Below are 230686 nucleotides of genomic sequence, written 5' to 3' on the forward strand. Positions count from 1 at the left end.
CGAGCTTGCGGAGCATGTCCACGACTTGGTCCTCGGACATGCCCAGCACCTTCGGCCCGTCCTGCGCGCAGTGCGACGGCGCGACGCAGCCGGACAGGAACAGGTGCACCGGCTCGGGCGCGCCCAGCGCCCGGATCCGCCGCACCAGCTCGAAGGCGACCAGCGCGCCGAGGCTGTGCCCGTACACGGCGTAGGGACCGCCTGCCGCCTCGTCGACCACGATGGGCGCCAGTTCTTCGACCAGCGCGCCCATCTCGGTGAACGTCTCGTCGCGCAACCGCGTCTCGCGTCCCGGCGGCTGCACCGGCAGCAGTGCCGCGCCGGGCACCTTGCCCAGCCACGGCCGGTACGCGGACGCACTGCCGCCGGCGTGCGGCAGGCAGAACACCGGCAGCGCGCCGGGATCGGCGCCGCGGGCCAGCGCCCGCATCGGCAGCCAGCTCTTGCGCTGCTCCTCGGTGACGGTGTCGATCACGGCGCTCACCCGCCGATCTCGAGGCGGACGTAGGCGGGCGGCGGCTGCAGGGCGGCGAGGTCCGCCTCGAGCACGACGCGGTCGCCGTCGCGGCTGGCCTCCCGGAATCCGGCGAAGGCGTAGGTGATCTGCATCATCCGGTTGCGGCCGGTCTCCACGAAGTCGGCCTGCACCCGCACCCCGGCCGCCTTGGCCAGGCGCATCAGGTGGTTGAGCAGCACCATGCCGACACCGCGCGACATCACCCGGCAGGACATGAGCATCATCCGGACGTGCCAGACCTGCTCGCCCTTCTCCACGAGGGCCAGGCCGATCTTGCCGTAGCTGCCGAACTTGTCGGTGAGCGTGGCGACCAGCAGCAGGTGGTCGTCGGACTCGCGCAGCTCGTCGAGCTCGTCGTAGGAGTACGTGCGGCCGGTGGAGTTGAGCTGGTTGGTGCGCACGGTCAGCTCTTCCGCGCGCTGCAGGTCCTCGCGGCGCGCGGACTCGATGGTGAACGTCATGTCCAGGCTGGCGAGGAAGTCGTCGTCGGTGCCGACGAAGTCCTCGCGCAGCCCGTCACGGGCGATCTGCGCCTGGTACATGCCACGCCGCTGCGCGGACTCGTCGGTGACGAACCGCGGCTGGAACTCCGGGCGGCCCAGCTCGGTGTCGACCTCCAGGGCGTCCACCTGGAGCACCTCGGGCAGCGCGTGCCCGACCTCGGCCCGCTCGAACTCCTGGTCGTCGACGAAGGCGAACGCGTCGAGGCCGAGGTTGAGCGCGGTGGCGATCCGCCGCACGGACTCCGACTTGGCGTTCCAGTTGATCTGCGGGGCCAGGAAGTACTCGGCCAGGCCCAGCTCCTCGAGCTTGGCCAACGCCAGCTCCGAGTCGTTCTTGCTGGCCACGGAGTGCAGCACGCCCTTGCGGTCGAGCTCCTGGATGTGCTTCACCACGTTCGGGCGCAGCCGGACGTCGGCGTCCTCGAGCAGCACCCCGTCCCACACCGTGTTGTCCAAGTCCCAGACGACGCACTTGATCCGTCCCTGCTTGGGTTTCTGGATGGTGTCGCTGACTGTTGTCATTGCCGTAACGCCTCTCGGAACGCCTCGTCGGCGATGGTGATCCGCTGGATCTCGTTGCTTCCCTCGATGACTTCCATGACCTTGGCGTCGCGGTAGAGCCGGGCGACCGGGTAGTCACCGCCGAAACCGTTGGCGCCATGGATCTGCACGGCCTCGGAGGCGTGCCGGGCGGCGGCGGTGGACGCGAAGTACTTCGCCACCCAGGTCGCCATGATCGTGGCCGCGTCACCGGCGTCCTTGAGCCGGCCCGCCTCGCTCAGCAGCAACCGGGCCGCGCGGACGTCGGTCACCATGTCGGAGAGCTTCGCTCGGATCAGTTGCAGCCCGCCCAGCCGTGTGCCGCCGATCTCGCGGGCCGTCGCGTAGGCACCGCACGCTTCGAGGCAGGCCTGGATGATGCCCACCGATCCGGCGGCCACGCTGTAGCGGCCGAGGTCGAGCGTGCCCGACAGCACCATGCCCGCGGTGAACCCGCTCGGCCCGAGCAACGCGTCGGGTCCGGCCAGCACGTGGTCGAAGCGCACCTCGGCCAGCATGGAGGCCCGGGTGCCGAGGATCTCGGTGATCGGCGTGACGTGCACGCCCGGGCTCTCCCTCGGCACCAGGAACGCGCCGATGCTCGAGCCGACGCGGGCGAACACCAGGTACAGGTCGGCCCGCTGCCCGCCGGTGATCCACTTCTTCACCCCGTTGAGCACCCACCCGTCCGCGGTGCGGGTCGCGGTCGTGGCGATGCCCGCCGCGTCGCTGCCCGCACCGGGCTCGGTCAGGCAGAAGGCGCCGAGCACGCGGCCGGTGGCCAGGTCCTTGGCCCACCGGTCGCGCTGCTCGGGGGTGCCCCAGCGCTGCAACGTCCAGGACAGCATGGTGTGCACGGTCAGCAGGCTGCGCACCGACGAGCAGCCGCGGCCCACCTCCTCGTGCACGGCGCCGAGGGTGACCATGTCCATGCCCGCGCCGCCCTCGTCGACGGGCAGGAACGGCGCCCACAGGCCCGCCTCCCCCATCAGCTCGAGGGTGTGCTCGGGCACGCACGCGGCCTGCTCCCACGCGTTGGCGTACGGCACGATGTGGTCGTCGACGAAGGCCCGCGCCGAAGCGCGGTCCGTCACCGGCAGGATCGGCTCGGCCAGCTCGCCGAGCATCACGGGGGCGGCCATGATCAGGCCCCCGAGGCAGCGGGCGCCTGCTGGTGGCGGGCGACCAGTGCGGCCATCGCGGTCGCGGTCCGGAAGTTGTCGATCTGCAGCTCCTCGCCCCGGATCGTGATGGCGAACGTCTTCTCGATGAACATGACCAGCTCCAGCGCGAACAGCGAGTTCACGAAGCCCAGCTGGAAGATGTCCTGGTCGGCGTCGAACCGCTCCTGCGGGAAACGCCCCCGGACGAAGTCGAGCACCTGCTCCTCAACGTTCTGCGACATGGATCTCTCCCTCTCGTGGTGCAGCCCAATCAAGCGACGGTCGCCCGGTTGGAGTTGGTGTAGTCGTAGAAGCCGCGGCCGCTCTTGCGGCCGTGCAGCCCGGCGTCGGTCATCTGCCGCAACAGCGGGCAGGGCCGGTACTTGGGGTCCTGGTAGTGCTCGTGGATCACGTCCAGGCTGTGCAGCACGGTGTCCACGCCGATCAGGTCGGCGGTCTCCAGCGGGCCCATCGGGTGCCCGAAGCAGCTGCGGAACACCTCGTCGACGGCCTCGGCGGTGCCGACGCCCTCGTACACGAGCGCGGCGGCCTCGTTCATGAACACGTGCGAGACCCGGTTGGAGATGAACCCGCAGGCGTCCTTGACGTCGATGGCCTTCTTGCCCATCGCGGTGAGCAGTGCGCGGGTGCGCTCGATCGTCTCCGCGGAGGTGTGGAAGCCGGGGATCAGCTCCACCGCGGGCTTCGACGGCACGGGGTTCATGAAGTGCACGCCGATGATCTGCGCCGGCCTGCCGGTCACCGCGGCCACCTTCGTGATCGGGATGGCCGAGGTGTTCACCACGAACACCGTCTCCGGCGCGCAGGCCTTGTCGAGTTCCAGGTAGACCGCCCGCTTGGTCTCCCAGTCCTCCGGCACGTTCTCGATCACGATGTCGGCCTTGGCCAGCGCGTCGGCCCCGACGCCCGTGCTGATCCGCGACAGCACCTCGTCGGCGTCGAGCGCGGGACCACCCATGAACCGGCTCATCCGGCAGTTCTGCCGAATGGTGGCCAGGGCGTCGGCAAGGATCTGCTCGCTCAGGTCGACCAGCACGACGTCGTGCCCGGTCTGCGCGAGGTTCTGGGCGACCCCGACGCCCATCACCCCAGCACCCACCACTCCAATTGCTGTTCCGCCTCCCCGGATTTTTATCCGCCGGTCCGGTTGCGCTGGAGAGCTCGGCTCGGCCGCGTTCTCGTGGCTGGTTTGCATCACGTTCCCCTTAGGTGCGGTTGAAAGGGCCTCAAGCTGCTCTCACTGCAGCCGTTGTCTCGCATGGGTTGTGGGTCAGCGGCCGCGGCGGCGGGCGGCCGCTTCCAGGCCGGAGCGGCGCAGCTGGGCGCGGACCAGGGAACGGCCCTCGTCGGCCGGCTTGGCCGTGCTGTCGGTGCGGTCGTTGCCGGCTTCGACGACCTTGGCCAGCGCGGCCACCGTCGGCGCCTCGTAGAGCACGTGCGGTGGCAGTTCGTCGAGGCCGAACTCGGCGCGCACGGTGGCGACGATGTTCACCCCGAGCAGCGAGTTGCCGCCCAGCTCGAAGAAGTTGTCCAGCACGCCGACCTGTTCGAGGTGCAGCGACTGGCACCACAGCTCGGCGATGCGCTCCTCGGCCCGGCCCGATGGCTCCTGGTAGGGCGTCATCAGCTCCGGGCGCGGGTGGCGCTCGCCGCCCGCCGCGGCCATCGCCTGGGTGGCCACGGCCTCGAGGGTGAAGTGGGCGCTGAAGCCGACGACGGTCTCGAAGTCCTGTGTGGACACCACGACCCGCGGCTCACCGGCGGCCAGCGCCCGCAGCAGCGAACGCCAGCCCTCGTCGAACTCCAGGCCGATGCGCTTGCGGTTGTCGCGCAGGAACTCCTGCAACGAGTCGGCGTACCCGGACAGGCCCTCCTCCCAGGCGTTCCACTGCCACTCGCCCCAGTCCACCGAGACGACCCGGCGGCCGTCCTCGGCCAGCTCGTGGGCGTAGGCGTCCATGAAGGCGTTGGCCGCGCAGTAGTCGACCTGGCCGGGACCGCCACCGGTGGCCGCGGTGATCGAGGAGAACAGCACGAGGAAGTCCAGCTCGACCTCCTCGGCCGTGCCGACGCCCAGCGCCTCGGTGATGGCGAGCGTGCCCGCGACCTTGGGCGCCAGCACCGGGTCCAGCTCGTCCGGGTTCTTCAGCTGGATCAGGCCCATGCCGGGCAGACCGGCCGCGTGCAGCACGCCGTGCAACGCGCCGAACCGTTGCTGGGCAACGGAAACCGCCTGTCGGACGTCAGCCGGGTCGGCCACGTCACCGGTGACGACCTCGATCTCGGCGCCCGCGTCGCGCAGCCGCTGGATCGCCGCCGCGCGTTCCTGGGCTCGCGCCCCGACCCCGTCGATCCCCGTCCGTCCGAAGAGGACCAGCTTGGCGTGGTGGTCGGTGGCCAGCCGCTGCGCCATGGCGAGGCCGATGCCGCCGAGACCGCCGGTGATCAGGTACACGCCGCCGTCGCGCAGCACGTCCGTGCCCGGGTCGGCCGGTGCGTCGGTCGACTCGTAGCCGGGCACCCAGCGCCGGCCGTGGCGCAGCGCGACGATCCGCTCGGTGGCCGGGCGGGCCAGCTCGGCCACCAGCGCGCCGACGGCCTTCGCCCCGCGGTCCACGTCGACGAGCCGGCTGCGCACGCTCGGGAACTCCATCGGGATCACCAGGGCGGGCCCGGTGGCGGTGGCGGCGTGCGGGTTGACCGGGTCGCCGGGCAGGACCTGCTCGGCGCCCGTGGTGACCACGTCCAGCGACCAGCCGTCGAGGCCGAGCTCACCGGCCGCACGGGCCAGCGCGACCAAGGTGTGCAGGCCGCCGTGCACGGCATCGTCGCCGGTGGCGTCGACCGTCCACAGGTGCAGCACGCGCTCCAGCGCGGTGCCGGATGCACGCAGCTCACGCAGCAGCGCCAGGGTGTCGTCCACGTTGCCGGGCCGGATCGTGTAACCGGTCGCGGTGACCGCGAACGCGTCGCCGGCACGGACTTCCGTGACGGTGGCGTCCGTGCGGGAACGCAACCCGGCGACGATGTCCGTGGCGAACCCGTCGGCGGCGTACACCAGCCAGGAGCCGGGCTGCTGCTCGGCGGCGGCCGGCGCCGCGGTCTGGCGCCACACGGGCAGGTGCAGCCACTGCTGTTCGGGCAGCTTCGGCAGCCGCGCCACCACGTCGAGCGGGTTCTCCTCGGCGACGGGTGCGGTGCCTGTCAGCGCGGCCAAGGACAGGGCAGGGCCTTCGCGCCAGTACCGCTGGCGCTGGAACCGGTAGGTGGGCAACGGAACCCGGCAGCGCCGGTTTCCCTCGTGGTAGGCCTTCCAGTCCACCGCCACGCCGGTCAGCCACAGGCGGGCCAGCGCGTCGGTCAGCGCCTGGTCGTCCGGGCGCTGGTCGTTCGCGGCCGGGAGGGTGGCCTGGATCAACGGCCACTGCTCCCGCGGGCAGCCGGCCCCGCGGATCAGGGCGCCCAGCGACTGGCCGGGGCCCACTTCCACGATCGCCATGCCGGGCTCGGCCAGCAGCGCCTCGACCGCCGCACCGAACTGGACGGTCTGGCACATGTGCCGCGCCCAGTAGGCCGGGTCCGTCGCCTCGCCGGCCGTGATCTGCGCCCCGGTCGTGTTGGAGATGTACGGGATCCGCGGCGGGTTCAGCGACACGTTCTGCCGGACCCACGTGGTCAGCTCGTCGGCGACCGGCGCCAGCATCCGCGAGTGGAACGCGTGGGTGGTCTGCAGCGGTCGCGCGGGGATCTCCCGCGAGCGCAGCAACTCCACCAGCACGTCCAGCGCTTCGGCCGGTCCGGCGAGCACCGTGGCCTGCGGCCCGTTCACCGCGGCGATGTCGATGCCGCGGTCGACGAGCCCGTAGGACACCAGCTGTCCGGGCGTGAGCCCGACCGCCACCATCGCGCCACCGGGCAGGGCGTCGATGAGCTTCGCGCGGTGCGCGACCAGCTTGAGCGCGTCCGGCAGGGACAGCACACCGGCCAGGCAGGCGGCCACGTACTCGCCGAGCGAGTAGCCCAGCATCACCCGTGGCCGGACACCCCACGCCATCAGCGTGCGGGCCAGCGCGAACTCGACGGCGAACAGCGCGGGCTGGACCACCTCGGTCCGCTCCAGCGTCTTGCCACGTTCGTCGACCGTGGTCGCACGACCCAGCAGGGCGGCAAGGTCGGGGCCGCCGCCACGCGCACCCGTCAGCAGGTCCGCGAAGTCAGCCGACTCGCTCAGGAGGCCCAGGCACTCGTCGAGGACCGCGGCGAACGCCGGCTCGCGCCGGTACAGCTCGCGCACCATGCCGGGGTACTGCTCGCCGACTCCGGAGAAGACGAACGCCACCGGGCGCTCGGTCGTCGCGTCCGCCCGGCCCAGCACCTGGCCGTCGGCGAACGCGGTGGCCGCGGCCGCTGTCGCGTCGGCGACCAGCACGCGCCGGTGTTCGAAGAGCTTGCGGCCGACCTGCAGGGTGTAGGCGACGTCCGCCAGCGGGAACGCGTCGACCGTGCCCGCCAGGTGGCTGCCGAGGCGTTCGCACGCCTGCGTGGCCGCGGCCTCGGTGCGTGCGGACACCGGCAGGACGTGGAACCGGCGCGCGGCGTCCGGGTCGGACTCGACGACCGCCGGCCGCTCGGGTGCCTTCTCCACCACGACGTGGGCGTTGGTGCCGCCCATGCCCAGGGAGCTGACGCCCGCGATCGGCGCCTTGCCTTCCGGGAACGGTGACAGCTCGGTGTTGACGTAGAACGGGCTGTTCTCGAAGTCGATCTGCGGGTTCGGCTCGGTGTAGTGCAGGGTCGGCGGGATCATGTTCTCCCGCACCGCCAGCGCCGTCTTGATCAGGCCGGTGGCGCCCGCGGCGCGGTCGAGGTGACCGACGTTGGTCTTGACCGACCCGACCCGGCAGAACTGCTTGTCCTCGGTGTCCCCGAACGCCCTGGTCAGCGCCGCGACCTCGATCGGGTCGCCGAGTTCGGTCGCCGTGCCGTGGCACTCCACATAGGACACGTCGGAACCGCTGACCCCGGCGTCGGCGAGCGCGTCCACCACGACCCGGGACTGGCCCACCACGCTGGGCGCGGTGTAGCCGACCTTGAGGGCGCCGTCGTTGTTCATGGCCGAACCGCGGATCACCGCGTGGATGTAGTCGCCGTCGCGCACCGCGTCGGACAACCGCTTCAACGCGACGACGGCGGCGCCGTCGCCGAACATCGACCCGCGGGCCTGCGCGTCGAACGTCCGCACGTGCCCGTCGGGCGAGGCCATGCCACCTGGTTCGAAGACGTGACCGGCGCGGTCGGGCACGTGCACGGACACACCGCCGGCCAACGCCATCTCGCACTCGCCGTGGCGCAACGACCGGACCGCCATGTGCGTGGCGACAAGGGAAGTGGAGCAGAAGGTCTGCACGGCGACGCTCGGCCCGGACAGGTCGAGCAGGTAGGACACCTGCGTGGTCAGGGCGTCCTTGTCGTTGCCCATGATCACTTCGTAGCTGGAGAACTCGCCGGAGACCATCGTGTCGGGGTTGCGGAACAGGTAGGTGGAGATGTTCGAGCCGCCGAACACGCCGACCCGGCCACGGCCCTCCGGGGCCACGTACCCGGCCTGCTCCAATGCCTCCCAGCACACTTCCAGGAAGATCCGTTGCTGCGGGTCGGTCACCGACGCCATCCGCGGGCTGATGCCGAAGAACGCCGCGTCGAAGGACTGGACGTCGTCCAGCACCGGCCGCGCCGGCACGTAGGCCGGATCGGACAGCTGCTCCTCCGGGACACCGGCGGCACGCAGTTCCTCGGGGGTGAAGCGGCTGATCGACTCGACGCCCGCGCAGATGTTCTGCCAGAACGTGTCCACATCGGACGCACCGGGGAACCGCCCGGCCATGCCGACGATCGCGATCCGGTCGTCGTCGGTGACTTCCGTCGTGACGGCGGGGCGTTCGGCGCGCGGGGCGGGCACGGCCTCCTTGTCCGTGGCGCCTTCCCCGTCCAGGATCTTGGCCAGCGCCTGCACGTTCGGGGCCTCGAACAGCGTCACCGCGGGCACCGAGACGCCGAAGCGCTTCTTCACCAGCGACAGCATCTGCAGGCCCAGCAGCGAGTTGCCGCCGAGGTCGAAGAACGCGTCCTTGACGCCGACCGGCTCGACGCCGAGCAGGTGCGACCACAGGTCGGCCAGCGCCTTCTCGGTGTCGGTGGCGGCGGGCGCGTAGGAGTTGGGCAGCGACGGGCGCGGGAACCGCTCGCCGGTGAGCACCACGTCGGCGATGGACGAGGCCTTGGGCAGCCGGCCGTCCAGCCCACCCGCGGCGACGACCAGCCACGGGCCGGGGTCGGCGAGGATGGTGTCGAACGCCGCCAGCGCCTCCTGCGGGCTCATCGAGTGCTTCTCCTGGACGGCCCCGACCTTGATCTTGTCGAGGGTGACGGCCCAGGTGTCCCAGCTGCTCGCGATCCAGCAGGTCGCCAGCTCACCCGCGACGAACCGGTCGTGGTTGCGCTGGCCGATCGCGGTCAGCGCCGCGTTGGAGGTGGCGTAGCAGGAGAAGGTGATGCCGCCGAGCACCGACGACGTCGAGGAGAACAGCAGGCAGAACTCGGGTGCCTGCTCGGCGGGCAGGCCGCCGAGCACGGTCTCGAGCACCCGCGCACCGGCCACCTTGGCGCCGAAGTGCAGCCGGACCGCCTCGTCGTCCACGTCGCGCACCGCGCGGAACGTGCCCGGGTCGGTGATCGCGGCCAGGTGCACCACGCCGTCGAGGCGGCCGCGCTCGGCGATGACACCGTCGATCAGCGCGCGCATGGCGTCCTCGTCGGTGACGTCCACGGCGGGCACGTCCACCTCGACGCCCCGGGCCCGCAGCCCGGCGACGATGTCGGCGCGCTTGCCGGTGGCATCGTCGGGCAGGCCGGCGCGGCTGGTCAGCACCAGCCGGGCCGCGCCGGCCTCGGCCAGGTGCCCGGCGAGCAGCAGACCGATGTCGCCGAGACCACCGGTGATCAGGTAGGTGCCGCCTTCGCGGACGGCGATCGGGGCGAGCCCGTGCGCCTCCGGCTGGAAGGTCCGGGCGTGGCGCACCCCGTCGCGGTGGGCGACCAGCACGTCGCCCGTCGCCGCCGGGCGGCGGACCTCCGCGGCCAGCGCCGCGGCCGACTCGGCCACCGTGGCGCGGTCGTCGAGGTCGACGGTGGCGCAGTCCAGGTTGAGGTACTCCAGGTTCGCGACCGCCGCCATGATGCCGGGGGCGGTCTGCGCGACCACGGGCACCTCGCTGGCGCGGACCGCATGCCCGCCACGGGTCACCACGAGGACCCGCGCGCTGTCGCTGCGACTGGCCCAGGCGTCCATCACCGCGGCCACCGGCCGCACGGTCTCCCGTCCGTCCACATCGGAGTCCGGGTGGTCCAGCAGCCGCAGGTCCACCACGGTGGTCTGACCCTCGATGGCGTGTTCCGCGGCGGCGGCCGGGAAGTCGGTCGAGCCGACCAGGCGGGCGTCGACGTCCTGGGACCGCAACAGCTCGACCAGTTGGTCGCCGATGCCACCGGCGTCGGGGATCACCAGGCAGAGCGGCACCTCGGCCGGCTCGCCGTCGATCGGCTCCGGCGTCCAGCGCGGGGTCAGGACCTCCACGTGCGGCCCGCTCGGCTCCTCCACCAGCCCGGTCACCGAGATCTCGACGCGACCGGTCGACTCGCCCCCGCCGGTGGACTTCAGCCAGTACTGCTGGCGCTGGAACGGGTAGGTGGGCAGCGGTACCCGGTACGGGCGGGTGCCGTCGTGGTAGGCGTTCCAGTCCACGTCGACGCCGGTCAGCCACAGCCGGGCCAGCGCGTCGGTGAGCACCTGGTCGTCCGGGCGCTGGTCGCCCACGGCGGGCAGGGTCGCCTGGATCAGCGGCCACCGCTCGGGCGGGCAGTCCGCGCCGCGGACCAGCGCGCCGAGCGACTGGCCGGGCCCGATCTCCACGATCGCCAGTTCCGGCTCGGCCAGCAGGGTGGCCACGGCGTCGCCGAACCGGACCGTCTGGCACATGTGCCGGGCCCAGTACGCCGGGTTGCCCGCTTGCTCGGCGGTGATCCTCGTGCCAGTCACGTTGGAGATGTAGGGGATCTTCGGGGCGTTCAGGCTGATGTTGTCGCGCACCCACGCGGTCAGCTCGGCCGCGACGGGCTCGAGCATCCGCGAGTGGAACGCGTGCGTCGTGCTCAGCGGCCGGGCCACGATGTCGTTGTCGTGCAACAGGTCCGTCAGCTCGGCGAGGGCCTCGTGCGGGCCGGCCACGACCGTGACCTGTGGTCCGTTGATCGCCGCGACGTCGATGCCGCGGTCGGCCAGGTCGAATCCGGCCAGCGCCTCGACCGTGGCCGAGACGGCGAGCATCCCGCCGCCGGGCAGCGCGTCGATCAGCCGCGCCCGGTGGGCCACCAGCTTGATCGCGTCCTCGAGGGACAGCACGCCGGCCAGGCACGCCGCCACGTACTCGCCGAGCGAGTAGCCGAGCATCACCTGCGGCCGCAGGCCCCAGGCCAGCAACGTCCGGGCCACGGCGTACTCGACCGCGAACAGCGCGGGCTGGACGACCTCCGTGCGTTCCAGGGCGGCGGTGCGCTCGTCGGCCGGGGCCGAGGACCGGCCCAGCAGCGCGGCCAGGTCCACCTGGCCACCGCGCACCCCGGTCAGCAGGTCCGCGAAGTCAGCCGCGTCACCCAGCAGGCCCAAGCAGTCGTCCAGCGCCGCGGCGAACGCGGGCTCACGCCGGTAGAGCTCCCGCACCATCCCGGGGTACTGCTCCCCCACACCGGCGAAGACGAACGCGACCGGACGACCCTTGGCGCTGTCATGGCGGGCGAGGACGTTCTCCAGCGAACCCAGCTCGGTGGCCGCGGTCGCCAGGTCGTCGGTGAGCAGGGCGCGGCGGTGGTCGAACCGCTGCCGCCCGGCCTGCAACGAGAAGGCGACGTCGCGCAGCCGGGTCGCGTCGGTGACGGTCTCCAGGTGTGCGCCGAGCCGCCGGCAGTGCTGCTCGACCGCCCGCTCGGTGCGGGCCGAGACCGGCAGGACGTGGAACCGGCGCGCCGCATCCGGATCGGACTCGACCACCGGCGCCCGCTCCGGCGCCTTCTCCAGCACCACGTGCACGTTCGTGCCGCCCATGCCCAGGGAGCTGACGCCCGCGATCGGCGGCTTGCCCTCCGGGAACGGCGAGAGCTCGGTGTTGACGAAGAACGGGCTGTTCGCGAAGTCGATCTTCGGGTTGGGCGCGGTGTAGTGCAGCGTCGGCGGGATCGCGTCGTTGCGCAACGACAGCGCGGTCTTGATCAGCCCCGTCGTGCCCGCGGCGCGGTCGAGGTGACCGACGTTGGTCTTGACCGACCCGACCCGGCAGAACTGCTTGTCCTCGGTGTCCCCGAACGCCTTGGTCAGCGCGACGATCTCGATCGGGTCGCCGAGTTCGGTCGCCGTGCCGTGGCATTCCACATAGGACACCTCCGACCCGGTCACCCCGGCGTCGGCCAGTGCGTCGGCGACCACACGCGACTGCCCGACGACGCTGGGCGCGGTGTAACCGACCTTCAGCGCACCGTCATTGTTCATGGCCGAACCGCGGATCACCGCGTGGATGTAGTCGCCATCGCGCACGGCGTCCGACAGCCGCTTGAGCACCACGACCGACGCGCCGTCCCCGAACATCGACCCGCGGGCCTGGGCGTCGAAGGTGCGCACGTGCCCGTCGGGTGAGGCCATGCCACCCGGCTCGTAGACGTGACCGGCCTTGTCCGGCACCTGGACCGACACGCCGCCGGCCATCGCCAGCTCGCACTCGCCGTTGCGCAGCGCCTGCACCGCCATGTGGGTGGCGACCAGCGAGGTGGAACAGAAGGTCTGCACCGCGACGCTCGGGCCGTACAGGTCCATCAGGTAGGACACCTGCGTGGTCAGGGCGTCCTTGTCGTTGCCCATGATCACTTCGTAGACCGAGAAGTCGCCGCTGGTCAGCACGTCCGGGTTGGCCAGCAGGTAGGTGGAGATGTTCGAGCCGCCGTACACGCCGACCCGGCCGCGGCCCTCGGGCGCGGCGTACCCGGCGTGCTCCAAGGCTTCCCAGCAGACCTCGAGGAAGATCCGCTGCTGCGGGTCGGTCATCGCGGCCATGCGTGGGTTCATGCCGAAGAACGCCGCGTCGAACGAGCGCACGTCGTCCAGGATCGGCCGCGCGGGCACGTAGGCCGGGTCGGCCAGCTGCTCCTCGGGGACGCCGGTGGCGCGCAGCTCTTCCGGGGTGAAGCGGCTGATGGACTCGACGCCGGCGCAGATGTTCTGCCAGAACGTGTCCACATCGGACGCACCGGGGAACCGGCCGGCCATGCCGACGATCGCGATGCGGCGGTCCTCGTCGGGTGCCTGCCGCGGGATCGCGGTGATCCGGGCCGGCGACGCCGGCGCGGTCGCGCCCTGCTCGTCGAGGCTGGCGGCGAGCGCGTGCACGGTGGGCGCCTCGAACAGCGTCACCGACGGCACGCTCACCCCGAACCGCTTCTTGACCAGCGTGAGCATCTGCAGGCCGAGCAGCGAGTTGCCGCCGAGGTCGAAGAACGCGTCCCGCGTGCCGATCGGCTCGATGCCGAGCACGTCGGTCCACAGTTCGGCCAGCGCGCGCTCGGTGGCGGTCAGCGGGGCGGTGTAGGGGTTGGGCAGCTCCGGACGCGGGAACCGCTGACCGCCCGAGGGCAGATCCATCGCGGTCGCAGCGGTAGGCAGCCGGTCGGTCAGACCACCGGCGGCGACCACCCAGACCGGGCGCGGCGTGGCGACCATGCGGTCGAACGCGGCCATGCCCTCCTCGGTGCTCATGGAGTGCTGCACCATGGCCGCACCGACCGCGCCCTGGACCTGCTCGAGGGTGATCGACCAGGTGTCCCAGCAGGCGGCGACCCAGCCGCGGTCGTGGTTGCGTTCGGCGATCGCGGTCAGGGCCGCGTTCGCCGCGGCGTAGGAGCCGAAGGCGAGGCCGCCGAGGATCGACGACGTCGAGGAGAACAGCACGCAGAACCGCGGCGGCTCGGCCAGTTCGCCGAGCACCGTCTCCAGCACCCGCGCGCCGTCGACCTTCGCGCCGAAGTGCTGGCGCACGCCCGCCGCGTCCACGTCGCGCAGCACGGCGAAGCTGTTCTGCCCGGTGACCGCCGCGGCGTGCACGACGCCGTCGATGCGGCCACCGGCAGCGACCTCGGCGAGCAACGCGCGCATGGCATCCAGGTCGGTCACGTCCACAGCGGGGGTGAGCACCTCGACGCCGTATTCACGCAGCCGGGCGACGCCGTCGCTGCGCCGGTCACCGGCGCCGTCGGGCACGCCGCCGCGGCTGGTCAGCACCAGCCGTCCGGCCCCCGCTTGCGCGAGGTGCTCGGCCAGCAGCAGGCCGACGTCGCCGAGGCCACCGGTGATCAGGTAGGTGCCGCCCTCGACCACCGCGGGGGCGGTGCCGGCCGGTTCGGCGTCGGCGACGACGAACTCCCGCACGAGGCGGCGGCCCGACCGGTAGGCGGCCAGGACGTCCTCGGAGACCTGCCGCACCTCGGCGGCCAGCACGGCCACCGCGTCCGTCGTCTCATCGAGGTCGATCACCCGGCAGTCCAGGTTCAGGTACTCCTGGCCGGCCACGACCGGCAGCACCGCCACGGCGGCGGCCGCCGGTTCCGGCGTCTCGTCGCCGGTCACCGCATGACCGCCCCGGGTGACCAGGACGATCCGGCTGTTGCCGGCCGCGCCGCCCCAGGCGTTCAGCAGTGCCGCGGCGTCGCGCACCGCGGTCTCGGCGTCCACTGTGGAGGGATCGGGGACCAGCAGGCGCAGGTCGAGCACGGTGGCGCCGTCGTTCACCACCTCGGTGGCGACGGTTCGCCGCACCTCGACACCGGCGGCGGTGAGCGCGTCGGCGAGGGCACCGGCCACGGCTTCGTCGCCGCCGACCAGCACACACCGCGCCACTTCGGCGAGCTGTTCGCCCAGCGGCCGCTGCGTCCACTCCGGACGCATGAGGTCGACGTGCGCGGCCGGTCGCACCGGCTCGGCGGGCACCGCGGCAGGCGTCACCCCAGCGCGCTGTGCGGGTGCGTCGATCCAGTACCGCTGCCGTTCGAACGGGTAGGTCGGCAGGCTGACCTTCGCCACCGGCCGGCCCTGCTGGTACCCGGTCCAGTCGACCGGCACCCCGGCCAGCCACAGCCGGCCGGCCGCCTCGGCGAGCAGCACGCTCGCCGGCCGGCGGTCGTTCTCCGCGGGCAGGGTCGGCACGATCAGCGGCCAGCGGTCCCGCCCGCAGCCCTCGTGCCCGCGTGCCATCACGCCGAGCGACTGGCCTGGACCGAGCTCCAGCACGGCGACGTCCTGGTCGCGCAGCAACTCACCGAGCACGTCGTGGAACCGGACCGGAGCGCACATGTGCTCGGCCCAGTAGGCCGGGTCGCTCACCTGCTCGGCGGTCGCGAGCGTGCCGGAAACGTTGGACAGGTAAGGGATCCGAGGCGCGTTCAGGGTGACGTTCGCGCGCACCCAGTCGGTCAGCCGCTGCTTGACCGGGGCCAGCATCGCGGAGTGGAAGGCGTGCGTGGTCGCCAGCCGGCGACACGGGATCACGTCGATGTCGAGCGCGTCGGCGAACCGGGCCATGGCCCCGGGCTCACCGGCGACCACGGTCAGCGCGGGCCCGTTGACGGCCGCGATGTCCAGTCCGGGCACCAGTCGCGCCCGGGTGTCCTGTTCGGACAGTGGCACCGCCGCCATCTCACCGGCAGGCAGTTCGTTGATCAGCTGTGCCCGGTAGGCGACCAGGGCGAGCGCGTCCGGCAGCGACAGCACGCCGGACAGGCAGGCCGCGACGTACTCGCCGACGCTGTAGCCGGCCAGCACCGACGGCACGACGCCCCACGACTCGAGCAGCTTGGCCAGGGCGTACTGCACCGCGAACATCGCGGGCTGCAGCCGGTCGGTCTGCTCGGCCTTCGGCGTCGCGCGCTCCCCGGACGGGTCGCGGCCGAGCAGCGCGGCGAGCCCGCCACCCTGGCCGCGCTCGCCCAGCATCTCGGCCAGCGGGTCGAGCCCGTCCAGCCGGTCCACCAGCACGGCACGGCATTCGTCGAGCACGGCGCGGAACACCGGCTCGGTGGCGTAGAGGTCGGCGGCCATGCCGGGGTACTGCTCGCCGGTGCCGGCGATCAGCATCGCGACCGGGCGATCGGTGCGGCTCTCCACCCGGGACAGCACTTCACCGGCCCGCAACGCGGTCACGACCTCGCCATCCACAGTGGAGCCGTACACAGTGGAGGTGGCGAGCATCCTGCGGTGCCCGAACACCTTCCGGCCGGTCTGCAGGGTGTAGGCGACGTCGGCGAGCCGGTCGGCGCCGGTGGCGAGGTGCTCGGCGAGCCGGTCGGTCTGCGCGTCGGCGGCCTGCTCGCTGCGGGCCGACCAGATCAGCAGCTCGGGTCGTGGCGACGGCTCCGGCCGCGACGCACGCGGCGGCTCCTCGACCACGACGTGGGCGTTGGTGCCACCGATGCCGAACGAGCTCACCCCGGCCCGGCGGACGTGATCCTCGCTCCGGGGCCACGGGGTCAGCTCGGTGACCACCTCGAGCTGGGCATCGCCGGCCGCGAGCTGGCGGTTGGGCGTGCCGAAGTTGCGGGTCGGCGGGATCTCCTCGTTGCCGAGCGAGAGCACTGCCTTGATCAGGTTGGTCACGCCCGCGGCCCGGTCGAGGTGCCCGACGTTGGTCTTGACCGAGCCGATCTTGACGGACTGGTGCTGGAACACCTGGTGCAGCGCGGCGATCTCCACCGCGTCGCCCAGAGCGGTGCCGGTGCCGTGAGCTTCGACGTAGTCGATGTCGGCCGGGGTGAGGTCGGCCGAGGCCAGCGCCTCGGCGATCACGCCGGCCTGGCCGTGCACGCCGGGCGCGGTGAAGCCGACCTTGCGCCCGCCGTCGTTGTTGACCGCCCAGCCGCGGATCACCGCGTGGATCCGGTCGCCGTCGGCCAGCGCGTCCTCCAGGCGCCGCAAGGCGACCACGCCGACGCCGCTGCCCATCGGCGCGCCAAGGCCGGCCTCGTCGAACGCGCGGCACTCGGCGTCGGGCGGCGTGATCCCGCCGGGCTGGTACAGGTAGCCGACCTTGTTGGGCACGGAGATGGCCACGCCGCCGGCCAGGGCGACATCGCACTCGAAGTTGGCGAGGCTGGTCGCCGCCGCGCACACCGCGACCAGGGAGGTCGAGCAGTAGCTCTGCACGGAGTAGCTGGGGCCGGTGAGGCCGAGCGCGTGCGCCACCCGCGTAGTGAGCGAGTCCTTGTCGTTGGCCAGCCCGACCGCGAGCTCCCCCATCGACGAGACGATCCCGCTCGGCATGAGGTTGTTCTGCATGTACGAGCTCCAGGCGCTGCCCGCGAACACGCCGATCGCCCCCTCGAACCGCGCCGGGTCGCAGCCCGCCTCCTCCAGCGCCGCCCAGCTGTGCTCGAGGAACAGCCGCTGCTGCGGGTCGAGGATCTGCGCTTCCTTCGGGCTCACCCCGAAGAACTCCGCGTCGAAGTCCTCGATGCCGTCGAGGACCGGGTTCGCCTTGACGTAGCTCGGGTCCGACAGCAGCTCCTCCGACACCCCCGCCGCGCGCAGCTGCTCGTCGGTGAACCGGGTGACGCCGGACCTGCCGTCCCGGATGGTGGACCACAGGTGCGCCACGTCCGGTGCTCCTGGGAACCTTCCGGACATGCCGACGATCGCGATGCAGCTGCCCTCGCCGTCGGTCTGCTCGGTGTCGATGTCGTCGGTCACGTCATCCCTCGTTTCCACGGTTCGCGCGGGCGCGCCTGCGCCGCTGGCCTCGCGCGGAACTGATTGCGACTACGTCTTGCGGGGTGCTCGCGCCGGTGCCGGCGGCGGGCCGGACCGCGGCGGCGAACTGCGCCACGGTCGGGTGTTCGAACAGCACGGCGGGCGCGATGGTGGTGTCGAGTTGCTTCTCGACGGCCAGCACCATGGCCATGCCGACCAGGGAGTTGCCGCCCAGGTCGAAGAACGGGTCGTTGACGCCTACCTGCTCGATGCCCAGGTAGGCCTGCCACACCTCGGCGATCGCGCGTTCGGTGTCGTTGCGGGGCGCCACGAACTCGGTCCGCAGCCGCGGCCGGGGGAAGCGTTCCCCGGCCGGCGCGACCACGCTGGCCTCGACCAACGAGTCGAGATCACCCAGCGCGGACCACTCCCGCAGCGAGTCCGCAATGGACTGTCGCAGTGCCAGCACGTTGCCGTCACCGCGGCGCACCGCACGGTCGAGCAACGCACACCCGCCATTGTCGGTGAAGCCGTACTTGCGGCGGTAGGCCCCCGCACGCTCAGCAAGTTCGCTGGCACTACCTGACAGCGCGGACTGCCAGGCGTCGTGCAGCCACGGTCCCCATGCAACGGTGACCACTGTGGACGTTCCGGCGGCCGCCAGCGCAGCGCCGTAGCTGTCCAGCACGGTGTTCGCCGCGCAGTAGTCACCCTCGCCGATACCACCGAACGCGGTGACGGCGGACGAGTAGAGCACCAGCAGTTCCGGGCGTTGCTCGGCCGGGGTGTCCGGACCGAACAACTCGGCCAGCGGCCCCATCGCGGCGATCTTCGGGGCCAGCACGGCCCGTGTCCCCGCCGCGGTCTGCCGTTGCACCATTCCGGACGACGGCAGCCCGGCGGCGTGCACGATCCCGTGCAGCGCACCGAAATGCGCCCGGCAGTCGTGCAGCGCGGCTCGCAGCTGGTCCGGCTTTCCCGCATCGGCGGCCAGGAGCAGGACCTCGACGCCTGCGGCTTCCAGCTCGGCGACGTCGGTCAGGGTGTGGGCGGCGGGGCTGTCGGGCTCCGGCACGCGGTCGCGAAGGATCGGGCTACGCCCGACCAAGGCCAGCTTGCGCACCCCCGCCCGCGCCAAGTGCTTCGCGAGCGTCATCCCGAGCCCCCGCGTGCCACCGGTGATCAGGTAGACGCCGTCGGTCCGCCACGGCGACTGCTCGTCCGTTGTGGACGGTTCCGGCTCGACCCACTCCTGCGACCACCGCCGGCCCCGGCGCCATGCGGCCAGGCCGTCCTGTTCGGGACGCTGCAGCTCGTACCGCAGTGCTTCGGCCAGCGCGGCGGGCTGTTGCTCGTCGATGTCGGCGCCACGCCAGTCGACCGCCGCGTACTCGCGGCGCACCGTACGGCCGAGCCCGTGCACGACCGACTGCTGCGGAGCGAGCGCGTCGCCGCCGAGGACCTCCACGGCGGATCGGCTCACGGTGAGCAGCCGCACCGGTTTGCGGGTCAGCCGTTCGCCGAGCGCCTGCACGGTGTGCAGCAGGTGGTCGTAGCCGTGCTCGATCGCCGACGTCAGCTCCGCATCGGTCGCGTACACCGGCGTTTCCTGCGCGGCACGCAGACCCCACAGGTACGCGACGTGCACCGGCGCCTCGTCGTCGGCCGTCAGCCCCGCGAACACCTCCTGGTAGTGCGCCGGGACGGCCGGGTCTATCACGACCCGCCGACCGTCCCGGCGCAGCTCGGTACCCGGCACGACCTCCAGCACCGGGATCCCAGATGCCTCAGCGAGATCCGCGAGCGCGGTGCCGATGCCGTCCTGGTCGGCGAACACCACGAGCGGTCCCGTGAACGGTTCGGCGCCACCGGGCCGGACGGTGTCGCGCCGCCACGACGGCACGTAGTAACGGTCCTGCGGCTGCCCGAGTTGCTGGGCGGCAAGCGAACCGGGGATCACCAACGGCGTCTGCTGGGTGGCGTCCGGCCAGAACCGGGTGCGCTGGAACGGGTAGGTCGGCAGCGACAACAGCTGTGCGCCGTCCCGGCCCGCCGTCCAGTCGACCGCGACCCCGCGCTCCCACAACCGGGCCCGCACCGCGGCGAGCGCGGTGGGCACATCCGCGTCGGATGCACCACGCATCCCGGTCCAGGCCGAGGGCAGCGTGCCGAACACACCCACCGCCGCGGCGGCGTCGAGGTTCTGCCGCACCAGGCCGCCGAGCGTCTGCCCGGCACCCAGCTCGACGAACACGTCGACGCCCTGCTCGACGCAGTGCCGGACCCCGTCGGCGAAGCGCACCGGCCGCACCAGGTGCTCGGCCCAGTAGGCGCTGCTCGTCGCCTCGTCGGCGGTGAGGGTGGTGCCGGTGCTGTTCGACACGATCGTGGTCGTCGGCGCGTGCTTGTCGACCTTGTCCAGCACGGCGGTCAGCTCGTCGCGGGCCGGCGCCAGCAACGACGAGTGGAACGCGTGGGCCGAACGCAGCGGCCGGTTGGCGATGCCGTCGGCGGTCAGCCGGGCGGCGGCCGCGGCCACCGGCTCGGCGGCGCCGCTGAGCACGGTCATCGCGGGACCGTTGAGCGCGGCCACCTCCACACCGTCCACATCGGACAAGGCGGCGCGCACCCGGGTCGCGTCCGCGGCGGCCGCCAGCATCTGCCCGGCCGGCGCGGCGGCGATCAGCCGGGCCCGCTCTCCGATCACGTACAGGGCGTCCGCGAGGCTGAACACGCCGGCCACGCACGCGGCGACGTACTCGCCGAGGCTGTACCCGACCAGCAGGTCCGGGCGCACGCCCCAGTGCGCGAACAATTTCGCGAGCGCGTACTCGACGGTGAACAGGAACGGGTGCGCGAGCACGGCGTCGTCGAGCTCGTCGGGGTTCGCCTTGCCGGTGCCGTCTCCGCGACCGAGCAGGGTGGCGAGGTCGTCGGCGGGCCGGTCGGCATCGTCCGGTGCCGGGAACAACAGCGGCCGCAGGTCCACCCCGCAGGACTGCTCGGCCAGCGCGACGCACTCGTCGATCGCCGCGGCGTAGACCGGCTCGGACCGGTAGAGCTCGCGCCCGAGGCCGCGGTACTGGTCGCCGGTGCCCGGCAGCAGGAACGCCACGCGGGGCCGGCGCTTGGCCGTGACCGGCGTGACGTGCTCGGCCGAGGCGGCGAGCTGGGCCAGTGCGTCAGCCCGGTCGGTGCACGTGACCGCGTGCCGCACGGCCATGTCGGGGCGGCCGGTGAGCAGCGTGTGCTCGACGTCGGCGAGGTCGGCCTCCGGGTGCGCCTCGAGCCACTCGGTGAGCGCCGTGACCCGCGCCTTCAGCGCGGGCGCGCTGGCCGCGGAAACCCCCAGCACGTAAGGACCTTCGTGGCCCGCGGCGGGCTGCGGCCGCGGCGCGGTCTCCAGCACGACGTGGGCGTTGGTGCCGGACCAGCCGAACGAGCTGACCCCCGCGACGACCGGCTGGTCGTCCTCAGTGGACAGCCGGACCGGATCGGTGACCGGGCGGACCGTGCCGTCGCCGGGGATCGCGTCGGCGGGCTCGGCGTAGTTGCGGTTGGCGGGCACCTCGCCGTGCTGGAGCACCATGATCGTCTTGACCAGCCCGGCCATGCCCGCCGCGGACTGGGTGTGGCCGATCGCCGACTTGATCGCGCCGATGTGCACCGGCCGGTCGGCCGGGCGCCGGCCGAACACGTCGTGCAGGGCGGCGAGCTCGATCGCGTCACCGAGGCGGGTGCCGGACCCGTGCGCCTCGACGTAGGCGACGTCCTCGGGCCGCACGCCGGCGTCGGCCAGGGCGCTGGTGATCACGTCGACCTGGGCCGAGCGGTTGGGCGCGGTGAGCCCGTTGCTGCGGCCGTCCTGGTTGACCGCGCTGCCCCGCAGCACGGCGTGGATGCGGCGACGGTTGCGCAGCGCCGAGGACAGCCGCTCGAGCACCACGACCCCGCCGCCCTCGCCGAGCACGTAACCGTCGGCGGACTGGTCGAAGGTCTTGCACCGGTTGTCCGGCGCGAGCATCGAGGTCGCGCACGTCTGCACGAACGTGTCCGGCTGGATGATCAGGTACACCCCGGCGGCGACCGCGAGGTCACAACCGCCGCTGCGCAGCGACTCGACCGCGAGGTGCACGCCGACCAGCGACGACGAGCACGCCGTGTCGACGGTCATGGCCGGCCCGCGCAGGTCGAAGTGGTAGGCGAGCCGCCCGGCCGCCACGTTGGTGGCGACGCCCTGGCCGAAGTACGGGTCGGCGAACACGCCGTTGCCCATCCGCTCGATCTCCAGCCGGCCGTACTGGCCGCTGTCCATCAGGCCGACCATCACGCCGGTGCGGCTGCCGGCCAGCCGCGACGGCGGCGTGCCCGCGTCCTCGAAGGCCTCCCACACCAGCTCCATCAGCAGCCGCTGCTGCGGGTCGGTGCGCAGTGCCTCGAGCGGCGAGAGGCCGAACAGCTCCGCATCCCACCCGGCGATGTCGCCCGTGAGGAAGGCGCCCTGCTTGGTATAGGTGGTGCCGACCGAGCGCCGGTCCGGGTTGTAGTAGTCCTCGGCGTTCCACCGCTCCGGCGGGACCTCCGCCACCGGGTCGCGGCCGGTGACCAGCAGGTCCCAGAAGGCGTCGGTGGTGTCGGCGCCGCCCGGGTACCTGGTGGACATGCCGACCACGGCGATCGGCTCGTGGCGTGCGGCCGTCACCTCGGCAAGACGCTGGCGCGTCTCGGCGAGGTCGACGGTCGCGCGCTTGAGGTAGTCGCGCAGCTGGTCCTCGTTCGCCATGGGTCGTGCCTTTCGGGGGTAACGCGGGAGTCGGACCGGGTCAGAGCTGGGTGTCGATGAACGCGAAGATCTCGTCGTCGGAGGCGGAACCGACCTGGATCTCCTCGCCCGCCTGTTTCGTGCCGGCGTCGAGCCGGGCGAGCGTGCTGCGCAGGATGGCGAGCACCTTGATCCGCACCGAGTCGTCGTGCTCGGGCAGCGCCTCGGCGACCTTGTCGAGCACGACCCGCAACGTGTCGTCCGGGCTCTCGGGCGCCGGGCTGAGCGCGCTGTGCAGGTACTCGCCCATCTTCTGGGCCGTGGGGTGGTCGAACGCGAGCGTCGCGGGCAGCCGCAGGCCGGTGGCGCCGCTGAGCCGGTTGCGCAGCTCGACCGCCCGCATCGAGTCGAAGCCCAGCTCGGTGAACGCCGCATCGGCGGGCACGCCGTCCACGGCGGTGGCGAGCACCGTGGCGATGTGCGTGCGAACCAGGTCGACGAGCGCGTCCTGCGCCTCGGCCACGGACATCGCCGCCAACCGTTCGAGCAGCTTGCCCGCCGCGCCGCTCTGACCGGCTGCGGCCGTCCGGCGTGTCTTGCGGACCAGGCCACGCAACGCGACCGGGAGCAACCCGCTCTCCGCGCTCGCCCGCAGCCCGGCGGCGTTCCAGGTGGCCGCGACGGTCAGCGGGTGCGGGGCGGTCAGCGCGTCGTCGAACAAGGCGAGCCCTTGGGCGACCGTGAGCGGGACGACGCCGGTGCGGGCCAGCCGCGCCAGTTCCGCGTCGGTGAGCGCGCCGGTCATCCCGGTCTCGTTGGCCCAGAGACCCCAGGCGATCGAGACCGCGGGCAGCCCGGCGTGGCGCCGGTGCGCGGCCAGCGCGTCGAGCGCGACGTTGGCCGCCGCGTAGTTGCCCTGGCCCGCGTTGCCGAGCACGCCGGCGAGCGAGGAGAACAGCACGAACATCGACAAGGGCAGATCGGCGGTCAGCTCGTGCAGGTGCCACGCCGCGTCCACCTTGGGGGCCAGCACCCGGTCGAGGCTCTGGGTCGTCAGCGCGGGCACGGTGGCGTCGTCGAGCACACCGGCCGAGTGCACGACGCCGGCCAGCGGCTGGTCGGCCGGGATGCCGGCGAGCACTTCGGCGAGAGCGTCCTTATTGGACACATCGCAGGCGGCCACGCGCACCGACGCGCCGAGCTCTTCGAGTTCGGCCACCAGTTCCGCGGCACCCTCGGCCGCCGGACCGCGCCGCGACACCAGCACCAGCGACCGGACGCCGTGCCCGGTGACCAGCCGCCGCGCCACCAGCGCACCCAGACCACCGGTGCCGCCGGTCACCAGGACCGTGCCCGGGATCGGCTCCGGCGTGGCGGCGCCAAGCTTCCTGGTGGTCAACCGCGGCGCCGACACGGAGGTCCCCGTGTCATCCGTGCGGACCACCAGTTGTGGCTCGTCGGAGGCGAAGCCCGCCGCCAGCAACCGCCAGTCGGCGAAGCCCGAGGGCACGTCGGCGACAAGGAACGCACCAGGCTGCTCGGCCTGTGCGACCCGGACGAGACCCCACACGGCGGCGCCGGTCATGGCGGCCGGCTCCGCTCCAGCGTCCGGACCAACCGCACCGCTGGTCAGGAACACCAGGCGGGTGTCGCGGAACGCGGCGTCGTCGAGGCGTCCGAGCCAGTCCTGCAGCGTCGTCAACGTCCGGTTCGCGACGCCGTGCACGGCGGCCGGCAGGCCGTCCGCGGGTGCCTCGGTGGCGACCACGACGAAGTCCGGGGCGGGGGCACCGGCGACCACGGCGGCCGCCAGCGTGTCCACGCCCGCGTAGCAGGGCAGGTCCGCGACCGGCGCGCCGAGGCAGGCCCACCGTGCGTCAGCACCGCCGTCGTCGAGCGCGACCGGGGTCCAGACGAGGTCCTGCGCCGTGAGCCCGGCCGTGCCCGCCGACAACGCGTCGGCGGCCAGCTCCCGGACCCGCAGCGAGTCGATGGCCACCACGGGCGATCCGCTCGCGTCGGCCGCCTCGATGCCGACGTCGTCACCGGACACGACCAGCCGGACCCGCAACGCGGTCGCGCCGGTGGCGTGCAGGCGGGCGCCGCGGAAGATGAACGGCAGCCGCAGCCCGTCACCGTCGTCGGCCAGCACCGCGGGTTGCAACGCTGCGTCGAACAAGGCCGGGTGGATGCCGAACCGCGCGACGTCCAGGCCCTCCGGCGCGGCCAGCTCGGCGAACACCTCGTCGCCGCGCTTCCACGCCTTGGTCACGCCCTGGAACAGCGGCCCGTAGCCGTAGCCCCGTTCGGCCAGCTCGTCGTAGCGCCGGGGTACGTCGACCGCTTCCGCTCCCGTGGGCGGCCACTGCACGGCCCACGCGCTGCGCTCCCCCGCATCGACGTCGGGACCGATGGTGCCGGAGCAACAACACGACCACTCGTCCGAACCCTGGCGCGCGTAGACGGCGATGGCGCGGTGCTGGTCCTCGTCCGGTGCGGCGACGGTGATCTGCACCTCGGTGGCCGCGGATTCGGTCAGCACCAACGGGTTCTGCAGGGTCAGCTCCTGCACCTGGCGGCAGTCGGCGATCGACGCGGCCTCCAGGGCCAGCTCCACCAGCCCGGCGCCGGGGAACAGCACCACGTCGTTGACCGTGTGGTCGGCCAGCCAGGGCGTGGTTTGCGGCGAGAGGCTGCCCGCGAGCAGGAAGCCGCCGTCGGCCAGGTCGTGCACGGAAGTCATCAGCGGGTGCAGGTCGGTACCGCCCGCGGCCCGGCGGCGGTTCCAGTCCAGCCAGTGCCGCTTGCGGTCGAAGGCGTAGGTCGGCACGGCGAGGTCCGGGCGCGCGGCCGGGCCGAGCACCGTGGTCCAGGCGACCGGCGCGCCCAGCACGTATGCCTGCGCAGCGGCCTGGACGAACTGGCGCCAGTCGCCGTGCTCGCGGCGCAGCGTCGTGGTCGTGCGCCCGCTGAGCTCGGCGGCCGCCAGGATGTCCTCGATGTCGCCACGCAGCACGGAATGCGGGCTCACCTCGAGGAACAGCGGGGTGCCCGAGCCGGCGAACCGGCCGATGGCCTGCTCGAACCGCACCGGGTTGCGCAGGTTGTCGTACCAGTAACCGGAGTTGAGCTTGCCGGTCGGGATGAACTCGGCGTGCAGCGACGAGCAGAACTCCACGTCGCAGTCGCGCGGCTCGACGCCGCCCAGCACGTCGGCCAGCTCGTCGCGCAGCGCGTCGATGTGCGGGGTGTGCGAGGCGTAGTCCACCTTGATCCGGCGGACCTTCACCGGGCCGTCGGCGTTGGCGTCGACGAGTTCGTCGAGCGCGTCGACGTCTCCCGCGAGGACACAACTCGCCGGTCCACTGTGGACGGCCACCCAGAGCCGGTCCGCCCACGGGGCCAGCAACTGCTCGGCCTCGGCCGGCGCCAGCGCGACCGCGGCCATGCCGCCGGTGCCGCGGATGCGCTCCAATGCCTTGCTGCGCAACGCGACGATCCGCGCGGCGTCGGCCAGCGACAGCGCGCCGGCCACGTACGCGGCCGCGATCTCGCCTTGCGAGTGCCCGATCACCGCGCTGGGCTCGACGCCGACCGACCGCCAGAGCCGCGCGAGCGAGACCATCACCGCGAACAGCGCGGGCTGGATCACCGCCGAGCTCTCCAGCGCGGGTGCCCCGTCCTCGCCACGCAACACCGCGATCACCGACCAGCCGGTGTGCGGGGCGATCGCGGCGTCGCAGAGCCGCAGCTCTTGGGCGAACGCCTCGTTGGTGTCCAGCAGCTTCGTGGCCATGCCGGCCCACTGCGTGCCCTGCCCGGGGAACACGAACACCGGGCGCACACCCGGACCGGCGACCCCGGTCAGCAGCGCCTGGTGCGGTTCGCCGTCGGCCAGGGCGGCCAGCGCGGCCAGCAACTCGGTGCGGTCCTGCGCGTGGACCACGGCCCGGTGCTCCATCGGGGTGCGGGTGGCCAGGACCCGGCCCGCGTCGGTCAGCTCGGCGGGTGGCGCCGAGGCCGCGAACTCCCGCAGCCGCGCGGCCTGCAGGCGCAGCGACGCCTCCGTGCGGGCGGAGACGACCCACACCAGCGGGTCGGCCGCGACCGGTTCGGGCGCCTGCTCGACGGGTTCCGGTGCGTGTTCCAGGATCACGTGGGCGTTGGTGCCGCTGATGCCGAAGCTCGACACGCCGCAGCGGCGGGTGCCCTCGGCCGGCCAGGCCATCCGCTCGGTGACCACGCGGATCCCGGCGTCCCAGTCGATGTGGGTGCTCGGGCGGTCCCCGACGTGCAACGACGGCGGAAGCTCGCCGTGCCGCATCGCCATGATCATCTTGATCAGACCGGCCACGCCGGCCGCCGCCTGCGTGTGCCCGAAGTTCGACTTGGCGGACCCGATCCACAACGGCTCGCCGTCGCCGGTCCGGCCGCGGCCGTAGGTCGCTGCCAGGGCGCCCGCCTCGATCGGGTCACCCAGTGGCGTCCCGGTTCCGTGCGCCTCCACCGCGTGCACGTCGCGCGCGTCCAGTCGCGCGTCGGCCAGCGCCTGCCAGATCACCTTCTCCTGCGCGGGACCGGACGGCGCGGCCATGCCGTTGCTGCGCCCGTCCTGGTTCACCGCGGAACCACGCACGACCGCCAGCACCTGGTGCCCGTTGCGCACCGCGTCCGACAACCGCTCGAGCACGAGCACGCCGACACCCTCGGACCACGCGGCACCGGCGGCGTCCGCGGAGAACGCCCGGCAACGACCGTCCGGTGAGGACGCGCGTTGCCGGCAGAACTCCACGAAGGCGTCCGGAGTGGCCATGACGTTGACGCCACCGGCCAGGGCGAGCGAGCACTCTCCGCGCCGCAAAGCGTTGGCGGCCAAGTGAAGCGCGACCAGCGACGACGAGCAAGCCGTGTCCAGGCTGACCGCGGGACCCTCGAAGCCGAAGGTGTAGGCCACCCGCCCGGACAGCACGCTGGCCGCGCTCGAGGTCATCAGGTTGGCCTCGACCTCGGCGGGCACGGCCCCGATGAAGCGCGTCGCGTAGAAGTCGTAGATCGAGCCGGCGAACACCCCGGTGCGGGAGCCACGCAGCCCGGCCGGGTCGATCCCGGCCCGCTCCAGCGCCTCCCACACGGTCTCCAGGAACAGCCGGTGCTGCGGGTCTGCCGTCAACGCCGCGCCCGGGCTCATCCCGAAGAAGTCCGCGTCGAAGTCGCCTGCCTCGTAAAGGAACCCGCTCTGGCGCACGTAGGCGTGCCCGGCTGCCTCGGGATCCGGGTCGTACAGCTCGTCGAGGTCCCAGCCGCGGTCGGCCGGGAAGTCGCCGATCGCGTCCACCCCGCCGGCGACCAGGTCCCACAGCTGCTCGGGGGTGCGCACGCCGCCGGGGAACCGGCAGCCCATGCCCACCACGGCGATCGGCTCGTGCCGCGCCGACTCGGCCTCGGCGAGCCGGTTCCGGACCGCGGCGAGTTCCTGCGTCGCTCGCTTCAGGTAACTGCGCAGTTCTTCCTCGGTGGCCATGACGAACCTCTCCATCCAACCCAGCGGGCAGCGATCAGGCTTTGTTGTCGATGAGGGCGAAGATCTCTTCGTCCGATGCGGTGCTCACCTGGTCCAGGAGCCCGGCGGTCAACCTGACCGGCTCCGGGTCGACGAACCGGCCGACCGCACCGCGCAGGAAGGTCAGCAACGCCGCGCGACCGTCCTCGTCCTGCTGGCCGAGGATGCCGTCGATGTCGTCCAGCGCGGCCCGCAACTGGTCCTGCGGGCTCGGTTTGGCCGGCGTGAGCAAGGTGCGCAGGTGCTCGGCCAGCCGCGCCACCGTCGGGTGGTCGAAGGCGAGCGTGCTCGGCAACTGCAGCCCGGCCACGGCGTCGAGCCGGTTGCGCAGTTCGACCGCGCTGAGCGAGTCGAAGCCGAGGTCGGAGAACTCCAGGTCGATGTCCACCAGGTCCGGGCTGGACTTGGCCAGCACCGCGGCGACGTGGCCGCGGACCAGGTCGGTCACCGTGCGGCGGGCCTCGGCCTCGGGCATCTCGGCCAGCCGCGCGGCCAGCGCGGAGCGCCGAGCGGCCGACTCGCCGGACGCGGCGGCACGGACCGGCACGAGACCGCGCAGGATCGACGGCAGCGCACCGGCGTCGGCCCGGCCGCGCAGCCCGGCGGTGTTCCAGTTCGCCGCCACCACAAGGGAAAGCGGCGAGGTGAGCGCGGTGTCGAAGACGGCGAGACCCTGCTCGACGCTCAGCGCGGCGACCCCGGAGCGGGCCAGGCGGGCCACGTCGGTGTCGGAGAGCTTCCCGCTCATCCCGGTCGCGGTGTCCCACAAGCCCCAGGCGATCGATACGGCGGGCAGGCCCAGCCCGTGCCGGTGGGCGGCCACGCCGTCCACCGCGGCGTTCGCCGCCGCGTACGCGCCCTGTCCCGGGTTGCCGACCACGCCGGCGAGCGAGGAGAACAGCACGAACAACGACACCGGCAGGTCGGCGGTCAGCTCGTGCAGGTGCCAGGCGGCCAGCGCCTTCGGCCCGAGCGTCGCCACGACGCGGTCGGCGGTCAGCCCGTCCACCGTCGCGTCGGCCAGCACGCCCGCGGCGTGCACCACGCCGCACAACGGGCGCTCGGCGGGGATGTCCGCGAGGACCGCGGCCAGTGCGTCCTTTTCGGACACGTCACCGGCCGCCACCCGCACCGACGCGCCAAGGCTTTCGAGTTCCTCGACCAGTTCCGTGGCGCCCTCGGCCGCAGGACCGCGCCGCGACACCAGCACCAGCGAGCGCACCCCGTGGCCGGTCACCAGCTTGCGCGCGACCAGCGCGCCGAGTCCACCGGTCCCGCCGGTCACCAGCACGGTCCCCGACTCCGGGGCCGTCCACGGCTCGGCGGCCGGGTCCGGCCGCCTGCGGGCCACCCGCGGCACCAGGACCTGACCCGCCCGGACCAGCAGCTGCGATTCGCCCGCGCGCACGGCGGCGGTGAGCAGGTGCCAGTCGCCGAACCCGGCGGGCGCGTCGAGCAGTACGAACCGGCCCGGGTGCTCGGCCTGCACGGCGCGCACCATGCCCCACACCGGCCCGGCCACGACCGGCCCGGTACCGCTCTCGTCGAACGCGCCGCTGGTCACCAGGACCAGGCGGCTGTCGGTGAAGCGCTCGTCGGCCAGCCAGCCCTGCACGGCGCTCAGCGTCCGAACGGTCAGCTCGCGCAGATCGTCGGTCACCGAGGAACCATGCGGGCGCAGGCCGATCACGACGCAGTCCGGCGCGGCCGAGACGATGTCGTCCAGTCCATCCACTGTGGACTCTACGGTCAGCCACCGCAGCGGCTCGCCGCCGTCGGTCGCGTCGGCGGGCACCCAGTCCACCGCGCCCAGCTCGGGGGCGCCGCCACCGGCCATCGCCGCCAGCGCGGCCGCGGGCACGGCCCGGGTGCGCACCGCGTCGATGCCGAAGACCAGCTGCCCGTCGGCGTCGGCAGCGGTCACCGTCGTCGCGTCGCCCGAGGTGGTCAGCCGCACCCGCAGGGCCGCCGCGCCAGATGCCCGCAACCGGCTGCCCTGGAAAACGAACGGCAGCCGGAGCTCGCCGGCTTCGGCGGTGAGCAGCAAGGGGTGGAACGCGGCGTCCAGCAGGGCGGGGTGGATCCCGAACCCGCTCAACGCGAGGTCGTCGGGCGCGGTGAGCTCGGCGAACAGCTCGTCGTCGCGGCGCCACACGGCGGACACGGCCCGGAACGCCGGACCGTACTGGTACCCGATGGTCTCCAGTTCGACGTACCCGCCGTCGACGTCGACCTCGCTCGCCCCGGCCGGCGGCCACGAACGGGCCCAGTCGGTGTCGGCGGCCTTGTCCGGCCCGGCGGCGGCGAACGACCCGGAGGCGCTGCGCGTCCAGCCTTCGTCGCCGGTGCGGGAGTAGACCTGGAACTTGCGGCCCTCGGCCGCGCCCCGCTCGACGACGACTTGCAGCGCAAGCTCACCACCCGGTGAGAGCAGCAGCGGCGCCTCGAACATCAGCTCGGCGACCTCGTCGAAACCGGCCTGCGCACCGGCGACCAGCACCGCTTCGAGCACCGCGGTGCCCGGCACCACGACCGCTCCGCCCACCTGGTGGTCGGTCAGCCAGGGCAGCCCGGCGGCGGAGATCCGCCCGGTGAGCACGAAGCCCCCGTCGTCGCCGAGCTCCACCGACGCCCCCAGCAGGGGGTGGTCCAGCGCGCGCTGGCCGACCGAGGCGACATCGGAGCCGCGGTGCGTCGCGTCGATCCAGTAACGCTTGCGGTCAAAGGCATACGTGGGCAGCGCCACGGCCGGCCCCGCGCCCGGCCCGAACAGCGCGGGCCAGTCGACGCCGACCCCGGTGACGCTCGCCTTGGCCAGGCACGTGGTGAACGCGGTGGTCTCGGCCACCTTGCGCCGCTGCAGGGCGACCACGGTGGGCCGGCCGTCGACGCAGTGCGGCACCATCACGGCGAGCACCGCGTCCGGACCGACCTCCAGGTAGCGCTCGACGCCCTGGTCGGCCAGCTGGCGCAGGGTGTCGCGGAACATCACGGCGTGCCGGACGTGCGCGCGCCAGTAGGCCGGGTTGGTCCAGGACAGCTCCGCGCCGTCCCCGGCGTCGGGCAGGTTCGCCGCGTACGGCAGCCGCGGCTGGGTGAAGGTCACCTCGGTCAGCTCGGCGTCGAACGCGTCGAGCATGGGCTCCATCAACGGCGAGTGGAACGCGTGGCTCGTGGTGAGCTTGCTGGTGCGCCGGCCCGCCTGCTTCCAGTGGGCGGCGACCGCGAGGCAAGCCTGCTCGGCACCGGAGATCACGACGCTGGTCGGGCCGTTGACCGCGGCGATGTCGACCAGGCCCGCGTGCTCGGCCAGGGTCGGCGCCACCTCCTCGGGCGTGGCCTCGACGGCGACCATCACGCCGCGGTCCTCGATGGCCTGCATCAGCCGGGCGCGCGCGGTGATCAGCCGGGCGGCGTCGGTGAGGGTGAAGACCCCGGCCAGGTGGGCGGCCGCGTACTCGCCGATCGAGTGGCCCGCGACGTGGGTCGGCGTGACGCCGAACGAGGCCAGCAGCGCGGTGGCCGCCACCTCGAAGGCGAACATGGCGGGCTGGGTGTACCCGGTCTGGTGCAGCAGCGCGGCATCCGCCGAGTCGTCTTCGGCCCACATGACCTCGCGCAGCGGGCGGTCCAGGTACTGGTCGAGCTTCGCACACACCTTGTCGAACGCCTCGGCGAACACCGGGTACGCCGCGTACAGCTCGCGGCCCATGCCGTGGCGCTGGCCGCCCTGGCCGGTGAACAGGAACGCCAGCTTGCCCTTGTCCCTGGCCTCTTTGGCGAATCCGGTGACCACGGCGTCGGTCGGCCGGCCCGCCAGGTGGTCCTCGACGGCGGCGAGCAGTTCGTCTCGGTCCGCGCCGAGCACCACCGCGCGGTGCGCGAGCGAGGACCGGGTGGTGACCAGGGCGCGCGCCACGTCGACCGGGGCCACGGACGGCTCGGCCGCGACGGCATCCCGCAGGCGGGACAGCTGCCCGCGCAACGAGTCCGGGTTGCCCGCGCTCACGACCCAGGCCAGCGGACCGTCATAGTCGGGTACCGGCTCGGGCTCGGCCGGCGCAGGCGCCTGCTCGACGATGACGTGCGCGTTGGTGCCGCCCATGCCGAACGACGACACGCCGGCCCGCGCCGGACCACTGTGCTCCGGCCACGGCCGCCGCTCGGCGATCAGGCGCAGCCCGGAGCTCTCCCAGTCGATGTCCGTGCTGGGGTGCTCGGCGAACCGCTGCGGCGGCAGTTCGCCGTGCTGCATCGCCATGATCATCTTGATCAGACCGGCCATCCCGGCCGCGGCCTGCGTGTGCCCGAAGTTCGACTTGCACGACCCGATCCACAGCGGGTCGTCCGACGTGCGGCCGCGCCCGTAGGTGGCGGCGAGCGCGCTGGCCTCGATCGGGTCGCCCAGCGGCGTCCCCGTTCCGTGCGCCTCCACCGCGTGCACGTCCCGCGCGTCCAGCCACGCGTCGGCCAGCGCCTGCCAGATCACCCGCTCCTGCGCCGGCGCGGACGGCGCGGCCATCCCGTTGCTGCGCCCGTCCTGGTTCACCGCGGAACCGCGGATGACCGCCTGCACGCGGTGACCGTTGCGCACGGCGTCCGACAACCGTTCCAGGGCAAGGACTCCCACGCCCTCGGACCACACCGCACCGGTCGCGTCGGCGGCGAACGGCCGGGTCTGCCCGTCCGGGGAGAGCACCCGCTGCCGCGAGAACTCCACGATGATGTCCGGGGTCGCCATGACGGTCACGCCACCGGCCAGCGCGAGCGAACACTCCCCGCGCCGCAACGCGTTCGCGGCCATGTGCACGGCGACGAGCGAGGACGAGCACGCCGTGTCGACGCTCACCGCGGGACCCTCGAGCCCGAGGCTGTAGGCCACCCGGCCGCACAGCACGCACGCGGAACCCGAGTAGAGCACCGTGCCCTCGTGGTCCGGCGGCATCGAGCCGATGAACCGCGTGGAGTAGTCGTTGTACATGGCGCCCGCGTACACCCCGGTACGCGAGCCGCGCAGGCTCGCCGGGTCGATCCCGGCCCGCTCCAGCGCCGTCCAGCTCGACTCGAGGAACAACCGGTGCTGCGGGTCGGCCGTGGCCGCCGCACCCGGGCTCATGCCGAAGAACTCCGCGTCGAAATCCGCGGCGTCGTAGAGGAAACCGCCGTTGCGCATGTAGGTGTGGCCGACCGAGTCCGGGTCCGGGTCGTACAGTTCCTCGAGGTTCCAGCCACGGTCGGTCGGGAACTCGCCGATGGCGTCGACGCCGCGGGAGACCACGTCCCACAGCTGCTCGGGCGAGGTGACCCCGCCCGGGAAGCGGCAGCCGATGCCCACCACCGCGATCGGCTCGTGCTGGGCCAGTTCCGCGTCGGCGAGCCGGCTCTCCGCCTCCGTCGCCCGGCTGCGGGCCGTGGCGAGTTCCTGCGTGGCGCGCTTGAGGTAACTGCGCAGCTCTTCCTCGGTGGCCATGTGACCGAACCTCTCAATTCAAAAGACGGGATGTGGCGTCACGCCTGGTTGTCGACGAGCGCGAAGATTTCTTCGTCCGAGGCCATGCTCACCTTGTCCAGGTCGAGCTCCTTGTCGATCCCGGCCGGACCGGAACCGCCTGCGCTCAACCGGGACACGGCGCCGCGCAGGATGGCGACCAGCCTGGTGCGGGTGTCGTCGTCCTGTTTGGCCGCGACGGAATGCACGCGCTCCAAGGTTTCGCGCAACATGTCCTCCGCCGACGCGGACGCGGGGGCCAGCGTGCGGTACAGGTATTCGCTGAGTTTGGTGACCGTGGGGTGGTCGAACGCCACCGTGGCGGGCAGCCGCAGCCCGGTGTCGCGGCCGAGCCGGTTGCGCATCTCCACCGCGGTCAGCGAGTCGAAGCCCAGCTCCCGGAACGTCCGGTCGGCGTCCACCCCGTCCTGGCTGGGGAAGGCGAGGACTTCGGCGACGTGCGTCCGCACCATGCCGGCGAGCAGGCCACGTCCGTCCACTTCGGACACGTCGGCCAGCTTGCGGGCCAGGTCGTTGCCGACGTCCGGCGTGGCGGTCTCCGCGAGCGCCACGTCCGGCGTCGCCGCCCGCGCTGCGGCTCGCCGTTTCGGGCGGACGAAGCCGTGCAGCACGGCGGGCAGCGTGCCGTCCTCCGCGCGCCGCAGGAGCCCGGCGGTGTCCCACCGCGCGGCGACGGCACAGGCCTGGTCCGACGCCAGGGCCCGGTCGAACAGCTCCAGACCGTCCGCTGTGGACAGCCGGGCGATGCCGGCCGCAGCCAGCCTGGTCACGTCGGCCGATGAGAGGTGCCCGGTCATCGCGCTGTCCGCGGCCCACAGGCCCCAGGCGATGGACATCGCGGGCAGGCCGAGCGCGTGGCGGTGGGTGGCGAGGCGGTCGAGCGCGACGTTCGCCGCCGCGTAGTTGCCCTGCCCCGCGTTGCCCAGCACCCCGGCGACCGAGGAGAACAGCACGAACATCGACAAGGGCAGGTCGGCGGTCAGCTCGTGCAGGTGCCAGGCAGCATCCGCCTTCGGCGCGAACACCGCGTCGAGCCGGTCGGCGGACAAGCTCTCGATGGTCGCGTCGTCCAGCACCCCCGCCGCGTGCACGACCCCGGAAAGCGGTTGGTCCGCGGGGATCTCCGCGAGCACCTTGGCCAGCGCGAGCCGGTCGGACACGTCGCAGGCCACCACGCGCACGGCGGCACCCAGCCCGGTCAGCTCGTCGGTGAGTTCGCCCGCCCCACCGGCGTCCGGGCCGCGACGGGACAGCAGCACCAGCGATCGCACGCCGTGCTCGGTGACCAGGTGCCGGGCCACCAGCGCGCCGAGCCCGCCCGTGCCGCCGGTCACCAGCACCGTGCCCGACACCGGCTCGGCCGGCTCAGATAGTTCCATGGGGCGGCTCACCAGGCGGGGCACCGACACCGAGTCGTTGCGCACCACGACTTCCGGCTCACCGGCCCCGATCGCCGCGACCAGCGCGGTGAGCGACGGCTCCGGCCCGCTCAGGTCCGCCAAGGCGAACCGGCCGGGGTTCTCCGTCCGCGCCGAGCGCAGCAGACCCCACACCGGCGCGCTCGCGACGCCGGATGCGTCCTCGACAGCGTCGTTGCCGTCGGCGAACACGTCCTTGGTCACCAGCACCAGCCGGCTCGCCGCGAACCGCTCGTCGCCGAGCCAGAGCTGGCTGAGGTCCAGCGCGGCGGTGACCCCGTCGCGGGCCACGTACGGCACGTCGTCGGCGGTCGACTCGAGCACGTGGGTCACCACCACCGTCTCCGGCGGTTCACCGGCGGTCAGCTCCGCCACCGACGACAGGTCGTAGTGCACCGCGACCTCGGCGCCGGCCCGGCGCGCGGCGGCGGCCAGGTCGTCGGTGAGCACATCGGTGCCGACGACCGCCCACCGCTGTCCCGCAAGGCTTGTCTCGCCCGGCTCCAGCTCGGTCAGGTCCACCGAGTACCAGGCGCCGTCGCCGGAGCGGACCGCTTCCGCCGCCTGCTCGGGCTTCGGCACCCGGCGCAGGGTCAGCTCGGCGACCGAGACGATCACCTCGCCGTGGCCATCGAAGACGGTCAGCGAAGCCTTTCCCTTGCCGAGGTCGGTGATCCGCACCCGGGCGGCCGCCGCGCCACGCACGCCGGCCCGCAATCCGGTCCAGGAGAAGGGAAGCATCACCGAGGCCGCGTCCGGTTCCGGCTCGTCGGCCAGCGCGGCCAGCACGACGGGGTGCAGAGCCGCGTCGAGCAGCGCCGGGTGCACCGCGAACTCCTCCGCCGCGCCCCGCGCCCCGTCGGGCAGGGCCACCTCGGCGTAGGTGTCGACGCCGATCCGCCACGCCCTCGTCAAACCCTGGAACACCGGGCCGTAGTCGTAGCCGTGCGCGGCCAGCAGCGCGTACCCGCGGTCGAGGTCGAGTTCCTCGGCACCCGGCGGCGGCCAAGTGCCTGTCTCCTCGGCCGGGACCGGCTCCGCCGCGCGCACCGCGCCGGTGGCCAGCCGCGTCCACGGCACGCCCTGGTCGCCGTCCAGCCGTGCGTGCACGGTCAGCGTCCGGTAGCCGCCCTCCTCGGGGCCGCCCACCTGCACCTGTACTTGCACCGCACCGGTCGCGGGCAGCACGAGCGGCGCCTCGATGGTGAGGTCGTCGACGAGGTGGCACCCGGCCGCCTCGGCCGCCACGAGGGTCAGCTCGGCGAACGCCGTCCCGGGCAGCAGCACGGCTCCGGCGACCGCGTGGTCGGCCAGCCACGGTTGCGTGGCAAGGGAAATCCGTCCGGTGCCCAGGTAGCCACCGGTGTCCGCGAGCGGCGTGACCGAGTCCAGCAGCGGGTGGCGCACCGCACCGGCACCGCCGGTGTCCTCGGTGTCGTCGATCCAGTACCGGCTGCGCTGGAACGGGTAGGTCGGCAGCTCGACCGGCGCGGTCACCGGACCGAGCAGGCCGCGCCAGTCGACGTCGAGGCCGAAGGCGAAGGCCTGGGCCAGCGCCATCAGGAAGCGGGTCCAGCCACCGTCACCACGACGCAGCGAGCCGATGGCCTCCCCCGGCCGGTCCGCCGCCGCGAGCGTGTCCTGCACGTGCGCGGTCAGCACCGGGTGCGGGCTGCACTCGACGAACAACGGCGCGGCGGACGCGTCCGCCGCGAGCGTGCCGACGGCCTGCTGGAAGCGCACGGGGTTGCGCAGGTTGGCGTACCAGTACTCGGTGCTCAGCTCGGTGGTGTCGACGACCTCCCCGTGCAGCGACGAGCAGAACGTGACGTCGCTGGGCTTCGGGCACACCCCGGCGAGCACCTCGGCCAGCTCGCCGGCGATGGGCTCGACGAGCGGGGTGTGCGACGCGTAGTCCACCGGCAGCCGGTTCGTGCTCACCGCGTCACCGCACTCGGCGGCGAACGCCTCCAGCGCGTCGACCTCGCCGGCGACCACGGTGCTCGCCGGGCCGTTGGTGATCGCCACCCAGAGCTTGTCCGCCCACGGCGCGAGCCTGCGTTCCACCTCGGCGCCGGGCAGCGCGACGGCGAGCATGCCGCCGGTGGCGCGCAACCGCATCAGCGCGGCGCTGCGCAACGCGACGACCCGGGCAGCGTCCGCAAGGGACAGTGCGCCGGCGACGTATGCGGCGGCGATCTCGCCTTGCGAGTGACCGACCACTGCGGTCGGCTCGACCCCGGCCGCCTGCCACACCGCGGCCAGCGACACCATCACCGCGAACAGCACGGGCTGCACCACGTCGGTGCGCTCGAGCGAGGGCGCGCCGTCCGCGCCGCGCAGCACCGCGAGCACCGACCAGCCGGTGTGCTCGGCCAGCGCCGCGTCGCACCGGGTGAGTTCGGTGCGGAAACCCTCGTGCGCGTCGAGCAGCTTGACCGCCATGCCCTGCCACTGCGAACCCTGACCGGGGAACAGGAACACCGGGCGGACGGCGGCGCCCGCCGTCGCGGACACCACGCTCGGGTGCGACGCGCCGTCGGCCACCGCACTCAGCGCGGCCAGCAGTTCGGCGCGGTCCGCCGCGACCACGACCGCGCGGTGTTCGAAGGCGGTCCGGCGGGCCAGCGCCTTGCCCGTCTCGGCGAGCGACGCGTCGTCGCCGCCGTCGGCCAGCGCGCGCAGCCGCGCGGCGTGGGCCTGCAGGGCCGGGGCGGACCGGGCGGACAGCACCCAGACCAGGGGCCGGCCGGGCTCGTCCGCGGGCGGTTCGGCATCGGCCGGCGCCTGCTCGATGATCACGTGGGCGTTGGTGCCGCTGATGCCGAAGCTGGACACGGCGGCCCGCGCCGTGCGGTCGGCGGGCAGCGGCACGGCTTCGGTGAGCAGCTTGACCGCTCCCCCGGCCCAGTCCACGTGCGGCGTCGGCTCGGTCACGTGCAGCGTGGGCGGAAGCGTGCCGTGGCGCAGCGCCTGCACCATCTTGATCACACCGCCGACCCCGGCCGCGGCCTGCGTGTGCCCGATGTTCGACTTGAGCGAGCCGAGCCAGACGGGCGCGTCCTCGGTGTGGTCGCGCGCATAGGTGGCGAGCACCGCCCCGGCCTCGATCGGGTCGCCCAGCGCGGTGCCCGTGCCGTGCGCCTCGACCGCGTCCACGTCGGCCGCGGTGAGCCGGGCGTCGGCCAGCGCCGCGCGGATGACCTGCTGCTGCGCGACGCCGCTGGGCGCCGACAGCCCGTTGGTCCGCCCGTCCTGGTTGATCGCGCTGCCGGCCAGCACGGCCAGCACCCGGTGGCCGTTGCGGCGCGCGTCGGACAGCCGCTCCAGCAGCACCACACCGGCACCCTCGCCCCAGCCGGTGCCGTCGGCGGCGGCGGAGAACGCCTTGCAGCGGCCGTCGGCGGCGAGTCCGCCCTGCCTGCTGAACTCGACGAACATGCCCGGGTTGGCCATCACGGTCGCGCCGCCGGCCAGCGCGAGCGTGCACTCGCCCCGGCGCACGGCCTGCGCCGCGAGGTGGATGGCCACCAGCGACGACGAACACGCCGTGTCGACGGTGATCGCGGGGCCGCGCAGGCCCCAGGTATAGGCGAGCCGGCCGGACACGACGCTCAGTTCGGTGCCGGTCAGCAGGTGCCCGGCCACGGCGTCGGCCGGGCGGTGCAGGCGGGGGCCGTAGCCCATCGCCATCGCGCCGAGGAACACGCCGGTGTCGCTGTCCAGCAACGCTTCCTGGTCGAGCCCGGCCCGCTCGAAGGCCTCCCAGCCGACCTCCAGCAGGAGCCGCTGCTGCGGGTCCATCGCGGCCGCCTCGCGCGGGCTGATGCCGAAGAACGCGGCGTCGAACTGGTCGGCGTCGTGCAGGAAACCGCCGTGGCGGGTGTCGCTGGTGCCGGAGCCGTCCTCCCCACGCAGCCGGTCGAGGTCCCAGCCGCGGTTGTCCGGGAATTCGGTGATGGCGTCGCCACCGGCGGCCACGAGCTGCCACAGCTCCTCCGGCGAGGCGACCCCGCCCGGGTAGCGGCACGCCATCGCGATGATCGCGACCGGTTCGGTGTCGTCGGCGCGCACCTCCGGCCGCACTGCGGGCACGTCCGTTTCCCCTTGCTGGGCAAGGCAGAACAGGTGCTCGGTCAGCCGCTCGGGCGTCGGGTGGTCGAACAGCAGCCCGGTCGGCAACCGCAACCCGGTCGCGGACCGCAGCTGGTTGCGCAGCTGCACCGAGGCGGCCGAGTCGACCCCGAACTCCTTGAACGTTCCGCGTGGGTGCAGTGCGGACGTGTCCTGGTGGCCGAGCACGGCCGCGGTGGTGCGCAGCACCAGCTCACGCAGGTCGCGCCGAGAACTCAGGCAGGCGGGAGCTTGTTCTTGTTGCGCGGCAACGGGTTCAGTGGCACACGGCACGGGCACGGCGGTGCCGTCCGGCAGCCAGTGCCGGGTGCGCTGGAACGGGTAGGTCGGCAGGTCGACCAGGGCCGCGCCGGGCTGCGCGCACGTGTGCGTCCAGTCCACGTCGGCGCCCTGCGTGAACGCCTCCGCCAGCGCGCGCCGCCACCGGGCCAGGCCGCCGTCACCGCGGTGCAGCGTGCCGACCGCGGCCACGTCCCGCTCGTCCTGCTCGGCGGTCTCCTCGATCGCCGTGACGAGCACGGGGTGCGGGCTGCACTCGACGAACACCGTGCACCCGTCGGCGATCGCGCGGCTGGTGGCGGCCGCGAACCGCACCGGACGGCGCAGGCTCTGGTACCAGTAGCCGGCATCGAGGCCCGCGGTGTCCATCGGCTCGCCGGTGAGGGTGGACACGAACGTGGTGGCCACGCTGACCGGGCGGATCGGCGCCAGCGCAGTCCGCAACTCGTCCTGCAGGCGTTCCACCTCGGCCGAGTGCGACGCGTAGTCGACGGGGATCATCTTGACCCGGTACCCGGCCGCGTCCAGGTCTTCACCGATCGCGGTCAGCGCCTCGACCGGCCCGGAGACCACAGTGGACCGCGGCCCGTTGACCGCGGCGATGGTCGCGTCCGGACCATGCGCCGCCACGACGGGCTCCACCACGTCGAGCGGTGCGGCGACGGACATCATGCCGCCGTTGCCGGTGATCCCGGCGATCGCGCGGCTGCGCAGGGCGACCACCCGGGCGGCGTCCGAGCGGCTGAGCGCGCCGATGACCGTGGCCGCGGCGATCTCGCCCTGCGAGTGGCCGACGACGACGTCCGGTTCGACGCCGTGCGCTCGCCACAGCTCAGCCAGCGAGACCAGCACGGCCCACAACGCAGGCTGAACCACGTCGACGCGGTCGAAGCCCGGCGCGCCCCGCGCCCCGGACAGCACGTCCAGCAGCGAGTAGTCCACGAACGGGGCGAGCGCGTCGGCGCACGCGGTGACCTCGGCGGCGAACTCCGGCGACTCGGCCAGCAGGTCCCGCGCCATCTCCGGCCACTGCGAACCCTGGCCCGGGAAAACGAAAACGCACCGGCCCCGCGTCGCGCAACCGGTGACGACGGACGGATCCGCCTCGCCCTCGGCCAACGACGCGAGCGCGGTGCGCAGCTCGGCCTCGTCGGCGCCGAGTAACACCGCGCGGTGCCCGAGCCGTGCCCGGGTGGTGGCCAGCGACAAGGCGACGTCGCCGATCGCGGCGGGCTGGTCCGCCAGCCGGTCTGTGAGCTGCTTTGCCTGCGCGCGCAAGGCTTGCGGCGACTGCGCGGACAGCACCAGCGGTGCCACCGTTGCGCTTTGTTCCGGGATGTCCTCCGCTGGGCGCACCGGCGCGGGCGCGTCCCCGAGGACGACGTGGCAGTTGGTGCCGCCCATGCCGAACGAGCTGACCCCGGCGATCCGCGGCCGGTCTGCCGCCGGCCAGTCGCCGGTCGTCGTCACCACCCGCAGCCGCAGGGCGTCCAGGTCGATGGCCGGGTTGGGCGTCGCGAAGTTCAGGCTGGCGGGCAGCTTGCCGTTGCGCAGGCTGAGCACCGCCTTGAGCAGGCCGGCGATGCCGGCGGCGCCTTCGAGGTGACCGATGTTGGTCTTCACCGAGCCGACCAGCAGCGGCTCGGTTTCCGGGCGGGTGCCGCTCAAGGCCGCGCCGAGCGCGTCCGCCTCGACCGGGTCGCCGACCGGGGTGCCGGTGCCGTGCAGCTCGACGTACTGGACGTCGGCGGGCGCGACGCCGGCGCGGGTACAGGCCAGCTCGATGACCTCCCGCTGGGCTTGGCGGGTCGGCGCGGTCAGGCCGTCGCCACCGCCGTCGTTGTTGACCGCGTCGCCGAGGACGACGGCGTGGATCCGGTCGCCGTCGCGCTGCGCGGCGGCCAGCGCCTTGAGCACGACCAGTCCGCCGCCCTCACCGCGCACGTAGCCGTCCGCGCGGCTGTCGAAGGTGTGGCAGCGACCGCGCGGGGACAGCGCCCCGAACCGGTCGATGGTCTCGGTGGTGCCGCCGAGGATGTTGAGGTTGATCCCGCCGGCCACCGCGAGGTCGCTGTCGCCGCGGCGCAGGCTCTCGGCGGCCAGGTGCACCGCGACCAGCGACGAGGACTGACCGGTGTCGAGGGTGAGGCTCGGCCCGCGCAGGCCGAGGAAGTACGACACGCGGTTGGCGATCAGCGCTTGGTGCGTGCCGGTGTAGCTCTGCGGTGCCGCCTGGGTCGCGGCCGACAGGGTGGCGTAGTCGTGCGCGATCGCGCCGACGAACACGCCGACCCGCTCGCCGCGCAACCGGTCGGCGGCGATGCGCGCGTCCTCCAGCGCCTCCCACGCCAGCTCGAGGGTGAGCCGCTGCTGCGGGTCCATGGCCGCCGCTTCACGGGGCGAGATCCCGAAGAAGGCGGCGTCGAAGGCCTCGATGCCGCTCAGGAAGGCGCCGTGCCGGGTGCCCGGGCCGCTCGCGCCGGGCCAGCGGCCCGGGGGCGTCTCGGTGACCGCGTCCGCACCGGCGAGCAGCAGCTGCCAGAAAGCATTCGGATCGTCGGCCATCGGCAGCCGGCAGGACATGCCGACAATCGCGACCGGCTCACTCGCCCGCGCATCCATCTGTGCCCACCTCAGCGTCAAATCGAAAACTCCGGTCCGGATGAATATGTCCGCCACGACTTTTGCTTCCGGATTTCCCCCTGCTAGAGGATTGGTCGTGCCGCTCTCGAGGTCAAGGCGGATGCGCTGGTCCACAGTGGCAACTAACGACCGCAACAAGCTGCCAACGACCCGGCGTTGCCGCCGCGACGGCCGCGACCTAGCGTGCAGGGATATAGAGGTCGCCCAATTTCTGGCAATAGCGGTTTTGCCTCTTCCGGCGACTCGGCAATCGCACAGGGAGAGAACAGTGACCGATGACGTCCCCTTGAGCTACGGGCAGTTGTACAGCTGGCGCGAGATCGAGACCTACCCCGCCGCGTGGCGCCAGGAAGCGAACATCCCCGCGACGTGGGACCTGCGCGGCATCCCCGTCGAACGGGTCGAGCAGGCGCTGCGGCTGCTGGTCGAACGGCACGAGCCGCTGCGCACCAGCTACCACGTGCACGACGGCGTCCCGGCGCAGCGCAGGCACGAGCGGATCGACCTGCCGATCACCCGCACCGAGAAGGTCATCACCGACTACCAGGAACCGGAACGGATGACCGGCGAGCTCGCCGCGACACCGATCCCGATGACCGGCGGCCTGTGCTGGCGCGGCGAGCTGGTGACCATGTACGGCGAGCCGATGTTCCTGTCGCTGGCCTTCTCCCACCTGATCCTGGACATCTGGTCCACATTGGAGCTGGAACGCCAGTTCTTCGCGCTGGCCGCGGACCCCGCGGCGGAGCTGCCGCCGACGGTCTCGCCGCGGGAGCTGATGTGCGGGCAGGTCGAGGCGGCGTGGGCCGGCCGCGACCGGCCGGCGGAGCGCCATTGGGGCAAGTTCGTCGGCACCGAGCTGCCGACCGCGCTGCCCACGCTGCCCTCGGGCGGCACCGCCGAGCGGGTCCAGGTGACCCTGCACTCCCGTGAGCTCACCGACCTGGCCGACAAGGCCGCCGCGGCGCAGGGCGTCACCGCCCCCGCCGTGCTGCTGTCGCTGATCGCCGCCGGGCTCGCCCGGCACCTGCGCACCGAGCGCGTCGTGCTGAACCTGATGGCCTCCAACCGGTTCGCCCCGGAGCTGCGGCAGACGGTCGGCACGCTCAACCAGCTCGTGCCGGTGCTGCTCGACACCGACCCGCGGACCACGCTCGCCGACCACGTCCGGGCCGCGCACTGGGCGGCAGTCAAGGCCTACCGGTACGCGAGCTACGACACCGACAAGGTCACCGGTATGGCGGCCGAGCGGCTCGGTGACAGCGCCGCCGCCGCGAGCCACGACTGCTGGTTCAACCACCTGTACCCGTGCTGGTTCAACTACCTCGACCTCGGCGGCGACGCGGCGGACGCCGAGCCGGGGCCCGCTTCGCTGCAGTGGGCGCCGCGCGCCCGCCAGTACGGCCAGCCCTTCGACACCCGGATCACCGTCCACAACCGACAGACACAGCTGCAGCTGCGCGCGGATCCCCGGGTCCTCGACGCCGAGGCGCTGATCGACGTCCTGCGCACGGTCGTGCACGGCATGGTCCTCACCTCGGCGAACAAGGACGTCACGCTCGGCGCCCTGCCCGCCCTGCCGCACGACGACCTGCCGGACACCTTGTTCCCGCACGACGTGCCCGCGCCGCCGCTGCTGGCGGCGTGACCGAGATCGAATGACGGAGAGGATGCCGATGTTTGCCTGGTGGGGAACGGTGGTCAGCCGGCTGCGCTGGCTCGTCCTGGTCGCCGCCGCCGGATTCCTCGTGTTCGGCGGTGTGTGGGGCACGGGCGTGTTCGGGGCGATGACCAGCGACGCCAGCCTGAGCGACCCGGACAGCGAGTCGCAGCGGATCGTCACCAGAATCACCGACGAGGTCGGCTCGCAGGCCACGCACCTGGTCGCGCTGTACTCCAGCGACACGATGGCGGCCACGGACCCGGGGTTCCGCAAGGCGGTGACCGACGTGGTGGCCCGGCTGCGCGCCGACCCGAGCGTCGAGGCCGTCTCGACGTACTACGAGACGCAGGCCCCGCCCCTGCTCTCGACCGACCACCACGCGACCTACCTGCCGATCCGGATGGTCGAGGGCACCGATGCCGCCGGCGTGCGGCGAGTGGCCGACCTGTTGCCCGCGACCGGGCTGAGAACGCAGGTCGGCGGCTCGGTCGCGATCAACATGAGCATCGACAGCCAGGTCGGCGACGACGTCGGGCACGCCGAGATGATCGCCATGCCGGTGCTGCTCGTGTTGCTGGTGCTCATCTTCGGCAGCCTGGTCGCGGCCGCGATGCCGTTGCTGGTCGGCGGCATCGCGATCATCGGCGCGTTCACCGCGGTCCGGATGATCACGCTGTTCACCGACGTCTCCACGTTCGCCATCAACATCATCACGATCCTCGGCCTCGGTCTCGCCGTCGACTACGGGCTGTTCATCGTCAGCCGGTTCCGCGAGGAACTCGACCGCGGTCACCCGGTCGAGCAGGCGGTGTCCCGCACGCTGGCCACCGCGGGGCGCACGGTCGCCATCTCCGGGGCGGTGGTCACGCTCGCGCTCAGCGGGCTGCTGATCTTCCCGCAGATCCTGTTGCGCTCGATGGGCCTCGGCGCCGCCGCCGCGGTGCTGGTCGCGATGCTGACCAGCCTCACCGTCCTTCCAGCCATGCTCGCGGTGCTCGGCAAGCGGATCGACGCGCTGCGGCTGCCGTGGGCCCGCCGCCGGGTTCCCTCGCTGACCGGCACGGTGGCGAATGCCTCGGGCGGCAAGAAGACTGACGACGGAAGCGGCGGGGTGTTCGGGCGGATCGCGCACAGCGTCATGCGCCGTCCCGCGATGTACACGATCGGCGTTGCCGCGGTGCTGCTCCTGCTCGCCGTCCCGATCACCAAGGTCCAGTTCGGCGGCATCGACGAACGCGTGCTGCCCGCCGACACCGAGAGCCGGGTGGTTTCCGAGCGCGTCCGCACCGAGTTCCCCGGCGGCAACCAGGATCCCATCGTCGTCCTGGTCAGCGGGGCGGCCGGCCCGCAGGTCACCGCCTTCGCCGACCGCATCGAGGCGCTGCCCGACGTCCACGGGGCCACCGTGTCCGCGCATCGCGGCAGCTCGACCGTGCTCAACGTCGACTACGCGGGCGACCGCAACTCCACGCAGGCACGGCAGGTCGTCGACGGGATTCGCGGGCTGCCCCGCCCGCCCGGCGCCGAGGTCATGGTGGGCGGGTCCACCGCCGTGCTCGTCGACCAACTGGCCGAGATCAGCGACCGGATCGGCTGGATGGCGTTGTTCGTCGCCGGCGTCACGCTGGTGCTGTTGACGCTGGCGTTCGGCTCGGTCGTGGTGGCGCTCAAGGCGATCCTGATGAACGTGATCTCCATCAGCGCCGCGTTCGGCGTGGTGGTCTGGACCTTCCAGGACGGCAAGCTGGCCGGTCCGCTCGACTTCACCGCGACCGGCTACCTCGATGCGAGCCAGCCCATCCTGATGATGGCGATCCTCTTCGGACTGTCCATGGACTACGAGGTGTTCCTGCTCTCCCGGGTGCGCGAGCAGTGGGACCGGCTCGGCGACAACACCGCCGCCGTGGCGGTCGGCGTGCAGCGCACCGGCCGGATCATCACCTCGGCCGCGCTGCTGCTGTGCGTCGTGGTCGGCGCGTTCGCCATGTCCGGCATCACCTTCATCAAGATGGTCGGTGTCGGCATGCTCGTCGCGCTGGCCCTGGACGCCGTGCTGGTCCGGCTGCTGCTCGTGCCGGCGACCATGCGGCTGCTGGGCAAGCACAACTGGTGGGCGCCGAAGTTCGTGCGCGTCCTGTACTCCCGGTTCGGTCTGCACGAGGACGACGGCGAGGAAGACGATCCTGCTGAGCGGCGCGAGCACAGCGAGCCCACCGCCTGGTTCGAGCCGCCGACGACGCCGGTCCCCGCGGCCGTCGCCAGCTCGACGGTCCCGGAGTCCGGCGCCGATTGGGAGTGGTTCCCCGCCCGCGACACCTGACAACCGCCACCCCACAATGGAAAAGCCGTAGGCCCGGTCCGGGTCCTACGGCTTTTCCTTTGTGGCTGAAGGCGTTCGGTCAGTGGTCCCGGCTGAGCCGATCGGCCACCGCGGTCAGCGGACGCAGACCGGACAGGTCCCGCACGGTGATCCCGCCCCAGCCGTCGGTCCGCAACGCCGACAGCACGCGGGGCAGGCGCAGCAAACGCCCGCCCGCGGCCAGGTAACCGACGGCCGTGTCGACCACGTCGAGCTCGTTCACCTCGGCCACCGCCTTGGCCAGCGCGTGCTCGGCATCCGTGGCGGCGGGCCGCGGCTCGGCCGGGAAACCGTTGCCGGACACCGGGTCCGCCCCGTCGACCACGAACAGGTCCGGGCAGCGCACGCCGGGCCGGTCGTGCATGGCGTCGAGCAGCAGACCACGCAGCTCCACCGGCGTGACCGGGGCCGCCGCGGCGATCCGTGCGACCAGCCCGGCCTCTTCCAGCGCCACGACGGCCGCGCGAACCGACGGATGCGCGCACAACGCCTGCTCGACGACCGTGAGGTCCACCAGGTCGCCACCGACCAGCGCCGTGCGCCCGGAAGTGCCGCCGGCGGGCGCGAACCCGATCTTCGCGGCGAGCTCGCCGACCGTCAGGTCCACCGCCGGATCCTCGTGCAGCGCAAGCAGTTCGACGTACCCGCGCAGGAACTGCTCCACCGCGTTCGCGTCCATGACCGTGGCCATCGCGGTCAGCCCGAGGGTGACCCCGTCCTGCCACTCCCAGACCCTCGTGTAGGTGTCGGTACCCGCTTCGGCCCACTCGGCCGGGTGCGCGTTCCAGGCGAACCGGTCGCGCCGCACGCCGCACGAGCGGGGCGCGTAGTTGAGGAAGTTCAGTTCCGACGCGGTACGCACGAGCTGGCCACGGCGGAAGCTCTCGGCCGCGGTCAGCTCGATGATCTCGTCGTAGGGCACGTTCGCGTTCGCCTTCGCCGCCTCGGTGGCCGCGATCACCCGGGCGAGCACCACCGAGAACGACGGGTCGTCGTCGACCGCGACCGGCACCAGCGCCGGGGAGAACATGCACGTCAGCACCGACATGTGCGGGCCGGCCTCGCGGTGGCTGGTCAGCCACTGCGGCGCGATGACCGCCGCCCCGGTGTAGGCCGCGAACACGGCCACGTACGCGGCCAGGTGCACCGCGGAGGTCCACGTGTTGTGCCGCCCGGCAATGTCCCGCACGATCGGCAGCAAACCGGGCGACGTCAGGGCCGCGCTGTAGGCCGTGGTGTCACCGGCTTCCAGGTTCCGGCGCCGGGTCGCGAACACGTCCGCGGGCAGCGCGGCGAGCTCGGCCCGCCAGTGCTCGAGCGCCGCGGCCACGCTCGCGCGCGGCCGGGCGGCGTCGTGCGCGGCCAGGTCGACCGGCTGGTGCGTGACCGGCGCGAGCGCCGCGGGCCTGCGCTCGGCCATGGCCGTGAGCACCGCGGTCAGCTCCTTGCGGAACGCGTCGATGCTCCAGTCGTCGAACGCGATGTGGTTGAGCACCAGCACCAGCTGGCGCGGCACGCCCCCGGTGGTCACCACGCAAGCGCGGGCCGGCAGTTCTTCGGCCAGGTCGAAGTTCCGGACGGTCAGCTCGCGCACCACGGCGGCGGGGCCGGGTGTGCCGTCGTCGTCGGTGGTCGCCTCGTGCAGCGGCACCGGCGCCGGCGCCAGCACGCGCTGGCGCGGCCACGGGTGCGCCTGCGCGTCGTACACCGTGCGCAGCGCCTCGTGCCTGCGCACCAGCATCGTCAATGCGGTGCGCAAGGCGGCGGTCGTCACGCCTTCAGGCAACGGGCCACGCACCACGATGTGCACGTCGTGGCGCGCGTGCTCCGGCACGTCGAGGTAACGCAGCCAGTGGTACCGCTGCCCCCAGCACAGGTCGGCCTCGCGAACGGCGCGCGCGCTCATCCGGGCGTCCCGGCCGCGACCAGCTCGTCCGCGCGCACGGCCAGCGCCTTGCGGTCGATCTTGCGATTGGTGCTGAGCGGGAGCTCGTCGACGAACACGAACCGGTGCGGCACCAGCGCCTGCGGCAGGAACTCACGCAACTCGGCGGCCAGCACGCTCGTCGGGCGCTCGTCGCCGACGCAGAACACCAGGAGGTTGCCCTGCGACGCGACCGCGATCGCCTGGCGCACCCCGGCGAGCCGGCGCACCGCGTGCTCCACCTCGGGCAGCTCGATGCGCACCCCGCGGATCTTCACCTGGTGGTCGGTGCGACCGAGCCAGGCGTACTCGCCGCCGTCCAGGCACCGCACCAGGTCGCCGGTCCGGTACCAGCGACGGCCCTCGAAGGTCAGGAACCGGCCCTCGTCGTCGGCGGGGTCGAGGTAGCCGGGGAACACCTGGCTCCCCGCGACGCACAACTCCCCCTCGGCCGCCGCGGTCCCGGTGTCCGCGTCGTGGACCAGGCACTCGTTGCCCGGGTAGATCGCGCCGATCGGCACGACGCCGTTGACGCTGCGCCCCGGTGAGGTCCGCGGGTCGAACCGGTGCACGGTGCAGGTGATGGTCGTCTCGGTCGGGCCGTAGGTGTTGTCGAGGATGGCGTTGCAGGCCGCGGCCGACCAGTCGAGGGCGTCGGCGGCCAGCAGGGGTTCCGAGCAGAACAGGCTCAGCCGAAGCGACGGGAAGCAGCCGGCCGACAGCCCGCCGACCCGGCGGACAAGGGAGATCACCGTCGGCCCCGAGTGCCACACGCTGATCTCGTGCTTGGCGACGAACCGGGCGAGCGAGGCGTAGGCGTGCTGGGGCACCGAGACCGCGACCCCGCCGCTGCCCCACGACGCGAACAGGTCGCACATGGCCGGGTCGAAGGTCAGGTCGAACGTGTGGGAGAAGACGTCGGCCGGGCCGAACTCGTAGCGGTCGTGCACGAAGTCCAGGTAGGCGCCGATGTTGCCGTGCGACACCGGAACGCCCTTGGGCCGCCCGGTCGATCCCGAGGTGAACAGGATGTAGGCGATGTCCTCCGACTCGGCCAGCAACGGCTCGGCCAGCGGCTTGCCGACCGGATCGCCGATCACCGGGATGTCGCGCAACGCGTCGCCGAGCTCGGCCACGACCGCCTGGCCCGCGTCGTCGACGATCACCGCGTCGAGCTCCGCCGCCTCGATCATCTGCCGGGTCCGCTCGGCCGGGAACCCGGGGCTGAGCGGCACGACCGCGGCGCCGGCGTACCCGGACGCGATCACCCCGGCGTACGCGCGCTCGCTGCCGGTGGCCAGCAGGCCCACCCGGCGCGGCGAACCGCCGCAGGCGCCGACGACGTCACCGGCGAGCGCCGACGCGTGCTCGTGCAACTGGCGGTAGCTGGAGCTGCGGGTACCGAGCCGCAGCGCGCTGCCGTCACCATTGCGGCGCAAGCCGCGGAGAAACCATTCGACCAAAACCGTCCCACCGGCCATCATCACGCCTCTTCTTCACTCGAACCCGTTGCGGGGCAAAGAACTAGCTGGTGTGCACCAGGTTGCGGCGGGCCGCCTGGACCCCGGCCTGGAACCGGCTCACCGCGTCCACGTCGCGCATCAGGGTGGCGATGTGGCGCCGCGTTGTCCGCACCGACATGTCGAGCTTGCGGGCGATCGCCTCGTCGGTGTGGCCCTGCGCCATCAGCCCGGCGATGGTCTGGATCAGGTCGTCCGCCACGTCGGCGTAGCCGGACTCGAACCCGTCCAGCGCGATGGCGCCGTCCCACACGTGGTCGAACATGGCCAGCAGGAACCGCACCACCTCGGGGTCCTGCAGCCGCGAGGCCACCGCGGGCTCGTCCGAGCAGCCGAACAGCACCGCGAGGGAACGGTCGAACACGACGGCGGCGCGCGGCAGCTGGCTGACCGTGCGCACCACCGCGCCCGCCTCGATCAGGCTCTTCAGCCGCATCCGCGAGGTCAGCACGGCGCGGCCGCGGTGCAGGCACGCGATCCGGACGGTCACCCCACGTTCGAGCAATCCCTGGCAGACGCCGAAGAGGTCGTCGAGGCCCTCGTCGTCGAACTTGCACGGCTGCAGCACCAGCGCCTCCTGCCGGCACGTGTCGGCGGCCAGCTTGACCAGGCCGCGCACCTCCGTGGCGCCGACCACCTGGTCCACCTGCGAGCCCGACGTCGAGCGCGCCGAGTCGACGTAGTCGCGGCGGAAGTTGTCGATGCGCTGGCGGATCTGCGCGATGCGCTCGCGCCGCTGGTGGATCTCCCGCTCCATCGGGGAGATCAGCGCGGCGGCGGCGACCTCCGGGTCGACCAGCTCGAAGCCGCTGCCGACGACGCGGCTGCGCAGCAACCGGCTCTCGACGAGGTCCTCGATGGCCGCGTGCACCTCGTGCCGGGACATGCGCAGTTCCTCGGCCATCCGCTCGGCCGAGTCGATCCGGCCCTCGTGGCCCACCACGTAGCGGTAGACCTGGGCGATCCGGTCCTCGTCGAGCATCGGAACCTGGGGGCGTAATACCGTCACCGGTTGCATGGGATGTCTCCCTACTGTTCGAACTTCGGTCTGGACTTGCTCGTCTGCTGGGTGCCGAGGCCCTGCTCGATCGCCGCCTGCCGCAGGCCGGCGGCCAGCCCGGTGCTGATCCCACTGCTGATCCCAGTGCCGATCCCACTGCCGCTCTTGCGGTTCGCCGCTGCGGCGCCGAGCAGCTCGACCAGCAGGATGTCGTCGCCGTGCGTGCGCCCTGGGTGTTGCGCCGTCAGCACCTGGCGCAGGCCCGCCTCGATCCGCCGCTGGGTCCGCCACCGGTGGTCGTGGCGGTGCCAGCCCTCGTAGGACGCCGACCGCACCGGCGCGTCGTCGAGGTGGGCGCGCACGACCTTGCGGTCGCGGTTGCCCGCCAGCAGCGCGAGGTCGTCGACGTACACCTGGTCGACCGCGTCGAGCACGGCGTCGGGCAGCTCGCCGTCGGTGGCGTGCACCACCAGCTGACCTTGGCGCGGGCGGCCGAGCTCGAACCGGTCGGCGGCGACGCCGGCCACGACGAGGACGTTGGCGCCGGAGGCGGCCCGGCGCGGATCTGTCGTCTCGGTGAGCACCGTGCCGCTGCGCTCCAACGCCGCGCGCATGCTCGGCTCGACCAGGGACGCCTGGTCGGCCCGCGGCACGCACACCGCGACGTGCCCGATGTCGCGCACCCGCCGCCCGATCACGGCCAGCTGCATCCGCACCGCCGCGGCGGAGCCGATCAGCGCCGCGGTCAGCACGCCGGGAGCCTGCAGCGCGCGCACGGCGAGCGCGGTCACCGCCGCGGTCCGGACCCGCCGCACCGACTCCGTCGGCAGTACGCACAGCGCGTCGGTCCCGGCCTCGTGCAAGATCGTGTCGCCATCGACGTTCTTCGTGCGGCGCAGCCCGCCTGCGCCCGTGCCGACTCCCGTGCCGAGGTCAGCCCCGATCAGCTCACGGGCCACCAGCTCCACCGCATCGAGCGACTCGAGCGCGCGGCAGACGTCGCGATCGCTGAGCCGGTGCACCGATCCCGACATGCGCATCCCGCCTCCGCGTCCGACACCTTTTCCGGCGCCGATCGTCGGACGGCCCGCTTCCCAACCGCTTCCGATCGCCTCTTCCGTCCTTCCCGTCCATCAGAAGCGAATGGGTAACCAATCAGAAGCGGGGTCGTGTGAACTCTGATCATCGGCCGACCACAGGCGGCCGGCATCGAGACCCGCATGAGGGGACGCAGGCATGAAGAAGAAGATCGGTTCGATCATCGCCGGCATCGTGGCCTGTTTGTGCCTGACGGCGCTGGCCACGCCGAGCTCGGTCACGGTGGCCGACTCGACGTGGGACTGCCACAACGGCAAGGGCTCCGGCTCGCCGACGCCGTAACGCGCCGACGCGTCAACGCACGGACGCGCTGGCCCGGTCAGCGCGTCACGGTTGGTCCGACCGGCCGGTTCCGACGGTTGCACCGGCCAAAGCGGACCTGGCGATCTGCAGCTGCTCGAGCAGTCGCAGCGCTTCGTTGGACTCGATCCCCGTCAGCAGTTCGGCCGCCGCGTCCAGGCTGCTGCCCGCCTTGCCGACGTCACCGGCACACTGGTCCACTTCGGACAACAACAGCAGCGTCCGGGCGTGCCACAACGCGGCCCCCAGATCGGCGAACGTCGCGCTCGCGCGTTCCAGGTGGCTCGCCGCGCTGCCGGCCTCACCGCGAGCGATCGCGAGATCACCGAGCAGGTAGCGGGCCTGGGCCTCGATCATCCGGTCGCCGACCTCCTCGGCCACGGCCACCGCCTGGGCCAGCGTCGTCTCCGCACTCCCCAGCCGACCTTCGCGCCGCCGCACCACACCGAGCCCGTAGAGCGCGTGGGCCTCGCCGGTGCGGTCACCTATCTCGCGCACCGTGCACAACACATCCGTGAGCGCACCGCGCGCCCGCTGGAGCTCGCCGGTGGACAAGTACAGGTCCGCCGACGTGGACAGCACCTGCGCCTGTCCCCTGCGGTAGTCCGCCCGGCGGCACAGCGTGAGCGCCTGGTCCAGCAGATCGCTCGCCGCCGTCGTCTGGCCCTCGTCGATGCGGAACTTCGCCATCCTGCGCAGCACGTTGGCCTCACCGACCAGGTCGCCGACGGTGCGGATGCTGGCGAGGGCACGCTCGTACTTCGCGTTCATCGCCTCCAGGTCGCCCCGGAACCGGTCCACCACCGCCGCGTTGCGCAGCACCAGCGCCTGACCGTGCACGTTGCCGTCGGCCTCGAAGAGTTCCATCGCGGCGTCGAAGTGCCTGCTGGCCGCGGTGAACTGCTTGCGGACCATGCTCAGCGTCCCGAGCGAGTAGCGCATCGCGGCCTCGCCGGTGCGGTTGCCCGCGCGCCGGGCGGTATCCAGTGCCAGCTGCGAGGTCTCGCGCCAGTCGTCGAAGTAGCCCTTGACCTCGAACACGCTCACCGCGCTGAGCGCGAGGTCCCAGCACATCTCGGCCAGGTCCTCGGTCGCGGCCTGGCGCACGGCGGCGATCAGGCCCGCTCGCTCGCCTTCGAGGTATTCCAGCGGGTTGTCCGTGGGCGTCGGCTCGCCCGCGTCGGCGACGTGCCAGCGCGGCGCGCTGCCGTGCAGGATCGTGAAGTCGCCGCCGTACTCGCTGCGGTGCGCCTGTTCGGCGAGGTCCAGCCAGCCCCCGAGCACCCGGACCACCGCGGCGCACCGCTCCTGCGGCGACTCCACCGCCAGCGCCTGCTCCTTGGCGAACACCCGGATCAGGTCGTGGAACCGGTACCTGGTGCGGTCGGTGGGCCCCTGGACGGTGTCGAGCATCTGCGCGTCGACCAGGCTTTCCAGCAGGTCCTCGGCGTCGGTCAGGTCCATGTCGAGCAACGCGGCGGCCGCCCACGCCGGGAAGTCCGGCGCCTGGATCAGCGACATCAGCCGGAACAGCCGCTGCGCGGGCTCGGTGAGGCTGCGGTAGCTCAACCCGATGCTGGAGCGCAGCTCGAGGCCCTGGTGGCTGAACTCGTCCAGTCGGTGCACCTCGTCCTTGAGCCGGCGGGCGAGCTGGGCGATGCGCCAGTGCGGCCGCGACGCCAGCCGGGCACCGGCGATCCGCAGCGCGACCGGCAGCCCACCGCAGTACTTGACCAGCTCGCGCGCCGCTTCCGGCTCGGCCTGCAGCCTTGCGTCGCCGACGATCCGGGCCAGCAGCTCCATCGACGCGAGCTCGTCGAAGGCGTCGAGCTCGACGGGGTGCGCACCGGCGAGGCCGCACAGCCGTCGCCTGCTGGTCACGATGACCGCGCAGGAGGGGCTGCCGGGCAGCAGGGCCCGCACCTGGCTCTCACAGGTGACGTCGTCGAGCACGAGCAGCAGCCGCTTGCCGGCGAGCTTGCTGCGGTAGAGCTCGGCGCGTTCCTCGGTGTCGGTGGGGATGCCCGAGCCGCTCACGCCGAGGGCCCGCAGGAACCGGGCCAGCAAGGCGGGAACCGTGGCCGATCCACCGGGACCGTGCAGGTCGACGTAGATGTGGCCGTCCGGGTAGGCGTCGCTCAGCTCGTGGGCCACCCGCAGGGCCAGCGTCGACTTCCCGATCCCGCCCCGGCCGGAAATGACCGCGACCGGCACCGCGAACCGCGCCGAATGGGTGCTCTCCGGGTTGGCGAGGAACTTCGTTATCTCGACGACCTGGTGTTCACGCCCGATGAAGTCGGCAATGCTGCTGGGCAACTGCCGGGGGCTGGCGTGCTGGTCTTTCTGGTTTGTCCGGTTGTTGCCGGCCGGCACGTCGAGGGAGGGCGACCGGTTGAGCAGGGCCTGGGCGAGCTCACGCAATTCCTGGCCGGGCTCGATGCCCATCTCGTTGATGAGCGTCTTCCTGGCCCGCCGACAGGTTTCCAGTGCCTCGGCCGGCATTCCGGAACGGTACAACGCGAGCGCGAGAAAGCAATAGATTTGTTCCCGCAAGGGGTACTCGGCCGACAACGCGCGCAGCTCGCCGATGATCTCCCGGTGGCGGCCGAGCTCGAGGTCGAGCCGGACCCGCTCGTCGATGGCCGACAGCCGGGCGTCCTCCAGCTTGGCCGCGCCGCGGCGCACCAGCTCGCTGCGGACGCCGTCCAGCGCGGGCCCGCGCCACAGGTCGAGCGCGGTGCGCAGGGTGTCGGCCGCCTCTTCGCTGCGCTCGGCGTCGGCTTCCACCCGGGCCTGGGCCACGAGCTGGCCGAAGTGCTCGCTGTCCAGATCCTCGGGGCCGAGGTTGAGGACGTAACCCGCCGACCGGGTGCTGATGGCGTCGGGCTGATCGCTCTCGCTGAACAACTTGCGGAGCGCGGAGACGCAGCCCTGGATCTGACCGCGTGCGGTCGACGGCGGTTGGTCGTCCCAAACGGCGTCTATGAGGTGCTCGATCGACGTCACGCGGTTGACGTTGAGGGCGAGCGCGGCCAGCACGATGTGCTCCCTGGGACCGCCCACCTTGACAGGTAATCGCCCGGCCAGCAATTCCACCGCGCCCAGGATTCTCAACTGCATGCACAAACCCCCGAACGACCGGTTGCGCGAGCCTGAAAGGCGCCTCGCAAGCGCATTCGAACAGGTCCGATAAAAGACGGCGATCCAAGGCGCGGACGGTGGAATTCGGTGCCCGAAACCGGCGAAAAGGCGCGCGCACAAACGCTACACCCTCGCCGCCAGGCCCCTGACCCCACAACCAGCACCCGCAGCATGCTAGCACCGCCGCAGGCTCTGGCAAGGACGAACGAAGAAGCCGGCCAACCGAAGCTGAGGCAGTTTCACATTCCGCCGAACAGACTACGCACAACAGCCCCAAGGCAGGATTTAAACAAGTTGAAACCGAAATCATCGACTCGTCAATCATCTTTGCCCTACGGCAACTAACCCGCAGCCGTACAGCGTAGCCGACTAGGCCGAACGGCCGAGCCCGATGGAAAGCCGTTATCAGAAAGGCAACAGCCTGGAATGAACCCGAACTTTACCTCCCGCATTTCTTCCGACAATTCTTCCGGCGGCCCGCCCGCGCCCCGCGACGTGATCGCAGTGCTCGGCCGCCTCGGTGACCCGGTCGACAGCCTCAGAACTTCTCGTTCGAGTCCGGAGCGATGCGGAACCCGTGTCCGGAGGCGTCGTGCGTGCAGCGGAGCTCCGAATCGCCGGTGGCCGCGCAGGTGAAGCCGAGCGTGGTGAGCGTCTTGCCAGACGGCAGGCGGTCCTGCGGTCCCGGCGACCGATCGGCTGGCCCGTACATGATGCCGCCGGCGCAGATGAAGTCCACCTTGTCGTCCGATCCGACCGACATGCCGTAACCCCAGGTGATGTCCGGGTTGCAACTGGCGGGCCGAGGCGGCACCGGCTTCGTTCCGCCTTGGCACAGCGCCTGCTCCGCGACGATGGCGCAGGAATACTGGTCGTCCGGCGAGGTGAAGAAGTAGAAGTCGAGCGAGCCGACCCGGTGGTGGTACTTCTCCGGCGACACCGCGGTCGGCTCCTGGTCCTGGCCGGTCGGTGCTGGTCCAGGCGTCGCGGTCGGTTCCAGCGGTGCCGGGCACGGCGCCGTGCGGAACACCTCCGGGCGCATGTCCCGGACCTCGGGCGGCATCGGTCCGGCCGGACCGGTCTGGTGCTTGCCGAGCTCCCCGATCTCGATCGGCGCGCCGACGTCACCCCAGCCGCCGCCGTAACCCCACCACGGCTGCTTCTCGACCGCACGCACCTGCTCCCACGTGCGCCACTGCTTGCCCCGGTCGGCGTGGTCCGGGAACGGCACCTTGGGGATCGAGTAGCCGCCCGGTTTCGGGTAGGACCCGTGCGAGCCCTCGGCCGCGTAGACGACCGGGTGGCCGTCCTGCTTCTCGACGTCGGCCCAGTCCACCGCGCACTTGGTGTCGTGCTGTGAATACACCACGCGCACCGGCTGGTCGCCTCTGGTGACGACGGTGATCCGCTCCCAGTCGCCTTCGTGGTTGCCACCGTGGCCACCGCCCGGCACGGTGGACTCGTTCCACGGGTAGAAGAACCAGTAGACGTGGCCGGTCAAGCCCTTGTTCTCCCCGTCGCCCGGCACGTCCTGCAGGTAAACCGGATCGGGTCCACCTTCGCCGTTGTTGTCCACATCGGACGTCAGGAAGAAGCCTTCCCGGCCGAAGTCGCCGGAGTACGGCCGCGTCGCCTGCGTGGTCGTGTAGACCGGGCCTTCCGGCTTGCACGTGTCCTTGTTGGCTTTGCGTGCCTGGAACTTGCCTGGCGTCGCGAGGTCCTTCTCGGCCGGGTGGACGGCGATCGTCTCGTCCTTGCAGGGCTCGGCGTGCGACCACTTCAGCGTCGACCGCCGGATGAACTCGCTCGCGTCGCCGGGCTCGTGGTCCTCGTCGTGTGCCAAGTAGACCAACGGCGCGAAGGCCGCGGGACCGCCGGTGACGCCGCCGGTGGGCTGGGGCGTGCCGGTCTCGGTCGTCTTGCACCCGGAAACCGCCAGGACCAGCAGCGACACCAGCCCAGCGACCACCCGACCTCGACCCATCGCGCTCCCCCTGACCCAAGCCATCCGCCACCGCGTCGACCAGTCCGATGTATCCACCCTAGATGGACACACGGCCGTCGGGCCGGTTGCCGTAGAAGCGGGCGACGGCGTGGAACGATTCCTTGGGCTCCCAGGCCATGTCCGGGTAGGTCGTCCCGCGCCCGCCGGCGTAGGTCTTGACCAGGCTCAGCGCCCCCATGTCGAGGTCGTACCGGGGATCAGGGCTGTAGCACGACAACGGCTCGACGAACTGGCAGACGAACGCACCGTCGACGCCTGCGGCCTCGAGAATCGTCAGGTCCTCGGCGATCCTCGTGGCTTGCGACCCCTCGTCGCGGACGTGATCGCCTTTTACCAGGCGGGGACGGACGAGCCGGCCGACGAGCGGGAGCTGGTGGAGGGCAACGGTTTTCCAGTCGGTGATGCCGGTACCCAGCTTGCCGTCGCGGTCGGCGCCTCGGTAGGTACGCATGCCGAACTCGGTGACGACGACGGGTTTGCCGTGGGCGGACAACCGCTCGAGCGTGTCGAGGTAGCGCGGGCCGGACCGGGCGTCCCGGTAGTGATCGACGCCGACGATGTCGAACAGGTCCCAGTCGACGCGTTCGAAGGGCAACGAGGCATAGGTGATCGGACCACCGAACACGTCGCGGACCTGGCGTGTGGCACGCGTCAGGAACGCTTCCAGCGGCGCGCGGTGCCGGCCGGCTCGGATCTCCTCGTGGACGTTCGCGAGCCGCCGGAGGAAGGTCCGCCCCTTGATGATGCCGCGCATGAACAGCGTCGATTCCGTGGCCACGCTGAACACCAGCCGATCAGGCCAACGGCGACGAAGCCGCTCGCCCGCCACGGCCGCCGCGGCGATGTGCGCCAACGTGGCTTCGACGCCCTGATCCCACAGCTCGGGCGAGAACCACACCTCCAAACCCAGCGCCAGGGCGTGCTCGGCGGCGACGGTGAGGCGGTCGACGTCGCGACCACAGATCTTGACGGCGTTGCAGCCGAGGTCGTCCCTGATGATCTCCAGTTCACGACGGACGACCCGCGGATCGAACACGGGACGCCAGTTGAAGCCGAGCACCCGGCCCACGTCGTACAGCACACCCCTGCGTCTCACCGCCGCGGCCTTCTTTCGCCGACGACCACCCTGTGCTTGCTCACCCGACCATCTTGTCAACCCTGGGTTGTCAACGTCAACCCCTCGTTGTCACCCATCGCGGGCCGTACCGCCGGGTGGAGTTGAAAGAGGGGTTCGGCCAGGCAGGTGATCTACACCGGATTCGGCAGCTTGGCTGAGAAACTCCCTATTGTCGCCGTGAGCAGTTCCTCGACGACTTCTGCCGCCGACTGTCCACTCTGGCTACTGAAGGTAGCGACGTTGGGGCGGGCGATACACGTTCGGGTGGATTGCAGCCGTCGGTCCGGCCTTACCGGTTGACGGGGTTACCGTGCAAGGTAAGCGACGACCGTCCATTGAGTCATCTCGTACCGGCGGTGGCGCGCAATGGTTTACGAGTCAACGGCCCGGTCCCCGCCGTTCCTCGATCGCTCGTGATCGATGGAGGCAATGCGCATGGACGGCAAGCCCGCCAACAGAACCTCCAGCTGGACCCGCCGTGTCCGGTGGAGCGCGACAGCCGCGATTTCGACGATCGCAGGCCTGCTCTTCCTCACCGGTGTGCTGCCGGCCTCGCCCCGCGCTTTTGCCGCGACCGCGCCGGTGGGCCTGGGTACCGCGGGGTCCTATTCGGTGCTGGGCGGCCAAACCGTGACCAACACCGGTCCCAGCACCCTGGACGCGAGCCTGGGCGTCAGCCCCGGCACGGCGATCGTCGGCTTCCCGCCTGGCACCGCCGGTGGCGCCATCCACGCCGGCGACGCCCCGGCCGCGCAAGCGCAGCTCGACCTCACCACCGCCTACAACGACGCGGCCGGCCGGGCACCCACCGCCAACGTGCCCGCCGACCTGGTCGGTCTCACCCTGGTAGGCGGCGTCTACCAGGCCAGCGGCCCGCTCGCGCTGAGCGGAACCGTGACCCTGGACGCCCAAGGCGACCCGAGCACCGTCTGGATCTTCCAGGCGTCGTCCACCTTGATCACCGCGTCCGCCAGCGACGTCAACCTGGTCAACGGCGCGCAAGGCTGCCACGTCTACTGGCAGGTCGGCAGCTCCGCCACCTTGGGCACCCACTCCGACTTCACCGGCACCATCATGGCGCTGACCTCGATCACCGTCACCACGGGCACCGACGTCCAGGGCCGCGCGCTCGCCCGCAACGGCGCGGTAACCCTGGACGACGACACGTTCACCACTCCCGGCTGCGACACGACCCCGACCACCACGACCACCACGCCGACCGAGACGACCACCACGACCCCAACCGAGACCACCACAACCACCGACACCACAACCACACCCACCGAGACCACCACCACAACGCCCGAGACCACCACCACGACGCCCGAGACCACCACGACGACGCCCACCGAAACCACCACAACTACCGGCACCACCACGACCACCACTGACACGACAACGACCACCGGCACCACGACCACCGGCACCACGACCACCGGCACCACCACCACCGGCACCACCACCACCGGCACAACCACCGGCAGCTCGACCACCACGTCGACCGGCTCCACGACGTCGAGTACCGACGTAACTCCCACCACCAGGAGCACGCCCGGCGTCACCCGGCCCACCCACCACCACGGCAACGGCGGCGGCGGCGGGCACCACGGCACGAACGGCCCCACGGGACCGTCCGACCTCGCCTACACCGGAACCAGCTCGCTGCTCGCTCCCCTGATCGCGGTCGGTGCCTTGCTCATCGCCCTCGGCGGCCTGCTCTTCGCCGTCGCACGCACCCGCCGGGCATGACCCAACGCAAACGAACCAGTTCGCCTCTCACCCACAGGGCGCACGACGGACCCTGGAGGTCGGAATGCACGATGAACCTGGATACCGCGACGTCCCACCACCAGCGGACGGGACCATCAGCCTCGGTGAACCGGGACTGTTCATCACCGGAGCGGACCAGCTCGAGGTCGCGCACACCTTGCCCGCCATCGCGGCCCGCCTCCTGCACGAGGTGGGCGAGCTCCGCGACCTGGGGGAATTCCCGGCCCAGGCCTCGGTGCGAGTCGACATCAAGTCCGATCAAGACCAGCTCGACATCACGCTGGAAGGCCTGTCGCCCGAATCCGACCCCGACCGGGTCAGCACGATGACCGCCCTCCGCACCGTTTTCGAGCTGGCCGGCCACTTGAACCTGATCGACGTCACGGGCCGCAGGCCACCTTGGTTCACCCTGCACATGCTCGCGGTCGACCGGGCGGGCCGGCCGTATGCGGGGCTCGTCGGCACCGGCATGGGCGACATCCACCCGGCCGACAACGACCTACCCCGACGACGCACATGATCGGAGTCGCACCGCATCCAGTGGATGGTCGTGGCGAGCGGCTATCCGAGGGTCACGCCGGCTTGTTGGCCAGTTTGGCGAAGCGTTCGGGTCGGGGCCAGCGGACCTGGGTGGCCCAGCCGAGTTTTTCGAAGATCCAGATCAGGCGGGCGGAGATGTCGATCTGGCCGCGGCCCACGCCGTGGCGGGCGCCGGTGGGGTCGGCGTGGTGCGAGTTGTGCCAGGACTCACCGCAGGACAGGATCGCCAGCGGCCAGAAGTTCGCGGACTTGTCGCGGGCGGCGTAGGGCCGCTCGCCGATCATGTGGCAGATGGAGTTGACCGACCAGGTCACGTGGTGCAGCAGCGCGACGCGGACCAGCCCGGCCCAGAAGAACCCGGTCAGCGCACCCCACCAGGACATCGTGATCAGCCCGCCCAGCAGGGCCGGGGTCAGCAGCGTGGCCACGGTCAGCAGCGGGAAGAGCTTGTCGACGCGGGTGATGTCGTCATCGGCGAGCAGGTCGGGGGCGAAGCGGCGGGGGTTGGTTTTGTCGCGGCCGAACATCCAGCCCATGTGGGCGTGCCAGAACCCCTTGGCCAGCGCGGCGGCCGAGGTGCCGAACAGCCACGGCGAGTGCGGGTCGCCCTCGCGGTCGGCGTAGGCGTGGTGGCGGCGGTGATCGGCCACCCAGCCGATCACGGGGCCTTGCATGGCCATGCTGCCGATCGCGGCCAGCGCGATCCGCAGCGCCCGGTTGGCTTTGAACGCGCCGTGGGTGAAGTAGCGGTGGAACCCGACCGTCACGCCCAGGCAGGTGAGGAAGTAGAACCCCGCGGCCAGCCCGATGTCGGTCCAGGACAGTCCCCACCCCCACGCCAGCGGCACCGCCGCGGCCACCGCCAGCAACGGCACCACCGCGAACAACTTCACCAGGAAGTTCTCGAACCGGGTCTTCTCACCAGCCAGCATCGGCTCGGGTGTTCGGTTTTCGGCCCGGGCAGGGGCGATAGCAGTACTCATGGTCAACCAATCTCGGCGGTCAAATTCCCGCGCCCGGGGACTGGGGACGCAAAGTGGTGCCCCGAAGGACTCCACGAGAGGTATTACCCACGCACGGAGCTGCTGAAACATCACGGCGGCCGACGACGCCCTGAGAATTGTCTGTGAATATTCGATATTCGGCACCATCCGGGCCAGATCGGCGTTGTCACTCGTAGTGGACATGAATCGTGTCCCGGACGGTGGGACAAAATGACGAAGGCGTTCACACAGACCCAGGCGGCTTCGCGGCTGCCGACGTTGCCCGGTGGCTGGCCGATCAGCTCCTACGACACCTACAAGCAGGCACAACAGGCCGTCTACCACCTGGCTGACAACGACTTCCCGCTCGAGGGTGTCGCGATCGTCGGTGTGGACCCACTGCTTGTCGAGCGGATCGACGCCCACCTGACCTGGCGGCGCGTGCTGGCCGCGGGAGCGATGTCGGGTGCGTGGCTCGGTCTGTTCGTCGGCCTGCTGCTGAGCATGTTCACCGCGGGCTCCGGGATGGCGCCGATCGCGATCGGCCTCGCCGCCGGCATCGCGACCGGCATGGCCTCGGCCGCGATGCGGTTCGCCCCGACGCACGGTCAACGGAACTTCGCCTCGCACAGCCAGCTGGTCGCCGGCCACTACGACGTGCTGTGCCAGCCACCGACCGCCGAGCGGGGCCGGGATCTGCTCGCGGCCCTCGCCCTGCGCAGCGCCTGACCCACTGCCACCGCGCGCTCGTCGTCCGGAGCGACCGCGTTCGGGGGCAAACCGTCGGCGTCGCGCCGGCACCGGCGACACCCCGGAGAAAATCTATGGCGGCCGGAGTAGACATTCGGCGCCAGGCGTGTGTAGTGTTCTGGTCGTAGCGAGAGAGACAACGTCGTGCAGACGCGGGAGAGGACGGAACTACCCGCGAAGCGAGACAAGACGGTCGTCGAGGCACGGAGCCGAGCAGTACGGGCTCCGACCGGCGACCGGGCCAGGGCAGAAGTGATCGAAGAAGTGTCGGTCCTGGCGAGCTAGCGCAAGAAAATAGGTACGCAAGTAGTGAAGAAGGCGGTCGGGTGCGCCGGAGCCAAGCAACACAGGGGTTCTGGCGCACCCGATCAGCGGCGCCACCGGTGCTGGGACCGATTTTGGTAAGAGGTTCCGGTCGGGTGACGTCCGTAGCGGTATCCGATAGGAAAACACTGGAAAGAAGGGAGAGGGCGCATCATTGGATCGCCCGCCATGGCTGCTTTGCGCCGGGCGGGTACCGCAGGCCCATCGGATTGGTAGGTGGTTCTCGGTTACTGACACGCGATCCCCGCGCGATCGGGTTCTTGATCGATCAGTGCGGGTACGGAACGCCGATCTCACTGTCGGCTGACAATGGTGAAACCCAAACCCCTAGGCCCCTGGGTGCCGTACACGGCACCCAGGGGCCTTCGTGATGCGGAGGTCGAATGATCCCTGACCAGTCCGACGCGCCCGCGCCGAGCGCGGGCGACAAGTTCGATGATGAGCATTACCCCGGCTACACCATGGGCCGGGCCGCGGACATGCTGGGCACGACCCAGGGTTTCCTGCGCAGCCTTGACGAGAACGGGCTGATCCAGCCCCAGCGTTCCGCCGGCGGGCACCGCCGCTACTCCCGCCACCAACTACGCGTGGCCGCACGCGTGCGCGAACTGGTCGACCAGGGCACCCCGATCGACGCGGCCTGCCGCATCATCACCCTCGAAGACCAACTCCACGACGCCCAGCAACGCAACGCCGATCTACAACCCTCCGACTGAACCTGCGTGGTGTGCCGCCCTACCGCGGCACACCAGCACCGGAAAACCGACGCCGCATTCCGGCTCAACCATGCGGTCAACTGTCATCCCCGGCCCACGCTCGACGGGTAGGCTGAGCAGTAGCCCTCACCGTAGAGAGGGGGCTCTCTCATGACCGATACGTCGGCCAACCGGCCCGTACAGTCCCACACCACTCATGCGGACGCCGCGCCAGCAGCGACCGAGCCGCCCATCGCCGATACCGCTCCGCGAACGGCCGCTCCTCCAGCCCGCAACCCGTTGCGCCGCAGCCGTACCAGCGCCGTCTGGACCGGTGTCATCGTGTTCGCCGTCGTGCTGGTGCTGCTGCTGATCTTCATCTTGCAGAACACGCAGTCGGTGCGGATCTCCTACCTCGGCGCGGCCGGAAACGTGTCACTGGCGGTGGCCATGCTGCTCGCCGCCGTCGCCGGGGTGCTGTTGACCGCGATCGCCGGATCACTGCGCATCTGGCAGCTGCGGCGCCGCCTGCCCCGCTCCCCTCGACGCTGACGCACTTGCCGCGAGGGTGCCGACGCGATCCCACGCCGGCACCCAACGTTCCCAGCCCGCGCCCTCAAGCATCGGCGCGGCGCAACCTCCAAGCGGCGAATCCGATCAGGACGACCGCGTAGGCGCACATCACCGCGAAACCGGTCCAGGGTGACAAGGGGTGGGCAACACCGTAGGTGCCGTCGATCAGCATGCCGCCGGCGTTGGAGGGCAGGTACTGCACGAAGTGGTCCGTCCACGACGCAGGCAGCAGCATGGTCAGCGGTGGCACGACGAAGAACACCGCGACGAAGGTGGAGATCGCCGCCGCGGTGTTGCGCAGTACGGCACCCAGTGCGAGCGCGGTTATCGCGGCCACGCTCAGGTACAACGCGGCGCCGATGATCGAACGCAGGGCACCCGGGTCGGACAGCGAGGCGTCGAGGTGTTTCCCGCTCAGCAGGAGCTGGCCGATGGTGAACGCGGTGATGCTGCTGGCCAACATGGTCAGGAACACCGCGCCCGCGCACACCGCGAGCTTCGCCCACAGCATCGGCAGCCGCGCGGGCACGACGGCCAGCGAGGCGCGGATCATGCCCGTGCTGTACTCACCGGTGATCACCAGGACCCCGAGGACCCCGATGGCCAGCTGCGCGAAGAAGGTCCCGGTCAGACTGGCCGAGGTCGCGGTCTGACCCGGATCGAAGCCCTGGGCCTGGCCGGCCTGGATACCGGAGAACAGGGCGCCGAGCCCGATCATGAAGACGACCGCGAGCAGCAGGGTGTAGAGCGTCGAGCGCAGTGAGCGGAACTTCGTCCATTCCGAACGAATCACGCGTAGCTGCGTTACGCGCAGCCCGTGGTGGTCCGGTCTGATCGGCGTCGGGGCCGGCTCGAGCGTTGCGGTCATGACGCCACCGTCTCGGTGTGGGGGTCGGCGCTGGTGGTGGTGCGGTATTCGATGGAGTCGCTGGTCAGTTCCATGAATGCCTGTTCCAGTGAGGCCTGCTGGACGGTCAGTTCGTAGATGGGCAGGTGGGCCTGCCACGCGATCGTGCCGATGTGTTGCGCGGTCAGGCCGTCGACGTGCAGGACATCGGGCTGACCGGCGGAGATGGTGATGTCCGGGGCGATCAGCAGTTCGCGCAGCCGAGACGCCTCGGGCGTGCGGACGGTGACGGTGCTGGCCGAGGCTCGGGCGATGAACTCCGCGACCGTGGTGTCGGCCATGAGCTTGCCCCGGCCGATCACGACCAACCGCGTCGCGGTTTGCGCCATCTCGCTCATCAGGTGCGAGGACACGAACACCGTGTGCCCATCGGCGGCCAGGCTCTTGAGCATGGTGCGCATCCACAACACACCTTCGGGGTCCAGGCCGTTGGACGGTTCGTCCAGCACCACGGTCTGCGGGTTGCCCAGCAGGGCCGAGGCGACGCCCAGTCGCTGTCCCATGCCGAGGCTGAAGCCGCCGACCCGGGTACCGGCCACGCTCCGAAGTCCGACCAGGTCGATCACCTCGTCGACGCGCTTGCTGCTGACGCCGTTGGTCTGCGCCAGTGCGAGCAGGTGGTTGCGGGCCGACCGGCCGGTGTGTACCGCTTTGGCCTCGAGCAGCACACCCAACTCGGCCATCGGCGCTCGACAGGACCGGTAACGGCGGTCGTTGACGACGACATCCCCGGCGGTCGGCCGGTCCAGCCCCGCGATCATCCGCATCGTGGTGGATTTCCCGGCCCCGTTGGGGCCGAGGAACCCCGTGACCATTCCCGGGTGCACGACGAAACTCACCCCGTCCACGGCAAGTTTCTCTCCATAGCGTTTGGAGAGGTTCTTCACTTCGATCATTCCGTGGCCTTCCCTGTCATCTTGGCGAGCAAAGTGGAACGGGAGTACTGGCCATCGACGACGGCAGGCGTGTCGCAACTTTCATGACCACAACAGCGAAGGCAAGGCAACGCACGGCACCTCGGCGTGTCACGGGAGCACCTGCGGTGCTGCCGGAGGCGAGCTCAGCCAGGAGGGGCCATCGCCGCGCCACCAAGCGGGCGCGAGCCTTTCGCGCTCAACGGCGGACAGGCGGTCCGATGCCGACGGGATGCCGAGAGCCACCAAAACCGGTGAGTCACCTGAGCATGCACCTTTTGCCACCAGAAGTACATACAGTAACGGTGGCCGTCACACCACGTGGAACGAATTTCCGGTCGCCGAACCCACTGTCAGTCACCGACCAGACTGAATATCGGTACCGCTTGATTGGATTTTCCAACACCGCCACCATCGAAAAGCGGGCGGCACTACTTCTTTTCGGCCGGCGTTGCGGGTCGGAGCGCTACGCAGCATTCGCCGGCGCGGGGGTCCAGGACCGCTTCGACGGTGGGTGCCCGCAGACCGTCGAGCAGGCCGCTGAGGAAGGCCTGGTTGATCTGGCACACGAGGTCGGGGGCCTTCGCGGCCAGCGGGTGGAACGGGCAGTTGCGCAGCCGCAGGCAGGTCGAGGCTTCGCGGTCCGGCTCGAAGCCGTGGCGTTCGACCACGACCGAGGCGATGGTGAGGGCCCGTTCGGCGCCGAGGCGACCGGGCCGGTGCCGGGCGCGTTCGGCAGCGCCGAGAGCCTCGCCGTGCCGGCGGGCAGCGCGCAGCGCGGCGTCGCGAGCGGTCTCACCGCCACCATGGTCGAGGACGGCGTCCAGCAAGATCTCGGCCAGGACGTCGTGCTGGCGGGGTGGGATGCTGACCCGCACCTCGAGGTCGGAGGGTTCGTACACCTTGGGCGCACGCCCGACCTTCGGCACGCCGCCGACGAATTCGTAGCGCGTGCGCAGCAGTCCGGCCACGACCAGCTTGTCCAGGTGGAACGCCGCCAGCTTGCGGGAGATCCCGACCGCCCCGGCCGCCTCGTCGCGGGTGACCGGGTGCCGGGCCTGCCGGATGTGGGCGTACATGTCGCGCCGCAAGGGATCGTCCAGCGCCGCGAGCGCGCCGATCGGATCCTGGCCCATGGTCGCAGGCTAGCACCGACACGCATGAACGTAACTCCGATCGGGTACCGCTCACCTGCCCAGCTTGACCGCCACGAGCAATAAGACCAAACTTTGTTGGCGAAAAGGAGTCGACATGACGAACGATCTCGAGCAGGCGAAACAGCCGGTGAGCGCGGCGCTGGCCGGGCCGTACGGCCACCCGTTCCACCCGATCCTGGTGACGGTGCCCATCGGCGCCTGGGTCAGCAGCCTGGTCTTCGACATCGGGTCGCGGATCGTCGACGATCCGGGTTTCCTGGCGCGGGGATCGCTGTGGCTCATCGCGATCGGCGTCATCGGCGCGCTCGCCGCGGCGATGGTCGGCGTCCTCGACCTGATGGCGATCCCCACCGGCACCCGGGCGTTCCGCACCGGGTTGACGCACATGGGCCTCAACCTCACCGTCACCGTCGCCTACATCGTCGCGTTCTTCTGGCGCCGGGCCACCTCCGCGGGCCCGGGACCGGTGGCGATCGGCCCGCTCGTCCTGTCGGTGGCCGCCCTCGTCGCCCTCGCCGCGTCGGGCTACCTCGGCGGGAAGCTGGCCTACCACTACGGCGTCCGCGTCGCCGCCGAGTCCACGCAGGCGCAGGGATACACCCGCTCCGCGGCCTGAGACGTTCGTCCACCACCACACCAGAGGAGACCGATCATGGACATCGCCGCACTGATCGCCTGGCTGGTCACCGCCGGAGGCGGCTTCGTCATGCTGGGCACCTGGATCGCCAAGGGCGGTACCCGAGCACCGGAGACCACCCGCTTGTCCCCGGGGCTGGTGTTCGGGCACTTCGGTATCGCCGCGGTCGGCCTCGTCCTGTGGATCGTGTACCTGTTCGCCGACAGCCGCGCGCTCGCGTGGATCGCGTTCATCCTCCTGGTCCCGGTCGCCTTGCTGGGTTTCACGATGTTCGCCCGCTGGCTGCCCGGCTACCGCGCCCGCACCGCGTCGACCGGTGAAGCGGCGCCGGAGCAACGCTTCCCCGTCGCCGTGGTCGGGGCCCACGGACTGCTCGCAGTCACGACCGTCGTCCTCGTCCTGCTCGCGGCCCTCGGCGTCGGCGGCAGCTGATTCCCTCGGGTCATCCGGTCCGGTCGGCCAGGAAGCGTTCGATGCGGTCGAGCGCGTCCCGCGTCGCGGCCGGGTCGCGTACGAATGTCATCCGCAGCCACCGGTCCTCGCCGCCCTCGGCGAAGAAGGTTTCGCCCGGCGCGACGAGGACGCCGGCCCGCTCGACCAGGTCGCGGCACAACGCGCCGGCCGGGACGCCGAGCGGCCGGGTGTCGGCCATGAGGAACCAGCCGCCCTCCGGGCGGAACACCGCGAAGCCCATCGCGGTCAGCCGGTCCACCATCAGGTCCCGCTGCTGCTGGACCCAGGACCTGTTGTCCCCCAGCGAGTCCAGGGCCAACGCGGCCGCGCCGTGCTGCATCGGGCGGTTCGTGCCGATGGTCGTGCGCTCGTGCACCCGGCGGATCGCCGACGTGGTGGCCGGGTCGGCCACGCAGAAGCCGATGCGCCAACCGGTGGCGTTGAGCGTCTTGGACAGGCTGCCGGCCAGCACCACGTGCTCCCGTCCGCCCGGCAACGACAGCGGCGACCGGTGGCGCGCCCCGTCGAACACGTAGTGGTCGTACACCTCGTCGGTGACGCACACGAGGCCGCGCTCGCGGCACAACCGCAGCACTCCCCCGACCTCCGCGGCATCGAACACCCGGCCGGTCGGGTTGTGCGGCGTGTTCAGGATGATCGCCCTGGTGCGCGCCGACACCGCGGCGGCCAGGTCGGCCGGGTCGAGGCGCCAGCCATCGGTGCGCAGCCCGACGACGACGGGAACGGCACCGACCAGCTCCACCATGCCGACGTAGCTCTCGTAACACGGCTGCACGACGACTACCTCGTCGCCGGGGTCGGTCACGGCGAGCAGCGTCGCGAACAACGCCTCGGTGGCGCCGCACGTGATGGTCAGCTCGGTCGCCGGGTCCACGTCGATCCCATGGGTACGCCTGAGCCCCGCCGCCAGCGCGGCACGCAGTTCGGGCAGGCCGGCCGGGTCGGCGTACTGGTGCCGGCCCGCCCGCAGCGCCGCCACGGCCGCGTCCACGACCGGTGCCGGCGGGTCCGCTGCCGGGATACCCAGGGCGATGTCGATGGCCTTGACCCGTTCGGCCACCCGCAGCAGTTCGGTCAGCTCCATCCCGGCGACCCGGGTGCAGCGCCGGGAAACGCGCATCAGCCCGCGGTGATCTCGTAATAGGCAAAGCGGAATCCGGTGTTCGGGGCGGAGAACACCCGGTCGCACCGCAGGCCGGCTTTGCCGATGACCTCGAGCCACTGGTCCAGTGGCCGCGGAAAACCCTGGTCGGTGAGCACGTGCACGAGGAAGAAGTCGGCGTCCTTCTCGTCGGCGAACATTTCCGGTTCGCACAACAGGAACACCTTGCCGGCCGTGAGCAATTCGGCGTAGCGGCCCAGCAGTTCGACGACGGCGCCCTCGCCGTCGCGGAAGTGCTCGTGCAGCGCGCCGACGGCGACCACGAAGTCCGTGTCCACCGCCGCGGCCGGCCACGTCTGCGGCTGGAACGCGTCCCCGACCACGAAGGACGCCCGGTCGGCGAGACCCTCGGCGCGGGCGCGCTCGGCGGCGAAGTCGATCGCGTCGGTCGCGATGTCCAGCCCCACTCCCGACATGGCCGGGTCGTCGCGGCACAGGTCCAGCACGAGCCCGCCCGTGCCGCAGCCGAGGTCGAGCACGCTGTGGGCGCCGTGCTCGCGCATCAACCGACGCACCAGGTCCGACCCGAAGCTGCGGAACAGCACCTCGCAGCGCCGGCCCAGTGCCTCGGTGTCCCGCTCGACGTCCACGCCGTAGCGCTGCCGGCCGGTGAGCATCGCGTCGATGCCGTGCAGGACCGGCCCGTAGGCCTCCACGTAGTAGCCCAGCAACGACTCCGGCAGTTCCGCGAGCAGGGCGGCGCCCCGGTCGGTCGTGCGCCACGCGTCGCCTTCGCGTTCCAGCAAGCCACGCACGGCGAGGAACTCCAGCACCCCGCGCAGCAACGACTCCGAGCCTCCCGCGGGCACCAGGGCCGCCAGCTCCGTCCAGTCGCGCGACAAGCGCCGCGCCACCCCGGCGCGGGCGAGGCCGACCACCGCGGTGCACAGCACGTACGAGGCGGCCAGTTCACCCACCCGCGCCGTTGCCATCTGCTGCCAGGCGTCCTGCACCGCCGGGTCGAGGACCTCCACCGACTCCGCCATCTCGCGTTCCCTCCCGTTGTCGTGATTGCTCGCCGGCCGGTTCCGCCCGCGCGACGATGGCCAGCAACTCCGCGTCGCTGAGCACCCGCGTCGCCCCCGCGACCGCGTCGCGGATGCGCTGCACGAGCGGCGAATCCGCCGCGATGTCGTGGGCGCGCAACCAGTGCACGATGTTCGCGCGCCCGCTGCCCGGGCCGACCTCGATCCGTTGCCGCACCCCGACCCGCCCGGCCGGGATCCCGGCGTAGACCCGCTCGGCGAGCCAGTTGTCGCCCGACTCCCGCGCCTTGCTGATCGCGGCGGCGTGCACGCCGGTGGCCGTGCGGTAGACGTCCGCGCCGAAGAAGGGGTGGTTGGCCGGGATCGGCACGCCGCAGCTGCGCGCCACCAGCGCGCAGTACCGGGGCAGCTGCGCCGGGTCGAACGAGCGCCAGCCGATGTCGTCGAGGTTGACCAGCAACTGCTCCAGCGCCGCGTTGCCGGCGCGCTCGCCGATGCCCAGGGCGCTGCCGTGCACGCGGTCCGCGCCGGACTGCGCGGCCGCGAGCGAGTTCGCCACCGCGAGCCCGCGGTCGTTGTGGCCGTGCCAGTCGATCCCCACGTCCGGGAAACCGCGGTCGGCGAGCCCGGCGCGGACCGCGGTGACGAGCGCGGCCGCACCCCACGGCGTGGCGTGCCCGACGGTGTCGCACACGCAGACGCGCTCGGCGCCCTCGACGAGCCCGGCCGCGTACACGTCGAGGGTCATGTCCAGCTTCGAGCGGGTGGTGTCCTCGGTGACCAGGCAGACGCGCAGCCCTTCACGGCGGGCGAAGGCGACCGCGTCACGCACGTCGGCGAGCACCTTCGCCGCCGACCAGCCCTCGACGTACAGCCGGATGGGGCTCGTGCCCACGAACGCCATGACCCACATCGGCAGGCCGGAATCCTGGGCCGCCCGGGCCACCGCGGCGATGTCCGCGCGCACGGTGCGTGCGGCGCAGGACGCGCTGAGGCCCAGCCGCTCGGTGCGGATCTCCTCGGCCAGTCGCCGGACCTGGCGCGCCGCGACCGGCCCGGTCACCGGCATGCCGAGATCGACGCTGTCCACCCCGATGCGGTGCATCAGGTGCAGCAGCTCCAGCCGTTCGGGCAGCGTCGGCTGGGTGACCGACGGCGACTGCAGGCCGTCGCGCAGGGTCTCGTCGTGGACCTGCACCGGGCGCGACGGTGCCGCCGGGCGCGCGAGGTCGTTCCAATTCTCGATGAACTGAGCGGGCGCTGCGCTATTCATGTCACCCCAATATCGCACGGTGCTATCCGCGCCGATTAGCCGATCGATGATTTTGCCCGCTCCGCCTTGCACAAAACTATATTTGCCGTGCCCGGCATGAATTGCTAGCGTCCGATGGGTTCACAGTTCGCCGTCAATTGTTGCGATTATTCCGATCGCGAGGGGGCGCCGGGGGTGTCACAGGATCGGGGTGGCGAGAGCCGGCGGGAGAAGGTCGTCCGGGCGTTGTTCGCCGAGGTGCTCGGTGTTGCCCGGCTCGGTGTCGACGACGACTTCTTCGCCCTCGGCGGTACACCGAAGTCCGCCGCGGTGCTGCGCGCGCGGCTGCACGCGGTGTTCGGCGTGACCGTGTCCGAGGCCGAGTTCGCGGACGCGCCCACGGTGGCGGGCATCGCCGCGACGGTGGCGCCCGGCGGGGCCACACGACCGATCCGGCCGACCGTGCGATCGGCGCGACCTGCGCGGTTGCCGCTTTCCTGGGAGCAGCGGCGGTTGTGGGCGGCCGACGGCCTCGCCACCCCCGGCGAGTACACGATGACCGCCGGGTACCGGCTGACCGGCGCGCTCGACGTGCCGAAGCTCGAAGCGGCGCTGTCGCGGTTGGTCGCCCGGCACGAGACGTTGCGGACGACGTTCGACGAGGGCGGCCAGGTGATCCACCCGCCGCACGAGGTCGAACTCCCCGTGCTGCACACGACCGCGCTGGACGCGCCCCCGCTGGATGAACTGGTGCGGCGCGAACAGACCCGCCCGATCGACCTGCGGACGCTGCCCGCACTGCGCGCGTTGCTGGTGCGCCTCGGGCCCACCGAGCACGTGCTCCTGCTGACCCTGCACCACATCCTGACCGATCGCCGGTCGACCGGGATCCTCGCCCGCGACCTCGCCGAGCTGTACCGGGCCGAGGTCACCGGGGAACCGGCCGCACTCCCCCGTCTCGCCGTGCAGTACGCGGATTACGCGCTGTGGCAACAAGACCGGGACGAGCCGGACGTGGGTCACTGGCGCGATCGGTTGCGTGGCGCCCCGGTCCTGGAGCTGCCGACCGACCGACCGCGCCCGCCCGTCCGCAGTGCCGCGGGCGACCTGGTCACGTTCACCGTGCCCGCGCCCGTCGTCGCCGGGCTTTCCGGGCGCGCGCGGGCGCGCGGCGCGAGCACCTACATGGCGCTCGTCGCCCTCGTGCAGGTGCTGTTGTCGCGCCACAGCGGCCAGCACGACGTCGTACTCGGCACCCCAGTGTCCACAAGGGACCGTGACGAGGTCGCCGAGCTGGCGGGGTTCTTCGTGAACACGCTGGCCTTGCGCTCGACGGTGGACGAGTCGGTCTCCTTCGCCGAGTTCCTCGGCACCGTCCGGGAGACGGTGCTCACCGCCTTCGCCCACGCCGAGGTGCCCTTCGAGCGGGTGGTGGCCGAGGTGGTCACCGAACGCGACCCGAGCCGCACGCCGCTGGTGCAGGCGGCGCTGGTCGTCCAGTCGGCCGAGGCGGTGGTCGAGGTGCCGGGGCTGCGGCTCGCGGAACTCGCCCTGCCCTCCCCGGTGCCGCGCTACGACCTCAGCGTGCAACTGGTGCCCGACGGCGGCGGCTTCGCGGGAACGGTCATCTACGCCACCGACCTGTTCGACGTCGCGACCGCCACGAGGTTCGCCCGCCACCTGGTGGTCCTGGCCGAACAGGTCGTCGCCGCGCCCGACGTCCCGCTGCACGAGGTCAGCTCGCTCGACGCCGAGGAACACCGGCAGCTCGTCGCCGACTGGCAGGGACCACCAGGACGGCCGCCTGCGCATTTCGTGGAGCTGTTCACCACTCGCGTCGCGGCCGCTCCGGGCGCGCCGGCCCTGGCGTTCGAGGGCACGGTGGTCACCTATGCCGAGCTGGACCGCTGGACCAACCGGCTCGCGCGGCTGTTGCTGGCGCGCGGGGTCGGCCCGGAGGACATCGTCGCGCTCCCGCTGCCGCGCGGGCCCGAGTCGATCGCCGTCGTGCTGGCCGTGTTCAAGGCCGGCGCGGCCTACCTGCCGGTCGACACGACGTACCCGGCCGAACGGATCGAGTTCCTGCTCGCCGATTCCGGCGCGGCGCTCGCGATCACCACGGGCGGGTTCACCGCGGGCGTGCCCACCGTCGCGCTGGACGACGTGGCCACGGCGGCGGAGCTGGCGGCGACCGGCGACGGCCCGGTCACCGACGCCGAGCGCGGCGGCCCGCTGCTGGCGCAGCACGCCGCCTACGTCATCTACACCTCGGGCTCCACCGGGGCGCCCAAGGGCGTCCTTGTCTCGCACCTGGGCGTGGCGAACATGGCGAGCGCCGTGGCCCGCCGGCTGGCGATGGGGCCGGGCAGCCGGTCGCTGCAGTTCGTCTCACCGAGCTTCGACGCGTCCTTCGGCGAGCTGAGCGTGGCGTTGTTGTCCGGCGCCACGCTGGTCCTCGCGCCAGTGGAGCGGTTGCGGCCGGGCCCACCGCTGGTGGAGCTGGTGCGACAGCAACGGATCACGCACCTGGGCGTGCCGCCGACCGTGCTCGCCGCGCTCGCGCCGGGGAGCCTGCCCGCGGGGCTGAACCTGGTGGTGGGCGGCGAGGACTGCCCGCCGGAACTGGTCCGCCGCTGGGCGGGCCGGGTCACGATGGTGAACCTCTACGGGCCGACGGAGTGCACCGTCACGGCGACGGCGAGCGCCCCGCTGGTCGAGGACGAACCGGTGTCGCTCGGCCTGCCGGTCGACGGGCTGCGCGCCTATGTGCTGGACGCCCACCTGCGGCCGGTCCCGATCGGGGTGCCCGGCGAGCTGCACCTGGCCGGCCCCGGACTGGCCCGGGGTTACCTGGGGCGCCCGGCGACGACGGCGGCCGCGTTCGTGCCGGATCCCTTCGGCGGTCCCGGTGACCGGATGTACCGCACCGGGGACCTCGTGCGGCGACGCCACGACGGGGTGCTGGTGTACGCCGGCCGCCGCGACGACCAGGTCAAGGTCCGCGGGTTCCGGATCGAGCTCGGCGAGGTCGAGGCGGCGCTCGCCGCGCACCCCGCGGTCACTGTCGCCGCCGCAGTGACCCAGACCGACCACAATGGACACCGGCGCCTCGTCGGCTACGTGGTGACCGACGCCGACCTGACACCACAGGCGTTGCGCGACCACCTCACCGAGCGTCTGCCCGACTACATGGTGCCGACCGCCTTCGTGTTCCTCGACGAGCTACCCACGACCGCGAGCGGCAAGGTCGACCGCGCCGCGTTGCCCGCCCCGGCGGTCGTCGCCGGCGGCCGGGCCCCCAGGACGACCCGGGAAACCTTGCTGTGCACCGTGTTCGCCGCCGTGCTCGGGCTACCTCGCGTAGGGGTCGACGACAGTTTCTTCGTGCTCGGCGGGGACAGCATCCTGGCCATCGAGGTGGTGAGCAGGGCGCGGCAGGCCGGGCTGGTCTTCACCGTCAGCGACATGTTCCGGCACACCACCGTCGCCGAGCTGGCCGCGGCCGCCACCGAGGTGACGCCCGCCGAGCGCTCGGACGGGGACGACGACGGCGTGGGCGACGTCCGCCGCACGCCGATCATGGAATGGCTGCGGGCGTCGGGCATCCCGCTCGACGGCTTCAACCAGGCCGTGGTGGTGCGGACGCCCGCCGGTCTGCGCGTCGAAGACCTCACCGACGCGCTGCAGCAACTGCTGGACCACCACGACATGCTGCGGTTGCGGGTGCACGACGACTGGTCGCTGCACGTGCCCGAGCCGGGTTCGGTCACGGCCACCGACTGTCTACAAAGGATGGACGTCGAGGGTGCCGATTTCACCGAACTCGTTGCCACGGCGGCCCGGCTGGCGCTGGACCGGCTCGACCCGGCCCGCGGGCTGGTGCTGCAGGCCGTGTGGTGCGACGCGGGGCCGGTACGCGCCGGACGCCTCGTGCTGGTCGCCCACCACCTGGTCGTCGACGGCGTGTCCTGGCGGATCCTGCTGACCGATCTCGCGCGGGCGCTGGCCGACGACCCGCTCCTCCCGGTCGGCACGTCGTTCCGGCGGTGGGCGGCGGCGCTGGCCGCCGGCTCGCGAGCCGCCGAACTCCCGTTCTGGCTGAACACCTCGGCGGTGCCCGACCCACCACTGGGCACCCGCCGGCTCGACCCCGCGCGCGACACCGCGGCGACCACGCGCGAACTGGAACTGCGGCTACCCGCGGCGGACACGCGGCCCTTGCTCACCGCGGTGCCCGCGTCGGTCCACGGCGGCGTCAACGACGTGCTGCTCGCGGCTTTCGCGCTCGCGGCGCGACGCCGCGGCATCGGCTCGGCGGCCGGCGTGCTGGTCGACCTGGAGGGCCACGGCCGCGAGGAGGCGGTGGCCGCGGCGGACCTCTCCCGCACCGTCGGCTGGTTCACCACCCAGTTCCCGGTCCGCCTCGACGTCGGCGGCATCGACGTCGAGGAGGCGCTGCGCGGCGGTCCGGCCGCCGGGCGTGCGCTGGTGCGGGTCAAGGAACAGTTGCGGGCCGTGCCGGACAACGGCATCGGCTTCGGCATCCTGCGCTACCTGGACCCGGCGGCGCGACCGCGCCTGGCGGAGCTGCCCACCCCGCAACTCGGGTTCAACTACCTCGGCCGGTTCGCCGCCGCCGACGGCTGGGGCCTCGCCCCGGAGCCGGCGGGCATCGGCGCCCTGCCACCGCAAGCACCGGTGCCACACGTGCTGCACCTGCTCGCCATCACCCGGGACACCCCGGCCGGACCGGAACTCGGCGCCACGTGGTCGTGGCCGGACGGATTGCTCAGCGAGCACGAGGTCCGCGCGTTCGCCGACACCTGGTTCGCCGCGTTGCGCGCACTCACCCGCCACGCCCGCGGGCTGGACGCCGGCGTCCGCACGCCGTCGGACCTGCCGCTGGTGTCGGTGACGCAGCACGAGATCGACGAGTTCACCGACCACCTCCGGGCCTGACCGAGGACGATGAGGACGCAAGCCATGGCGCACCCAACAGTCGAGGACGTCCTGCCGCTTTCGCCGTTGCAGCAAGGATTGCTGTTCCACTCCCGCTTCGCCGACGCCGAACGCGACGTCTACACCGTGCAGGTCTCCCTCGACCTCGCGGGCGTGGTCGACGTCCCCGCGTTGCGCGCGGCCGCCGAAGCGCTGCTGCGCCGGTACCCGAACCTGCGCACGGCCTTCCTGCACAAGAGTTCGGGCGAACCCGTGCAGGTGGTGTCCAGCCACGTCGACCTGCCCTGGCACGAGCACGACCTGACCGCGCTCGAACCGGCCGCGCGGGAAGCCGAACTGGCCGGGCTGGTCGCCGACGACGCGGCCCGCGGGTTCGACCTGGCCCGCCCGCCGGTGCTCCGGTTCACCCTGATCGCGCTCGAACCCGGGCGTTGGCGCTTCCTGATGACCAGCCACCACATCGCGCTGGACGGCTGGTCCGGGCAGATCGTGCTGCGGGAGCTGTTCGCGAGCTACGGCCGGGGCGGCGACACCAGCGGGTTGCCCCCGACCACGCCCTACCGCGACTACGTGGCCTGGCTCGCCGCCCAGGACCGGCCCGCCGCCGAAGAGGCGTGGCGGACCGCGCTGGCAGGGGTCGAGGAACCGACGCTGCTGGCGCCGGTGGACCGCGACCGGGTGCCCGTGTTCCCCGAGTCGGTCGAGCTGAGCCTGAGCGAGGAGCACACGGAGGCGTTGCGTGGCCTCGCCCAGAGCCTCGGTCTGACGCTGAACACGGTGGTCCAGGGCGCGTGGGCGGTGCTGCTGGGTGCGGTGACGGGCAAGCAGGACGTGCTGTTCGGCATGACCGTGTCCGGCCGGCCTGCCGAGGTGCCCGGCGTCGGGGACATGGTGGGGCTCTTCGCCAACACGCTGCCGGTCCGGGTGGTGCTCGACCCGGACGAGTCGTTCACCACTCTGCTGACCGGCCTGCAGCGCCGCCAGTCGGACCTGCTCGCCCACCACCACCTGGGGCTGTCCGACCTGCACCGGCTGACCGGGCTGCCGGAGCTGTTCGACACCACGACGGTGTTCGAGAACTACCCGGACGACATGGACGCCGTGCTCGGGTCGGTGGCCGGGACGAGCGTGTCCGGCTTCCGGATCCGCAGCGCCACCCACTACCCGCTCGGCCTGATGGCCTTGCCCGGCAAGCGGCTCACCCTCCGGCTGGTGCACCAGCCCGACCTGCTCGACCACGCCGCCGTGCGGGCCATCGCCGACCGGCTTTCCTTGGTGCTGCACGCGATCGCCGACGACCCGGACCGGCCGGTGCGCTCGGTGGACCTGCTGACCACGCGGGAACGCCGGCAGGTGCTCACCGAGTGGAACGCCACCACCGCACCGCTGCCCGACGCCGGGATCGCCGCGCTGTTCGAGCAGAACGCGGCCCGGCGACCGCAGGCCATCGCGGTGACGGGCGACCAGGGCACGCTGACCTACGCCGAACTGGACGCCCGCGCCAACCGGCTGGCGCACCGGCTCGTGGACCTCGGCGTGCGAGCCGAGGACGTGGTCGGGGTCTTCGCCGAGCGGGGCACGGCGTTCCTGGTGGCCGTGCTCGCGGTCGTCAAGGCCGGTGGGGCCTACCTGCCTTTGGATCCGGCATACCCGGCCGACCGGCTGGCGTTCATGCTCGCCGAAACGGGCGCACCGGTGGTGCTCACCACCCAGCCACCACCGGACGAGCTCATCACCGGCGGCGTCCGCTGGGTGCAGGTGGACGAGGAGCCGACCGACGGAGATGGGGAGCGGCCACCGCGGGCCGACACCGGGCCACGAGCCGCCGCTTGCGTGATGTACACGTCCGGGTCGACCGGCGTGCCGAAGGGGATCGTCGTCGAGCACCGGGCGGTGGTCCGGCTGGTCCGCAACCAGGACTTCATGGCGTTCGGGCCGGACAAAGTGGTGTTGCAGTCGGGCTCCGTGTCCTTCGACGTGTCCACATTGGAGGTTTGGGGCGCGCTGCTCAACGGCGCGACCCTGGCCGTCTACCCGCCGGTCGTGCCGTCCGCGGCCGAGCTCGGTGCCTTCTGCCGCGCGCACGGGGTGAGCACCGCACTGTTGCCGGCGGGGGTGTTCCACGAACTGGTCGACGCGGGCGCGGCGGCACTCTCGGGTCTGCGCCAGGTCGTGGTCGGCGGCGACGTGCTCTCCCCGGCACGCGCCACGGTGGCAGTGCTCGAGTGGCCCGAACTCAGCCTCGTCAACGCCTACGGCCCCACGGAGAACACGTCCGTCACCTGCGCCCACCGCTACCGGCCGGCCGCCCTGCCGACCGGGTCGGTCCCGATCGGCAAGCCGATCCGCAACACCCAGGTGCGCGTGCTCGACGGCGACCTGCGGCCGGTGGGCGTCGGGGTGGCCGGTGAGCTCTTCGCCTCAGGTGCGGGTCTCGCCCGTGGGTACGTCGGGCGGCCGGCGGCGACGGCCGAGCGGTTCGTACCCGACCCGTTCGGCCCGCCCGGGTCGCGGATGTACCGGACCGGGGACTTGGTCCGGTGGACCGCCGACGGGGAACTGGTCTTCCTCGGGCGGGTCGACGACCAGGTGAAAGTGCGGGGTTTCCGGGTCGAGCCGGCGGAGATCGAGTCGGTGCTGGCGGAGCACCCGGCGGTCGGCGCCGCCGCCGTGGTGGTCCGCGAGGACCGCCCCGGCGACAAGCGGCTGGTCGGCTACGTGGTGCCGGCCGCGGGCGACAGCGCTCCGGTCGAGCAGGTCGGCGAGTGGCTCGGCATCTACGAGTCCTGGTACCAGGACTCGGTGGCAAACCCGGTCCCGTTGGGCGAGAACTTCATGGGCTGGGACTCCAGCTACGACGGCAAACCCATCCCGCTCGCCCAGATGCGCGAGTGGCAGGAGGCGACGGTCGCGCGGATCCGCGCGTCGCGACCCCGCCGTGTCCTGGAGTTGGGCGTGGGCAGCGGACTGCTGCTGGCCCGGCTCGCCGCCGGCTGCGAAGCGTACTGGGGCACGGACTTCTCCCCTGCCGCCATCGAGGCGCTGCGGGCGAGCACCGCCGCGGACCCGCGCCTGGCCGATGTGGTCGAGTTGCGGACCCAGGCCGCCGACGACGTCACCGGCTTGCCCACCGGGTACTTCGACACCGTCGTGGTGAACTCGGTCGCCCAGTACTTCCCCGACGCCGCTTACCTGGTCCGGGTCGTGCGGCAGGCCATGGAGCTGCTCGCCCCCGGCGGCCGGCTGTTCCTCGGCGACCTGCGCAACCTGCGCACCCGGCGGGTGTTCCACACCGCCGTGCGGTTGCACCGAGCCACCACCGATGACGTCGACCCGGTGCGCGCCGCCGTCGAGCAGGCCGTGCTGCTGGACAAGGAACTCCTTGTCGCGCCGGAGTTCTTCACCACGGTGCGCCGCGACGTGCCGGCCATCGCGGGCGTCGACGTGCGGGTCAAGCGCGGCGCGGCGCATAACGAGCTGACCCGCCACCGCTACGACGTCGTGCTGCACAAGGAACCCGTCGAGCAGGCGAACGTGGCGGAGGTCGAGTGCGTCCAGTGGAGCGCCCTCGGCTCAACGACCGCGCTGACGTCCTATTTGGACGGATGCGCGGGGCGAGCGGTGCGCGTTCGCGGGATCCCCAACGCGCGGCTGGCCGGTGAGGTCGCCGCGGAACGGGCGCTGCGCCGCGGTGCCGGCCTCGAGGCCGCCCGGCGGGTGCTGCGCGAGACCGGTGGCGTCGATCCCGAGTCGGTGCACGAACTCGGCGAACGGCTGGGATACCAGGTCGCCGTCACCTGGTCGACCGGTGACGACACTGTGGACGCAGTGTTCCTGCGCGGCGACACGACGATCACCGGCACCTATCTGCCGGGCCCGGCCGACGGGCGCCCGGCCGACTACGTCAGCGATCCCGCCTTCTCCGCCCGTGCGGGCGAGTTCGTCGCGTCGCTGGGCGGCCACCTGCGGCAGCGACTGCCGTCCTACCTGGTGCCCGCCGCGCTGGTGGTCCTCGACCAGCTGCCGCTGACGGTCAACGGGAAGCTCGACCGCCGGGCACTGCCCGCGCCGCAAGCGGCCACCGGCGCGGTCCGGCGGGCCCCGCGCACACCGCGCGAGGAAATCCTGTGCGACCTGTTCGCCGAGGTGCTCGGCGTGCCGGGGGCCGGCATCGACGACGACTTCTTCGCGCTGGGCGGGCACTCGCTGCTCGCGACCCGGCTGACCAGCAGGGTGCGTGCGGTGCTCGACGCGGAACTGCCGATCCGCGCGGTCTTCGAGACGCCCACTGTCGCGGGCCTCGCCCGGGTCCTGGACACCGCGGACGGCGCCCGGCCGGCGCTGCGGCCCGTGCCGGCACCACCGGACGTGCCGCTGTCGTTCGCCCAGCAGCGGATGTGGTTCCTGCACCGGTTCTCCGGACCGAACCCCACCTACAACATGGTCCTGGCCCTGCGGCTGACCGGGCCTCTCGACCAGGCCGCGCTGAGCGACGCACTGTCCGATGTGGTCACCCGGCACGAGCCGCTGCGCACCGTGTTCCCCGAGGTCGACGGGCAGCCCACCCAGCGAGTGCTCGACCCGCTGGCGGTGCCCTGCCGCCCCGACGTCGTCGCGGCGACCGAGGAGGACCTACCCGACCGGATGGCGGGTTTCGCGGCGCGGACCTTCGACCTGCAGACCGAGCCGCCACTGCGCACCGTGCTCTACCGGCTCGCCCCGGACGTGCACGTGCTCCTCGTCGCCTGGCACCACATCGCGGGCGACGGGTGGTCACGGGCGCCGTTCCTGCGCGACCTGTCCACCGCGTACGCCGCGCACCGGCGCGGGGTCGCGCCGGAGTTCGACCCGCTGCCGGTCCGCTACACCGACTACACGCTCTGGCAGCGCGACCTGCTCGGGGACGGGACGGACAGCATGCTGGCCGGGCAGACGGCGTACTGGACCGAGGCGCTCGCCGGGTTGCCGGATGAGACCACGCTGCCGGTGGACCGCCCTCGGCCGGCGCACGGCAGCCAGCGAGGCGCGGTCTGCGGGTTCGAGTGGCCGGCACAGCTGCACCACGGGCTCGTCGAGCTGGCCCGCCAGACCGGAACGACGCTGTTCATGGTCGTGCAGTCGGCCCTGGCCGCGTTGCTGTCCCGGCTCGGCGCGGGCGGCGACGTGCCCATCGGCAGCCCGATCGCCGGGCGCACCGACGACGCCCTGGACCAGTTGGTGGGCCTGTTCGCCAACACGGTCGTGCTGCGCACCGATACGTCCGGCAACCCGACCTTCCGCGAGCTGTTGCGCCGCACCCGGGCCGCCGACCTCGGCGCCTACGCCCACCAGGACGTGCCGTTCGAACACCTCGTCGACGCGCTCAACCCGGCCCGCTCCCCCAGCCGCCACCCGCTGTTCCAGGTGATGCTGGTGCTGCAGAACACCGCGGACGCCGAGGTAGACCTGCCCGGGTTGCGCGCCGAAGTGCAGGCGGTACGGCAGTCCACCGCGAAGTTCGACCTGTCCTTCGAGTTCGCGGAGCGCCCCGGCGGCGGGGTCGGCGGCGCGCTGAACTACAGCACCGATCTGTTCGACCGGGGCACGGCCGAGCGGCTCGTGCGGGGCCTGCGCCGGGTGCTCGCCGCGGCGGTGGCCGACCCGAACCGGCGCATCGACGGCATCGACCTGCTCGACGCCGACGAACTGCGCACGATCCTGGTGGACTGGAACGGGACCGGCTGCGCGGTGCCGGACACGACGTTGACGCAGGTGTTCGAGGCGTCGGTCGCGGCCGCGCCGGACGCGGTCGCGGTGACCCATGACGGCGTCGCGTTGACCTACGCCCAGCTGAACGCGCGGGCCAACCAGCTGGCGCGCTACCTCCTCGCCGAGGGCGCGGGGCCGGAACGCGTCGTGGCGCTGGCCCTGCCCCGGTCGGTGGAGCTGGTCGTCGCGATCCTCGCCGTGCTCAAGGCCGGGGCGTGCTACTTGCCGATCGACCCGGACTACCCACCGGAGCGGATCGCCCTGCTCCTGGAGGATGCTCGGCCCGCGGTGGTGCTCACCACCACTGAGGCGGCCAAGCAGGTGCCCGCCGCGGCGGTCGCGCTGGACGACCCGGAGCGCACTGCGCGGATCGCCGGGTTCGCCGCCACCGACCTCGGCACCCGGATCGACCCGGACAGCGCCGCCTACGTCATCTACACCTCCGGGTCCACCGGCAAGCCGAAGGGCGTGGTCGTCAGCCACCGCAACGTGGTCGGCCTGCTGGCCGCCACCCGCGACGACTTCGCGTTCGACCCCACCGACACCTGGACGCTGTTCCACTCCTACGCCTTCGACTTCTCGGTCTGGGAGCTCTGGGGCCCGCTGTCCACGGGCGGCCGGCTCGTCGTCGTGCCGCACTGGATCACGCGGTCGCCCAAGGACTTCCTCGACCTGCTCGAGCGGGAACGGGTCACGGTGCTCAACCAGACGCCCTCGGCCTTCTACCAACTGATCGAGGCCGACCAGCAGCGCCCGGCCGACCTCGCCTTGCGCTGGGTGATCTTCGGCGGCGAGGCGCTCGTGCCACAGCGGCTGGCCGACTGGTTCGCGCGCCACCCGCGCCACGCGCCGCGCCTGGTGAACATGTACGGCACGACCGAGACCACCGTGCACGTGACGCACAAGCTGCTCGACGACGCGACCACCGGGGTGGGCAGCCCCATCGGGCGGCCCATCGCCGACCTGCGGGCGTACGTGCTCGACCGCGCCCTGCGGCCCGTCCCGCCCGGGGTCGACGGCGAACTGCACGTCGCGGGCACCGGGGTGGCACGCGGCTACCTCGGCCGACCCGGCCTGACCGCGGACCGCTTCGTCCCGGACCCGTTCGGCGAACCAGGAGCCCGGATGTACCGCACCGGCGACCTCGTCCGGTGGACCGCCAGTGGCGAGCTGGAGCACCGCGGGCGGGCGGACGACCAGGTGAAGCTGCGCGGCTTCCGGATCGAACCGGGTGAGATCGAGGCGGCGCTCGCCACGCACCAGGGCGTCGGCCACGCGGTCGTCGCCCTGCGCGAGGACGAACCGGGCAAGCGTCAGCTGGTGGCCTACGTCGTGGCGCCCGCGGGCGGCACGGCGCCCGGCCAGGACGTGCTACGAGCCCACGCCCGGCGGCTGCTGCCGGTCCACATGGTCCCGTCGGCGTTCGTCCCCCTCGACGTGCTCCCGTTGACCCGCAACGGAAAGCTCGACCGCCGGGCGCTGCCCGCGCCGGACTTCGCCGCGTCGTCCGCCGGCCGCACGCCCACCACCGATGTCGAGAAGGCGCTCTGTGCCGTGTTCGCCGAGGTGCTCGGGCTGCCGTCAGTGACCGTGGACGACAACTTCTTCGACCTCGGCGGGGACAGCATCGTGTCCATCCAGGTGGTCGGCAAGGCCGCCGCGGCAGGCCTCGCGATGTCGCCTCGGGACCTGTTCGCCCACCAGACCGTCGCCGCGCTCGCCAGCGTCGTGCGGACCGCCCCCGCCCAGGGCGACGACGACTTCGCCGAGGCGGTCGGCGCTGTGCCGCTGACGCCGATCATCGCCCGGCTGCACGAGGTCGGCGGGCCGATCGACGAGCTCAACCTGGCGATGCTGGTGCGCGTCCCGCCGGACCTCGAGCGCCGCCACCTGGTCACCGCGCTGGGCGCGGTGCTCGACCACCACGACGCGTTGCGGCTCCGGTTGACGCGGTCGGCGGGCGACTGGGCGCTGCAGGTGCGACCGCGGGGTTCGGTGGCCGCCGAGGACTGTCTGCGGGTGATCGGTCCGGACGACTGGGACGCCGGCGCCGTGGCCGCGTCGGTCGGCCCTGCTTACGCCGCCGTGCAACGCGAACTGGACCCCGACGCGGGCACGATGGTGCGCGTCGTCTGGTTCGACGGCGGGCCCGGGCGGCCGGGCCGGTTGCTGGTCGTGGTGCACCACCTGGCGATCGACGCGGTGTCGCTGCGCATCCTCGTGCCGGACCTCGCCACGGCCTACCAGGCGGCCGCGGCCGGCGAGCGGCCACGCCTGGCGACGCCGCCGGCCTCACTGCGACGGTGGGCGGTCGAGCTGGCCGCGCAGGCCCAGCACCGGGACGCCGAGCTTCCACTGTGGACGGACATGCTGGCCGGCCCCGACCCGTTGATCGGCTCCCGGCCGCTCGACCCCGCGCGCGACACCGGGGAATCCCTGCGCACGCTCGCCTTCTCCATGCCCGCCGAGCACGCCGAGCCACTGCTGACCACGGCGCCCGCAGTCTTCGACGTCAAGGCGCACGAGGTGCTGTACACCGCGCTCGCGCTCGCCGTCGCGCGGTGGCGTGGTGTGGTCGCAACTGACGACGGGTTGCTGGTCACGGTGCAGGCGCACGGCCGGGAGGTGATCGGCGACGGCGTCGACCCCTCGCGCACCGTCGGCTGGCTCGCCACCGAGTTCCCGGTCCGGCTGGCCCCCGGCGCGGACGGCGTGCGGCCCGCGCTCGAACGCGTCCGCGACCGGCTGCGTGCGTTGCCGGACAACGGACTCGGCTACGGCATGCTGCGCTACCTCAACCCCCGCACCGGTCCCGTGCTCGCCGCGTTGCCTGCACCGCAGGTGAAGTTCAACTACCTGGGCCGGTTCGGCGTCCGCGCCGAGGCCGAGCACTGGTCACCCACCGACGAGACCGGGTCGGTGCTCAACGGCGGCGCCAGCCCGCGGCGACCGGCGCGCTGCCCCGTGGAGATCACCGCCTACATCGCCGACCACCCCGACGGCGCCCGGCTGACCATGCTCTGGTCCTGGGTGGACGGGGTGCTCTCCGACGCATCGATGACCGAGCTGGTGGACGCGTGGTTCGCCACCACGCGGGCCATCGGCGCCGCCGCACAGGAAGCGAGCCGGCCGTGACGACCCTTGTCGACAAGGTGTGGGACAGCCACGTTGTGGACCACCGCGACGAGGACGACCTCCTGTACGTCGACCTGCACCTGATGCACGAAGCGACGTCCCCGCAAGCTTTCGACGGCTTGCGGCTGGCCGGGCGCGCGGTGCGCAGGCCCGACCTCACCCTCGCGGTCGAGGACCACAACGTGCCGACCACCTCGCTGCTGGTCACCGACCCGAGGGGCCGCGCCCAGCTGGAACGGTTGCGGGCCAACTGCGCGGCGCACGGCATCGAACTGCTGCGCCTCGGCGATGCCCGGCAAGGCATCGTGCACGTCGTCGCCCCGGAACTCGGCCTGGTGCAACCGGGCATGAGCGTGGTGTGCGGCGACAGCCACACCTCGACGCTCGGCGCGTTCGGTGCGCTGGCGTTCGGCACCGGCACCAGCGACGTGGAACACGTGCTGGCCACCCAGACCATCGCGCTGCGAAGGCCCAGGACGATGGCGGTCGAGTTCACCGGCGAACGGCCGCCGGACGTCACGGCCAAGGACCTCGCCCTCGCGTTCATCACCGCGATCGGGGCCAACGGCGCCCATGGGCACGTCCTGGAATACCGCGGCGACGCCGTCACGGGGTTGTCCATGGAAGGCCGGATGACGTTGTGCAACATGACGATCGAGGCCGGTGCGCGGGCCGGACTGGTCGCCCCGGACGAGACGACGTTCGCCTACCTCGCCGGTCGGCCGCACGCGCCACGGGGCGAGGTGTGGGAGCGCGCGCTCGCGCGGTGGCGGACGCTGCCCACCGACTCGCCCACCTTCGACCGCACGGTGACCGTCGACGTCGCCGGGCTGACACCGTTCGTCACCTGGGGCACCAACCCCGGCCAGTCCGTGCCGCTCGACGGTCGCGTGCCCGACCCCACCGCGTTCGCCGACCCCTCGGCGCGGGCCGCGGGCACCCGGGCGTTGGCGTACATGGGCCTCGAACCCGGGGTGCGCATGCGGGAGCTGGACATCGACACTGTGTTCGTCGGCTCGTGCACCAACGGCAGGCTCGAGGACCTCCGGGCCGCCGCCGACGTCCTGCGTGGCCGCACCGTCGCCTCGTCGGTGCGGATGCTGGTGGTCCCGGGGTCGTCGGACGTCCGGCAGCGCGCCGAGGCCGAGGGGCTGGACGAGGTGTTCGTGCGCGCCGGGGCGCAGTGGCGGCTCTCGGGCTGCTCGATGTGCCTGGGGATGAACCCGGACCGGCTGCACGGCAGCGAACGGGTCGCCTCCACCTCCAACCGCAACTACGAGGGCAGGCAGGGCGACCGGGCCCGGACCCACCTCGTTTCCCCCGCCGTCGCGGCCGCCACCGCCGTCGCCGGCCGCCTCGCCGCGCCAAGCGAACTCTAGGAGCCCGCCATGCCCGTGCAGCTGACCGCGCACACCGGCCGGGTCGTGCCGCTGCGGCGCAGCGACGTGGACACCGACCAGATCATCCCGGCCGAGTTCTGCAAGGAGCTGACCAAGACCGGCTACGCGAAGGGTTTGTTCGCCCACTGGCGGGCCCGGGGTGGGTTCGTGCTCGACGACCCGGCACGGGCCGGGGCGAGCATCCTCGTGGCCGGCCGCAACTTCGGCACGGGCAGCTCCCGCGAGCACGCCGTTTGGGCCTTGCGGGACTGGGGGTTCGCCGCCGTCGTCGCGGTCGACTACGGCGACATCTTCCTGCGCAACGCCCTCAAGAACGGGTTGCTCGCCGTCGCGCTCGACGAGGGCTCGGTGGCCGAGCTGGCCGACCGGGCCGAGGCCGATCCCGCCTTCGAGCTCACCGTCGACCTCGAAGGCCGCGAGGTGCGGGCGCCCGGGTTCCGGCGCTCGTTCCGCATCGACGACCGGGCGCGGTGGCTGCTGCTCAACGGCCTCGACGACATCGCGGTCACCCTCGGCCGCGACGACCGGATCCGTGCGTACGAACAGGCACGCCCGGACTGGCTGCCGGTGGTCGGCCGATGACCGGCCTGCGCATCACGGTCCTGCCCGGGGACGGCATCGGGCCCGAGGTGGTGGCGCAGGCGCTGGCGGTCCTCGACGCCGTCGCACCGGAGGTCGAGGTCGACGTCCTGGACCGCGTCAACGCGACCACGTTCGCCCGGACCGGCGCCGCCCTGACCGACGACGACCTCGCCCGGATCCGCGCCAGCGATGCCCTGCTGCTCGGGGCGATCGGCGACCCGTCGGTGCGGTCACCGGACTACGCGCGTGGTGTGCTGCTGCGCCTGCGGTTCGAGCTGGACCTCTACGTCAACCAGCGACCGGCCGTGCTCCTGCACGCCCGGCTCAGCCCGCTGCGCGACCCGGCCCGGCGCGGCATCGACTGCGTCATCGTCCGGGAGAACACCGAGGGCGCCTACACCGGCATCGGCGGGACGCTGCGCAAGTGGACGCCGCACGAGACGGCGATCGACGCGGACGTGAGCACCTACCACGGCGTGTCCCGTGTCATCGAGCACGCCTTCCGCATCGCCCGCCGCGAGGTGTGCGTGGTGGACAAGGCGAACGCCGTGCCCTTCGGCGGCGAGCTGTGGCAGCGGTGCTGGAGGGAGGCGGCGGGCCGCCACCCCGGTATCGCGACGAGCCACCTGTACGTCGACGTGGCGGCGATGACCCTGGTGTCCGACCCGACGCGGTTCGACGTGGTCGTGGCCAGCAACGCGCACGGCGACATCCTCAGCGACGTGGCGGCCGCGGTCGCGGGTGGGCTCGGCGCCGCGCCGTCGGCGAACCTCGACCCCGCAACGGGTTTCGGCCTCTACGAGCCGGTGCACGGCAGCGCGCCGGACATCGCCGGGACCGGGGTGGCCAACCCCCTGGGCGCGATCGCCAGCCTGGCCATGCTCCTGGCCGATCACGGTCACGAGGACCAAGCCCAGGCCATCCAAACGGCCATTCGTTCCACTGTGGACAAACGGCGCTGCACACCCGACCTGGGTGGGGCGCTCACCACCGAGCAGGCCGCGGCCGCCGTGATCGCCGAACTCGCCTGACTCGGGTCAGAACAGCAGGCTCGCCACGAGGGGCGGCGCCGCGGCGAGTGCGCAGTAGCGGATGCAGCGGCCCGGCAGCGCGACCGCCAGGAACACCGGCATGCGCATCTTCACCACCCCCGCGAGCACCGTGGTCGCGCCGAACGGGGGCAGGCCGACCACGGTGCTGACCGAGAACACGCCGAACATCCACCCGGGGCGCTCCTGCGCGCGGTCCATGGCCATCGCCATCCAGTCCGCGGCTCGTGCGCGCCAGCCGGTGCGTTCCTTCTCCTGCGGTTTCGCGTCCGCGCGCGTGAAGGCCGGCAGCCGCACGACTCCGCGTGCCGCGTAGTAGTGCACGACCTTGCCCAGCACCTGGCCGGCCGCGGTGCACACGCCCAGCGCCAGCCACGGGATCTCCGGTTCGCGCACGACCAACCCGACGACGAAGAGCTCGATGCTGCCGAACGGGAACACGGCCAACAGGAACGCAAGACCAAAGGTAATGCCCAGCCAGTAGGCCATTCCCCACCTTTCGGCGACCAGCGGATCGTCCAGCCTGACCGGGTTTCCCTGCAGGAAGCTATTTTTCCGCTATATCGGCCGTCCGCCGTGGTGTAGATCGCCGCCCCTGGTGCCGTACTGCCCAAATATAGCTTCCCCCTCGACGCTGAAGCGGTTCCGTCGAACCGGAGAAGGACATGGACTTCGCTCTGAGCAACGAGCAGCGCAAGCGCACCGACGATCTCGGCACGGCGATCCGGGACCGGCTCGGTGCCGCGCGTCCGTCCACGCCGGACGCCCACTTCACCCGGGAACGCTGGCGTATCGCCGCCGAACTCGGGCTCACGGGGTTGTGCCTGCCCACCGAGCACGGCGGGCAGGGCCTCGGCGCCCTCGACACCGCGCTGTGCCTGGAGGTCTTCGGCCGCGCGTGCCCGGACACCGGGCTCGTGTTCGGCGTCGCCGCGCACCTGCTCGCCTGCGCGGTGGCGGTGCGCGACTTCGCCGCTCCAGATACCGCCGCCCGGCTGCTGCCGGGCCTGGCCAACGGCGAGCTGATCGCAGCCAACGCCATCACCGAGGACGACGCGGGCTCCGACACCGGCGCGCTGGACATGAAGGCCGCCGCCGACCCGGCCGGGTACCGGCTCACCGGCGAGAAGTCCTTTTCCAGCAACGCCCCGCTCGCCGACGTGTTCGTCACCTACGCCGTCACCGATCCCACGGCGGGCTTCTTCGGCACCACCGGCTTCGTGGTGGACCGGGACCTGCCGGGCGTCGAGGTCAGCGCCCCGATGGCGAAGGCCGGCCTGCACGGCTGCCCGGCGGGCCGGCTGACCCTGACCGACACGCCCGTGCCGCACGCGGCCGTGCTCGGCGAGGTGGGCCAGGGCAGCACGATCTTCCAGCACTCCATGGGCTGGGAGCGCGCCTGCCTGTTCGCGATCTACCTCGGTGTCATGGACGCGCAGCTGCGCCAGTGCGTGCGCCACGCCCGCAAACGACGCCAGTTCGGCCACCGGATCGGGGAGTTCCAGGCGGTCGCGCACCCGATCGCGGACATGCGTCAGCGCCTCGACGCGGCGCGGCTGCTGCTGTACCGCGCCTGCTGGCGCATGGACCAGGGCCACAACGACGTCACCGAGATCTCGATGGCGAAGATCGCCGTCTCCGAGGCGGTCGTCGCCAACAGCCTCACCGCCGTGCAGTTGTTCGGCGGCAAGGGGTACCTCGTCGAAACCGGCGTCGAGGCGCAGTTGCGCGACGCCCTGCCCAGCCGGATCTTCTCCGGCACCAACGAGATCCACCGCACCCTGGTGGCGAGGGGAATGGGCCTGTGACCCTGCACGAGCTGGCCATCGACAGCACCACCAAGTTCCCGGACCGGCTCGCGGTCGCGTCCGGCGCGGACACCTTGACCTACCGGCAACTCGACGAGGCGGCGAACCGCTTCGCCCACCGGTTGCGGGACCTCGGCGTCGGCCGCGGCGACCGGGTTCTGCTCTGGTCCGACAAGTCCACGGACATGATCGCCGCCATGCAGGGGGTGCTCCGGCTCGGCGCGGCCTACGTGCCCCTGGACGGCACCTCACCGGTGGCACGGGTCGCCATGCTCGCCGCCGACTGCGGCGCGGTGGTGGTCTGCGCGGAGAGCAGCAGGCTCGCCGCGATCCGCGCCGCGGTCGACGGCGATCATGCCGGCCTCCCGTGCCTCGACCTGCACAGTGAGTCCACAGTGGACACCAAGGCGGTGAACGAGCCGGTCGGCGACGACGAGCTCGCCTACATCCTCTACACGTCCGGCTCGACGGGGACGCCCAAGGGCGTCTGCATCAGCCACCGCAACGCGCGCGCGTTCGTCGACTGGGCGGTCGACGAACTCCGCATCGGACCCGAGGACCGGCTGGCAAACCACGCTCCCCTGGTTTTCGACCTGTCGGTGCTGGACCTGTATGGCGCTTTCGCCACCGGCGCGTCGGTGCACCTGCTGGCCGCGGAACTCGCCAACGCACCGGCGCAGCTGGTCCGCTTCCTGTACGACCAGGGCATCACCATCTGGTACTCGGTGCCCTCGGCGCTGCTGCTGATGATGCGCAACGGCGGACTGCTCGACCAGCACGCACCCGACGCCCTGCGTGTCGTGTGCTTCGCGGGCGAGCCGTTCCAGATCGAAGGGGTGCGGGCGCTCGAGGCCTGGACCGGTGCCCGGTTGCTCAACCTCTACGGGCCCACCGAGACCAACGTGTGCACCTACCACGAGGTCGGCGGCCCGGACCTGGCCAGGCAGCGCCCGCCGCTGATCGGCAAGGCCTGCTCGGGCGACGAGGTGTGGGCCGAGCGTCCTGACGGGACGGTCGCGGGCCCCGGCGAGGAAGGTGAGCTCGTCGTGTCCGGACCGACGGTCATGATGGGTTACTGGGGCGCCGAGCCGCAGGTCGGGCCGTACCGCACCGGCGACATCGTCCGGGTCCTCGACGACGGCGCGTTCGACTACGTGGGCCGGCGCGACCACACCGTCAAGGTGCGCGGCCGCCGGATCGGGCTCGGCGAGGTGGAGGTCGCCGCAGCCGGTCACCCCGACGTGGAGGACGCCGCCGTCGTGCTGGTCGGCTCCGGCATGGACGCCCGGCTCGCGGCGTTCGTGGTGCCCGTCCGGGGACGTGCGCCCGGACCGCTGGCGGTCAAGGCGCACTGCGCCCGGGTGCTGCCCTCCTACGCCCTGCCCGACCACATCCACCTCGTCGCCGCGGGTGAGGACCTGCCCCGCACCCGCAACGGCAAGGTGGACCGCCCCGCGCTCGTGCGCAGGCACACCGAACTCGTCGCGCAGCGCGCCGAACGCCGGCTCGCGTCCGCGCCCGCCGCCGACCCGGCGCCGGGCCCCGAAGGGAGAACACCGTGAACCAGGCCGAAGTCGAAGACGCCCTGATGGAGTTCATCCGCCAGGAATTCCTCTGGGGCGACGAGGAAGGCGAGCTGACCAAGACCACCCCGTTGCTGGAGTGGGGGATCATCGACTCGCTGCGCACGGCCGTGCTGGTCGGTCACGTGCGCGAGCAGTTCGGCGTGTTCGTCTCCCCGGCGAAGATCAACTCTCGCAACTTCCGCGACGTCACCACCATCGCCGCGGTCGTCGCGGCCGAAGCGGCGAACAGCGCCGAGAAGGAGACCGCATGAGCCCCCACAGCACCGACTACGACGTCGCCATCATCGGCGGTGGTCCCGCCGGGTCGACGATGGCGTCCTACCTCGCGCGGGCGGGTCTGTCGGCGGTGGTGTTCGAGAGCGAGACGTTCCCGCGCCCGCACGTCGGCGAGTCGCTGGTGCCGGCCACCACCCCGGTGCTCAACGAGATCGGCGCCCTCGAGAAGATCGACGAGGTCGGGTTCCCGAAGAAGTTCGGTGCGTCGTGGACCTCCGCCGAGTCCCGCAACATCCCTTTCATGGGCTACCAGGGGCTCTCCCACGACTGGTCGGCCGACGTCCAGTTCGTCGAGCGCGACCAGCCCGGGGTCGACCGCGACTACACCTACCACGTCGACCGCGGCCGGTTCGACGCCATCCTGTTGCGCCACGCGCAGGAGCAGGGCGCGACCGTGTTCAACGGGGCCCGCGTGCGGGACGTGGACTTGGACGACCCCAACGAGGTGCGCCTGACCGTCCGGTTCGGCGCACGGGACACCACGTACACGGCCAAGATGGTGGTCGACGCGTCCGGCCGGCAGACCATGCTGGGCCGCAAGCTGAAGGTCAAGGTGTCCGACCCCGTCTTCGACCAGTACGCGCTGCACACCTGGTTCGAGGGACTGGACCGGGAAGCGTTGAGCCCCAACAAGGCGATGGCCGAGCACATCTACGTGCACTTCCTGCCGATCAAGGACACGTGGGTCTGGCAGATCCCGATCACCGACACCATCACCAGCATCGGCGTGGTGACGCAGAAGAAGCAGTTCACCGCGGCCGGCACCGACCGCGAGAGCTTCTTCTGGGACTTCGTCGGCAGCAGGCCCGAACTGGCCGAGGCGTTGAAGAAGGCCGAGCAGATCCGCCCGTTCAAGGTCGAGGGCGACTACAGCTACGCCATGGAGAAGATCTGCGGCGACCGGTTCGTGCTGATCGGCGACGCGGCGCGGTTCGTGGACCCGATCTTCTCCAGCGGCGTCAGCGTCGCGCTGAACAGCGCGCGCATCGCCGCGAAGGACATCATCGACGCGCACGCCGCCGACGACTTCGGCAAGGAGCGGTTCGCCTCGTACGAGAACAAGCTGCGACGCGCGGTCAAGTACTGGTACGAGTTCATCTCCATCTACTACCGGCTCAACGTGCTGTTCACCGCCTTCGTCCAGGATCCGCGGTACCGCGTGGACGTGCTCAAGATGCTGCAGGGCGACGTGTACGACGGCGAGGAGCCCAAGGCGTTGACGGCCATGCGCGAGGTCGTGGCGGCGGTCGAGAACGACCCCGAGCACCTCTGGCACCCCTACCTCGGCTCGCTGCGCGCGCCGACTTCCGCTCCGAGTTTCTAGTGCCTCGTCGCAGAAGGTTGGTGCGGTTATCCGTGGATCCAGTCGTTCGCTGGCAAGGCGGCCGGAAGCCCTCGTACTGGCCGTACTCGGGCTTTCGGCCAACGCAGCCAGCGGGCGACTGGGCCGCGGAGAATCCGTGCCGAACCTTTTGCGGCGGGGCACCCACCCGGCGCGGGCCGCTCTGCGCAGGTCACCCGGCGATATAGGACCGATATTGCCGGGCGACCGAGAGTGGGAGGGCCGTGGCCAATGAATTGGATTTATTCAATATGAATGAAAGCGCACCGCGCGCCAACTTATAAGCTCGAAAACGTCTGCGACCAGGGAGTCTGCATCGTGATCCGATCAGTGACAATCGTGGGTGGCGGCACCGCAGGGTGGATGACCGCGTCGTATCTCAAGGCCGCGTTCGGTGATCGAATCGACGTGACTCTCATCGAATCCGCCCAGGTGAAGCGGATCGGTGTCGGCGAGGCGACCTTCAGCACGGTCCGGCACTTCTTCAACTACCTCGGGCTCGACGAGGCCGAATGGCTGCCCAAGTGCGCGGGCAGCTACAAGCTCGGCATCCGCTTCGAGAACTGGCGCAAGCCCGGCGAGCACTTCTACCACCCGTTCGAGCGGCTGCGCAGCGTCTCCGGGTTCAGCCTGGCCGAGTGGTGGCTCGAACTCGGCGACCGCAGCGAGCCGTTCGACCGGTCGTGCTACATCACCACGGCGTTGTGCGAGGCCGCGCGGGCGCCGCGGATGATGGACGGCTCGCTGTTCGTGTCGGGCCTCGACGGCGACCTCGGCCGGTCCACATTGGACGACCAGCGCGACCAGTTCCCCTACGCCTACCACTTCGACGCCGACGCGGTCGCCGGCTTCCTGGGCGAGTACGGCCGCGGGCGCGGCGTGCGCCACATCATCGACAACGTCACCGAGGTCCAGCAGGACAGCCGGGGCTGGATCTCCGGCGTGCGCACCGCCGAGCACGGGGTCGTCACCGGCGACCTCTACGTCGACTGCACCGGCTTCCGTGGCGTGCTGATCAACAAGACGCTCGGTGAGAAGTTCCAGTCCTTCGAGGACGACCTGCCCAACAACCGGGCCGTGGCGCTGCGGGTGCCGCGCGAGGACGCCACCGACATGGACCCGTTCACCACGGCGACCACCATGTCGGCGGGCTGGGCGTGGACGATCCCGTTGTTCCGCCGCAACGGCAACGGCTACGTCTACTCCGACAAGTTCATCACCCCGGAGGAGGCGGAGACCGAGCTGCGCGAGAAGGTGGCGCCGGGTCGCGACGACCTCGAGGCCAACCACATCCGGATGCGCATCGGCCGCAACGAGAACTCCTGGGTCGGCAACTGCGTCGCGATCGGGCTGTCCAGCGCGTTCGTCGAGCCGCTGGAGTCCACCGGCATCTTCTTCATCCAGCACGGCATCGAACAGCTGGTGAAGCACTTCCCGGACAACGGGTTCGACGAGCTCCGCACCGCCGCGTACAACCGGCGGATCAACAACGCCATCGACGGCGTCAAGGAGTTCCTGATCCTGCACTACCGGTCGGCCGACCGCGAGGACACGCCGTACTGGAAGGAAACCAAGTCCCGGCCGCTGCCCGACGCCCTGCGCGAGCGCCTCGCGCTCGCCGAGACCCAGCTGCTCGACGACGAGACGATCTACCCGTACTACCACGGGTTCGAGAGCTACTCGTGGAACACCATGAACCTCGGTCTGGGCCGGGTCCCGGCCAAGGCGCGGCCCGCCCTGCGCCACCTCGACCCCGCGCCCGCGCACGCCGAGTTCGCGCGGCTCAAGGCCGAGGCCGACGAGATGATCGCCACGCTGCCCAGCTGCTACGAGTACCTCGCCAGCATCAACGACTGAGCACGGCAACCCGACCGGGGGTCTTCGGAAGGGACCAAGATGGGGACGATCCCACCACAACGCCGTTCGCGGGTGGCACCGCACGCGCTACGGGGCTTCATGAACGGTTACTACACCGGCATCACCGTGGTGACCGCGGTCGACGCCCAGGACAGGCCACACGGTCTCACCTGCAACTCGCTGGTCAGCGCCACGCTGGACCCGCCGACCCTGCTGGTGTGCCTGGACAACCGGACCGGCACGCTCGCCGCGGTGCGCGAGTCCGGGGCGTTCGCGGTGAACCTGCTCGCCGAGGGTGGCCGGGAGGCGGCGGAGATCTTCGCCTCCCGGGCACCCGACCGGTTCGCCGCCGTGAAGTGGGAGCGGTCCCCCTCGGGGCTGCCCCGGCTGGTCGACGACGCGTTCGCCGTCGCCGAGTGCGCCGTGACCCACATGCACACGGTCGGCGACCACGTCGTGGTCTTCGGCCTCGTGCACGACATCGACGGCGAACCCGCGAGCCCGCTGCTGTACGGGATGCGGGCCTTCACCAAGCCGTCGCACCCGCCGCCAACCGACCTGGTCGCCACCTCCCAGGTCTCGGGTCGGCGGTGAGCGCTTTCGGCGCGGGCACCAGCAAGCGGGCTTGGTTGCGGCCGGCCTTCGGCTTGCTGGTGCTCGCCGCCTCCGTGCTCTGGTGGATCGGCGTGCAACCCGCCTCGGCGCGGGCACCGGTCGAGCCGATCACCCAGTTCCTGCTCGCGGTGGTCGCGATCCTGCTGGTATGCCACCTGTTCGGCGCGTTGCTGCGCAGGCTCGGGCAGCCCGCGGTGCTGGGCGAGATCATCGGCGGCCTGGTGCTCGGGCCGTCGGTGTTCGGTGCCCTGGCCCCGACCGCACGGACCTGGCTGTTCCCCCAGCACATCCTGTCCGCCCTGGACACCGCGGCGCAGCTCGGGCTGATCGTGTTCCTGTTCCTGCTCGGCTGCGAACTGCGCCTCTCGGCCATCCGCCGCAAGCGGGTCGTGATCGGGACCGTGGTGGGCGGCACCGCGTTGCCGTTCGTCGCGGGGGTGTCCGTGGCGTTGCTCGCCGGCCCGGCCATGGCCGGGGCGACCGGCGGCGCCACCACGCACGTGCTCTTCATCGGGCTCGCCTTGTCCATCACGGCGTTGCCGGTGCTCGCCCGCATCCTCGTGGACCTGCGCATCGACCGCACCGACGTCGGCGTGATCGCGCTGACCAGCGCCGCGGTCGGCGACGGCATCACCTGGGTCGTGCTGGCCCTGATCACCGCCCTGGCCGGGGCGAGCGACTCCTCGCAACTGGTGCCCCGCCTCGGGTTGTCCGTCGCGTTCGTGCTGGTGATGGTGCTGTGCGTGCGGCCGGCCCTGGTGGTGCTCACCAAGCGCATCACCTCCGAGCAGAGCCTGATCGCGGCACTGGTGATCGGCGCGGTGGCCTGTGCCGCCCTGGGGCAGGTCATCGGGCTGCACCCGATGATCGCCGCGTTCCTGTTCGGCACCCTCGTGCCCCGCAACGAAACGATGGCGCGGGCGAGCGAGCACCTGCAGGGCTTCACCATCACGATCCTGCTGCCGCTGTTCTTCGCCGGCGTCGGGCTCAACACGAGCCTCGGGTTGATCGGCGCCAACCTGCGGGGCTGGCTGCTGTTCCTCGTCGTGCTCGCCGCCGCGATGGCGGGCAAGATCATCGGCGCGGGTGGCGGCGCCCGGCTCGCCGGGGTGCCGCGCCGGCCGGCGCTCGAACTCGGCACGCTGATGAACTGCCGCGGCATCACCGAACTCGTGGTGGCCTCCATCGGCCTGAAAGCCGGCCTGATCAACACCTACGGGTTCACGGTGCTGGTGCTGGTCGCGGTCATCACCTCCGCCATGGCGGGGATCATGATGCGCCGCTTCGAACGCGCGCCGGCCGGCGCCCAGGCAGATCCCGACGACAGACCCGGTCAGGCCGCCTGACCGTCCCCGCAAGCGCGCGGGCCCGCCTCGGCGGGCCCGCGCGCTGTCGTGTGCGGGGTGGCGCACGATCCGCGATCCGGTGTGGCTGCCCCGGGTGTGTCGGCGGGTCCACCGGAGGCGGCGATGCCGACGAGCGCGGATGGCTTGCGCGTGTTCTGGCGGTGTCGCGGCACGCAGATGGGCACCGAGCCGGCGGGACGCGTGGCGTCGCCGACATGATCCGACACTGCGACACAGAGGGTTGACGCGGCCGGGCGACCTTGGCGGGGAGTGGTGGTACCCGGGAGCAGCGGCGAGACTCAGCGGGCCCGGGCGCCGCGGATTGTCGGGTTGAGCGCGGCCCCGACCAGGGTCACGACCAGCACCGCGCCGATGGCCGTGAGCGTCGACGCGGGGGTGAACCACGTCAGCAGCAAGCCACCCGCGAGCGCACCCGCCGAGTTCATCCCCCACGACATCAGCAGGATCGCGCTCATCGCCCGGCCGTGCAGCTCGTCCGGGACGATGGTGGCCATGTAGCTGCCGGCCCCCACGTTCAGCACCGCGCCGGTGAACGACATGACGGCGAACGGCACGAACAGCAACAGCAGCGACGGCGTGAACGCCATGAGCGGGATCAGCACCGCCCGGGCCGCGATGTCGACGAGCAGCACGCCGCCGAGCGAGAGCTTGCGCAGCAGGACCGCCCCGGCCAGCGCACCGCACACCCCGCCGACGCCGCCGACGGTGCCCACGAGCCCGGTCAGCGCCGCCGACCCGCCGAGGTCGCGGACCAGCAGGATCGAGGCCATCGTGACGATCTGCGCGACGAAGTTCGTCAGGGCCACCAACGTCGTGGCGGCGCGCAGGAACTTCTGGTCCCACAGCCAGCGCACGCCCTCGACGACCTCGCGGCGCAGGTTCACCGGGCGCCGCACGCGCTCGGTCTGCAGCTTCGAGCGGACGAACCCGAGGTTGGTCAGGGCGACCACGTGCCCGAACGCCACCGCGGCGAACGGCAACCACGACACCAGGGCGAACAGCGAGCTGCCCGCGGGCTGGCCGAGCAGCCCGGCGGCCCGGCCTCGCGCCTCGTTCTGGGAGATCGCGGCGGAGATCTGCTCCGGCGCCACCACGTTGCGGATCGCGGCCCGCTCGGCGGGCAGGTAGAAGATCATGCACGTGCCCTCGAGGAAGGCCGCCACGGCCAGGTGCGGCAGCCACACCACGCCGAGGACGAGCGCCACGACGACGCTGATCATGGCGATCGCGGCGACCGCGTCGCACGCGATCATCAGCTTGCGCCGGTCCCACCGGTCGATCAGCACGCCCGCGGGCAGCTGGAGCACCAGGGCCGGCAGCAGCCCGGCGAAGGCGACCACGCCCGCACCGGCCGGCGAACCGAGGCCCCAGATGAGCACCAGCGGGAAGGCCATCACGCTCATCCGCGAGCCCAGCTGCGAGAACCCGGAACCGGTCCACAGCAGGAGGAAGTCGCGGTTGCGGCGCAGCGGAACGATGTCCGGCGCCACGGACTCCCCCGGAGTCCCGGCCTGCTCGGCCTGCTCGGCTGTCACCGTTCGCACCGCTCGCCAGAGTCCCGCATGCGCTCCACGATCGCGGCTCGCGCTATGCCGCCTCTATATACGGCACTCGTATAGGGCGCGTATTGAACAGCGCTGCAGCCTCGACCACACGGCGGAACCGCGCGATCGCGTCCGCGACCCGAAACGAGCAGGAGGATGCCGTGAGCGAGAGCGGCGCTGACGACCACCGCTGGCAGGTTGTGCTCAACGACGAGGAGCAGTACTCGGTCTGGTGGGCCGGGCGGGAGCTGCCTGCCGGGTGGCGTGCCGAGGGTACCGAGGGCACCAAGGCGGAGTGCCTGAGCCGGATCGAGTCGGTCTGGACCGACATGCGCCCGCTGAGCCTGCGCAAGCGCATGGCGGCCCAGGAGGCCTGATCAGCAGGGCTTGACGGTCCACAGTAGAGCGTTGACCGGGCTCGCCGGGGAACCCCCGGCGGGCCCGTCGGCATGCCCCGGGCCACAGCGACCGATCACTATCAGCGGTGCCCCGAGCACGCTAAGTCCGCATCCTGTCAGTGCATGTTCCTGTCAAACCAGTTCGCTGACAAGTTCGCGAATTTTGAACAAGCTGGAGAAGGCGGCAATTCGGGCCACAGGCGCGATGGGAGCGGTACATGCGGTTTCAGGTGCTGGGGATTGTGGGCGCGTGGCAGGGTGACACCCGCATCGAGGTGCGCGGTTCGAAGATGCGCACCTTCCTCGCCTCGTTGCTGCTGGCACGCGGCCGGATCGTCTCCGACGTCAGATTGATGCAGATGCTGTGGGACGAGGACCTGCCCGCCACCACACAGGCGCAGATCCAGACCTACGCGTCGCGGCTGCGCAGCCTGCTCGGGCCCGTGACCACCGTCAAGCGCCAGCCCCCCGGCTACCGGCTCGAGCTGCCACCCCAGCGCGGCATCACCGTCGACCTCGTGGAGTTCGAGAACCTCGCGGCGCAGGGCAATGCGGCGCTCGCGGCCGGCAAGCACGCCGAGGCCAGCAAGCTGCTGCGCGACGCGCTGACCCGCTGGAACGGCCAGGCGCTCGGCGGCGTCACCGACTACCTCGCCGCGATGGAGCAGCCCCGCCTGGAGGAGGCCCGGCTCACCGTGCTGGAGAACAGCATCGACGCCGAGCTGGCCATGGGTGAGCACCGCCCGCTGATCACCGAGCTGACCGCGCTGGTCGCCGCCGAGCCATTACGCGAGCGGCCGCGCACGCAGCTCATGACCGCGCTGCACCGCAGCGGCCGCACCGCGGACGCCCTGCAGGTGTACAACGACTTCCGGGCGACGCTCGCCGAGTCGCTCGGCCTCGACCCCTCGACGGAACTGCAGGAACTGCACCAGTCGATCCTCACCTCCGTCCCGCCCCCGCCGCCGATCCGGCTGCGCACGCGGCCCACGGACGTGCCCGCGGCCGCGACGCTGCCGCCCGAGCCGAGTGACTTCATCGGCAGACAAAGGGAGACCGAGCACGTCTGCGCCGAGCTGACCGGGGCACCCGACCACGACACGCGCCCGGCCATCTGCACCATCACCGGCATGGGCGGGGTCGGCAAGACGACCCTCGCGCGGCGCGTGGCTCGGTTGCTGCGCAAGCAGTTCCCGGACCGCCAGCTGATGGTCGACCTCGGCGGCAGCCGCCCGCAACCGCCGTCGGCGCCCGCACTGCTGGACACGGTGCTCGCCCGGCTCGGCGTCCCGGCCGACGAGCTGCCCGCGTCGTTCGCCGCCCGCGTCGAGCTGTACAACCGCACCCTCGCCGGCACCCGGACGCTGCTGGTGCTGGACGACGCGCAGGACGAGCGGCAGGTCCGCCCGCTGCTGCCCGCGACGCCCGGCTGCGGGGTCCTCATCACCAGCCGTTCACCGCTGGCCGCGCTGGAGGGCAGCGACCGGGTGGCCCTCGACCGGTTCACCCCCGAGGAGTCGTTGCGCCTGCTCGCCGCGGTCGTCGGGCCGGAGCGGCTGCACGCCGAACAGCGTGCCGCCGTGCGCATCGCCGAGCAGTGCGACCACCTGCCGATGGCCGTGCGGGTGTGCGGTGCCCGCCTCGCCACCCGACCGCACTGGACGTTGAGCCGGCTCGCGGAACGGCTCGCCGACCCGCACCGGGTGCTCGACGAGCTGCGCGCAGGCGACCTCGTGGTCGAGGAACGCCTCGCGTCGTCGTACCTCGCGCTGCCTGCGGACCAGCGCAACGCGCTGCAGCGGTTCACCCACCTTGGCACGGGCTCGTTCACCGCGAGCACCGCCGCGCAACTGCTCAACCTGTCCATGTTGGACACCATCGACCTGCTGGACGGGCTCGTCGAAGCCCACCTGCTGCGCGCCGAACCCACGGCGGCCGACCGGTACCGGCTCTCGCGGCTCGCCCTGGCGCTGGCGCTCGGCCAGGAGCAGCTGTGCAAGGTCGGCTGACCCCAACCCGAGGAGACGATGACCGCCGACCCGAGCGTCTTCCGCTATCTGAGCCGCGACGACGTCAAACGGGCGCTGGCCACGATCGACCCGGTCGAGGTGATCACCGAGACCCTGCGGCTGCACAGCGAGGACCGGGTCGGGCTCGGCGAGGAGGCGTATCTGCCCTGGCTCACGCCCAACGGCTTCGCCAACACCTCCCTGGCCATGCAAGGTGCGGTCGACTTCGACGACGGGTACGTCGTCGGCGTTGAGACGGTCAACGAGAGCCCCGGCAACCCCGCGCTCGACCTGCCTCGCGCGCAAGGGCTCACCATCCTGCTGGACCGCGAGACGGCCCGGCCGCGGGCGGTGATGGAGACGGCGTACCTCAGGGCGTTGCGTGCGGCGACGGTCACCGCCATCGCCGCGCGGACGTTGGGCGCGCCCGGCATGACGACGATGGGGTTCCTCGGCTGCGGCACCCAGGCGAAGGCGCACCTGACCGTGCTCGCCGAGACCGTGCCGACGCTCACCGACGTGCGGCTGTTCGACATCGATCCCGTGCGTGCCAACAGGTTCCGGGAGCAGGCGGCGGTCCGGCACCCGGGCATGGACTTCCACGTCGTGCCCACCGCCCGCGACTGCGTCACCGGCGCCGACCTCGTGGTGACCATGACGACCGTGACCGACGGCTACCTCGCGTGGGACTGGCTCAGCCCGGGCACGCTCGTCTCCTGCGTCTCACTGGACGACCTGCTGCCCGAGGTCGTGCAGCGCTGCGACCTGCTCGTCCTGGACGACTGGGACCTCGTCAGCGTCGATCACCGCCGGCTGCTCGGGCGGATGTACCGCACTGGTGACCTGCTCTCCCCCATCGGGTTGGTCGACGACCACGCGGGCGGGCCGAGCACGTCGGCGCGCAAGGTGGACACGACCCTGGGCGAGATCGTGACCGGCGTGCACCAGGGCCGCTGCACGGACGCGGACATCGTGGTGTGCAACGCCTTCGGCATGGCGGCGCTCGACATCGCGGTGGCGCACCGGGTCGCCTCGGCCGCCGAGCGAACGGGGCTCGGTCGGCTGCTGCGGTTGTGACGCCGGTGGTGACACCAGTGGTGACGGCGGGTCGCGCGGTGGCGTCGCGCGATCAGCGGGGCCGGTCGGGGTCAGTCGCGGCGCGCGCTCCCGGCCAGCCAGCCGACCTCGGCGACGCGCACGCCCAACTGGAAGCGGCTGCGCGCGCTGAGACGGGTGGCGAGCTCGGCGATGATGCGCCGCGCGGTCCGCACCGAGATGCCGAGCTTGCGGGCGATGACGGCGTCGGTGTGCCCCTCGCTGAGCTGGCGCAACACCTCCCGGTCCTGCGCGGTCAGCCCTTCCGGGTCGCGTCTGGACTGCGCGCCGAGTTCGGTCGCCGGCTCCCACGCGAAGTCGAAGAACGCGCACAACGCCGCCAGCACCCCGGTGCCGCGCAACACCATGATCCCCTCGGCGGAGCGCTGCGGGTCGATGGCGACGATGCCCACCGACCGGTCGTAGATCGACATGCGCACCGGCAGGCTCGGCACCGTGCGGACCTCACCGCCCTGCTCGACCAGCCAGCGGGCGTAGTTCAGCGCCGCCGTGTCGTTCGCGATGCTGTCCAGGTACAACCGCCGCACCCGCACACCGCGTTTGAGCAACCGCAGGTCCTCGGCGCGGTCGGCCTCCTCCTGGTCACCCTGTGGCGGACCGCCCGGCGAGAACGACATCATCTCCGAGGTGCAGCTGTCGGCGAGGCTGTCGGCGAAGGTCTGCACGGCCTCCTGGCCGAACACCCGCTGGTTGGGGAACTCGCTGCGCTCGGCGAGGGCCTGGTCGTACTCCGAGAGCATGGTGGACACCAGGGCCCGGTTGCGCTCCATGTCCTCCTGCTGGCGGGCGAGCACATCCTCCTGCTGGCGCAACAGGTCTCGCAACGCCGTGGCGGGATCGGCCAGCACCGCGACCTCCTGCCCCTGCCAGCCAGGGCTTATCAGGTTCACCTGCTCCAACTCGGTGAACGCGCGGTTCATCCGTTCTTCCGGCCAGGCGAGCCAGAGGCTCAACTCCACCATGCTGACCTTGGGATATTTGATCATCGTCTGGTACACGATGCCGGCATCGACACCGAGGCCGAGAAACTGCAACCCGCGTCTCCTCGCACAGATATGCGCCTACACGTTCGTTGTGTCGGTCTCGCGCGCCTCCCGCTCGGGTGCCTTCCTGTGCAGGCGGCCGCAATCACCCCGGCCGCCCCTCCCGTGACGCCGGCGCCGAAACGCCGACCGTCCCACCGACAGTAGCGGCAACAGTGCACGGCGCGTCCAACGAAAATGCCCGAAGGCACTACGACATTCGGGTTGATTCCGGATGGGCAGGAAGTTCCGGGGTGCCGTACCTGATCGACGGTATATAGCTCGAACATAGCCAGCCCTCGCACGATCGACGCATAGGCATCGCGGCATGCTGCGACGGGAGCGAAATGGGCACGGGCAGGCACAGTCGGCTACCGCTTTCCAGTGCACAGCAAGGGGTTTGGCTGGCTCACCGGAACGACCCGACGGCGTGCCGCTACACCTGCGCGGAGTGCCTGACCCTCGACGGGCCGCTGGACACCGCGGTGCTGCGCCGGGCGTGGGCGCGGCTGGGCGCGGAGGCGGACGCGTTGCGCGTCGTGCGCTTCGCCCACGAAGCGGACGGTGGTCTGTACCAAGTCCTCGCCGACGAGGTGGCGCCGCTGCGGGAACTCGACCTGCGCGGGGAGCCGGACGCCGAAGCCGCCGCGCTCGCGTACGCCCACGCCGACCTGGACGCGCCCCTGGACCTGGCGACCGGACCGGTGTCGCACGCCGCCCTGTTGCGCACCGCCGAGAACCGGCACCTGCTCTACCTGCGCATGCACCACGCCGTCACCGACGGCTACAGCATGCACCTGCTGCACTCCACGCTCGCCGACCTGTACACGAGCACCCTGCGCGGGCAACCGCGGACCACCACCCCGCTGCGCGAGCTAGCCGGGTTGGTCGAGCGGGACGCGAAGTACCGGGCGGGCGCGGACTTCGAGGTGGACGACGCCTACTGGACCAAGCGGTTCGCCGACCACCCCGAGCCGATGCGGCTGCCCGGCGCGCGCGCCGAACGCGCCGACCCGACCCGTGGCGCACGCCCGGTGCGCACGCAGGCGGAGCTGCCCACCACGGACGTGGAACTGTTCTCCGCCACCGCAACCGAGCTCGGCACGAGCTGGCAGGTCGCGGTCATCGGGGCGACGGCCGCCTACCTGCAACGCGCCACCGGCCGGCGGGACGTCGTGCTGGGCCTGGCCAGCAACGCGCGGCGCGGCATCGCGGCGAACCGCACGCCCGGCATGGCGGCCAACACGCTCGCCCTGCGCGTGGACGTGGCGCCGTCGATGTCGCTGCGCGGCCTGCTGCCGTCGGTGGCCGAGGAGGTCGCCCAGGCGCAGCGGCACGAGCGGTACCGCTACGACGACCTGTGCCGTGCGCTGCGCGTTCCCGCCGCCGAGGAGGGCCCGCTCGGACCGATCATCAACTTCATGCCGTACCCGCGGCACTACGCGTTCGCCGACGTGACCGCGAGCGCGCTCAACCTGTCGGCGGGACCGTTGCCCGACATCACGTTCGGGCTCACCGGCACCGCCGAGGACGGGCTGACCGCGTCGGTGGACGCCAACGCGGCCCTGCACCGCGAGGACCGCTTGCCCGCCGACCTGCGCCGGTGGACGGAGTTCCTGCGCAGCGTCACCCGCCGCCCGGACCGCCCGCTGCACTCGATCGACCTGCTCACCGTCGCCGAACGTGTCGAGTTGCTGGTGCGCCGCAACGAAACCACCTGCGAACGCACCGCGAACTCCGTCGTCGACCTGATCGAGGCGGTGGCCCGGCAGCACCCGGACCACGTGGCCGTGGCCGGTCGCGGGCTCAGCCTGACCTACGCCGAACTCGACGCGCGGTCCGCGGCGCTGGCCGCGCGCCTGGCCGAGCACGGCGTGCGGCGCGAGGACGTCGTCGGGCTGGCCATGCCGCGCTCCCCGCACCTCATCGTCGCCATGCTCGCGGTGCTGCGAGCGGGCGGTTGCTACCTGCCGCTGGACCTGGGCTACCCGCCGGACCGGATCCGCTACATGGTCACCGACAGCGCCCCGCGGTGTGTGGTCGTCTCCGACCCCGCGGCCGCGGGGGCGGTGCTACCGGCCGACACGCACCTGGTCGAGGTAACCGAGCGGCCAACGACCCCGCACGCCCCCGTCACGATCGATCCCGACGGCGCGGCGAACATCATCTACACCTCCGGGTCGACCGGATCGCCCAAGGGCGTGCTCAGCCACCACCGCGGCCTGGCGAACCTCGCGCTCGACCACAGCGCGCGGTTCGGGCTCGACGCGGACAGCAGCGTGCTGCAGTACGTCTCCCCCGCGTTCGACGCGGCCGGCGGCGACATCTGGCCCGCGCTGGTCGCCGGCGCGCGCCTGGTGCTGCCCGCGGACCCGGTCGAGGTGTCCACGACCGACTTGATCACCCTGCTGCGCGACGAGCGGATCACCCACGTGGCACTGCCGCCCAGCATGCTGCGCCAGCTCTCCGCCGAAGGGCTGCCGGATCTGCGGACCCTGGTGGTGGGCGGGGAATCCACCGATGCGAACGTGGTCGACCGGTGGGCGCCGGGCCGGCGGATGATGAACATGTACGGGCCCACGGAGGCGTGCTGCGCCGCGACCGGCGCCCAGGTCGTGCCCGGCGAGCCGCTGACCATCGGCGTGCCGATCGACAACGTCACGGTGTACGTGCTCGACGCGGACCTGCAGCCGGTGGTGCCCGGTGCGGCCGGTGAGCTGTACGTCGCGGGGACCGGCGTGGCTCGCGGCTACCTCAACCAGCCGGCGCTGACGGCCGAGAAGTTCCTGCCGTGCCCGTTCGGGCCGCCGGGCGCGCGGATGTACCGCACGGGCGACCGCGTCCACCAGGACGACGAGGGCGTGCTGCGCTACCTGGGGCGCAGCGACCACCAGGTGAAGATCCGCGGCCACCGCGTGGAGCTGGGTGAGATCGAGGCCGCGCTCGGCGACGACCCGGCCGTCGGCAACGCGATCGTCATGGCCACGGCCGCCCCGTCCGGCAACAAGCGCCTGGTGGGCTACGTGGTGCCGCGGGACGCCGCGCAGGTGGACCCGGACTCCTTGCGCGCCAAGGTGCGTACCGTGCTGCCCGAGTACATGGTGCCGTCGGCGATCGTGGTGCTCGACGAGTTCCCGTTGCAGCCCAACGGGAAGGTGGACCGCAAGGCGCTGCCCGAGCCGGACCGGCCACGCGCGGACGCGGCGGACCGGGGTCCGGTGACCGAGGAGCAGGCGGTCCTGTGCAAGCTCTTCGCCGAGGTGCTCGGCATCGACGAGATCGGCGTGCGGGACTCGTTCTTCGAGCTGGGCGGCGACAGCATCCTCGCGTTGCGCCTGGTCTCCGCCGCACGCGCCGCCGGCATGGACGTGGACTCGCGGCAGGTGTTCGAGCACCCGACGGTCGGCGAACTGGCCGAGGTCGTGCGCCCGCTCGCCACCGAGGGCGGCGATGCCGATCCCGACGACGACGGCACCGGAGCATTCCCCGCGCCGCCGATCGTGCGCTGGGCGCTGGAGCTCGGTCCGGTGGACGCGTTCCACCAGTCGATGTGCGTCCGCGTCCCGGCGGGCGCGGACCTCGACCGGCTGACCGAGGCGCTGCGGCTGCTCATCGACCGCCACCCCGCGTTGCGGACCCGCCTGGTCGACGACCGCGAGCTGCACGTGGACCCGCCTGGCCGCGCGGACGCCGTGGTCTCGGCCGTCGACGTCACCGGGCGCAGCGCCCACGAGGTCGCGGCCGTCCTCGAGCAGCAGCGCGCGGCCGCGGTCGAGGCCCTGCGCCCCGCCGAGGGTCGGGTGGTGCGTGCGGTCTGGCTGGACGCCGGTGCCGGCGCGCCGGGCACGCTGCTGCTGGTGCTGCACCACCTCGCCGTCGACGGGGTGTCGTGGCGCATCCTGCTGCCCGACCTCGCCCACGCGTGGGCGGTGGTGAGCGGGACCGACAGCACGCCGTGGTCACCGCTGGGCACGTCGGCCAAGACCTGGTCGACCCAACTGGCCCAGGCGGCGACCGAACCGCATTGGACGGCGCAAACCGAGCTGTGGCGCCGGATCCTGCGCACCGGCGGCCCGGCGATCGGCACCCGGGACCTCGACCCGGGCACCGACACGTTCGCCACCGCGGCCACCACCGGGATCACGCTGTCCGCCGACGTCGCCGAGCCGCTGCTCACCGTGCTGCCCGACCGCTACCGGGCCACCCAGGACGACATCCTGCTCACCGCGCTCGCCCTCGCCGTGGGCCACCACCTGCCGGCGAGCGGGTCCGCGGTGCTCGTGGACCTCGAAGGCCACGGCCGCCACGGCGCCGGGCGCGCGGTGGCTCTGGAGAACACGGTCGGCTGGTTCACCAGCATCCACCCGGTCGCCGTCGACCCGGGCCCGGTCGCATGGTCCACAGTGGAGTCCGGCGGTGCCGAGCTCGGCACCGCCGTCAAGCGGGTCAAGGAACAGCTGCGGGCCATCCCGGACCACGGGATCGGCTTCGGCATGGCGCGCTATCTCAACGCGGCGACCGGCGCTGAGCTCGCCGGGCTCGGCGCGCCACGCCTTGCGTTCAACTACCTCGGCCGGCTCACCGCAGGCGCGGACGCCGACTGGGCGCCGGCAGGCGACGACCCCTTCGCGGGCACCGCCGACCCGCGCATGGCGATGCCGCACGCGTTGGAGCTCAACGCGATCGCGTACGACCGCGCCGACGGGACGCACCTCGAGCTGCGCGCCATGTGGCCGTCCGGCGTGCTGGACGAGGCCGCCGTGACCGGACTGCTCGACGCGCTGCGCACGGCGCTCATCGGGTTCGCCGCCCACGCCCGTGGCCCGGGCGTGGGCGGCTTGACACCCTCGGACGTGCCGCTGGCGGGCCTCGACCAGGACGACATCGACGAGATCACCGAACGCAGGCCGGACACCACCGACATCCTGCCGCTCACGCCGTTGCAGGAAGCGTTGCTGCTGCACAACCTCATCACCGTCAACGCGGTCGACGCCTACAACGACCAGCTCCGGCTGACCTTCGAGGGTCCGCTGGACGCCGCACGCATGCGCGGCGCGCTCACGACGGTGCTGCGCCGCCACCCGGTCCTCGCCGCCGCGTTCGAGCACGACGTCGCCGTGCCGGTGCAGGTGCTCGGCGGCACGCCGGAGCCGCCGTGGACCGAGCACGACCTCGCGCACCTCGACGACGCCGAGCTCGACCGGCGCGCCGACCGCCTCGCCACCGCGGACCGGATGGCGCGCTTCGCCCTCGACGAACCCCCGCCGATGCGGTGCAGGTTGATCAAACGCGCCGCGGACCGGCACGAGCTCGTTCTCACCGCCCACCACATCGTGTGGGACGGCTGGTCGATGGCGATCGTGCTGCGGGAACTGTTCGCCTGCTACGCCGATGGCGACGACCGCGCACTGGCCCAGCCGCCGCGGTACCGCACCTACCTGAACTGGTTGGCGGAGCAGGACTTCAGCGTCGCGGTCGAGGCGTGGGCGCGGTACCTCGCCGACCTGCCCGGACCGACCTTGTTCGCGCCGGGGCTGCCCTCGACCGCGCAGGTGACGCACGACCTGTTGATCGCCGAGCTGCCCGAGGACCGCTCCGCCGCGCTGGTCGCGCGGGCCAGGGAAGCGGGCGTCACGCTCAACACCCTCGTGCAGCTGGTGTGGGCGGTGCTGCTGAACCAGCTCACCGGCGCGGACGACGTCGTGTTCGGCACGTCGGTGTCCGGCCGTCCACCGGACCTGCCGGGCGTGGACCGCATGGTGGGCCTGCTCACCAACACCATCCCCGTCCGGGTGCGGCTGGCCCGGGACGCGCCGGTCGCCGACGCGCTGACCGCGCTGACGCGCGAGCAGGTGCCGTTGCTCGACCACCACCACGTCGGTCTCGCCACGATCCAGCGGCAGGCCGGCCACGACCGCACGGGCTTGTTCGACACGACCGTGATGGTGCTCAACTACCCGTTCGACCCCGCCGAATGGGACGCCGTGCTCGGCGACCTGCGTGTGTCGGACTACGCGTTGTCCGACGGCACGCCCTTCCCGCTGCGGATGGTCGTGGTGCCCGGGCGCAAGACGCAGGTGCGGCTGGGTTTCCGGCCGGACGCCGTCGGCGGCACCGACGCGCGGTGCCTGCTGCGGCGCGCGGTCGCCGTGTTCACGGCCCTCGCGCACGACACCGACCAGACAGTTTCCGACCTCATCGCCGCGGCTTCGGCCGCCGGCCGGTCACCGGAGGGACCAGCATGACCGACGATCTCGAGTTCAGGGTGACCGACGCGGAACGCAGCCGGATCGAAGCGGTGGCGCGTGCGCTCATCGGCTCCCCACCGCGGCTGATCGACGACGTCGACTGGGTCGACGACTGCCGTGCCTGCTCGGCCGAGCTGCCGGTGCGGGTGCGCAGGCGGCTGCGCGAGTTCGCCCACGACCCCGGCGACTCCGGCGCGCTGCTGGTGCGCAACCTGCCCGTCGCCGCCGACCGGCCGACCCCCACCGAGTTCGGTTCGGTGGAGCGCGTCGCCACCGTCGGCGCCGCCGTGATCGGGCTGCTCTCGATGCAGCTCGGCGAGCTGATCGCCTACCGCAACGAGAAGTCCGGCGCGCTGGTGCAGAACGTCGTGCCCGTGCCCGGCAAGGAGGAGCAGCAGAGCAACGCGGGCAGCGCCCGCCTGGCGATGCACATCGAGAACGCCTTCCACCCGCGCCGGCCCGACTACGTCGGCCTGCTGTGCGTGCGCGCGGACCACGAACGGATCGCCGGGCTGCTGTTGTCGTGCGTCCGCAAGGCGGTCGGCACGCTGCCCGAGGACGTCCGGGCGGTGCTCGCCGAGCCGCGGTTCGTCACCCAGCCCCCGCCCTCGTTCGGCATGGGCGCCGACCAGGCGCCGCTGCACGCCGTGTTCACCGGCGAACCGTCCGACCCGGACGTCCAGGTCGACTTCCACGCCACCCACGGCGACGACGACGAGGCGAAGAACGCGCTCGAGGCGCTGCACGACGCCATCACCGCCGTCGCGCAGACCCTCCCACTGGAACCGGGCGACCTCGCACTGGTCGACAACCGCATGACCTTGCACGGGCGGACGTTCTTCACCCCGCGCTACGACGGCGAGGACCGGTGGCTGCACCGCACGTTCGTCCACCTCGACCACCGGCGCTCCCGCGCGTCCCGCACCCGGACCGGCCATGTCCTCGCCTGAGTCCCCAGCCACCTCCGAGGAGAACCCGATGACACGCCAGGCGGAATCGCCGACCACCGCGACCGTCGCGTCCATGGTCGCCCGGCAGGCCGCGGCCACCCCGGAAGCGGTGGCCGTGGTCGAAGGCCCTGAGTCGATCACATACGCCGAACTGGACGCCCGCGCCAACCGGCTCGCGAACCTGTTGCGGGACAAGGGGGTCGGCCCGGACAGCGTGGTCGGCGTGTGCCTGCACCGCAGCGTCACCATGGTGGTCGCGCTGCTCGCGGTGTGGCGGGCCGGCGGTGCCTACCTGCCGCTGGACCCCGCCCACCCGGGCCGGCGCACCAGCGCCATGCTGCGTGCCGCGGGCGCCGAGCTCGCGCTGACCCAGGCGGTCACCGACACCGGCGACGCGGGCACGCCCACGATCGTGCTCGACCGCGACCTCACCGCGGCCGCCGGGCAGCCGGACAGCGCGCCCGAGGTCACGGTGTTCCCGGACTCCCTCGCCTACGTGCTCTACACCTCCGGCTCCACCGGCACCCCGAAGCCCGTCCTCGTGCACCAGGCGGGCATCGGCAACCACATCCGGTGGACCAGCCGCGCGCACGACCTCGGGCCGGGCGACCGGGTCCTGCACAAGACCGCCATCACCTTCGACGCCGCCGGCTGGGAGATCTTCGCGCCGCTGGCCACCGGCGCGACCCTCGTGCTCGCACCGGTCGGCGCCGAGCGCGAGCCCGCCGCGCTGGTGCGCGCGCTGGCCGAGCAGCGGATCACCGTGCTGCAGGTCGTGCCGTCGCAGCTGCGCGCGCTGGTCGAGGAGCCGGGCTGGGCCGGCTGCGGCGCACTGCGGCTGCTCTCCAGCGGCGGCGAGCAGCTGCACGCCGAACTGGTGCAGCGGTTCCTGGCGCTGCTGCCCGACCCTGCGGGGGTCGAGGTCTGGAACACCTACGGGCCCACCGAATGCACGATCGAGGTGACCGCGCACCGGTTCGATCGCGCGCAGCAGTCGGGTCCGGTGCCGATCGGGCACCCGATCGACGGCATCCACGTGGTGATCGTCGACGAGCACGGCGCACCGGTGCCCGACGGCGCCACGGGTGAACTGCTCGCCGCGGGCGTCGGCGTCGGCCGCGGCTACCTCGGCCGCGTCGCGGAGACGGCCGAACGCTTCGTGCCGGACCCGGTGGGCCGGCCCGGCGACCGCGCGTACCGCACCGGCGACCTGGTCCGGATGACCGTCGACGGGCAACTCGAGTACGTGGGCCGGATCGACCACCAGCTCAAGGTGAACGGCGTGCGGATCGAGCCGGGCGAGGTGGAGGCCGCGCTCGCCGCGCACCCGGAGGTCGGCGGCGCGGTCGTCACCGGCTACCCCAGCGGCGACGGCGGCACCCGGATGGCCGCGTACGTGCTGACCAAGGACGGCGCGGTGCCCGCGCGGCTGCGGGAGTTCCTCGCCGAGCGGCTGCCGTCCACACACCTCCCGGCCGCGTACGTCGCCATGACCGCCTTCCCGCTCACCCGCAGCGGCAAGGTGGACCGCTCGGCGCTGCCCGCACCCGACCAGCACGGCACCGCCGACCACCAGCCGCTGTCCGAGGCCGAGCGCCTGATCGGCCAGGTGTGGCAGGACCTGCTCAAGGTCGACAACGTCGGCGCGGACGACGACTTCTTCGCCCTGGGCGGCTCATCGCTGCACCTGACCCGCCTGGCCAACCGGATCCGCAAGGCCAGCGGCGCGCCGATCGACCTGAGCAAGCTCATGACCGCCACCACGCTGGCCGAGCAGGCGGCCCTGCTCGCCGAGGTGACCACGCAGAACGGGGACCGGATCGTCGCCGTGCCCCGCGATCGCGACCTGCCGTTGTCGTTCGGGCAGAGCCGGATGTGGGTCAACGACCGGATGCGCCCGCGCAGCCGCGAATGGGTGTCCGCGTTGTTCCTGCGCGTCTCCACCGGCACCACGGTCGACGAGGTGCAGCAGGCGTTGAACCAGCTGCTCGCCCGGCACGAGACCCTGCGCACCCGGTTCACCCTGCGCGCGGGCGAAGCCGTCCAGGTGATCGACCCGCCCGGTACCTACGAGCTGCGCGTGATGAGCCACGACGAGGTGCCGGACGCCGACTTCCACACCGCCCTGGACCAGGAGCTCGACCGCGGTTTCGACATCGCGTCCGGCCCGATGACCCGGGCCCTGCTGCGCCCCGAGGACGACCACCAGCTGCTGGTGATCTCCGCGCACCACATCGTGCTGGACGGGTGGTCCTCGGCGATCCTGGAGCGCGACTTCCACGAGCTGCTGGGCGCCGTGCAGGACGGTCGCACGCCGAACCTGCCGCCGCCGGCCCTGCAGTACGCCGATTTCGCGGCGTGGCAACGGAACCGGCTCGACGACCAGGTGATCGCCAAGGAGCTCAGCTACTGGCGCGCCGTGCTCGAGGACGCGCACCCCACCACGCTGCGCCTGGACAAGCCGCGGCCCGCCGTGCGGGACGGCCGCGGTGCCATCGTCGGGTTCACCGTGCCCGCCGCGGTGGCGAAGGCGCTGGACAAGCGGGGCCGGGCCGCGAGCGCCACCCCGTTCATGACGCTGCTCACCGCGTTCTCCACGCTGCTCGCCCGCTACAGCAGCGACTGGGACGTCGTGGTCGGCACTCCCCTGGCCGGGCGGGACCGGCCCGAGCTCGAGAACATGGTGGGGTTCTTCCTCAACAACGTGGTGCTGCGCTGCGCGCTGGACCCGTCCATGGACTTCGACGCCGCGCTGGCCGCCGTGCGCAACACCTGCCGGGAGGCCTTCGCCCACCAGGAACTGCCGTTCGACAAGCTCGTGGCGGAGCTCGCCCCCGAGCGCGACCTGTCCAGGACCCCGCTCTACCAGGTGGCCTTCGACCTGCACGACGAGAAGCTCACCGCGTCCGCGGCGAACCCCGAGGACTGGGCGACGTTGATCGACGTCTCCCGCATCGCCAAGACCGACCTCACGCTCTACCTGCGCGCCGAACCGGACGGCTCGATGGCCGGCGGCCTCGAGTACGCGACGGCGTTGTTCGAGCGCGCGACCATCGAGCGGATGGCCCGGCACTTCCTCGCGTTGCTGGAGGCGCTCGCCACCGACCCGGGCGTGGCGCTGGCCGAGGTCGACTTCGTCCCCGGCGACGAGCGGGTGGTGCTGGAGGCGGCCGCCTCCGGCGTCCCGCTCGCGGTCGACCTGGACGACACCGAGGCGCAGGCCACCAGCCTGGAACTGTTCGAGCGCCAGGTCGGCGCGAACCCGGACGCGATCGCCGTGGCTTGCGGCCCGGAGCGGGTGACCTACGCCCAGCTCGACCGCAGGGCCAACCAGATCGCGCACCGGTTGCGGGCGGCGGGCGCCGGACCGGACTCGGTGATCGGCGTCCTGCTCGGCCGCGGCACCGACATGATGGCGGCGTTCCTCGGGGCGTGGAAGTCGGGTGCGGCATACCTGCCGCTGGACCTCGACGCGCCGGCCGAGCGGATCGAGATGGTGCTCGGCACCGCAGGCGCGTCCGCGGTGATCACCACCGCGGCGCTGCGGTCCGGGCTCGGCGGCCATGTCGGCACCGTCGTCGTGCTCGACCAGCTGGACCCCGCCGACGCACCGGCGACGGGACCGGCCCGGGTCGTGGACCCGGACCTGCTGGCCTACACGATCTACACGTCCGGCTCGACGGGCGTGCCGAAGGGCGTGCAGGTGACCCACCGCGGGCTGGTCAACCACCTGCGCTGGGCGGTCACCGAGCTGGCCACCCGCGGCCGTGGCGGGGCCCCGGTCTTCTCCTCGGTGGCGTTCGACCTCGTGGTGCCGAACCTGTGGGCGCCGCTGCTCGCCGGGCAGACCGTCCACATGCTGCCCAGCGACATGGACCTCACCGAGCTCGGCCCGCTGCTGCGCGACCTCGCGCCGTTCAGCTTCATCAAGCTGACGCCCGGGCACCTGGAAATCCTGTCCCAGCAACTGAACCCGGACTGGGTGGCCGACCTGGCCGGCGTGATCGTGGTGGCGGGTCAGGCCTTGCCGCAGGCGCTCGCGAGCGACTGGACCGCGATGCTCGGACCGGACCGGTTGATCAACGAGTACGGGCCGTCCGAGGCGACCGTCGGCACGTGCACCTACCCCGTCGGCGCCGCGGCCGGCGCGCAGGCCCGCGACACCGTGCCGATCGGCAAGCCGTTGCCCGGCGTCACGATGCGCGTGCTGGACGACCTGATGCGCCCGGTCCCGGTCGGCGTGGTCGGCGAGGTCTACGTGGGGGGCACCGGCCTGGCCCGTGGGTATGCCGGCGCACCCGGCATGACCGCGGACCGGTTCATGCCGGACCCGTTCGCCACCGACGGCGGGCGGCTCTACCGCACCGGCGACCTGGCCGAGGTGTTGCCGTCCGGCGACGTGTCGTTCATCGGCCGGCGCGACGACCAGGTGAAGATCCGCGGCTACCGGGTGGAACTCGGCGAGATCGCCACCGTGCTCAGGGGACACGAAGCCGTGGCCGACGCCGTGGTGCTCGCCGACACCACCGACAGCACCGGCTCCGGTGACGTCCGGCTGCGCGCGTTCGTGGTGCCCGAGGCTGGCGCCGGGCAGCCGTCGGCCGACGAGCTGGTCGAGGTGTGCCGGCGACGGCTGCCGGCCTACATGGTCCCGACCACGTGCACCCTGATCGACCACTTCCCGTTGAACGCCAACGGAAAGCTCGACACCAAGGCGTTGGTGGCGCTCGCCGGGACCGTCGAGCCGGAGCTGGCCGCCCCGGCCGGCGAGGTGGAGCTGCACATCGCGGAGGTGTTCGCGGACCTGCTCGGCCACGAGGTCGGCGCGGACAGCGACTTCTTCCGCAGTGGCGGCAACTCGATCCTCGCCATCCGGCTGGTCGCGGCGATCCAGGACGCCTACGAGATCGAGTTGCCGATCCGCGCGGTGTTCGAAGGCCCGACCGTGGCCAAGCTCGCCGAGATCGTCGAATCCCGCGTCCGGGAAGGCTGACGCGAAACCATCCGAGAAGAGGGGGATCTGTTGTCGCACAGAAGAAGCAGACGTGTACTCGCGGTCGCGCTGGGTGCCGCGGCGGGGCTCATGGGGCTGGTGGCCCTGCCCGCGGGCCCGGCGAGCGCGGCCCTCACGGCGTGCGCGTGGCAGGCCACGACGTTCGAGCTCCCGGCCGGCGCGGACGGAGCCGACTTCAGCGGCTCCGACAGCAACCGGTACGTCGTCGGCGAGACCGGCACCCAGCCGTGGGAGTCGGACGGCAGCCTCTACGACCCGCAGGCGACGTTGTGGGACAACGGGAAGATCGTCTGGCACGCCACCAACGGGCTGCCGCACGCGCTGGACGTGAACTCATCAGGCGTGATGGCCGGTGACACCATCATCAACAACAAGTTCTACGGCATCACCATCGCCAAGGACGGCACCACCAAGATGCTGCCGGGCGACCCCGCGTGGGTGGACTACGACGCCGAGCTGATCAACAACAAGGGCGACGTCGTCGGCGGTGCGATCAAGGCCGATCTGAAGCACGTCCTGGTGCTGTGGCCGGCGAACGCGCCCGGCACCTACCGCGTGTTGCCCACCCCGAGTACGACGGAGCTCTTCCTGCAGGACCTGGACGAGCAAGGCGAGATCATCGGCGGCACCCAGGACGCACCCCAGGGCGCGATCTGGACCACCAGCGGCACCTACACGCCGTTGCAGACCCCGAAGTTCGCCGATCCCAGGGCGGTCCGCGGCGGGCACATCGTGGGTGGGTGGGACACCTTCAGCACCTTCGGTGCGGCCGAGTGGAACGCCCAGGGCACCATGACCCGCAACATCCCCGGCAGCACCGCCGAGGGGTTCACCGCCCTCGGCGCCGACGGCACGATCGCCGGCCAGATCTGGGTCGGCTACTCGCAGCACCCGTCCCTGTGGCGGGGCGGCCAGGTGGTCGATCCGCTCACCGCCGTCGACACCGACTTCGTCGTGCAGTGGATCAGCGACGACGGAACCCGCCTCACCGGCATCCAGGACTGGGTGCCCACGCAGTACCACTGCTCCTGACGCACCAACCGACTTCTGCCCGGGCCGGGTTCCTCCGGCCCGGGCAGAACGCGTTTGCCCCGAAACCCCGACAGAAAGGCCAATCCCTTGCACACCAAGAGAAGAAGCCGGTTGCTCGCCGCCGCGGTGCTGGCCACGGCCCTGGGCATGGTCTCCGTCCCCACCGGCGACGCCATGGCGGCGACCACCGCCTGCGCCTGGCAGCAGCACGCGTGGCAGTTCCCCGCGGGCGCCGACGCCGCCGAACTGCACGGCTACGACGGCAGCCGGTACGCCGTGGGCCTCTCGGGCACCCGCAGCATCTGGGTCGACGGGGTCGTCGACCCGCACCCGACGTTGTGGGACAACGGAACCGTCGTGTGGCGGTCCCCGACCTTCCTGCCCTACGTCAACGACGTCAACTCCTCGGGGATGATCGCCGGCGCCGACCTCGAGGGCGACAACAAGTCCTTCGGCATCACCATCGCGCGCGACGGCACCGTCCGGCGGCTGCCGTCCGACCCCAGCTGGGACCAGTACGGCGCCGACCTGATCAACAACAAGGGCGACATCGTCGGCTCGGCCATCAAACCCGGGCTGCAGTACGTCATCGTGGTGTGGCCGGCCAACGCCCCCGGCACCTACCGCGAGCTACCCGGCCCGACCTCCGGGACCGCCTACGCGACCGACCTCGACGAGCAGGGCGAGATCCTCGGCGGGGTGCAGGACGCGCCCCTGGGCGCGATCTGGACCACCAGCGGCAGCTACCACACGTTCGAGACGCCGAAGTTCGCCGACCCGGAGTCGGTCCGCAACGGGCACGTCGTCGGTGGGTGGAGCACGTTCAGCACCTACGGCGCGGCCGAGTGGGACGCCCAGGGCCACATGACGCGCAGCATCCCGGGCACCAGCGTCGTGAAGTTCACCGCCCTCGGCGGCGGCGGCTCGGTCGGTGGCGTGCACTTCGTGGGCTCGCAGGAGCACCCGGCCCTCTGGCGTGACGGCGTGCTCGTCGACCCGCTCGACGCCGTCGGCGCGGACTTCGACCTGCAGTGGATCAGCGACGACGACCGCAGCCTGGTCGGCGTCGACGACCTGCGGCCGATGCACTACCGCTGCACCTGACCCACCGAACCGGGTGTGTCCCACACTCGCGCCGGGTGTGTCCCACACTCGGGCACCCCGTGTCCCACACTCGGGTGCGGGACACACCCGGCCCCAATGCGGAGTCGCGTTTGCTTGCCCCGAAACGCTCCGCCACCCGCCCCGAGACCAAGCCGCAGCAACCGCGGCTCGTGGGTTCGGTTTTACACGGGGCACGGCGGCCATACGCTGGACGGCGAGCAAGGGCAGGCCTGCCTGCCCCTTAACGCGCTTGCCTGGCCGCCGTGGGGGTCCCCGTGTCAAACCGAACCCACCCCACAAGACCCTGAACACAACGCGGGACTCACCCCACGCGAACGTGGAACACACCCCGCGCCACCGTGGGACACACCCGACCCGAACGTGGGACACGCCCGGTCGGAACGTGGGACACGCCCGGTCGGAACGTGGGACACGCCCGGCTTGAGGGCAGAGGGGCGCTGACCCCGGTACGCGCAACGGCCCCGGATCCGCCGAAGCGGATCCGGGGCCGTTCGCATCGGATCAGGCCGGTACGCGGTCGGCCAGCAACCGGGCCAGGCTCGCGACCGTCGGGTGGGCGAACAGCTCCCGCACGGTCACCTTCATGCCCTCGTTGGTCAGGGCCCCGGTCAGCGCCACGGCGCGGATCGAGTCACCGCCCACGTCGACGAAGGCGTCCTCGGCACCGACCTGCTTGCCGAGCACCTGCTCCCAGATGTCCGCGATCCGTTGCTCCAGCGGCCCGCTGGGCGCCACGTACGGCGTCCCGACGACCCGCCCGTCCGGCGCGGGCAACGCCGCCGTGTCGAGCTTTCCGTTGGAGGTCAACGGGATCCGGTCCAGGTGCACGAACTGCGAGGGCGTCATGTAGTCCGGCAGCCGCTCGGCGAGCCACGGCCGCATGTCGTCCAGCGCGACCGGTTCGCCACCGGTGGCAGGCACCACGTAGGCGACCAGCTGGCGGTCCTCGCTGAGCAGCACGCGAGCCTCGCCCACGAGCTCGTGCTCGCGCAGCACCGCCTCGACCTCACCCAGCTCGACCCGGTAGCCGCGCACCTTCACCTGGCCGTCGCGCCGGCCGAGCAGATCGACCGACCCGTCCGGCAGCACCCGGCCGAGGTCGCCGGTGCGGTACAAGCGCGACCCGGGCGGGCCGTACGGGTCGGGCACGAAGCGTTCCGCGGTCATCACGGCCCGGTTCACGTAGCCCAGCGCGACGGCGTCACCGCCCACACACACCTCGCCGACCACGCCCCACGGCACCAGTTCGAGGTTGTTGTCCAGGACGTACATCGTGGTGTTCGGGATCGGCCGGCCGATCGGGATCACCGGGCGACCGTCCTCCGCGGCGATCTGCACCGAGTTGCCGACCGTGGTCTCGGTGAGGCCGTACTCGTTGATCACCCGGCCCTCACCGAGCATCCCGGCCCACTTGCGCGCCGCGGCCGCGTGCAGCACCTCGCCACCCACGACCATCGTGGTCGCGATCGGCTCCGTCAGCTGCTGGGCCAGCACCTCCAGGTGCCCGGGCGTCAGCTTGACGAAGCTGTACGGCGCACCGGCCCGCAGGTGCTCGCCCAGCTCGGACAGGTCGAGCCCGTCCGGCAGCACGTGCACCGGCTGCCCGGCGAGCAGCGGGCCGAACAACGCCGTCACCAGCAGGTCGGCCTGCACACCGGCCAGCAGCGGCGCACCGCCGTCGCCCGCCGAGGTGTAGTCGGCGAGCACCCACGTCAGGTAGTTGGCCAGGTTCGCGTGGCTGACCAGCACGCCCTTGGGCCGCCCGGTCGAGCCCGACGTGTAGATCAGGTACGCCGGCCCGTCGTGCGGGACGTCGGGGGCACCGGCGTCGCCTTCCGCGCTGCGGTCCACCGCGATCGTCGGCCCGGCGAACGACGCCGGGACCACGTCGGCGAGGTCCGCCGGCGCCAGCACGCAGGACGCGCCCGAGTCCTCGAGCATGTAGGCGATCCGCTCCCCCGGCGTCGTGGGCGCCATCGGCACGTACGCGCCGCCGGCCTTCCACGTGGCGAGCAGCGAGGTCACCAGGTCCAGGTCGCGGCGAGCGACCACGCCCGCCACCGCACCGGGCCGGAAACCGTTGGCCAGCAAGCGGTGCGCCAGCTTGTTCGCCTGCGCGTCGAGTTCGGCGAACGTGAGCGCCTCGGCGCCGCACCGCACGGCGACGGCGTCCGGCGTCCGGGCCACCTGCTGTGCGAACCCGGCGAGCACGTGCGTGACCGGCTCGGCCTGCCCGAACGGTTCCGCGGCCTGGCTCGCGGCGTCGAGCAGCCACTGCCGTTGCTCGCCGGGAAGCAGGGCGGTGCGGGCGTCCGCGTCCAGGTCACCCGCCATCGCCTCCAGCGCCAGGCGGAACATCTTGGCGAAGAGGTCGGCGTGCTCGGGGGCGAGCTTGCGGTAGTCCGCGGTCACCAGCACCAGATCCACCCGGGTCGACACGGTGAGGCCGAAGTCGGTCGGGCTGTCGTCCAGGCCCGTGCGCTCGGCGACCAGTTCGGTGTCGACCTGGTTGAAGTCGTGGTAGTTGAACATCACGTCGATGAACCGGCGCCGCTTGTCCGCCATCCGCGTGATCTCCGGGTAGGGGAACTGGCGGTGCGGCCACATCTCCACCTCGCGGTCGAACGTGGCCCGCAGGTACTCCCGCCACGTCCCGTTCGGACGGTGGACGGCGAACGGCAAGGTGTTGAGGTACATGCCGTACACGGTGTCCATGCCGAGCCGCTCCGGCCGGGCGTCGGTGATCAGTCCGAAGTGGAACGCCTCGTCGTCGGTGAACTGGGACAGCACCTTGGCGAACGCGGTGATCATGATGGACTTCATCGACACGCCCACCTCGGCCGCCGCCGCGCGCAGCGCCGGCTTGAGGTCGCGCCAGTCGGCGATGGCCTGGTGCTTGGCCTGCTCGCCGGTGCGGTCGCCCCACTCGTCGGGCAGCGCGAACGGGGTGTGCCGGTCGACGATGCCCTGCCAGTACTCCCGGTGCCCGGGGTCGTTCAGCGCCTTGAGCTCCTCGGCGACGAAGTCGGCGAAGCGCGCCTCGGGCACGTCGTACGGGACCGGCTCCTCGCCCTTGTTCAGGCTCATGTAGACGGTCAGCAGCTCCATGACCATCGAGTGGTAACCCCAGCCCTCCTGGACCGGGTGGCACTCGGTGATCGAGAGCCAGTAGCCGTCGAAGTCGGTCGGGAACGCGTAGAACCGCATCAGGCCGGGGACCTTGAAGTCGAAGAGCTCGGCGCGTTCCTTGGCCACGTGCTCGGCCGTGATCGCCGCGATCTCCTCCTCGGTCTTGCCACGCAGGTCCCGCATGCCCACCGACATCTGGGCGCTGTCGTGCACCAGCTGCATCGGCACCGAGAAGCCGTCCAGGTGCAGCGACGTGCGCAGCACCTCGTGCCGCTCGGACAGCAGCCGCGCCGCACCGATCATCGCGTCCAGCGAGAACTCCATGCTGTCGCGGATCCAGAACGTGGTCGTGCAGTGGTACGGGTGCTGCTCGTCGGCGAGCATCTCGAACAGCATGCCCGTCTGGTTCTGCGACAACGGGTACGCGTCCTGGATGCCCTCGGGCAGCAGCGCGCGGTCGGCGTCGCTGATCAGGGAGAAGCGCGGCACCTCTTCCTCGAGTTCGACCTTCTCGCGACTGCTGATCAGCTCGGCGACCTCGGCGACCGTGGCGTGGCCGAACACGTCGGCGACCGAGAGGTCGTAGCCGGCCTCGCGCATCGCGCCGACCAGCGCGACCGCGCGGATCGAGTCGCCGCCCATTTCGAAGAAGCCGTCGTGCACGCCGACCGCGTCGACCTTGAGCGCCTTCGCCCACACCCGGGCGACCTGCTCCTCCAGGGCGTTGCGCGGGGCGACGAACTCCGCGTCGGCCGTGGGCGGTGCGGGCAGCGCCGCGACGTCCAGCTTGCCGTTGGCGGTCAACGGGATCCGGTCGAGCGGGACGACCTTGGGCACCATGTACTCGGGCAGCTCGGCGGCCAGCCACGCCCCGAGCGCCGCTTCGTCCACATCCTGGTCCGCGGACCCGACCACGTACGCGACGAGCCGCTCCCCGCCGCCGGTCTGCAGCACCACACGGCACTCCGCGACGGTCGGGTGCCCGGACAGGAAGCCCTCGACCTCACCCAGCTCGACCCGGTAACCGCGGATCTTGACCTGGGTGTCGGCGCGGCCGGCGAACTCGACGTTGCCGTCGGGCAGCACCCGGCCGAGGTCGCCGGTGCGGTAGAGCCGCGAACCGGGCGGCCCGAACGGGTCCGGCACGAACTTCGCCGCGGTCTGCGCGGGCTGGTTCAGGTAGCCGCGGGCCACGCCGCTGCCGCCGACGCACACCTCGCCGATGACCCCGACCGGCGCAGGCCGCAGCGCCTCGTCGAGCACGTACATGCTGGTGTGCGGGATCGGCTTGCCGATCGGCACGACCTCGCGTGGCGAGCCGTCGCCGGGCAGGAACGTCGAGTTGCCGACGGTGATCTCGGTCGGCCCGTACTCGTTGATCAGCCGGCCGTTCTCGCCCAGCCACGCGTCCCACTGGCGGGCGACGGTGTCGAGCAGCACGTCGCCACCGGTGATCACCGAGCCGGCCATGCCGTCGATCTGCGCGGGGCTGAGCTGGTGCGACAGCATCTCCAGGTGCCCGGGCGTGAGCTTGATGAACGCGAACGGCTTGGCCGCGGCCAGGCGCCCGCCCAGGTCGGCCATGTCGAGGTCCTGCGGGAACATGTGCACCGGCTGACCGGCCAACAGCGGCGCGAACAGCGTGGGCACCACGACGTCACCGGAGATGGTGGCGAAGAGCGGCGCGCCGCCGGTGTGGTCCCCGATGTAGGTGTCGATCACCCAGTCGAGGTGGTTCACCAGCCCGCGGTGGGTGACGGCGACGCCCTTCGGCGTTCCGGTGGAGCCGGAGGTGTAGACGATGTAGGCCAGCGCGTCGAGGTCGGTGACCCCGGGGTGGTCCACCTCGGGCAGCTCGGTCGCGGCCGGGCCGGGTTCGGGCACCAGGACGTGGCCGTCGAACACCTCACCGACCGCGGTCTGGCGGTCCTCGTCGTCACTGGTCATCAGGAACCGTGCTCCGCTGTCGGCCAGCAATCGGCCCCAGTGCGCCGCCGGTAATTCCGGGCCGATCGGCAGGTAGGCCGCGCCGACCCGCCAGGTGGCGAGCATCGCGGCCAGCAGGTCGACGCCGCGGTCGAGCAGGATGGCCACGACGTCCTCGGGCCCGGCACCGGCCGCGTGCAGCCGCCGCGCCATCCGGTCGGCGCGCGCCCGCAGGTCTGCGAACGTGGTGTCCCCGTCGTCGGTGCGCACGGCGACCGCGTCGGGAGTCTGCTCGACCTGGCGGTCGAACCGCCGCAGCGTGTCCTCCGTCGCCGGCATCGGCTCCGCGGCGGCCGTGAGCGCGCTGCGTTCCCGCTCGTCGAGCATCTCGATGGCGGCGAGCGGCTCGTCCGGCGATGCGACGGCGGCGGTGAGGAACCGGCTCAGGTGCGCCGCCAGCCGCTCGATCGTGGCGGCTTCGAACAGCTCGGTGGCGTAGATCAGCCGGGCCCGCAGTCCGCCGTCGGCGGCCCCGCCGACCTGCAGCTCGAGGTCGGTCCGGGCCACGCCACCGCCCGCCGCCATCGGCTCGACGGTCAGGCCCGCGACGGTCTGCGCGGCGGCCCCCATCGAGTCGTGCCAGGTGAACACCGCCTGGTAGATCGGCGTGCGCGACGGGTCGCGACGCGGCTGCACCGTGTCCACGATCTGCGCGAACGGGACCGTGCCGTGGTCGAACGCGTCCAGCATGGTGCCGCGGACCGCGCCCAGCAGCTCGGTGAACGTCATGTCCGCGGCGCAGTCCGACCGGATCACCACGGTGTTGATGCCGTTGCCGAGCAGGTGCTGCAGGTCGCCACGGGTGCGGCTGGAGACGATCGTGCCGACCGCGACGTCCTCGTTGCCGGTGTAGCGCGCGAGCACCGTCTGGAAGGCGCTCAGCAGCACGACGAAGGGCGTCGCCCCGGCCGCGGCACCCAGCGCGGCGACCCGCTCGGCCACCGCCACCGGCAGGTCGAACTCCACCTCGGCGCCCGCGTAGCCGCGCACGGGCGGGCGCGGGTGGTCGGTGGGCAGGTCGAGCTGCGGCACGCCGGCGAGGGTGCGCTCCCAGTAGGCGAGCTGGCGCTCGCGCCGCTCGGGGGTCAGCTGGTCGCGTTGCCACGCGGCGAAGTCCGCGTACTGCACGGACAGCTCCGGCAGGTCGGCTCGCTCGCCGGTCACCGCGGCGCGGTAGAGCTGCCAGAGCTCGGTCAACGCAAGGCGCGTCGACCACGCGTCACACGCGATGTGGTGGAACACCACCAGCAGCACGTGGTCCTGCTCGCCCGCCTCGATCAGGGTGGCGCGCGCCGGCCACTGCTCGGCCAGGTCGAACGGGGTCGCGTTCTGCTCGGCGATCAGCCGGGCGACGCGGTCGTCGCGCTCCCGCGCCGGCGCGTCGGTCACCGACACCACGGCCAGCCGCCCGGCCACCGGGTCGTCGACGAGCTGGCGCGGCTCGGCGTCACGCATCACGTGCCGCGTGCGCAGGATCTCGTGCCGCTCGACCAGGGCGTCCCACGCCTGCGACAGCGCGGCCCGGTCGAGCTGCCCGCGCAGGCGCAGGGCGAACGGCACCAGGTACTCGGTGCTGTCCGGGGTGAGCTGGTCGAGGAACCACATCTGTTCCTGACCGAAGGACATCGGCAGCGGTGCGTCGCGGTCGACCCGCGCGATCCCGCCGCGGCCCTTTCGGCGCTGCGGCCGGCTCTCGACATTCGCGGTCATTCGGCTCTCCCATTCGTGCCCAGCACGTCGGCCAAAACGGTGAACAACTCCGCGGGCGGAGCGTTGAGGAAGAAGTGGTCGCCGGGCACCAGGTGCTCGTCCAGCGCGCCGATGGTGTACCCGGACCAGCCGCGCATCTCGGCGAGGCCGCAGCCGCGGTCGTCCGCGGCGGCGACCACGGTGATCGGACAGGTCAGCGGCACCCCACCCGTGTACGTGTAGGTGTCGGCCATCAGCAGGTCACCGCGCAACGCGGGCACGGTGGCCTGCCACAACTCCTCGTTGGCCAGCACCAGCGGCGCGCGGCCGCCGACCCTGGTCAGGTAGCGCCGGAGGTCCTCGTCGCTGCGGACCCCGGCGCGGTCCCGGCTGCCCCGGCCGCACTCGGCCGGGGGTTTGCGTGCCGCGACGACCAGGCGCGTCAACGGCGAGGGGAACCGCGGCCGCAGCCGTCGCGCCACCTCGAACGCGATGGTCGCGCCGAGGCTGTGCCCGAAGAACGCGACCGGGCGGTCGAGCAGCGGCTGGACCTCCCGCGCCACCAGGTCCGCGAGCGTCGCGACGTCGGACACCGGCTCCTCGTCGCCGCGGTCCTGCCGTCCCGCGTACTGCACGGCAACGACCTCGACGGTGTCCGGCAGGCGATCGGGCCAGTCGTGGAACGCGCTCGCGGCGCCACCGGCCTGCGGGAAGCAGACCAGCCGCAGCGTGGCGCCCGGCCGGGGCCGGAACACCCGGCACCAGCCGGACCGCCGGACCGCGGGCGTTCCCGCGACCATCAGACCGACACCTTGAGGTAGTCCGACACGTGCGCCTCGCACATGGCGACCGCGATGCGCCGCGGTCCGGTGTAGGGCTCGCGCGCGTGTGCGGTCAGCATGTTCTCCACGACCAGCACGTCGCCCTGCTGCCAGTCGAACCGGCACCACTGCGCGCGGTAGCACTCGCGCAGGTGCGCCACCACGTCGTCCGGGATCGGTGCGCCGTCGCCGTAGTAGGTGTTGAGCGGCAGGCCGTCCTCACCGAACATGGCGAGCAGGCCTTCGCGCACCTCTTCGTCGTGCGTGCTGATGTGGAAGAACGTGATGTGGTTGAACCACACGTCCTCGCCGGTGTCCGGGTGGGCGTAGGACGGCCTGCGCACCGCGCGGGTGCGAAGCTGGTCCGGGCCCAGCCACTCGGTCTCGATGCCCCGGTCGGCGCAGTAACGGTCCACTTCGGACTGGTTCTGGGTGCCGTACACCTCGGGCCACGGCACGCCGACGGCCGGCTTGTAGTTGCGGGTGAGCATCCACCCGCGCCGCTGGAACTCCTCGCGCACCGACGGATCGATGGACTGGTAGACCTTGCGGACGTCGGCGAGCGGCGTGGCCCCGAGCGAGGTCGGCTCGCGCTCGCAGTAGAAGTACAGCAACCGCGGCCACGCGGCCTGGTAGGAACTCTCGTTGTGCAGGAAGATCTCCTCGTCCGCCGGGTAGTCGGTCGAGGTGTAGACGTTGCCCTTGATCGCGTGCCGCGGAGACGAGCGTTCGTTGTAGACCATCGGCTCGCCGGACATGGCCCGCACCGCCGCCTCGAACGCGGCGACGTCCACGGTGTCGAAGCCCCGGAAGACCAGCGCCCCATGGGTGAGCAGCTGCTTGCGCAGGCTGTCCCGGTCGCGGTCGATCAGCTCGACGAGGCTGTCCCCCTGCCGCGCACTGGTGACGAAGTGCGCGAGGGTCTCTTGTGTCGCATCGGTTTCCAGCACGTTCGTGTCTCCCGTCAGCCCGCCATGGCGACCAGCACGCGGCGCTGCCCGGTGAACGGCCGCCTGCCGTGCCCGGTCAGCACGTTGTCGATCACCATCAGGTCGCCTTGCGCCCAGTCCACGTCCACCGCGGTGGCGAGGCCGCGGTCGCGCACCTGGATGACGTACTCGGCCGGGATCGGCGAGCCGTCCGCGAACGCCACCGACTGCGGCATGTCCTCTTCGGCCATGATCGCGGCGAGCGCCTTGGCCGTCTCGTCGCCCAGGCTCGCGGCGTGCCACTGGTCGGACTGGTTGAACCACACCTCGGTGCCGGTGCGTGGATCGACCACAGTGGACGGACCCGGCTGCTCGATGCGCAGCCGGTCGTCGTCGCGCCACTCCCACTCGGCCCCGGTGCCCGCGAGGAACTGCTCGACCTCGGCGCGGTCGTCGGTCTCGAACGTCTCCTGCCAGCTCTTGCCGAAACCGTGGCCGCCGTGCAGGTTCTGCCGGTACCGCACCCCGCCCCGATAGGCCTCGCGCACCTCGTCGTCCAGCGCGGCGAGCCACGCGGCGCCGTCCACCACCGGGGTGGCACCACCGGTGGCCGCGGCCTGCTCGCAGTAGAACACCAGCCGGCTCGGGTAGCGCTTGGCGTAGGAGAGCTCGTTGTGCATCGAGATCGTGTGCTCGGCCGGGTACTCGGTCGAGGTGTAGATGTTGTCCCCGACCTTCGTCCGCGGCGAGTTGCCGTGCCGGTAGGCCCACCGCGTGGGCAGCAACGCGTCCACGACGGCGTCGAACTCGGCGCGTGCGATGCCGAACCCGCGCCACACCAGCGCTTTGTGCTCGACCAGCATCGCCTCCAGGTCCAGCGAGTGCAGATGCTCCTTCAAACCGGCGCCGGACGCGTCGGTACCGATGTCCTCGGGGCGGATCACCTTCGGCGCCCAAGGCGTTGTCGTTGCCATCGCCTCGATCTCCTCGTGGGCGGTTGGTCGTCCACGACGTCGCCGATGGCCACCACCAGCACCGGCGTGGACGTGCTCAAGGCGAACGATGCAAGGCCCAGCCATACAGGACCAATATCAGCCCCGACCAGCTTCGACGGCTTCTCGACCGAGCCCGCCGCGCGACCCCGGGACGGCGCTCCACTCGGGACACCGTGTCGCGACACCTCGGTGTGGCTTTCCGCATATCGTCGTGCGGTGGCCCGATTCACCCATGCGGTGACCCTTGATGCCGTTCCGCAAGCCTGGTTCGGCCGGATCGTCCGGGCGGCGCACGATCAGACCGAGCGCCTGCTCGCCGGCACCGGCGTGGTGACGGCACCGCTGCGGCCCGGCACGCGGTATGCGCCACCTGACAGCGATGTGCGGTTCACGGTCGAGTCGTGGGAGCCGCGGGTGGCGACCTCGGGTGAGCTGACCTTCGCCGACGAGACGATCGGGTTGGCCTGCGAGTTCGCCCTGCGCAGCGCCGAGGCGCCCGCCACCTTCGACTGCGCGGTACAGCTGCGTCTGCCCGAGGGTGATCAGCCCGCGTTCCTGCGTACGTGGTCGTGGACCGGCGCGGCCGAGCTGGCGCGGTGGTGGCGGTCCGCGGGCCGGGTGACCGTCACGGTGCGCAACAAGGTCGGCGTGGGCGAGTTCCGGCTCGTGCCGGTTCGCGTGGACGGCCGGCAGTGGAAGGTCAAGGTGACCGCGAAGCTGCGCGGCCAAGGGCTTGCCCGCCCACTCGTCGCCATCGCGCTGCTGGTCCTGCGCGGCAGGGTCGACCGGCAATTCGTCGAAACCCTGCGCAAGGCGGAGCGTCGCTGGCACGAGGAGATCCCGCCGTTGCTGCGCCGTGACCCGGACGAACTCGTGCAGGAGGCCCTGTCGAAGTGGCGCGCCGACCGGGCATGAGGACACCACGGAGCCGTTGGCCACACGCGGTCGGGCCGGCGCATCCGGTGGCGGTTTGAAGGGACGACCTGCGGGTATCTTCAGATGGGGTCGGGGTGCTCCACAGGTGGCAGGACGATCTCGGCTAGGGGTGGTGGCCTTGGACAGACAGGTTTCCGGTGCGGCGGACAGAGAACCGAACCCGCCGAACGTCAGCTGCGACCTGGACACGACGGAGTTCCGCGAGCTGCGTCAGCTGGTCCGGGCCCTGCTGAGCGGGCACCAGCACGACATCGTCGTCGACGACGCCGTGCTGGTGGCCGACGAACTGGTGTCGAACGCCCACAAGCACGGTCGGGCTCCGCGCGCCTGCCGCCTCACCATGGTCGACCAAAGCCGTCGCCTGCGCATCGAGGTCGACGACGCCTCCCCCGACCAGCCCCGGCTGCGCACACCGGACATGTCCGGCGGACGCGGCCTGATCTTGGTCGACCGCCTCGCCACGGTGTGGGGCGTCCACAACGCCGCGACCCACAAGACGGTGTGGGCCGAACTGTCCCTGGACCAATCGGGCAGCAGCGGCCATGCCCGGCACCTGGCCATGACCCCCGAGTAGCGGCTTCGCCGCGGCGGCCATCCACCCACGGTTCGAAGATGACGCCCACGAGGAGGAGCGGTGCACCGCTCGCGACGCGCTACCCTGCAGGACGTGAGTGAGCGACCTCAGGGCGAGTCGCCGCTGCCGCCGGGCTTGGCGGTCGTCCGGCGGATCGTTGACGGCGCCCTCGTGGTCGCGGCCGAGGGTGAGGTCGACCTGAACACCGCGCCTGCGCTGAACGCCGCCATCGCCAGGGGCATCGACCAAGCGGGTGAAGGGCCCTGTGTCGTGGACCTGACCGGGGTTTCCTTCCTCGACTCGGCGGGCTTGACCGCGTTGTTGCACGCCACCGTCTACGCCGAAGCCCACCACCGACGCCTGCCGATCGTGGTCGACTCGAACCGCCCGGTGATCAGGCCCATCCAGGTGACCGGCCTGGACGACAACCTCGCCCTCTACCACACCGTCGACGAGGCGCTCAACGCCAGCAGGTCCATCGAGCCGTCGTAGGGGCGCCACACCGCAACGGTCAGGCCGCTTTCAGCGTGCCACCGTCGATCACCAGGTCCGCGCCGTGGATGTTCGCCGCGCGGGCGGACAGCAGGAACACCACCAGGTCCGCGACCTCCGCGGGCTCGGTGATCCGCCCGGACGCGACGCCGAACTGCGCCGGGATGTTGGCCAGCAGGTCCTCGTGCGCGACCCCGAAGGCCTCCGCCACCTTGCCACCGAACCGGTTCGGATCCGTCCACAGCGGACTCGCGACCACGCCTGGCGACACCGTGTTCACCCGCACGCCCTGCGGACCCAGCTCTTCACTGAGCCGCTTGCCGAACTGCGTCAGAGCGGCCTTCGCCTCCGCGTACCCGACCGGTGACCCGGTGGGCACTCGCGAGTTGATCGACGAGATGTTCACGATCGCGCCCTTGCGCGCGACGATGCTCGGCAGCGCCGCCCGGGTGGTCCAGACCGGGCTGAACAGGTTGAGGGCGAAGGTGGCCTGCCACTGCTCGTCGGAGACGTCGAGGACACCACCCAGCGACATGCCGTCCGGGTCCCCCGCGCCGACGTTGTTGACCAGGAAGTCGATGCCGCCGACTTCGGCGACCGCCTGCTCGACCACGGCCACCGCGCCGTCGCGGGTGCTCAGGTCCACCGCGACCGTGGCCGCGGCGACCTTCTCCAGCTCCGGCGTGATGGTGCGCGCCGCGCCCACCACCCGAACCCCTTCCGCCGCAAGGGTTTCCGCGATGGCCAAACCAATCCCCCGGCTCGCCCCCGTGACGACGGCCGTCTTCCCGTTGATCCCCAGCTCCATGGTCTTTCCTTTCTTGAACTCTAGGTCAAAAATGAGGGCGCACGACCGCGCCCACCGGCAAACTCTTGGGGTCAGAACACCGCCAGCGCGGTGTCGATGACCTGGCGCAGCACCGGCCCGTCGAAACCCCTGGCCATGACGCGCAGGCCGCCGATGGTGTTCATCAGGAACCGGGCCACGGCCATGGCATCGACGTCGGCGGCGACATCGCCGTCCCGCTGCCCGCGCTCGATGCGCTCGGCGAGCAGGTCTATGCCGCGCTGGGCGATGCGGCGGACCGCCTTGGTCGCCTCCTCGTCCCGGCCGGCCAGCTCGAGCGTCGTGTTCACCACGAGGCAACCCCGCTTGACCGGGCCCGCCAGATCCATCTCCACGAGGTGCAGCAGGTACGCCCGGATGCACTCCTTCGCGGTGCCCGGCCGCGACAGGTAGTCCTCGGTCACCTCGGCGCCGACCCGGTCGTACAGGTCGAGCGCCTTGCCGAAGAGCTCCCGCTTGGAGCCGAACGAGTGGTACAGGCTGCCCTTCGCCACGCCCGTGGCCTCGGCGAGGTCCGCGGGCGACGTGCCGGCATAGCCGTTGGTCCAGAACGCCTCCATGGCGTCCGCCACCACGGCTTCCGGCTCGAAGTTCTTCGGCCTGCCCACACGCCCACCGTAGCGCGTTCTGGACCTACAGGTCAAGAACCATCGTTATTGCCACGGGAAATTGCCATCACGATGTGAACGTCACCCTACTTTCGTCTGTGCCGATCGCCGCTGACCTGAACATACGGTTTCCACGCGCCTTCGAGGGCATCGAATTCCGGCGCACCGTTCCAAACTCTGTCCCTGCATTTATCGAGAGTTCGGATGTGGAAATGAAAATAAAGAAGACCTCGGTCGGCGCTGCGCTTTTGGTCGCGGCGATCGTCCCCTTGGCGTTGGGCGCCGGCCAGGCGTCCGCGCACCAGGCACCGGCGGCCGTTCCCCAGGCCGCACCGGTCAAGCACGGCATGGGCTTGGACCTGGCCGGCTTGCGGGCGGCGAAGAAGAACCACGCGGTGAAGGCGGTCGACACCGCACAAGCGCCGCGGCCCCGCCTGGGCGCGGCGCCCAGCAGCTACGACCTGAGCCAGTACGCGCTCTCACCCGGTGACCAGGGCCAGGTGGGTTCGTGCGTCACCTGGGCCACCGGGTACACCGGCATCGGCCTGCTGATGCACGAGCAGGGCATCTCGGGCTCACCCATGGCGCCCATGTACATCTACTCCCAGATCGCCAAGGGCGTGGACCGGGGCACCTGGGCGTCGGTGGCGTTGCCGATGGAGCAGCAGCAGGGCATCGACACCAAGGCCGACTACTGGCAGGGCGATTTCGACTACACCACCCAGCCCGACGCGGCCGAGCGCGCCAACGCCGCGCACTACAAGATCTCGGGGTACACGGAACTGCCGACCAGCGGCGGCTCGACCACCAAGAACGCGATCATGAACGCGATCTCCCAGGGTGAGCCGGTCGCCATCGGCTTCCAGGTGCACCAGAGCTTCATGAGCCTCAACTCGACCACGGCGGCCAACTACACCTACCTGCCCGGCGGCCGCCGCGACAAGATCGTCGGCGGGCACGAGGTGACCATCGTGTCCTACAACGCCAGCGGCGTCCGGATCGAGAACAGCTGGGGCACGTCGTGGGGAGCCGGCGGCTTCTTCACCGTGCCGTGGAGCTTCTTCGACACCGGTGACGTGAACGAGATCCACGCCATCGGCAAGCTCGTCCAGCAGTAATCCTCGACTGAGCCTGACGCCGGCCCGCACGGGACACCCGTGCGGGCCGGCGTCAGGCAAACTCAGTCTCGGTGCTCGCTTCGGCACGATCGGCGCTTTATCTTGTTCGACGTGCGCGAGCAGGCCTGGCGAGCGTGGTGGCCCATCCCGAACCGGCGATGGCCGCTGGCGCCGATGCTGGCCTTGCTGACCTCCCCGTCCGGGTGCCTGCCCACCCACTCGCTCGGCCTGCCGTACGGCCTGGCCGCGCACTGCATCACGGTGATGTGCGTGCTGGTGGGCTTCCGGCTGCGCACGGCGCTCAGGAGACGGCGCCAGGAGTTGGAGCTGCGTGACCGTCACCTGTCCCCCGCCGGCAGGTGATCCTGGCGGCCCTGCGCACGATCCGTGCGATCGACGGCCTGCCCTCTCACTGCGGGCGGAGCACTGGCTTCACCCGTTCGGCCCGTTGCGCAGGTTTTCACGAACACTAGTGTTCGTGAAAACCCTGCAAGGGATCGCGAGGTGGCCCCCATGAAACCGTCCCAACGCAAGCACGGCCGCGTGCTCGGCAGACGCACCGCCGTCGGCGGGCTCCTCGTGGCGGTGGCCGTCCTCGCGGCGTCCGCGGCCGTGGCGGGCGCCGACCCGAAGCCGAAACCCAGCGATCCCAACGAGATCTGGCCGCAGGCGCACCTGGCGATCGCCACCGCGCCGTGCGACCCCGCCGGCCCGACCGGTGCGGACGCGACCATGGCGGCGCAGCTCAACCCGCAGCTGCACAACAAGATGGCCGGTTACCTGGACGCCTACCGCATGTCGTGCGCCCGGATGGTCGTCGACGCGGTGCGCGACCGCGGTCTCAACCCCAAGGCCGCGGCGATCGCGATGGCCACGGTGATCGTCGAGACCGGCATCATGAACTACTCCGAGGCCGTCGACCACGACTCGCTCGGCCTCTTCCAGCAACGCCCGTCCGCCGGCTGGTGCCAGCCGGCCCAGTGCATCGACCCGACCTATGCCACCAACCGGTTCCTCGACGTGATGGAACAGTTCTACCCCAACGGTTCCTGGAACGACGCGGCGATCGGCGACGTGGCCGCGGACGTGCAACGCCCCGCCGAGCAGTACCGCTACCGCTACGGCGTCGAGGCGGGCGACGCGGTGATCATCGCCAACGCGTTGTGGGTCGGCCAGTCCACCCGGACCTACCCGTACGGCGCGGGCCGCGTGGTGTCGGCCCGCTCGGCCGACGGGCGCCTGGAGACCTTCGCCGCGGGGGCCGACGGCGTCTACCACAGCTGGCAGACCGCGGTGAACGGGAACTGGTCGGCCTGGCGGTTCGAGGGCGGCCCGGCGAAGGCACAGCTCGCGATCGCCCCCAACGCGGACGGCCGGCTCGAGGTGTTCGCGTTGTCCGGCGCGACCGCGCAGCACATGTGGCAGACCTCGCCCAGCGGCAACTGGTCGTCGTGGGAGACCTTCGGCACCGGCGGGTACCGGCTCGCGGCGGGCGCCAACGCCGACGGTCGCATCGAGGTGTTCGCCTCGAACGCCAACGGCGTCTTCCACAAGTGGGAGACCAGCGCCAACACGTGGTCGGCCTGGGCGGGGCTCGGCGGACCGGCCGACGCGCGACTCGCCATGGAGTCCGCAAAGGACGGACGCCTGGAGGTGTTCGCGTTGTCCGACACCGGTTTCCGTCACCTCTACCAGGTCGCGGCGAGCGGTGACTGGTCGGCGTGGGAGGACTTCGGTGGCGGCGGGCACGACGTCGCGGTCAGCCACAACCAGGACGGCAGGCTGGAGGTGTTCGCGACGGGCTCGGCCGGCGTGATGCACCGCTGGCAGACCAGCGAGACCACGTGGTCGGCGTGGACGGGCACCGGCGGCATCGCCAACGCCGAACTCGCCACCGCGCGCACCGCCGACGGTCGCGTGGAAGTGTTCGCCATCAACGGTTCCGGCGCCCAGCACGCCTGGCAGCAGGGCGTGGACTCGCCGTACTCCGCGTGGGAAACCTTCGGCACGGACGGCACCGAGATCGCGGCGGGCAACAACGCCGACGGCCGCATCGAGGTGTTCGGCACCAGCGCCGCCGGGGTCTACCACAAGTGGCAGACCGGGTTCTCGACCTGGTCGGACTGGGCGTGGCTGACGGGCACCGCCGGTCCGTCCATGTCCTGAGCGCGGTCACGCTGCCGCTTCGGGTGCCGCGCGCGCCCGAAGCGGCAGCTCTTGTCGTGTCACCCCATCGATGGCCCGGACGTGGACTGCAACCAAGCCCAGTCCGACCACGTGCTGAACCCGGTCTGCCACTTGTGGTACACGCCGGCCGAGCTGGTCCCGAACACCTCGATCCGAGCGTCGGCGTTGTTGCTCGCCGCGATCTCGGTGCCTCCGGTGCCGAAGGTCTCCCACGCCGACCACGCGCCGTTGACCTCGGTCTGCCAGACGTGCGTCGCGGTGGCGGCGTTGATCGCGAACACCTCGACCCGCCCGTCCACCGACCGCGCCGCCGCCAGTTCGGCGTTGGTCGCACCGCCGCCCGTGCCTGTCCACGCCGACCACGTGGTAGCGCTGGTCTGCCACTTGTGGAACACGCCGTTCTCGTTGGCGGCGAACACCTCCAGCCGGCCATCGGTGTTGTGGCTGACCGCCAGGTCGTGCCCGCCGGTGCCGAAGTCCTCCCATGCGGACCACCGCCCGCTCACCGAGGTCTGGTAGAGGTGGCGGAAGGTGGTGTCGGACAAGGCGAACACCTCGAGCCGGCCGTCCGGGGCGTTCTCCATCTGCAGCCGTGCGAACGCGGGGCCGCCCACGCCTTCCCACGCGGCGAAGCCGCTGTTGGGTGCGGTCTGCCAGGTGTGGAACACCCCGGCGTCGCTGGAGGCGAACACCTCGATCCGCCCGTCGGCGTTGGTGCCGGCCGCGATCCGGTGGCCGCCGGTACCGAGGCCCGCCCAGCCCGACCACTGCCCGCTGGGGGCGTTCTGCCACTTGTGCTGCAGCACAGAGCCGTTGACGGCGAACAGTTCCAGCCGTCCGTCGGCATTGGGCGCGACGGCCAGTTGCGCGTTCGCGGGACCACCCTCGTCGACCCAGGCCGACCAGTTGCCGTTGGCCACGGTCTGCCAGGCGTGCCACACCCCGTCGGGCCCGGCCGCGAATGCCTCCAGCCGCCCGTCCGCCGAGCGGGCGGACACCACGCGCCCGGAACCGTAGGGGTGCGGTTTGACCGCCGAGTCCTCGACCACCTTCGTGTAGCGGCGCGCGCCGTAGTCGCCGTTGGGGTGGCCGTCGAGGTAGGCGTCGTTGATGTTGGCGGTCAGGTGCTTCACCGGCGTGGCGCCGAAGGAGTAGTAGGAGAAGCGGCCGCCCGCGTCCAGCCAGCGGTCGAAGAGCATGACGTGGTCGTAGTAGGAGTCGAGGATGTCCCCCGCACGCAGGTCCGCCCGCGCGATGGGGAAGGAGTAGCTGTCCCACAGCGAGCCCGTCCAGGGGTTCGAGTCGAGGTGCCAGGCCATCGAGACGTAGCCGGAACAGTCGCGCCGGTAGTTGTAGTCGCCGCCGGGGCCGGGTGAGTAGGCGCCCTGGTCGTAGGGCCCGGGTTGGTGGTCGACCCAGTACTGGGCGCGCCAGATGATCTCGCTGCGGGTGATCGGGCCACCGCGGGCGGAAGCGGCGTGTGCCTGCGGCGCCGCGACCGGAGCCACCACGAGCGCGGCGATGGTGGCGAGGACGAGGAGCAGCGGCCTGCTCTTGTGAGCCATCGGGTTGCCCCTCTCGACGCGGCCGGATGGCTTCAATGTACAAAGATGTTCATAGAAACCCGCACACCCGGACGGCCGAATCTGCCCGACATGTCCGCGGCCACGACACCCGGAGCGGCCCGCAGCCGTGGTGCGCGCCGATGACACCATCGCCGTCGCGGTCCACGCGTCGGTGATCGATCACGGCCGATCGTGGAGGGTCGTGGAGAGTTACTGTCGGTGCAGCCACCATGCGACAGCCGCCGCCCGGCTGGAGACGTGCGCCTTGCCGAAGATGGACTCTAGGTGTTTGCGGACGGTGCGGGCACCGATGCCAAGTCGCATGGCGGTTTGGTCGTTGGTGTAGCCGGCGGCCACCAGTTGCAGAACCTGGGTTTCGCGTTCGGTAAGGGTCAGCGCGCGGGTGCGCTCGGCTGGGGACTCGCGCCGGATCCTGGCTTGGATCGCTCTTACCTGGGCGTCGTATGCCAGCGCCGCGGACAACGTCTTGCGCACCGCAGCGATGGCAGCGACCTCTCGATCCGAGAAATCGCGCAACGTCCGCAACAAGCCCATGAAGACCAGCTCGCGATCACTGAATACCAGTGTTGCTGCGAGTTGGTGGCGCAGACCATATTGAGCCAGCAGCTGTCGGTAGACCGTGGTGTCCCGGAATCGGTGGAACGGCAAGAAGTCGCTTGTCCGGTATGGGCTGAGGTCGCCGGTCGTCACCAGGTTCGCGAAGTATGGGTGGCCGCGAAACTCCGTCGTCCAGGTATGCAGTTCGTCGGCAGGGGGCGTTTCCTGACCGGACACGGTTATCTCGGGGAGTCCGGCGCGACCGCGGTGCCACACCGTGATCGTGGCGACATCTGCGCTGACAGTTCGGCGCAGTCCGTCGGTGAGGGCCATTTCGTAGGGTTCGCCGGCGACGATCGCGGCACCGGCCAGGAGTCCACAGCGCAACAGCTCCGCCTCGTTCACCCCGGCCTCCTCCACCTGTCAGAAATCCGCACCACTATCTCGCATGATCACGCTCGCCGGCCATTGTCAAGGTGGCGGAACGGCCACTGTCAAGACGCCGTGGTTGTGCATTCGAATGGACCCATGGACATCGAAAGCCTTGCCCATGAAGCCGTGGACACGGTGACGCGGCACCTCAGACACCGAGGCGCCGACGCAGCGGGGCGGCTGGCGAACGCTGCCGTAGACCGGGTGTATCGGGTCATCGCGGGACGACTCCGAGCCCACCCCGCAGGACGGCAGGCGCTCAGGTCACTCCTCGACAACCCGGCTGACCTGCGCTGCAAGGTCCGAGCGACCGAGTTGGTCGCGCGGGAGGCGGGCGCGGACCGCAGCTTCGCCGAGACGCTCGACGCCGCCGCCCGCAATGCCGGCATCGTCGTCCAGGGCGCCGCCGCGCGCTACCAGAGGATGGACAACCGCGGGGACTACCGCGACATCCGCGCGGGACGTGATGTCAACTTCAAGAACCGCCAGTACCGCATCGGGAGCATCAGGTTCGGCACGGGCGGCCTGGTCTCCGGCATCGCCGTGCTCGTGGTAGCGCTCGGCGGCGGCACCGCGGCGGTGGTCAGCGCGTCCGGCGATCAGGTCAGCCTTTCCTCAGCCGTGGGCCGATGGGAACGCCCCGGCCAACAGGCGCCCAGCTTCAAGGTCGGCCCCGCGGTTCTGACCGTGGACGACAAGGGCGCGTTCACCTTCACCATGAACGTCACGATCAGCGTGCCGGGCCAGCAGGTGCCCGGCTTCTCCGGCGTGAGCTTCGACTGTCACGGCACCGTCGAACCCGCACACGACCATTACACGCTGCGTTCCAGCAGCGGACAGTGCGGCACTTTCGACGCGCGACTCTCCTCCGACGGGCACGCGATCGACTTGTTCCTGTCCTCAACCGAGTCCAGCAATGGATCACTGACGCTCACCAAGGCTGGAGCGTCCGCATGACCATCGTCAAGCCCGGACCCAACAACGAAACCGAGGGAATCTCATGACTGCGGCAGATCTCATCCGCGGCTGGAGCGAGAACTTGACTGCCGGTTACTTCATGACCGGGGTAGTCACCGCGACCCAATCGGGTACGGCGGATGCCGGTAGCGGTTCGGTCGCGGCGTATTCAGCCATCACGTTGACGAAGAACGGTGACGGCTCCATCGGCTCGTCGCCGGCCAGCGTGCTCTTCAGCGATCGCCAGGCGAGCATCGCCGGTCGTCCGATCCAGCCGTTCGATGCCGCGCACGGCGACTCGAGCGCTTTCACCCTTTCGCTGGACGGGTTGCTGCACATCCACAGTGTCACCTGGAATGGCAATGACGTGATCGTCCTGCAGGACATGGGCAACGGGGTAATGGCGGGGTTGGGTGCCTCCATCGGGAACACCGGCCATCGGGCATTGTGGGTTGTGGCGGTCGATCCGACGATTGCCCGGATTCCCGGCTGATCCTCGACCTCCCGATCAACCGGTCCACGCGCCGGTGATCGGCGCAGCTTGTGCCGCCGCGCCCACGGAAAGGTCGAGCCGCAGCATCCGCACGTGAGCTCAGGTACCCGAGGTCTTCAACCCCGTGGCGCTGATGGGAACCAGCACCCGATCGGACCGGTCCAGGTGGCCCTCCTCGAACAGTCGCACCAGACCGGCCGTGGCGACCGCGGAGGTGTACTCGACGAAGACCCCTTGCGCGGCAAGCTCTTCGTGCGATCGGCGCAAGGCGTCGTCGTCGACCGCGACGAGCATGCCGCCGCTGGCCGTCACGGCTTCGATGATCTGACGCCCGCGTGGTGGCCGGCGCGTGCAGATGCCTTGCGCAAGGGTCGGCTCCAAAGCGACCTCGGCGGGCTCCGGCGAACCGGCGGCCCATGCGGTCGCCAGCGGCGCGCACGCCGTGGACTGCACCCCGAAGATCTTGGGCACCCTGGCTGCCAGTCCGGACTCGTGCAGTGCCGCGAACCCACGCGCGGCACCGAGGAGCAGGGTCCCCGCGCCGACCGGCAGGACGACCGCGTCGGGGACGTCGTGCCCGAACTGTTCCCACACCTCGAAGGCGAAGGTCTCCATGCCGGCGACGAACATCGGGTTCCAGCAGTGCGACGCGTAAAAACCGTCCGCTGCCCAGGAAATCGCCGCGTTGGTGACGTCCTCCCGGTTCCCGTCGACCTCGTGCAGCACGGCGCCGTACGCGGCGATCTGGGCCAGCTTCGCGCGAGCGGACGCGCGCGGGGTGAACACGTGGCACGTCAACCCGGCCGACGCGGAATACGCGGCCAGCGAGGCGCCGGCGTTGCCGGAGGAGTCCACGACGACCTCCGATGCCCCGTGCGTGGCGAGCCAGCGCACCATCAGCGCGCTGCCGCGGTCCTTGAAAGACCCGGTCGGCAAGGCACCTTCGAGCTTCAGCGTCACGTGTGCGCCGCCGACCCGGGCCCGCACCAGCGGGGTCGTCGGCTCCCCCAGGGACAGCACCTCCGACACGGGTAACCACGGCAGGTAGCGCCAGACGCCTTGGGCCGGTTCGCTGAGCAGCGCCGTGGAAGGCCGCGTCCGCCTCAGGTGCTCGGCGTCGACGTCGAGCACACCCCCGCAGGCCTTGCAGTTCCAGTCGAGCGGACCGGCGACGACGTCGCACACCGAACAGCGAAGATCAGGTCCGTCCACGGGTGCTCAGTCCTCCTCGACGAGGACGAGCGCCTCGACCTCGACCGGTGAGTTCATCGGCAGGCAGGCGACGCCGACCACCGATCGGGCGTGTTCGCCGCGCTCGCCCAGGTACTCGATGAACGCACTCGACGCGCCGTTGGCGACGATGTGGTGGTCGCGGAAGTCCGTTGTGCTGGCGACGAAAGCCGTGACCTTCAGGATCTCCTGGACCCGGTCGAGGTCGCCGAGTTCCTGGCGCAGCAACGCAAGAACGTTGAGCGCGCATTGCCTCGCGCATTCCTGTCCCTGCTCCAGGGTGAGTTCCCCGCCGAGCCGGCCGAGGTGGACGAAAGTGCCTTCACGCGCCGCGACCTGGCCGGAGACGTGGATCTGCCGCCCGATCCGCTTGAACGGGAGGTACCGCGCGAACGGGGCTAGCGGAGACGGCAGTGGCTTGGGCGCGTCAACCGGGTTCACCGGGGTGGACACCACCATCACCTCCCTTGCTGTCTCGGGGGCACGGGCTTGACGCTCGACGCTAGTGAGCCTCAGACTAACCGTCAAGGAGCTGGACTAAGCGTCTAACCCGCGCCGGCTGAATGGACGGGCAATGAGGTTCGAGGCATCCCCGGACGAGATCGTCGCCACCGCTGGGGATGTGCTGGTCCTGCCCGTCCACCCCGCTGAGCCGCTCTCGCCGCTCCCGCCGGTGACGGCGGAAATCGGTGCGGCAACCGGGGTCGACCTGCGGGCGCTGGTCGCCAGGCGCGGGCTTCGGCGGGCCGGCGATCACTGCTGGGTGCCGTCCGCCGGCGGCATCGCGTGCCCGGACCTGCTGCTCGTCTGCGTCGGCGGCCCGGACGCCACGGACGTCACGGACGTCGCCGACCTGCGCGAGGCCGCGATGCGCTGTGCGCGGCTGCTCGATCAGCCGGTCGTGGTGTGCGCGCTCGACCGTGTGGTGACGCCGGGCTGGGACCCGACCCGGGTCGTGGTCGAGGCCATGGCCATCGGCCTGTACCGCTTCGACCGGTATCGCTCGGCCGACACCGGACCAGGCGTCGAGCGCGTCGTCCTGCCCGGTTCGGATCCCGATGTCGTCCACACCGCGGCCGTGATCGGCGCGGCGACGAACTTCGCCCGCGACCTCACCAACACCCCGGCCGCCGACCTCACCCCGGCGGCGTTCGCGGGGATCTGCGCGGAGAAGGCTAGCGAACTCGGCCTGGGTTACCGCGAGCTCGGCGTGGCCGAACTCGAGGAGGGTGGGTTCGGCGGGATCCTCGGTGTCGGCGCCGGCAGCGCCAACCCGCCGGTCCTGGTGTGCCTGGAGTCCGGCGACCCGGCGGCGCCGGCCACGGCACTGGTCGGCAAGGGCATCACGTTCGACAGCGGCGGCCTGACGCTCAAGGGCTCGCTGGACGCGATCGTCACCATGAAGGACGACATGGGCGGCGCGGCCGCGGTGCTCGCGGCGCTGACCGCGGTGCGCGCGTTGGGTGTCGACACGCATCTTCGCGTCTACCTGCCGTGCGCCGAGAACGCGCTGGGCCCGCGATCCCAGCGCCCCGGTGACGTCCTGCGCCACCGCGGGGGCCGCACCTGCGAGGTGGTCAACCCGGACGCCGAGGGCCGGCTCGTCCTCGCCGACGCACTCGCCTATGCCCGCGAGGCGACGCCCGCGCGGATCGTGGACGTCGCGACGCTCACCGGCAGCACTGGGCTCGGTCCCGACATCTGGGGGATCATGGGTTCCTCACAGTCCCTTGTGGACGCATTGCTGCGGGCCGGGACGGCCACCGGCGACCCCGGCTGGCAACTCCCGCTCTGGGAGGGTTACCGGAAGAACCTTCGATCCGAGGTCGCGGACCTGCGCAACCACCAGGCCGACATGTCGAAGTTCTGGAACCACAAAGCGATCTGGGCCGGGCTCTACCTCAGCGAGTTCGTCGCGGACACGCCGTGGGCGCACCTGGACATCGCCGCGACGGTGTTCCGCAACCGCGCGGACGACGTCTGGGCGGCCGGCGCGACCGGCACCGCGACCAGAGCCCTCATCGAGTTCCTGCGGACCGAGCGGGTCTGACGTCCAGCGCGACCCCGACGAGCGCATCCACGCCGATGGGGATGCACCGCTCGTCGACGTCGAAGCCCGACTGGTGCAGATCAGCAGCCGCGGGGACACCTGGCTCGCGAACCCCCAACCGTGCCAGGGCGCCGGGCACTTGGTCGACGTACCAAGCGAAATCCTCGCCCCCGAGGCTCTGCTCGCACTCGCGCACGTCGACGCCCGCCATGGAACGCACGACGGCGTCGAGGCGGCCGACGCACGCCGCGTCGTTGACCACCGGTGGCACGCCTCGGATGTGCGAGATCTCGACGCCAACGCCGTACGGGGTGGCGACGGAGCGGATCAGCTCGTCGACCAATGGCGGCAAGGACTCCCACACCGGACGGGAGAGCGTCCGGAGCCGGCCACGCACGACGCCGGAGTCGGGGATCGCGTTCGGGGCCGACCCCGCCGCGATGTGCCCCCAGACGAGGATCAACGCCGCGCGGGGATCGACGCGGCGGGCCAGCACCGCGGGCACCTGCGATACGACGGCGGCGAGGGCGGCGACCAGATCGGCGGTCAGGTGTCCCCGGGCGCTGTGGCCGCCCGGGCCGGTGAGCCGCACTTCGAGGTGGTCGCTGGCGCCGGTGATCGGCCCGGCCCGCAGCCCGATGCCGCCGACCTCGATCGACGGATCGCAGTGCAGTGCGTAGATCTCCTCGATCCCGTCCAGGCCGCCTGCCTTGATCACGTCGACGGCACCACCCGGCCACTCCTCCTCGGCGGGCTGGAAGACCAGTCGCACCCCGTGCGGGAGTTCGCCACGGGCGGCCAGTCGAGCGAGGGCGAGCCCGGCGCCGAGGACCACGACGGTGTGGACGTCGTGACCGCAGGCGTGCGCGACCCCCGCGACCGTCGACCGGTACTCGACGTCCTTCGTGTCCGGAATCGGCAACGCGTCGATGTCGGCCCGCAGCGCGACGCGTGCGGGCGCCGGTCCGATGTCGCACAGCACCCCCGTTCCGCCGGGCAGCACGCGTGGGGTCAGACCCGCGCGAGTCAGCACCGCGGCGACGAGTTCGGTCGTGCGGTGCTCCTGCCATGGCAGCTCGGGATGCGCGTGCAGCTCGCGCCTCAGCTCGACCAGCATCCGCAGCTGGTCATCGGAGCGGGCGGCTGCTGTCTTGGCTGGGATGTCTACGGACAGCGCCATCACCTGTTCCCGGCAGCGGGTTGGCCTTGACGCTTGAACGCTAGCCAGCGTAAGACTGTTCGTCAATGGTGTGGACTAAGTGTCCAGACAGGAGGGTTTCGTTGGAGGCGCAGGCATCCCCGCCGGCCGAGCTCCTGTCCGGCGCCGAGCAGTTCTGGCACGACGAAGGCCTTCCCGCCCTCGAGGAGTTCATCCGGATCCCCGCGCTGTCACCGGACTTCGACCCGGAATGGGAACGCAACGGGTACCTCATGGCCGCCGCCGAGCACATCCGCGGCTGGGCCGATCGGCAAGGCCTCGACGACGCGACCGCCGAGATCCTCCGGCTTCCCGGGTTGACACCCGTTGTCGTCGTGGACGTTCCCGCATTCCCCGTGGCGCGGGAAAGCACCCGGCCCACCCTGCTCTACGGCCACCTCGACAAGCAGCCGCCCGCGGGCCCGTGGCACCTCGGCGCGGGACCCTTCGAACCGACGCGAACGGGCGACGCGCTCTACGGCCGGGGTGCGGCCGATGACGGCTACGCCGTGTTCGCCGCCCTGGGCGCGCTGCGCCTGTTGCGGGAGCAGGGCCACCGCCACGGCCGGTGCGTGATCCTCGTGGAAGCGAGCGAGGAGAGCATGAGTGCCCACCTCGCGCCGTACCTCGACGATGCGCGGTTCCAGTCGCTCGTCGGCCCGGCCGGGCCCGGGTTGGCGATCTGCCTCGACTCCGGAAGTCCCACCTACGACCGGCTTTGGGTGACGACGTCGATGCGCGGGCACGCGGTCGCGACGGTCCGCGTCGACGTGCTGGCCGAGGAGGCGCACAGCGGCGGGTGGGGTGGCGTCGTGCCGGACTCCTACCGGCTGGTGCGGCAGTTGTTGTCCCGCATCGAGGACGAGCACACCGGCAGGATCCTGGTCGACGAGTGCTACGCCGAAGTTCCGCCGTACCGGGTCGCGGAGCTCGAGGCGCTGGCCCGCGACGGCGGGCCCGCGGCACTCGGCCGCGTGCCGCGACTACCCGGCGCGCCAACAGATCCGGCCCCGTCCGGCGCGGAGCTCGTCCGCTTGTTGCGCGCCCAGACCTGGGAGCCCGCGCTGGCCGTCACCGGTGCCGGCGGCCTGCCCGCGGTGGCGGACGGCGGGAGCGTCATCCGGCCGTTCACGACGCTGAAGCTGTCGATCCGGCTCGCGCCCTCGGCCGATCCCGAGCGCGCCTCCGATGCCCTGCGCACAGCGCTGACGACGAACCCGCCGGCCGGCGCGCGGGTGACGTTCGAACTGCTCAACCTCGGTGCCGGATTCGACGCGCCGCGCCGCGCGGACTGGCTGGACAAGGCGATCACGGACGCGTCCCACCACTACTTCGGGCTACCGGCCGCGGCGGTCGGTCGCGGCGGCACGAACCCGTTCCTGAGCACGATGCGCGCGCGGTTCCCGGATGCGCAGATCCTGGCGACCGGGGTGCTGGGGCCCGGCTCGAACGCCCACGCGCCCGACGAGATGTTGCACCTCCCGACGGCGCACAAGCTCACCGCCTGCGTGGCCCACATCCTCGGTGCCGTGCCGTGAACGGGTTCGTGGTCGCCAGCCGCAACGGCGAGCTCGGCATCGGCGCCGCCATCGAGGTCCTGCGCCGAGGCGGTAGCGCGCTCGACGCGGTGGAGGCCGGCACCCGGCTCGTGGAGGCCAGCGAGGCCGACACGAGCGTCGGCCGGGGCGGGCTGCCGAACGTGCTCGGCGAGGTCGAGCTGGACGCCTCGATCATGGACGGGTCGACGCGTGCGGCCGGGGCCGTCGGGGCCGTCCGCGACTACCAGCACGCGATCACGCTCGCCCGCCGGGTGATGGAGGACCTGCCGCACGTCACCTTGGCCGGACCGGGTGCCGAACGGTTCGCCGCCGCACTCGGCATGGACCGCACGACGTTGCTGACCCCGGCCAGCCGCGAGTTGTGGCGCACGCACATGGTCGAGCGGCTCGGGGGTGACGCGGAAGCTGTGCGCTCGTTGCTGGCGCTTCCCGACCGCGCCGACGACGAGCCCGCCGCGGTGGCGGGTCACGTGCGGCGGATGCTCGACCCGAACCGCAACACCGGCACGGTCAACTTCATCGCACGCGACCAGGACGGGCACATCGCCAGCGCGGTGAGCACGAGCGGCTGGGAGTGGAAACACCCAGGACGCCTCGGGGACACGCCGCTGATCGGTGCGGGCAACTACGCCGACGACCGCTACGGCGCCGCGACCTGCACCGGGCACGGCGAGGTGACCACCCGGTGCGGCACGGCACGCAGTGTCGTGCTGTACCTGAAGCTGGGAATGTCCCTTGTGGACTCCCTGACCGAGGCGGCGCTGGACACCGAAACGCTGGACGACCCGCAAAGTGGCGGGATCGAGATCCTCGCCGTCGACCGGGACGGCGGGTACGCGGCGGTGATCACCGGCGCGGACCGGGCCGAGCAGGACGCGACGTTCGTCCACCAGTCCACGGACATGGCGGAGTTCGCGGTGCTCCCCCGCCGCCTGATCAGTGCGGAAGCGCCGCCCAAACCCCGGTGATCGCCTCCATCGCCGGGTCGCGCCCGGCGCGCAAGCAAGCGAACGTCGGCGGCGCGTACAGCTCGGGCGCGATCCACCTGCGATGGTCGAACGGCCACGAGTTCTGCCAGTGGACGTCCGACACGTTGACCCGGATCCCGCGGTGCGGCAACCGGAACGGCGTGGTCTCGCCGACGAAGTTGGGCCGCGACCCGGTCGGCTCGCCGACGAAGATCGCGTCGGTGCCCGCCTCGATGGCCGTCGCGACGTACTGCCCGGCCGAGAACGTCCGACGCCCGATGACGACGAAGAGGCTCCCCCGCCGGTTGATCCGCCTGCTGCCGGTCAGGCCGTTCAGGAGCGGTCGCACGAGCATGTTGTTGCCGCCGCCGTTCCAGCGCAGGTCGACCACCAGCCGTTCGATCTCGTGGCGGTCGATGAACTCGAACAGGCGCCGTGCGAAGGCCTCGATCGACTCGTGCGGGTGGTCGCGAATGGTGTTGAACTGGAAGTAGACCGCCCGCTGCTCGGGCAGGTGCTCGAACCAGTAAAAGGCCTCGCAGTTGCGCAGGTAGAGCGGTGGCCGATCGGTCGACGTGTCCGAAAAGGACAGCCAGCCCGGCGGCGCGGGCAGCTCGTTTCGCTGCGCCCATGCGCCGGGCGTGGCGCTCAGGGTGACGTCGGTGGACCGCCGGTCCGGGGCCCAGAGGCCCAGCGTGACCCGGTCGGGGGCGTGCGTCAGGTCCAACGCGTGCAGGATCGGCACTCGCCGCAGGACTTGCACGATGCGTTCTCGTGCCCCGTATTCGTTGTCCTTGTTGACCAAAGGGCCCAGTGCGTCGAGCACTTCGGCCACCTCTCGCCCGTCGAACCTTTCGACCTCGGCGCCGAGCAGGTCCTGGTGTTCGGGGGTGGCGGCCACGACGAACAGCCCCTCCGGGAACAGGGAGAACTGCACCGGCAGGAGCAGGCTCAGCTCGGGATCGCCCGCGGGGACCTCGACGAAGCCGTGCCCGTCGTCCAGCTGGGCCACCAGCTTGGTCAGCTCCACCACGATCCGCGCGTCGGACAACCGCGGCACGGCCGCCACCAGCGCCTCGACATCCAGCGTCGGCGCAGGACGCGGGGCACGCCGGCGGATCTCATCGGCCAGCGCTTCGAGGTTGGTGCGCCAGCCGTCGTCTCGCCCGAGCCCGGCCCGCGGGACCGAGCCGAGGAGCTCGCGAAAACGCGGGTGGCCGCACACCTTCCGGAACCGCTCGTCGTCCGCCAGCCCGGCGACGTCGCGGTAGCCACTCGCGACGGCATCGCACAACGCGGCCACAGCCTGGTCGGTGTCCCCCAGCTCGGCGTGACACCACGCCACCCGGTACCGGAGCTCGCCGGGAGCGACGGTGTCCTCCCGTGTCGCCGAGACCCCCAGCACGAGGACCTGCTCGAGCGCGGCGAGTGCGCCCGCGAAGTCGGCGAGGTGGAACCGGGCCTGCGCCAACCGTTCCCAGTGGTCGCCGTTGACCGGGTTGGCGGCGACCACGTGCTCCCACGTCGTCGCCGCTTCGGCCCACGCCGCGCGGCTGGAGTAGGCCTCCGCGCGGGCGACGGCGCGGAGCTGGTCGGCGCCGCTCACCATCGCTTCCCCCACTCGTCCCGCATGGCCTGGACGTTTAGTCCAACTCCATTACAGATAGTCTCAGCGCGGACACGGTGGGCGTCAAGTGCCCCGACGCGCGCGTGCGAGCCGAGGCGATCCGGGCGTCTCGTGGTTTGGTGTCCACATCGGAACGGCGAACAAGCGGACACGTGCGAAGAGCGAGGATCAGCCATGGTTGAGCAGGGTGCGGCACAGCTGACCGCCAAGCAGCAGGCCGAAGCCGACCGGTTGTTCGCCACCATGACGACGGTGATCTCCGGCCTCCAGCAGACCTTCGGGCCGACCAGCGAGATCGTCCTGCACGACTACCGGCAGCCCGAGCACTCGGCCATCGCCGTCGCCGGGAAGGTCACCGACCGGGCCGTCGGGTCGCCGATGAGCGAGATCGGCCTGAGCCTGATGCGCCAGGGCGACGCCGCCGAGGACAAGCTCAACTACCTGATCCGGCTGCCCGGCGGGCGCGTGGTGAAATCCTCGACGATGTTGCTGCGGATCACCGGCGGCCGGGTGGTCGGGGCCTTGTGCGTCAACGTCGACGTCACCGAGGTCCGGCGGGTCGCCCGGCTCCTCACCGAGTTCTCCGCGGGTGGCGAGCAGGCCGCGACGCCGACGCCGATCTCGACGTTCGGCAACGACGTCTCGCAGGTCATCGACGCCGCCCTGGACAAGGTCGAGCGCGACCTGGACCTCGGGTCGCTCGACCGGCTCAGCAGCGCCGAGTGGTCGACCGTCTTCCGCGCGCTGGAAGAACTCGGCGTCTTCCAGCTGCGCCGCGGGGTTCCGCTCGTGGCCGAGCGGCTCGGCCTGTCCCGCGCGTCCGCCTACAACTACCTCGCGCGCGTGCGTGAGGAAAGCCGGTCGCCGAAGTAGCCCGGTCGGACCAATCCCTTGACGGCCGGCGCCGACCGCCCTAAGACTATCTGTCGATGGCCTAGACCAAGCGTCCAGAATCCGGCCGCGAACCTCGTTGACGGTTCGCCGAGCGGCCGATGAAGGAGCTCGCCGTGAAGCTTCGTGGTCGACAGAGTCGCCGTATCGGCGCCGGTTTAGCGGCGGCCGCACTCGCCGTGGGCATGGCCGCGTGCGGCAGCGTGGACGCCGACTCCGCAAACGGGTCGACCGCGGTGGTGGCCCAGGCCGGCACGCAGGTCAACTACATCTTCCCGTTCTACGGTCCGCAGTACGCGACCGTGCAGAACGTGCAACAGTTCCAGCGGCTGATGTACCGGCCGCTGTACTGGTTCGGCAAGGGCGCCGACCCCGTGCTCAACGAGGACCTCTCCCTGGCCGACCCGCCGGTCTGGTCGAACGGCAACCGCGTCGCCAAGGTCCACCTCAAGGACTTCCGGTGGTCCAACGGCGAGAAGCTCACGCCCAAGAACGTCGCGTTCTGGCTCGGGCTTGCCCGCACCGAGAAGAAGAACTGGGCCTACTACACGGCCGGTTCGATCCCGGACGACCTCGCCTCGGTGGCCTACGACGACGCCGCCAACACGGTCACGTTCACCCTGAACAAGGCGGTCGCCCCGGACGGGTTCCTGAACGCGGAGCTGGGCCAGATCACGCCGTTCCCCATCGCCTGGGACGTCACCGGTTCCGGTACCAAGGGCAGCTGCGCGTCCGAGGACACGGCGGCGCAGGCCACCTCGTGCCCAGCCGTCTACGACTACCTCAGCGGGCAGGCCAAGGACCAGAGCACATACACCTCCAGTCCATTGTGGAGCGTCGTGAACGGACCGTTCACGCTCGCGTCCTACCAGCGCGGGACCCAGTACACGTTCAAGCCCAACACGAAGTACTCCGGCCCGGTCAAGGCGAAGCTCGCGGCGCTGACGTTCAAGTTCTTCCAGTCCGACGCGGCCGAGTACAACGCCCTGCTGTCGAAATCCGTCGACGTCGGCTACATCCCGACCTCGAACCTGAAGCCGAAGGCACCGGGCTCGCCCACCGGTCCGAGCCCGGTCCCGGGCTACCAGCTCGACCCGGTGCCCTTCCTGGCCTACTTCAGCGTCCAGATGAACTACAACAACCCCGATGCCGGCCCGCTGTTCCGCCAGCTGTACATCCGGCAGGCGCTGCAACTCGTGGTCAACCAGGACCTGGCGGTGCAGAAAGCCAACCAGGGCTACGGGTTCGCGCAGTACGGCCCCATCCCGCAGCAGCCGGTCACCCCGTACGTCTCCAAGGCGACGACGTCGAACCCCTATCCGTTCGACGTCGACCGGGCGAAGCACCTGCTCCAGTCGCACGGGTGGTCGGTCGCCGGCTCCGGCACGGCCACCTGCGACAACCCGGGCACCGGTCCGGCCCAGTGCGGTGCGGGCATCCCGAAGGGCAAGGCGCTCGAGTTCAAGCTCGAGGAGACCGCGGGCAACACCCGGGTCGAGCAGATCATGCAGCAGTTCGCCTCCGACGCGAGCGGCGCGGGGATCACGATCCACCTGGCCAAGGAGACCGGGAACCAGGTGGTCGGCAACCTCATCGCCTGCAAGCCGGACGAGGCGACCTGCGGCTGGCAGATGATCAACGCCGGGGCCAACGGGTACTCCTCGCCCTTCCCGTCGGGCAAGGACTACTTCGGGACGGGGGCGAGCCAGAACTTCGGCAGCTACTCGGACCCGCGGATGGACCAGCTCATCGACGCCACCCTGACCTCCTCGGATCGCGGTGCGATGGCGGACTACGAGCGATACGCCGCCGAGCAGGTGCCGAGCATCTGGCAGCCGTCCTTCCCGTTGCAGGTCGCCGCCGTGTCCGACCGGGTCAAGGGCGCGGCCCCGCTGAACCGCGCGCTCACCCCGGAGTACTGGTCGTTGTCCTAGCCCCACACCAGGACCAGGAGCCGCGCAGGTGGAGGGGACGACATGACCCGGTACGTCGCCAGTCGGCTGGGCCAGGCGGTGGCGGTCCTCTTCGTCGTGACCCTGATCGTCTACACGCTCATCCACTCGCTGCCCAACGGCGCGGGCCGGGCGCTGCTGGGACAGCTGGCCACGCCCGAGCAGATCGCCCGGTTCAACCACGAGCAGGGCTACGACAAACCGCTGCCGGTGCAGTACGGCATCTGGATCGGGCACCTGTTCGGCGGCGACCTGGGCTACTCCTCCTACCTCAACCAATCGGTCGGCTCGGCGGTCTGGCAGGCGGTACCGAAGACGTTGTTCCTCACCGCGGCGGCCACGCTGGTGTCGCTGGCCATCGCGATGCCGCTGGCCATCCTGCAAGCGGTGCGGCGCAACAAGCTTTCGGACTACGTGGTGAGCGGCTTCTCCTTCGTCCTCTACGCCATGCCGTCGTTCTTCCTCGGGCTCGTCCTGGTGATCCTGTTCGCCGTGCGCCTGCGCATGTTCCCGACCGAGGCGCCGCAGACGAGCTCACTGGCCGAGATCCTGCACGACCTGCGGGCGATGGTCCTGCCGATCGCCACGCTGTCCCTCGGCTCGGTGGCGTGGTTCTGCCGCTACCTGCGCTCGTCGTTGCTGGACGGCATGAGCGAGGACTGGGTGCGCACCGCGCGGGCCAAAGGGGCGAACGGCCGCCGGGTCATGTGGCGCCACGTGCTTCGGGCGTCGTTGTGCCCGGTCGTCACGTTGCTCGGCATGAACGTGACCTGGATGCTGTCGGGCAGCATCGTCGTCGAGCAGATCTTCAACTACCCCGGCGTCGGGCTCCTGTTCTGGAATTCGGCTCAGGCCAACGACTTCCCCGTCGTGCTCGCCATCGTGCTGCTCGTCGGCTTCGCGACGGTGATGGGGAACCTCCTCGCGGACATCGGCTACGCGATCCTGGATCCCCGGGTCCGCGACCGGTCCGCGGTGACCCGGACGGGCGGCGCGCCATGACGATGAACCCGGAGTCGCTCGACCCGCCGGATCCGGCACCGGCCGGGGAACGGACCGACCGATCGCCCGGACGCGCGTTCGCCCGCGTGTTCGCCGAGAACCGCCTTGCCCTGGTCGGCCTGCTCATCCTCGCCGCACTGGTGCTCTTCTGCTTCGCAGGCCCGCTGTTGCACCACACCGACCAGGCGCACTCGCAGCTCTCCGACGCGAACCTCCCGCCGGGCTCGCCTGGGCATCCACTGGGGACCGACGACGTCGGGTTCGACGTGCTGGGGCGGTTGATGGTGGGCGGTCAGGCATCGCTCGAGATCGGCATCGCGGCCGCGTTGTTCGCGACGGTGTTCGGGGCGCTGTGGGGTGCGATCGCCGCGGTGATCGGCGGTCCCGTCGACGCCGTCATGATGCGTGTCGTCGACGGCATCGCCTCGATCCCCGCGCTGTTCCTGCTGATAGCGCTGGCGAAGATGGTGACGTTCTCGGTGCCGTTCCTCATCGTGGTGATCGCGATGCTGGCTTGGCTCGGACCGGCGCGCCTGATCCGCGGCGAGTCGCTGACGATCATCGGCAAGGAGTTCGTCGAGGCGGTCCGCGGCATGGGCGGGCGCAATCCCCGCATCGTCGTCCGGCACCTGCTGCCGAACACGATCGGGACCATCGCCGTCAACGCGACCTTCCAGGTCGCCGACGCGATCCTGGCCGTCGCCGGGCTGGGCTACCTCGGCATCGGCGTCCCGCCCCCGCAGCCGGACTGGGGCTCGTCGCTGGCCAACGGCATCACGTTCGCCTACGCCGGCTACTGGTGGCTGATCATCCCGGCCGGAACCGCGATCGTGCTCGTCGTCATCGCGTTCAACTTCGTCGGCGACGGGCTGCGGGACGCCTTCTTCGTCAAGAACCGCGCGCGAGGGTGAGGAAGGCCGTGACCCCAGTGCTGCAAGTCGACGGCCTGACCGTCGAGTTCGCGTTGCGCGACGGCGCGTCGACGGCCGTCGACGGTGTCTCGTTCCACCTCGGCGAAGGCGAAAGCCTGGGCCTGGTCGGTGAATCCGGCTGTGGCAAGACGACGACCGGCCTGGCGATCATGGGCCTGCTGCCCGCCGCCGCCCGCGTCACCAGCGGCTCGATCCGGCTGCTCGGCGAGGAACTCCTGGGCCTGCCCGAGCCCGCCTTGTGTGCGGTGCGCGGCGACCAGCTGGGCATGATCTTCCAGGACCCGCTCAGCTCGCTGCACCCCATGAAGACCGTCGGTGCCCAGGTGGCCGAGGTCGTCCGGATCCACCGCGGCGTCTCGGCCAAGCAGGCCCGCGCCCGGGCGCTCGAGGTGCTCGACCTCGTCGAGATCCCGCGGCCCGCCGAGCGGTTCGACGCCTACCCGCACCAGTTGTCCGGTGGCCTGCGCCAGCGGGTGATGATCGGCATCGCGCTCGCGTGCGAGCCCCGGCTGTTGATCGCCGACGAGCCCACCACCGCGCTCGACGTCACGATCCAGGCGCAGATCCTCGACCTCATCGACCGGCTCCGCGCGGAACTGCGGATGGCGGTCCTGTTCATCACCCACGACATGGGCGTGATCGCGGGGCACACGGACCGGGTGCAGGTCATGTACGCCGGGCAGATCATCGAGGACGCCACCACCGAGGAGGTCTTCGCGCGCATCCGCCACCCGTACACCGAGGCCCTGATGGCGTCGGTGCCGCGGCTGGACCAGGACCCCTCGGTCCGGCTGGCCGGCATCCCCGGCAACGCCCCGGAGCTGACCCAGCCGATCGAGCACTGCCGGTTCGCGCCGCGGTGCCGGCACGTCCGGCCCGACTGCTGGGGGCAGCCACCGGCCCTGATCCAGGCCGTCGACGCGGGCGACGGCCACCGGGTCGCGTGCATCCACCAAGCCGGCACCGGCGAGGCTCGTGCGAGCACGCGCGTCGAGGTGGCCGGCGAACCGGCGGGTGCGGACGAGCCAGGCGAGGACCGTCGCCCGGCGATCTTGGCGGTCGAGCACCTGGTCCGGGACTTCCCGCTCTCGTCGGGCATCCTGCGGCGCAGGCCCAGGCGCAGGCACGGTGCGGTGGTGAGCGCCGTGGCCGACGTGTCCTTCGCGATCCGCCGCGGCGAATCCTTCGGCCTGGTCGGTGAATCCGGCTCGGGCAAGACCACCGTGGGCCGCCTGGCCGTCGCCCTCGACCGGCCGACCGCGGGCGCGGTCCACATCGACGGGAGCCCGGTCAGCGAGCTGCGCGGTTCGATGCTGCGCCGCAAGCGCCGAGAGTTCCAGATGATGTTCCAGGACCCGTACGCCTCACTGGACCCACGGATGCACGTCGGCGCCATCCTCCAGGAGCCGCTGGCGATCCAGGGCGTCGGGAGTCGCGCCGAACGACGCCGGATCGTGCGGGACCTGCTGGACGAGGTCGGTCTGCCGGCCAGGTCCGTCGAGCGCTACCCCCACGAGTTCTCCGGCGGTCAGCGCCAGCGCATCGGCCTGGCCCGGGCCCTGGTGCTCGATCCCAAGCTGGTCGTCGCGGACGAGCCGGTGTCGGCCCTCGACGTCGCGATCCAGGCTCAGATCCTGAACCTGCTCAAGGGTCTGCAGGCCACCCGCGGCCTCACCTACCTGTTCATCTCCCACGACCTCGCCGTGGTCCGGTACATGGCCGAGCGCATCGGCGTGCTGTACCTCGGCAAGCTCGTGGAAGTCGGTCCGGCACGCCGGATCTACGAGAGCAGCGCCCACCCGTACACACGCGCCTTGATCGACGCGATCCCGGTGCCGGATGTGTCGCAAGCCCGAAGCAGGACCCGGCACATCGGCGGCGAGCTTCCCTCGGCGACCAACCCTCCGAGCGGTTGCCGGTTCCGCACCCGGTGCCCCTTGGCGCAGCCGGTGTGCGCGCAGGAGGAGCCACCGATGCGGCCGTTCGGGCCGGACCACTTCGGTGCTTGCCACTTCCCGCTCCAGCGCCCCGTCCCAACGCAACCCAACGAGTGGGCCGTCGCGTCGCCCACCCAGATCCGCAGGCCGCGATGAGTTCCATGCACATCGAGGGGTCGCGGACCGGCCCTCGTCGGTCCGCGACCCCGTTGCCGGTTCCTGGTGTCAGCGGTTCGTGGCCGCCACGTTGGCCGGCGTCACGAAGCTGCCGCTGTTGACCTGGAACGTGGTCTGCACCGACAGCGTCCCGCCCGCCGGGATGGTGCCCGTACCGGTGACCACGACGTGACCGGTGTTGCTGACGATCGTGCCCGGGTTGACCGTCCACAGGTACTCGCTGGTCGGGATGTCGAAGGTGACCTTCCACCCGGTGACCGCCGTGCTGCCCGTGTTGGTGATGGTCACGTGGCCGAACGCGCCCCACCCGTAGTCGTAGTCGAGGGTGAACGCCGCCTTCAGGGTGCTGGTCGACGCCGGGTTGATCGTCCAGGTGAAGCTCGCCTGGGCGGTCTTGCCGTTCGCGTCGGTCACGGTGACGGTGGTCGCCGACTGGCCGGCGGTGGTGGGCGTGCCCGAGATCGTCCCGGACGAGCTGTCGATCGACAGACCGGCAGGCAAACCACTGGCGCTGAACGAATACGGCGTGGTGCCGCCGGTCGCCTTGATCGGCAGGTTCACCGCTTGGCCCACCGTGCCGGTCTGGTTACCGGGGTTGGTGATCGCCGGCTGACCGACCGCGGTCACCGTCCAGTTGAACGTTGCCGTGCCCGACTTGCCTGCGCTGTCGGTCGCGGTCACCGTCACCGCCGTCGGCCCACCCGCGGTGGTGGGCGTGCCCGAGATCGCCCCGGACGAGCTGTCGATCGACAGACCGGCAGGCAACCCCTTGGCGCTGAACGTGTACGGGCTGGTGCCGCCGCTCGCGGTGATCTTCAGGTTGACCGCCTGGCCCACCGTGCTGCTCTGGTCACCCGGGTTCTGCACGGTCACTGAACCGTTGCCGCCACCGGGAAGCAGGCCCGCGGTGCCGTTGGGCGTGCCGAGACCGGTCGGGCCGTCCCAGCCGGTGCCCGCGTTGCAGACCACCGTGCCGCAGCCGCCGTTGCTGCCCGAGGTGATGTCGTTGAAGTTGCCCGGGTGCGCGTACGGGTAGGACGCCGCGTTGTCGCCGCTGTTCGGCGCGCCGGCCAGCGCCCAGATGCCCGCCACGATCGGGGTGGCGAGGCTGGTGCCGCCCCACTGCGACGTCGCGCCGTTCTGGTAGATCACGATGCCGGTGTTGGGGTCGCCCTCGGCGGAGATGTCGGACGTGGCGCGTTTGCTGCAGCTGGTCGTGACGTTCTGGTAGCTCGGCTTGCCGAACTTGCTCGAGCAGCCGCTGCCACCCTTGTTCCACGCCGTTTCGGTGAAGCCACGGCTGTTGCTCGACGGCGTCAACGTGGTGCCGCCGACCGCGACGACCTCCGGCGAGCTGGCCGGGTACTCGGTCGAACTGCCGGACTCGGTGCCGTTGTCACCGGTCGCCGCGGCGATCATGACGCCCGGGTGGTTGTAGTGGGTCTCCGAGTCCGACGGGATGGAACTCTCGTGATCGGCGTAGCTGTTGGAGACGAACTTCGCGCCCAACCGCACGGCACTGTCCACCGCCTCCCCGAGGTCGGTGTCGTCGTTGGTGTTGCCCTCGACGAGCAGGATGTGGCAGTCGGGGCAGACCGCGCTGACCGCGTCCACGTCGATGGTCATCTCGGTGGCCCAGCCCGAGTCGGTTTGCGTGGGCAGGTTGCTCGAGCCGTCCTGGCCGACGACCTTGAGACAGCCGTTGGCCTTGGTGCACGGCGGAAGGCCCCAGTGGCTGCGGTAGTCGCCCAGGTCCCGTTCGATGTTGGGGTCGTGGAAGGCGTCGACGACGGCGACCGTCGCGCCGTTGCTCTTCAGGCCGGTGACGCCGTAGGCCTTCTGCAGGTCGGTGGGGCTGACCGCGGTCGCGGGCGCGGCGCTGGTGCCGGGAACGAGCTGGATCGCCTGGCACTTGGCGTGACCGGCCGGTGCGGTGGCACACGAGGCGGGCACGAGTTGGGGCACGGTGGCGGCCGAGGCCACGGGTGCCTGGCCGACCGCCACCCCCAAGCCGGCGGCGAGCAGAGCCGCACCGGTCACCGCTAGGCGCCGCACAGCTGACACAACACGCATTTGCTGGGTCCATCCCTTCTGTCCGCGCACACCCATGACTGGGCTGCCCACTCATTTGTGGCCACGAGGACCTCGGCCTCCAGGAACAACAGGCACAACCGGCGGACCACCGGCAGGAACAAACCGCGTGCGCATCGGCAACTGGGAATCCTCGACATCGGCACTAGCCCGGACGGACCATTGGTGCCGTGCCGATCACCGACAGCGCGGCGACGTTCGGGGCGGTACTCGGCCGCCTGCGCCGCGCGGCCGGCCTCACCCAGGAGGAGCTCGCGGAGCGCTGCGGCCTGAGCGTGCGCGGGGTCGGCAACCTGGAACGCGGCGCCCGCAGACCGCGCAAGTTCACCGTGGAGTTGCTGGCCGACGGGCTCGGCCTGATCGGCGAAGATCGCTCGGCCTTGTTCGAGGCCGCACGCGTGGCGCACCAGAGCGCCGTTCGGGATCGCGCGCCGCGGCCGGTCACCGGCCTGGTCGGCCGGGACAGCGCGCTGGCTTGCGTGGTGGAGCACCTGTCGGGCTCGGGCGCGCCGATGCTCCTGGTGACCGGGGCCGCCGGGATCGGCAAGTCGTCCCTGCTGGCCGAGGCCGCGACGCTGGCCGCCGCGGCGGGCATGACGGTGTTGCGCGCCGAGCACGAGCGCTTCGGCGACGTGCCGTACGCACCGGTCGTCGACGCCGTCGTCGCGCACATGCGCGCGCTGCCTGAACCGGTTTCGTGTGCTCCGTCCGAGGACCGCGCGTGGCCGGTCATGCCGTCGCATCGCACGCGCATGGCCGACGCCGTGACCAGGTTCCTGATCGGCGCCCGCGGCCCGCACGGCCTGCTGCTGGTGCTCGACGACCTGCACCGGGCCGGCCCGGACGGGCTCGAGCTGGTGGCCGAGGTGACGAAAGCCGGGCACCCGCACGGGATCCGGGTGATCGCCGCGTACCGGGACGGCGAGGTACCAGCCGACGGCCCGCTGGCCGACCTGGTCGATGGTCTGCTGCGGGCCGACCTCGTCGGGCACTGCCCCCTCGGGCCGCTCGCCGCGCCCGCCGCGGATGCGTTGGTACGGCAGGCCGCGGGAACCGACGACCTGCCACCCGACGCGGTGCAGCGCGCGCTCAGGCTGGCCGGCGGACTGCCGCTGTACCTGGTCCACCTCGGGAAGGCGCTCGCCGACCAGGACGCCGGCTCAGGCGGGCTGCCGTGGAGCTTGACGTGCTTGGTGCGCAAGCAGATCAGCGCGCTGCCCACCGCCACCGCCGACTTGCTGACCCTGCTCGCCGTCGGCACGGGCCGCCTGGGCGTGAACCGGCTGGCCGCGGCGATGGCATGCCCGGTCGCGGACCTGCCCGCGCTCCTCGCGCCGGCGCGGGCCGCGCGGCTGCTCGACGAGACCGACGACGGCGTGCGGCTGACCCACGAGCTGGTCGCCGAGGTCATCCAGGCCGACCTCGGCCCGACCCGCCGCCACGCACTGCGGCAGCGGCTCGCCGAGACGGCGAGCACCCCACCGGTCTCGCGCGGCACGCTGCCCGCGTACCCCGTCAACCAGGCCCGGGACGTCGAGCGGGTTTACACCGCCGTTCGCGAGGCTACCGCGCAGGCGGCCGCCGGCCGGCACCTTGCCGAACTGGTCGACTTGCTCGACCGTGTCGACCGCGGGTGCGTGGCGACGGACAACGCCGCCGACGCCGAAGAGGCGCTCGCCACGGCGTTGGCCGCGGCAGGTCGCTACGACGAGGCGCTGGCCACCGCGGAGCGGGCACTGCTCGCCCACCGACGGCACGGCAACAGCGACCGGGAGCAGCTGCTGACCGCGCGGATCGGCCACCTGCACGCGTTGCGCGGCTCGCCGCGGGAGGGCCTTGCGCGACTGGCGACCGCGTTCGCCGACGGCGACGGCGCGCCGTCGTTGCCGGCCCAGCTGCACCTGGCGAAGGCGGCCAACCTGTACCAAAGCGCACGCCACCGCGAAGCCAGGGACGAATGCTCGCGCTCGATCGCCGCGGCGACCAAGCACCAGGACGACCGTGCGATCGCGGCCGGGCCCCTGTGGCGTGGCCGCGCCGCGCGGTTGCTCAGCGACAACACGAATGCCCTGGCCGACCTGCACGCCGCGGCGTCACTCGCCGAGCTCTCCGGGGACACCGACACGCTCGTCCGCGCGCTGACCGGTGTTGCCGTGATCGCGCACTACCGGGGCGAGCTGACCAGAGCGGACCAGCAGTACCTGCGCATCCTCACGCTGGCCGAGCAGCATGGTGACCAGGAGGTGCTCAGCCGCGCGGTGTGCAACGCGGGCGCGAGCGCGTTGTGGCTCGGGGACTGGAAGGCCGCCTACGAGCGGTTCGACCGGGCACGGCTGCTGGGCAGCGGTGGCCCGGCGCTGTGCGAGGGCTGGGCGCTGGTGTGCCGGGGCACCTTGATGATCGCCGCGGGCGGGTTCGAGACCGTGGTGCCCGACCTGCACCGCGCCATCGCGATCGGTCGCGCCACCGGCAACCTCGACCTGGTCCGCAACGCCACGGCCACCGTCGCCGAGGGCGAGCTGCGCCGCGGTGCGGGCGAGCGCGCGATGCGGCTGCTGCTGCCCGTGCTCGACCCGACCGACGAGCAGGATTGGCAGGTCACCGACATGCTGCCAGTGGTTGCCGAGGCGTGTCTCGTCGCGGGCAGGCATGCCGAAGCCGAGCGGTTCGCCGCGGACGCCGTTCGCCGCGCCGAGAGCGTCGACCACCTGCTGGCACTGACCGATGCGTTGCGCGTCACCGCGCTCGTACGGGCCGAACTGGGTCAGCGTGGCGAGGCCGCCGAGGCGTTGGACGAGGCGCTCACGTTGGCCGAGCGGATGGGCTCGCCACCGCTGGAGGCACGTGTGCGCGCGGCCTGGGCCCACGTCGCACGAAGCCAGGGCCGCGCCACAACGGCCGAACGGGAGCGTGACAAGGCCACGCGGCTGTTCACGGCGCTGCGCGCGGACCTGCGCACCGCCGTCTGACGGCCGGGCAGGTTCGTCCGCCGACGTTGCGGCTCATGCTTTCGTGATGGTGAACCGGTAGTCGACCGGGTGAGCGGCCGCGGACCAGACCACGATGAGGTAGTGCCTGCCCGGTTCGAGGTCGGCGAGCGGGATGTCGAAACACGGCCCGGCGGGGCTGTAGGCGCGTGGCTGCGGCCCGTCCTCCACAACGGCGACGGCGACGCCCTCGCACGGTGCACCACCGGTCAGCTTGATCTTCGTCGGTTCCGTTACGGTCAGCGCGTGCAGGTCGACCCGGCCGGGCACGTCCAGCCGACCGTCCACTGTGGAGCCGAGGGTGGTGGGCAGCCTGCGCTCCTTGGCTGTCACGACCCGGAACGAGTAGGCACCGCCCGCCTCGTCGGGCCGGGAGACCACCAGCTGGTAGCTGCCGTGGGGCACGACCCGCCACTGGTTGTTGCGGGTGACCATGAAGCCCGGCTGCTGTCCCCCGTCTGGTCCGGCGATCTCGATCCGCAACGCGGGCGGGTCGCCCGTGACGTCCTCGAGCTGCACGACCGTCGCGTCACCGACGTCGAGCGGGTACACGACCTTGCCCGCCTTCTGCGTGATCTGCCCGCGAACCGTGTCACCGTCGTGCAGCGTGCCGTTGGGGTGCACCGTGTCCGGAGTGCCGCCGTTATCGGTGTTCGGTGAGGTCGCCGCGCTCGCCTGGTCCTGCGCCGCGCTGGTCACGAAGTCCGACTGCCCGGTCAACGCGACGTCGAGCACGCAGTCGTCCAGGAACGGCGCCGCCGTGACACCGACCGACCGGCAGATCTGCTCGGCCGTCGCGGTGTCCAGGTCCGCGCGCGTGACCTCGTCGTCCGGGAAGGTCGGATCGGCGAACGTCTTGGGACTCTGACCGCTCGGGTAGTCGAACAGCGAGGTCGCCGCGGTGACCTGCCAGCCCGGCGCGAACACCCGGTACAGCTGGTCGAACGACGGGCTCGCCGGCAGCGCCGACCCGCTCGGGCTCGCGAGGTCGTTGTCCGGGTTCCCGTCGAAGTCGCCGAGCAGTCCCCTGGTGCTGCCGCGGCGCGCGGTCGACGCCAGCACATCGACCTTGAGCCCCCAGCCACCGGTCACCTGCACCCACACCCGCGAGCCGTCCGGCCACCGCACCTCGTACTGGTCGCCGCCGTGGGTCAAGGTGCCGCCCTTGGGCAGTTTCGTGGACCCGGTGAACTCGCGGTCGATGCCGTTGAGCCGGACCCGCAGACCGGTGTCCTCCTGGTAGATCCCCAGCCGGTCTCCGGCAACCGCCATCGCGACCGCGCGGTTCACGCTGACCTGCCGAGAACCGGGATACGGCACCTGGCGAACCTGGACCTGCAGATCGGTTCCGGACCGGACGGCGACGAATTCCCCGGCCGCCTGCAGGTCGTAGTGCCGACCATCGAATGTGGACAGGTGCGGGTCGCCGTTGGTGCCCGCGCACCCAGATCCGGTGCAGATGTCGCTGGCGTTGGTGGGCCGGGGTGGCCCGGACGCGAGCTCGCACCCGTCGCCGGGCGGCAGCGTCACACCGCCGTAGCCGGTGCGCTGCGGCAGGCCCTGACCGGCGCGGTAGGCGTTCTCGGCCCGCGTGGCCTCCAGTTCGGTCCGTTCGATGGTTCCGTTGCCCGACAAGCACAAACCGGGTTTCTGCTCGCCTCGGGAGATCTGGTAGGCGTGGAACAGCTCGTGGTACAGCTCGGCGCAGTCGTTGGCCGGGGTGCCGTCGCTGTAGGGCGCCGTCGAATTCGGATCCCAGCTGATGATCGCGTCGGTGCCGACCTTGTTGGTCGCGTCCTGCGGGTTCGGGGTGTACGTGGCGCCGCGGGGCACGACCCCTTTCGCGATCACGATCAGCCTGTCGGTGCTGTTGATCCAGTCGATGATCTTCGACGGATCGCCGCCGGGCTTGCCGAACCCCGCCATGCACCGGGCTTCCGCGGCGGCGAACTTCGGGTCGGGCTTGGCGTCCGGTCTCGGTTTGGGTTGCACCAGAACCTTGGCACTGGCCGGATGGCTGGGCACTGTCGCCCAGAACGCCTGTGCGGCGAGCATCAGCAGGACCACTGCCGCCGCCCCGCGATGCCGGCGGGCCAAGAGGATCCAGCCGACGACGGCGAGCAGCACCACACCACCGCCGAGCACCCACCACCACGGGAACGAGGGCGGGTGCGCCGGCGCGCCGACGGTGAACGAAACCGTGACCGGGTTGCTGAAGCCGGGGCAGGCACGCTTCGCCTCGTTCGCAACGGCCGGGTAGCCATAGACGACAGTGGCCGTGTACCGGCCCGCGCGGCCGACCGGCCAGCGGCTGAGCACGTTCTGCCCCGTGGCCGACAAGGAGACCGCGTTCAGCACCGGTTCGGTGTCCCCAGGTCCGCCGGTCAGCTCGAGCGGCGCGGCACGCCCCGGTGCGGACAGGCTCGCGCCAAGCTGGTCGGCGAGGCTGTCGCTGTAGCCGATCGTGGTCAGCGCGGGCCGCACGGGGGCCCCGTCCACGGTGAGATCGGTGATCGACAGCGTGCCCGAGCCCAGCGAGCTGAGCAGGCAGGACCGGCCGTCCGCGACGGTCACGGTGAACCGCAGCCGCACCGGATCGCCGAGCGTGTAGGTCGAACTGGACGCGCCACCCGCGAGCGTCACGCCGCCGGCTTGAGCACCCGCTGGGCCGCCAGTGGCCAGTCCCGCACCCCACACCACGGCAACGACCAGTGCCGCCCGCGCCAGCCACCGTGCGCCACCCATTCGCTTCTCCCTCGCGTTCGACCCGTTGATCAGAGCGGGCCGAACGGCCGCTGATACATCAACAGCGGATCTTCCTGGGTACCGGCAGAGGGAAGCAGGTGCTCAAGCGGGGCATGCACGGAGCCTGCGCGTGGGCCGCTCTGATCTCACGACAACGGGTGGTGATCGACCAGTTCCTGGGGCGCGGTCAGCCGCCACGCCTCGTACAGCAGTTCGTTCAGCTCGTCCTCGGCGATCCGGCTCAGGTGGATGACGACCCAGCCGAAACCGCCCGCGGTGAACTGCTTTTCGAACACGTCCGGGCGCTCGGCCACGAGCGCAACCTGTTCGGACAACGTCTGCTTCAACCCAACCGTCTTCGTCCGCGGCCAGTGGTAGCCGAAGCGCTTCCCGGCGACGCTGAACGACAGGTAGTCGCGCGCCTTCGCCCGCTGCACCCCGGCGAGGCCGTCGACCATCCGCAGGAACCGTTCACTGGGCACACCCACGCCGCCATTCTCCCCTGGCCGCCCGGCCTGCGCGAACGTGTACGTGCTTGCCCTTGTCGTTCTTGGCCGCAGGTTCGAATCCTGCCCAATCGGGGAACGGACGCAGGTGCGTGTGAGCGTCAAACGTTGCGTGCCAGACGGGCCGCGGACAGCACCAGGATTGACGACAGCGCCCAGCCGAGCAGCGTTGCGACGTCGAGCAGCCACTCGACGAGACGCCCGTTCGGCGCATGCGGGTCCGGGTACCAGGTCGCGCGCTGGTTCAGCGACACCAATGGCACCACGGTGTCCACGGCGTAGAAGAACGGGTTGAAGCACCGCACCTGACCGTCGCCGCACGGGTCGGCGCGGGCGGGTGTCGACGCGGGCACCACGAACTCACCGGTCAGCTCGGGCGATGCCGGGGCCGGGTCGACGGTGATGACCCGGCCGCCGGGTGAGTAGACGTTGCCGCGTGGATCGGTGGCGCGCATGGTGTCTAGGCCCATCGGGAGCTGTGCGATCAGGAACACCAGCCCGAGCAACAGCACCAATGGCCAGCCGGCCCGGCCGGGCCGGTATCCGTAACCGAACAGGCCGTACACGGAATGCACGGCCGCCCGGGGCCAGCGGCTCCACGGCCGCCTTGCCGACATCGACTCCCGGTGCGCCTGGCGCCGCTGCATGATCAGCAACTGCTCGGCATCGGCCGGGCGACCGTGCTGGCGGAAGACCGTGGCCGCCTGTTCGTACGGTCCGGAGTCGAACGTCGCCTGCCGGGCCAGCCATCGAGCGCGTGCCTTGCCATCCCAGCCGAGCGAGCCGTACCGCTCGTAGGTCATGCCACTGACGGCAAAGCGTTCCGGCCAGCGATCGGGGTCGTCGGCGAGCACGGTCGTGCGGCTGGAGATGAAGGTGACGCTGGACTCCACCCGACGCCAGGTCAGGTACATGCCGCCCTGTGCCACGGTGGACTCGGCGTCGATCGCGGGCAGGTCTGCCGTGCTGACGAACTCGCCGTCACGCAGGTCCAGTCGGCCCTCGATGATCGATCGGCGCAGCATCACGCCGCCGTTCGAGGCGAACCCGTCGGTCAGCCGCACCGAGCCGCGCACGCGCGCACCGAGCAGCCGCACCGTGAGCGCGCCCGGGTTGTCCAAGGTGGCGCCGCTCATATCGAGGGTGTTGCCGAGGTCGGCGCCACGGAGGTTGAGCAACCCGCCTTCGGCCCGCAGCCCTTGCAGCTCGACGTCCCCGGCGACGCGCACGGAGCTGGCCGCGAGCAACGACCGGCCGCCCGGCCGGCTCAGGGAGATCCGTTGCAGCGTCACGTTTCCACTGATCGTCGCGCCCTCGAGCCGAAGCGTCCCGGCGACCTCGACGCCCTCGTGAAGGATCAGTCCAGAGCGCAACTCGGCGTTGGTGAGGTCCAGCGCAGTGCCGTCCGGCGCGTCGAGCACACAGCCGGAACCGAATCGGACGGTGCCGAAGTCGCCGAGCGAGAAGTCGATGCTGCCGCGGATCGTGCAGTCGCCGTCGAAGGTCACGTCTCCGTTGACCGACAGGCGCGGCGCCCAGATTGCCTCTTTGTCACCGGTCGCGGTCAACTCCGCGTTGCGGACGCGTACGTACCCGGCGATCCGGGCCGAACTCATCCAGATCCAGCCGTTGATCACCGGCCGGCGGGCGCCGACCTCCGCCGTCATCACGACGTTGCCGCCGATCACCGCCTCGTCCATGTTGACCGCAGGTCCGCCCGGGTTGTCGATCCGGGCACCGGAGAAGTTCACCGATCCGGCGATGCTCGCGCCCAGCAGCCGGACCTCGCCGTTCGCCACGAACCCGTTGACCAGCTGGATCGCGCCGCCCACGCGAAGCTGATCCGCCTGGATGGCCCGCTCACCATCCGCGTCGACCCGAGTGCCGATGCACAGCAGGCGACCACCGATCTCGGCCTCACAGAGCCAGATCGCCGAGCGCTTGATGGTGCTTGCCACGCTGATCGCGCCGCGGCCGTGCGAACCGGACAGGTCAAGGTCGTGCTCTACATGCACGCCGTTGGCCTGCAAACCCTTGTCCAAGCGGCAGTTGGTCAACGCCAATTCATGCAACCGGGCGCTGTCCACCCGGACGACATCGCTGAACGTGCAATCGTCGAACCGCAGCGGAACCGGCACCGTCAGCCCACTGAGATCCAGCGACCCCCGCACCTCGCCACGACGGATGAGCAAACCACGGGGATCCACCCCATCCAGATCAAGGCAGACCGCACGCACCACGTCCGCGTCGAGGCGACCTCCGGCCAGGTCAGCCCATACGCCACGCCGCCCGGCCCGCAGCAGCGCCCTCCTACCCATCACCACCGCCGAAGATCGGAAACATCCACCGGAACGTCGAGCCATCCCCATGGCTCGTTACAAGACGGTAGGGCCAGATCGACGGAGGCAGGGTCCGCGGCCTGGCCGCATCAGAAGTCGGCGACCATCGCTTTGCGCAGGAGGTTCAAGGCCCGGCGCTGAGCCACCCGGACCGCGCCTGCGGTCATCCTCATCGCCTGTCCGGTTTCCCGCGAGGACAAGCCGGCCAACAGGCGCATCGCGAGGATGTCGCGTTGACGGTCGCTGAGGCGGTTCATCAGGACACCGATCCGAGCTGCGCTGTCCCGGACGACCACGGTGGGCTCGGGACCGGGCGCCGGGTCCATGTGGTCCGGGACTGTCGACCCGTTGTCGCTGCGGTCACGCCCGCACTTGCGGTGGTGGTCGACGACTTTGTGGCTCGCGATGCCGTAGAGGAACGCCCAGAATCGTGGCGGTCTCCCCGAAAGTCGACAACCCGGCGAGCAGGCCGACGCACACCTCCTGAACCAGGTCGTCGACGTCACCGTTGGCGGCGGATCCGGTGCCGATCCGCGCACGGCAGTAGCGGGTGAGCGCCGGACGGACCCACAGGAGCAGCTGGTTGATCTCCGCCGTGCCACCACCGATCGCCGCCTCGACCACCGCCTCGAAGGCCGCCGTGCCCAGCTCATCAGGTCCCGGTACGGCGCCGACCGTCACCGATTGTGGCCCCGCCATCGATACTCACCCCGGGTGTCAGCGCCAACAGGACACCACCGTCAGGGTCTGGGACAGCAGGATTTGGAGCTTATGCGGCGCGGTGATCACCAGCAGCCCGGCCCGAACCGGCCGACCATCACTTGATGGCGTTGATCGGTGACGGCAGCGCAATGCTGGACGCGATGTCGGCGTTGCGGGTGCGGATGGGCGAGGCCGTGTCTGGCGCCCTACTCGCCGGACAGTCGCACGGCATCGAGCTCGTCCAGCACGGCCGACAACGCGGCCGGCACCGTCGTCACCAACCCACGAATCGGCTGGTGCCAATCCGAAAGCAACAACATCTCGGCCAACGCACGCGTGCGCAGGTCCGGTTCGAGCAACTCCGCGAACTCGACCAGCGCCGCCGCCCGGTCGTAGGGGTCGTAGATGGTGTGCGCGATGCGTACGGCGCGGTGTACGTCAATCGCGCTGGCCGCCTTGGCCACCCCCGCCATGACCTCTTCCCATTGTGTGTCGCAGAGCGCGGTTCCGAGTTCCTCGGCCCGATCGAGCAGCGTCGATGCCCGGGCCGCGTCACCTGCCGCGGCAGCGACCCGGGCGATGGAAGCCAGTGACCGCACCTGGCGACCCCGCTTCCACTCGACGTCTTCGTCGAATGCCGGGATGAGCGCCGCCGCCCGGTCCGCGAAGGCGACGGCTCGATCGATGAGGCCACCGGCCGCGGCCGACTCGGCCAGGTCCCGCCACGCATCGAGCCGCAAGTCGGGGTCCTCGACGGCGGTGGCGAGCTGCTCCGCCGCCGAGAGCAACTCGGCCGCGCGACCGAGCTGCCCGGCCATCCCCAAGGCCTCCGCAGCGACCCCACATGCCTCCCGCAGGGCGGTCCCAGTGAGCCCGTCGGAGTCTCCGCCAGGGGCGAGCAACATGTCGACGAGCACGCTCACCCGATCCACCTCGCCGAGCAATCCCGCGGCTTTGGCCGCCCGACCGAGGGTCCGTATGCGGTCATAGGCAAAGTCCAGCGTCGGCTCCAGTTCGACCACCCGGTCGAGCAGGACACCGGCACGAGCATCACCCGTCGCGGCGGCCGCCCGCGCCAGCGAGGCCCACACCGATGCGTCCAGGCCGTCCTTCCCGGCCAAGCGGGCGACCGCCGCCGACCGCTCGGCGAGTGCACTGGCGCGGATGCCGTCGCCGGCCAGGGCCGCGGCCCTGGCCAGCTCCGCGAGTGCCTCGCCGTGCTCGTAGTAGCTGTCCTCGATCGCATCGACGAGAGCCTCGGCCTGATCGACAAGGGCGGCTGCCCTGTCCTTGACCCCGACGATGGTCGCGATCTCCGGCACGATGGCCAGGCCCTCCGGCGAATCATCCGGATCGATCTCGGCAAGCGTGAGCTCTTCGACCGAACCGAGCAGCGCGTCGGCCCGGTCGAAGTCGCCGGAATCGGCCGCAGCCTTGGCCAGCATGACCACCAGGTACGGATTCGTGGAGTGGTCGATCGGCAGTCCGGACTCGGCCGCGGCCACATGGGCCAGGGCGCCGGCCGAATCGCCGGCCGCGGCCGCCGCCTCGGCCGCCGCCGCGAGTGCCCACAGCTCGGAGTCAGGCTGCTGCGCGAAAGAGGTCAGTCCGTCGGCCCGAGCCTGCTCGCCGGCGGCAGTCAGTGCCGCGTGTACGCGAGCCATTGCCTGCACGACGTCCATGGGCAGTGGCGGTGGCTCGTTCGTCCACGGGTCTTCGGCCTGGGCGAGCAGCCGGATCGCGCGGTCGTGATCGCCCAGCACCGCGGCCGCAGCCGCCAGCAGACCCCCGCGTATCCGCGCCTCGTCCTGGTCGGTGTCGGCCAGCTCCACCAGCCGGCGTGCGCGGCCCCGGTCGCCCGCGACGATCGCCGTCCAGGCCACGGACGCCAGCGCGTCCGAGCGCCACCCTGAGTCGGAGATGGACGACGCGATGGTCTCGGCCCAATCCAGGTCACCGGTCTCGGCCGTGGCCGCCGCGACATGGAGCAACGCATGCCACTGCTCGGTCTCCAGGGTGATCGAACCGGCCATGGCCACCGCTCGGTTGACCTGACCCAGCAGTGCCCACACCGCCGGCAGCCTGACCGGGATGTTGCGGTTGCGGGACCTGAGGTGGTCGCGGTGGATGGCCAAGCGCACCAGGGCGATCAAGTCGGGTCGTTCCTGAGTGGCGATGGCATCCAGGCAGGTGCTGAGCTCCGTCTGGGCAGCGGCGTCGCCACCGGAGAGATCGAGCATCCGGTCCTGGCGAGCGGGATCTGTTGCGCAGGCGACCATGGCGGCATGGTCACCGGCCTCGGTGACCATGCGGAAGTAGCCGCCCAGCAGATACTCCGGCGTGTCCTCGGGCCAACCGCGCTCGCGGTACCGGCGGAACCAGGCGTGCAGGCGCTCGCGATAGCCGGCCAGCCGGGTCCGCCCGAGCATGTCCAAGGCCGTGACCTGCAGCTCCTCGTGGGCGAGCAGGTAGACGTCGGGCGCGACGTTGGGGAGGAAACGGCTGGCGGTCGTCGCGAAGCTGCGGCCGGAGACGGTCTTGAGCCGGTTGCGGACCTCCCAGGCGGAGGTCTCGGTGAGCTCGGCCAGGTCCTCAGCGGACAGGCCGCCGCCGGCGGCGGCGACGAGGCCGAGCAGGTCCAGTTCCGTGCGGGTTCCGTCGAGCAGCCGCTGGAGATCGCGTTCCATCTCATGGCGGAGGGCCTCGGCCTCGGGCGACGGCCGCAGCGGACGGACGATGGCGTGATCCCTGAGGGGGTGATGCTCGCCAACGTCCCCGGGGATGGGTGGGTTCGGTCGGCCGGCGACGATGACCCGCATGCCGGCGGGCGGGTCGGCGGGCAGGAGGCCGGCAATGCTGTGCCCCGAGTGGGCGCCGCGGTCCTCGTCGAGGCCGTCGACAAGCAGCACGAACGACTCGCCCCGCCGCCGGCACACCTCAGCGGCTTCGGTCAGCAGCCCCAGCAGGTTGCTGTCCTGGTTGTACGCGGTCAGAAATGGCGGCAGGCTCTGGCCGAGCAGGGCCAGCAGCTGCTCCATGACGTTGTCGATGAACGCGGCCCGGTCGTTTTGGCTGGCCAGCCGCGCGGTGACGAAGAACGACACGATCCGCACGCCGGCCGGCGGATGGAGCACGAACGAGGACATGAGCGCGGACTTGCCGGACCAGGCGTTGGCCCGCCACCACACGTACTTGCCCACACAATGCGGTGACGTGCAGAACCGGGCCAGCTCGGCCAACTCCTCCGCCCGGCCGTAGAGCCGCGGCGGCGCGATGCGGCGGACCTGCTGGTGGTAGTTGGTCGTCACCGGAGCGCCGGTGATGAGGTTGATGTCGCCGATGTGCACGCCGGTATTGGCGTAGCCGCCGTATGACGCAGTCGCGTCGCCGCTGTTGGAGACCTTGCCGTCCACAGTCAGTCCAGTTCGGCGCCGGTCACCGCGTCCCCGCCTCCGGTGGCCTCGGCGTCACCGGTTCGCCGCACCCGAATCGAATCGGTCGAGCCGTGGCCAGACACGCCGGTGATCGCCCGTCCGCCGGAGGCCGTGGCCTTGCCCGTGCCGGACACGACCACGGTCTTGTTCGACGCTGGGGCCCGCACAGCCGCCCACACGGCGACACCGATGGCGGCAACGGCACCGAGAGCCGAGGCCGTGGTGGCGATCCGGTTCGCGTCGTCCCATCGGGCGACAGCGAACCAGATTCCCAGCCCCGCCACCACCACACACGTGACCAAGAGAACGACACGGCTCGTGTTCATGCGAACACCATCGCACCAACGCAGCCGGGCGTGACGGGGTGGTCACCCGGACGGGCTCACCAGCCCACGGCGACCTGGAGGTACTGCGGGTCGCCGTGGGAGACGAAGGAGGACTGGCCGGCGACGTCGTCGTAGGGGAAGCCGTAGGCCAAGCCGTTGAGGGCGTGGTCGTGCCAGAACTTCGCGTAGTAGTTGGCGGGCGCGGCGGAGTAGTACAGCGACGGGTCCTGCCACTGCGACTGCGGCAGGTGTGCGGTGTGCCGGTTGAGCGCCGCGCACATGTTCGGGTTGCCCGCCAGGCTCCCCGCACAGCCGAAGATGTTCGACGTGGGTTCGTTGACCCCGACGGAGTTCGCGTAGCTGGTGAAGTAGTTCGCGTTCACGCCGCCCGTGCGGAACGACGTGTCGCTTCCGGGCGCGATGATCCGGTACGGGGCCTGGGTTTGCGCCAGCACGTCGAACTGCGCGGGCACCGCGTCCACGAACTTCTGGAAGGTCACCGCCCGGTCCTCGGCGAAGGTGGCCCGGTCCTCACCGACCTGCACGTCGTAGCCGTCGTGCGCGTGCAGCCGCATGGCGAGTTTCAGGCCGAACGCGTCGACACGGGTGGTGTTGCCGTTGAAGACGTCCGGGCCGACGGTGAACTCGATGAAGTCGTAGTACTGGCTGTTCGCTGAGCCGAGGTAGAAGTACATGCGCCCGGCCGAGTTCGCGGGCATGTCCAGGTACTGCTGCTGGGCGATCGAACGCACCTGCCCGCCGAAGCTCCAGTAGACCTGGCTGTCCGGGTACCTGCCGTTGGTGCGGTTGAGGATCTGCACGGTCAGCACGTTCTGGGCGGCCGGGATACCGCTGGTGTCACCCCAGAAACTGTCCGGCGGTGGCGGGTTGCCGCCGCCGGTGCCGAAGATCTTGAACTCCCACAGCGAGTAGCCGTACGGCGTCGCCCGCGCGGTGCCGTACATCCGCAGGTAGCGGCCGGTCCCGGCGACGTTGAGGGCGGTCGTGCCGCCGGTGCCGGCAGTGGTCGAGTAGAGGGTCGTCCAGGTGTTGCCGTCCGCGGAGATCTGGACCTGGAAAGCCTTGGCGTAGGCGGCTTCCCAGTCCAGTTCGACCCCGCACACCGTTGCGGTGGCACCGAGGTCGACGCGCAGCCACTGCGGGTCGGCGAACGCGCTCGACCAGCGGGTGCCAGCGTTGCCGTCCACGGCGGCGCTCGCGGGCGTGCTGCCGTTCTCGGTCGACGAGGCGGTCGCGGTCTTCTGCACAGCGATGTTGTTGCCGCACGCGGAAACCGCCGCCGCAGTGCTGGGCGTGACCAGCGCACCCACCACACCCGCCACGGCGATGAGGGTCACCGTGCGCAACACGCGCAGGAAATGAGGACGGTTCATCGGGCAACTCCTCTCCAACGGTGAGCGCGCCACGCGGAAGGCTGCCATCCCACGCTGTTTCAGCGGATGCCGGCCTGTCAAGCAAGCGGCAACCAATTGCCCGATCGACCCCGTGCCCGGCCCAGATGTTGCCCGAAAACCCTTGGTGTGCAACGCGTCCACGCAACGCGCGGCTCGGCCAGAAGATGGAGGGTCCTGGAGGCGCCAGCGCACCCGCTTACCGTGGGACGGCTCGCCAATGTTTTCGCCAGCGGAGCAACTGAGACTGCACCACCTGCGTTGGGCGACCGTGCACAGCCGGTTGGGTGATCACAGAAAGCTGCGCGAGGTCCGACGTCAACCGCGTCGTCCCCCGTGGTCGCGGTCAATTGGCCACAAAGGTGCCGGGTCAGCGGCTTGGATTCGTTGCCGTGAGCAGGAAGTCGCCGGTTGCCGCGGCGAGCTCGGCCGGTTGGTCGAGTGCGATCAGGTGCGCGGCGCCGTCGATGACGACCAGCGTTCCGTTCCGGGCGCGGTCGGCGATCGTGGCAAGGGCGGGGATCGGGGCGGCGGTGTCCGCCGAGCCGGCCACGGCCAGCACCGGCGCCTGGACGGATGGCAGCTGGTCGGCGACATCGAATCCGGCCAGGTTCTGCCACGTGTACGCCCACCGCTGCGGTGAGGTCGCGAGTACGCACTCACGCACGTAGTCGACCGCCGGGCCGCCTTCGGCGAGCGTTGACGCGGTGAACCAGCGGGCCAGCGTGTCGTCGAGTTGGGCGGCGACGCCGTCGAGACCGCGTCGCGCCCGCTCGTTCATCACGTCGGCCGGGAACCGGCTCGAGGTGCCGATGGCGGTGACCGTGCTGAACCGGCCGGGTTCGGTGACGGCGGCCTGCTGGACCACGGCCCCGCCGAGCGACAGCCCGGCCAGGTGCACCGACCGCGCGTCGGCGCCCACGAGGTCGACCACCTCGCCAAGGTCGGCGGCGAGTTGCTTGATCCCGCCGGTCATCGGGGCGTCGGCGGCGTCACCGTGGGCGCGCAGGTCGTAGGCCAGCAACGCCCACGGCTCGTCGCAGGCCCGCATCCGGTCGGCGAGTGCGGTGGCGAACCGGGACCAGAGGTGGCGGTCCAGCAGGGCCGAGTGCACCAGGACGCACAGGTGCGCGGGGCCGTCCCCGCCGGTGCGCAGTTCGCTCGCGCTGGTCTCGTGGTCGGACAGGCGGAGCCGGCGAGCACCGGGCAGCCGCGGCCAAGTGCCGGTCAACTCGCACTCCCGGAGTCGTTGCGGCGCAAGGTTTCCAACACGAGCTTGCCGGCCTCGCGGACGTGCTCCTCGCACGCGATCCGCGCACCGTCGGCATCCTCGGCCGTGGCCGCTTCGACGATCCGGCGCAGCTCGGCCAGCGACGCGTCGGCCCGGCCCGGCGCCTGCAGCGACAGGCCGCGCAGCAACTGGACACGGGCGTGGATGCCACGCAGCATCTGCCGGACCATGGCGTTGCCCGCGCCGTCGACCAGCACGTCGTAGAACCGGTCCTTCGCCGCCAGGCGGGCCCGCAGGTCCTGCTGCTCGAACGCCGCGGCGACCCCGTCGAGGGCGGCGACCAGCTCGGCCCGCTGCTCCTGGCTGGCGCGCTGGGTGAACAGCATGCCGGCCAGCCCCTCCAACGACATCCGGACCTCGTAGAGGGCCTGGGTGTCGGCGGCGGAGAGCTCGGTCACCACCGGGCCGTGGTTCGCGATGATCGTGATCAGGCCCTCGGACTCGAGCTGGCGGATCGCCTCGCGCACCACGGTCCTGGAAACGCCGAACGTCTCGCAGAGCGGCGCCTCCACCAGCCGGTCACCCGGCGCGAAGTCACCGCCGACGATCATGCCCCGCAGTTGCTCCACGACCTGCATCCGCAACGGGGCCGCGACCCGCGTCACCCCCCGTGCCCCGGCCACATCGCTCCTCTCGCCTGCGGGTGTCACCCGCGATTCTTCCACGCCGTCTCGCTCCACTCCCCGAGGTCGGACGCCATCCGATCCCGCGTCCCGAGACCAGTCTTCCATTCCCGTCATTCGATGATACTGTCCGACGGTATTACGGTATACGAAACCAGCGAGGACCGCCCGATGCCCATAGCGACCGTGGACCCCACCAGCGGCGAGACCGTCCAGAAGTTCGAGCCGCACGACCCGTCCGAGGTGCAGCGGCGCCTGGCGCGGGCTCAGCAAGCGTTCGAACACCTCGCGACGACCTCGTTCGCGCAGCGCGCCGGCTGGTTGCGCGCCGCTGCCGACCTGCTGGAGGACGACCTGGCCACCGCGGCCGACATGCTCGTCACGGAGATGGGCAAGCCGATCGCGCAGGCCGAGGCCGAGGTTCGCAAGTGCGCCAAGGCAATGCGGTTCTACGCCGAGCACGCCGAGGCGTTCCTCGCCGACGAGCCGCTGGCCGCACCCGAGTCGGTCGGCGCCCGCCGCGCGAGCGCCGGGTACCGGCCGCTCGGCGTGATCCTCGCCGTGATGCCGTGGAACTACCCGCTGTGGCAGGTCGTGCGGTTCGCCGCGCCCGCGCTGATGGCGGGCAACGCCGGCCTGCTGAAGCACGCCTCGAACGTGCCCAGGGCGGCGCTCTACCTCGACACCCTGTTCGAGCGCGGCGGTTTCCCCGCCGGTGCCTTCTCGACGCTGCTCATCGGCGCCGGTGACGTCGACGCGGTCATCCGCGACCCGCGGGTGCGGGCCGTGACGCTCACCGGTTCCGAGCCCGCGGGCCGGGCGGTCGCGGCGACGGCCGGTGCCGTGGTGAAGAAGACCGTGCTGGAACTGGGCGGTTCGGATCCGTTCGTCGTCATGCCATCCGCGGACGTCGCGAAGGCGGCCGAGGTCGCCGTGCGGGCGCGGGTCCAGAACAACGGCCAGTCCTGCATCGCGGCGAAGCGGTTCATCGTCCACACCGACGTCTACGACGAGTTCGCCACGGTGTTCGCGCAGCGGATGTCGGCCCTCGTGGTCGGCGATCCGCGCGACCGGGCCACCGACGTCGGCCCACTCGCGACCGAAGGCACCCGCCGCGACCTGGCCGAGCTGGTCGACGACGCGGTCGCCCGGGGCGCCGAGGTGCTCACCGGCGGCTCGGCGCCCGACCGGCCCGGCTGGTTCTACCAGCCGACCGTGCTGGCCGGCCTCACCCCCGACATGCGCATCGTCACCGAGGAGACGTTCGGCCCGGTGGCCTCGCTGTACCGGGCCACGGACCGGGAGGACGCGCTGCGGATCGCCAACGGGACCGACTTCGGGTTGTCCAGTGCCGTGTGGACGGACGACGCCGAGGAGGCGGACTGGTTCGTCCGGCACCTGGACGCAGGCGCGGTGTTCGTCAACGGGATGACCACGTCCTACCCGGAACTGCCCTTCGGGGGCATCAAGAACTCCGGCTACGGCCGGGAACTCGCCGCCGCGGGGATCCGCGAGTTCTGCAACCTCAAGACCGCCTGGCGCGGCTGAGTCCTCTTAGGATTGACATAGGGAGCCAGCAATGACGCTGCACGACACGAACGCCGACCGGGGTGTCGACGTCTCGGTGGGGCAACTGCTCCGCGCCCTGGACCGCTCGAGAATGACCGCCAAGCACGTCGGCCTGTACGTCGTGAGCGCCTTGGGGCACTTCTTCGACGGCTACGACGTCCAGGTCATCGGCGTGATCCTGCCCGCGATCACCCTCGCGTTCCACCTGCCCGCGGGCCAGGCCGGCGTGCTCGGGTCGAGCACCGCGTTCGGCATGTTGTTCGGCGCGATCTGCGTCGGCTTCGTGTCCGACCGGATCGGCCGCAAGTCGGCGCTCATGCTCGCGCTGGGCGTGTTCGCGCTCTTCAGCCTGCTGTCGGCGTTCCCGCCGAACTTCGGGTGGCTGGTCACCTTCCGCGTCCTGACCGGCGTCGGCCTGGGTGCCGAAGTGGTGACGATGTACGCCTACATCTCCGAGTTCCTGCCCGCGCGGTTGCGCGGGACGCTGCTGACCACGAGTTCGATGTTCTGGCAGCTCGCGTCGGTCGTCGCCGCGGTGCTCGCGATCGTCGTCGTGCCCGCGTTCGGCTGGCAGGGCATGTTCGTCATCGGTGCGCTGCCCGCCGTCGTCGTGGTGGTCATCTGGCGGATGCTGCCCGAGTCGGTGCGGTTCCTGGTGGCCCACGACAAGCTGTCCGACGCCACGCGGATCGTCCGTGACCTGTCCAGTGTGGACCCGAAGGACGTGCCGGCCGACACCGACACCAAGGCGGCGGCCGAGACGGCGGAGAGCGTGAAGCAGCTGTCGGTGAGCGACCTGTTCCGCGGCAAGTTCGCCCGGCTGACCCCGGGTGTCTGGCTCATCCAGTTCTTCAACGGGTTCGTGTTGTTCTCCATCGTGACCTGGCTGCCGTCCATCCTGGTGGCCAAGGGGTTCACCTTCGTCCACTCCCTGCTCTACGTCGCGGTGATCGTGGGCGTCGGTGCCTTCGGCAACGTCGGGGCCGGGCTGGTGCTCAACCGGATCGGGCGGCGCAAGGCGATGCTGCTGTTCTTCGTGCTGGGCGGCATCACGCTGATGATCTGGGGCGTGCAGTCGACCGGCGTCGGCATCCTCGTCCTCGGCGCCATCTCCAGCTTCTTCATCTACGGCGTCAGCGGCGCCGTCTACACCTACACCAGCGAGATCTACCCGACGACCCTGCGCGCCACCGGCACCGGCTGGTCGGGCGGGGCGCAGCGGGTCGGCGCGATCGTGGCGCCGTCGGTGATCGGCTGGATGATCGGCTCGCACCTGCCCATCATCAGCGTGTTCATCCTGCTCGCCGTCGGCTTCATCGTTGCCGCCGTCGCCGTCTTGTTCCTCACCCACGAGACCGGCTCGCGCACCCTGGAGGAGATCGAGGCCTCGGTCATCGCGACCCGGTGACCGATGTGATCAACACAGCAAACCATGGAGGAGATGTGACCGAATCGATGGCCGCGCGGGGCGACCGGATCCGGCGCGAAGTGCTGGGGGACGAGCACGTCGACCGGTCGAACCAGAACGCGAGCCCGTTCAGCAAACCCGTCCAGGACCTCGTGACGGAGTACTGCTGGGGCGTGGCCTGGGGCGACGACACGCTCGACCGCAAGACGCGCAGCCTGTTGAACATCGTCATGATGGTGGCGCTGAACCGCAGGCACGAGCTCGAGCTGCACACCAAAGGGGCGCTGCGCAACGGGGTCAGCCCCGAGGAGATCCAGGCCGCGTTGATCCAGGCCACGATCTACTGCGGCGTGCCGGCCGGGATGGAGGGCTTCCGCGCCGCGGCGAGCGTGGTCGACGAGGAAGGGCGATGACCGACGCGAACCACCGCAGAGTGGGGCTGATCGGAGTCGGCAACATGGGTGGCCGGATCGGCAAGCGCTTGCACGACACCGGCATCGAGATCGTCGGCTACCACCGCGAGACTGAGAAGGTCCGGAGGTGGGGCCTCGAACCCGTGGGCTCTGTGCGGGAGCTGGCCGAGTCGGTGGACGTGGTTCTGTTGTGCCTGCCGGATTCGCCGGTCGTGGAGTCCGTCGTGGACGAACTGCTCCCGTTCACGCGGGCGGGGCAGGTGATCGTCGACGCCACGTCGGCGCTGCCGCAGTCGACCCAGGCCTTGGCGGCCGCGGCGGCGGAACGCGGCGTGGACTACGTGGACGCTCCGGTGTCCGGTGGCGCCCGCTCGGCACCGAAGGGCGAGCTGACCGTCATGGTCGGCGGCGCCCCCGAGGTCGTGGCGCGCGTGCGGTGGTTGTTCGAGGCGATCGCGTCGAGCATCCACCTGATGGGTCCCGTCGGCTCCGGTCACCTGACCAAGATCCTCAACAACTTCCTCAACGCCGTGTCCCTGGCCGCCACCAGCGAGGTGATGGTCGCCGGACGGGCCGCGGGCCTGGACGTGCACGCGCTGCTGGACGTGCTGTCGGTCTCCAGCGGACGCAACTACGCGGTGGAGACCCGCTTCCCGTCGATCATCGAAGGCAACTACCTGGAAGGGGGCATCACGGTCGACCTCATGATCAAGGACGTGGTGTCCTATTTGGACCAGGTGACCCGCCTGCACGCCGTGTCCCCGGCCGGTTCCGGGGTGCTCTCGGCGTTCCGGCTGGCCTCGACCCTCGGCTACGGCGACCAGATCAACAACCGGGTCGTCGACGCCATCGGGGACGCGGCCGGCGGCGTCCGCCTGCACAGCTGAATCCAAGGAAGGAATTTCATGCCAGTCACGCAGAACGTGCTCGGCGACGGTGTCGCGGAGATCGTGTTGTCGCCCGGCGAGGACGGCACCGGGCCGGCCGTGACCACCGCGGAGATCCGCGAGCTGCGGTCGTACGTGTTCGACGCGCACCGCGACGAGCGCCGGGTCACGCTCATCCGCCAGTCCGGCCCCGACTTCTGCCTGGGCCGGGTGCCGGACGCCGACGAGCACGGCGAGCCGGCGATCTACCAGCTGCTGGCGTCCACAACGGACTTGTGGGCGAAGGTGCCCGGCATCACCGTGGCCGCGGCGTCGGGCCGGGTGCAGGGCTTCGGCGTGGGCTTCGTGATGCAGGCCGACATCAGCGTGGTGGCCGACGCGACGACGTTCCGCTTCCCGGAGATCGAGGCCGGTTTCGCCCCGTCGATCGTGGCGGCGTGGCTGGCCCGCCGGGTGGGGTGGCAGACCGCGGCCCCCTGGCTGCTGACCGCGATGCCGGTGCCCGCCGCGATCGCCCTGCGCAACGGCCTGGTGAGCGAGACCGCCGCCGATCCGGATGCCCGCGCCCGCGAGTTCACCGAGACCCTCCTCGGCCTGGACGACTACTCGTTGCGGGAATGCAAGCGGTTCGGTCGCATGGCCGAGGACCTGCCGCGCGAGGCCTGGGTGTCGACGGCGGTCGACTCGCTCGTGCGCCAGCACGTGCAGGCGGTGGAGAACAAGAAGTGACGGACTGGACGGTCACCCCGCTGCACGTGGGCACGCTGCACCGCAAGCGGCGCAACTTCCTCTACCTGGCCGGTGGCGACGAACCGATCGACGTGCCGGTGCTGATCTTCCTGCTGGAGCGCGGCGGTCAGCGGCTGCTGGTCGACTCCGGGTGCAGCGACCCGGCCACCACGACGCAGCACCAGCCGTTCGAGCGCCCGGACGAACTGCACCCGCTGGCCGTGCTGGCCGCGCGCGGCATCGAGCTCGGCTCGATCGACGCCGTGATCACCACGCACCTGCACTGGGACCACGCGTCGGGCAACCACCTGTTCCCGGACGCCGAGTTGTTCGTGCAGCGGGCCGAACTGGAGTACGCCCGCGCCCCGATCCAGTGGCACGCCGAGTCCTACGAAATCCACAACCCACGCCGGGACACCGACTGGGCGCTGGACCGCTACACCACCGTCGAGGACGGTGCCACGATCTCCGGGGGTGTGACCGTGCTGCTGACGCCCGGTCACACCCCCGGCATCCAGGCGGTGCTCGTGGAAACGGCGTCCGGCCTGGTCGTGCTGCCCGGCGACAACGTCCCGACCTACGACAACTGGGCCGGCCGCCCGCCGGAGTGGACGCACATCGCGGCCACCAACCACTACGACCTCGGTGCCTACGAGAAGTCGTTGCGGCGCCTGGAGGAAACCGGCGGCCGGATCGTCCCGTCGCACGACTTCCGCGTGCTGGAGGAGGAGAAGCCGTGAGTGTCGCGTTCGTCGGACTGGGGAAACTCGGGCACCTGCTGGTCGGGCACCTGGTGCCGGTCGCCCGCGAACGCGGCATCGAGGTCGGAGTCCTGGACATCGACCCCGAGGTGACCGCACGCGTGGCCTCCGACACCGGGGCCACCGCCCTGACGTCACTGCGCGGGTTCACCGGTGTGCTCGCCCTGTGCGTCACCAACGCGGACGCGGTCCGCTCGGTGATCGACGACGCGATCGAGTGCGGCGTGGTCGTGGACGGGTCGGTGGTGCTCGACTTCTCCAGCGTCCCACCGGAGTTCGCGATCGAGCAGGCGGACCGGCTGGCCGCCCTCGGCGCCAGCTACCTGGACGTCCCGCTGACCGGCGCGATCCCCGCGGCCGTCACGGGCGAGATGATCGCGATGGCCGGTGGCGACCGGGACGCGCTGGACACCGTGTCGTGGATCGCGGAATCGTTCTGCAGCAAGGTCGTGTGGACCGGGGCGTCCGGCAACGGCGCCCTGCTCAAGACGATCAACAACTGGATCGGCAACACCGCCGCGGTGGCCGCGATGGAGGGCATCGTCATCCTGCGACGGGCGGGGCTGTCCAACGAGGCGATCCTGGAGGTGCTCAACGCGGGACCGGCCGTGACCTACTTCTCCGCCAAGCGGTACCCGCGTTACCTGGCCGACCGCGAGGCCTTCTCCGGGGCCGAACTGGGTCTGGCCACGAAGGACCTGCACATCGCCGCCGAGGCGGCCAACGCCGCGGGCGCCACGCCCGTGCTGAGCATGCTCGCCAAAGACCTCTGGCAGGGCGCCGTCACCAAATACGGCAGACACGGCGACATGCTGCGCATGCTGGACTACATCAGCCGGTCGACGTTCGGCGCCTCGTGGGAGGAGATCGACGGCTCCGAGCGTTGAGTTCGCCGTGGCACAACGTGTAGGTCCGTCCAGCACGCCGCGGATGCGCGCGCCAACGTCTGGCGGTGTCCCGATGCCAGCCCGTCGGATGCGTCGGCGGCCGCGGGGGGCGTCATCGTGCCGAGCAGCGCGACCGCGGCCAGGCCCGCCAGTACCCATCGTGGTCGTATGGGACCTCCCCGCCCTGGCATCCGCCGAACGGGGCTCTCGATCCACAGCGAACACACAGCTTCCAGCTAGGAAATTGCTAAACAGCGGCAAGAGGGTTGCCGCATGAGGCGGGTGCGTTTTTCCAAAGCTTGGCTGGTCAACGGGATCCTGGTCGTGGTGCTCGTCGCCGCGGGATTCGTCGCTTACGAGGCGTTCGCGCCGGATTCGACCACGGCACAAGCACAAACGCGCAGCACTCCGGTGCGGCGCGCCACGGTCACCGAGACCGTGTCCGCGTCCGGCACGCTGGCCAGCACCTACACCGGCGCGGCCGACTTCGCCGGGTCGGGCGAGGTCACGGCGATCGACGTCAAGGTCGGCCAGGTGGTCAGCAAGGGCCAGAAGCTCGCCACCCTGGACCGCACGCAGGCCACCCAGCAACTCGAGGTGGCCAACGCGAATCTCGCGGCCGCCGACGAAGACCTGGCCAACGCCAACTCGACGCCCGCCACCGGCCAGCAGCAGCAAAATGCGACGAGCACGACGTCGCTGCAAGCCAAAGTGGACCAAGCGCGACTGGACGTGCAAACCGCGCAAACCGCGCTCGACAACACGGTCCTCAAAGCGCCCGGCGCGGGCACGGTGACCGCGATCAACGGCGCGGTCGGCCAGCCGGCCTCAAGCGGATCGTCCGCCAGCAGCCAGGCCACGACCGGCAGCCAGTCCGGTCAGAGCGCGAGCGGCAGCGGTTCCGCGTCCTCGTCGAGCAGCAGCGGGTTCATCGTCATCACCAACCTGAAAGCCCTCGTGGTGGACACCTCGGTCGCCGAGATCGACGTGAGCAAGGTCAAGGCGGGCCAGACGGCCACCGTGACGCTGAACGCGTTGCCGGACGACCCCGTCCAGGCCAAGGTGTCCTCGGTGGACCTCACGCCGACCACCAGCGGCAGTGTCGTCTCCTATGGCGCGAAGCTCACCTTGACCAACCCGCCGAAGGACCTCCGGCCCGGCCAGACCGCCAGCGTCGTGATCACCGTCGCCGAAGCGCGGAACGCGCTGACCGTCCCGGCCGCCGCGGTGCAGACCACCGGTGACACCAGCACGGTGACCGTCGTGGAGAACGGCCGGGACGTGCCGCGCCAGGTGCAGGTCGGACTCCGAGGCGAGTCGACCGTGCAGATCACTTCGGGGCTGACCGAAGGTGAGAACGTCGTGCTCACGGCCACCGCCGCGACCGGCACCCAGCGCGGTGGCGGCGGCGCGGCCGGCGGCGGCTTCCCCGGCGGCGGGACCGGTGGCTTCGGCGGTGGCTTCGGCGGTGGCGGCGGCCGTGGCGCGGGCGGTGGCCGCTGATGCGGCCGGTGATCGTGGTCTCCCAGCTGCGCAAGACCTACGGCACGGGCGAGACGGCCGTGCACGCGCTGCGCGGGGTCGACCTGACGGTGTGGCCGGGCGAGTACGTGGCGATCATGGGTGCGTCCGGCTCCGGCAAGTCGACGCTGCTGAACATGCTGGGCTGCCTCGACGTCCCGACCTCGGGCAAGTGCCTGCTCGACGGCTTCGGCGTCGGCCGGCTCAACGAACGCCAGCTCGCCCTGCTGCGCAACCGCAAGATCGGCTTCGTGTTCCAGTCCTTCAACCTGGTACCACGGGTGTCGGCACTGGCCAATGTGGAGCTGCCGCTGGTCTACAGTGGACTCCGACGAGCGGCTCGACGCAGGCGTGCGCTGGCGGCGCTCGACCTGGTCGGCCTGAGCGACCGCGCACGGCACCTGCCGAACGAGCTGTCCGGCGGGCAGGGCCAGCGCGTGGCCGTGGCGCGGGCGCTGGTCACCGGACCCGCGATGCTGCTGGCCGACGAGCCGACCGGCAACCTGGACCGGGCGAGCACCGAGGACGTGCGGCCGTGATCCTGCTGATCGCCGTGGGCAACGGCGCGTCGGCCGCGATCACGGCGAGCATCCAGGGGCTGGGCACCAACGTCGTCACGGTCTCCCCCGTGCGCGGCGGGCAGGACGCGTCGGCGCGCCCGCTGACCACCCAGGACGCGCACGCGCTGGTCGATCCGGTCGGCGCGCCGGACGTCAAGTCCTCCTCGCCCGTGGTCAACACCTCGGCGACCGCGACCTACGGACAGACGTCGTACGACGTCGGCAGCGTGGCGGGCACCGAGCCGGCGTACTTCGCGACCACCAACCGCGAGGCCGCCGACGGGCAGCTGTTCACCAGCGAGGACGTGACGACCGCACGCAAGGTCGTCGTGCTCGGCGCGACCACCGCCCAGTCGCTGTTCGGGACGCAGGAACCGGTCGGCAAGAACGTGTTGCTGAACGGCATCCAGTTCACCGTCGTCGGTGTGTTGCAGGAGAAGGGCAGCACCGGCCTGCAGAACTCCGACGACGTCGCGATCGCCCCGATCTCCGCGGTGCAGAACTCCCTGTCGGGCTACGGCAGCCTCAGCCAGATCGTCGTGCAGGCGTCGAGCGCGGACTCGATCTCACTGGCGCAGGCCGAGATCACCGCGATCCTCGACGCCCGGCACGGCATCCGGGCGGGCGCCACGGCGGACTTCCAGATCCAGAACTCCGCGCAGCTGCTGGAAACCCGGACCTCGGCGACGGAGATGTTCACCGTCCTGCTGGCCGCCGTGGCCGCGATCTCGTTGCTGGTCGGCGGGATCGGGGTCACCAACATCATGCTGGTCACGGTCACCGAGCGGATCCGGGAGATCGGCATCCGCAAGGCGATCGGCGCGCCGCGCTCGGCGATCCTCGGCCAGTTCCTCGCCGAGGCGACCATGCTGAGCCTCTTCGGCGGCCTGCTCGGCGTCGCGATCGGCTTGATCGGCAGCCGGTTCACCATCTCGGGCATCAAGCCCGTCGTGGTGCCCTCGTCGATCCTGCTGGCGTTCGCCGTCTCCGCCCTCATCGGGCTCTTCTTCGGGAGCTTCCCGGCCAACCGCGCCGCCAAGCTGCGGCCCATCGACGCCCTCAGGCACGAGTAGGAGCCCATTCGTGAACATCGAGCCGTCGACCGAGCCGACCGCCGAGCAGATCGTGGCCACCCCCGCGGTCGAGGGCGACCTGAACACCGACATGCGCCGCGCGGCCCGCCCCGTGTCGAAGCCGACGATGGTGCTCGCCGGCATGACCGCCGCGGTCGTGGTGTTCGCCGCTGGCGCCTGGACCCATGCGGCGCTCGGGTCCACGTCGAACTCCGGCCCAGCCCGTGGCCAGAACTTCCCCCAGGGCTACGGCCGCGGCAATGCCGGCACGACTGGCACGACCGGCGCGACAGGCACCACCGGTCGGGCCACCACCGGCACGATCGAGAGCATCGACGGCACCAAGCTCACCCTGCGCACCGCCCAGGGCGGCGAGGTCACGGTGTCCACAACGGACTCCACGACGGTTTCGGTGAGCCAGAAGGGCGAACTGAGCGATCTCAAGCCGGGCGCGAAGGTCGTCGTTCAGGTGCAGCAGGGCGACGACGGCGCGCTGACCACGTCCTCGATCACTCAGCAGACCGCCCGCTGAGACCGAACGCGGCCGCCACCGCGGCGACGAGCACCGCCGCGATCGCGATCACCGCGGTCGACGACCACCGCAGGATCACCGCGCCCGCGCCGGCACCGACGAGCATGGCCGCGATGGAGCCGAGCCGGCGGTGCGGCTTGGCTCCCGGCCCGCCCGCGAGCGCGCTGTCCGCGGCGAGACCGGTCATGGTCAAGGTCAACACGGTCGTGGTCAGATCCGGCGCGCCCAGGTGCCGAACGGTGCTGTTCTGCACGCCAAGCGCGATGGCCAGCACCGCGATGGTGGCGTAGTTCCCGTGCCCGGTCATCGCCAACACGCCGACCCCGACGAGCACGGCGACCACCGCGACGATGACGGCCTCGACGGCGAACGCGATCATCAGCCACCGCGCGGTCCGGCTCCCCGCGAGCCCGTGCGCGACCCGTCCCCCGGCGAACGCGCCGACCACGAACCCGGCGATCGCGATGATGGCGGCCACCGCGGACAACCCGGCGCCGGGGTCGATGCTGAAGCCGAGGAAGACGACGTTGCCGGTCATGTTGGCCACGAACACGTGCCCGAGCCGCAGATAACTGACGGCATCGACGAGACCGGTGACCGCGGTCAGGACGAGCATCGCGGTCACGGTCTGCCTGGCGCCCAGCGGTGAGGTGACAGCCACCGCCGAACCCTACGACTACGTGTCCAGCAAGGCGAAAAAGTCCTCGACCACCCGCTCGTCGTCGCGGTGTGCGGGTGGCGATGTGGCCGGATGAGCAGGCTGCGCGGTAAGGGACCGCGTCGCCCGATTCGGCGCGCTGGGCTCGCGGTGCCTTCGTCAGCCCGGACGGCGGCTAACGATAGCCCTGGCAGTTGGCGGCTACTTCGGCATCCCAGGTCCCGTTGGCCAGCTGGTTGTCATACACCAGAACCCACGGGCCACAACCGAAGTAGTCACCGTTCAACTCTCTGACAGCGGCCGACTGGGCGGCCGACGACGTGGCTCCGTAACCTTCGGCGTAAGCGACAAAGGTGTACTGCGTGTGCGGCGACGCCGCCGCCGGGGCCGCGAGCCCGATGGCGACCGGAACAGCGGCCAAAGAAGCGACAAATACGGAAAACCGTAACCTGATCATGAGCACCCATTCATCACTGGTCACGAAAATGCCGACCTGACCACGATGACAGGTCGAACTGCCGGGCCGGTAGACCGCCAGCCACAACACTGCCCGTCTGAACAATGCCGTCTTCACCACGTGCGGACGCTATTCAGGTGACTGCTGCATTCGGGTGCATGCTGCGGAAAGCGCCAGGCCGAGCTCACCTCACGGCCACCGGTCGACCAGTTCGATGAGGTTGCTGCCCTCGGGGTCAGCGATGTAGGCGAACTGCGACTCGCCACGCGAGTCCACGGCGGGCAGGGTGATGAGGGTCAGCTCCCGCCGAAACTGCCTGCAGGGCATCTGTTGCGCAGCAAGGTCACACCGGCTTGTCGCTGTGCACATCTCATGGGCGCCCTTCCCGCCGGCGACCAGGGTGCGGGCAGGAACGTGGCAGGTTTGTTGCAGAGGCGTGGAGCAGGGTGATGGTCCCGAACACGACTCGACCATCAGGGAAGGGACCATGACCACCTTGCGCAAACTGCTCCTGGCGCTGACCGCAGCCACCGTCACCCTCGGGGCGCCCGTGCTGGCGGCCGGGCCGGCGCTGGCCGACACGTGCAACTCGTTGGGGCACCCGCACTACTACAACTCGTCGGTCGGCGAGTACGTCAATGACACCTCTGTGACGATCTACAACTGCGGGGACACCGAGACCAACCAGGACTACATCAAGGTCCGCAACAGCCACGGCAGCGGGATCTCCGGCTGGGCGGGCACCCTGTACCGGAACCTGCCGCCCTACACGTACTGGATGACCATCCCGCGCGTGTACAACGGCGACTGGAACTCCAAGGTCAGCTGGTATTCGCTGCAGGCCCGGATTCACTACACCTACGCCGGTCACTACTACACCTTCACCGGCAACAACTAGCCCCGTCGAGCATCGTCAGGGCCCTCCGGCAGGCGGGGCCGCCCAGTTCCCCGTAGAGGTCGGTGGCCTCCTGCCCCGCGGCGTCGGCAGCGGGCATGTCGCCGAGGCGGTGCCGCACGCGCGCCAGCACGGTGAGGGCGCGTGCGCGGCCTGCCGGGTGCCCGGCGCGGTGGAACCACCGCAGTGCACAGTCCCCAATGGACTGTGCTTCGGTCAGCTCGCCGCGGCGCAGGTGCACGCCGGCCCGCACCGCCTGCGCCTGCCCGGCGATCACCTGCATGCCGGTGTCGCGGGCGATGGCGTACGCGTGCGTGGCGACATCGTGCGCCCGGGTGTCCTCGCCGCGGGCGTAGTGGCTGCGGGCGAGGCCGATCAGGGCTTCGCCGATGTCGTAGCAGGTCCCGTCGGTGATGACGGCGTCGAGCCCGGCGCGGTAGTGCGCGGCGGCAGCGGGCGACCCGTCGATCAGCAACAGCATGCCGATGACGTTGAGGCGCAGCGCGTCGTCAACCGCTACGCCGTCGTCGCGGAGGGCCTGCACGGCGCTCATGGTCGAGGCGGCCCCCGCCTTGTCGCCGGTGCTCGCCTGGGTTCTCGCCAGATACAGCAACAGCGCGCCCTCGGCGAGGTGCTGGTGATCGGCGCGGCTGATCCGGATCGCTTCGCGCAGGCACCGCTCCGACTCGGCGTAGCGGCCCAGCAGCCACAGCACGTCGCCGAGGTTGCCGAGGGCCAGCGGCCTGGCGATGTGGCCGCCCAGCGGCGAGTCGTCGGACAGCAACGTGCGGTAGCAGCGCTCGGACTCGGTCAGTTCGCCCGAGTCCTTCAGCGCGGTGCCGAGGTTGTTGAGCGCCGACGCCGCTGCCTTGGCCTGCCCGGCCAGCAGGTTGACCTCGATCGACCGGCGGTAGAAGTCCAGGCCGGCGGCCAGTTCACCGTCGTCGGTGTGCACGAGGCCCTGCTGGTTCAGCGAGATCGCCATGGCGTGCGGCCAGTCGAGCCGCTCGGCGAGCCGTTGCGCGGTCCGGCTGTGGTTCTTGGCCCGGTCGCGGCCGCCGGCCCGCCAGTGACCGCCGGCCAACATGAGGTGCGCGACGCACTGGCCGACAAGATCGTCCGTCCGGTCCGCGGCGGCCAGCGCCGCGGCGCCGAACGCCACCTGCTCCGTCCGGGTGCCCCTGGTGCTGAAGTAGCCGCGCAGCGCGTTGGTGATCAGCCACGCCACGGCCGGGGTGTCCCCGTCGGCCGCCGCCCGGACGATCATCAGCAGCGTCGGGCATTCCGCGTTCAGCCAGTCCAGCGCCTCGGCCGTGTCCCGGAACGGCTGCACCTGGTATGCGGGCAGGCCGGCGTGCCCGGGCGGCGTGAGCAGGCCCGCACCGTATGGGATGACTGCTGCCGCGGCTGTGGTCTTGGCCAGGTACCAGCCGATCAGCTGTCGCTGCGCCGCGTCCCGGACCGGCTCGGCGTCCTCGGCCGCCGCACAGGACAACGCGTGGAACCGCACCAGGTCGTGCATGCGGAAGCGGCCGTCGTCGCGGCGCTCCAGCAGGTGGGCTGCCACCAGACGCCGGACGCTCGCGCGCGACGCGGCCGGCGTCAGGCCGGTGACGACGGCGATGGCGGACACGTCGAAGTCGGCGCCGGGCATCATGCCCGCGCGCCGGTAGACCAGCCGGTCCACCCGGTTGAGCGCGTCGTAGGACACCGCGAACGTGGCATGCACGGCGGCGCCGTCGTCACCGGGCAACCGCAACGCGGGCAACGGGTTCCCGCGCAATTCGGCCACGGCGTCGGCAAGGGTGAGGCCCTGGGCGGCGACGTTGGTGGCCGCGATCCGCAGTGCCAGCGGCAAGCGGTCGCACACGGCCACCAGCTCGGCCGCCGCCCCGGGCTCGGCCGCGACCCGGTCGGCCCCGAGCAGCCGCGCGAGCAGGTCCCGGCCCTCCCCGTCACCCAGCACGTCGAGGCGCACCAGCACGGCGTCGTTGAGCCCGGCGAGACCGGCCAGCTCGGCCCTGCTGGTCACCAGCACCACGCACCCGGACGAGCCCGGCAGCAGCGGCCGCACCTGCTGTGCGCTGCGCGCGTTGTCCAGCACCATGAGCAGCCGCCTGGCCGCCAGCAACGACCTGAGCAGGACCGACCGCTCGTCCCCGTCGAGTGGGACGTCTCGGTCGGCGACGCCGAGGGCGCGTAGGAAACCAGCCGCGGCATCGGCCGGGTCGACCGGTGCGAGCTCACCGTGACCGCGCAGGTCCACGTACAGCTGGCCGTCGGGGAACTGGTCCCGTACCCGCTGCGCCCAGTGCACGGCCAGCGCGGTTTTGCCGACCCCGCCGACGCCCCCCACGACGCAGATCGCCGGTCCTGCCCACGCCCGTCGCTCCAGGAGCTTGTCCAGCACGGCCAGCTGCGCCAGCCGTCCGGTGAAGGACGGGAGGTCCGCGGGCAGGTGAGCGGGCTCGGTCCTCAGCGGCCGCGCCCGGCCGAGCGGGTCGAGCGCGGGGTCGGCGCGCAGTACCTGTTCGTGCAGTGCGCGCAACGGTGGACTCGGCTCGGTGCCCAGCTCGTCGACGAGGGTGCGCCGCGCGTCGTCGTAGGCGGACAGGGCGTCCGCGACCCGGCCGCACCGGTACAGGGCGAGGATCAGGTGGGCCCGCAGGTTCTCCTGCAGCGGCCGTTGCGCGACCAGCCCGGTGAGCTCGGCCAGCACGTCGCGGTGCCTGCCTGAGCGCAGGTCGCACTCGATCCGCTGCTCGAGCAGATCCCAGCGACGCTCGGCGAGCACTGAGCGCTGAGCGGCGAGGAACATCCCCGGCAAACCGTCCAGCGGTTCGCCCTGCCACCACCGCAGCGCGTCGGCGAAGCCGTCCGCGGCCGCGGACCAGTTCCCGGCCTCGCGAGCTTCTCTGGCAGCGGACGCGGCGCGCTCGACGGCCCACACGTCCAGCGCGCCTGCCCCGGGGTCGAGCAGGTAACCATCCGAGGTCCGGTGCAGGCCTACCGAGTCGCCGAGCACCTTGCGCAGGCGGTGGACGTAGGAATGCACGACGGCCTGACCGGTGCGCGGCGGCGTGTCGTCCCAGACCGCGTCGAGCACACGCTCGGTCGGCACCGGGCGGTTCGCGTGCAGGGCCAGGACCGCGAAGACAGCGCGCTGCCGCGAAGGACCGAGGTCGACCGCCTCACCGTGGCGCTCGACCCGCACCGGTCCGAGCAGCCGCACCACCACCGGCAACCGCATACCGCAGTCTGCAAGCCGCGGGCGCCGGCGCCCCGGCAACGGGCAGGGCAGTCACCCTTTCGGCTCAACCGATACATCCGGTTCTACCGAATCACCGACCTGTCCTTTCGCAAAGACATTACGGTGCTGGGCACATTCCTATTCTTCGGCGTCGACCACCTGCTCACCCGCGTCCGCGACGAGGTGCCTGAGGTGGGCGCCAACCGGATCGTCGCCGACCACCCGCCATCAGACTCGCGTGCCGCTGCCCTACGCCGGACGTTGACCGAACTGGAAGGACCGGACGTCTTCCAACTCGCAGACGCATTCCTCCCGAACCTCGCAGAACAGGAAGACCGGGTGATCGAAAGCCTACGCACTTTGCTGCGTTGATCACCGAGAACTCAACGACGGCGAAGCGAGGCACTGACAACCACCAGACCTATATGCCGAACTTGGCCGAACCGTCGACTACCGTTCACCGTCACCGGGTATGAGTGCGCTGGCACCGGCTAGGTGTTGCGGCGTCGCCGAAACCGCCCCACCGAAGCCGCAGGCGCGTAGGCTGTGGTACCTCGGATTTCTGCTGAGGGGGAACATGCTGGTCCTGTCGGTGGTCAACATGCTGGAGGAGGCTGCCTCCTCAGATAATGTGGAATACCTCGGCGGCAATATCAGCGATCTGGACAATTTGTTCGATCCTGCGAATCTCGCGTGCCTGAACGAGTTCGCGGACGCGCTGTGCTTCCTTGCCTTCCACCCCACTGCTGACCGTGCTCTCGCGGACTACGTGCGCTCCGGCACGCTTCCCGACGACAGTGGTCCCAGAACCTTGGTCATGTTCACCTTGGACCAGCCCGTTCCCGGCGCGGTGCGGGTCGGATCCGACTCGATGCGGGTGTGGGCCGAGATCACCGCCGGCGTTCACCCAGCCTATGAGGCAGTACGCGCGTTGTACGCCGGTCAGCCCGCCCCTCCGCTTCCTGGCCTTGTGCTGTTCGACGACCTCGCGCACGGGGAGCGGACCATTTACCTCCCGCTTGCCTCCTTGACGTCCGAACAAGACGTCAGGGCGCACTTGCGGCAGGTGTTCTCGCTCGTCGACCATGTCGTCGCGGGAGCAAAACCCGGCCGTTTCCTCGACGACCTGGGTTATGCGCTGCGCAAGCACGGCTTGGCCTTCCACCGAACCGGGCGCACGCCGGTTCGGGAATGGTTGCTCCGCGTTGTCCAGCTCGCGCGGAAGCACCGTGGTGATGTCGTCAGCGTGATCGGACTCCTCAAATGATCGTTGCCGCAGCGCGGCCGGTCACGGGCGCCGAACCGCTGGTGGAGATCATCGACACGCTGCTCATCGAACTGCGGCTGGCCGGCGCTTCCGGTCGACCGAGCCCGGACTACCTGCGGCGACGGCGGTTCATCCGGATGCTCACCGAGGTCGCCGAGGAGGACCTGGGATTGCGGTTCACGGCAAACCTGCCGTTTCTCGGGACGACAGCAGCGGCGACCGAACTCGGCCGGCCGCTCGCGGGCTACACGCTGCGGCTGCCGGACTATCGGCCGAGCACCTGGCTGGAGGACCTTTGGGTGCGGTGGCGGGCATTGGCGCAACCTGACGATCCGCACTGGGAAGCACTCGATCGATCGGGCCGCGACATCGACGACCCGGCGCCCGAGGAACGACGCACGCGCGGTGCCGAGCGCTACTTCCAGGTCAGCTCGTTGCTGCGCGGCGCGATCTGGTGCGGTGTGAACGACGAAGCCGGTGATCCGGTGACCGCCGCCGTGCGCTTCGTCGTGGAGCTCGCGGCGACCGGCCAGGCCAGCAACCGGGCGGCGGCGACGGCCGTGTCGCTGTTGCTCGATGCCGCGGCCGACATCGGGTCAGCCGACGACCTGCTCTGCCGGTTCACCGAGGGACCACGGCCCACTACCGTCGAACAGTGGCACCGAGTGGGTCTGCGCTGGCCCCAGTCTGACGCCGGATCAACGACGTCGCGCGCCGCGCAACAGGCCATGGCCTGGCTGGTCGGCTACGGCCAGGAGCAGCTCGACGACGCCCGTGCGGCCCGGGATTTCGACTCTTGGCGAGTCGCGATGGTCGCGGTCCGCTGCGCCATCACCTGCGTCATCGAAGGGCTGCGGGATCCGCGCCGCATGCCACTCGGGCTGCGCGCGATCATCAGCCAGTTCGACGAGATCTACTGCGACCAGTTCGGCGCTCTCGGCTCCGCTGAAGCCAGGTACCTGGGCCGTCCGGAAATCGAGGGCCAGGTCGTCGCGATACGGACCATTGCCGCGGATCGCCAAGGCCGCCTGGAGGAGGCCCGGTTGGCACGGTTCGTTCAAGAGCGGGCCTTGGTTCCAGCGGAACTCTTCACACTGGACATCCCATACCCAGCCGGCCCGGCCGTGGCGTCGCCGCTACCGCCAGAATGGCACGGCCCGACCTGGCGCACGATCACGGCCGGCAACGCCGAACCCCGAACATTGCGCATCGACCAATCGAGCCCGTACAGGCCCGCCCGGGCGCCTGCGCAGGAGGCGGCCGAGGACCTCTCCAGGGCTGTGCAACAGATCCAGCTTCGGTATCAGTCCCAGGACACCGCGGCCGGTCATCGGATCCTCGCCGAGCTGAGGGCGCGCTACCCCTGGCACGACATGGTGCATGGGCTGAACGCAGAACTGCACCACGCCGACAACAACGTCCATGAGGCCGTTCAGGCCGCCGTCGCCGCCGCGGTCCTGCGCCCGGAGGTCGCCCACTACTGGCTGTGGCTGGCGCGACTGCTCCGCCGGCAAGGCCACGACCAGGCCGCGGCGACGGCAGCGAAGATCGCCCAGTACGCCAACGGCTTCACCGAAGCCATGAAACGGCTGAGCTAGCAGCGACAAACCAACTCCCCACTCCCCCGCACACCGCTGGAACCAGGGACAACGCCATGTCGATGAGCACGTCACAAACGTGACCTGTCAGCTGTCGCCACACGGCGTCGCACAGGGCGTCGGCGAGCTCGGGGTCACGGTCTTGCGGCGCGCCGGCGAGCAGGGTCTGGATCGCTCCGACCCCGCCGCCGGATGAGCTCGACGGCAACGCTGTTCGCTGCTCGAGGCCATCCGGTGGCTGCGACGCGGGATGGGCCTCTGCCCCGCCGCGTCGGCCGGACACCGGCGGGCCGCGCTCGAATTTCCGCTTGTCGGTGCACGGTCGGTCGCGGCTGGCTGTGGACGAGGGGTGCAGGTGCCCAACCAGCGAGGCGCCCAGAAGGCGGGTGCGCGGAAACGACGGTCGCCGAACGCGCGCTAAGCGACACGAGCGCGTGTCGGTCAGGTGGCGACCATCGCTGGAACTCTGGCCGGATCGCAAATCTGAGTCTCGCCGGTGGGACGAGAGTGGTCGGCTATTGCCTGGTTTCAGGCTGGAGTGGCTGCCCGGCGGGGAAGAGAATCGGGCTGAGCAGGTAGGGCGCTCGGCCGGGCGTGGGTTTGTTGGCGACCAAGTCGCGCATGACCTCGAGCATCTTCTGGGTCATCTCGGCGAGTTCATCGGGGCTGAGCCAGAGGGTGCCCTGCCGGTAGGACACCCCGTCGGCGGCCGGGTCGGCCCCGTCGCGATCGAGGTAGGCGTTGAACTCGGCGATCAGGACGGCCATGGCGGCGGCGAACCCGCGGCGGTGGTCCTCCAGCGTCATCGCGGCGGCCTCGCCAGTGCCGATCACCGGCCGGTCCTGGCGCAGCCGGTACCGGCGCTCCACGGCTCCTCGGACCCGCTGCTCGCCGGCTACCTCGAGAAAACCTCCCTCGACGAGCAGGGCGGCCTGCCGGTACACGGTCACCCTCGATACGTCGGGCATGCGGGCGCACAGCTGCGTGGTGGTGAACTCCCGTCCACTGGCCAGGGCGTGCACGATGCGCAGCCGAACGGGGTGCAGGAGCAGGTCGACGGCGTTCACGCCCGACACTATTTCATATGAGATACCATTATCGAAGTTGAAATCGATCGGTGAGGAGGAGCCGTGCGCGACGTCCCAGGGCAGCAGGTGTCCGTGAACGGCCGAGCCGTCTTCGTCGAGCAGTCCGGCCACGGGCAGGACTGGGTGGTCTTCGAGGCAGGCGGAGGCTGCGGCCGGACCTGCTGGGACCCGGTGCTGCCACCGCTGGCCGACACGGCGCGGTTGGTGGCCTACGACCGCGCCGGGCGCGCGCTCAGCGGCCGCACCACCGAGCGGCTGAGCGTCGACGATTTGGCCGCCGACCTGGTCGCGATGACCGAGGCCGTCGTGCCGGGCGAGTTCGTGCTCGTCGCGCACAGCATGGGCGGGCTGGTCGCCCGCCGCGCCGCTGAGCGCCTGGGATCTCGGCTGCGCGGGCTGCTGCTGATCGACGCCCTGCCGGAGACCTCCCCGGTGTACGACACCTGGGACCAGACCACCAAGAAGATCGACCGCATGCTCGCCGTGACGCAGTCGCTCAGCCGTTTCCGTCCCCTCGCGCGGCTGTTCAGCGGCAACGTCCGACGCTTGTTCGCCGCCGACACCTACCAGGCCATGCTCGCCGAGGACTTCACCCCCGCCGGGATCTCCCAGACCCGCGCGGAGATGCAGGCAGTGGCCGCCGCCATCCCGCGGTTCCGCACCCAGCCGCCCCAACTCCCGAAGTGCCCGACGATCGTGCTGTCCGCGGCCCGCGCCGCCAAAGGGCGGGAGCGCCAGAACGCCGCCATCCGCGAGCACCAGCGCCGGTACGCCGACAGCCTGCCCCACGGGCGCCACGAGGAGGTCGACTCGGGGCACTTCATCCAGGCCGAGCAACCACAACTCGTCGTCACGCGAATCCGGCAACTCCTCCAGGCCACCACCTGACCGCAGCCCTCCCTACTCCACCCGGAGACGCACGTCACCGGACGCGTCAAGGACGCATCAAGAGGCCGGGGCCGGATGTCAAGGAGCCGTCAGCCGGGCTCAAGACCTGCCAAGGCGAGCGCACGCTCGGGGTGATCGGCCGCCGACGGGGCGGCCGGAGCCCGAGAAGGGAGCACCGCGCATGGCCGACCTGGCCTATGCCGTGCTGCTGATCGGTGCCTTCGCGCTTCTCGCGTACTTGTTGCGCGGTTTGGAGAAGCTGTGAGTGGCGCCGAAGAAGTGCTTGCAGCTTCGAGCATCGACACCGGTGTGCCGGCCAACGTCCTGGGTGGCGTGCTGGCCTTGGTGTTGTTGGTCTACCTGGTGGTCGCGTTGATCCGCCCGGAGAAGTTCTGATGGCCGGGTTGCTGCAGGTCCTCCTGCTCCTCGCTGCGCTCGCCGTGTGCTGGAAGCCGCTGGGCGACCACATGGCGCGCGTCTACACCACGCCGAAGCACTCGCGTTTCGAGAAGGCGGTCTACCGCGCCGTGCGGGTCGACCCGGATGCCGAGCAGCGCTGGCCGGTGTACGCCGCCGGCGTGGTCGGGTTCTCGTTCGTCTCGATCGTGCTGCTGTACCTCCTGCAGCGCCTGCAACCGTTGCTGCCGTGGAACTTCGGGCGCACGGTGAACCCGAGTGTCGCGTTCAACACGGCGATCAGCTTCGTGACCAACACGAACTGGCAGTCGTACGTGCCCGAGACGACCATGGGCCACTTCGTGCAGATGGCCGGGCTCACGGTGCAGAACTTCGTGTCCGCCGCGGTCGGGATGGCGGTCGCCATCGCGTTGATCCGCGGGTTCATCCGCTCGAAGACCGACCGGCTCGGCAACTTCTGGGTCGACCTGGTGCGCGGCAGCGTGCGGATCCTGCTGCCGATCGCGTTCGTGTTCGCGATCGTGCTGACCGCGCTCGGCGTGGTGATGAGCCTCAAGTCGGGCGTCGCGGTGACCAACCCGGACGGCTCGCACGGCACCATCGCGCTCGCGCCCGCGGCGAGCCAGGAGGCCATCAAGGAACTCGGCACCAACGGCGGTGGCATCTTCAACGCCAACTCCGCGCACCCGTTCGAGAACCCCAACGCCTGGTCGAACCTGATCGAGATCTTCCTGCTGCTGGTGATCCCCGTGTCGCTCACGCGCACGTTCGGCGTGATGGTGGGCAACAAGAAGCAGGGCGGCGTGCTGCTCGGCGTCATGGGCGTGCTGTGGGGCGGGATGCTCGCCGTCATCTGGTGGGCCGAAGCCCACCCGAACGGCCCACTCGCGAAGCTCGCCGGCGCTGCCATGGAAGGCAAGGAGGTCCGGTTCGGCATCCCCGGGAGCGCGTTGTTCGCCGACTCCACGACCGGCACGTCCACCGGCGCGGTCAACGCGATGCACGACAGCTTCTCCGGCCTCGGCGGCGGGGGCGCGATCCTGAACATGCTGTTCGGGGAGATGACGCCCGGCGGTGCCGGCACCGGCATCTACTCGATCCTGGTGATGGCGATCATCGCCATGTTCCTCGCCGGGCTGATGGTCGGCCGCACGCCCGAGTACCTGGGCAAGAAGCTGGGCAAGCGCGAGGTGACGTGTGCGTCCATCGCAATCCTCGCGATGCCGCTGCTCGTGCTGCTCGGCACCGGCGCGGCCCTGCTGCTGCCGGGCACCGGCGCGGCCCTGAACAACCCCGGCGCGCACGGGTTCTCCGAGGTCCTCTACGCGTACACGTCGGCGAGCAACAACAACGGCAGCGCGTTCGCGGGCCTCACCGTCACCAACGGCTGGTTCCAGTCCACTTTGGGCCTGTGCATGCTCTTCGGCAGGCTGGTGCCGATCCTCGCGGTGCTCTGCCTCGCGGGTTCGCTTGCCTCGCAACGGAAGGTGCCGGAAACGGTGGGCACGCTGCCGACCACGGGACCGCTCTTCGCCACCATGCTCACCGGCACGATCCTGCTCGTCGCGGCCCTGACCTTCGTCCCCGCGCTCGCGCTCGGTCCCATCACGGAGGCCCTGGCATGACCGTCACCACCGAGAAACCCCAGGACGCCGCACCCGGCCACGGCCATCACGCCGGCCGCGTGTCGGCCGGGGTGTTCAACCCGAGGCAACTGGCCGAGGCGCTGCCCGATGCGTTGCGCAAGCTCAGCCCACGCCACCAGCTCGCCAACCCGGTCATGTTCGTGGTCTGGGCCGGGTCGCTGCTGTCCACTGTGTTCGCCGTCAGCCGGCCCGGCGTCTTCACGGTCGGCACCACGCTCTGGCTGTGGTTCACCGTCGTGTTCGCGAACCTGGCCGAAGCGGTCGCCGAGGGCCGAGGCAAGGCGCAAGCGGAAACGTTGCGCCGCACCAAGAAGGAGACGATCGCGCGTCGGCTCACCGAGGACGGTTCGCACGAGCGGGTCCCGGGTGTCGACCTGCGGGTCGGCGACCTCGTGGTGGTCGAGGCGGGCGAGATCATCCCCGGCGACGGCGACGTCGTCGAGGGCATCGCCACGGTGGACGAGTCGGCCATCACGGGCGAGTCGGCGCCGGTGATCCGCGAGTCCGGCGGCGACCGGTCCGCGGTCACGGGCGGCACCACGGTGCTCTCCGACCGGATCGTCGTGAAGATCACCACCAAGCCCGGCGAGTCCTTCGTGGACCGCATGATCGCCTTGGTGGAAGGCGCCTCGCGGCAGAAGACGCCCAACGAGGTCGCGCTCACGATCCTGCTCGCGGTGCTGACGATCATCTTCCTGCTCGCGGTCGTCGCGCTGCAGCCGATGGCCGCCTACGCGGGCACGCTGCAGCCGGTGGTCGTGCTGACGGCGTTGCTGGTATGCCTGATCCCGACGACGATCGGCGCGCTGCTCTCGGCGATCGGTATCGCCGGGATGGACCGGCTGGTGCAGCGCAACGTGCTCGCCACCTCGGGCCGTGCGGTCGAGGCCGCGGGCGACGTGGACACGTTGCTGCTGGACAAGACCGGCACCATCACCTTCGGCAACCGCCAAGCCACCGAGTTCATCCCGGTCGGCGACGCCACGCTGGCGGAACTGGCGCGGGCGGCTCGCCTGTCCAGCCTCGCCGACGGCACCCCGGAGGGCCGCTCGATCGTCGAGCTGTGCGTCCGCGACCACGGCCTGGCCGCGGAACCGAGCGAGCAGGAGCGGCTCGCCGAGTTCGTGCCGTTCGCGGCGCAGACCCGGATGAGCGGCATCGACCTCGGTGGCCGCCAGGTCCGCAAGGGCGCGACGGACGCGGTCCGCGCCTGGGTGGTCGAGCACGGCGGCACGGTGCCCGATGACGTGCGGGAGATCGCCGACCGCATCGGCGCGAACGGCGGGACCCCGCTGCTGTGCGCCGATCAGGACCGGGTCTACGGCGTGATCCAGCTGTCCGATGTGGTCAAGCCGCGGATGCGCGAGCGGTTCGGCGAGCTGCGGGCGATGGGCATCAAGACCATCATGATCACCGGTGACAACCCGTTGACCGCCAAGGCGATCGCGGCGCAGGCCGGCGTGGACGACTTCCTGGCCGAGGCCAAGCCCGAGGACAAGATGGCCCTGATCCGCAAGGAGCAGGAGGGCGGCCGGCTGGTCGCGATGACCGGTGACGGCACCAACGACGCGCCCGCGCTCGCGCAGGCCGACGTCGGCGTCGCGATGAACACCGGGACCATGGCGGCCAAGGAGGCCGGCAACATGGTCGACCTCGACTCCGACCCGACGAAGCTGATCGAGGTCGTGGCGATCGGCAAGCAGTTGCTGATCACCCGGGGTGCGCTGACCACCTTCAGCATCGCCAACGACCTCGCGAAGTACTTCGCGATCCTGCCGGCGATGTTCGCGGGCATCTACCCGCAACTGGGCAAGCTCAACATCATGGGCCTGCACTCGCCGTCGTCGGCGATCCTGTCCGCGGTGATCTTCAACGCGTTGATCATCGTGGCGCTGATCCCGCTGGCCCTGCGCGGCGTTCGCTACCGGCCCGCCAGCGCCCAGTCGCTGCTGCGCCGCAACCTGCTGGTCTACGGGCTCGGCGGCATCGTCACGCCGTTCGCCGGGATCTGGTTGATCGACCTGCTCGTCCGGCTGATCCCGGGGATGTGAGGGGTGATGAAGACTCTGCTTGCCCAGACCGCCGCCGGCCTGCGTGTGCTGGTGGTGCTGACGGTGTTGCTCGGTGTGGTGTACCCACTCGGTGTGTGGCTCGTGGACCGGTTGCCCGGCCTGCAAGCCAACGCCGAAGGGTCACTCGTTTCGGTGAACGGCACCACCGTCGGCTCCGACCTGATGGGGATCGACCCGAAGGCCGCCAACCCTGGGCACGACCCGTGGTTCCACACCCGCCCGTCGGCGGTCAACGGCGACCCGTCCACCTCCGGCGCGTCGAACAAGGCGGCGGACAACCCCGACTACATCAAGGTGATGCAGCAACGCAAGACCACGATCGCGGCACGCGAGGGCGTCGACCCCGCGCAGGTGCCACCGGACGCGGTGACCGCGTCCGCGTCGGGCCTCGACGCGGACATCAGCCCGGCCTACGCGGCCTTGCAGGCGCCACGCGTGGCCAGGGCGAACGGTCTGCCGCTGGCGCGGGTACTGGCGCTGGTCGAGGCGAACACGACGGGCCGTGGCCTGGGGTTCGTCGGGGAACCGCGGGTCGACGTGCTGATGCTCAACCTCGCGGTGCGGGCCGCCGGGCCGGGCGCACACTGACGTGGTGGAGAACAGCGACCGAGCCCGGCGCGGCGAGCTGAGGATCTACCTCGGCGCCGCGCCGGGGGTCGGCAAGACGTTCGCGATGCTCGGCGAGGCGCGCCGGCGCCTGGACCGGGGCACCGACGTGGTCGTGGGCCTGGTCGAGACGCACGGCCGGGCCAGGACCGCAGAGCTCCTGGCGGGGCTGGAGATCGTGCCGCGCACGCGTCGCGAGCACCGCGGGCACGTCTTCGAGGAGATGGACGTCGACGCGATCCTCGCCCGCAAACCCGAGGTGGCGGTCGTCGACGAACTCGCGCACACCAACGTGGCGGGCTCGCGCAACGCCAAGCGCTGGCAGGACATCGAGGAACTGCTCGCCGCGGGGATCGACGTGCTGTCCACGGTGAACGTGCAGCACTTGGAGAGCCTCAACGACGTCGTGCAGCGGATCACCGGCGTGCCGCAGCAGGAGACCGTGCCCGACCAGGTGGTCCGGCGCGCCGAGCAGATCGAGCTCGTCGACCTCACCCCGGAGGCCCTGCGGCGCCGGCTCGCGCACGGCAACGTCTACCCGGCCGACCGCATCGACGCCGCGCTCGGCAACTACTTCCGGCCCGGCAACCTCACCGCGTTGCGCGAGCTGGCCCTGCTCTGGGTCGCCGACCAGGTGGACGTCGCGTTGCAACGCTACCGCGCCGAGCAGCACATCACCGAGACCTGGGAGACCCGCGAACGCGTGGTCGTGGCGATCACCGGCGGCACGGAGAGCGAGACGCTGATCCGCCGCGGCAGCCGCATCGCCACCCGGGCCGCCGCCGAGCTGATGGTGCTGCACATCCTGCGCGGGGACGGGCTGTCCAGCGTCCCGGCGGGCGCGGTGGTGCGCTACCGCACGCTCGCCGAGGACCTCGGCGCCACCTTCCACACCGTGGTCGGCGACGACGTGCCGCAGGCGCTGCTGGACTTCGCCCGCGGCGTGAACGCGACCCAGCTGGTGATCGGGACATCGCGCCGCTCGCGGCTCGCGCGCGTGTTCGACGAGGGCATCGGCGCGTCCGTGGTGCGCCAGTCAGGGGCGATCGACGTCCACACGGTCACGCACTCCGAGTCCGGCGGACGGCTTGGGACGCGCCTGACCCGCAACCCGCTCACACGGTCCCGCCTGATCGCCGGCTGGGTGCTGTCCGTGGTGATCCCGGCGCTGGCGACGGTGCTCGGGCAGCTGCTGCGCCACGAGCTGGTCCTGTCCACGAACGTGGTGTTCTACTTCCTCGGCACGGTGCTGGTCGCGTTGGTCGGCGGCCTCGGACCCGCGCTGCTCGCGGCCGTGCTTTCCGCGCTGTTGCTGAACTTCTTCTTCACCGATCCGCTCTACACGCTCACCATCCACGCGCAGCAGAACGTCGTGACGCTGGTCGCCATGGTGGTGGTCGCGGTGATGGTCGCGCTGGTCGTGGACCGCGCGGCCCGGCGGGCCGAGCAAGCGGCCGTCGCGCGCACCGAGGCGTCGCTGCTGGCGTCCTACGCGCGCACGGTGCTCACCCACCCGCAGCCGGTCAAGCGGTTGCTGGAGAAGGTCGCGGAGAACTTCGGGCTGGAATCCGTTGCCTTGCTGGAGAAGCGGGCCGGGGACTGGGTGCGGGTCGCGTGCGTCGGCCCGTCACCGTGCGACGAACCGGACGAGGCCGACGTGGACGTGGCCGTGACCGCCGACGTGCACCTGGCCCTGCGCGGGCGCGCGTTGCCCGCGAGCGACCGCCGGGTGCTGGAGGCAGCCGCGGGTCAGGCGCTACTCGCGTTGCGCCAGCAGCGCATGGCCGACGAGACCGCGCACGCGCAGCGCCAGGCGCAGGCCACCGAGCTGCGCACCGCCCTGCTGTCGGCGGTCGGGCACGACCTGCGCACGCCGTTGACGTCGATCAAGGCGGCGGTCGGCAGCCTGCGTGCGCCGGACCTCGAACTGTCCGATGAGGACACCACCGAGCTGCTGGCCACGGTCGAGGAGTCGGCCGACCGGCTGACCGGCCTGGTCGACAACCTGCTCGACTCGACCCGGCTCGCGACCGGAGCCGTGCGGCCACTGCTGCGCGCGGTGACCTACGACGAAGTCGTGGCCCGCGCACTGTCCGGTGTGGACGGCCTGGCCGGGGTCCAGGTCGAGGTGGACGAACGGCTGCCGGCCGTGGTCGCCGACCCGGGCCTGCTCGAGCGCGTGGTGGCCAACGTGGTGGACAACGCCGTGCGCCACAGCGGATCCCGGGTGGTGGTGCGCGCGAGCGCCCACGCCGCGCACGTCGAGCTGCGCGTCGTCGACCACGGCGTCGGCCTGCCCAAAGGGACCGCGGAGGCGGCGTTCGCGCCCTTCCAACGCCTCGGCGACCGGGATGCGACACCGGGCGTCGGCCTCGGCTTGTCCGTGGCGAAGGGCTTCACCGACGCGATGGGCGGCACGATCCGCGCGGAGGACACGCCGGGCGGCGGGCTGACGGTCGTGATCTCCTTGCCCGCGGGGGCGGTGGAAGGGGTGCTGCGGTGAAGCCGGGACCGAAGGTGCTCGTGGTCGACGACGAGCCGCAGATCGTGCGCGCGCTGCGGATCAACCTCACCGCCCGCGGCTACCAGGTGCTCACCGCCCACGACGGCGCCGAGGCGTTGCGTGCCGCCGCCGACGGCAAGCCCGACGTCGTCGTGCTCGACCTGGGCCTGCCCGACCTCGACGGCAACGACGTGATCGCCGGCCTGCGCGGCTGGACCGACGTGCCCATCATCGTGCTGTCCGCCCGTCAGGACTCCACCGACAAGGTCCGTGCCCTCGACGCCGGTGCCGACGACTACGTGACCAAACCGTTCGGCATGGACGAACTGCTCGCCCGCCTGCGGGCCGCCGTGCGACGGGCGACGGTGTCCAGCCCCGGTGACGCAGAGGCCGTGGTGGCGACGGCGTCGTTCACCGTCGACCTCGCCGCCAAAAAAGTGATCAAGGACGGCAAGGAGGTCCACCTCACCCCGACCGAGTGGGGCATGCTGGAGATCCTGGTCCGCAACCGGGGCAAGCTGATCGCGCAGAAGCAGCTCCTGCAGGACGTCTGGGGCCCGCAGTACCGCGACGAATCGCACTACCTGCGCGTCTACATGGCGCAGCTGCGGCGCAAGCTCGAACCGCAGCCATCCCGGCCCCGCCACTTGGTGACCGAGCCGGGAATGGGCTACCGCTTCGAGGCCTGATCACCGTTGGCGATCGGTTCGTCGGGTGGTCAGCCGTGCCCGGATTCGTCGTTGAGGGATTCCTGGTAGATGTCGGCGTGGGTTGGCGAGTCCTTCACGAGGTCATCGGCGAACGCGGCGACGTCGTCGCCGATGAGCTCCAGGACTCCGTTGCCCTTCGCAGCGCCCTGTTCGAAGAAGTCCACGATCCCCCACGTGGTCCGTCGCGCAGACGAGTGGCGGATCCGGTCAGCTCCACCATGGCGAGGACGGGCCGGGAAGCTGCAACACCGATGACCGCGCCACAGGACGACGACATCACCTGAAACCTCGACTCGCGCGGTGTGTCGTCGCTTGGTTCGACTCCGATCGTGGCGTGCTCAGCTGCACCCGGCGGTACCGGCCGACTGTGCGTATTGGTCGCTACGCTGCCTTGCCCAGAAAGGTGAGCCAGGTGTGCTCATCGCAGTCGGTGTGGCGGTACTCCCACTCGACGGCCAGGCCCGCGGCGGCCAGGTGGACGACGAACTCGTCGCGTTGCCAGCCGAGACGCGGTTCCACATGAGCGCGCCGACGCGGCGCCCTCGCGTGCGATGTCGAAGGCGACGGGGATGATGATCTCGGTCTTGTAGAGGTCGGCGATGTCGTAGACGAATGACCGTCGGTGTCCGGTGTGGACGAACCGAGGCCCGGTGCGCAGCCCAGTGCGACGATGACGGCGCGAATGACTCCGTAGAGGCTGGTGTTGGCCGCGGAGAGGGCTTCCCCACCCCGGAGGGGCATCAGAGGCTCCGGATCCTGCCGGTCCAGGAGGGCCCATCGCCAGAATATCGCCAGTTGATCTCGTATCGACGAAAACAGCCTGCCTCTGAGATCCAGAGACAGGCCGTCTGACCAGCATATATAACTGGTGGGCGATACTGGGATTGAACCAGTGACCCCTACCGTGTCAAAGTCGCTAAATCGATGCGCTGACCTGCAGTTTCTCAAGAGCTGCAGGTCAGCGCATCTCGTTGCGGAGCAAACCGGCCCGTTGCGACCCGTTTCGCCGAGTTCCCGTCGCCAGAATTTCGCCACTTGATCTTGCATCAAGCAGGCCAACCGATTCCGCTCGCTGACGCCATCACCGCTTGATCGAATGAATGATGCCGTGGTAATGGAGCTCGAAAGGTCAACCAGCAACCACGGCGCCGCCGTCCGACAGCGGATCCGCCTCAGCACGCATCAGCGACAAGAGCAAAAGCAGACCTCCCAACTTCCCCACAGGCGCCTATCCACGTTGTCGACATCGACCACGGCCCATACGTCCTCAGACTCAGCTGTGACCAAAAGCGCCATCCCGCCCAGCTGTGACGGTCAGCGTCCTCGCCCATTTTGATAGTGCCGGAACTTAACCTCCAGCAACTATTGCAACGACGAGCGTACAGCGTAAAATCGGACATCTCCGCCTCGCGGTCACCACCTGGATCGATAAGACAGCCCGCGGAAGGCGACTGCCGAGCTCCTGGAGCAAGCAGCCACATCGCATTAGTTGTCGCACAGGACATCGACCAGCTTTAGTGTGTGGATCAACTTGCCTCCTGCTCACGCCGTAACCTGTGGGTTGGGCGGCTGAGTCGCGTTAGCGGTCCCGCTCGAGATTGCCTCATTTCTCGTCAGCAAAGCGTCATTGGTGAGCTGCGCACGAGACCTAACGACTACTCGTATGTGTAAGCCGGCCGCTACTTCGACCTCGTCATCCGCCTGGCGTTCTTTCAGCGCGAGCCGTACCAAGGCATACACGAGGACCCGAGTCACGACGAAGGCGACGACCGCAGGCCACCCGATAGCCGCCCAAGTACTGGGATTCCACATGCCGAGCACCACCAACAGTGGCGACCTCCGGAGTCGATCACCGTGTCGTTGGGTGGCTGTTAGATCCACTCGGCCTGACACACCGGTCGTTCCCCGACTCGCTCCGGTCGAGCTGGGGCCTAAACACCCTGCGCACGCACCAACCGGGCAGCATCGCCAAGATCCCGGAGGCGACACATCAGGAGGCGACCGTTGACCGGCAGCAGCCGGGGCTGCACACCGCGCTATCGCGAGCCTGCATCAGGCTAACACCCCTCCCTGTCCTGGTCGAGACGCCGTCACGGGGTAGAGCCGCGGCCTTGGGCGGCGGGACGCTACTCGATGAGCAGTCCTCAGAGGCATCGCCTGCGCAAGATCCGGGCGGGCGGGTGGGCGACTGGATCACGTTCGGGGTCATCGGCCGACCACCTCAGCCGCATCGACCTCACCGTCGTCACCGCAGCCGCGGCTTCAGATCACGACTCCCAAAGCACACGGAGGTGGACCGCCAGCGCTGGCGCCCACGCTCGGCGCAGACAAGTCGCACAGAATGGCCGAGCTGGCAGATGTGAGAATGATCCTGTGGTAGACACTTCGCGAGAACGACTGGACGTCATCGAGCGCCTATCTCCTGCTAGGCGCGGCCGGGAACTCGAACAGTTCGTCGCCGACCTGCTGCGCCAGCACCATTTCACGGTGAGGCCCAACGCCGGAACGGCACGTCCACGCCAGACCGACGTCCTTGCATCACGCGGATCTGAATGGTACTTGGTTGAGTGCAAGTGGCGGAGCGACAAAGCCAACATCGACGACGTCGACAGTGTCAGATCACGACTGAACCGAATAGATCATTCGGTCGTCGGCGTATTGATCAGCATGCCAGGATTTACTGGAACGGTCTTGCATGATGTCGGGCATCACCGAAAGCAACCTATTCTGCTGATCTCCAGAGATGAGCTTGTGCGTCTAGCCCAGGGCATGGAGTCGTTGCCGCGACTGCTGTGGCGCAAGAAGGAAGCATTGGTAGCGGACGGCACCGTGCTGCTCGACGAGCCCACCCGAAAGGGAGGACGTGCACGGCGCCGCATGGTGCTCCCTCCTGCTGAGAGTCAATTCATCAGCGTCGATGGGACCCAGAGCCCTGTGGTCCAGTGCGGAGGAACGTTCGGCCAGGTTGTATTCGTCCAGCAGCTTGAAAACATCGACTGGGTACCGGCGGCTGGCCTTGGCGTCACCTTGGACGTCGCACCCTCAGTGTTGAATGAACGAGAGCTGCGCGATCTTGTCGATCACCTGGCCGATCTCGGGTGGGCGACGGCCGATGCACGTTGGAACATTCAGCAGTCGACAAGAAACTGGCATGGTGTGGGCTGTGCCGCCTTCGCCAACGAGTTGCCAAAGTGGCGACAGCGAGCGGACATCCCGGAGGCTCACCACAGCGAAGAGATTTGTTATGTCGACCGTTGCGACGGCGGGTTCTATTCACTAACGGCCACACTCGCAGCTCACGGCAGTCGCAGCAGTTTATTCGCACGTGTGTCGTTCCAGCTTCAAGGCATACCCCTTGACAACGGCCCACTTCTGGAGCTGTGCAAGTCTATCGGTGTCCATGAGAGCCTTTACTTCCGACCGCGGGCGAACGAATCAGTGAAACGGCACCATTTCGCCGATGCGCAGGTCGCCAATGTGCAGCCGATCCACCATTTCGTCACGACGTCGAGAGAGCCAGAAGATCCTGTTCAAGAATGGGTCACCGGCATCGTTATCATCAACCCATTCCACGAGAAGCATGGCGACTCGCCAACGAAACACCTCCCTGATGGCGCTACGTCACTCCGACACCGCGAACAGCTCGTATGCGATCTACGTCACCACCACCCATACCTGGGCAGACACGAATACAGCTACCGCTTCACAGGATTCGAACTCGCACACACCTCAGACGCCACGGTGTGCCGGCCCATCGTGGACTGGACCCGGAACAAGACCACGCCCCACGATGCTGATACAGCAGCAGACCGTTTCTGAATCAGTCGTGGACACCGACGCAAGGTGCAAACAGGTATCCGTTCGCAGCCGAGCATCTGAACAAGCCCTGCTACCGCTCCCCAACCCGGGTCAGGCACTGCGTTTCTACCCCGAACCCGCCGTGCAGGCTCGAACCATGGAACCGACATGGGTCGAGGTCAACGGTGACCGCGCTCGCCAGAAGCTGTGCTCGCCTATGACAAGAACTGGCCCAGCAGCGGTGAACTAATATCTTTTCTGCCGCGCCGAATGGGTTGCCGAGAACTTCTCGGTGTCTTCGCCGGATCGAGACGCTGTTCGCCGGCAACACTGCAATTGCTGGTACCCGGGCCTAGGCTGATGTCCGCGATGCCTTCCAGCCTTAAGCTGTGGTGTGTTCTTGGGTTTCGTAGGGAGATGCTCGCTACCGGTAACAGGTTCCCGGCGGCCGTCGATGTCAAGGCACCACCGCGCGTGCACCTGGGGAGCAAAGCGATGTCCACCACTTCCGAGCATGAAGGTCAGGCACCAGCCGAGCCGGCCCAGCGAGTCAACCAACCGACCGACAGCGCTGGAGGCGGCGGTGGCGGTGGCGGCGACGACCAACAGCCGGCCGGTACCGGTGCCGCTCCCCGACCAGCCGCCGAGACCCGGGGCGGTGACGGCGTGCTGTCCTGGTTCAAGGAGTCCGCCACGCTGTTGATAGCGCTCGCCGTTGTCGCCGTGACCGGCTGGCTGCTGATCGATCACTACCTTGCGATTCAGCAGTTCCAAGTGGACGCCGCATTGATTGGCAACCACGCTCTCTACGCCGCCAAACAACAGGCGTACCAACAGTTCCTGAGCGACCAGCAGAACGTGGTGAACATTGCCATCGGCATTCTCGGGGTCGTCCTCGGCTACTACTTCGGCCGGGTTCCCGCCGAGCTGCGCGCGAAGAAGGCCGAAGACGTCGCCCAGTCCACCGCCGACGCGGCGGCCGGCGCGGTCGACGAGTCGAAGGCAGCCGGAGCCAAGCTCGCCGACGTGAAGGCAACACTTGGCGCGATCAGTGGCCGTCCGGGCGGCGCCGGACTGCTTGGCGCCGGCCAAGACCGAGCGAAGATCGAGATCGACGCGTTGCTGCGCAGGCTCGGGTAGCGATCGTGAAGGTCAAGCTCGCGGGTGAGACCAGGCTGCGATCCGGCAACCTCGGTGACCTGGCCCTGCGTATCAGGTGGAGCGACAAGCTCCGAGCGTTGCCACTCACCACCGGCTGGCATGCACTCGACCTCGGGATGGGCGGTGGCATCCCCCGCCGCACCATTGTCGCCGTGGGCGGTACCGACGACGAACAGTTGCGGGACTTTGTCTACGCCCTGGTGGGCCACCGCCAGGCGCAGGCGAGACCGGTCGCCGTCGTCGACATGACCGCCGACTTCACCGCCAGGAAGACCAGCGGCACCCCAGTCGACTACCGGAATCTGACCGTGGTGCGCACGGACAAGGTGGACGAGGCGATCGAGGCAGCGCAGCGGCTGATCGACGACGACGCCCTTGACTTCGTGCTGTTACACGCGCCCGACCTTGACGAGACCATCCGCGCGACACACGATCCGTGGATCGATCAGCTGCTGCGGACGATGGGCGACGCCGTGCGGCACTCACGCACGGCCGGCATGGTCAACCTCGGCCGCGCGGTGCCGTCGCAGGAGCCACTCACCTCGGACTCGATGCTGGTGCGCATGACGCGGTCCGGGAAGGTAACCGTGAAGGCGCCCGGCCACGACCTCATCCCGCTCGATCTGGCGACCACGACGGACGCACGACCGGCCAAGGCGGCTGACCTGGTCACCGGCGGCCTGATGACCAACCTCGTCGAGCTAGCGGGCGGCACTTTCCGCTTCGGCGGTGTCAAGGTACGCGGCCGGCAGGCATTCGAGTTCGCGCTCGACAACGACAAGGACGCCGCCCTGTCACTTGAAGGTCAGCTGACGCAACAGGTCCGCCAGCTGTGGCTCGAAGCCCCTGAGGCCGTCGGGGCGCCGGATGAACCCGGCGACGAGGTTTCGCCGGCGGCGCGACCCGGGTTCAAAGTCAACACCTGGTTCGTCGCCGACCGCACGCCGCTGCTGCCGCTGGTGCTCAACCAGCCCTACGAGCTGAACCTGCGGATCGGTATTCCGGAGTTGCATGAGGGCGGGTGGTCTCAGGAGCTGAAGACCATGCCCGAGTTTCACGACGACGGCACCGTGACACTAGTCGCGACCGTCTATGGCAAGGACTTCGCAGTGGCCGAGCGGACGAAGACGTTCACACTGCACCGCGACCGCGGCTCAGACCTGGTCACGTTCGCCGTCCAGCCACGCAGGGCCGGCTGGTCGGCTCTCCAGATCGCAATCAGTACGGCAACCGAACTCGAGCTACTGCACGAACTGGAGCTGCGAGTGCCAACGGCCACGGCCGAGCAGGCAGAGCACGCGGAGGCGGTGTAATGACTCAGCCCGAGATCGAGCACGAAGTCCGGTTCGACGCCACCGCCGGCTTCCGGTTCACCGAGACGCTGCGCGCGTCGAACCGACCACGGGACCTGAACCTGATCATCGAACCGGATGGCAGCACCCACCGGCTGAAGGTGCAAACCCTGGACCCTGAGCTGCGTGCGGCGTTCGGCGACAAGATCGAGTGCGTGCTGCCGCTGACCGTCGAGCAGCTGTGGGGGCACGTCCAAGAATGCCGGGACACCTGGCACACCACCGTGATCGATCACCAGTCCACCTCCGGCGAGCTCGTCTTCCAGCGGTACTGGGACATGGTCAAGGCCCCGCAGCACCTCACTGCGGTACTGCGCCCGATCGCCGAAGCCGGATCGAAACTCTTCCTCGCGATCTTCCAACCCGATATTGACGACGGGTCGCAGGACGTGTCCGTGCGCAAGCACATCTTCACTGTGCTGCGTGAGCACACCGTAGATCGTCCATTATGGATCCGCTGCACCTCGTCAAGGTTCTTCGCGCCGTGGAACCTGATCTACTGCCGCAAGGTCACCGATGACCCCATCGACCCCACCGGTTTCTGGGGCTACCAGCACGTAGTGGAACACATCCCCCGAGACGGCTCGGTGCTCGCCCACGACCTGCAGCAACCCGGCGACGAGCCGCTGCGACTCGGCATCAACATCGACCCAGGCCTCGACCAGTGGCTTGAACCGTTGGGCGTGGAGTGCCTGCGCCCGGTGCTCGAACAATTCGAGTCCTACCACGGGGTGAACCCGCAGCGGAGGGAGTACAAAGCGGAACTTGCGGAAGCGTTCAAAGCAGGCATCGACGACCACGTGCTGTACTTCTGCTGCCACGCCGAGCAGGAAGGCGACCAGGCGGTGATCGTCGGCAAGCCTGGCAGGCTTCGCCTCGGCGACACAAACGACGACGGCTGGATCCTCCCGTCGGACATCACGCTGTGGACCGACGGCACCGACATGGCACGCAAACCCGTCGTCTTCCTCAACGCGTGCGCCGGCGGGCAGTTCAACTCCGTGTTCTACCAGGGGTTTGGCGACCGGTTCCTGGCTAAGGGCGCGTGCTCGGTGATCGGGCCGCAGACCGACCTACCCGCGGTGTTCGGAGGAGCATTCGCACGCCAGTTCTTCGCTCGATTCTTCGCAGGCAGCCAGGACAACAAGGTCGGCACAGTTCTCGCCGAGCTGCGCCGCACCTTCTTCGACCAGTACAAGAACCCCCTCGGCATGCTCTACTCGCTCTACCGCGGCGCAGACATGTTCCTGGATCGAGCCGTCAACTAACGAGTCGGTCAACCGTCCTGCCAGTGAGGAATTGTCAACCTGCGGACCTACGTATCACGCTGCTTGAGCCTCGCCGCCTGACAACGGTATGGCGGGTCTCAGAGCCGTTCAGCGTCCACTATGGAGCGACCCGCCGGTTGAGGTACGCAGCTCGGGCGGCGAGCATCTGGTAGTCACAGCGGTCGGCGATGACACTCGCCGCCTGGGCAGCCGTTCCGGCTTCCTGTCGGTGGCCGAGGGCGTGGTGTGCTTCGGCCAGCAGCAGGAGAATTGTGCACTCGGGGTAGGGCACGACGCAGCCGCGGCAACGGTCCAAGGCCTCGCCGAGCAGTGGTAGTGCCTGGGAAGCCTCGCCTTGCGCTAGCAGGATCTCGGCGACCACGCCCAACGCCTCGGCTTCGCGGCTGCGCCAGCCGAGGGTGCGGGTGACCGCCACCGCCTCGTGGGCCATCGCCTCGGCTCTCGAGCCCGCGCCGGTGTGCTGGCACGCCCGGGCCAGCAGGATCAGCAGGCGCGACCGCACGTCGTCGTTGGTGACGGCCAGGTTGTCGTCCTCCATGGCCGCCAGCCGCTCGCGGACCTGCGGCCACCGCTCGGCCAGGCTGTCCACCCGCGCGACGGCGACGGCCAGTTCACGGACTTCGTCCCGGTCTGCCGCCACGGCCATGTGCTCGCGGGCGACGGCCGACAACTCCTCCGCGGCCGCGAGGTCTCCGTGCTGACATTCCAGCTCGATGAGGTTCGACAGGTGTGGGCGTCGTTCGTCCGTCGACGGTTTCTGCATCGACGCCACCTCGTGCATCGCCGAGCGCGAACGGGAAAGGTCCCCTCGCAGCAGCCACACGCGGGCGAGATTGCCGGTGTCGGCGATCACGACCTGGGTCATCCCCGCCTCCGCTGCCAGCGCGATCCCCCGCTGCAACGCTCGCTCCGCCCGTTCCAGTGAGTGATTGGTCGCGTAGGTGACCGCCAGCAGGCGGTTCATGCCCGTTGCCGCGCTCATGTCACCCGCGCGCACCGCGACGTCGAACGCCACCGTCAGCGCGGATTCGAAGCGCGACGTGTCGGCGATCGTGTAGGTCGCGTGCCAACCGCGCTCCAGCAACGCCCAGCCGAGGTCGTGTTGCTCGTTGGCGATCAGGTCTTGGGCGACCGCCACGATCATGTCGGCGTGCCCGGTCGTCCAGGTCGTGGCCGGACGCCTGGACGTGGCGCAGTCCTGCAGCAGCGGACGGCGCAACGGGATGTTGCGTCGCATCGAGGCCAGGGCGGCCTCCGCCGTCCGCGCGAGCGCCAGGGCCAGACGCCGCCGGCCTGCCGTGATGTCGGCGGCAGACTCCTCCTCCTGCAAGCGTTCCGTCGCGAACATGAGCACTAGGTCGTGGATCCGGTATCGGTCGGTGCCGACCCGTTCCAGCAGGTGCGCGGCCAGGAGTGCGTCCAGCGCCTGGGCGGCGGCGCGGCCGGGCAGGTCGGTGAGGGCCTCGGCCACGGCGGCGTCGACCGTCGGCACCCGGCACAGCGGAATCCGCCGCATCAGCGTGGACGCCGCGGGTGGCAACGTCCGATAGGACCAGTTGAGCGCGGCCCGGACGCTGAAGTCCGACGATGGCTCGTTGAGGTTGAGCGCGTCGAGCCGCTCGTCACCGCCGAGTTCCTCGGCGAAGCCGCGCACTTCGGCGGCCGACGCCGTGGCCAGCCGTTCCCGCACGATCCGCAACGCCAGGGGCAGGCCGTCGCAGTGCTCGACGATGCGGGTCGCGGTGACAGTATGGAGCACCTCGGGGCCGATGCCCGCCGACAGCAGCTCCCGTCCGGCGTCGGGGTCGAGGCGGGTGAGGCGCAGCCGGACCGCACCGTCCGCGGCCACCAGCGACCGGAGCGCGTCCCTGCTGGTCACGACCGTCACCAGAGGTGGACCACCGGGCAGCAGCGACCGCACCTGCGCCGAGTCGCGGGCGTTGTCGAGCACCAGCAGCATGCGCCGTCCCGCCATCGCGCTGCGCAGCATCGCGGCCCTGGCGGTGAGGTCCGCGGGCAGGTGCGCGGTGCCGACGCCCAACGCGCGCAACAGGTGCTCGATCACCTCGTCCGGCGTCGACGGCTGTCCGGGCCCGTAGCCCCGCAGGTCCGCCCACAGCTGGCCATCCGGGAACCGGTTGACGTTGTCATGCGCCCAGCGCAGCACCAGTGCCGTCTTGCCGACTCCCCCGGCACCGCACACGGCGACCACCGGGGATTCGTCGTGGGCCATGCCGAGCAGTCGGCGCAACCGCTCGAGCTCAGGGCCGCGGCCGACGAGCTGGGTCGGGCGGGCCGGCAACTCCCTCGGGGTTATCAGCGGCTGGCCCGGCAATGCCGCGGACGCTCTCAGAACATCGCTGTGCGCGGCCCGCAACTCCGGGCCGGGGTCGATCCCGAGTTCCTCGCGCAGGCGTCTGCTCACGGCGTCGAACACCGCCAACGCCTCTGCTTGCTGCCCCGACGCCGCCAGCAGCCGCATGAGGGCCGCGTGCAACGACTCGTGCAGCAACTCCGTGCCCAGCATCCGCTGCACCTCCGTGGCCGCGGCCGCCTGCTCGCCGGCGGCGGTGGCGGCAGCGGCGTAGCGCAGGGCGACGTCCACTCGCTTGCGGCGCATCGCCACCACGGACGGGTGGGTTTGCGCTCGCTCGCCAAGGTCGGTCAGGACGTCGTCGCGCCACAGCGCCAGAGCCGCGCGGCAGGCGGCCGCCCCGTCGGCAGACGCACCCCGCGCGACGGCTTCCTGGGCGGCCAGTGCGAAGGCGTCGAAGCGAGCCACGTCGATGTCGGTGTGGTCGACGTCCAGGCGGTACCCGCCTCTGCCACCAGTGATCACCAGACCGGGCACACGCCTGCGCAACCGCGCGACGTAGGTCTGCACCAGGTTGACCGCGCTGGAAGGTGGGCGATCGCCCCACAACAGCTCGACGAGCGAGTGCTTGCTCACCAATTGCCTCGGCTGCAGTGCGAGGAAGCCCAGCACCGTTCGCTGCATCGTCGACTCGATCGGCACCACGCGTCCCGAGACCCGGACGGTCAGAATGCCGAGTACGTCGATCCGCACGCCGGCCGGACCGGGCCCGGGAACAAGCACCGGCAACCGCAGAACTTCCGCCAGCCGGTCGCGAGTTGCCGGTCGAGGACGGCGAACCCGACCTTTCTCGATGTCGCGCACGGCCCGCTCGCTGATGCCGCACAGAACGGCCAGATCGCGTTGGCCCAGTCCCAGTTCCGTTCGGCGTAACCGGACTTGTCTGGCGTATTCCCCACGGTCGTCGGCCATTACACCCCCGGGAGGCACAGGACCGTCGAGCGTACATGCGGGCGGTGCGGATTCACTAGCGAACCGGCAGTTCAGCTGTACTCACGACGTCCAGTGAGCCGTCACGGCGCTTTCGTAGGGTCGTCCTGCCACCAAAATCCCCCGATCGGACGCACGTCGAGGGGCGCGCCTTGATCGAGTGGGAAACGAGGATCACCGGTGGGACGACAGCGACGGAAGAGGACAGAAATGCTCAAAAGCGTATTCGCGATCAGCGCGGCAACTCTCGCCGCGGCAGGGGTTCTGACCGGGGGTTCGATCGCGTCGGCAGCACCCGCGGCGGCAGCCGTTTCCTGCCCGCACAACGGCGGCGACTCACTGCACTTCACCGGCAAGTACGTGCAGCGGAGCACAACGCTGAACGGCCTCACCATCAAGCTGATGGACGGCTACAACCCTGCCGACGGCAAGCAGTACGCGTGGACCTACGTGCAGAACGCGTCGGCCAACGACCAGGCGTGGGTGGCCTACTCCACCAACAGCGGCTCCAGCTACATCCAGTGCGGCCGGGTGTACGTGACCAGCGCCGGCGCCTTCTACACCGACGCGTTCCAGACGTCGTCGTCCAGCTCGGTAGCCATGAAGGGCTGCGCCGAGGACGTCTCCGCGAACACCTCGAAATGCACGACGAAGTGGTGACCGGCTGAACCGCGGTGCCTTCGCACGGGTACTGCACCGCCGGAGACCCGCGCGAAGGCGCCGTCGCCGAAACCCGGACGCGCACACGGCCTTGCTCACGAAGAGGCACCGTCAAAAATCGCCGACGTCGGGGAGATCTGTCGTGTTCCGCTCGCGGCAACAAATCAGCACTGCACGGGATGCCCACCAGCGCGGGATACGATGCTCGACGGCACCGCGCGACCAGCTTCACTTGCCACTGACAGAGTGCGGTCGCAAACAGTCCGCAGCGTCGCATCGCGTCAGTGGACTCGGGTGGGTTCGCCCGCAGCCTCAGATGGCCGCCGCGCTCCTGCACCACACTCCCACAATGCCCTCATCGTCCGGTCCGCGGACGCCGAACGCGCCGACAAGATCAACCCCGCCGTGGTCGAGACCACGGCCGAAGTAGGCCTCGCTCTCTCCCCCGTTACCTTCTACATGGCTCTCGATCAAGAGCTGTGGTCGCCAGGTCGGGTATGACGTCGGTGTGTCCCCTCGGCTTGGATGTCGGCAAGAGTGAGCACCACGCGGTCGGTCTGGACCCAGTCGGCAAGCGGCTGCACGATGGGCCGTTGCCCAACAGCGAGCCGAAGCTGCGGGCGCTGTTCGACAAGCTCGCCGTCCACGGGACGTTGCTGGTGGTGGTCGATCAACCAGCGACGATCGGGGCGTTGCCGGTCGCGGTCGCCCGCGCCGCTGGCCACCAGGTCGCTTACCTGCCCGGCCTGGCTATGCGCCGCATCGCCGATCTCTACCTTGGCCGCGCCAAGACCGACGCGCGGGACGCCTTCATCATCGCCGACGCCGCACGCTCGCTGCCGCACACGCTGCGTCCGGTCGACGTCGGCGACCACGCCCTGGCTGAGTTGGACATGCTGGTCGGGTTCGATGACGACCTGGCCGGCGAGGCCACCCGGATCGGCAACCGCATCCGCGGTCTGCTCACCGGCCTCCACCCAGCCCTCGAACGAGCCATTGGTCCACGAGTGACCCACCCCGCGGCGCTGGAGATCCTGTCCCGCTGCGGCGGGCCAGCCAGAATCCGCAAGGCAGGCCGCCGCAAACTGACCTCGATCGCCGCCGCCCGTGCGCCCCGCATGGGTGACAAGCCCGTGGCCGCGATCCTGGCCGCGCTGGACGAACAGACCGTCACCGTCCCCGGCACGACGGCAGCGGATACCGTCCCTCCACGGCTGGCGGATAGCTTGAAAACCCTTCTCCAGCAACGGAAACAAGAACCTACATTCCATGCGATTACCGCACGTAAGCGCTGCGCGCGCTCCTGAATCCGAAAATTCCGCGACCTTGGACAACCTCCTCAGTATCATCTACGGGATGTCCAGTACGGCGTTCGAAAGTCTGCAGTTCGATCTTTCTCCCGAGCGGATCACCGCGCTCGCAGCAATGACAGACGAGGCCGCGGCAGGTGCCACGGCCGGCTGGCACGAGATCTCGGGAGCACTACAGGCTGACCGAGAGGCCGCAGACGTCGACGCCATCGCGACAGCGTTCGACTACCGGATGTCCGAGGCCGGAGAGGACGCCGAATCAGTGTTCGCCTCGGCATGGACCATCGGCGGGAAAACGTATCCAGCGCCACCCAGCGCACTGCCGACGTCGGTCGCCGACCTCTGGGAAAAGGTCTCGGAACGTGCCTCATCATCTCCGGTTCGCGCGCGCTTGCACGACCTCCTCTTCACGCTCCGCCGACAGCCTAGGCACATCCACGCCGAACCTGCCTGCGTCGCGTACCAGGAGCTGAGCAAGCAAGATTGGATCCCGCTTTACCGCGCGCTCGCGCTGGTTCGCACACTCGACATCGCCCGTCAGATGGGACGCGACGACCTGGCCCAGAGCGCGGTCGAACAGATGATCACCGACGCCCGCGAGTACATCAAGGACGCTGAGTGGCATCCTGGCGTCTCGATGAGGTTGGTCGATCGACTGGTCGCCGAGAAGAAGCCTCCCGATGAAGTCGACGACCTCCTCGCGGCCGCACGTGCTCGCTACGCCGCAGACCCCCACATCGAGGTCGAAGTGGCGACCCTGCAGCGGCGCCGCGCCAAGGGCGACACAGCCGAACTCGAGCGCATCGATCGGGAGATCGCCGCCATCTGGCTCGCGGCCGCCGAGAACTCCTCAGGCATACAGAAGGTCGGACACCTCACCCCAGCCATCGAGTACGCCCGCAACCACGGTCACAACGACATGGCCGATCAAGCAACCAGAACACTCCAAAGCATCGAGAGCGACGAACTGGAGATGCAGAGCTTCCGCAGCACAATCGACGTGCCGAGGGAGAAGATCGACCAGTGGATAGACCGCTTCGCCGACCATGACTGGCGCACCGGCCTGCTGCACTTCTCACGTGGAGACGGCGGCCACCCACCCAGCGGGCACATCGACAACAACCGAGCCCAGGTCGACGTCCTTCGACAGGAAGCACCGCTGTTGTCGATGACCACCCGGGTCATGCTCGGCGGCGACGGGCTCCCCCGCTGGCAGCCGCAGAACGACGACGACAGGGAGTTGCAGCAGCTCGCCTTCGTCGAGTCCTTCACCATGAGGGTGTGCGCGCCACTGTTCGATCAGGCGCTTCTGGCGATCGGAGCAAGGCACAACCCCAGCCGAGAGGAGCTCGAAGGCTTGTTCGCTGAGCGACCTGCCGTCACGCCTGACATCGCCCGCGTGCTGGCCGACTCACTCTTGCGCTTCTGGTCCGGAGATCACGAAGCCTGCGCCTACCTCCTGGCACCGAAGATCGAGACGATGTTACGCAACTTGGCCCGAGGACTCGATGAGGCGGTCTACCAAACCCAGCGCAGCAACACGCCCGGGAAATACGTCGGCGTCGGTGTTCTCCTGCGAATCCTTGGCAAGCGAGGCTTAGATGAGTCCTGGGGCCGCTACCTCGCGATGCTCCTGTCCAGCCCAATGGGGTTCAACATCCGAAACGAACTGGCTCACGGCTTCTTCGAAGACATCCCGCGCCCCTTAGTCGCGCTGCTCATTCAGGCCGCCCTCTACGTCACGACCCTGCACCCGGGCGCCGCCTGAGCCCGAGGGGACCGTAAGAGCAGGCGCCGTAGGCCCGGCGCGCGGCCTCCGCGCCACCCTACCGGTGAGCCAGGCCTGGTCGCTGTACGGCATTCCGTATGTCGTGCAGCTATGGATCTTGCAACGAGATGATCTGACGACGGCGTGAGGTTCTCGTAACTCTCGGAGCCCCCGGACGCAATCGAGGCGAGCAAGCGGCGGCGCAGCTCGAGCAGGGACGCCTGGTGCTCCTTGCCGCACGACGTTTCGTGCTGGCCGCAGCAAGCCGCCAACTCGTCGTTCGGCAGTGGAGGCGGGCGCGCTTCGTCATTACAGAAGCCTTGCGGTACAACGGAACTAGTGCGGTGCGCTCGCTGCGTCCCTTGCGCGGGTGCAGCGACTATCCCGGGACCGGCTCGACCATACGCGCGCGCGTCAGCCGACTGTCGCACTCCAAAGCTCACGAGGGTTGAGCTTCACTGCTCCGCCGACGTCGATCTCGTATCCGATCACCGATTCTCTCCCGTGCCCCCAACGATTGTTGTCGAGGAGGAGCAGGTCGCCGGACCTGAGCGTGACCCGCGTCGCGACCTGTGCCGCTGCTTCGGACAGGCGCTTCAACGCGGACGTGGCCGGGTGGCGTGCCGCGGTCGACCGCAGGTGGTCCAGCAGACCGCTCTTGATCCGTATGCCGACGTCGTCCGCGTCCGCGGCGTTCGTGAGCCGGTAGGCGATCGACCGGTGGATTCCATCCGGAAATGGCACATCGGTGAACAGATTGCGTACCGCGGCGGCCCCGGCTGGGTCGGACCGCATGAGCTGGACGGCGTCACTCCACCGTACGACGAGTGTTTCTCCGTTGTAGCCTTCCGGGCGGTCCTGCCAGCCCGAACTGACCATCAACATGCTGAAGAACGGTGGCCGAGGCCAGCGCAGCGATTGGGACGAGTGGGGTTCGAGAGGTCCGGCCATCGCGTGTATCTCGCCCCTTTCTGCCGCCTGGGGCTCGTATCTAACGCGCCAGATGGCCGGGTGGTCGGGGTGGGTCCCGGCGTCGTCTCCATAGTAGGGCAGAGGGTCGCCGAATGCGGCAAGAAATCCGACGAAGGCATGAGCCGTTGAGGGGAAATGAGCGATTCGAACCAGTCCGGAATTCGCCAGCTCTGATTTTGCTGCCGTAACGAAGGTGGAATCGAATTCGCCGCTCGGGGCGATGAGGGGCGTCGAAATGCTGGTGGCCATCGGAGCTCTTCACCTTTCGGAGTAGTTGACGTGTGCGACGGTCGCACCTTTCCTGGACCAGGCGTGGACGAGTTCCAGGTCGTGTCGTCGTATGGCGCCGGCGTCACAGGATTCGGCCTCGCCCACCATCACTCGCCGTAGCCATCGGTCGGAACCGTCGAATCTTGCCTCGAACGGGGACCTGTTTGCGATCGCGGCGTAGCCGCTCGATGCGGGCCGCTATCTCCGCAGGGGCGGCAGTGGGCTGCCGGTGCGGCACGCTGGGCCGGTCGGCCAGCCCGGCCTCACCGAAATGACGCCAGCGGTTGGCCCACTTGCTCGCGCACTGCCGGGAGATACCCATCTCCGCAGCGACATGCGCGATCGGGCGAGACCGGCAGCGCCACACCAGACGGCGACGGTCTTCAACAGACAACGGGGCGTTACGGTGACTCACGGGCGGGTCTTTCCAGTCGGCGGACGAGTTGGTGGTACTTCTCATCCTGGCGCCGGAAGACCCGTCCCCTCGTCTCAGCCCCTACCCACCGATACGAACCTCATGACCCGCAACAGATGTCACTAGGCCGCAGGTCGGTGGCGCTGGCCAGCCGCCGGTTGTACCAGGCAACCGCAGTGGCGTGGATGCGGTCGTCGAGGTCGAATTGGTCCATCAGCTGCTGTCCGAAGCGCTGAGCGGCCCAGAAACCGCTCTCGCCGGCGTTGCCGGACCGCCCGGACTCGGGCTGCTCTGGCCCGCCGTCTGGGTTCCCCCTGGGATCGTAGCTATCAGCGGCGGCCTCGTCCCACCGACATACACCAGTGTCTAAATCGGTTTGGCCGAACACTTTGATAGCCCTTGACGACGTAAGTGGCGACAGGCAACCGTGCGCTGTCCGGGATCAGGTCACCGTGAAGGCGACCGAACTGGTTCCGGCCTGACCGCTATCGGTGGTGATCGTGACGCTGAGCCGATAACTACCGGGGGCATCCAGCGAATCGCCGAAGTTGAACATCGTGATACCGCCGGACGTACACCGTTCGTTTCGGGACGTCTGCACCGTCACACCACCGCGGGTCAGGACCCATGAGGGGTAGCACCCCTGGCTGAGCTGGCCGACGTCGTCGTAGACATCGACGTTCGCACCCGGTGTGGCTCCCGCTCTGAATTCGGAAGGCCCGATCTTGCCTCTATTGCCCATCTTAATGGTGATCACTAAGGCGCCGCCTCGAGTTGGCGCGACGGTCACCGGCGCTTGCGGGGGATGTCGCGGTGCATCGGTCTCCACGTCCGGCGGGGAACTGTCCGTTGATGCCAGATGTTCAGCGGTGGTTGCCGTCGTGTCGATCGGTTCGGCGGTCACCGAGCTCCTCTCAGTCGGCGTCGCTGCCCCCTGGGAGGTGCTGGGTGCTTGAGTGGCACCGAACATCCTTTCCCACAACGAAAGGAACCCGTCGATGTTGGCCGCGCCAGCCGCGATGGCCGCCGCGACGGCCACGACGGAGCCGAGTTTTCCGTACTTCGCCCAACGGGATCCTCCCGCATTCATCAATACTGCCCCTCAAACCCGGCCGCCGCGTCGGAGCCTGTATCGGTGAAGCGCCAGCAAAGGTTTCATCAACATGAGCGAAGTTGGGACGAAACCCAAACCTGGTCTTGTCCCGCTCAGCCTCGTGCCATCGCCGATGATCCGCCAGCGAGGTAACGGGCACTCGTTCCAAGGGGGATGCCGAGCTGGCCAGGCAGCAGCCGGTTGGCGTGAGCGACTTGCTCGACATCCCGGACATAGTCGTGCGCCGGACCGCGACTTTGGCCGGGACCTCCCAACAACTCGTGATCGAAAGCCGCAAGCCTTAGAGGGCGTCACCAAGCAGCGGCCGCCTCGTCGCCAAGATCATTTCGGCAGCGGCCGATCCGGCTGAGTAGCGAGGACACCGTCGCTGAGTCGCAAGGCGCCGGTGGGCCACCGGTGCCGCCTCACAACCGGGTGGTGAGTGCTTCCAGGACGTGCGGTGCGATCAGTTCGGGCGCCGCGGTCAAGGCGAAGTGAGCCTGACCGGGCAGGGAGCGGACGACGGCGTGCGGTAGGCGTTGCGCCACGGCGTGCAGGTGGTCGGCCATCCGCGGCGGGCTTTGGTCGCCCAGCAACAGGAGAACGGGATTGCTCGGCTCGGCAGGGACGCTTTCCTCGGCGAGTTGGACGTCGTGCACGAGGGTGTGGGCCATGGCCAGGTCGGACTCGGCACCAGGCGCGGTGAGCCGCGCACGTGCGAGCCGCTCGGGCATGCCGACGGCGTCGACCAGGAACCGGGTCACGGCACCGGCGCGGTCGCCTGCCGCCAGCAGTGCGCGGAGCCGGTCCTCGACGCCGGCGATCGGGGGCGGCGGCGGGGGCTCGTAAGCGACGACACCGCGCACGAGCGGCGCGTCGACGGCCGCCCGCAAGGCAAGCAACGCTCCCGATGAATGTCCCACGAGGACCACCGGCTCGCCAATCTCCCGCAGCACGGCGTGCACGTCGGCGACCTCGTCGGCCGGCCCCGACCCGGGCCGGTCCGCACTGAGGCCGTGCCCACGCCGTTCCACCACGTGGACCGGCACGCCCGGCAGGCACGCGATCAGCCCGTCCCAGAGCGTGCGCCCCGAGAACGCACCGCCGACGCACAACAGCCGCGGTCCCACGCCCGAGCCCGGGTACCAGGCGATCACGCAGCCGTCGGCGGACTCGACCGTGCGCATGTCTTCAGCCATGCGAGCAGTATCCCGACGGACACCGACAAGATCACCGCGGTTCGTAGCGGCGCAGCGGCTGAGAACGGCGGACCAACGCGCGCAGATCCGCCAGCGAGCCGTGCAGGTCGCCCGCCGCGCGGGCCTGGACGAGCACGTTGCCGATCGTCGTGGCTTCCGCCGGACCCGCCACCACCGGCAGGCCGCACTCGTCCGCGGTCAGCCGGCACAGCAGCTCGTTACGCGAGCCGCCGCCGACCATGTGCACCACGTCCACGGCCCGGCCCGACAACGCCTGCGCCTGCTCGATCGCCTTGCGGTGCGCCACCGCGAGACCGTCCAATATGGACCGTACGGTCTCGGCCGGGGTGCGCGGAACCGGCTCGCCGGCCGCACGGCACCACCGGGCGATCCGCTCGGGCATGTTCCCCGGCGGCAGGAAGACCGGATCGTCCACGTCGAGCACCGTGCGCCGGGGCAACCGCGCCGCCTCGGCCAGCAGGCCGTCGAGCGGGACGTCCCACTCGCGCACGCACTCCTGCACCGGCCACAGGCCCATCACGTTGCGCAGGAAGCGGATCGTGCCGTCGACGCCGCCCTCGTTGGTGAAGTTGGCCGCCCGGCTCCCGGCGGTCAGCACCGGCTCCGGCAGCTCGACGCCCACGAGGGACCAAGTGCCGCAGGAGATGTAGGCGAACGCGTCCCCGTCGGCGGGCACGGCGACCACGGCCGACGCCGTGTCGTGCGAGCCGACCGCGGTCACCGGCACGCCCTCCCACTCCCCCGCCGGCTCGCCCGGCGCGCGCAGCGGGGGCAGCAACGACGCGGGCAGGCCGACGGCCTGGCGCAACGACGCCGACCAGCGCCTGGTCCGCACGTCGAGCAAACCGGTGGTGGACGCGTTGGTGTACTCGGCGCCGAGCTCGCCGGTCAGCCAGTACGACAGCAGGTCCGGGATCAGCAACACGGTCGCCGCGGGTGCGAGCCGGGTGTCCGCGGCGAGCTGGAAGATCGTGTTGAACGGCAGGAACTGCAACCCGTTGCGCTCGTACAGGACCTCCGCGCCGATCCGCTCGACGACCTCGCGGGACACCTTGTCGGTGCGGGCGTCGCGGTAGTGCACCGGGTTGCCGAGCAGCTCGCCGTCGGCGTCGAGCAGGCCGTAGTCGACGGCCCAGCTGTCGATGCCGATGCTCGCCACCGGACCGGTCGCACGCAGCCCGGCCAGCACCTCCCGGTACAGCCCGAGGATGTCCCAGTACAACGTGCCGCGCACCGGGACCGGGCGGTTCGGGAACCGGTGCACCTCCTGCACGCGCAGGTCGCCCGCGCCGACGAGGCCACGCATGACGCGGCCGCCGGACGCGCCGAGGTCGACGGCCGCGAACGCCCTCATCGCCGGCTGTGTCATCGCAAGAAGGCCGCGGCCACCCCGGCGTCCACGGGGATGTGCAGCCCGGTGGTCAACGACAGGTCGCCACCGGTCAAGGCGAAAACGGCGGCGGCCACGTGCTCGGGCAGCACCTCCCGCTTCAACAAGGTCCGCTGGGCGTAGAACTGGCCGAGCTCCTCCTCCGGCACGCCGTAGACGGCGGCGCGCTGCGCGCCCCAGCCCCCGGCGAAGATGCCCGAACCGCGCACGACGCCGTCGGGGTTGATGCCGTTGACCCGGATGCCGTCGCCGCCGAGTTCGGCCGCGAGCAGCCGGACCTGGTGCGCCTGGTCGGCCTTCGCCGCGCCGTATGCGACGTTGTTCGGCCCGGCGACCACGGAGTTCTTGCTGGCGATGTAGATCAGGTCGCCACCCATCCCCTGTGCCCGCATGACTTTCGCGGCCTGCTTGGCGACCAGGAAGGAGCCCTTCGCCATGACGTCGTGCTGCAGGTCCCAGTCCGCCTCGGTGGTCTCCGCGAGCGGCTTCGACACCGACAGCCCGGCGTTGTTGACCACCAGGTCCACCCCGCCGAACGCCAGCACCGCCGCGCGGAACGCCCCGGTCAGGGCCGACGCCGACGTGACGTCCACGGTGACGGGCACCGCGACGTCGGCCGAGCCCAGCTCCGCCGCGACCTCGGCGGCGGCCGCGCCGTCCCGGTCGGCGACCACGACACACGCGCCCTCGGCCGCGAGCCGCCGTGCGATCGCCCGCCCGATGCCCGAACCGCCGCCGGTCACGAACGCGACCCGCGCGGCCAGCGGTTTCGGCGGCGGCTGCCGCCGGAGCTTGGCCTCCTCGAGCTCCCAGTACTCGATCCGGAACTTCTCGCGTTCCTCGATCGGCCGGTAGGACGACACGGATTCCGCGCCACGCATGACGTTGATCGCGTTGACGTAGAACTCCCCCGCCACCCGGGCGGTCTGCTTGTCCTTGCCGAAGCTGAACATGCCCACGCCCGGGAGCAGCACGATCGCCGGGTCCGCGCCACGCATGGGCGGGCTGGCGGCGTCGGCGTGCCGCTCGTAGTAGGCGCGGTAGTCCGCGCGGTAGGCCTCGTGCAGCTCCCGCAGCCGCGCGATCGTCTCGTCCAGGGGCGCGGTCGGCGGCAGGTCCAGCACGAGCGGCCGGACCTTGGTGCGCAGGAAGTGGTCCGGGCACGACGTGCCCAGCGCGGCCAGCTCGGCGAGCCGCGCGCTGCCGACGAACTCGAGCACGACGTCGCTGTCGGTGAAGTGACCGACCTGCGGCCGGTCGGTGGACGCGAGCCCGCGCAGCACCGGCGCCAGCTCGGCCGCCCAGGTCCGGCGGTCCTCGGCCGGAGCGACGACTTGGCCGCCGAACGGGTCGGCCCGGCCGTGCTCGTCAAGGTACCGCTGCGCCCGCTCGATGATCTCCAGGGAGTTGGCTTCGCACTCGTCGCTGGTCGCGCCCCACGCCGTGATCCCGTGACCGCCGAGGATCACGCCGATGGCCGCCGGGTGCTCGCGGTGCACGGCCGCGATGTCCAGGCCCAGCTGGAAACCCGGGCGCCGCCACGGCACCCACACCACCCGGTCGCCGAAGCACGCCTTGGTCAGCGCTTCCCCGTCGGCGGCGGTGGCGAACGCGATCCCGGCGTCCGGGTGCAGGTGGTCGACGTGGGCGGCGTCGACGAGCCCGTGCATGGCCGTGTCGATCGACGGCGCCGCCCCGCCCTTGCCGTGCAGGCAGTAGTCGAACGCGGCGACCATCTCGTCCTCGCGCTCGACGCCCGGGTAGACGTCCACCAGCGCGCGCAACCGGTCCAGGCGCAACACCGCGAGACCCTTCTCGGTGAGCGTGCCGAGGTCGCCGCCGGATCCCTTGACCCACAACAGGTCCACTTCGGACCCGGTGACCGGATCGGACCCGACGCCCTTCGCCGACGTGTTGCCACCGGCGTAGTTGGTGTTGCGTGGCTCGGCTCCGAGCCGATTGCTCCGCTCGACCAAAGCCTCGACCAACGCCTCGACCATCACGCTCCCCACCCGGCGGCCTCGCCACCGACGCGTTCACGCACGATCCGCTCGCCGTAACCCGAACGCTTGTAGGCGGCGGACGGATCGGGATCGAGGCCCATGTCCGCACGCAGTTCCGCCAGCAGCGGCCGGACGTCGGTGTTGTAGGCGTCCATGAGGATCGCGTTGGCGGCGAGCACGTCACCGTCGCGCTGTGCCGTGGCGAGCGCGTCGGTGTCGACGAGCAACGCCTTCGCCGTCGCCTCCTGCACGTTGAGCACCGAGCGGATGATCGCGGGGATCTTCGGCTCGATGTTGTGGCACTGGTCCAGCATGAACGCGATGCCCGCGCTGGGCGACAACGCGTCGCCCAGCACGATCTCGTGCATGATCCGGAACAGCTGGAACGGGTCGGCCGCACCCACCATCAGGTCGTCGTCGGCGTAGAAGCGGGAGTTGAAGTCGAACGCCCCGAGCTTCCCGGCCCGCAGCAGGAACGCCACGATGAACTCGATGTTGGTGCCCGGCGCGTGGTGCCCGGTGTCGATCACCACCTGCGCCTTGGGCCCGAGTTCGAGGCAGTGGGCGTAGGCGGTGCCCCAGTCGGGCACGTCGGTGGCGTAGAACGCCGGCTCGAAGAGCTTGTACTCCAGCAACATCCGCTGGTGCTCGCCGAGCCGGTCGTACACCTCGTGCAGCGCCTCGGCCATCCGGTCCTGCCGGGCCCGCAGGTTGTCCTGGCCCGGGTAGTTCAGGCCGTCGGAGAACCAGAGCTTCAGGTCGGCGGACCCCGTCTGGTCCATGATGTCGACGCACTCGAGCAGGTGCCCGATCGCCTTGCGGCGGATCCCGGGATCGGGGTTGGTGACGCTGCCGAGCTTGTAGTCGTCGTCCTGGAACACGTTAGAGTTGATCGCGCCGAGCCCGACCCCCTGCGCGCGGGCGTGGTCCGCGAGGTCGGCGTAGTCGTCGACCCGGTCCCACGGGATGTGCAGGGCGACGGTCGGCGCGACGCCCGTGAACTTGTGCACCTGGGCGGCGTCGTCGATCTTCTCGTAGGCCGTGCGCGGCACCCCGGGCTGGGTGAACACCTTGAACCTGGTGCCGGAGTTGGCATACGCCCACGACGGCGTCTCGATCCGCTGCTCCCGCAACGCAGACCGCACGCGTTCGAGGTCGGTCATGGTGCTCCCCGTCAGAAGTTGAACTGGCCGATGTTGTCCTTGGTGAACACGGTCGGCGGGCCGAGCACCAGTTCGCCGTTCGCGCCGACGGTGTACTCGCCGAGGTCGCCCGCCTTGAACTTCTCGCCCTGCGCACCCGTTATCTGCCCCGACGAGAGCGCCGCGGCCGCGTAGGTGGCGAGGTAGCCGAGCTTCGACGGGTCCCAGAGGGCGAACGACTTCACGGTCCCGTCCTGGACGAACTTGCGCATCTGGTTCGGCGTGCCGAGCCCGGTCAACGCGACCTTTCCCTTGTACGAGGAGGAATCCAGGTACCTGGCGGCCGCCGCGACGCCGACCGTGGTCGGCGAGATGATGCCCTTGAGGTTCGGGTGCGCCTGCAGCAGACCCTGCGTCTTCTGGAACGACGTCTGGTCGTCGTCGTTGCCGTAGGCGGTCTCGACCAGCTTCAGGTTCGCGTATTCGGGCTTCGCCAGTTCCTGCTTCATCACCGCGATCCACGCGTTCTGGTTGGTGGCGTTGGGCGTCGCCGACAGGATCGCGATCTCGCCGCCCTTGCCGCCCAGCGCATCCGCGATCAGCTTGACCTGGCCCGCGCCGATGTCCTGTGTGGACGCCTGGTTGACGAAGATGTCCCGCGCGTCGGTCGCCGCGTCGGAGTCGAACGTGACGACCTTGAGCCCCTGCTTGCGGGCCGACTTCAGCGCGGGCGCCACCGCGTTGGCGTCGTTGGCCGACAGCACCAGCGCGTCCTGGTGTTGCTGCGCCGCGGTGTTGATGTAGGTGACCTGCGACGACGCGCTCGCGTCGGACGGACCGGTCGCCTTCACCTGCGCGCCGAAGGAAGTCCCCGCCTGCTCGGCGCCCTTCTGCGCGACGGTGAAGTAGGGGTTGTTCACCTGCTTCGGCAGGAACGTGATCTTGAGGCCCTGCTTGAGCGGCGCGTTCGGGTTCGCCGCGCCGGTGGCGGCCCCGGGCGCGGCGGCCGACGAGCTCTGGTCGGTGTTCTCCTTCGTCGTGCCCCCGCACGCCGACAAGGCGAGCGCACCGGTGAGCACGAGCGCGAACAGGCCCATGCGACGAGAGGTCATGGTTGTGGCCCTTCCGTGTGGGTTCGAGGGGTCAAGCGCCCGGCAACGGCGCGGACCAGCGCCGGGGTGAGCACGCTGAGCAGCAACAACAAACCGGTGACGACGGTGAGGATCTCGGTCGGGACATCCCGCAGGATCAACAGGTTGCGCAGGCCGCCGAGCAGGAGCACGCCCGCGACGACACCGCCGAGCGTGCCGCGGCCGCCGAAGATGGAAACGCCGCCGAGCAGCACGGCGGCGACCACCGCGAGCTCGAGGCCGAGCCCGTTGTCGGCGCGGGCGCTGGAGAAGCGGAAGGTGTAGACGATGCCCGCGACCGCCGACACCGCGCCCGACAGCACGAAGAGGATCAGCTTGATCCGCTTGACCCGGATCCCGGCGAACCGCGCGCCCTGCTCGTTCGCGCCGATCGCGAACACCGAGCGGCCGAACGAGCTGGCGTGCAACGCGACCGCGAACAACACCGCCAGGACGGCGAACAGCAGGATCGGGTACGGCAGCCAGGTCCCGGCGACCGGGGTGGTGCCGAACTCCGTGTAGCTGTCCGGGAAATCGGCCACCGCCGTGTCGCCGAGCACGACGAGCGCGAGCCCGCGGTAGAGCGCGAGCGAGCCGATCGTGACCGCGAGCGACGGCAGCCCGAGCCGCGTCACGAGCAGGCCGTTGACCGCGCCGCAGACCGCGCCGACGGCGATCACGAACGGAAGGATCACCTCCAGCGACCAGCCCGCGTTCCACAGCCAGCCGATCAGCGCGCTGGAGAGGCCGAGCACCGACGCGACGGAGAGGTCGATCTCCCCGGCGACGATCACGAGCGTGAGCGGCAACGCGATCAACGCGATCTCGCCGATGTCCAGGCCGAGGTAGAAGAGGTTGTCGCCGGACAGGAACTCGCCGCTCGTGCTGACCTGCCCGACCAGCCCGACGGCGATCAGCAGGACCACCAGCGCGGTCTCCCAGCGCAGCGCGCCACGCACCCGGTCAGCCACCGTCGCCTCCCCGTTCGGCGTTGATCCGGCGCAAGGCCCTGCTCAGGCGAAGCGCGAGCAGCCGGTCGACGGTGATCGCGACGAGCAGCAACGCGCCGCTGATGGCCTGCTGCCAGAACGCCGGGATGCGCAGCACGACCAGGCAACTGGTGATGGTGCCGAGCAGCAGCGCGCCGAGCGCGGCGCCGACGACCGTGCCGGAACCGCCGAAGATCGCGACGCCGCCGACCACGACCGCGGCGACGACCTGCAGCTCGAGCCCGGTGCCCGCGGCCGCGTCGACCGTGCCGTAGCGCGCGACCCACATCGACCCCGCGAGCCCGGCGATCAGTCCGGAGAGGACGAACGCGCCGAACACCCTGCGTCCCACCGGGATCCCGGCGAGCACGGCGGCGTCCGGGTTGGAGCCGATGGCGTACAGCTCGCGGCCGGACCGGTACGAGCGCAGGTGCGTGGCGGCCAGCAGGACCACCATGAGCGTGACGATCACGAGGACCGGGATGCCGACGACCTTGGCGCTGCCCAGTTCGAGCAGGGCGTCGGGCAGGTTGGCGGCGTTGATCTGGCGGCCGTGGGCGAGGGCGAAGTCGACACCGCGGAAGACGTACAGCGTGCCCAGCGTGACGACCAGGCTCGGCACGTTGCCGACCGCGACGGCCGCGCCGTTGAGCACCCCGCACACCGCGCCGACGAGCACGCCGAACGCGATGCCGGCGATGATCGGCAAGCCCGGGTGATCGGCAACCAGTTGGGCGGTCAGGAAAGCCGAGAGCCCGAGCACCGACCCCACGGACAGGTCCACGTTGCGGGTGACGACCACCATCGTCTGCCCGACCGCGAGCAGCGCGACGATCGAGGCGTTGAGCAGCAGGTCCTGAATGGACTGCGGCTGGACGAACCGCGGGTTCGCGATGGCCGTCGGCACCACGACGAGTGCCAACGCGACGACGATGCCCAGCTCCCGCACCCGCCCGATGCGGGTGGCCAGCCTGCGCGCGGCCGTGCGGCGGGGCACCTCGGCGGCGGCCACGTCCACCTGCGCGGTCACGACGCGACCTGACCGGCCGCTGCCAGCGCGACCCGCTCCTCGGTCGCCTCGGCGCGCGAGAGCTGCTCGACCAGCCGTCCCTCGTGCATGACGAGCACGCGGTCGGCCATCCCGAGCACCTCCGGCAGCTCGGAGGAGATCATCAGCACCGCGACGCCGTCGGCCGCCAGCTCGGACAACAGCCGGTGCACCTCGGCCTTGGTGGCGACGTCGATGCCGCGGGTCGGCTCGTCGACGATCAAGACGGCCGGCCGGCGCGACAGCCACTTGGCCAGCACGACCTTCTGCTGGTTGCCGCCGGACAGCACCGACACGGGATCGGACAGGCGCGCGAACTTGAGCTGCAGCTTCACCGCCCAGTCGCGGGCCAGCGAGCGCTCCCCGCGGCGGCCGAGCAGCCCCGCCCTGGAGATGCGGGCGAGCGAGGCGAGCGCGATGTTGCGCTCGATCGACGCGTCCATCACCAGGCCCTGCTGGCGCCGGTCCTCCGGCACGAAGCCGATGCCGGCGGCCATGGCCGCGGTCGGCGAGCCCGGGCGCAACGGCAGCCCGCGCACGAAGACCCGTCCCGCGTCCGGCCGGTCGATGCCGAAGATCGCCCGGGCGACCTCGCTGCGCCCCGCGCCGACCAGGCCCGCGAGCGCGACGATCTCGCCCGCGCACACCTCGAACGACACGTCGGTGAACACGCCTTCGCGGGTCAGGCGCCGCACGTCCAGCAGCACGTCGCCGGGTGCGGTGTCCTGCTTGGGGTAGAGCTGGGAGAGCTCGCGGCCGACCATGCGGCGCACGAGCGCGTCGGGCGTCTCGCCGTCAAGCGCACCGGACCAGACGTAGGCGCCGTCGCGCAACACGGTCGCCCCGTGGCACAAGGCGAACACCTCGTCGAGCCGGTGCGACACGAAGAGCACAGCGGTGTCCTGGGCCAGCAGTGCTTCCACCACCCCGAAAAGGCGCCGCACCTCGGGCGCCGAGAGCGCCGCCGTCGGCTCGTCCATGACGATCACCCGCGCGTCGAACGACAGCGCCTTGGCGATCTCGACGAGCTGCTGGTCCGCAATGGACAGTCCGCTGGCCGGCCGCGCCGGGTCGAGACGGACGCCGAGGCGGTCGAAGAGCTCCTCGGTCCGCCGGTGCATGGCGCGGACGTCGATCCGGCGGCCGGCCCCGAGCGGCTGGCGGCGCATGAAGACGTTCTCCGCCACCGTGAGGTCGCCGAACAGCGTCGGCTCCTGGTAGATGATCGCGATCCCGGCGGCCAGCGCGTCGGCCGGGCCCGCGAACCGGCGCGGCACGCCGTCGACGACGACCTGCCCGGCGTCCGGGCGGTGCACCCCGGCGAGCGTCTTGATCAGGGTGGACTTGCCCGCACCGTTCTCGCCGAGCAGGGCGTGCGCCTCGCCGGGGAAGAGCTCCAGCGTGACGCCGCTCAGCGCGCGCACCGCGCCGAACGACTTGCTCACCTCGGTCAGGCTCACGACTGCCCGCACGGCACCTCCGTGGATTGAAACGTTTCAATTCATCGGGTGGAAGAAGCGTCGCAACTTCGACGCAACGTGTCAATAGCTGGGTTACAGTCCGTTGACACGTTTCAACTTCCGCGAGGAGCATCCGTGGCCCAGCCGGTCAGCATCCGCGACGTGGCGCTGCGCGCGGGCGTGTCCAACGGGACCGTGTCGAACGTGCTGAACCGGCCCGAACGGGTCGCGGCGCCCACCCGCCTGCGGGTCGAGGCGGCGATCGCGGAGCTGGGCTTCGTGCGCAACGAGTCGGCGCGCCAACTGCGGGCCGGGCGCAGCCGAGCGATCGCCTACGTCGTGCTGGACGCGGGGAACCCGTTCTTCACCGACGTGGCGCGCGGGGTCGAGCACGCGGCGCGCGAGGCCGGGCTCGCCGTGTACCTGCTCAACAGCGACGAGAACGCCGAGCGCGAGCGCGAGAACTTGGAGCTGCTGCACGAACAACGCGTGCAGGGCATCCTGATCACGCCGATCGAGCAGGACAACGAGTACGCGGCGCAGCTGCAGCGCCAGGGCACACCGGTGGTGCTCGTGGACCGCGGCGCCCAGGACGCGGCGCAGTGCTCGGTCGCCGTCGACGACGTCCTCGGTGGCGACCTGGCCGCCACACACCTGATCGAGAGCGGCCACGAACGGATCGCCATGATCGGCGGGCCGTTCTCCATCCAGCAGGTGCGCGACCGCCACGAGGGCGCGGCGCGCGCGCTGGCCCGCGCGGGGTTGCCGCCGTTGACCGTGCTGGAGACTTCCGCGCTGCAAGTGGCCGAGGGACGCCGGGCAGGCGAGCGCCTGGTCGGCCTGCCCTCGGCGCGCCGACCCACGGCTGCCTTCTGCGCCAACGACTTGCTGGCCCTCGGGCTGCTGCAAGCCATGACCCAGCAGGGTTTGCGCGTCCCCGACGACCTGGCGGTGGTCGGCTACGACGACATCGAGTTCGCCGCCGCCGCGGCCGTCCCGCTGACCTCGGTGCGCCAGCCGCGCGAGCTGCTCGGCCGGACCGCGGCGCAGTTGTTGCTCGAGGAGGCGTCCGGCGAGCCAGCGCACGAGCACCGGCACGTACAGTTCCAGCCGGAACTGGTCGTCCGCGCCTCGACCACGATGACGACGCTGAGATGGTGAGCGCGTAGAGGTTGCACAGGTCGCCGAACACCCGCACCTGCCTGCAGGTGGCGAACCCGAGTTCGTCGCAAACCTTCAACGACGCCAGGTCCTGGGGAGCGATGACGACGAGCAGCTCGCCGGTGTAGGCGTCGCGGGCTTGGCGAACAACGCGATGCTCGCCTCGGTTGTATACCCGAAGCCGAGGCACTCCGGGTCGTGGTTGGGCAGGTTCACGGCAAGGGAACTCGGCCAGGTCGACGCGCCGGTCCCGTCGCGCTCAATGGCGTCGTTTTCGCCTGCGACCTCGACCGCGATCGGGCCCGCACCCGCGTCTTCGACCGTGCCCTGATCGGCATCCTCGACCGCGCCCGCGACCTCGACCCCAACCGATCCCGCAGCCCTCGGTCACGTCGTCGACCTCGAGAGCGCCCGCGGCTTCACCCGCGACCTCGCCTGCTTCCTCACCCGCGCTCACGCCCACGCTCGCGACTGCGACCTTGAACTGCGACCTCGCGCTCGACCGTGACCCCGCGCTCGACCGCGACATCAACCTCTGCCGTACTCGCGCTCGTGGACTGTCCCTAATGTTGTTGTGCAGGGGTGGCGCGCTTCCGGACCGGAAAGCTGCTGCGCACGATCAACGGCACGACGACGGTGGACACGTCCTGGCTGGACCCAGCGACCATCACCATTCAGCACGTCGCCCGACTGGAAGGACTGATCGACGACTTCACCGGGGCAGACTTGCGTGCTGCCGATCTGACTGGGCTGAACCTCGTCGGTGTGCGATGGTCCCGGTCCGCGACAGCGATGACTCTGTGGCCACCAGGCGACATCGACTGGATCATGAACGCCCCAACACGCAGCTCGCGCTGCGGGATCGTCGGGTTGGTGGTTGTTGCGGACCCACGTTGCCAGCACGCTGAGCCGTCAATTCTCCAGCAAAGCTTCTTGCGAAATGTGTTCCTCTGGGGAATTCTGATAAATCAGAGAACCGTGGGTCGCTAGCGCCACTATCATTCGACTCGCCGAATGCCTGCTGATAGCTTCCCATTCGATTCACTGGCCAAGCCGCCATGGGAACAGCAGCTACCGGCATGGAGGAACGCGCACTTCCGTTTCCTGCGAGCATTACATGCCGATACGGGAGGCATTGTGCGGTGCACGGAAACCAACATTCGTGGGTTCGGCGTGGAGATCGGGAATGTGACCTCGGCTCGCGCGGGCAAGGGAGGTGACACTGCAACCTCCGCCGGCTCGCCATGCGCGCCGTCAGTCGCAGTGTCTGCACAGTCCGGAGCCAGCATGGCGGTCGCTGCGGCTCGACAAGCCTTGGAAAGTTCATACGGCTCGCATGATCGCACCAGTCAGGTAGGCCTTCATCTCCACTCGAGCATGTGGGAACGCGGCGATTTTTACAGCGTTGCCTGTTCGATGCACCGGCAGCTGAATTTGCCGGCCGGGATGGTTGCCGAGATCAACGCCATGTCAAACAGCATGGGTCTGGCTCTCGAGTTGGCTGCAAGCGTGCTTCAGAGCCGCGACGATGTCGGTGACGCGCTGGTGACCGCTGGCGAGCAGTTCGCTGAGCCGAGGTTTCCTCGGCTCACCGCGGACTTCGGCGTCGTCTATGGGGACGCCGGTGCCGCTCTGGTGTTGAGTCGCGCACCTGGGATCGCACGAGTGCGGTCGGTGGCGACGGTGGCCGATACCAGCCTGGAGGGCTTGAATCGTCGCACGGTTCGCGATCCGGTCGACGGCGTT

Annotated in this window: 144 protein-coding genes and 5 pseudogenes (2 of these 149 running past the window's edge); 79 read left to right on the plus strand and 70 right to left on the minus strand. The window is 70.9% G+C overall.

Features of this window, described 5'->3' with window-relative positions; genetic code table 11:
* The 10 genes and pseudogenes from EV186_RS11165 to EV186_RS11210 all read right to left on the minus strand — a co-directional run.
* On the minus strand, window positions 1–475 hold the 5' portion of the coding sequence (locus EV186_RS11165; RefSeq protein ID WP_243753968.1) for a thioesterase II family protein. 317 nt of this gene lie to the left of the window's left edge; only the first 475 of its 792 coding nucleotides appear in the window; it begins with the start codon at window positions 473–475; the stop codon falls past the left edge of the window.
* Window positions 476–480: 5 nt separating this feature from the next.
* Complete coding sequence (locus EV186_RS11170) at window positions 481–1542, minus strand: HAD-IIIC family phosphatase (RefSeq protein WP_133849169.1); 1062 nt, start codon at window positions 1540–1542, stop codon at window positions 481–483.
* The gene (locus EV186_RS11175; protein WP_243753969.1) at window positions 1539–2702 is read right to left on the minus strand and encodes an acyl-CoA dehydrogenase family protein; all 1164 of its coding nucleotides are present in this window, start codon (window positions 2700–2702) and stop codon (window positions 1539–1541) included. The genes EV186_RS11170 and EV186_RS11175 overlap by 4 nt, the downstream gene beginning before the upstream one ends.
* Before the next feature lie 2 nt (window positions 2703–2704).
* On the minus strand, window positions 2705–2965 hold the full coding sequence (locus tag EV186_RS11180; RefSeq protein WP_133849170.1) for an acyl carrier protein: 261 nt from the start codon (window positions 2963–2965) through the stop codon (window positions 2705–2707).
* 29 nt (window positions 2966–2994) lie between these two features.
* Complete coding sequence (locus EV186_RS11185; protein WP_279538291.1) at window positions 2995–3846, minus strand: 3-hydroxyacyl-CoA dehydrogenase family protein; 852 nt, start codon at window positions 3844–3846, stop codon at window positions 2995–2997.
* A 168-nt stretch (window positions 3847–4014) separates the two neighbouring features.
* Entirely contained in the window at window positions 4015–17577 is a 13563-nt protein-coding gene (locus EV186_RS11190; protein WP_133849172.1) for a type I polyketide synthase, read from the minus strand.
* 1 nt (window position 17578) lies between these two features.
* Entirely contained in the window at window positions 17579–22360 is a 4782-nt protein-coding gene (locus tag EV186_RS40465; RefSeq protein ID WP_133849173.1) for a type I polyketide synthase, read from the minus strand.
* A gap of 40 nt (window positions 22361–22400) precedes the next feature.
* Window positions 22401–27761: pseudogene (locus tag EV186_RS11200) on the minus strand (type I polyketide synthase); the annotation flags it as partial.
* A gap of 133 nt (window positions 27762–27894) precedes the next feature.
* Window positions 27895–33369, minus strand: coding sequence for a type I polyketide synthase (locus tag EV186_RS11205; RefSeq protein ID WP_133849175.1), 5475 nt, complete (start codon window positions 33367–33369; stop codon window positions 27895–27897).
* A gap of 38 nt (window positions 33370–33407) precedes the next feature.
* A complete protein-coding gene (locus tag EV186_RS11210) occupies window positions 33408–41861 on the minus strand; it encodes a type I polyketide synthase (protein ID WP_133849176.1) in 8454 nt (2817 codons plus the stop codon).
* Between the two features lie 289 nt (window positions 41862–42150).
* On the opposite strand from EV186_RS11210, the gene EV186_RS11215 reads away from it, so the two are divergent.
* Window positions 42151–43530: a condensation domain-containing protein gene (locus tag EV186_RS11215; protein ID WP_166659118.1), complete on the plus strand. Its 1380-nt coding sequence runs from the start codon at window positions 42151–42153 to the stop codon at window positions 43528–43530.
* 22 nt (window positions 43531–43552) lie between these two features.
* Complete coding sequence (locus EV186_RS11220; protein ID WP_208115558.1) at window positions 43553–45865, plus strand: MMPL family transporter; 2313 nt, start codon at window positions 43553–43555, stop codon at window positions 45863–45865.
* Between the two features lie 79 nt (window positions 45866–45944).
* Here the strand turns inward: EV186_RS11220 and EV186_RS11225 are convergent, their stop codons facing one another.
* From EV186_RS11225 to EV186_RS11240, 4 genes are all read right to left on the minus strand, one after another.
* The gene (locus tag EV186_RS11225; RefSeq protein ID WP_133849178.1) at window positions 45945–47810 is read right to left on the minus strand and encodes a condensation domain-containing protein; all 1866 of its coding nucleotides are present in this window, start codon (window positions 47808–47810) and stop codon (window positions 45945–45947) included.
* Window positions 47807–49267, minus strand: coding sequence for an AMP-binding protein (locus EV186_RS11230; protein WP_243753971.1), 1461 nt, complete (start codon window positions 49265–49267; stop codon window positions 47807–47809). Before EV186_RS11230 ends, EV186_RS11225 begins: the two co-directional genes overlap by 4 nt.
* Window positions 49268–49352: 85 nt before the next feature.
* Complete coding sequence (locus EV186_RS11235) at window positions 49353–50357, minus strand: helix-turn-helix transcriptional regulator (RefSeq protein WP_133849180.1); 1005 nt, start codon at window positions 50355–50357, stop codon at window positions 49353–49355.
* Window positions 50358–50377: 20 nt separating this feature from the next.
* Entirely contained in the window at window positions 50378–51388 is a 1011-nt protein-coding gene (locus EV186_RS11240; protein ID WP_133849181.1) for a hypothetical protein, read from the minus strand.
* A gap of 196 nt (window positions 51389–51584) precedes the next feature.
* Here EV186_RS11240 and EV186_RS38840 point away from each other — a divergent pair, with 196 nt between their 5' ends.
* Window positions 51585–51728 (plus strand): hypothetical protein, encoded by a 144-nt coding sequence (locus EV186_RS38840; RefSeq protein ID WP_166659119.1) that lies wholly within the window; start codon window positions 51585–51587, stop codon window positions 51726–51728.
* A gap of 45 nt (window positions 51729–51773) precedes the next feature.
* Here EV186_RS38840 and EV186_RS11245 read toward each other — a convergent pair whose 3' ends face one another.
* The 3 genes from EV186_RS11245 to EV186_RS11255 form a co-directional block, all read right to left on the minus strand.
* Window positions 51774–54866, minus strand: a complete 3093-nt coding sequence (locus tag EV186_RS11245) for an AfsR/SARP family transcriptional regulator (protein WP_133849182.1) — start codon at window positions 54864–54866, stop codon at window positions 51774–51776.
* Window positions 54867–55425: 559 nt separating this feature from the next.
* Complete coding sequence (locus EV186_RS11250) at window positions 55426–56871, minus strand: Vps62-related protein (RefSeq protein ID WP_133849183.1); 1446 nt, start codon at window positions 56869–56871, stop codon at window positions 55426–55428.
* A gap of 58 nt (window positions 56872–56929) precedes the next feature.
* Entirely contained in the window at window positions 56930–57988 is a 1059-nt protein-coding gene (locus EV186_RS11255) for an abortive infection protein (RefSeq protein ID WP_133849184.1), read from the minus strand.
* A gap of 456 nt (window positions 57989–58444) precedes the next feature.
* On the opposite strand from EV186_RS11255, the gene EV186_RS11260 reads away from it, so the two are divergent.
* A complete protein-coding gene (locus tag EV186_RS11260; protein ID WP_208115559.1) occupies window positions 58445–59758 on the plus strand; it encodes an ice-binding family protein in 1314 nt (437 codons plus the stop codon).
* Between the two features lie 64 nt (window positions 59759–59822).
* Window positions 59823–60299: a hypothetical protein gene (locus tag EV186_RS11265; RefSeq protein ID WP_133849185.1), complete on the plus strand. Its 477-nt coding sequence runs from the start codon at window positions 59823–59825 to the stop codon at window positions 60297–60299.
* A gap of 52 nt (window positions 60300–60351) precedes the next feature.
* Here the strand turns inward: EV186_RS11265 and EV186_RS11270 are convergent, their stop codons facing one another.
* Window positions 60352–61302, minus strand: a complete 951-nt coding sequence (locus EV186_RS11270; RefSeq protein WP_208115560.1) for an acyl-CoA desaturase — start codon at window positions 61300–61302, stop codon at window positions 60352–60354.
* A gap of 231 nt (window positions 61303–61533) precedes the next feature.
* Here EV186_RS11270 and EV186_RS11275 point away from each other — a divergent pair, with 231 nt between their 5' ends.
* From EV186_RS11275 to EV186_RS11285, 3 genes are all read left to right on the plus strand, one after another.
* On the plus strand, window positions 61534–62031 hold the full coding sequence (locus tag EV186_RS11275) for a general stress protein (RefSeq protein WP_133849186.1): 498 nt from the start codon (window positions 61534–61536) through the stop codon (window positions 62029–62031).
* A 728-nt stretch (window positions 62032–62759) separates the two neighbouring features.
* Window positions 62760–63092: a helix-turn-helix domain-containing protein gene (locus tag EV186_RS11280; RefSeq protein WP_133849187.1), complete on the plus strand. Its 333-nt coding sequence runs from the start codon at window positions 62760–62762 to the stop codon at window positions 63090–63092.
* 279 nt (window positions 63093–63371) lie between these two features.
* Window positions 63372–63623, plus strand: a complete 252-nt coding sequence (locus EV186_RS11285; protein ID WP_208115561.1) for a lipopolysaccharide assembly protein LapA domain-containing protein — start codon at window positions 63372–63374, stop codon at window positions 63621–63623.
* Window positions 63624–63687: 64 nt separating this feature from the next.
* Here EV186_RS11285 and EV186_RS11290 read toward each other — a convergent pair whose 3' ends face one another.
* The 3 genes from EV186_RS11290 to EV186_RS11300 all read right to left on the minus strand — a co-directional run bounded on the left by EV186_RS11290 (window position 63688) and on the right by EV186_RS11300 (window position 66601).
* The gene (locus tag EV186_RS11290; RefSeq protein WP_133849189.1) at window positions 63688–64512 is read right to left on the minus strand and encodes an ABC transporter permease; all 825 of its coding nucleotides are present in this window, start codon (window positions 64510–64512) and stop codon (window positions 63688–63690) included.
* Complete coding sequence (locus tag EV186_RS11295) at window positions 64509–65447, minus strand: ABC transporter ATP-binding protein (protein ID WP_133849190.1); 939 nt, start codon at window positions 65445–65447, stop codon at window positions 64509–64511. The genes EV186_RS11290 and EV186_RS11295 overlap by 4 nt, the downstream gene beginning before the upstream one ends.
* 449 nt (window positions 65448–65896) lie before the next feature.
* On the minus strand, window positions 65897–66601 hold the full coding sequence (locus EV186_RS11300; protein ID WP_133849191.1) for a helix-turn-helix transcriptional regulator: 705 nt from the start codon (window positions 66599–66601) through the stop codon (window positions 65897–65899).
* 115 nt (window positions 66602–66716) lie between these two features.
* On the opposite strand from EV186_RS11300, the gene EV186_RS11305 reads away from it, so the two are divergent.
* On the plus strand, window positions 66717–67238 hold the full coding sequence (locus tag EV186_RS11305; protein ID WP_133849192.1) for a DUF2231 domain-containing protein: 522 nt from the start codon (window positions 66717–66719) through the stop codon (window positions 67236–67238).
* A gap of 36 nt (window positions 67239–67274) precedes the next feature.
* Window positions 67275–67691 carry a hypothetical protein gene (locus EV186_RS11310; RefSeq protein ID WP_133849193.1) on the plus strand — a complete coding sequence of 139 codons (417 nt, stop codon included), beginning with the start codon at window positions 67275–67277 and terminating at the stop codon, window positions 67689–67691.
* A gap of 10 nt (window positions 67692–67701) precedes the next feature.
* On the opposite strand, the gene EV186_RS11315 is transcribed toward EV186_RS11310, so the two are convergent.
* Genes EV186_RS11315 through EV186_RS11325 form a run of 3 tightly spaced genes read right to left on the minus strand, consistent with a single transcriptional unit; the run spans window position 67702 to window position 71154 of the window.
* Window positions 67702–68853: a pyridoxal phosphate-dependent aminotransferase gene (locus EV186_RS11315; protein ID WP_208115562.1), complete on the minus strand. Its 1152-nt coding sequence runs from the start codon at window positions 68851–68853 to the stop codon at window positions 67702–67704.
* A complete protein-coding gene (locus EV186_RS11320; protein ID WP_133849194.1) occupies window positions 68853–69881 on the minus strand; it encodes an SAM-dependent methyltransferase in 1029 nt (342 codons plus the stop codon). The genes EV186_RS11315 and EV186_RS11320 overlap by 1 nt, the downstream gene beginning before the upstream one ends.
* Entirely contained in the window at window positions 69805–71154 is a 1350-nt protein-coding gene (locus tag EV186_RS11325) for a LeuA family protein (protein ID WP_133849195.1), read from the minus strand. Before EV186_RS11325 ends, EV186_RS11320 begins: the two co-directional genes overlap by 77 nt.
* Before the next feature lie 174 nt (window positions 71155–71328).
* On the opposite strand from EV186_RS11325, the gene EV186_RS11330 reads away from it, so the two are divergent.
* From EV186_RS11330 to EV186_RS11350, 5 genes are read left to right on the plus strand one after another with little or no spacing between them, the layout of a single operon-like run.
* Window positions 71329–76092 carry a non-ribosomal peptide synthetase gene (locus EV186_RS11330; RefSeq protein WP_166659120.1) on the plus strand — a complete coding sequence of 1588 codons (4764 nt, stop codon included), beginning with the start codon at window positions 71329–71331 and terminating at the stop codon, window positions 76090–76092.
* Between the two features lie 24 nt (window positions 76093–76116).
* Entirely contained in the window at window positions 76117–84975 is an 8859-nt protein-coding gene (locus EV186_RS11335) for a non-ribosomal peptide synthetase (RefSeq protein WP_166659121.1), read from the plus strand.
* Window positions 84972–86354, plus strand: a complete 1383-nt coding sequence (leuC, locus tag EV186_RS11340) for a 3-isopropylmalate dehydratase large subunit (RefSeq protein WP_133849198.1) — start codon at window positions 84972–84974, stop codon at window positions 86352–86354. Before EV186_RS11335 ends, leuC begins: the two co-directional genes overlap by 4 nt.
* 9 nt (window positions 86355–86363) lie before the next feature.
* Window positions 86364–86957 carry a 3-isopropylmalate dehydratase small subunit gene (leuD, locus tag EV186_RS11345; RefSeq protein ID WP_133849199.1) on the plus strand — a complete coding sequence of 198 codons (594 nt, stop codon included), beginning with the start codon at window positions 86364–86366 and terminating at the stop codon, window positions 86955–86957.
* Complete coding sequence (locus EV186_RS11350; protein WP_208115563.1) at window positions 86954–87988, plus strand: isocitrate/isopropylmalate dehydrogenase family protein; 1035 nt, start codon at window positions 86954–86956, stop codon at window positions 87986–87988. Before leuD ends, EV186_RS11350 begins: the two co-directional genes overlap by 4 nt.
* Window positions 87989–87994: 6 nt before the next feature.
* Here the strand turns inward: EV186_RS11350 and EV186_RS11355 are convergent, their stop codons facing one another.
* The gene (locus tag EV186_RS11355; protein ID WP_133849200.1) at window positions 87995–88495 is read right to left on the minus strand and encodes a YqaA family protein; all 501 of its coding nucleotides are present in this window, start codon (window positions 88493–88495) and stop codon (window positions 87995–87997) included.
* A gap of 176 nt (window positions 88496–88671) precedes the next feature.
* Between EV186_RS11355 and EV186_RS11360 the strand changes: the two genes are divergently transcribed.
* The 7 genes from EV186_RS11360 to EV186_RS11390 all read left to right on the plus strand — a co-directional run bounded on the left by EV186_RS11360 (window position 88672) and on the right by EV186_RS11390 (window position 96836).
* Window positions 88672–89814 (plus strand): acyl-CoA dehydrogenase family protein, encoded by a 1143-nt coding sequence (locus EV186_RS11360; protein ID WP_133849201.1) that lies wholly within the window; start codon window positions 88672–88674, stop codon window positions 89812–89814.
* The gene (locus EV186_RS11365) at window positions 89811–91376 is read left to right on the plus strand and encodes an amino acid adenylation domain-containing protein (protein ID WP_133849202.1); all 1566 of its coding nucleotides are present in this window, start codon (window positions 89811–89813) and stop codon (window positions 91374–91376) included. Before EV186_RS11360 ends, EV186_RS11365 begins: the two co-directional genes overlap by 4 nt.
* Window positions 91373–91651, plus strand: coding sequence for an acyl carrier protein (locus EV186_RS11370; RefSeq protein ID WP_208115564.1), 279 nt, complete (start codon window positions 91373–91375; stop codon window positions 91649–91651). The genes EV186_RS11365 and EV186_RS11370 overlap by 4 nt, the downstream gene beginning before the upstream one ends.
* A complete protein-coding gene (locus EV186_RS11375; protein ID WP_133849203.1) occupies window positions 91648–93000 on the plus strand; it encodes an NAD(P)/FAD-dependent oxidoreductase in 1353 nt (450 codons plus the stop codon). The genes EV186_RS11370 and EV186_RS11375 overlap by 4 nt, the downstream gene beginning before the upstream one ends.
* A gap of 357 nt (window positions 93001–93357) precedes the next feature.
* Window positions 93358–94875: a tryptophan halogenase family protein gene (locus tag EV186_RS11380; RefSeq protein ID WP_279538297.1), complete on the plus strand. Its 1518-nt coding sequence runs from the start codon at window positions 93358–93360 to the stop codon at window positions 94873–94875.
* A gap of 99 nt (window positions 94876–94974) precedes the next feature.
* A complete protein-coding gene (locus tag EV186_RS11385) occupies window positions 94975–95469 on the plus strand; it encodes a flavin reductase family protein (protein ID WP_208115565.1) in 495 nt (164 codons plus the stop codon).
* Window positions 95466–96836, plus strand: a complete 1371-nt coding sequence (locus EV186_RS11390) for a cation:proton antiporter domain-containing protein (RefSeq protein WP_133849206.1) — start codon at window positions 95466–95468, stop codon at window positions 96834–96836. The genes EV186_RS11385 and EV186_RS11390 overlap by 4 nt, the downstream gene beginning before the upstream one ends.
* 299 nt (window positions 96837–97135) lie before the next feature.
* On the opposite strand, the gene EV186_RS11395 is transcribed toward EV186_RS11390, so the two are convergent.
* A complete protein-coding gene (locus EV186_RS11395) occupies window positions 97136–98392 on the minus strand; it encodes an MFS transporter (protein WP_166659122.1) in 1257 nt (418 codons plus the stop codon).
* 170 nt (window positions 98393–98562) lie between these two features.
* Between EV186_RS11395 and EV186_RS11400 the strand changes: the two genes are divergently transcribed.
* From EV186_RS11400 to EV186_RS11410, 3 genes are all read left to right on the plus strand, one after another.
* On the plus strand, window positions 98563–98778 hold the full coding sequence (locus EV186_RS11400) for an MbtH family protein (protein ID WP_133849208.1): 216 nt from the start codon (window positions 98563–98565) through the stop codon (window positions 98776–98778).
* Between the two features lie 239 nt (window positions 98779–99017).
* Window positions 99018–100808: an AfsR/SARP family transcriptional regulator gene (locus EV186_RS11405; RefSeq protein WP_133849209.1), complete on the plus strand. Its 1791-nt coding sequence runs from the start codon at window positions 99018–99020 to the stop codon at window positions 100806–100808.
* Window positions 100809–100826: 18 nt separating this feature from the next.
* Complete coding sequence (locus EV186_RS11410) at window positions 100827–101885, plus strand: ornithine cyclodeaminase family protein (RefSeq protein WP_133849210.1); 1059 nt, start codon at window positions 100827–100829, stop codon at window positions 101883–101885.
* 71 nt (window positions 101886–101956) lie between these two features.
* Here the strand turns inward: EV186_RS11410 and EV186_RS11415 are convergent, their stop codons facing one another.
* Window positions 101957–102958 carry a helix-turn-helix transcriptional regulator gene (locus EV186_RS11415; protein WP_133849211.1) on the minus strand — a complete coding sequence of 334 codons (1002 nt, stop codon included), beginning with the start codon at window positions 102956–102958 and terminating at the stop codon, window positions 101957–101959.
* Between the two features lie 335 nt (window positions 102959–103293).
* Here EV186_RS11415 and EV186_RS11420 point away from each other — a divergent pair, with 335 nt between their 5' ends.
* From EV186_RS11420 to EV186_RS11440, 5 genes are all read left to right on the plus strand, one after another.
* A complete protein-coding gene (locus tag EV186_RS11420; protein WP_133849212.1) occupies window positions 103294–109191 on the plus strand; it encodes a non-ribosomal peptide synthetase in 5898 nt (1965 codons plus the stop codon).
* Window positions 109188–110144 (plus strand): TauD/TfdA family dioxygenase, encoded by a 957-nt coding sequence (locus tag EV186_RS11425; protein ID WP_133849213.1) that lies wholly within the window; start codon window positions 109188–109190, stop codon window positions 110142–110144. Before EV186_RS11420 ends, EV186_RS11425 begins: the two co-directional genes overlap by 4 nt.
* A 28-nt stretch (window positions 110145–110172) precedes the next feature.
* The gene (locus EV186_RS11430; RefSeq protein ID WP_133849214.1) at window positions 110173–115137 is read left to right on the plus strand and encodes a non-ribosomal peptide synthetase; all 4965 of its coding nucleotides are present in this window, start codon (window positions 110173–110175) and stop codon (window positions 115135–115137) included.
* Between the two features lie 30 nt (window positions 115138–115167).
* Entirely contained in the window at window positions 115168–116190 is a 1023-nt protein-coding gene (locus EV186_RS11435) for a hypothetical protein (protein ID WP_133849215.1), read from the plus strand.
* 87 nt (window positions 116191–116277) lie between these two features.
* Window positions 116278–117294, plus strand: a complete 1017-nt coding sequence (locus tag EV186_RS11440; protein WP_133849216.1) for a hypothetical protein — start codon at window positions 116278–116280, stop codon at window positions 117292–117294.
* A gap of 522 nt (window positions 117295–117816) precedes the next feature.
* On the opposite strand, the gene EV186_RS11445 is transcribed toward EV186_RS11440, so the two are convergent.
* From EV186_RS11445 to EV186_RS11460, 4 genes are read right to left on the minus strand one after another with little or no spacing between them, the layout of a single operon-like run.
* Window positions 117817–124140 carry a non-ribosomal peptide synthetase gene (locus EV186_RS11445; protein WP_133849217.1) on the minus strand — a complete coding sequence of 2108 codons (6324 nt, stop codon included), beginning with the start codon at window positions 124138–124140 and terminating at the stop codon, window positions 117817–117819.
* Window positions 124137–124919, minus strand: coding sequence for a thioesterase II family protein (locus tag EV186_RS11450; protein WP_133849218.1), 783 nt, complete (start codon window positions 124917–124919; stop codon window positions 124137–124139). Before EV186_RS11450 ends, EV186_RS11445 begins: the two co-directional genes overlap by 4 nt.
* On the minus strand, window positions 124919–125890 hold the full coding sequence (locus EV186_RS11455) for a TauD/TfdA family dioxygenase (RefSeq protein WP_243753973.1): 972 nt from the start codon (window positions 125888–125890) through the stop codon (window positions 124919–124921). Before EV186_RS11455 ends, EV186_RS11450 begins: the two co-directional genes overlap by 1 nt.
* Window positions 125891–125904: 14 nt before the next feature.
* Window positions 125905–126843 carry a TauD/TfdA family dioxygenase gene (locus EV186_RS11460; RefSeq protein ID WP_133849219.1) on the minus strand — a complete coding sequence of 313 codons (939 nt, stop codon included), beginning with the start codon at window positions 126841–126843 and terminating at the stop codon, window positions 125905–125907.
* Window positions 126844–127080: 237 nt separating this feature from the next.
* On the opposite strand from EV186_RS11460, the gene EV186_RS11465 reads away from it, so the two are divergent.
* The 3 genes from EV186_RS11465 to EV186_RS11475 all read left to right on the plus strand — a co-directional run bounded on the left by EV186_RS11465 (window position 127081) and on the right by EV186_RS11475 (window position 128866).
* A complete protein-coding gene (locus EV186_RS11465) occupies window positions 127081–127779 on the plus strand; it encodes a hypothetical protein (protein WP_133849220.1) in 699 nt (232 codons plus the stop codon).
* A gap of 139 nt (window positions 127780–127918) precedes the next feature.
* The gene (locus tag EV186_RS11470; protein ID WP_133849221.1) at window positions 127919–128374 is read left to right on the plus strand and encodes an ATP-binding protein; all 456 of its coding nucleotides are present in this window, start codon (window positions 127919–127921) and stop codon (window positions 128372–128374) included.
* Between the two features lie 93 nt (window positions 128375–128467).
* Entirely contained in the window at window positions 128468–128866 is a 399-nt protein-coding gene (locus tag EV186_RS11475; RefSeq protein WP_243753974.1) for an anti-sigma factor antagonist, read from the plus strand.
* A 19-nt stretch (window positions 128867–128885) separates the two neighbouring features.
* Here EV186_RS11475 and EV186_RS11480 read toward each other — a convergent pair whose 3' ends face one another.
* Both EV186_RS11480 and EV186_RS11485 read right to left on the minus strand, forming a co-directional pair.
* Window positions 128886–129674: an SDR family oxidoreductase gene (locus EV186_RS11480; protein WP_133849222.1), complete on the minus strand. Its 789-nt coding sequence runs from the start codon at window positions 129672–129674 to the stop codon at window positions 128886–128888.
* Window positions 129675–129745: 71 nt separating this feature from the next.
* Window positions 129746–130321, minus strand: a complete 576-nt coding sequence (locus EV186_RS11485) for a TetR/AcrR family transcriptional regulator (RefSeq protein ID WP_133849223.1) — start codon at window positions 130319–130321, stop codon at window positions 129746–129748.
* A 212-nt stretch (window positions 130322–130533) separates the two neighbouring features.
* Here EV186_RS11485 and EV186_RS11490 point away from each other — a divergent pair, with 212 nt between their 5' ends.
* The 3 genes from EV186_RS11490 (at window position 130534) to EV186_RS11500 (ending at window position 133605) form a co-directional block, all read left to right on the plus strand.
* On the plus strand, window positions 130534–131439 hold the full coding sequence (locus tag EV186_RS11490) for a C1 family peptidase (RefSeq protein WP_133849224.1): 906 nt from the start codon (window positions 130534–130536) through the stop codon (window positions 131437–131439).
* Window positions 131440–131550: 111 nt separating this feature from the next.
* Window positions 131551–131802 carry a hypothetical protein gene (locus EV186_RS11495; protein WP_133849225.1) on the plus strand — a complete coding sequence of 84 codons (252 nt, stop codon included), beginning with the start codon at window positions 131551–131553 and terminating at the stop codon, window positions 131800–131802.
* 150 nt (window positions 131803–131952) lie between these two features.
* Window positions 131953–133605: a PLL family lectin gene (locus EV186_RS11500; RefSeq protein ID WP_208115566.1), complete on the plus strand. Its 1653-nt coding sequence runs from the start codon at window positions 131953–131955 to the stop codon at window positions 133603–133605.
* Between the two features lie 59 nt (window positions 133606–133664).
* Here EV186_RS11500 and EV186_RS11505 read toward each other — a convergent pair whose 3' ends face one another.
* Window positions 133665–135191 (minus strand): PLL family lectin, encoded by a 1527-nt coding sequence (locus EV186_RS11505; protein WP_208115567.1) that lies wholly within the window; start codon window positions 135189–135191, stop codon window positions 133665–133667.
* Window positions 135192–135401: 210 nt separating this feature from the next.
* Complete coding sequence (locus EV186_RS11510) at window positions 135402–136154, minus strand: response regulator transcription factor (protein WP_133849226.1); 753 nt, start codon at window positions 136152–136154, stop codon at window positions 135402–135404.
* Window positions 136155–136277: 123 nt separating this feature from the next.
* Here EV186_RS11510 and EV186_RS11515 point away from each other — a divergent pair, with 123 nt between their 5' ends.
* Complete coding sequence (locus tag EV186_RS11515; protein WP_133849227.1) at window positions 136278–137138, plus strand: hypothetical protein; 861 nt, start codon at window positions 136278–136280, stop codon at window positions 137136–137138.
* A 43-nt stretch (window positions 137139–137181) separates the two neighbouring features.
* Window positions 137182–137631 (plus strand): hypothetical protein, encoded by a 450-nt coding sequence (locus tag EV186_RS11520; RefSeq protein WP_133849228.1) that lies wholly within the window; start codon window positions 137182–137184, stop codon window positions 137629–137631.
* 99 nt (window positions 137632–137730) lie between these two features.
* On the opposite strand, the gene EV186_RS11525 is transcribed toward EV186_RS11520, so the two are convergent.
* Together EV186_RS11525 and EV186_RS11530 are read right to left on the minus strand one after the other, a co-directional pair.
* Window positions 137731–138843: a pyridoxal-phosphate dependent enzyme gene (locus EV186_RS11525; protein WP_133849229.1), complete on the minus strand. Its 1113-nt coding sequence runs from the start codon at window positions 138841–138843 to the stop codon at window positions 137731–137733.
* 6 nt (window positions 138844–138849) lie between these two features.
* Window positions 138850–139314 carry a RidA family protein gene (locus EV186_RS11530; protein ID WP_208115568.1) on the minus strand — a complete coding sequence of 155 codons (465 nt, stop codon included), beginning with the start codon at window positions 139312–139314 and terminating at the stop codon, window positions 138850–138852.
* A 121-nt stretch (window positions 139315–139435) separates the two neighbouring features.
* On the opposite strand from EV186_RS11530, the gene EV186_RS11535 reads away from it, so the two are divergent.
* A complete protein-coding gene (locus EV186_RS11535; RefSeq protein WP_133849230.1) occupies window positions 139436–140911 on the plus strand; it encodes a leucyl aminopeptidase family protein in 1476 nt (491 codons plus the stop codon).
* Here EV186_RS11535 and EV186_RS11540 read toward each other — a convergent pair.
* Window positions 140880–142091, minus strand: a complete 1212-nt coding sequence (locus EV186_RS11540; protein WP_133849231.1) for an amidohydrolase — start codon at window positions 142089–142091, stop codon at window positions 140880–140882. The two genes, EV186_RS11535 and EV186_RS11540, sit on opposite strands and share 32 nt — an antisense overlap.
* A gap of 101 nt (window positions 142092–142192) precedes the next feature.
* On the opposite strand from EV186_RS11540, the gene EV186_RS11545 reads away from it, so the two are divergent.
* Both EV186_RS11545 and EV186_RS11550 read left to right on the plus strand, forming a co-directional pair.
* The gene (locus tag EV186_RS11545; RefSeq protein ID WP_208115569.1) at window positions 142193–143647 is read left to right on the plus strand and encodes a M20/M25/M40 family metallo-hydrolase; all 1455 of its coding nucleotides are present in this window, start codon (window positions 142193–142195) and stop codon (window positions 143645–143647) included.
* Window positions 143644–144636, plus strand: a complete 993-nt coding sequence (locus EV186_RS11550; RefSeq protein WP_208115570.1) for an isoaspartyl peptidase/L-asparaginase — start codon at window positions 143644–143646, stop codon at window positions 144634–144636. Before EV186_RS11545 ends, EV186_RS11550 begins: the two co-directional genes overlap by 4 nt.
* Here EV186_RS11550 and EV186_RS11555 read toward each other — a convergent pair.
* Window positions 144605–146257, minus strand: a complete 1653-nt coding sequence (locus EV186_RS11555; RefSeq protein WP_133849233.1) for a TPR end-of-group domain-containing protein — start codon at window positions 146255–146257, stop codon at window positions 144605–144607. The two genes, EV186_RS11550 and EV186_RS11555, sit on opposite strands and share 32 nt — an antisense overlap.
* Window positions 146258–146437: 180 nt before the next feature.
* Here EV186_RS11555 and EV186_RS11560 point away from each other — a divergent pair, with 180 nt between their 5' ends.
* The 5 genes from EV186_RS11560 to EV186_RS11580 all read left to right on the plus strand — a co-directional run bounded on the left by EV186_RS11560 (window position 146438) and on the right by EV186_RS11580 (window position 153133).
* Window positions 146438–147136 carry a helix-turn-helix transcriptional regulator gene (locus EV186_RS11560; protein ID WP_133849234.1) on the plus strand — a complete coding sequence of 233 codons (699 nt, stop codon included), beginning with the start codon at window positions 146438–146440 and terminating at the stop codon, window positions 147134–147136.
* Between the two features lie 134 nt (window positions 147137–147270).
* Window positions 147271–149088: an ABC transporter substrate-binding protein gene (locus EV186_RS11565; protein ID WP_166659123.1), complete on the plus strand. Its 1818-nt coding sequence runs from the start codon at window positions 147271–147273 to the stop codon at window positions 149086–149088.
* Between the two features lie 42 nt (window positions 149089–149130).
* Window positions 149131–150108: an ABC transporter permease gene (locus EV186_RS11570; RefSeq protein WP_133849236.1), complete on the plus strand. Its 978-nt coding sequence runs from the start codon at window positions 149131–149133 to the stop codon at window positions 150106–150108.
* Window positions 150105–151019, plus strand: a complete 915-nt coding sequence (locus tag EV186_RS11575; RefSeq protein ID WP_133849237.1) for an ABC transporter permease — start codon at window positions 150105–150107, stop codon at window positions 151017–151019. Before EV186_RS11570 ends, EV186_RS11575 begins: the two co-directional genes overlap by 4 nt.
* An 8-nt stretch (window positions 151020–151027) precedes the next feature.
* On the plus strand, window positions 151028–153133 hold the full coding sequence (locus EV186_RS11580) for a dipeptide ABC transporter ATP-binding protein (protein WP_208115571.1): 2106 nt from the start codon (window positions 151028–151030) through the stop codon (window positions 153131–153133).
* Window positions 153134–153202: 69 nt separating this feature from the next.
* On the opposite strand, the gene EV186_RS11585 is transcribed toward EV186_RS11580, so the two are convergent.
* Window positions 153203–155194: a putative Ig domain-containing protein gene (locus EV186_RS11585; RefSeq protein ID WP_166659124.1), complete on the minus strand. Its 1992-nt coding sequence runs from the start codon at window positions 155192–155194 to the stop codon at window positions 153203–153205.
* 221 nt (window positions 155195–155415) lie between these two features.
* Here EV186_RS11585 and EV186_RS11590 point away from each other — a divergent pair, with 221 nt between their 5' ends.
* Complete coding sequence (locus EV186_RS11590; RefSeq protein WP_133849240.1) at window positions 155416–158214, plus strand: AAA family ATPase; 2799 nt, start codon at window positions 155416–155418, stop codon at window positions 158212–158214.
* Window positions 158215–158247: 33 nt separating this feature from the next.
* Here the strand turns inward: EV186_RS11590 and EV186_RS11595 are convergent, their stop codons facing one another.
* From EV186_RS11595 to EV186_RS11640, 10 genes are all read right to left on the minus strand, one after another.
* Window positions 158248–160977: a VWD domain-containing protein gene (locus tag EV186_RS11595; protein ID WP_133849241.1), complete on the minus strand. Its 2730-nt coding sequence runs from the start codon at window positions 160975–160977 to the stop codon at window positions 158248–158250.
* 146 nt (window positions 160978–161123) lie between these two features.
* Window positions 161124–161465: an MmcQ/YjbR family DNA-binding protein gene (locus EV186_RS11600; RefSeq protein ID WP_243753975.1), complete on the minus strand. Its 342-nt coding sequence runs from the start codon at window positions 161463–161465 to the stop codon at window positions 161124–161126.
* Window positions 161466–161584: 119 nt separating this feature from the next.
* Entirely contained in the window at window positions 161585–163846 is a 2262-nt protein-coding gene (locus tag EV186_RS11605; RefSeq protein ID WP_133849242.1) for a translocation/assembly module TamB domain-containing protein, read from the minus strand.
* 65 nt (window positions 163847–163911) lie between these two features.
* The gene (locus EV186_RS38845; protein ID WP_166659088.1) at window positions 163912–164148 is read right to left on the minus strand and encodes a sigma factor-like helix-turn-helix DNA-binding protein; all 237 of its coding nucleotides are present in this window, start codon (window positions 164146–164148) and stop codon (window positions 163912–163914) included.
* 34 nt (window positions 164149–164182) lie between these two features.
* Window positions 164183–164521 (minus strand): sigma factor, encoded by a 339-nt coding sequence (locus EV186_RS11615; protein WP_133849244.1) that lies wholly within the window; start codon window positions 164519–164521, stop codon window positions 164183–164185.
* Between the two features lie 209 nt (window positions 164522–164730).
* On the minus strand, window positions 164731–167937 hold the full coding sequence (locus EV186_RS11620) for a hypothetical protein (RefSeq protein ID WP_133849245.1): 3207 nt from the start codon (window positions 167935–167937) through the stop codon (window positions 164731–164733).
* A 2-nt stretch (window positions 167938–167939) separates the two neighbouring features.
* Complete coding sequence (locus EV186_RS11625) at window positions 167940–168284, minus strand: hypothetical protein (protein WP_133849246.1); 345 nt, start codon at window positions 168282–168284, stop codon at window positions 167940–167942.
* A gap of 56 nt (window positions 168285–168340) precedes the next feature.
* Window positions 168341–169678: a beta-1,3-glucanase family protein gene (locus EV186_RS11630; protein WP_133849247.1), complete on the minus strand. Its 1338-nt coding sequence runs from the start codon at window positions 169676–169678 to the stop codon at window positions 168341–168343.
* Between the two features lie 388 nt (window positions 169679–170066).
* Window positions 170067–170927 (minus strand): alpha/beta fold hydrolase, encoded by an 861-nt coding sequence (locus EV186_RS11635; protein ID WP_166659125.1) that lies wholly within the window; start codon window positions 170925–170927, stop codon window positions 170067–170069.
* Window positions 170924–171610 carry a GntR family transcriptional regulator gene (locus EV186_RS11640; protein WP_243753976.1) on the minus strand — a complete coding sequence of 229 codons (687 nt, stop codon included), beginning with the start codon at window positions 171608–171610 and terminating at the stop codon, window positions 170924–170926. Before EV186_RS11640 ends, EV186_RS11635 begins: the two co-directional genes overlap by 4 nt.
* Before the next feature lie 171 nt (window positions 171611–171781).
* Between EV186_RS11640 and EV186_RS11645 the strand changes: the two genes are divergently transcribed.
* From EV186_RS11645 to EV186_RS11695, 11 genes and pseudogenes are all read left to right on the plus strand, one after another.
* Window positions 171782–173158, plus strand: coding sequence for an NADP-dependent succinic semialdehyde dehydrogenase (locus tag EV186_RS11645; protein ID WP_133849249.1), 1377 nt, complete (start codon window positions 171782–171784; stop codon window positions 173156–173158).
* A gap of 31 nt (window positions 173159–173189) precedes the next feature.
* Window positions 173190–174587, plus strand: coding sequence for an MFS transporter (locus EV186_RS11650; protein WP_133849250.1), 1398 nt, complete (start codon window positions 173190–173192; stop codon window positions 174585–174587).
* Window positions 174588–174622: 35 nt separating this feature from the next.
* Entirely contained in the window at window positions 174623–175000 is a 378-nt protein-coding gene (locus tag EV186_RS11655) for a carboxymuconolactone decarboxylase family protein (protein ID WP_166659126.1), read from the plus strand.
* Window positions 174997–175887, plus strand: a complete 891-nt coding sequence (locus EV186_RS11660; protein WP_133849251.1) for an NAD(P)-dependent oxidoreductase — start codon at window positions 174997–174999, stop codon at window positions 175885–175887. The genes EV186_RS11655 and EV186_RS11660 overlap by 4 nt, the downstream gene beginning before the upstream one ends.
* Before the next feature lie 18 nt (window positions 175888–175905).
* Window positions 175906–176616 (plus strand): enoyl-CoA hydratase/isomerase family protein, encoded by a 711-nt coding sequence (locus tag EV186_RS11665; RefSeq protein ID WP_133849252.1) that lies wholly within the window; start codon window positions 175906–175908, stop codon window positions 176614–176616.
* Window positions 176613–177356 carry an N-acyl homoserine lactonase family protein gene (locus tag EV186_RS11670; RefSeq protein WP_166659127.1) on the plus strand — a complete coding sequence of 248 codons (744 nt, stop codon included), beginning with the start codon at window positions 176613–176615 and terminating at the stop codon, window positions 177354–177356. The genes EV186_RS11665 and EV186_RS11670 overlap by 4 nt, the downstream gene beginning before the upstream one ends.
* Window positions 177353–178264: an NAD(P)-dependent oxidoreductase gene (locus tag EV186_RS11675; RefSeq protein WP_166659128.1), complete on the plus strand. Its 912-nt coding sequence runs from the start codon at window positions 177353–177355 to the stop codon at window positions 178262–178264. Before EV186_RS11670 ends, EV186_RS11675 begins: the two co-directional genes overlap by 4 nt.
* Before the next feature lie 273 nt (window positions 178265–178537).
* Complete coding sequence (locus EV186_RS11680; protein WP_133849255.1) at window positions 178538–179767, plus strand: efflux RND transporter periplasmic adaptor subunit; 1230 nt, start codon at window positions 178538–178540, stop codon at window positions 179765–179767.
* Window positions 179767–180315 (plus strand): annotated as a pseudogene (locus EV186_RS11685) (ABC transporter ATP-binding protein); the annotation flags it as partial. The gene EV186_RS11680 and the pseudogene EV186_RS11685, both read left to right, overlap by 1 nt.
* A gap of 5 nt (window positions 180316–180320) precedes the next feature.
* Window positions 180321–181418: an ABC transporter permease gene (locus EV186_RS11690; protein ID WP_133849256.1), complete on the plus strand. Its 1098-nt coding sequence runs from the start codon at window positions 180321–180323 to the stop codon at window positions 181416–181418.
* A 10-nt stretch (window positions 181419–181428) separates the two neighbouring features.
* Window positions 181429–181950: a hypothetical protein gene (locus EV186_RS11695; RefSeq protein ID WP_133849257.1), complete on the plus strand. Its 522-nt coding sequence runs from the start codon at window positions 181429–181431 to the stop codon at window positions 181948–181950.
* Here EV186_RS11695 and EV186_RS11700 read toward each other — a convergent pair.
* The 3 genes from EV186_RS11700 to EV186_RS38850 form a co-directional block, all read right to left on the minus strand.
* On the minus strand, window positions 181928–182611 hold the full coding sequence (locus EV186_RS11700) for a YoaK family protein (protein WP_243753977.1): 684 nt from the start codon (window positions 182609–182611) through the stop codon (window positions 181928–181930). The two genes, EV186_RS11695 and EV186_RS11700, sit on opposite strands and share 23 nt — an antisense overlap.
* 172 nt (window positions 182612–182783) lie before the next feature.
* Window positions 182784–183185: a hypothetical protein gene (locus EV186_RS11705; RefSeq protein WP_133849258.1), complete on the minus strand. Its 402-nt coding sequence runs from the start codon at window positions 183183–183185 to the stop codon at window positions 182784–182786.
* A 69-nt stretch (window positions 183186–183254) separates the two neighbouring features.
* On the minus strand, window positions 183255–183392 hold the full coding sequence (locus EV186_RS38850; protein ID WP_166659129.1) for a hypothetical protein: 138 nt from the start codon (window positions 183390–183392) through the stop codon (window positions 183255–183257).
* A gap of 160 nt (window positions 183393–183552) precedes the next feature.
* Between EV186_RS38850 and EV186_RS11710 the strand changes: the two genes are divergently transcribed.
* Window positions 183553–183963 carry a hypothetical protein gene (locus EV186_RS11710; protein ID WP_133849259.1) on the plus strand — a complete coding sequence of 137 codons (411 nt, stop codon included), beginning with the start codon at window positions 183553–183555 and terminating at the stop codon, window positions 183961–183963.
* On the opposite strand, the gene EV186_RS11715 is transcribed toward EV186_RS11710, so the two are convergent.
* The gene (locus EV186_RS11715) at window positions 183947–187210 is read right to left on the minus strand and encodes an AfsR/SARP family transcriptional regulator (RefSeq protein WP_133849260.1); all 3264 of its coding nucleotides are present in this window, start codon (window positions 187208–187210) and stop codon (window positions 183947–183949) included. The genes EV186_RS11710 and EV186_RS11715 overlap by 17 nt on opposite strands.
* Before the next feature lie 123 nt (window positions 187211–187333).
* Between EV186_RS11715 and EV186_RS11720 the strand changes: the two genes are divergently transcribed.
* From EV186_RS11720 to EV186_RS11730, 3 genes are all read left to right on the plus strand, one after another.
* Window positions 187334–187582: a hypothetical protein gene (locus EV186_RS11720; protein WP_133849261.1), complete on the plus strand. Its 249-nt coding sequence runs from the start codon at window positions 187334–187336 to the stop codon at window positions 187580–187582.
* A gap of 205 nt (window positions 187583–187787) precedes the next feature.
* A complete protein-coding gene (locus EV186_RS11725; protein ID WP_133849262.1) occupies window positions 187788–188477 on the plus strand; it encodes a hypothetical protein in 690 nt (229 codons plus the stop codon).
* Entirely contained in the window at window positions 188474–190075 is a 1602-nt protein-coding gene (locus EV186_RS11730; RefSeq protein WP_133849263.1) for a hypothetical protein, read from the plus strand. Before EV186_RS11725 ends, EV186_RS11730 begins: the two co-directional genes overlap by 4 nt.
* A gap of 515 nt (window positions 190076–190590) precedes the next feature.
* Here the strand turns inward: EV186_RS11730 and EV186_RS11735 are convergent.
* On the minus strand, window positions 190591–191142 hold the full coding sequence (locus EV186_RS11735; RefSeq protein WP_133849264.1) for a helix-turn-helix domain-containing protein: 552 nt from the start codon (window positions 191140–191142) through the stop codon (window positions 190591–190593).
* Window positions 191143–191205: 63 nt separating this feature from the next.
* Here EV186_RS11735 and EV186_RS11740 point away from each other — a divergent pair, with 63 nt between their 5' ends.
* From EV186_RS11740 to EV186_RS11770, 7 genes are all read left to right on the plus strand, one after another.
* The gene (locus EV186_RS11740) at window positions 191206–192051 is read left to right on the plus strand and encodes an alpha/beta fold hydrolase (RefSeq protein WP_133849265.1); all 846 of its coding nucleotides are present in this window, start codon (window positions 191206–191208) and stop codon (window positions 192049–192051) included.
* Window positions 192052–192348: 297 nt separating this feature from the next.
* Window positions 192349–192447, plus strand: a complete 99-nt coding sequence (gene kdpF, locus EV186_RS11745) for a K(+)-transporting ATPase subunit F (RefSeq protein WP_133850200.1) — start codon at window positions 192349–192351, stop codon at window positions 192445–192447.
* Window positions 192447–194093 carry a potassium-transporting ATPase subunit KdpA gene (kdpA, locus tag EV186_RS11750; RefSeq protein WP_133849266.1) on the plus strand — a complete coding sequence of 549 codons (1647 nt, stop codon included), beginning with the start codon at window positions 192447–192449 and terminating at the stop codon, window positions 194091–194093. The genes kdpF and kdpA overlap by 1 nt, the downstream gene beginning before the upstream one ends.
* Window positions 194090–196165, plus strand: a complete 2076-nt coding sequence (kdpB, locus tag EV186_RS11755) for a potassium-transporting ATPase subunit KdpB (protein ID WP_133849267.1) — start codon at window positions 194090–194092, stop codon at window positions 196163–196165. The genes kdpA and kdpB overlap by 4 nt, the downstream gene beginning before the upstream one ends.
* Before the next feature lie 6 nt (window positions 196166–196171).
* Window positions 196172–196774 carry a potassium-transporting ATPase subunit C gene (locus EV186_RS11760; protein ID WP_133849268.1) on the plus strand — a complete coding sequence of 201 codons (603 nt, stop codon included), beginning with the start codon at window positions 196172–196174 and terminating at the stop codon, window positions 196772–196774.
* Between the two features lies 1 nt (window position 196775).
* On the plus strand, window positions 196776–199295 hold the full coding sequence (locus EV186_RS11765; RefSeq protein WP_133849269.1) for a sensor histidine kinase: 2520 nt from the start codon (window positions 196776–196778) through the stop codon (window positions 199293–199295).
* Window positions 199292–199984, plus strand: coding sequence for a response regulator (locus EV186_RS11770; protein ID WP_133849270.1), 693 nt, complete (start codon window positions 199292–199294; stop codon window positions 199982–199984). Before EV186_RS11765 ends, EV186_RS11770 begins: the two co-directional genes overlap by 4 nt.
* Window positions 199985–200013: 29 nt before the next feature.
* Here the strand turns inward: EV186_RS11770 and EV186_RS39890 are convergent, their stop codons facing one another.
* Window positions 200014–200169 carry a DUF1048 domain-containing protein gene (locus tag EV186_RS39890; RefSeq protein ID WP_243753978.1) on the minus strand — a complete coding sequence of 52 codons (156 nt, stop codon included), beginning with the start codon at window positions 200167–200169 and terminating at the stop codon, window positions 200014–200016.
* 217 nt (window positions 200170–200386) lie between these two features.
* A complete protein-coding gene (locus EV186_RS38855) occupies window positions 200387–200524 on the minus strand; it encodes a hypothetical protein (RefSeq protein WP_166659089.1) in 138 nt (45 codons plus the stop codon).
* 1854 nt (window positions 200525–202378) lie between these two features.
* Here EV186_RS38855 and EV186_RS11785 point away from each other — a divergent pair.
* The 4 genes from EV186_RS11785 (at window position 202379) to EV186_RS11800 (ending at window position 207584) form a co-directional block, all read left to right on the plus strand.
* Entirely contained in the window at window positions 202379–203824 is a 1446-nt protein-coding gene (locus EV186_RS11785; RefSeq protein WP_166659130.1) for a restriction endonuclease, read from the plus strand.
* Between the two features lie 474 nt (window positions 203825–204298).
* Window positions 204299–204943 (plus strand): hypothetical protein, encoded by a 645-nt coding sequence (locus EV186_RS11790; protein WP_133849273.1) that lies wholly within the window; start codon window positions 204299–204301, stop codon window positions 204941–204943.
* Window positions 204944–204948: 5 nt separating this feature from the next.
* Window positions 204949–206277: a hypothetical protein gene (locus EV186_RS11795; protein WP_133849274.1), complete on the plus strand. Its 1329-nt coding sequence runs from the start codon at window positions 204949–204951 to the stop codon at window positions 206275–206277.
* Window positions 206277–207584 carry a hypothetical protein gene (locus EV186_RS11800; RefSeq protein WP_133849275.1) on the plus strand — a complete coding sequence of 436 codons (1308 nt, stop codon included), beginning with the start codon at window positions 206277–206279 and terminating at the stop codon, window positions 207582–207584. The genes EV186_RS11795 and EV186_RS11800 overlap by 1 nt, the downstream gene beginning before the upstream one ends.
* A gap of 118 nt (window positions 207585–207702) precedes the next feature.
* Here EV186_RS11800 and EV186_RS11805 read toward each other — a convergent pair whose 3' ends face one another.
* Window positions 207703–210672 carry an AfsR/SARP family transcriptional regulator gene (locus EV186_RS11805; protein ID WP_243753979.1) on the minus strand — a complete coding sequence of 990 codons (2970 nt, stop codon included), beginning with the start codon at window positions 210670–210672 and terminating at the stop codon, window positions 207703–207705.
* 42 nt (window positions 210673–210714) lie between these two features.
* Window positions 210715–210891, minus strand: a pseudogene (locus EV186_RS40765) (helix-turn-helix domain-containing protein); the annotation flags it as partial.
* A gap of 228 nt (window positions 210892–211119) precedes the next feature.
* Between EV186_RS40765 and EV186_RS11810 the strand changes: the two are divergent.
* From EV186_RS11810 to EV186_RS11820, 3 genes and pseudogenes are all read left to right on the plus strand, one after another.
* On the plus strand, window positions 211120–211569 hold the full coding sequence (locus EV186_RS11810; RefSeq protein ID WP_133849277.1) for a hypothetical protein: 450 nt from the start codon (window positions 211120–211122) through the stop codon (window positions 211567–211569).
* Between the two features lie 497 nt (window positions 211570–212066).
* Window positions 212067–212822: pseudogene (locus EV186_RS11815) on the plus strand (IS110 family transposase); the annotation flags it as partial.
* A 103-nt stretch (window positions 212823–212925) separates the two neighbouring features.
* Complete coding sequence (locus tag EV186_RS11820) at window positions 212926–214647, plus strand: DUF4209 domain-containing protein (RefSeq protein WP_166659131.1); 1722 nt, start codon at window positions 212926–212928, stop codon at window positions 214645–214647.
* A gap of 414 nt (window positions 214648–215061) precedes the next feature.
* Here the strand turns inward: EV186_RS11820 and EV186_RS11825 are convergent, their stop codons facing one another.
* From EV186_RS11825 to EV186_RS11875, 11 genes and pseudogenes are all read right to left on the minus strand, one after another.
* Window positions 215062–215868, minus strand: a complete 807-nt coding sequence (locus EV186_RS11825) for a Fe(II)-2OG oxygenase family protein (RefSeq protein WP_133849279.1) — start codon at window positions 215866–215868, stop codon at window positions 215062–215064.
* A gap of 184 nt (window positions 215869–216052) precedes the next feature.
* A pseudogene (locus EV186_RS11830) lies at window positions 216053–216304 on the minus strand (helix-turn-helix domain-containing protein); the annotation flags it as partial.
* A gap of 442 nt (window positions 216305–216746) precedes the next feature.
* On the minus strand, window positions 216747–217208 hold the full coding sequence (locus tag EV186_RS11835) for a hypothetical protein (RefSeq protein WP_133849280.1): 462 nt from the start codon (window positions 217206–217208) through the stop codon (window positions 216747–216749).
* Between the two features lie 614 nt (window positions 217209–217822).
* On the minus strand, window positions 217823–218596 hold the full coding sequence (locus EV186_RS11840) for an alpha/beta fold hydrolase (RefSeq protein WP_133849281.1): 774 nt from the start codon (window positions 218594–218596) through the stop codon (window positions 217823–217825).
* A gap of 31 nt (window positions 218597–218627) precedes the next feature.
* Window positions 218628–219971, minus strand: coding sequence for a rhamnulokinase (locus EV186_RS11845; RefSeq protein WP_133849282.1), 1344 nt, complete (start codon window positions 219969–219971; stop codon window positions 218628–218630).
* A gap of 11 nt (window positions 219972–219982) precedes the next feature.
* Window positions 219983–222007 carry a bifunctional aldolase/short-chain dehydrogenase gene (locus EV186_RS11850; protein WP_133849283.1) on the minus strand — a complete coding sequence of 675 codons (2025 nt, stop codon included), beginning with the start codon at window positions 222005–222007 and terminating at the stop codon, window positions 219983–219985.
* Window positions 222007–223173 carry an L-rhamnose isomerase gene (gene rhaI / locus EV186_RS11855; RefSeq protein ID WP_133849284.1) on the minus strand — a complete coding sequence of 389 codons (1167 nt, stop codon included), beginning with the start codon at window positions 223171–223173 and terminating at the stop codon, window positions 222007–222009. Before rhaI ends, EV186_RS11850 begins: the two co-directional genes overlap by 1 nt.
* Before the next feature lie 11 nt (window positions 223174–223184).
* Window positions 223185–224264 (minus strand): rhamnose ABC transporter substrate-binding protein, encoded by a 1080-nt coding sequence (gene rhaS, locus EV186_RS11860; protein WP_133849285.1) that lies wholly within the window; start codon window positions 224262–224264, stop codon window positions 223185–223187.
* On the minus strand, window positions 224261–225253 hold the full coding sequence (locus EV186_RS11865) for an ABC transporter permease (RefSeq protein WP_133849286.1): 993 nt from the start codon (window positions 225251–225253) through the stop codon (window positions 224261–224263). The genes rhaS and EV186_RS11865 overlap by 4 nt, the downstream gene beginning before the upstream one ends.
* On the minus strand, window positions 225246–226301 hold the full coding sequence (locus EV186_RS11870) for an ABC transporter permease (protein WP_166659132.1): 1056 nt from the start codon (window positions 226299–226301) through the stop codon (window positions 225246–225248). The genes EV186_RS11865 and EV186_RS11870 overlap by 8 nt, the downstream gene beginning before the upstream one ends.
* Window positions 226298–227791: a sugar ABC transporter ATP-binding protein gene (locus EV186_RS11875; RefSeq protein WP_243753980.1), complete on the minus strand. Its 1494-nt coding sequence runs from the start codon at window positions 227789–227791 to the stop codon at window positions 226298–226300. The genes EV186_RS11870 and EV186_RS11875 overlap by 4 nt, the downstream gene beginning before the upstream one ends.
* A 123-nt stretch (window positions 227792–227914) precedes the next feature.
* Here EV186_RS11875 and EV186_RS11880 point away from each other — a divergent pair, with 123 nt between their 5' ends.
* The 3 genes from EV186_RS11880 to EV186_RS11890 all read left to right on the plus strand — a co-directional run.
* Window positions 227915–228940: a LacI family DNA-binding transcriptional regulator gene (locus tag EV186_RS11880; protein ID WP_243753981.1), complete on the plus strand. Its 1026-nt coding sequence runs from the start codon at window positions 227915–227917 to the stop codon at window positions 228938–228940.
* Between the two features lie 582 nt (window positions 228941–229522).
* Window positions 229523–229930, plus strand: coding sequence for a hypothetical protein (locus tag EV186_RS11885; protein WP_133849288.1), 408 nt, complete (start codon window positions 229523–229525; stop codon window positions 229928–229930).
* A 297-nt stretch (window positions 229931–230227) separates the two neighbouring features.
* On the plus strand, window positions 230228–230686 hold the 5' portion of the coding sequence (locus EV186_RS11890) for a ketoacyl-ACP synthase III family protein (RefSeq protein ID WP_166659133.1). It continues 420 nt past the right edge of the window; 459 of the gene's 879 nt are visible here — the first part of the coding sequence; it begins with the start codon at window positions 230228–230230; its stop codon lies beyond the right edge, outside the window.

Source organism: Labedaea rhizosphaerae, assembly GCF_004362825.1.
GTDB classification, from domain to species: domain Bacteria; phylum Actinomycetota; class Actinomycetes; order Mycobacteriales; family Pseudonocardiaceae; genus Labedaea; species Labedaea rhizosphaerae.

Excerpts from the sequence above, each read along its gene's own strand:
- EV186_RS11460 (WP_133849219.1), bottom strand. The coding sequence starts at position 126,843 with ATGGCAACGACAACGCCTTGGGCGCCGAAGGTGATCCGCCCCGAGGAC.
- EV186_RS11250 (WP_133849183.1), bottom strand. The coding sequence starts at position 56,871 with ATGGGTCGAGGTCGGGTGGTCGCTGGGCTGGTGTCGCTGCTGGTCCTG.
- kdpA (WP_133849266.1), top strand. The coding sequence starts at position 192,447 with ATGGCCGGGTTGCTGCAGGTCCTCCTGCTCCTCGCTGCGCTCGCCGTG.
- EV186_RS11790 (WP_133849273.1), top strand. The coding sequence starts at position 204,299 with ATGTCCACCACTTCCGAGCATGAAGGTCAGGCACCAGCCGAGCCGGCC.
- EV186_RS11505 (WP_208115567.1), bottom strand. The coding sequence starts at position 135,191 with ATGGCTCACAAGAGCAGGCCGCTGCTCCTCGTCCTCGCCACCATCGCC.
- EV186_RS11645 (WP_133849249.1), top strand. The coding sequence starts at position 171,782 with ATGCCCATAGCGACCGTGGACCCCACCAGCGGCGAGACCGTCCAGAAG.
- EV186_RS11520 (WP_133849228.1), top strand. The coding sequence starts at position 137,182 with ATGACTGCGGCAGATCTCATCCGCGGCTGGAGCGAGAACTTGACTGCC.
- EV186_RS11540 (WP_133849231.1), bottom strand. The coding sequence starts at position 142,091 with ATGGCGCTGTCCGTAGACATCCCAGCCAAGACAGCAGCCGCCCGCTCC.
- EV186_RS11180 (WP_133849170.1), bottom strand. The coding sequence starts at position 2,965 with ATGTCGCAGAACGTTGAGGAGCAGGTGCTCGACTTCGTCCGGGGGCGT.
- EV186_RS11260 (WP_208115559.1), top strand. The coding sequence starts at position 58,445 with ATGGACGGCAAGCCCGCCAACAGAACCTCCAGCTGGACCCGCCGTGTC.
- EV186_RS11305 (WP_133849192.1), top strand. The coding sequence starts at position 66,717 with ATGACGAACGATCTCGAGCAGGCGAAACAGCCGGTGAGCGCGGCGCTG.
- EV186_RS11480 (WP_133849222.1), bottom strand. The coding sequence starts at position 129,674 with ATGGAGCTGGGGATCAACGGGAAGACGGCCGTCGTCACGGGGGCGAGC.
- EV186_RS11445 (WP_133849217.1), bottom strand. The coding sequence starts at position 124,140 with ATGACCGCGAATGTCGAGAGCCGGCCGCAGCGCCGAAAGGGCCGCGGC.
- EV186_RS11535 (WP_133849230.1), top strand. The coding sequence starts at position 139,436 with ATGAGGTTCGAGGCATCCCCGGACGAGATCGTCGCCACCGCTGGGGAT.
- EV186_RS38845 (WP_166659088.1), bottom strand. The coding sequence starts at position 164,148 with ATGGACCCGGCGCCCGGTCCCGAGCCCACCGTGGTCGTCCGGGACAGC.
- EV186_RS11335 (WP_166659121.1), top strand. The coding sequence starts at position 76,117 with ATGGCGCACCCAACAGTCGAGGACGTCCTGCCGCTTTCGCCGTTGCAG.
- EV186_RS11665 (WP_133849252.1), top strand. The coding sequence starts at position 175,906 with ATGCCAGTCACGCAGAACGTGCTCGGCGACGGTGTCGCGGAGATCGTG.
- EV186_RS11575 (WP_133849237.1), top strand. The coding sequence starts at position 150,105 with ATGACGATGAACCCGGAGTCGCTCGACCCGCCGGATCCGGCACCGGCC.
- EV186_RS11410 (WP_133849210.1), top strand. The coding sequence starts at position 100,827 with ATGACCGCCGACCCGAGCGTCTTCCGCTATCTGAGCCGCGACGACGTC.
- EV186_RS11310 (WP_133849193.1), top strand. The coding sequence starts at position 67,275 with ATGGACATCGCCGCACTGATCGCCTGGCTGGTCACCGCCGGAGGCGGC.
- EV186_RS11725 (WP_133849262.1), top strand. The coding sequence starts at position 187,788 with ATGCTGGTCCTGTCGGTGGTCAACATGCTGGAGGAGGCTGCCTCCTCA.
- EV186_RS11425 (WP_133849213.1), top strand. The coding sequence starts at position 109,188 with ATGACCGACGATCTCGAGTTCAGGGTGACCGACGCGGAACGCAGCCGG.
- EV186_RS11355 (WP_133849200.1), bottom strand. The coding sequence starts at position 88,495 with ATGGCCTACTGGCTGGGCATTACCTTTGGTCTTGCGTTCCTGTTGGCC.
- EV186_RS11570 (WP_133849236.1), top strand. The coding sequence starts at position 149,131 with ATGACCCGGTACGTCGCCAGTCGGCTGGGCCAGGCGGTGGCGGTCCTC.
- EV186_RS11350 (WP_208115563.1), top strand. The coding sequence starts at position 86,954 with ATGACCGGCCTGCGCATCACGGTCCTGCCCGGGGACGGCATCGGGCCC.
- EV186_RS11245 (WP_133849182.1), bottom strand. The coding sequence starts at position 54,866 with ATGCAGTTGAGAATCCTGGGCGCGGTGGAATTGCTGGCCGGGCGATTA.
- EV186_RS11205 (WP_133849175.1), bottom strand. The coding sequence starts at position 33,369 with ATGGCCACCGAGGAAGAGCTGCGCAGTTACCTCAAGCGCGCCACGCAG.
- EV186_RS11490 (WP_133849224.1), top strand. The coding sequence starts at position 130,534 with ATGAAAATAAAGAAGACCTCGGTCGGCGCTGCGCTTTTGGTCGCGGCG.
- EV186_RS11730 (WP_133849263.1), top strand. The coding sequence starts at position 188,474 with ATGATCGTTGCCGCAGCGCGGCCGGTCACGGGCGCCGAACCGCTGGTG.
- EV186_RS11225 (WP_133849178.1), bottom strand. The coding sequence starts at position 47,810 with ATGAGCGCGCGCGCCGTTCGCGAGGCCGACCTGTGCTGGGGGCAGCGG.
- EV186_RS11810 (WP_133849277.1), top strand. The coding sequence starts at position 211,120 with ATGCTCAAAAGCGTATTCGCGATCAGCGCGGCAACTCTCGCCGCGGCA.
- EV186_RS11300 (WP_133849191.1), bottom strand. The coding sequence starts at position 66,601 with ATGGGCCAGGATCCGATCGGCGCGCTCGCGGCGCTGGACGATCCCTTG.
- EV186_RS11800 (WP_133849275.1), top strand. The coding sequence starts at position 206,277 with ATGACTCAGCCCGAGATCGAGCACGAAGTCCGGTTCGACGCCACCGCC.
- EV186_RS11295 (WP_133849190.1), bottom strand. The coding sequence starts at position 65,447 with ATGATCGAAGTGAAGAACCTCTCCAAACGCTATGGAGAGAAACTTGCC.
- EV186_RS11625 (WP_133849246.1), bottom strand. The coding sequence starts at position 168,284 with ATGAACACGAGCCGTGTCGTTCTCTTGGTCACGTGTGTGGTGGTGGCG.
- EV186_RS11175 (WP_243753969.1), bottom strand. The coding sequence starts at position 2,702 with ATGGCCGCCCCCGTGATGCTCGGCGAGCTGGCCGAGCCGATCCTGCCG.
- EV186_RS38850 (WP_166659129.1), bottom strand. The coding sequence starts at position 183,392 with ATGCCCTGCAGGCAGTTTCGGCGGGAGCTGACCCTCATCACCCTGCCC.
- EV186_RS11760 (WP_133849268.1), top strand. The coding sequence starts at position 196,172 with ATGAAGACTCTGCTTGCCCAGACCGCCGCCGGCCTGCGTGTGCTGGTG.
- EV186_RS11220 (WP_208115558.1), top strand. The coding sequence starts at position 43,553 with ATGCCGATGTTTGCCTGGTGGGGAACGGTGGTCAGCCGGCTGCGCTGG.
- EV186_RS11500 (WP_208115566.1), top strand. The coding sequence starts at position 131,953 with ATGAAACCGTCCCAACGCAAGCACGGCCGCGTGCTCGGCAGACGCACC.
- EV186_RS11240 (WP_133849181.1), bottom strand. The coding sequence starts at position 51,388 with ATGCGCATGTCGGGATCGGTGCACCGGCTCAGCGATCGCGACGTCTGC.
- EV186_RS11680 (WP_133849255.1), top strand. The coding sequence starts at position 178,538 with ATGAGGCGGGTGCGTTTTTCCAAAGCTTGGCTGGTCAACGGGATCCTG.
- EV186_RS11405 (WP_133849209.1), top strand. The coding sequence starts at position 99,018 with ATGCGGTTTCAGGTGCTGGGGATTGTGGGCGCGTGGCAGGGTGACACC.
- EV186_RS11710 (WP_133849259.1), top strand. The coding sequence starts at position 183,553 with ATGACCACCTTGCGCAAACTGCTCCTGGCGCTGACCGCAGCCACCGTC.
- rhaI (WP_133849284.1), bottom strand. The coding sequence starts at position 223,173 with ATGACCGACCTCGAACGCGTGCGGTCTGCGTTGCGGGAGCAGCGGATC.
- EV186_RS11290 (WP_133849189.1), bottom strand. The coding sequence starts at position 64,512 with ATGACCGCAACGCTCGAGCCGGCCCCGACGCCGATCAGACCGGACCAC.
- EV186_RS11825 (WP_133849279.1), bottom strand. The coding sequence starts at position 215,868 with ATGGCCACCAGCATTTCGACGCCCCTCATCGCCCCGAGCGGCGAATTC.
- EV186_RS40465 (WP_133849173.1), bottom strand. The coding sequence starts at position 22,360 with ATGGCGAACGAGGACCAGCTGCGCGACTACCTCAAGCGCGCGACCGTC.
- EV186_RS11385 (WP_208115565.1), top strand. The coding sequence starts at position 94,975 with ATGAACGGTTACTACACCGGCATCACCGTGGTGACCGCGGTCGACGCC.
- EV186_RS11660 (WP_133849251.1), top strand. The coding sequence starts at position 174,997 with ATGACCGACGCGAACCACCGCAGAGTGGGGCTGATCGGAGTCGGCAAC.
- EV186_RS11630 (WP_133849247.1), bottom strand. The coding sequence starts at position 169,678 with ATGAACCGTCCTCATTTCCTGCGCGTGTTGCGCACGGTGACCCTCATC.
- EV186_RS11820 (WP_166659131.1), top strand. The coding sequence starts at position 212,926 with ATGTCCAGTACGGCGTTCGAAAGTCTGCAGTTCGATCTTTCTCCCGAG.
- EV186_RS11375 (WP_133849203.1), top strand. The coding sequence starts at position 91,648 with ATGAGCCCCCACAGCACCGACTACGACGTCGCCATCATCGGCGGTGGT.
- EV186_RS11715 (WP_133849260.1), bottom strand. The coding sequence starts at position 187,210 with ATGCGGTTGCCGGTGGTGGTGCGGCTGCTCGGACCGGTGCGGGTCGAG.
- EV186_RS11320 (WP_133849194.1), bottom strand. The coding sequence starts at position 69,881 with ATGGCGGAGTCGGTGGAGGTCCTCGACCCGGCGGTGCAGGACGCCTGG.
- rhaS (WP_133849285.1), bottom strand. The coding sequence starts at position 224,264 with ATGACCTCTCGTCGCATGGGCCTGTTCGCGCTCGTGCTCACCGGTGCG.
- EV186_RS38840 (WP_166659119.1), top strand. The coding sequence starts at position 51,585 with ATGAAGAAGAAGATCGGTTCGATCATCGCCGGCATCGTGGCCTGTTTG.
- EV186_RS11170 (WP_133849169.1), bottom strand. The coding sequence starts at position 1,542 with ATGACAACAGTCAGCGACACCATCCAGAAACCCAAGCAGGGACGGATC.
- kdpB (WP_133849267.1), top strand. The coding sequence starts at position 194,090 with ATGACCGTCACCACCGAGAAACCCCAGGACGCCGCACCCGGCCACGGC.
- EV186_RS11430 (WP_133849214.1), top strand. The coding sequence starts at position 110,173 with ATGACACGCCAGGCGGAATCGCCGACCACCGCGACCGTCGCGTCCATG.
- EV186_RS11595 (WP_133849241.1), bottom strand. The coding sequence starts at position 160,977 with ATGGGTGGCGCACGGTGGCTGGCGCGGGCGGCACTGGTCGTTGCCGTG.
- EV186_RS11420 (WP_133849212.1), top strand. The coding sequence starts at position 103,294 with ATGGGCACGGGCAGGCACAGTCGGCTACCGCTTTCCAGTGCACAGCAA.
- EV186_RS11845 (WP_133849282.1), bottom strand. The coding sequence starts at position 219,971 with ATGAGGGCGTTCGCGGCCGTCGACCTCGGCGCGTCCGGCGGCCGCGTC.
- EV186_RS11605 (WP_133849242.1), bottom strand. The coding sequence starts at position 163,846 with ATGGCTCGACGTTCCGGTGGATGTTTCCGATCTTCGGCGGTGGTGATG.
- EV186_RS11210 (WP_133849176.1), bottom strand. The coding sequence starts at position 41,861 with ATGGATGCGCGGGCGAGTGAGCCGGTCGCGATTGTCGGCATGTCCTGC.
- EV186_RS11515 (WP_133849227.1), top strand. The coding sequence starts at position 136,278 with ATGGACATCGAAAGCCTTGCCCATGAAGCCGTGGACACGGTGACGCGG.
- EV186_RS11850 (WP_133849283.1), bottom strand. The coding sequence starts at position 222,007 with ATGGTCGAGGCGTTGGTCGAGGCTTTGGTCGAGCGGAGCAATCGGCTC.
- EV186_RS11560 (WP_133849234.1), top strand. The coding sequence starts at position 146,438 with ATGGTTGAGCAGGGTGCGGCACAGCTGACCGCCAAGCAGCAGGCCGAA.
- leuD (WP_133849199.1), top strand. The coding sequence starts at position 86,364 with ATGCCCGTGCAGCTGACCGCGCACACCGGCCGGGTCGTGCCGCTGCGG.
- EV186_RS11270 (WP_208115560.1), bottom strand. The coding sequence starts at position 61,302 with ATGAGTACTGCTATCGCCCCTGCCCGGGCCGAAAACCGAACACCCGAG.
- EV186_RS11450 (WP_133849218.1), bottom strand. The coding sequence starts at position 124,919 with ATGGTCGCGGGAACGCCCGCGGTCCGGCGGTCCGGCTGGTGCCGGGTG.
- EV186_RS11265 (WP_133849185.1), top strand. The coding sequence starts at position 59,823 with ATGCACGATGAACCTGGATACCGCGACGTCCCACCACCAGCGGACGGG.
- EV186_RS11615 (WP_133849244.1), bottom strand. The coding sequence starts at position 164,521 with ATGGCGGGGCCACAATCGGTGACGGTCGGCGCCGTACCGGGACCTGAT.
- EV186_RS11650 (WP_133849250.1), top strand. The coding sequence starts at position 173,190 with ATGACGCTGCACGACACGAACGCCGACCGGGGTGTCGACGTCTCGGTG.
- EV186_RS11315 (WP_208115562.1), bottom strand. The coding sequence starts at position 68,853 with ATGCGCGTTTCCCGGCGCTGCACCCGGGTCGCCGGGATGGAGCTGACC.
- EV186_RS11840 (WP_133849281.1), bottom strand. The coding sequence starts at position 218,596 with ATGGCTGAAGACATGCGCACGGTCGAGTCCGCCGACGGCTGCGTGATC.
- EV186_RS11360 (WP_133849201.1), top strand. The coding sequence starts at position 88,672 with ATGGACTTCGCTCTGAGCAACGAGCAGCGCAAGCGCACCGACGATCTC.
- EV186_RS11280 (WP_133849187.1), top strand. The coding sequence starts at position 62,760 with ATGATCCCTGACCAGTCCGACGCGCCCGCGCCGAGCGCGGGCGACAAG.
- EV186_RS11325 (WP_133849195.1), bottom strand. The coding sequence starts at position 71,154 with ATGAATAGCGCAGCGCCCGCTCAGTTCATCGAGAATTGGAACGACCTC.
- EV186_RS11275 (WP_133849186.1), top strand. The coding sequence starts at position 61,534 with ATGACGAAGGCGTTCACACAGACCCAGGCGGCTTCGCGGCTGCCGACG.